General features: G+C 57.9%; 211 protein-coding genes, 4 tRNA genes, 1 other RNA gene, 2 pseudogenes, 1 CRISPR repeat array and 1 riboswitch (2 of these 220 cut by a window edge). Of the genes and pseudogenes, 94 read left to right on the top strand and 124 right to left on the bottom strand.

Annotated features, from left to right (window positions below):
• The 4 genes in view from J7412_RS11335 to J7412_RS11320 are tightly spaced (at most 2 nt apart) and all read left to right on the top strand, a layout consistent with a single transcriptional unit that may run on beyond the window.
• Positions 1 to 440, top strand: the 3' end of a protein-coding gene (locus tag J7412_RS11335) for a hydantoinase B/oxoprolinase family protein (protein ID WP_209078731.1). Its footprint begins 1,279 nt before the window's first position; 440 of the gene's 1,719 nt are visible here — the last part of the coding sequence; the start codon falls outside the window, past its left edge; its stop codon occupies positions 438 to 440.
• Positions 441 to 1,658, top strand: a complete 1,218-nt coding sequence (locus J7412_RS11330; RefSeq protein ID WP_209078730.1) for an FAD-binding oxidoreductase — start codon at positions 441 to 443, stop codon at positions 1,656 to 1,658.
• Positions 1,658 to 2,434: an HpcH/HpaI aldolase/citrate lyase family protein gene (locus J7412_RS11325; RefSeq protein WP_209078729.1), complete on the top strand. Its 777-nt coding sequence runs from the start codon at positions 1,658 to 1,660 to the stop codon at positions 2,432 to 2,434. The genes J7412_RS11330 and J7412_RS11325 overlap by 1 nt, the downstream gene beginning before the upstream one ends.
• Positions 2,435 to 2,436: 2 nt before the next feature.
• On the top strand, positions 2,437 to 3,273 hold the full coding sequence (locus tag J7412_RS11320) for an NAD(P)-dependent oxidoreductase (protein WP_209078728.1): 837 nt from the start codon (positions 2,437 to 2,439) through the stop codon (positions 3,271 to 3,273).
• 63 nt (positions 3,274 to 3,336) lie between these two features.
• On the opposite strand, the gene J7412_RS11315 is transcribed toward J7412_RS11320, so the two are convergent.
• Both J7412_RS11315 and J7412_RS11310 read right to left on the bottom strand, forming a co-directional pair.
• On the bottom strand, positions 3,337 to 4,773 hold the full coding sequence (locus tag J7412_RS11315; RefSeq protein ID WP_209078727.1) for a methyl-accepting chemotaxis protein: 1,437 nt from the start codon (positions 4,771 to 4,773) through the stop codon (positions 3,337 to 3,339).
• 203 nt (positions 4,774 to 4,976) lie between these two features.
• Positions 4,977 to 5,876 (bottom strand): FAD:protein FMN transferase, encoded by a 900-nt coding sequence (locus J7412_RS11310; protein WP_247743874.1) that lies wholly within the window; start codon positions 5,874 to 5,876, stop codon positions 4,977 to 4,979.
• Between the two features lie 273 nt (positions 5,877 to 6,149).
• On the opposite strand from J7412_RS11310, the gene J7412_RS11305 reads away from it, so the two are divergent.
• Positions 6,150 to 6,977: a methyltransferase domain-containing protein gene (locus tag J7412_RS11305; RefSeq protein WP_247743873.1), complete on the top strand. Its 828-nt coding sequence runs from the start codon at positions 6,150 to 6,152 to the stop codon at positions 6,975 to 6,977.
• Between the two features lie 109 nt (positions 6,978 to 7,086).
• Here the strand turns inward: J7412_RS11305 and ugpC are convergent, their stop codons facing one another.
• The 6 genes from ugpC to J7412_RS11275 form a co-directional block, all read right to left on the bottom strand.
• Entirely contained in the window at positions 7,087 to 8,148 is a 1,062-nt protein-coding gene (gene ugpC, locus J7412_RS11300; protein ID WP_209078726.1) for a sn-glycerol-3-phosphate ABC transporter ATP-binding protein UgpC, read from the bottom strand.
• On the bottom strand, positions 8,148 to 9,392 hold the full coding sequence (locus tag J7412_RS11295) for a hypothetical protein (protein ID WP_209078725.1): 1,245 nt from the start codon (positions 9,390 to 9,392) through the stop codon (positions 8,148 to 8,150). The genes ugpC and J7412_RS11295 overlap by 1 nt, the downstream gene beginning before the upstream one ends.
• A 4-nt stretch (positions 9,393 to 9,396) precedes the next feature.
• Complete coding sequence (locus J7412_RS11290; RefSeq protein ID WP_209078724.1) at positions 9,397 to 10,605, bottom strand: carbohydrate ABC transporter permease; 1,209 nt, start codon at positions 10,603 to 10,605, stop codon at positions 9,397 to 9,399.
• The gene (locus tag J7412_RS11285) at positions 10,606 to 11,841 is read right to left on the bottom strand and encodes a sugar ABC transporter permease (protein ID WP_209078723.1); all 1,236 of its coding nucleotides are present in this window, start codon (positions 11,839 to 11,841) and stop codon (positions 10,606 to 10,608) included.
• 72 nt (positions 11,842 to 11,913) lie between these two features.
• Positions 11,914 to 13,266 carry an extracellular solute-binding protein gene (locus J7412_RS11280; protein ID WP_209078722.1) on the bottom strand — a complete coding sequence of 451 codons (1,353 nt, stop codon included), beginning with the start codon at positions 13,264 to 13,266 and terminating at the stop codon, positions 11,914 to 11,916.
• Between the two features lie 21 nt (positions 13,267 to 13,287).
• Complete coding sequence (locus tag J7412_RS11275) at positions 13,288 to 14,388, bottom strand: LacI family DNA-binding transcriptional regulator (protein WP_209078721.1); 1,101 nt, start codon at positions 14,386 to 14,388, stop codon at positions 13,288 to 13,290.
• A 261-nt stretch (positions 14,389 to 14,649) separates the two neighbouring features.
• On the opposite strand from J7412_RS11275, the gene J7412_RS11270 reads away from it, so the two are divergent.
• Positions 14,650 to 15,597, top strand: a complete 948-nt coding sequence (locus J7412_RS11270) for a sugar kinase (RefSeq protein WP_209078720.1) — start codon at positions 14,650 to 14,652, stop codon at positions 15,595 to 15,597.
• 64 nt (positions 15,598 to 15,661) lie between these two features.
• Here J7412_RS11270 and J7412_RS11265 read toward each other — a convergent pair whose 3' ends face one another.
• The 3 genes from J7412_RS11265 to J7412_RS11255 all read right to left on the bottom strand — a co-directional run bounded on the left by J7412_RS11265 (position 15,662) and on the right by J7412_RS11255 (position 18,634).
• On the bottom strand, positions 15,662 to 16,450 hold the full coding sequence (locus tag J7412_RS11265) for an ATP-binding cassette domain-containing protein (protein WP_209078719.1): 789 nt from the start codon (positions 16,448 to 16,450) through the stop codon (positions 15,662 to 15,664).
• 1 nt (position 16,451) lies between these two features.
• A complete protein-coding gene (locus J7412_RS11260) occupies positions 16,452 to 17,576 on the bottom strand; it encodes an ABC transporter permease (protein WP_209065061.1) in 1,125 nt (374 codons plus the stop codon).
• Between the two features lie 107 nt (positions 17,577 to 17,683).
• Positions 17,684 to 18,634, bottom strand: a complete 951-nt coding sequence (locus tag J7412_RS11255) for a sugar ABC transporter substrate-binding protein (RefSeq protein WP_209078718.1) — start codon at positions 18,632 to 18,634, stop codon at positions 17,684 to 17,686.
• A gap of 185 nt (positions 18,635 to 18,819) precedes the next feature.
• Here J7412_RS11255 and J7412_RS11250 point away from each other — a divergent pair, with 185 nt between their 5' ends.
• Positions 18,820 to 19,818 (top strand): LacI family DNA-binding transcriptional regulator, encoded by a 999-nt coding sequence (locus J7412_RS11250; RefSeq protein WP_209078717.1) that lies wholly within the window; start codon positions 18,820 to 18,822, stop codon positions 19,816 to 19,818.
• 25 nt (positions 19,819 to 19,843) lie between these two features.
• Here the strand turns inward: J7412_RS11250 and J7412_RS11245 are convergent, their stop codons facing one another.
• The 4 genes from J7412_RS11245 to J7412_RS11230 form a co-directional block, all read right to left on the bottom strand.
• A complete protein-coding gene (locus tag J7412_RS11245) occupies positions 19,844 to 20,083 on the bottom strand; it encodes a 50S ribosomal protein L20 (RefSeq protein ID WP_209078716.1) in 240 nt (79 codons plus the stop codon).
• 146 nt (positions 20,084 to 20,229) lie between these two features.
• Positions 20,230 to 21,363, bottom strand: coding sequence for a Gfo/Idh/MocA family oxidoreductase (locus tag J7412_RS11240; RefSeq protein ID WP_209078715.1), 1,134 nt, complete (start codon positions 21,361 to 21,363; stop codon positions 20,230 to 20,232).
• Between the two features lie 104 nt (positions 21,364 to 21,467).
• On the bottom strand, positions 21,468 to 22,361 hold the full coding sequence (locus J7412_RS11235) for a TIM barrel protein (RefSeq protein WP_209078714.1): 894 nt from the start codon (positions 22,359 to 22,361) through the stop codon (positions 21,468 to 21,470).
• Between the two features lie 19 nt (positions 22,362 to 22,380).
• On the bottom strand, positions 22,381 to 23,484 hold the full coding sequence (locus tag J7412_RS11230; protein ID WP_209078713.1) for a Gfo/Idh/MocA family oxidoreductase: 1,104 nt from the start codon (positions 23,482 to 23,484) through the stop codon (positions 22,381 to 22,383).
• A gap of 133 nt (positions 23,485 to 23,617) precedes the next feature.
• On the opposite strand from J7412_RS11230, the gene iolD reads away from it, so the two are divergent.
• The 8 genes from iolD (at position 23,618) to J7412_RS11190 (ending at position 32,436) form a co-directional block, all read left to right on the top strand.
• Positions 23,618 to 25,486, top strand: coding sequence for a 3D-(3,5/4)-trihydroxycyclohexane-1,2-dione acylhydrolase (decyclizing) (gene iolD, locus J7412_RS11225; protein WP_209078712.1), 1,869 nt, complete (start codon positions 23,618 to 23,620; stop codon positions 25,484 to 25,486).
• The gene (locus J7412_RS11220; protein WP_209078711.1) at positions 25,486 to 26,325 is read left to right on the top strand and encodes a phytanoyl-CoA dioxygenase family protein; all 840 of its coding nucleotides are present in this window, start codon (positions 25,486 to 25,488) and stop codon (positions 26,323 to 26,325) included. The genes iolD and J7412_RS11220 overlap by 1 nt, the downstream gene beginning before the upstream one ends.
• Entirely contained in the window at positions 26,322 to 27,299 is a 978-nt protein-coding gene (locus J7412_RS11215; RefSeq protein ID WP_209078710.1) for a PfkB family carbohydrate kinase, read from the top strand. Before J7412_RS11220 ends, J7412_RS11215 begins: the two co-directional genes overlap by 4 nt.
• An 11-nt stretch (positions 27,300 to 27,310) precedes the next feature.
• Complete coding sequence (locus tag J7412_RS11210) at positions 27,311 to 28,168, top strand: 5-deoxy-glucuronate isomerase (protein WP_209078709.1); 858 nt, start codon at positions 27,311 to 27,313, stop codon at positions 28,166 to 28,168.
• Positions 28,165 to 28,995, top strand: coding sequence for a class II fructose-bisphosphate aldolase (locus J7412_RS11205; protein WP_209078708.1), 831 nt, complete (start codon positions 28,165 to 28,167; stop codon positions 28,993 to 28,995). The genes J7412_RS11210 and J7412_RS11205 overlap by 4 nt, the downstream gene beginning before the upstream one ends.
• A gap of 1 nt (position 28,996) precedes the next feature.
• Entirely contained in the window at positions 28,997 to 29,983 is a 987-nt protein-coding gene (gene iolG / locus J7412_RS11200) for an inositol 2-dehydrogenase (protein WP_209078707.1), read from the top strand.
• A 343-nt stretch (positions 29,984 to 30,326) separates the two neighbouring features.
• Entirely contained in the window at positions 30,327 to 31,202 is an 876-nt protein-coding gene (locus tag J7412_RS11195; protein ID WP_209078706.1) for a LysR family transcriptional regulator, read from the top strand.
• 52 nt (positions 31,203 to 31,254) lie between these two features.
• Positions 31,255 to 32,436: a crosslink repair DNA glycosylase YcaQ family protein gene (locus tag J7412_RS11190; RefSeq protein WP_209078705.1), complete on the top strand. Its 1,182-nt coding sequence runs from the start codon at positions 31,255 to 31,257 to the stop codon at positions 32,434 to 32,436.
• On the opposite strand, the gene J7412_RS11185 is transcribed toward J7412_RS11190, so the two are convergent.
• The gene (locus J7412_RS11185; RefSeq protein ID WP_209078704.1) at positions 32,433 to 32,807 is read right to left on the bottom strand and encodes a hypothetical protein; all 375 of its coding nucleotides are present in this window, start codon (positions 32,805 to 32,807) and stop codon (positions 32,433 to 32,435) included. The genes J7412_RS11190 and J7412_RS11185 overlap by 4 nt on opposite strands.
• A 172-nt stretch (positions 32,808 to 32,979) precedes the next feature.
• On the opposite strand from J7412_RS11185, the gene J7412_RS11180 reads away from it, so the two are divergent.
• Positions 32,980 to 33,738: an alpha/beta fold hydrolase gene (locus J7412_RS11180; RefSeq protein ID WP_209078703.1), complete on the top strand. Its 759-nt coding sequence runs from the start codon at positions 32,980 to 32,982 to the stop codon at positions 33,736 to 33,738.
• Positions 33,739 to 33,760: 22 nt separating this feature from the next.
• Here the strand turns inward: J7412_RS11180 and J7412_RS11175 are convergent, their stop codons facing one another.
• Both J7412_RS11175 and J7412_RS11170 read right to left on the bottom strand, forming a co-directional pair.
• Entirely contained in the window at positions 33,761 to 33,943 is a 183-nt protein-coding gene (locus tag J7412_RS11175; protein ID WP_209065079.1) for a CTP synthetase, read from the bottom strand.
• Between the two features lie 91 nt (positions 33,944 to 34,034).
• A complete protein-coding gene (locus tag J7412_RS11170) occupies positions 34,035 to 34,787 on the bottom strand; it encodes an META domain-containing protein (RefSeq protein ID WP_209078702.1) in 753 nt (250 codons plus the stop codon).
• 213 nt (positions 34,788 to 35,000) lie between these two features.
• On the opposite strand from J7412_RS11170, the gene J7412_RS11165 reads away from it, so the two are divergent.
• The 5 genes from J7412_RS11165 (at position 35,001) to J7412_RS11145 (ending at position 40,519) form a co-directional block, all read left to right on the top strand.
• Positions 35,001 to 35,687: a response regulator transcription factor gene (locus J7412_RS11165; protein ID WP_209065081.1), complete on the top strand. Its 687-nt coding sequence runs from the start codon at positions 35,001 to 35,003 to the stop codon at positions 35,685 to 35,687.
• 56 nt (positions 35,688 to 35,743) lie between these two features.
• On the top strand, positions 35,744 to 36,898 hold the full coding sequence (locus J7412_RS11160) for an FIST N-terminal domain-containing protein (RefSeq protein WP_209078701.1): 1,155 nt from the start codon (positions 35,744 to 35,746) through the stop codon (positions 36,896 to 36,898).
• Positions 36,899 to 36,902: 4 nt separating this feature from the next.
• Positions 36,903 to 39,116 carry a PAS-domain containing protein gene (locus tag J7412_RS11155; RefSeq protein WP_209078700.1) on the top strand — a complete coding sequence of 738 codons (2,214 nt, stop codon included), beginning with the start codon at positions 36,903 to 36,905 and terminating at the stop codon, positions 39,114 to 39,116.
• 135 nt (positions 39,117 to 39,251) lie between these two features.
• Complete coding sequence (locus J7412_RS11150) at positions 39,252 to 39,821, top strand: DUF4202 domain-containing protein (RefSeq protein ID WP_209078699.1); 570 nt, start codon at positions 39,252 to 39,254, stop codon at positions 39,819 to 39,821.
• Positions 39,818 to 40,519: a CbiX/SirB N-terminal domain-containing protein gene (locus J7412_RS11145; protein WP_209078698.1), complete on the top strand. Its 702-nt coding sequence runs from the start codon at positions 39,818 to 39,820 to the stop codon at positions 40,517 to 40,519. The genes J7412_RS11150 and J7412_RS11145 overlap by 4 nt, the downstream gene beginning before the upstream one ends.
• On the opposite strand, the gene J7412_RS11140 is transcribed toward J7412_RS11145, so the two are convergent.
• Positions 40,516 to 41,514: a LacI family DNA-binding transcriptional regulator gene (locus J7412_RS11140; RefSeq protein ID WP_209078767.1), complete on the bottom strand. Its 999-nt coding sequence runs from the start codon at positions 41,512 to 41,514 to the stop codon at positions 40,516 to 40,518. The genes J7412_RS11145 and J7412_RS11140 overlap by 4 nt on opposite strands.
• A 156-nt stretch (positions 41,515 to 41,670) precedes the next feature.
• On the opposite strand from J7412_RS11140, the gene gap reads away from it, so the two are divergent.
• From gap to eda, 4 genes are read left to right on the top strand one after another with little or no spacing between them, the layout of a single operon-like run.
• Complete coding sequence (gene gap, locus J7412_RS11135; protein WP_209078697.1) at positions 41,671 to 42,678, top strand: type I glyceraldehyde-3-phosphate dehydrogenase; 1,008 nt, start codon at positions 41,671 to 41,673, stop codon at positions 42,676 to 42,678.
• Positions 42,679 to 42,683: 5 nt separating this feature from the next.
• On the top strand, positions 42,684 to 44,138 hold the full coding sequence (zwf, locus tag J7412_RS11130) for a glucose-6-phosphate dehydrogenase (RefSeq protein WP_209078696.1): 1,455 nt from the start codon (positions 42,684 to 42,686) through the stop codon (positions 44,136 to 44,138).
• 34 nt (positions 44,139 to 44,172) lie between these two features.
• Positions 44,173 to 45,987 (top strand): phosphogluconate dehydratase, encoded by a 1,815-nt coding sequence (edd, locus tag J7412_RS11125; RefSeq protein ID WP_209078695.1) that lies wholly within the window; start codon positions 44,173 to 44,175, stop codon positions 45,985 to 45,987.
• Positions 45,987 to 46,634 carry a bifunctional 4-hydroxy-2-oxoglutarate aldolase/2-dehydro-3-deoxy-phosphogluconate aldolase gene (gene eda, locus J7412_RS11120; protein WP_209078694.1) on the top strand — a complete coding sequence of 216 codons (648 nt, stop codon included), beginning with the start codon at positions 45,987 to 45,989 and terminating at the stop codon, positions 46,632 to 46,634. The genes edd and eda overlap by 1 nt, the downstream gene beginning before the upstream one ends.
• A 6-nt stretch (positions 46,635 to 46,640) precedes the next feature.
• On the opposite strand, the gene J7412_RS11115 is transcribed toward eda, so the two are convergent.
• The 9 genes from J7412_RS11115 to J7412_RS11075 form a co-directional block, all read right to left on the bottom strand.
• The gene (locus tag J7412_RS11115; RefSeq protein WP_247743872.1) at positions 46,641 to 48,029 is read right to left on the bottom strand and encodes an MATE family efflux transporter; all 1,389 of its coding nucleotides are present in this window, start codon (positions 48,027 to 48,029) and stop codon (positions 46,641 to 46,643) included.
• 2 nt (positions 48,030 to 48,031) lie between these two features.
• Positions 48,032 to 49,981, bottom strand: a complete 1,950-nt coding sequence (locus J7412_RS11110) for a cation:proton antiporter (protein ID WP_209078693.1) — start codon at positions 49,979 to 49,981, stop codon at positions 48,032 to 48,034.
• Positions 49,978 to 50,580 (bottom strand): NAD(P)H-dependent oxidoreductase, encoded by a 603-nt coding sequence (locus J7412_RS11105; protein ID WP_209078692.1) that lies wholly within the window; start codon positions 50,578 to 50,580, stop codon positions 49,978 to 49,980. Before J7412_RS11105 ends, J7412_RS11110 begins: the two co-directional genes overlap by 4 nt.
• A gap of 161 nt (positions 50,581 to 50,741) precedes the next feature.
• Positions 50,742 to 51,965 (bottom strand): NADH:ubiquinone reductase (Na(+)-transporting) subunit F, encoded by a 1,224-nt coding sequence (gene nqrF, locus J7412_RS11100; RefSeq protein WP_209078691.1) that lies wholly within the window; start codon positions 51,963 to 51,965, stop codon positions 50,742 to 50,744.
• 13 nt (positions 51,966 to 51,978) lie between these two features.
• A complete protein-coding gene (nqrE, locus tag J7412_RS11095) occupies positions 51,979 to 52,587 on the bottom strand; it encodes an NADH:ubiquinone reductase (Na(+)-transporting) subunit E (RefSeq protein WP_209078690.1) in 609 nt (202 codons plus the stop codon).
• The gene (locus tag J7412_RS11090; protein ID WP_209078689.1) at positions 52,587 to 53,240 is read right to left on the bottom strand and encodes an NADH:ubiquinone reductase (Na(+)-transporting) subunit D; all 654 of its coding nucleotides are present in this window, start codon (positions 53,238 to 53,240) and stop codon (positions 52,587 to 52,589) included. The genes nqrE and J7412_RS11090 overlap by 1 nt, the downstream gene beginning before the upstream one ends.
• Positions 53,240 to 54,049, bottom strand: a complete 810-nt coding sequence (locus J7412_RS11085; protein ID WP_209078688.1) for a Na(+)-translocating NADH-quinone reductase subunit C — start codon at positions 54,047 to 54,049, stop codon at positions 53,240 to 53,242. Before J7412_RS11085 ends, J7412_RS11090 begins: the two co-directional genes overlap by 1 nt.
• Complete coding sequence (locus tag J7412_RS11080; protein WP_209078687.1) at positions 54,042 to 55,241, bottom strand: NADH:ubiquinone reductase (Na(+)-transporting) subunit B; 1,200 nt, start codon at positions 55,239 to 55,241, stop codon at positions 54,042 to 54,044. Before J7412_RS11080 ends, J7412_RS11085 begins: the two co-directional genes overlap by 8 nt.
• Before the next feature lie 2 nt (positions 55,242 to 55,243).
• Positions 55,244 to 56,587 (bottom strand): Na(+)-translocating NADH-quinone reductase subunit A, encoded by a 1,344-nt coding sequence (locus J7412_RS11075; RefSeq protein ID WP_209078686.1) that lies wholly within the window; start codon positions 56,585 to 56,587, stop codon positions 55,244 to 55,246.
• Between J7412_RS11075 and J7412_RS11070 the strand changes: the two genes are divergently transcribed.
• The 3 genes from J7412_RS11070 (at position 56,579) to J7412_RS11060 (ending at position 58,948) form a co-directional block, all read left to right on the top strand.
• Positions 56,579 to 57,838, top strand: a complete 1,260-nt coding sequence (locus J7412_RS11070) for an FAD:protein FMN transferase (RefSeq protein WP_247743871.1) — start codon at positions 56,579 to 56,581, stop codon at positions 57,836 to 57,838. The two genes, J7412_RS11075 and J7412_RS11070, sit on opposite strands and share 9 nt — an antisense overlap.
• A 14-nt stretch (positions 57,839 to 57,852) precedes the next feature.
• Positions 57,853 to 58,101, top strand: coding sequence for a (Na+)-NQR maturation NqrM (nqrM, locus tag J7412_RS11065; RefSeq protein ID WP_209065098.1), 249 nt, complete (start codon positions 57,853 to 57,855; stop codon positions 58,099 to 58,101).
• Between the two features lie 325 nt (positions 58,102 to 58,426).
• Entirely contained in the window at positions 58,427 to 58,948 is a 522-nt protein-coding gene (locus J7412_RS11060) for a CBS domain-containing protein (protein ID WP_209078685.1), read from the top strand.
• Positions 58,949 to 58,953: 5 nt separating this feature from the next.
• On the opposite strand, the gene J7412_RS11055 is transcribed toward J7412_RS11060, so the two are convergent.
• From J7412_RS11055 to J7412_RS11000, 12 genes are all read right to left on the bottom strand, one after another.
• Positions 58,954 to 60,105 (bottom strand): ABC transporter permease, encoded by a 1,152-nt coding sequence (locus J7412_RS11055; protein WP_209078684.1) that lies wholly within the window; start codon positions 60,103 to 60,105, stop codon positions 58,954 to 58,956.
• Positions 60,102 to 61,208: an ABC transporter permease gene (locus J7412_RS11050; RefSeq protein WP_280637732.1), complete on the bottom strand. Its 1,107-nt coding sequence runs from the start codon at positions 61,206 to 61,208 to the stop codon at positions 60,102 to 60,104. Before J7412_RS11050 ends, J7412_RS11055 begins: the two co-directional genes overlap by 4 nt.
• Positions 61,209 to 61,295: 87 nt before the next feature.
• A complete protein-coding gene (locus tag J7412_RS11045) occupies positions 61,296 to 62,273 on the bottom strand; it encodes an efflux RND transporter periplasmic adaptor subunit (protein WP_209078682.1) in 978 nt (325 codons plus the stop codon).
• Between the two features lie 485 nt (positions 62,274 to 62,758).
• The gene (locus J7412_RS11040; protein ID WP_209078681.1) at positions 62,759 to 63,541 is read right to left on the bottom strand and encodes a hypothetical protein; all 783 of its coding nucleotides are present in this window, start codon (positions 63,539 to 63,541) and stop codon (positions 62,759 to 62,761) included.
• Entirely contained in the window at positions 63,538 to 63,897 is a 360-nt protein-coding gene (locus J7412_RS11035) for a hypothetical protein (protein WP_209078680.1), read from the bottom strand. Before J7412_RS11035 ends, J7412_RS11040 begins: the two co-directional genes overlap by 4 nt.
• Before the next feature lie 66 nt (positions 63,898 to 63,963).
• Entirely contained in the window at positions 63,964 to 64,917 is a 954-nt protein-coding gene (locus J7412_RS11030; protein WP_209078679.1) for a dynamin family protein, read from the bottom strand.
• Positions 64,914 to 67,004 (bottom strand): dynamin family protein, encoded by a 2,091-nt coding sequence (locus tag J7412_RS11025; RefSeq protein ID WP_209078678.1) that lies wholly within the window; start codon positions 67,002 to 67,004, stop codon positions 64,914 to 64,916. Before J7412_RS11025 ends, J7412_RS11030 begins: the two co-directional genes overlap by 4 nt.
• The gene (locus J7412_RS11020; RefSeq protein WP_209078677.1) at positions 67,001 to 68,197 is read right to left on the bottom strand and encodes a hypothetical protein; all 1,197 of its coding nucleotides are present in this window, start codon (positions 68,195 to 68,197) and stop codon (positions 67,001 to 67,003) included. The genes J7412_RS11025 and J7412_RS11020 overlap by 4 nt, the downstream gene beginning before the upstream one ends.
• Positions 68,194 to 69,153, bottom strand: coding sequence for a protein phosphatase 2C domain-containing protein (locus J7412_RS11015; protein ID WP_209078676.1), 960 nt, complete (start codon positions 69,151 to 69,153; stop codon positions 68,194 to 68,196). Before J7412_RS11015 ends, J7412_RS11020 begins: the two co-directional genes overlap by 4 nt.
• On the bottom strand, positions 69,137 to 70,366 hold the full coding sequence (locus tag J7412_RS21855; RefSeq protein ID WP_247743870.1) for an FHA domain-containing protein: 1,230 nt from the start codon (positions 70,364 to 70,366) through the stop codon (positions 69,137 to 69,139). The genes J7412_RS11015 and J7412_RS21855 overlap by 17 nt, the downstream gene beginning before the upstream one ends.
• A gap of 11 nt (positions 70,367 to 70,377) precedes the next feature.
• Positions 70,378 to 71,685, bottom strand: a complete 1,308-nt coding sequence (locus J7412_RS11005) for a serine/threonine-protein kinase (protein WP_209078675.1) — start codon at positions 71,683 to 71,685, stop codon at positions 70,378 to 70,380.
• Positions 71,686 to 71,974: 289 nt separating this feature from the next.
• Positions 71,975 to 74,125, bottom strand: a complete 2,151-nt coding sequence (locus J7412_RS11000) for a S8 family peptidase (protein ID WP_209078674.1) — start codon at positions 74,123 to 74,125, stop codon at positions 71,975 to 71,977.
• A 280-nt stretch (positions 74,126 to 74,405) separates the two neighbouring features.
• Here J7412_RS11000 and J7412_RS10995 point away from each other — a divergent pair, with 280 nt between their 5' ends.
• Entirely contained in the window at positions 74,406 to 74,993 is a 588-nt protein-coding gene (locus J7412_RS10995; protein ID WP_209078673.1) for a VWA domain-containing protein, read from the top strand.
• 22 nt (positions 74,994 to 75,015) lie between these two features.
• Here J7412_RS10995 and J7412_RS10990 read toward each other — a convergent pair whose 3' ends face one another.
• Positions 75,016 to 75,810, bottom strand: a complete 795-nt coding sequence (locus J7412_RS10990) for an ABC transporter permease (RefSeq protein ID WP_209078672.1) — start codon at positions 75,808 to 75,810, stop codon at positions 75,016 to 75,018.
• Positions 75,811 to 75,924: 114 nt separating this feature from the next.
• On the opposite strand from J7412_RS10990, the gene J7412_RS10985 reads away from it, so the two are divergent.
• The gene (locus J7412_RS10985) at positions 75,925 to 77,967 is read left to right on the top strand and encodes a NosR/NirI family protein (protein ID WP_247743869.1); all 2,043 of its coding nucleotides are present in this window, start codon (positions 75,925 to 75,927) and stop codon (positions 77,965 to 77,967) included.
• Positions 77,968 to 77,992: 25 nt separating this feature from the next.
• On the opposite strand, the gene J7412_RS10980 is transcribed toward J7412_RS10985, so the two are convergent.
• On the bottom strand, positions 77,993 to 78,865 hold the full coding sequence (locus J7412_RS10980) for a transporter substrate-binding domain-containing protein (RefSeq protein ID WP_247743893.1): 873 nt from the start codon (positions 78,863 to 78,865) through the stop codon (positions 77,993 to 77,995).
• Positions 78,866 to 78,886: 21 nt separating this feature from the next.
• Entirely contained in the window at positions 78,887 to 79,549 is a 663-nt protein-coding gene (pedF, locus tag J7412_RS10975) for a cytochrome c-550 PedF (protein ID WP_247743892.1), read from the bottom strand.
• Between the two features lie 163 nt (positions 79,550 to 79,712).
• On the opposite strand from pedF, the gene J7412_RS10970 reads away from it, so the two are divergent.
• The 5 genes from J7412_RS10970 (at position 79,713) to J7412_RS10950 (ending at position 83,915) form a co-directional block, all read left to right on the top strand.
• Entirely contained in the window at positions 79,713 to 80,885 is a 1,173-nt protein-coding gene (locus J7412_RS10970; protein ID WP_209078668.1) for an ABC transporter substrate-binding protein, read from the top strand.
• Between the two features lie 10 nt (positions 80,886 to 80,895).
• Entirely contained in the window at positions 80,896 to 81,876 is a 981-nt protein-coding gene (locus tag J7412_RS10965; protein ID WP_209078667.1) for a YVTN family beta-propeller repeat protein, read from the top strand.
• Between the two features lie 121 nt (positions 81,877 to 81,997).
• Positions 81,998 to 82,417: a hypothetical protein gene (locus tag J7412_RS10960; protein WP_247743891.1), complete on the top strand. Its 420-nt coding sequence runs from the start codon at positions 81,998 to 82,000 to the stop codon at positions 82,415 to 82,417.
• On the top strand, positions 82,414 to 83,127 hold the full coding sequence (locus J7412_RS10955; protein WP_209078666.1) for an ABC transporter ATP-binding protein: 714 nt from the start codon (positions 82,414 to 82,416) through the stop codon (positions 83,125 to 83,127). Before J7412_RS10960 ends, J7412_RS10955 begins: the two co-directional genes overlap by 4 nt.
• Positions 83,124 to 83,915: an ABC transporter permease gene (locus tag J7412_RS10950; RefSeq protein ID WP_209078665.1), complete on the top strand. Its 792-nt coding sequence runs from the start codon at positions 83,124 to 83,126 to the stop codon at positions 83,913 to 83,915. Before J7412_RS10955 ends, J7412_RS10950 begins: the two co-directional genes overlap by 4 nt.
• On the opposite strand, the gene J7412_RS10945 is transcribed toward J7412_RS10950, so the two are convergent.
• Together J7412_RS10945 and J7412_RS10940 are read right to left on the bottom strand one after the other, a co-directional pair.
• The gene (locus tag J7412_RS10945; RefSeq protein ID WP_209078664.1) at positions 83,912 to 84,511 is read right to left on the bottom strand and encodes an ATP-binding cassette domain-containing protein; all 600 of its coding nucleotides are present in this window, start codon (positions 84,509 to 84,511) and stop codon (positions 83,912 to 83,914) included. The two genes, J7412_RS10950 and J7412_RS10945, sit on opposite strands and share 4 nt — an antisense overlap.
• Positions 84,511 to 85,611, bottom strand: coding sequence for an ABC transporter substrate-binding protein (locus J7412_RS10940; protein ID WP_247743867.1), 1,101 nt, complete (start codon positions 85,609 to 85,611; stop codon positions 84,511 to 84,513). Before J7412_RS10940 ends, J7412_RS10945 begins: the two co-directional genes overlap by 1 nt.
• Before the next feature lie 153 nt (positions 85,612 to 85,764).
• Here J7412_RS10940 and J7412_RS10935 point away from each other — a divergent pair, with 153 nt between their 5' ends.
• Positions 85,765 to 87,528, top strand: a complete 1,764-nt coding sequence (locus J7412_RS10935) for a PQQ-dependent methanol/ethanol family dehydrogenase (protein ID WP_209078663.1) — start codon at positions 85,765 to 85,767, stop codon at positions 87,526 to 87,528.
• Positions 87,529 to 87,631: 103 nt separating this feature from the next.
• On the opposite strand, the pseudogene J7412_RS21850 reads toward J7412_RS10935, so the two are convergent.
• The 5 genes and pseudogenes from J7412_RS21850 to J7412_RS10915 all read right to left on the bottom strand — a co-directional run.
• Positions 87,632 to 87,817, bottom strand: a pseudogene (locus J7412_RS21850) (ABC transporter permease); the annotation flags it as partial.
• A gap of 207 nt (positions 87,818 to 88,024) precedes the next feature.
• Complete coding sequence (locus tag J7412_RS10930; protein WP_209078662.1) at positions 88,025 to 88,882, bottom strand: ABC transporter permease; 858 nt, start codon at positions 88,880 to 88,882, stop codon at positions 88,025 to 88,027.
• Entirely contained in the window at positions 88,879 to 89,745 is an 867-nt protein-coding gene (locus J7412_RS10925; RefSeq protein WP_209078661.1) for an ABC transporter permease, read from the bottom strand. The genes J7412_RS10930 and J7412_RS10925 overlap by 4 nt, the downstream gene beginning before the upstream one ends.
• Before the next feature lie 3 nt (positions 89,746 to 89,748).
• Positions 89,749 to 90,855: an ABC transporter ATP-binding protein gene (locus J7412_RS10920; RefSeq protein WP_209078660.1), complete on the bottom strand. Its 1,107-nt coding sequence runs from the start codon at positions 90,853 to 90,855 to the stop codon at positions 89,749 to 89,751.
• A 66-nt stretch (positions 90,856 to 90,921) separates the two neighbouring features.
• Entirely contained in the window at positions 90,922 to 91,938 is a 1,017-nt protein-coding gene (locus tag J7412_RS10915) for an extracellular solute-binding protein (RefSeq protein WP_247743887.1), read from the bottom strand.
• Between the two features lie 342 nt (positions 91,939 to 92,280).
• Between J7412_RS10915 and J7412_RS10910 the strand changes: the two genes are divergently transcribed.
• From J7412_RS10910 to J7412_RS10895, 4 genes are all read left to right on the top strand, one after another.
• Complete coding sequence (locus J7412_RS10910) at positions 92,281 to 93,189, top strand: LysR family transcriptional regulator (protein WP_209078659.1); 909 nt, start codon at positions 92,281 to 92,283, stop codon at positions 93,187 to 93,189.
• Positions 93,190 to 93,429: 240 nt separating this feature from the next.
• Entirely contained in the window at positions 93,430 to 95,541 is a 2,112-nt protein-coding gene (locus J7412_RS10905) for a methyl-accepting chemotaxis protein (RefSeq protein WP_209078658.1), read from the top strand.
• A 310-nt stretch (positions 95,542 to 95,851) separates the two neighbouring features.
• Positions 95,852 to 96,715: an SGNH/GDSL hydrolase family protein gene (locus tag J7412_RS10900; protein WP_209078657.1), complete on the top strand. Its 864-nt coding sequence runs from the start codon at positions 95,852 to 95,854 to the stop codon at positions 96,713 to 96,715.
• Positions 96,716 to 96,743: 28 nt separating this feature from the next.
• Positions 96,744 to 97,622, top strand: a complete 879-nt coding sequence (locus J7412_RS10895) for an SGNH/GDSL hydrolase family protein (protein ID WP_209078656.1) — start codon at positions 96,744 to 96,746, stop codon at positions 97,620 to 97,622.
• Positions 97,623 to 97,829: 207 nt separating this feature from the next.
• On the opposite strand, the gene J7412_RS10890 is transcribed toward J7412_RS10895, so the two are convergent.
• The 19 genes from J7412_RS10890 to J7412_RS10800 all read right to left on the bottom strand — a co-directional run bounded on the left by J7412_RS10890 (position 97,830) and on the right by J7412_RS10800 (position 119,308).
• Positions 97,830 to 98,627 (bottom strand): helix-turn-helix domain-containing protein, encoded by a 798-nt coding sequence (locus tag J7412_RS10890; protein WP_209078655.1) that lies wholly within the window; start codon positions 98,625 to 98,627, stop codon positions 97,830 to 97,832.
• 102 nt (positions 98,628 to 98,729) lie between these two features.
• The gene (locus J7412_RS10885) at positions 98,730 to 99,686 is read right to left on the bottom strand and encodes a substrate-binding domain-containing protein (protein WP_209078654.1); all 957 of its coding nucleotides are present in this window, start codon (positions 99,684 to 99,686) and stop codon (positions 98,730 to 98,732) included.
• 83 nt (positions 99,687 to 99,769) lie between these two features.
• Positions 99,770 to 101,059, bottom strand: a complete 1,290-nt coding sequence (locus tag J7412_RS10880) for an ABC transporter permease (RefSeq protein WP_209065130.1) — start codon at positions 101,057 to 101,059, stop codon at positions 99,770 to 99,772.
• A gap of 8 nt (positions 101,060 to 101,067) precedes the next feature.
• Complete coding sequence (locus J7412_RS10875) at positions 101,068 to 102,627, bottom strand: sugar ABC transporter ATP-binding protein (protein ID WP_209078653.1); 1,560 nt, start codon at positions 102,625 to 102,627, stop codon at positions 101,068 to 101,070.
• 282 nt (positions 102,628 to 102,909) lie between these two features.
• Positions 102,910 to 103,959: a TAXI family TRAP transporter solute-binding subunit gene (locus J7412_RS10870; RefSeq protein ID WP_209078652.1), complete on the bottom strand. Its 1,050-nt coding sequence runs from the start codon at positions 103,957 to 103,959 to the stop codon at positions 102,910 to 102,912.
• A gap of 29 nt (positions 103,960 to 103,988) precedes the next feature.
• Entirely contained in the window at positions 103,989 to 105,071 is a 1,083-nt protein-coding gene (locus J7412_RS10865) for a hypothetical protein (RefSeq protein WP_209078651.1), read from the bottom strand.
• 858 nt (positions 105,072 to 105,929) lie between these two features.
• Positions 105,930 to 106,568: a CRISPR direct-repeat array (repeat unit 29 nt; unit sequence CGGTTCATCCCCGCGTGTGCGGGGAACAC).
• A 121-nt stretch (positions 106,569 to 106,689) separates the two neighbouring features.
• Positions 106,690 to 106,992 carry a type I-E CRISPR-associated endoribonuclease Cas2e gene (gene cas2e / locus J7412_RS10860; RefSeq protein ID WP_209078650.1) on the bottom strand — a complete coding sequence of 101 codons (303 nt, stop codon included), beginning with the start codon at positions 106,990 to 106,992 and terminating at the stop codon, positions 106,690 to 106,692.
• Entirely contained in the window at positions 106,973 to 107,908 is a 936-nt protein-coding gene (gene cas1e, locus J7412_RS10855; protein WP_209078649.1) for a type I-E CRISPR-associated endonuclease Cas1e, read from the bottom strand. Before cas1e ends, cas2e begins: the two co-directional genes overlap by 20 nt.
• 5 nt (positions 107,909 to 107,913) lie before the next feature.
• Positions 107,914 to 108,645 (bottom strand): type I-E CRISPR-associated protein Cas6/Cse3/CasE, encoded by a 732-nt coding sequence (gene cas6e, locus J7412_RS10850; protein ID WP_209078648.1) that lies wholly within the window; start codon positions 108,643 to 108,645, stop codon positions 107,914 to 107,916.
• Complete coding sequence (gene cas5e, locus J7412_RS10845; RefSeq protein ID WP_209078647.1) at positions 108,642 to 109,346, bottom strand: type I-E CRISPR-associated protein Cas5/CasD; 705 nt, start codon at positions 109,344 to 109,346, stop codon at positions 108,642 to 108,644. Before cas5e ends, cas6e begins: the two co-directional genes overlap by 4 nt.
• Positions 109,347 to 109,350: 4 nt before the next feature.
• Positions 109,351 to 110,445, bottom strand: a complete 1,095-nt coding sequence (gene cas7e, locus J7412_RS10840) for a type I-E CRISPR-associated protein Cas7/Cse4/CasC (protein ID WP_209078646.1) — start codon at positions 110,443 to 110,445, stop codon at positions 109,351 to 109,353.
• Positions 110,442 to 110,999 carry a type I-E CRISPR-associated protein Cse2/CasB gene (casB, locus tag J7412_RS10835; RefSeq protein WP_209078645.1) on the bottom strand — a complete coding sequence of 186 codons (558 nt, stop codon included), beginning with the start codon at positions 110,997 to 110,999 and terminating at the stop codon, positions 110,442 to 110,444. Before casB ends, cas7e begins: the two co-directional genes overlap by 4 nt.
• Complete coding sequence (casA, locus tag J7412_RS10830; protein ID WP_209078644.1) at positions 110,996 to 112,495, bottom strand: type I-E CRISPR-associated protein Cse1/CasA; 1,500 nt, start codon at positions 112,493 to 112,495, stop codon at positions 110,996 to 110,998. Before casA ends, casB begins: the two co-directional genes overlap by 4 nt.
• Before the next feature lie 52 nt (positions 112,496 to 112,547).
• A complete protein-coding gene (cas3, locus tag J7412_RS10825) occupies positions 112,548 to 115,103 on the bottom strand; it encodes a CRISPR-associated helicase Cas3' (protein ID WP_209078643.1) in 2,556 nt (851 codons plus the stop codon).
• A 185-nt stretch (positions 115,104 to 115,288) separates the two neighbouring features.
• Positions 115,289 to 116,863 carry a site-specific integrase gene (locus J7412_RS10820; protein ID WP_209078642.1) on the bottom strand — a complete coding sequence of 525 codons (1,575 nt, stop codon included), beginning with the start codon at positions 116,861 to 116,863 and terminating at the stop codon, positions 115,289 to 115,291.
• Positions 116,864 to 116,924: 61 nt separating this feature from the next.
• Positions 116,925 to 117,107 carry a helix-turn-helix domain-containing protein gene (locus J7412_RS10815; RefSeq protein WP_348540494.1) on the bottom strand — a complete coding sequence of 61 codons (183 nt, stop codon included), beginning with the start codon at positions 117,105 to 117,107 and terminating at the stop codon, positions 116,925 to 116,927.
• A gap of 125 nt (positions 117,108 to 117,232) precedes the next feature.
• Positions 117,233 to 117,880: a hypothetical protein gene (locus tag J7412_RS10810; protein WP_209078640.1), complete on the bottom strand. Its 648-nt coding sequence runs from the start codon at positions 117,878 to 117,880 to the stop codon at positions 117,233 to 117,235.
• Positions 117,877 to 119,088: a site-specific integrase gene (locus tag J7412_RS10805; RefSeq protein ID WP_247743865.1), complete on the bottom strand. Its 1,212-nt coding sequence runs from the start codon at positions 119,086 to 119,088 to the stop codon at positions 117,877 to 117,879. Before J7412_RS10805 ends, J7412_RS10810 begins: the two co-directional genes overlap by 4 nt.
• Positions 119,089 to 119,218: 130 nt before the next feature.
• Positions 119,219 to 119,308 (bottom strand) — tRNA-Ser (locus tag J7412_RS10800).
• Between the two features lie 199 nt (positions 119,309 to 119,507).
• Between J7412_RS10800 and J7412_RS10795 the strand changes: the two genes are divergently transcribed.
• From J7412_RS10795 to J7412_RS10710, 18 genes are all read left to right on the top strand, one after another.
• Entirely contained in the window at positions 119,508 to 120,389 is an 882-nt protein-coding gene (locus J7412_RS10795; protein ID WP_209078639.1) for an SPOR domain-containing protein, read from the top strand.
• A gap of 14 nt (positions 120,390 to 120,403) precedes the next feature.
• On the top strand, positions 120,404 to 121,573 hold the full coding sequence (locus tag J7412_RS10790) for a D-alanyl-D-alanine carboxypeptidase family protein (protein WP_209078638.1): 1,170 nt from the start codon (positions 120,404 to 120,406) through the stop codon (positions 121,571 to 121,573).
• Positions 121,570 to 122,205, top strand: a complete 636-nt coding sequence (gene tmk / locus J7412_RS10785; RefSeq protein WP_209065141.1) for a dTMP kinase — start codon at positions 121,570 to 121,572, stop codon at positions 122,203 to 122,205. Before J7412_RS10790 ends, tmk begins: the two co-directional genes overlap by 4 nt.
• Positions 122,202 to 123,353, top strand: coding sequence for a DNA polymerase III subunit delta' (locus J7412_RS10780; RefSeq protein WP_209078637.1), 1,152 nt, complete (start codon positions 122,202 to 122,204; stop codon positions 123,351 to 123,353). The genes tmk and J7412_RS10780 overlap by 4 nt, the downstream gene beginning before the upstream one ends.
• 3 nt (positions 123,354 to 123,356) lie before the next feature.
• Entirely contained in the window at positions 123,357 to 124,163 is an 807-nt protein-coding gene (locus J7412_RS10775) for a TatD family hydrolase (RefSeq protein WP_209078636.1), read from the top strand.
• Entirely contained in the window at positions 124,160 to 124,963 is an 804-nt protein-coding gene (locus J7412_RS10770) for an MBL fold metallo-hydrolase (RefSeq protein WP_209078635.1), read from the top strand. The genes J7412_RS10775 and J7412_RS10770 overlap by 4 nt, the downstream gene beginning before the upstream one ends.
• Before the next feature lie 27 nt (positions 124,964 to 124,990).
• Positions 124,991 to 125,920 (top strand): AEC family transporter, encoded by a 930-nt coding sequence (locus J7412_RS10765; RefSeq protein ID WP_209078634.1) that lies wholly within the window; start codon positions 124,991 to 124,993, stop codon positions 125,918 to 125,920.
• Positions 125,921 to 125,992: 72 nt separating this feature from the next.
• Complete coding sequence (locus J7412_RS10760) at positions 125,993 to 126,634, top strand: DsbA family oxidoreductase (RefSeq protein WP_209078633.1); 642 nt, start codon at positions 125,993 to 125,995, stop codon at positions 126,632 to 126,634.
• Between the two features lie 417 nt (positions 126,635 to 127,051).
• A complete protein-coding gene (locus tag J7412_RS10755) occupies positions 127,052 to 127,354 on the top strand; it encodes an STAS domain-containing protein (protein WP_209065147.1) in 303 nt (100 codons plus the stop codon).
• Entirely contained in the window at positions 127,351 to 127,716 is a 366-nt protein-coding gene (locus J7412_RS10750; RefSeq protein ID WP_209065148.1) for a response regulator, read from the top strand. Before J7412_RS10755 ends, J7412_RS10750 begins: the two co-directional genes overlap by 4 nt.
• 13 nt (positions 127,717 to 127,729) lie before the next feature.
• Positions 127,730 to 129,925, top strand: a complete 2,196-nt coding sequence (locus tag J7412_RS10745; RefSeq protein WP_209078632.1) for a chemotaxis protein CheA — start codon at positions 127,730 to 127,732, stop codon at positions 129,923 to 129,925.
• Complete coding sequence (locus J7412_RS10740; protein ID WP_209065150.1) at positions 129,918 to 130,388, top strand: chemotaxis protein CheW; 471 nt, start codon at positions 129,918 to 129,920, stop codon at positions 130,386 to 130,388. Before J7412_RS10745 ends, J7412_RS10740 begins: the two co-directional genes overlap by 8 nt.
• Positions 130,385 to 131,293, top strand: coding sequence for a protein-glutamate O-methyltransferase CheR (locus tag J7412_RS10735; protein ID WP_209078631.1), 909 nt, complete (start codon positions 130,385 to 130,387; stop codon positions 131,291 to 131,293). The genes J7412_RS10740 and J7412_RS10735 overlap by 4 nt, the downstream gene beginning before the upstream one ends.
• The gene (locus J7412_RS10730) at positions 131,290 to 131,676 is read left to right on the top strand and encodes a response regulator (RefSeq protein ID WP_209065152.1); all 387 of its coding nucleotides are present in this window, start codon (positions 131,290 to 131,292) and stop codon (positions 131,674 to 131,676) included. Before J7412_RS10735 ends, J7412_RS10730 begins: the two co-directional genes overlap by 4 nt.
• A gap of 23 nt (positions 131,677 to 131,699) precedes the next feature.
• On the top strand, positions 131,700 to 132,044 hold the full coding sequence (locus J7412_RS10725; protein ID WP_209065153.1) for a hypothetical protein: 345 nt from the start codon (positions 131,700 to 131,702) through the stop codon (positions 132,042 to 132,044).
• A gap of 39 nt (positions 132,045 to 132,083) precedes the next feature.
• Positions 132,084 to 133,295, top strand: a complete 1,212-nt coding sequence (locus J7412_RS10720; RefSeq protein WP_209078630.1) for a PAS domain-containing protein — start codon at positions 132,084 to 132,086, stop codon at positions 133,293 to 133,295.
• 44 nt (positions 133,296 to 133,339) lie between these two features.
• The gene (locus tag J7412_RS10715) at positions 133,340 to 135,463 is read left to right on the top strand and encodes a methyl-accepting chemotaxis protein (RefSeq protein ID WP_209078629.1); all 2,124 of its coding nucleotides are present in this window, start codon (positions 133,340 to 133,342) and stop codon (positions 135,461 to 135,463) included.
• Positions 135,464 to 135,539: 76 nt separating this feature from the next.
• Positions 135,540 to 136,106 (top strand): chemotaxis protein CheD, encoded by a 567-nt coding sequence (locus J7412_RS10710; protein WP_209065156.1) that lies wholly within the window; start codon positions 135,540 to 135,542, stop codon positions 136,104 to 136,106.
• An 89-nt stretch (positions 136,107 to 136,195) separates the two neighbouring features.
• Here J7412_RS10710 and J7412_RS10705 read toward each other — a convergent pair whose 3' ends face one another.
• The 4 genes from J7412_RS10705 to J7412_RS10690 form a co-directional block, all read right to left on the bottom strand.
• Positions 136,196 to 136,927, bottom strand: coding sequence for an amino acid ABC transporter ATP-binding protein (locus tag J7412_RS10705; RefSeq protein ID WP_209078628.1), 732 nt, complete (start codon positions 136,925 to 136,927; stop codon positions 136,196 to 136,198).
• The gene (locus J7412_RS10700; RefSeq protein WP_209078627.1) at positions 136,924 to 137,784 is read right to left on the bottom strand and encodes an amino acid ABC transporter permease; all 861 of its coding nucleotides are present in this window, start codon (positions 137,782 to 137,784) and stop codon (positions 136,924 to 136,926) included. Before J7412_RS10700 ends, J7412_RS10705 begins: the two co-directional genes overlap by 4 nt.
• A complete protein-coding gene (locus tag J7412_RS10695) occupies positions 137,785 to 138,612 on the bottom strand; it encodes an ABC transporter substrate-binding protein (protein WP_247743864.1) in 828 nt (275 codons plus the stop codon).
• A 237-nt stretch (positions 138,613 to 138,849) separates the two neighbouring features.
• Positions 138,850 to 138,936 (bottom strand) — tRNA-Leu (locus J7412_RS10690).
• A 201-nt stretch (positions 138,937 to 139,137) separates the two neighbouring features.
• On the opposite strand from J7412_RS10690, the pseudogene lipB reads away from it, so the two are divergent.
• Positions 139,138 to 139,827: pseudogene (gene lipB / locus J7412_RS10685) on the top strand (lipoyl(octanoyl) transferase LipB); the annotation flags it as partial.
• Between the two features lie 231 nt (positions 139,828 to 140,058).
• Entirely contained in the window at positions 140,059 to 140,469 is a 411-nt protein-coding gene (locus J7412_RS10680) for a cytochrome C (RefSeq protein WP_209078624.1), read from the top strand.
• A gap of 119 nt (positions 140,470 to 140,588) precedes the next feature.
• Here the strand turns inward: J7412_RS10680 and J7412_RS10675 are convergent, their stop codons facing one another.
• Positions 140,589 to 144,029 (bottom strand): pyruvate carboxylase, encoded by a 3,441-nt coding sequence (locus tag J7412_RS10675; protein WP_209078623.1) that lies wholly within the window; start codon positions 144,027 to 144,029, stop codon positions 140,589 to 140,591.
• 178 nt (positions 144,030 to 144,207) lie between these two features.
• Positions 144,208 to 145,338: an alpha-hydroxy acid oxidase gene (locus J7412_RS10670; RefSeq protein ID WP_209078622.1), complete on the bottom strand. Its 1,131-nt coding sequence runs from the start codon at positions 145,336 to 145,338 to the stop codon at positions 144,208 to 144,210.
• A gap of 125 nt (positions 145,339 to 145,463) precedes the next feature.
• Between J7412_RS10670 and J7412_RS10665 the strand changes: the two genes are divergently transcribed.
• Together J7412_RS10665 and J7412_RS10660 are read left to right on the top strand one after the other, a co-directional pair.
• On the top strand, positions 145,464 to 147,902 hold the full coding sequence (locus J7412_RS10665; protein WP_209078621.1) for a UvrD-helicase domain-containing protein: 2,439 nt from the start codon (positions 145,464 to 145,466) through the stop codon (positions 147,900 to 147,902).
• A 73-nt stretch (positions 147,903 to 147,975) separates the two neighbouring features.
• A complete protein-coding gene (locus J7412_RS10660; protein ID WP_348540491.1) occupies positions 147,976 to 148,611 on the top strand; it encodes a glutathione S-transferase in 636 nt (211 codons plus the stop codon).
• 556 nt (positions 148,612 to 149,167) lie between these two features.
• On the opposite strand, the gene J7412_RS10655 is transcribed toward J7412_RS10660, so the two are convergent.
• Positions 149,168 to 149,383 (bottom strand): DUF1127 domain-containing protein, encoded by a 216-nt coding sequence (locus tag J7412_RS10655; RefSeq protein WP_209065166.1) that lies wholly within the window; start codon positions 149,381 to 149,383, stop codon positions 149,168 to 149,170.
• 244 nt (positions 149,384 to 149,627) lie between these two features.
• On the opposite strand from J7412_RS10655, the gene J7412_RS10650 reads away from it, so the two are divergent.
• Entirely contained in the window at positions 149,628 to 150,704 is a 1,077-nt protein-coding gene (locus tag J7412_RS10650; RefSeq protein WP_209078619.1) for an Mrp/NBP35 family ATP-binding protein, read from the top strand.
• 31 nt (positions 150,705 to 150,735) lie between these two features.
• Here J7412_RS10650 and J7412_RS10645 read toward each other — a convergent pair whose 3' ends face one another.
• From J7412_RS10645 to ctaD, 4 genes are all read right to left on the bottom strand, one after another.
• The gene (locus J7412_RS10645) at positions 150,736 to 151,044 is read right to left on the bottom strand and encodes an EthD family reductase (protein WP_209078618.1); all 309 of its coding nucleotides are present in this window, start codon (positions 151,042 to 151,044) and stop codon (positions 150,736 to 150,738) included.
• 245 nt (positions 151,045 to 151,289) lie between these two features.
• On the bottom strand, positions 151,290 to 151,793 hold the full coding sequence (locus J7412_RS10640; RefSeq protein ID WP_209078617.1) for a DUF2244 domain-containing protein: 504 nt from the start codon (positions 151,791 to 151,793) through the stop codon (positions 151,290 to 151,292).
• Between the two features lie 114 nt (positions 151,794 to 151,907).
• Entirely contained in the window at positions 151,908 to 152,537 is a 630-nt protein-coding gene (locus J7412_RS10635; protein WP_209078616.1) for a class I SAM-dependent methyltransferase, read from the bottom strand.
• A gap of 118 nt (positions 152,538 to 152,655) precedes the next feature.
• Positions 152,656 to 154,329 (bottom strand): cytochrome c oxidase subunit I, encoded by a 1,674-nt coding sequence (gene ctaD / locus J7412_RS10630; protein ID WP_209065170.1) that lies wholly within the window; start codon positions 154,327 to 154,329, stop codon positions 152,656 to 152,658.
• Positions 154,330 to 154,583: 254 nt separating this feature from the next.
• Here ctaD and J7412_RS10625 point away from each other — a divergent pair, with 254 nt between their 5' ends.
• Positions 154,584 to 155,426 (top strand): isocitrate lyase/phosphoenolpyruvate mutase family protein, encoded by an 843-nt coding sequence (locus J7412_RS10625; protein WP_209078615.1) that lies wholly within the window; start codon positions 154,584 to 154,586, stop codon positions 155,424 to 155,426.
• A 39-nt stretch (positions 155,427 to 155,465) separates the two neighbouring features.
• Here the strand turns inward: J7412_RS10625 and J7412_RS10620 are convergent, their stop codons facing one another.
• Together J7412_RS10620 and J7412_RS10615 are read right to left on the bottom strand one after the other, a co-directional pair.
• A complete protein-coding gene (locus J7412_RS10620; RefSeq protein ID WP_209078614.1) occupies positions 155,466 to 156,317 on the bottom strand; it encodes a YHYH protein in 852 nt (283 codons plus the stop codon).
• Between the two features lie 77 nt (positions 156,318 to 156,394).
• A complete protein-coding gene (locus J7412_RS10615; protein ID WP_209078613.1) occupies positions 156,395 to 156,745 on the bottom strand; it encodes a hypothetical protein in 351 nt (116 codons plus the stop codon).
• Between the two features lie 151 nt (positions 156,746 to 156,896).
• Here J7412_RS10615 and J7412_RS10610 point away from each other — a divergent pair.
• Positions 156,897 to 156,971 (top strand) — tRNA-Gly (locus J7412_RS10610).
• A gap of 179 nt (positions 156,972 to 157,150) precedes the next feature.
• Positions 157,151 to 157,225, top strand: a tRNA-Gly gene (locus J7412_RS10605).
• Between the two features lie 66 nt (positions 157,226 to 157,291).
• Here the strand turns inward: J7412_RS10605 and J7412_RS10600 are convergent.
• The 3 genes from J7412_RS10600 to J7412_RS10590 form a co-directional block, all read right to left on the bottom strand.
• Complete coding sequence (locus J7412_RS10600; protein WP_209078612.1) at positions 157,292 to 158,641, bottom strand: 8-oxoguanine deaminase; 1,350 nt, start codon at positions 158,639 to 158,641, stop codon at positions 157,292 to 157,294.
• A 159-nt stretch (positions 158,642 to 158,800) separates the two neighbouring features.
• Positions 158,801 to 159,595: a histidinol-phosphatase gene (hisN, locus tag J7412_RS10595; protein ID WP_209078611.1), complete on the bottom strand. Its 795-nt coding sequence runs from the start codon at positions 159,593 to 159,595 to the stop codon at positions 158,801 to 158,803.
• A gap of 57 nt (positions 159,596 to 159,652) precedes the next feature.
• Entirely contained in the window at positions 159,653 to 160,021 is a 369-nt protein-coding gene (locus J7412_RS10590; protein ID WP_209065176.1) for a helix-turn-helix transcriptional regulator, read from the bottom strand.
• A gap of 331 nt (positions 160,022 to 160,352) precedes the next feature.
• On the opposite strand from J7412_RS10590, the gene J7412_RS10585 reads away from it, so the two are divergent.
• On the top strand, positions 160,353 to 161,315 hold the full coding sequence (locus J7412_RS10585) for an NADPH:quinone oxidoreductase family protein (RefSeq protein WP_209078610.1): 963 nt from the start codon (positions 160,353 to 160,355) through the stop codon (positions 161,313 to 161,315).
• Here J7412_RS10585 and J7412_RS10580 read toward each other — a convergent pair.
• The gene (locus tag J7412_RS10580; protein ID WP_209078609.1) at positions 161,308 to 162,201 is read right to left on the bottom strand and encodes a LysR family transcriptional regulator; all 894 of its coding nucleotides are present in this window, start codon (positions 162,199 to 162,201) and stop codon (positions 161,308 to 161,310) included. The genes J7412_RS10585 and J7412_RS10580 overlap by 8 nt on opposite strands.
• Before the next feature lie 160 nt (positions 162,202 to 162,361).
• On the opposite strand from J7412_RS10580, the gene J7412_RS10575 reads away from it, so the two are divergent.
• The gene (locus J7412_RS10575) at positions 162,362 to 162,571 is read left to right on the top strand and encodes a DUF1127 domain-containing protein (protein WP_209078608.1); all 210 of its coding nucleotides are present in this window, start codon (positions 162,362 to 162,364) and stop codon (positions 162,569 to 162,571) included.
• Positions 162,572 to 162,931: 360 nt separating this feature from the next.
• A complete protein-coding gene (locus tag J7412_RS10570; RefSeq protein ID WP_209065180.1) occupies positions 162,932 to 163,708 on the top strand; it encodes a Bax inhibitor-1/YccA family protein in 777 nt (258 codons plus the stop codon).
• A gap of 74 nt (positions 163,709 to 163,782) precedes the next feature.
• Here J7412_RS10570 and J7412_RS10565 read toward each other — a convergent pair whose 3' ends face one another.
• Both J7412_RS10565 and rpmG read right to left on the bottom strand, forming a co-directional pair.
• Complete coding sequence (locus tag J7412_RS10565) at positions 163,783 to 164,310, bottom strand: GNAT family N-acetyltransferase (protein WP_209078607.1); 528 nt, start codon at positions 164,308 to 164,310, stop codon at positions 163,783 to 163,785.
• 111 nt (positions 164,311 to 164,421) lie between these two features.
• Positions 164,422 to 164,589 (bottom strand): 50S ribosomal protein L33, encoded by a 168-nt coding sequence (rpmG, locus tag J7412_RS10560; RefSeq protein WP_007814563.1) that lies wholly within the window; start codon positions 164,587 to 164,589, stop codon positions 164,422 to 164,424.
• Between the two features lie 220 nt (positions 164,590 to 164,809).
• On the opposite strand from rpmG, the gene J7412_RS10555 reads away from it, so the two are divergent.
• Positions 164,810 to 165,841 carry an alkane 1-monooxygenase gene (locus J7412_RS10555; protein ID WP_209078606.1) on the top strand — a complete coding sequence of 344 codons (1,032 nt, stop codon included), beginning with the start codon at positions 164,810 to 164,812 and terminating at the stop codon, positions 165,839 to 165,841.
• A 39-nt stretch (positions 165,842 to 165,880) separates the two neighbouring features.
• A complete protein-coding gene (locus tag J7412_RS10550) occupies positions 165,881 to 166,291 on the top strand; it encodes a hypothetical protein (protein WP_209078605.1) in 411 nt (136 codons plus the stop codon).
• Between the two features lie 53 nt (positions 166,292 to 166,344).
• On the opposite strand, the gene xseA is transcribed toward J7412_RS10550, so the two are convergent.
• Positions 166,345 to 167,883, bottom strand: coding sequence for an exodeoxyribonuclease VII large subunit (xseA, locus tag J7412_RS10545; RefSeq protein WP_209078604.1), 1,539 nt, complete (start codon positions 167,881 to 167,883; stop codon positions 166,345 to 166,347).
• Positions 167,884 to 167,966: 83 nt separating this feature from the next.
• Here xseA and purD point away from each other — a divergent pair, with 83 nt between their 5' ends.
• Complete coding sequence (purD, locus tag J7412_RS10540; RefSeq protein ID WP_209078603.1) at positions 167,967 to 169,229, top strand: phosphoribosylamine--glycine ligase; 1,263 nt, start codon at positions 167,967 to 167,969, stop codon at positions 169,227 to 169,229.
• Between the two features lie 77 nt (positions 169,230 to 169,306).
• Here purD and J7412_RS10535 read toward each other — a convergent pair whose 3' ends face one another.
• From J7412_RS10535 to J7412_RS10525, 3 genes are all read right to left on the bottom strand, one after another.
• Positions 169,307 to 170,425 (bottom strand): aminotransferase class V-fold PLP-dependent enzyme, encoded by a 1,119-nt coding sequence (locus J7412_RS10535; protein WP_209078602.1) that lies wholly within the window; start codon positions 170,423 to 170,425, stop codon positions 169,307 to 169,309.
• A 90-nt stretch (positions 170,426 to 170,515) separates the two neighbouring features.
• Entirely contained in the window at positions 170,516 to 170,971 is a 456-nt protein-coding gene (locus tag J7412_RS10530; protein WP_209065187.1) for an Lrp/AsnC family transcriptional regulator, read from the bottom strand.
• Positions 170,968 to 171,423 (bottom strand): Lrp/AsnC family transcriptional regulator, encoded by a 456-nt coding sequence (locus J7412_RS10525; RefSeq protein ID WP_209078601.1) that lies wholly within the window; start codon positions 171,421 to 171,423, stop codon positions 170,968 to 170,970. The genes J7412_RS10530 and J7412_RS10525 overlap by 4 nt, the downstream gene beginning before the upstream one ends.
• A gap of 131 nt (positions 171,424 to 171,554) precedes the next feature.
• Here J7412_RS10525 and ilvC point away from each other — a divergent pair, with 131 nt between their 5' ends.
• Complete coding sequence (ilvC, locus tag J7412_RS10520) at positions 171,555 to 172,577, top strand: ketol-acid reductoisomerase (protein WP_209065189.1); 1,023 nt, start codon at positions 171,555 to 171,557, stop codon at positions 172,575 to 172,577.
• 73 nt (positions 172,578 to 172,650) lie between these two features.
• Entirely contained in the window at positions 172,651 to 173,577 is a 927-nt protein-coding gene (locus tag J7412_RS10515) for a DMT family transporter (protein ID WP_247743862.1), read from the top strand.
• A gap of 3 nt (positions 173,578 to 173,580) precedes the next feature.
• Here J7412_RS10515 and glmM read toward each other — a convergent pair whose 3' ends face one another.
• From glmM to J7412_RS10475, 8 genes are all read right to left on the bottom strand, one after another.
• Positions 173,581 to 174,927 carry a phosphoglucosamine mutase gene (gene glmM, locus J7412_RS10510; protein WP_209078600.1) on the bottom strand — a complete coding sequence of 449 codons (1,347 nt, stop codon included), beginning with the start codon at positions 174,925 to 174,927 and terminating at the stop codon, positions 173,581 to 173,583.
• The gene (gene folP / locus J7412_RS10505; protein ID WP_209078599.1) at positions 174,917 to 175,936 is read right to left on the bottom strand and encodes a dihydropteroate synthase; all 1,020 of its coding nucleotides are present in this window, start codon (positions 175,934 to 175,936) and stop codon (positions 174,917 to 174,919) included. The genes glmM and folP overlap by 11 nt, the downstream gene beginning before the upstream one ends.
• Before the next feature lie 40 nt (positions 175,937 to 175,976).
• Positions 175,977 to 176,912, bottom strand: a complete 936-nt coding sequence (locus J7412_RS10500) for a dihydroneopterin aldolase (RefSeq protein WP_209078598.1) — start codon at positions 176,910 to 176,912, stop codon at positions 175,977 to 175,979.
• Positions 176,913 to 177,037: 125 nt separating this feature from the next.
• Positions 177,038 to 177,679 (bottom strand): cell wall hydrolase, encoded by a 642-nt coding sequence (locus tag J7412_RS10495; RefSeq protein ID WP_209065193.1) that lies wholly within the window; start codon positions 177,677 to 177,679, stop codon positions 177,038 to 177,040.
• 149 nt (positions 177,680 to 177,828) lie between these two features.
• Positions 177,829 to 180,321: a putative PEP-binding protein gene (locus J7412_RS10490; RefSeq protein ID WP_209078758.1), complete on the bottom strand. Its 2,493-nt coding sequence runs from the start codon at positions 180,319 to 180,321 to the stop codon at positions 177,829 to 177,831.
• A gap of 133 nt (positions 180,322 to 180,454) precedes the next feature.
• Positions 180,455 to 182,617, bottom strand: a complete 2,163-nt coding sequence (gene glyS / locus J7412_RS10485) for a glycine--tRNA ligase subunit beta (RefSeq protein WP_209078597.1) — start codon at positions 182,615 to 182,617, stop codon at positions 180,455 to 180,457.
• Positions 182,618 to 182,626: 9 nt separating this feature from the next.
• Positions 182,627 to 183,838 (bottom strand): sodium/glutamate symporter, encoded by a 1,212-nt coding sequence (gene gltS / locus J7412_RS10480; RefSeq protein WP_209078596.1) that lies wholly within the window; start codon positions 183,836 to 183,838, stop codon positions 182,627 to 182,629.
• Between the two features lie 12 nt (positions 183,839 to 183,850).
• Positions 183,851 to 184,372, bottom strand: coding sequence for a DUF6446 family protein (locus J7412_RS10475; RefSeq protein WP_209078595.1), 522 nt, complete (start codon positions 184,370 to 184,372; stop codon positions 183,851 to 183,853).
• 107 nt (positions 184,373 to 184,479) lie between these two features.
• Between J7412_RS10475 and J7412_RS10470 the strand changes: the two genes are divergently transcribed.
• On the top strand, positions 184,480 to 185,118 hold the full coding sequence (locus J7412_RS10470) for a MarC family protein (protein ID WP_209078594.1): 639 nt from the start codon (positions 184,480 to 184,482) through the stop codon (positions 185,116 to 185,118).
• Positions 185,119 to 185,126: 8 nt separating this feature from the next.
• Here the strand turns inward: J7412_RS10470 and J7412_RS10465 are convergent, their stop codons facing one another.
• On the bottom strand, positions 185,127 to 186,056 hold the full coding sequence (locus J7412_RS10465) for a glycine--tRNA ligase subunit alpha (protein ID WP_209065198.1): 930 nt from the start codon (positions 186,054 to 186,056) through the stop codon (positions 185,127 to 185,129).
• 152 nt (positions 186,057 to 186,208) lie between these two features.
• Here J7412_RS10465 and J7412_RS10460 point away from each other — a divergent pair, with 152 nt between their 5' ends.
• Complete coding sequence (locus J7412_RS10460) at positions 186,209 to 187,990, top strand: serine protease (RefSeq protein WP_209078593.1); 1,782 nt, start codon at positions 186,209 to 186,211, stop codon at positions 187,988 to 187,990.
• A gap of 69 nt (positions 187,991 to 188,059) precedes the next feature.
• On the opposite strand, the gene J7412_RS10455 is transcribed toward J7412_RS10460, so the two are convergent.
• From J7412_RS10455 to metZ, 4 genes are all read right to left on the bottom strand, one after another.
• Positions 188,060 to 189,700, bottom strand: a complete 1,641-nt coding sequence (locus J7412_RS10455; protein WP_247743861.1) for a 5-guanidino-2-oxopentanoate decarboxylase — start codon at positions 189,698 to 189,700, stop codon at positions 188,060 to 188,062.
• Entirely contained in the window at positions 189,700 to 191,148 is a 1,449-nt protein-coding gene (locus J7412_RS10450; RefSeq protein WP_209078592.1) for a TrkH family potassium uptake protein, read from the bottom strand. The genes J7412_RS10455 and J7412_RS10450 overlap by 1 nt, the downstream gene beginning before the upstream one ends.
• A 115-nt stretch (positions 191,149 to 191,263) precedes the next feature.
• The gene (gene folE2 / locus J7412_RS10445) at positions 191,264 to 192,364 is read right to left on the bottom strand and encodes a GTP cyclohydrolase FolE2 (protein ID WP_209065201.1); all 1,101 of its coding nucleotides are present in this window, start codon (positions 192,362 to 192,364) and stop codon (positions 191,264 to 191,266) included.
• Between the two features lie 178 nt (positions 192,365 to 192,542).
• Positions 192,543 to 193,730: an O-succinylhomoserine sulfhydrylase gene (metZ, locus tag J7412_RS10440; protein WP_209078591.1), complete on the bottom strand. Its 1,188-nt coding sequence runs from the start codon at positions 193,728 to 193,730 to the stop codon at positions 192,543 to 192,545.
• A gap of 67 nt (positions 193,731 to 193,797) precedes the next feature.
• Positions 193,798 to 193,875, bottom strand: a riboswitch (SAM riboswitch).
• 146 nt (positions 193,876 to 194,021) lie between these two features.
• Here metZ and J7412_RS10435 point away from each other — a divergent pair.
• On the top strand, positions 194,022 to 194,714 hold the full coding sequence (locus tag J7412_RS10435; RefSeq protein WP_209078590.1) for a glutathione S-transferase N-terminal domain-containing protein: 693 nt from the start codon (positions 194,022 to 194,024) through the stop codon (positions 194,712 to 194,714).
• A gap of 6 nt (positions 194,715 to 194,720) precedes the next feature.
• On the opposite strand, the gene J7412_RS10430 is transcribed toward J7412_RS10435, so the two are convergent.
• The 10 genes from J7412_RS10430 to J7412_RS10385 all read right to left on the bottom strand — a co-directional run bounded on the left by J7412_RS10430 (position 194,721) and on the right by J7412_RS10385 (position 202,929).
• Entirely contained in the window at positions 194,721 to 195,329 is a 609-nt protein-coding gene (locus tag J7412_RS10430) for an inner membrane-spanning protein YciB (protein ID WP_209078589.1), read from the bottom strand.
• Positions 195,330 to 195,354: 25 nt separating this feature from the next.
• Positions 195,355 to 196,257 carry an EamA family transporter gene (locus J7412_RS10425; protein ID WP_209078588.1) on the bottom strand — a complete coding sequence of 301 codons (903 nt, stop codon included), beginning with the start codon at positions 196,255 to 196,257 and terminating at the stop codon, positions 195,355 to 195,357.
• Positions 196,258 to 196,336: 79 nt separating this feature from the next.
• Positions 196,337 to 197,503, bottom strand: coding sequence for a signal recognition particle-docking protein FtsY (gene ftsY, locus J7412_RS10420; RefSeq protein ID WP_209078587.1), 1,167 nt, complete (start codon positions 197,501 to 197,503; stop codon positions 196,337 to 196,339).
• A gap of 48 nt (positions 197,504 to 197,551) precedes the next feature.
• The gene (locus J7412_RS10415; RefSeq protein ID WP_209078586.1) at positions 197,552 to 198,226 is read right to left on the bottom strand and encodes a lysoplasmalogenase; all 675 of its coding nucleotides are present in this window, start codon (positions 198,224 to 198,226) and stop codon (positions 197,552 to 197,554) included.
• A gap of 104 nt (positions 198,227 to 198,330) precedes the next feature.
• An RNA gene (gene rnpB / locus J7412_RS10410) (RNase P RNA component class A) lies at positions 198,331 to 198,710 on the bottom strand.
• A 102-nt stretch (positions 198,711 to 198,812) separates the two neighbouring features.
• Positions 198,813 to 199,475, bottom strand: a complete 663-nt coding sequence (locus tag J7412_RS10405; protein WP_247743860.1) for an N-acetylmuramoyl-L-alanine amidase — start codon at positions 199,473 to 199,475, stop codon at positions 198,813 to 198,815.
• Positions 199,476 to 199,479: 4 nt separating this feature from the next.
• On the bottom strand, positions 199,480 to 200,286 hold the full coding sequence (locus J7412_RS10400) for a hypothetical protein (protein WP_209078584.1): 807 nt from the start codon (positions 200,284 to 200,286) through the stop codon (positions 199,480 to 199,482).
• A gap of 34 nt (positions 200,287 to 200,320) precedes the next feature.
• Positions 200,321 to 201,808, bottom strand: coding sequence for an Asp-tRNA(Asn)/Glu-tRNA(Gln) amidotransferase subunit GatA (gene gatA, locus J7412_RS10395; protein WP_209078583.1), 1,488 nt, complete (start codon positions 201,806 to 201,808; stop codon positions 200,321 to 200,323).
• A gap of 70 nt (positions 201,809 to 201,878) precedes the next feature.
• Entirely contained in the window at positions 201,879 to 202,166 is a 288-nt protein-coding gene (gene gatC / locus J7412_RS10390) for an Asp-tRNA(Asn)/Glu-tRNA(Gln) amidotransferase subunit GatC (RefSeq protein WP_058239744.1), read from the bottom strand.
• 85 nt (positions 202,167 to 202,251) lie between these two features.
• Positions 202,252 to 202,929, bottom strand: a complete 678-nt coding sequence (locus J7412_RS10385) for a ceramidase domain-containing protein (protein ID WP_209078582.1) — start codon at positions 202,927 to 202,929, stop codon at positions 202,252 to 202,254.
• 81 nt (positions 202,930 to 203,010) lie between these two features.
• Between J7412_RS10385 and J7412_RS10380 the strand changes: the two genes are divergently transcribed.
• Both J7412_RS10380 and J7412_RS10375 read left to right on the top strand, forming a co-directional pair.
• Entirely contained in the window at positions 203,011 to 203,706 is a 696-nt protein-coding gene (locus tag J7412_RS10380; RefSeq protein WP_209078581.1) for a metal-dependent hydrolase, read from the top strand.
• The gene (locus tag J7412_RS10375; protein ID WP_209078580.1) at positions 203,706 to 204,833 is read left to right on the top strand and encodes a M24 family metallopeptidase; all 1,128 of its coding nucleotides are present in this window, start codon (positions 203,706 to 203,708) and stop codon (positions 204,831 to 204,833) included. Before J7412_RS10380 ends, J7412_RS10375 begins: the two co-directional genes overlap by 1 nt.
• A gap of 5 nt (positions 204,834 to 204,838) precedes the next feature.
• Here the strand turns inward: J7412_RS10375 and J7412_RS10370 are convergent, their stop codons facing one another.
• A complete protein-coding gene (locus J7412_RS10370; RefSeq protein ID WP_209078579.1) occupies positions 204,839 to 205,288 on the bottom strand; it encodes a nucleoside deaminase in 450 nt (149 codons plus the stop codon).
• Between the two features lie 76 nt (positions 205,289 to 205,364).
• On the opposite strand from J7412_RS10370, the gene J7412_RS10365 reads away from it, so the two are divergent.
• The 7 genes from J7412_RS10365 to J7412_RS10335 all read left to right on the top strand — a co-directional run bounded on the left by J7412_RS10365 (position 205,365) and on the right by J7412_RS10335 (position 212,608).
• On the top strand, positions 205,365 to 206,264 hold the full coding sequence (locus J7412_RS10365; protein WP_209078578.1) for a pseudouridine synthase: 900 nt from the start codon (positions 205,365 to 205,367) through the stop codon (positions 206,262 to 206,264).
• A gap of 217 nt (positions 206,265 to 206,481) precedes the next feature.
• Positions 206,482 to 207,372 carry a 5-bromo-4-chloroindolyl phosphate hydrolysis family protein gene (locus J7412_RS10360; RefSeq protein WP_209078577.1) on the top strand — a complete coding sequence of 297 codons (891 nt, stop codon included), beginning with the start codon at positions 206,482 to 206,484 and terminating at the stop codon, positions 207,370 to 207,372.
• Positions 207,373 to 207,401: 29 nt separating this feature from the next.
• The gene (locus J7412_RS10355; RefSeq protein WP_209078576.1) at positions 207,402 to 208,598 is read left to right on the top strand and encodes a toxic anion resistance protein; all 1,197 of its coding nucleotides are present in this window, start codon (positions 207,402 to 207,404) and stop codon (positions 208,596 to 208,598) included.
• 20 nt (positions 208,599 to 208,618) lie between these two features.
• A complete protein-coding gene (locus J7412_RS10350) occupies positions 208,619 to 209,515 on the top strand; it encodes a DUF2927 domain-containing protein (RefSeq protein WP_209078575.1) in 897 nt (298 codons plus the stop codon).
• 24 nt (positions 209,516 to 209,539) lie between these two features.
• Complete coding sequence (locus J7412_RS10345; RefSeq protein WP_209078574.1) at positions 209,540 to 210,703, top strand: SPFH domain-containing protein; 1,164 nt, start codon at positions 209,540 to 209,542, stop codon at positions 210,701 to 210,703.
• A gap of 109 nt (positions 210,704 to 210,812) precedes the next feature.
• A complete protein-coding gene (locus J7412_RS10340) occupies positions 210,813 to 211,919 on the top strand; it encodes a TFIIB-type zinc finger domain-containing protein (RefSeq protein WP_209078573.1) in 1,107 nt (368 codons plus the stop codon).
• Positions 211,920 to 211,936: 17 nt separating this feature from the next.
• A complete protein-coding gene (locus J7412_RS10335; protein ID WP_209078572.1) occupies positions 211,937 to 212,608 on the top strand; it encodes a nitroreductase in 672 nt (223 codons plus the stop codon).
• 20 nt (positions 212,609 to 212,628) lie between these two features.
• Here the strand turns inward: J7412_RS10335 and J7412_RS10330 are convergent, their stop codons facing one another.
• The 3 genes from J7412_RS10330 to J7412_RS10320 all read right to left on the bottom strand — a co-directional run bounded on the left by J7412_RS10330 (position 212,629) and on the right by J7412_RS10320 (position 217,005).
• Entirely contained in the window at positions 212,629 to 213,720 is a 1,092-nt protein-coding gene (locus J7412_RS10330; protein WP_209078571.1) for a DUF2235 domain-containing protein, read from the bottom strand.
• Positions 213,695 to 215,992, bottom strand: coding sequence for a xanthine dehydrogenase family protein molybdopterin-binding subunit (locus J7412_RS10325; RefSeq protein WP_209078570.1), 2,298 nt, complete (start codon positions 215,990 to 215,992; stop codon positions 213,695 to 213,697). The genes J7412_RS10330 and J7412_RS10325 overlap by 26 nt, the downstream gene beginning before the upstream one ends.
• A 134-nt stretch (positions 215,993 to 216,126) precedes the next feature.
• A complete protein-coding gene (locus J7412_RS10320) occupies positions 216,127 to 217,005 on the bottom strand; it encodes a LysR family transcriptional regulator (RefSeq protein WP_348540490.1) in 879 nt (292 codons plus the stop codon).
• A gap of 113 nt (positions 217,006 to 217,118) precedes the next feature.
• On the opposite strand from J7412_RS10320, the gene J7412_RS10315 reads away from it, so the two are divergent.
• The 4 genes from J7412_RS10315 to J7412_RS10300 all read left to right on the top strand — a co-directional run bounded on the left by J7412_RS10315 (position 217,119) and on the right by J7412_RS10300 (position 222,387).
• Positions 217,119 to 217,979 carry a phytanoyl-CoA dioxygenase family protein gene (locus tag J7412_RS10315; RefSeq protein ID WP_209078568.1) on the top strand — a complete coding sequence of 287 codons (861 nt, stop codon included), beginning with the start codon at positions 217,119 to 217,121 and terminating at the stop codon, positions 217,977 to 217,979.
• Between the two features lie 26 nt (positions 217,980 to 218,005).
• The gene (locus J7412_RS10310; protein ID WP_209078756.1) at positions 218,006 to 218,632 is read left to right on the top strand and encodes an HD domain-containing protein; all 627 of its coding nucleotides are present in this window, start codon (positions 218,006 to 218,008) and stop codon (positions 218,630 to 218,632) included.
• Between the two features lie 253 nt (positions 218,633 to 218,885).
• Complete coding sequence (locus tag J7412_RS10305) at positions 218,886 to 222,020, top strand: valine--tRNA ligase (RefSeq protein WP_209078567.1); 3,135 nt, start codon at positions 218,886 to 218,888, stop codon at positions 222,018 to 222,020.
• A gap of 40 nt (positions 222,021 to 222,060) precedes the next feature.
• Positions 222,061 to 222,387, top strand: coding sequence for a DUF1992 domain-containing protein (locus tag J7412_RS10300; RefSeq protein WP_209078566.1), 327 nt, complete (start codon positions 222,061 to 222,063; stop codon positions 222,385 to 222,387).
• A 134-nt stretch (positions 222,388 to 222,521) separates the two neighbouring features.
• Here the strand turns inward: J7412_RS10300 and J7412_RS10295 are convergent, their stop codons facing one another.
• Positions 222,522 to 223,313, bottom strand: coding sequence for a crotonase/enoyl-CoA hydratase family protein (locus J7412_RS10295; protein ID WP_209078565.1), 792 nt, complete (start codon positions 223,311 to 223,313; stop codon positions 222,522 to 222,524).
• 120 nt (positions 223,314 to 223,433) lie between these two features.
• On the opposite strand from J7412_RS10295, the gene J7412_RS10290 reads away from it, so the two are divergent.
• Together J7412_RS10290 and J7412_RS10285 are read left to right on the top strand one after the other, a co-directional pair.
• Positions 223,434 to 224,540, top strand: coding sequence for a pyridoxal phosphate-dependent aminotransferase (locus J7412_RS10290; protein WP_209078564.1), 1,107 nt, complete (start codon positions 223,434 to 223,436; stop codon positions 224,538 to 224,540).
• Between the two features lie 72 nt (positions 224,541 to 224,612).
• Entirely contained in the window at positions 224,613 to 224,807 is a 195-nt protein-coding gene (locus tag J7412_RS10285; RefSeq protein ID WP_209078563.1) for a hypothetical protein, read from the top strand.
• A gap of 3 nt (positions 224,808 to 224,810) precedes the next feature.
• Here J7412_RS10285 and J7412_RS10280 read toward each other — a convergent pair whose 3' ends face one another.
• Positions 224,811 to 226,007, bottom strand: a complete 1,197-nt coding sequence (locus J7412_RS10280) for an aminotransferase class V-fold PLP-dependent enzyme (RefSeq protein WP_209078562.1) — start codon at positions 226,005 to 226,007, stop codon at positions 224,811 to 224,813.
• A gap of 200 nt (positions 226,008 to 226,207) precedes the next feature.
• Between J7412_RS10280 and J7412_RS10275 the strand changes: the two genes are divergently transcribed.
• A complete protein-coding gene (locus tag J7412_RS10275) occupies positions 226,208 to 228,082 on the top strand; it encodes an ABC transporter ATP-binding protein (protein ID WP_348540489.1) in 1,875 nt (624 codons plus the stop codon).
• On the opposite strand, the gene J7412_RS10270 is transcribed toward J7412_RS10275, so the two are convergent.
• Positions 228,083 to 228,772, bottom strand: a complete 690-nt coding sequence (locus tag J7412_RS10270) for a TIGR04283 family arsenosugar biosynthesis glycosyltransferase (RefSeq protein WP_209078561.1) — start codon at positions 228,770 to 228,772, stop codon at positions 228,083 to 228,085.
• 73 nt (positions 228,773 to 228,845) lie between these two features.
• Between J7412_RS10270 and J7412_RS10265 the strand changes: the two genes are divergently transcribed.
• Complete coding sequence (locus J7412_RS10265; protein ID WP_209078560.1) at positions 228,846 to 229,589, top strand: folate-binding protein YgfZ; 744 nt, start codon at positions 228,846 to 228,848, stop codon at positions 229,587 to 229,589.
• Positions 229,590 to 229,594: 5 nt separating this feature from the next.
• Here the strand turns inward: J7412_RS10265 and J7412_RS10260 are convergent, their stop codons facing one another.
• Together J7412_RS10260 and efp are read right to left on the bottom strand one after the other, a co-directional pair.
• On the bottom strand, positions 229,595 to 230,068 hold the full coding sequence (locus J7412_RS10260) for a GNAT family N-acetyltransferase (RefSeq protein ID WP_209078559.1): 474 nt from the start codon (positions 230,066 to 230,068) through the stop codon (positions 229,595 to 229,597).
• An 81-nt stretch (positions 230,069 to 230,149) separates the two neighbouring features.
• Positions 230,150 to 230,686 carry the 3' portion of an elongation factor P gene (efp, locus tag J7412_RS10255; protein WP_209065234.1) on the bottom strand. Its footprint extends 27 nt past the window's final position, so the window shows 537 of its 564 coding nt (coding positions 28–564); its start codon lies beyond the right edge, outside the window; its stop codon occupies positions 230,150 to 230,152.

Here is a 230,686-nt window from a genome sequence, read left to right as displayed (position 1 = left end):
GCCCGGTGATCATCTGGCGCAAGGAGCTGCGCCCGGACAGCGGCGGTGCCGGTCAGTATCGCGGCGGTCTCGGGCAATATATGGACGTTGGTGCCCGCGAAGGACACGAGTTTGATATCTCGCTTATGTTGGACCGTGTGGACCACCCAGCGCTTGGTCGCCGCGACGGCCTTGCAGGAGGTGCAACCACCATCCAACGCAATGACGGCACCCCGATCCCGGGAAAAGGCAAGCATTTCATCTCACACGGTGAAGTTGTACAAATGGCCTTCCCCGGCGGCGCAGGCTACGGTAACCCTCAGGCGCGCGATGCCGACATGGTGAAACGCGATCTGGCCTTTGGCTACATCACACCAGAGCACGCCGCACAGCACTACAACCTTTCGGCAGATGACATCGCCGAGGCCCTAGCGCGGGCAAAACTGGGGGACACTCTGTAAATGGCAGCAAGCACTTGGGCGACCAAACCGACCAAAAACTCATATGATGTGGTGATCATCGGGGGCGCCATCATGGGGTCTTCAACCGCATGGTTCCTCTCTGACAATCCGGATTTCACCGGCTCAGTGCTCGTGGTCGAAAAGGACCCAAGCTACGAGTTCAGCTCTACGGCGCACACCAATTCCTGTATGCGTCAGCAGTTCTCCAATCAGCTGAACGTCGAGATCTCACAATTCGCGGCTGATTTCGTAAAGAACCTGCGCAGCTACATGGGCGGGGATGACCGCGTTCCCCCACTCGACATTCAGAGCTACGGCTATCTCTATCTCGCCGACAATGACGCCTTTGCCCAAACACTGCGCGAAAACCAGAAAATCCAACGCGAGGCTGGTGCCGAAACCGAGCTGCTCACAGCCGAAGAGATTGCGGCACGCTACCCGTTTTACAACGTCGAGGACATCAAGCTTGGCTCAATCAACACCAAAAATGAAGGCTATTGGGATGGCGGCGTGGTGTTTGACTGGTTCCGCCGCTCGGCACGTGAACGCGGCGTGGAATATATGCAGGGTGAAGTTGTCGCCATGGCACGCGAAGCAGGCAAGATCACATCTGTAACACTCGCCTCCGGCGATGTGATCTCATGTGGTCAGGTGGTCAACGCCTCAGGGCCGCGCGCCGCGCGCACCGCCGAAATGGCAGGCATCGCGCTCCCGGTTGAGCCACGTAAGCGCTTCACCTGGATTTTTTCCGCAGAGCAACCTCTGCCAATGGAACTGCCGCTCACAATTGATCCAAGCGGGGTTCACTTTCGCCAGGATGGTCCGGAGACCTATCTCGCAGGCTGCGCTGCCGACCCTGACCCAGCCGTTGCCTATGATGACTTCCACATGGATCACAACCGCTGGCAGGATCATGTCTGGCCCATTATCGCCACCCGCATCCCCCAGTTTGAGGCCATCAAAGTGGTCACCGAGTGGGCCGGTCACTACGCCTTTAACACGTTGGACCAAAACGCCATTCTCGGCCCCCATCCAGAAATCAGCAACTTCCTGTTCCAAAACGGTTTCTCCGGCCATGGGCTACAGCAAAGCCCCGCAATGGGCCGCGCCATGGCGGAATGGCTCACCTACGGCGAATACCGCGCTCTGGACATGTCGCCTTTTGCGTTTGAACGTGTGCTCACAAACACACCAATCGTCGAAAAGGCCGTGATCTGATGGTAGCTCCTAATCCCTTCCTTGCCAAAATTCGCGGAGGCAACGCGCAAATCGGCATCTGGCTCAGCATGGCCAACGCACAGGCCACGGAAGTTGTGGCGCATTCCGGCTATGACTGGGCGCTCATTGATATGGAGCATTCTCCCAATGAGCTTTCCACCGTGATGGATCAGCTGCGGGTGCTGGAAGGATTTGAGACCACAGCACTTCTCCGCCCGGATTGGAACGACCCCGTGAAGGTCAAGCGCCTGCTTGATATGGGCGCGCCCGGCTTGCTTTTTCCCATGGTCAACACCGTCGAGGAGGCAGAGGCTGCTGTTGCGGCCACGCGCTATCCGCCGCGCGGCGTGCGCGGTGTAGGCGGCACAACCCGTGCCACCGCCTATGGCCGGGATAAGAGCTATTTTGCTGAGGTCGAAAACCAAACTGCGGTGCTTGTGCAGGCCGAAACCCTTGAAGCGCTGGAAAACATTGAAGCTATTGCCGCCGTTGACGGTGTGGACGGGATCTTCTTTGGCCCGGCTGACATCGCCGCAGATATGGGCCATCTCGGCCAGCCGATGCATGATCAGGTTTGGGCAAAAATCCTGCCCGCCGCCATGCGCCTGATTGGCAAGAAGATCCCGGTTGGCACTGTGATCTCTGATCTGGCCTTTGCCCGCCGCCTGCTTGGCGCAGGCTTCACCTTTGTCGCATGCGGATCTGACACGGGCCTTCTTGCCCAGGCCGCAGACCAGCGGCTCGCCGACCTCAAAGCCCCAAACACAGGATCCTGACCATGAAAAAGCTCGTCCTCACCGGTGCCGCTGGCCGCCTAGGCTCCTATCTGCGCGAACCGCTCAGCAAAATGGCGGACGAGCTTGTCTCCACCGATATCGCCGAAAACATCGGAACCCTATATCCCGGCGAGAGCTACATGCAGGCCGATCTTGCCTCTCTGGAGCAAATCAGCGCAGTTTTGGAAGGCGCTGATATGGTTGTCCATTTTGGCGCAATCGTAGATGAAGCCCCCTTTGATGAGATCCTCGGCCCCAACATCATCGGTGCCTACAACGTCTGGGAAGCCGCCCATCAGCACGGTGTGCGGCGCGTGGTTTATGCCAGCTCCGTGCATGCGGTTGGCATGTACCCGTCCGCCGATTGCATTGGCATTGACGCCCCCCACCGCCCCGACAGCTTCTACGGTCTCGCCAAGTGCTTCGCCGAAGACCTCGGCCGCCTTTATTGGGAAAAGCGCGGGCTGGAAAGCGTGCACATGCGCATCTTCTCCTGTGCCAAAGTGGTCAGCACCCGCTCCCTCGCGACATGGCTCAGCTATGACGACCTGATCAGGCTTGTGACCCGTGCAGTTGACACGCCCACAACGGGCTTCTCCATCGTGTACGGCATCTCCAACAACGACCGCATGCCGGTCAACAATGCAGGCGCGTCCCACCTTGGCTATCGGCCACAGGACAATGCCGAACAATTTGCGCCTAAAATCCTCGCTGCCGCGCCTCCGGCGGACCCAAGTGATCCGGCTCAGATGTGCATTGGCGGCCCGTTCACCACCATTGAGCTTGGGGAGAGTGGGCTTGCGAAAATGACCATCGTGGATGACCGCAAAAAACTCTAACCACAACGAAGGGCGCATCACGCGCCCTTTTGCATTCCCAATCCGCGCTGATGCCCAAAGACGCTAAGCAGCTCTTATGCTTGCAAAAATCTCCACAGGCATTTCTTCATGTGACATGCGGGTCTCAAACCCTTTCACCATATCTGCCACCTGTGATGTGTCGCGCCGCATATTGTCCACCACGGCGACCACCTCTTCCACCAGCGCAGCGTTCTGTTGTGTGGCCTCATCAAGAAGCCCCAGCCCCTGCGCGATCTCCGAAAGCCCGTCTGACTGGGCACTGGTCGATTGCGCCACTTCAGAGCTTAGCGCTGAGACATTTTCCACGTCTTCCACGATTTCTTCGAGCACATGCCCCGCTCTGTCCACCAGCGTCACACCGGTCTCCACCAGCTCTGACGATGTCTTGATCAACTCGCTGATCTCTTTCGCCGCATCCCCTGCCTTCTGCGCAAGCCCGCGCACTTCAGAGGCCACAACCGCAAAGCCGCGCCCCGCGTCTCCCGCACGCGCAGCTTCAACGCCGGCGTTCAAGGCCAAGAGGTTCGTCTGAAAGGCGATGTCATCAATCACGCCCGTGATTTGGGAAATCTGCGCCGAGCTCTGGGCGATTTCCTGCATCTTGCCGACCGTCTCCCCCATCACTTCCTGACCGGTCTTGGCCTGCGCATGGGTCTGACGCATCATCACATCAGTCTTTTGCGTCGCCTCAGAAGACGATTGCAGCCGCGTACTGATTTCCGAGATGGACGACGCGGTACGCTCAAGCGTCGCAGCCTGCGTTTCCGTGCGCCGTGCCAGATCGCCCGCGCTGGAATTCATTTCTGACGCGGTCAGGTTCAGGTCATCTGTCGCGTATTTGATGGTCTTCATCACCGACCGCAGCCCGCGCTGCAGCTCATTAAACGCCACCCGAAGCCCGTCAAAGGCTTCCGGGAAATCACTCTCGTCCGGAGCTGGAATGTCTTCTGACAAATCCTTACGCGCCACCCGCTGCATCCCCGCCTCAAGATAGGCAAAGGCCTGCGTCTGCTGGTTTTTCTTCGCAGCGGTATAAGCCACTGCTGCCGCCGCCTGATCCATCTGCATGATTTGCGACAAGAGGGCTGCCCGCTTGGCGAGACGCTTTTTGCCGCCCCCAAAAATCATCAGGCCCGCCTTTTGGATCAAAACCCTTTGCAAATAGGACGATGCCCGCGCATGCGCCGCCAAGTAGGCGTCAAGGCGCAGCGCCATTTGCTCAAAATGCAGGGTGCACAGTCGCTCTACAGACGTTGCAAAGGAGGCCTCGGCATCTTTGCTCAACAAGCGCTGCCAATGGTCTTTCATGGCCGCTTTGGCCGCCGCAACCACGGTCAATTCCGCATCGGTCTCGCGATAGAAAATCTCAAGCGCTGCATCCCACTCAGGCGCCAACTTGGCACCAATGCTTTCCAGCAGAGCCAGATCATCCTTATCCAAACGCATATTTGTTGTGAATTCTTCCAACGCGTTGGCCATATCGGCGAGCCCCTTCTTCCCGGACGCTTTTTCTCTTCTCTCTCAGTAGAAGAGAGTTGGTTAACAGAAACTTTAACCAAACCGAAAAGAGGGAGAGCTGGGCAAAAAATCGCAAATGCAATAAAGGCGCGGCAATAAAAAACACCGCCTGCAAAAGCTGCAAGCGGTGCTTTGAAATTTCAGTCTTTGCAGACGAGTGTCTTTTAAGCGGCGGTCTCGATGCGCGCGCCGGCAAACTGAGCCACCATGGCATGTGCGGTGGCTTCATCCACCAGGCACAGCGCTGTGGACAGGCCATCAGCAACCGCTGCGGATGGCGCTGACACAGATGCCAGCTCAAGCGCACCTTCCTGGCCGTCAGGACGGAAGATATGTGCGTCGCTGCCAGACAGAACGGTCGCCATCGGTGCAGAGGTCGCCAGCGCGCGGTCGGTCAGCTTGACACGTGCAACAACGTCGCCCGCCGGAGTGCTCACGCCTGCGGTCCACTTGGCGCCATCTGCGCGGTGACCCAGCGCTGCGACTTCGCCCATGTCCAGCAGAACGTCTTTCAGGCCGGCATCGCGCAGGATCGCGGCAACACGGTCGGTCACATAGCCCTGTGCCACACCGTTCAGCGTAAGCGCCATGCCGTCTGCACCAAAACGCACTTCATTGGCGTCAAAGGAAACCTTGTCCCAGCCAACACGTGCCTTGGCATCGGTCACATCGCCCTGACCACCTTTCGCCAGCCAAAGTGGCTGAACGGTTGGGTCAAACGCGCCACCGCTGGCTTTGTTCAGCGCATCGCTCAGCTCAAGAACGTTCAGCAGATCAGCGGAAGGCGCGGAAAACACACCGTCACGGTTCAGCTGGGTCAGCTCGCTGTCACGGTACAGAGAGAAGATGCCTTCAAGACGATCAAGCTCTGCGGTGACAGCTGCCACGATCGGCGCGGCTTGCGCTTCGGTCAGACCGACCAGAGACATCTGAGCAGGCGCGCCCAGCGCCACACCTTGCCATTTGGCGGTTTCGGTAACGGTAGCAGCGTGGCTCAGGCCAGCAGGCACAGCAGCACTGGCTGCGGCGATGGTCAGAAAACGGCGGCGATGCATCCGGGTCATGAAAAGGTCTCCAGAATCGGGTCAAAATCGAGGTGCGCCATGCGCGGTTGGCGGGGGCATATCATCCAATTCCCGGACTGCCCACCCCACCAACCCGCAAAATTCGCGGGAAAACGGCCTTCTTGGCCGCTTTCGTCGGATAATGTAGAATATTAAAGCAAAGGTATAGATGCTGACTGAAAACAGCAGACGACTGCACGCTCTACAATAAGAGGCTGCTCTGCCTGGTCAGGCATGCAATGCACTGTGTCTGCTGCTCAGTCTGGGAAGAACATGCCCAACCAAAGCACCTTTGAAGACATGGAGTTTAAGGGTTGGACAGACCCTAAAATCGCACGCGGCTACGCCGACGGTTTCGCCACGGCCACGCGATTGACTGCACGCCATCTTGCGGCTGCGGTAGTTGCTGGACCTGACACACATATTCTCGATCTTTGTACCGGTCACGGCATTGTCGCCGCTGAACTCCTCGCAGCCAGAGCATCCGTCGTGGCGTTGGATTTTTCTGACGCCATGCTTGCACTCGCCAAAGAAACTGCGCCCGGCGCAACCTTTGTCCAAGGCAACGCAATGGAGATGGCGTTCGCCGATCAATCCTTTGACGCGGTCACCGTCGGTTTCGGGGTTCCCCATTTCCCCGACCCGGCGCGAGGCTTTGCAGAGATCGCGCGCGTTCTCAAACCCGGCGGTCGCCTCGCGTTTTCGATCTGGTGCGGCCAAGGTTCCGCAGGTGCCTTCGGGTGGTTGTTTGAAGCTTATGGCCGATTGGCCGACGCTTCCATCAAACTGCCAGACGGCCCAGACGCCCACCAATTCACCGATCATGGCCTGGTCAGAGAAACGCTGGAAGCGGCAGGCTTTGAAGACATCACATCACAAGATGTTCCTTCAGAGCTGTTGGTAAAATCGCCCACGGATCTGTTTGACGTTTTTGACAAAGGGGCCGTGCGCGCCGCGGTGCTCTTGAGCGGACAATCCGAAGACACCCGCGGCGCCATTCGGGCCTTACTTGCAGAACGCGTCCAGATGCTGAGCCGGCACGAGGCCGATGGATACCATGTCCAAGCCCCCTGTGTGATGGTCTCGGCCACACGCTGTTGACACCAGCGATCGGCCAACGCGCCCTAATTGGTTAACGCGAAAATCCACCGCCGCGATAACGTCGCAATACCGACGCGATACAGCCCCTCCATTTTGGCAAGTGTTAACGCTAATCACCTACCCGCTGACCGTCGGCATCAAAGAAATGACACGCCGCTTCCGGGAAGCTCAGCCCCACCTGATCTCCGACTTGATGAGGCACATCTCCACCCGTCACGCGCACCACAATCTTCTCTTCCTGACCAACGTCCAGAATAAGGAACGTGTCCGCGCCGAGGTATTCGACCACCTCAATGGTGCCGTCACACTGGCCAGCACCCGTCGCGCAAACCTCAATATGTTCTGGCCGAACGCCGACCTTGGCCGCCGCATTGGCTTTGCCAAAGGGTCCGCTGCCACCGATCGCCAGCTGATACTGCGCATCACCTGCGGCGGCGCGGCAGTCCAGAATGTTCATCTTAGGGCTGCCGATGAACTGCGCCACGAACAAATTCCCAGGCTTTTCATAGAGTTCGCGCGGAGTGCCCACCTGTGCGATATGTCCATACTCCAGCACCACAATGCGATCCGCCAGCGTCATCGCTTCGACCTGATCATGGGTCACATAGATCATCGTGCGCTTCAGGCTCTGGTGCAGCTTGGCGATCTCATAGCGCATCTCGACCCGCAGAGCGGCGTCAAGGTTTGACAACGGTTCATCAAACAGGAAGGCTGTCGGATCCCGGACAATCGACCGTCCAATCGCAACCCGCTGCCGCTGCCCACCAGAGAGGTCTTTCGGGCGCCGCTCCAGATAATCCGTCAGCTTCAGGATCTCTGCCGCCTGCCCAACCTGACGCGCGATCTCATCCTTACTAACCCCCGCAACTTTCAGGGAAAAACCCATGTTCTCGGCAACGGTCAGATGCGGATAAAGCGCATAAGACTGAAATACCATGGTCAGGCCACGCTTGCTCGGCGGATGATCGGTGACATCATTTCCGTCGATCTCCAGCGCGCCGCGACTGATATCCTCAAGGCCACCAATCATGCGCAGCAATGTTGACTTACCGCAGCCCGACGGGCCCACGAAAACCACGAACTCGCCGTCCTGAATATCCAGATCGATCCCTTTGATGACCTGAATGTCACCAAACCACTTTTCAACAGCTTTTAGATTGATACTCCCCATCAGTCTCTCCCCGCCCATGCAAGCCAAACCGCTGCGGTCCAGGTGAAAGACCCGCCGCCCGCAGCATCGCCGCTAAATGGATCAAAATACTCAGCAAATCCGTGCTCTGCGATCAGGTCGGCGGTCTTTTTCGCCAACGCCTGCGCTTCTTTTTCGTGGCCCATGTCCTTCAGGCCCAGACCAATCAGCATGTTCACAATGGCCCAGGTTGGGCCGCGCCAATACCGCCGCGTATCAAAGGTGTCCGCATCGGGATCATTGCTTGGCACCGGATACGGCACCCGCTCCAGAACATCCCGCAACCGCGTCAGCATCGCCGGGTTCTCCACGCCAGCATACCAGCAGAGGTACGACGCGTTTGACACACAGCCAGCCCACTCGCCGCTGTGCACATCCCGGCTGTCAAAGCCACCAAGATCGTCATTCCAAAGAGTTGCAGCTCCGGCCTCCAGCCGTTTGATATCCGCCGCAATCTGCAACACATCTTTGCCAAGCGCTTCGCCCACCGCGAGAAGATCCCGTGCGGCACGCAAAGTGGTAAAGGTCATGGTCGGATCCGCCACGCGGAACGGGCTTTCCGCCATCATCGCCGCCTGATCCCATTTCAAGCGCCGACCAAGCTGTACCAGCTTGATATAACGGTCATAATCAAACTTGGTCGGGCGATCTTCGCTGTTCACATGGGCGGTGTCACGCCGGGTGTACTCCCCCACATCAGACGCATCCATACGCGCCATGGTCTTGTCCCAATCCGGCGCATTGTCCCGACCGGTTTCCCACGGGTGTGTGGTGCAAACCGCGCCCATATGCAGACGCCAGCGCATGATCCAATTGTGCCAAGCCAGCATCTTGGGATAGAGCGCCGCCATTCGTGCCTGCCCCATCTCCCGATCCTGCTCCCAGACAAACCGCGCCATGGTGGCAGCAATCGGTGGCTGAATGATGCCAGACGACGGGATCGGCCCCTCACAGCCCCAGACATCCGGCCCCGGGAAATACCCCGGATCGTTTTTGTGAAACAGGATGTGCGGCACCATACCGTCCGCCCACTGTCCCTGAAACAGGGTCTCCAGCTCGACCCAGGCACGCTCCACATCAAACTGCGCAAACCCAAGCGCAGCTACGGCACTGTCCCAGTTCCACTGGTAAGGGTACAGCCCCGCCGTCGGCACCGTGTAGCCGCCGCGATCGTTGTTGATCAGGATCTGCTGGGCCTGATCGGTTAGTGTGTTTTCGGAAGTCATATTCTTATCCTTTGACTGACCCGGCTGTCAGGCCCTTGGTCATGAAGCGTTCAAGCCCCAGGAACAGCACCATGATCGGGAGGGTAGCAATCACCGCCCCCGCCATCAGATGTTGTCTGGGAATTTCAGAAGAGTTGAGCATCGCCACACCGCGTGTGAGCGTGAATTTGGACGGATCATCCAGCAGCATGAAAGCGAGCAGGAACTCGTTCCACGCAATCATGAATACATAGAGCGACACGGAGGCCAACGCAGGCAGGCTCAGCGGCAGCGTGATCTTCCAGATCACCGCCAAACGCGACAGCCCATCCATCAGGCCCGCTTCTTCCACCTCGGTTGGTAGCCCCCGGAAATACCCCTGCAGCATATAAAGCGCGACTGGGATCGTGGTGACCGGATAGATCATCACGATGCCAAGGATCGAATTGCGCAGCCCCGTCATCGAAAAGGCGATATAGATCGGCAGCGCCAAAACGATCATCGGCACCATGTAGATCAGCAGGATCGAGCGCGAGAATGCTTTCTGCCCTTTGAACCGGAACCGCGCCACCGCATAAGCCCCTGGCACGCTGAACGCCAAGGTGATGAACACTGTCAGCACCGACACATAGAAAGACGTCCAGAGATAAGTCCCAAAGTTGAAGTCCCGGAACAGCTCGACATAGCTGCGGAACAGCTCTGTGCCTTTGCTGATTTCAATCGAGAAATCGAGCGGGTTTTGCAGCAAGGCCTGCTGCGATTTCAGGCTGGTCATCACCATCACGTAGAATGGGATCAGCACAATCGCGGTGAAAAAGATATAGCCAAAGCCGGTGAGGAAACGGATCACCGCCGCCTCATACTCATGCCGTGTCAGCGCGCCAAATGGCGTGTCCTGCAAAATCGCGGCCATCGCAAAATGCATACCAGCCGCAAGCGTAATCATCGCCACGATGATGGCTGAAAAGGAAACACTCTCGCCGGTCACAACCGGTCCAACCGGCGATGCCATGGCAATCGCCATAAGCGCGCTGATCGCGAGCCGCGCCGGTGCATGCTGCGCCGGAAAGCGCACATAGATCAGCCCGGCTGCCGCCCCCCACACCAGACAGAGCAAGAGCTGCGGACGAAAGGCCGCCCCGGTGGCAAATGACATCGCCACCGCAACCGTTGTCGCCATAACAATCAGCCAAAGTGCCCCCAGCACGGGGCCAGTGATAAACCCTTTGCGCATTTAGAGGCCCTCCTCGCGGCTGATGAATTTGAAGAAGAAGAAGGAGAAACACAGCAGACACAGCAGGATCACCACCGCCACCGCCGCACCTGCGCCAATGTTGGAAATCGCAAAGGCCTGCTCATAAACGTTCACCGTCAAAGTGCGCGTGCCTGCGTTCCCGCCGGTCAGCAGGAAGATGTCGTCAAACTTGTTGAACGTCCAAATGAACCGCAGCAGGAACAGCACCGACAGAATGCCCAACAGCTGTGGCAGGCTCAGCAGCCAGAACTTCTGGAAAGGTGACGCGCCATCCATATCCGCCGCCTCATACATCGAGGAGTCGATGCTCTGCATCCGTGCAAGAATGAAAAGGAACGACAGCGGGAAATAGCGCCAGATCTCAAACACCGTCACCATGATCAGCGCAAGCGGGCGTTCGCCAAAGAAGTTGATCGCACTTTCCGTGACGCCCATCTGAATGAGCAGCGCATTTGCTGATCCGGAGAATGGGTCAAACAACGTCACCCAGGTGAAAGCGACCGCAATCACAGGTGCCACATAAGGGAATAAGTAAAGCCCTCGAATGATCCCCTGTCCGGTAAAGCTCTTGTTCAGCAGAAGCGCTGCAAACAGCCCCATCACCAATGCGCCAACCGTGCCAAAAACGGTGTAGAACATGGTCACGCCAAAAACAGTCCAGAACTCGCCGCCATCAAACAGCCGCTGATAATTCTCCATCGACAGCTGCGGTGATGCCAGGACGCTTTTGCCTGCGCCGGTCATGTCCGGCTCACTGTCTTCCACGGCCGCTTCCAGCGCGTCTTCATCCAGATCGGATGTGATGGGCAAACGAAGCCGTTCTCGCTCTCCGCCTTCCAAATCGCCAAAGTCACAGAACAGATCCCGACCAGTCAGCGTACAGGCGTCAGGCAGATCCCCAACAAGCGCAACACTTTCTGGCAGGCGGTCTGACAGGGTCACCCCTTCGAGAGTCTCTTCCTGCGAAGAGTTGCGCACACGGTACTCAATCCGCATGTCATCTCCGCTGCCGCGCAAGCTTTCACGCACAATCGGCGCCGGTGGGCGCAGGTCAGAGAGCGCAAAGGGTTTGAAACTGATCCAGATGACAGCCAGCAGGGGCAACACCACAACCAAAGCAACACTGATCAGCGTCGGAGCCAATAAGCCCCAAGCCAGCCGTGCCTCGCGTTTGGCCAATGCGCCCGTGCCTGTCGGCGGGAGAGCCGTAGACATGGGGAACCTCAAGAGAATAGAGCGCAACGACCCGCCTGCATGTGTGGCAGGCCGCTGCAAGATTGCCTTTGGTTATTGAACCTTGGACAGCTCGTCGTTCATGGCCGCAACCGCGGCGGCAGCATCGATCTCATCATCGATATACTGACGCACAACGCGGTTGATCGCTTGGCTGTTGATGATTTTGGACGCGAGCGACAGCTGGCCTTCCGCCACGCCCCAACGCTGCGCCACATCAAGGCCGCCAACGATTTCGTCGATCATCGCCTGATCGTAAAGCTCACCAAGCGGTGCCTTGCGATCCACTCCAACCGGCAGTTTGGACCAAGCATCCGCAAAGGCGGTTGGATTGTCAGCCGTACCACGACGCACCGGGAACTTGCCTTCGGGCGCAATCGACAGTGTCTGCGTGTAGCCGTCGTCCATTGCGAACTTCACAAAATCCATCGCCGCATCGGTGTCTGCGTCAGATGTAATGCCGAAATAGCGCACATCGCCCCAGGCAGCCCCATCCGGATTGGAAGGCCCGGAGAAGTTGGTCACAATACCGGTCATCCCCGCCAGCTTGTTGGAGGTTGGATCGTCGGTGATGGTGGGCGGAGCACTGTCACGCAGACCAGCCAGCTCGTCCAGAATGAACGGGGACCAGATGATCATAGCAGCCTTGCCCGCAAAATAGAGCTCGCGGGATTGCTTCCAATAGAGCTCACCCGGAGGCGAGGCTTTGGCGATCGCTTTATAGAAATCGAGCACTTCGGTTGTCGCTGCTTCATCCAGCGCTTTGAAACCGTTTTCGTCAACCGGGCTCACGCCATTGGCCAAGAACACATGCTCCAGAACTTGGCTCATGAAGTTTTCGTCTACCTTGGTGGCAGCAACGAAGCCGTACATTTCTGGTGGATTGTGGAGTTTTTCCAGTGCCGCCAACACGTTGGCATAGCTGTTTGGCGCTTCAAGACCTGCCGCATCAAACAGATCCTTGCGGTAAACCACCATCTGCGTCCAGCCATCAACCGGCACCGAAGCGGTTTCGCCATTGAAATCTGCCATCGCCACCGCGCCAGGCGCAAAGGTGCCAACACCCAGATCTTCCACGACTTCAGAAGCCGCTTCTGTGTCAAGGATGCCCGCTTCCGCCCAAGGCAGCGCATATTGCAGCGTGTGATAGATCACATCTGGCAGATCGCCCGCGGCAAAAGCGGCCGTCGCACGTGTGCCCAGATCGCTCTCGCTGACCGGGATCACTTCAACAGATGTCCCGGTTGCAGATTTGAACTGCTCCGCCATTTCCTGCTGTTTGGCAAGCCGCTCGGGCTGCTCTTCGGTGGTCCAGAAGCGGATCGTGTCGGCTTGTACCGACATCGCCGTCAAGGCCAGGGCAAGCGAGGTGCTTACCATCAGTTTCGAAGTAAAGTGACGTGACATGATTGTCCTCCCGTGTTGTCGTTATTGCGTATTTTTAATCTTTTCAGCGAGTTGATCCGGGCGCAGTGCCGGTGGCCCATCTGACTGCCGCTCCACCAGAATGGCGTCAGATACCTCTCGTAGTGTCTCCGGAGCTTCCCCCCGGATCTGGCGGATCAGCAATTCCGCAAGCCGCGCGCCAGCTTTTCGCGTATCAACGTGATAGGTGGTCAAGCCAGGGCGCACATAATCCGCTTCAGGTACCCCATCATAGCCGATGACCGAAACATCCCACCCGACCTGAAGACCCAAATCGCTGAGCGCATCATAACCGCCAAGCGCCGCCATATCAGTGGCAAACACCACGCCTGTTGGAGGGCGCTCAAGCCGCATCAACGCATGGACTTCTTCAGCCCCTTCTTCGCGTGTCCGCGCCCCTTCCCGCAGAAGCGCGGCGTCATACGTTAGCCCTGCAGCCGCGAGCCCGGCCTTGAACCCTTCTCGGCGCAGATGGGTATAGTTAAAGTTTGCAGTGCTGCCGACATAGCCGATGCGCTCGTGGCCCAGCCCGGCAAGCCGCGTCACCGCGCTGCACATTGCCGCCTCTCCGAGAATATCATACCAAGAGCTTTTTTGCTGCGCAGTTGGCACGCCGTGTTCGGTGCGCCCGAATAAAACGTGCGGCACGCCCCGCGCCTGCAACAGCGAAATCCGCGCGTCCTTCACTTCGGTACGGGGCAGAATAAATCCGTCCGCTTTACGCTCATCAACCAGCCGCCCAAGCACGTTTTGCATATCTGCGTCAGAGGTCGCCGTCGAAACAGTCACTGTCCAGCCAAAACCACTTGCGGTTTCACACGCCCCCATCAGGAACTCCTGCAAAAACGGGTTGTGCCGGTCCGGCTCGTCCATTTGCAGCACCAAAGCCAACGCGCGCACTCGCCCGGTGCGGATCGCCTGCGCATGGCTCAGTGGTTGATACCCAAGTTTCTGCGCGGTGCTCGCCACGCGCTTCCGGGTGCTTTCAGAAATATCGGCATAGCCGTTCATCGCGCGCGAGACCGTGCTTTTGGACATGCCCAGATGTGCTGCCAGATCGTTGATCGTCACCCGACGCCCCGCGCGGTTCTGCGGTGCGCGCATATCTTTTTCGGAAGGGTTTCGAATCGCTGACATGGCATGACTATTTTTTCCGAAACCGGTTTCGGCAAGCAATATCAGGGCACGAACTTATGCACTCAGCCCAAGTTTTGGCCGCAAAAGGCGCAACGCGTCCTGTTTTTCAGGCGCTCTAAAAATCCCCTAACTCAGCAAAACCACCCCGAATGGAACGCAAAACTCTTGCCATCTCAGCGGTTGCACGTAGCGTTCACACAGCCTCACTTTGTCGCGCAGGGACCACTCATGCTCACACATCACCGCCCGATCCGGTCCATCGCCTGTGTTGGAGAAGTGATGATTGAAATGGCCCTGCAAGATCAAGCCACTGCGCGCCTCAGCGTGGCAGGAGACACGTTTAACACGGCCTATTATCTCAACAGGCTTCTTGCAGAGACAGGGGTTTCGACCACCTATGTCACGGCTCTGGGGGATGATGTCTTCTCAGACCGCATCCGCAGCACCATCGCAGGGCACGGCATCAAAACCGATTGTATCGAAACCCGCAAAGGCCGGATGCCAGGCCTCTATGCCATCGAAACCGATGAAACTGGGGAGCGTAGTTTCAGCTATTGGCGCTCCGCCTCCGCCGCCCGCACGCTTTTCTCCGAGCCTTGTGGCGTGCCGCTTTCCACCCTCAATCGCTTTGATCTGGTGCTTTTCACCGGCATCAGCATGGCAATCTTAACGCCTGAGACTCGCACCACGATCCTCAACTGGATCGACACCTTTCGCGCGAAAGGCGGACTCGTTGCCTATGACAGCAACCACCGCCCTCGCCTTTGGGAAAGCACTAAGGTCGCCCGCGACATCAACACCCAGATGTGGAAACGCACGGACATCGCCCTGCCTTCCGTAGATGATGAATTGGCGCTCTTTGGCGACACCTCCGAAGATGCAGCCTACGCCCGTCTACAGTCCTACGGTCTCACTTATGGCGCCCTTAAACGTGGCCCCGACGGTCCGCGCGATATCGCGACAGGCGCACCACTCGACAATCCTGGCCCGGCTTCCAAAATGAAGGACAGCACCGCGGCAGGCGACAGCTTCAACGCAGGCTTGCTCGCCGCCACCTGCCTTGGCAAGGACATCCAAACGGCTATGTGCGCGGGCCACCAACTCGCCGCCCATGTGGTCACCCAACCGGGCGCGATTGTAGATCTCCCTGATCATTGCGTCGTCGCTTTGACCTAATCCATGCAACGAAAAAGCCCCAGCGCGATAGCACCGGGGCTCCTGAAGTGCTTTGGCAGAAAGCTTAAACCGTGCCGCCCAAACTGTCTTCCAGCGCCACAAGCTCCTGGCCACCGGCCATCATATCTTGCAGCTCATCCGGCGTGATCTGGCCCCTCTGCGAAGTGCCGAGCGTCTGTCCACGGTTGAGCACCGTAAAGCGATCACCAACGGCCAGCGCATGGCGCACATTATGCGTGATAAACACCACCGCAACCCCCTGCTTGCGCACCTTGTCGATGGTAGCGAGCACATTGGCCGTCTGACGCACCCCCAGCGCAGAAGTCGGCTCGTCAAGGATCAGAACTTTCGCCCCAAAATGCACCGCCCTCGCGATGGCGACCGTCTGCCGCTCTCCGCCTGAAAGCGTCCCAACCGCCTGATCTGGTCCACGCAGGTTGATGCCCATCTTGCGCATCTCTTCCATCGTGACCTGATTGGCATAGTCGTGGTCAAAGAACTTCATCGGACCGATCTGCTTCACCGGCTCGTTTCCCATAAAAAAGTTCCGGCTTACCGACATCAGCGGGATCATCGCCAGATGCTGGTGAACAGTCGCGATACCCGCCGCAATCGCATCGCGCGGATCGGCAAAATGCATTTCTTTGCCTTCAAACAGGATCTGCCCTTTGGTCGGCTTGTGTACGCCGGACATGGTCTTGATGAAGGTGGATTTCCCCGCGCCGTTGTCGCCGAGTAGACAGTGACATTCGCCTGGAAATACATCGACAGACACACCAGCGAGGGCAATCACCCGGCCAAAGTGTTTGGCGATGTTTTGCATCTGAATGATGGGGGCTTTTTCTGTTTTCATATCAACGCTCCCCCGTAATGATGCGACGGATATAGGTGTTCAGGATCACGGCTCCCAGCAAGATAACTCCGAGGAACACGCGGAACAGCGAGCTCTCAACGCCTGCAAAGAACAGCCCCTGCTGGACTACACCAAAGATCAGCGCTCCCAGAGCTGCCCCGATCACGGAACCATAGCCCCCGGTCAGCAAGGCACCGCCAATCACCACCGCAATGATGGCTTCAAATTCCTTCAGAAGGCCGCGGTCAGAGCCGGCACCACCAAACTCCATCACCTGACAGGTGGCAAAGACGGTTGCGCAAAAGGCGGTGAACATGAACATCAGGATCTTCACCTTGTCGACAGGCACACCAGAGTTGCGCGCCGCTTCCGCATCGCCGCCAGCGGCATAGATCCAGTTGCCAAATCGGGTCTTGGTCAGGATGATGTGGCCAACAATCACAAGCAGGATCGCCCAGACGATCAGCATCGGCAGACCGTCGACCACGGGTTGGCCCTTGCGGGTGCCACGTTCAAACACAGCAATGATCCCCGCGTCGCCCATCCACTGGAAGAATCCGGTGAAGATCTTGCCCCCAAACACGGCCGCCAACCAGTCACCTTCTGCCGCCTCACCGACGCCACCGATGATGGTTTTGCGCTCAATGGTCTGCGGCAGGTAGATCGCAAAGCCACGCAAAATAAACAGAAACGCTAGCGTCACGATGAAACTCGGCAGTCCGGTGCGCACAACGATAAAACCGTTCAACGCGCCGATAGAGACCGCAATCGCAAAGGTTACTATAATGGCCATCCAGACCGGCCAGCCCAAAGTGACGCTGAAGATCGCAATCAACATCCCGGCAAAACCAATCATCGACCCGACGGAGAGGTCAAACTCACCGGCGATCATCAGCAGACAGGCCCCGACCGCAATGATCATGAACTGTGCCGAGATCTGGCTCCAGTTCATAATGCCTTGGCTGTTGAACATGCCGCTGTCAAAAGCGAACAAAAGGAAAAAGGTGAACACGGCAACGGTGCCAACGATCCCGCCCAGTTCTGGACGGATCAGCGCTTTGCGGAAACGCGAGATTTCCTTGATTCGCTCATCGGCATTGGCCGCGGGTTGCGTCGCGTTTGTCATGCGACATCTCCCATCTGCTGTGAATTTTGGATTGGTTTGTCAGGGTGGGAAAAGGGCACCAGATGTGGCGGCGCCCCTCGCCTATTTTCACTTATCAAGCCAGTGGCTTAGCGGTACTCGCCCGCAAATTCTTCAACTTTTTCAAGACCATCGGCAGTTACAAAACCCGGGCCGGAGTTGATGTTGTTGCCCGGCAGCACGCCATAACGATGATAGTTGGTCAGAACCACAACAGGCAGGTACGCCTGCAGGAAAGGCTGCTGGTCGATACCCCAGTTGATCACGCCTGCTTTGATGCCTTTCACGATCTCTTCGCCGAGGTCGAAGGTGCCAAAGTAAATGTCGCCGGCCATGCCGTTTTCATCCAGCGCCAGCAGAGTCGGGTCAGCAGATGTTGGGCCAAGCGTCAGAACCGCGTCGGTTTCTGGGTTTGCGTTCAGATACGCCAGCACGCGGTTTTTGATCTCCGCAGGGTCTTGGCCGCTGTCGATCATCTGGTCACCCAGTTCAATGCCCAGACCATCCGCAAAACCTTGGCAGCGTTCTGTAGAGGACGGCGAGGAGATGTAGTGGTTCACACAAAGGAAGCTGCCGACACCGTCACCTTTGGCGCGCAGACCTGCGGCGTAACCGGCGTCATACTCTGGCTGACCAACATACATCAGCGCACCAACTTCGCGCGCCTGATCTGGCGTACCGGAGTTCATGATGATCACATCCACACCGCTGTCCACAGCCGCTTTGATCGGGCCGGAAAGCACATCATAGTCGCTCAGCGTGGTGATGATTCCATTTGGCCCAGAAGCTGCCGCCTGCTCAATGATCCGCGCCATATCCGCCAAATCGCCGGTTGGCGGATTACGATACTCGACGTCGACACCCATCTGGTCGCCCGCCAACGCGATGCCATTTTTGATGGTATTCCACCAGCTGTCACTGTCTGGTGCGTGGCTAACCAGAATATATTTTTCGCCATCTGCGGCAGCAGTGTTGGCCAGCGCAAAGGGCGCAGTCACAACGGCAACCGCCAAAGCCAGCTTCTTGGTAAATGAAGTCATGTTTTCCTCCCAAAATTACGTCTTCATGGCACGCAGGCGGCTCCAATCCGCCTTCTCCGACCCAAGTTTAAGCACATCCCAATTCACTTTGCAACCGGTTGCAAAAAGTGAATTTCCATTTCATGCTGCATTCACTGAGGAAACAGAGTAGACACGCCAAAACGCAGATTTAAGATCGGAACATTATGGCCGTGACATTGAAAGAGGTTGCAGAACGCGCCGGGGTCTCCCGCTCCGCGGTGTCACGCACCTTCACGGACGGCGCTTCCGTTTCTGACAAGATGCGCCGCAAAGTGGAAAAGGCAGCGCGCGAGCTGGGCTACAGCCCAAATGCGCTGGCATCTTCACTCACCACAGGCCGCACAAAACTCATCGGTCTTATTTCCAACAACTTCCACAACCCGATTTTTCTTGAGGTTTTTGATCTCTTCACACGCGGCCTTCAGGATCGCGGCCTGCGCCCCCTTTTGGTGAACCTCACAGACGAAACCGACCCGGAAAATTCCGTGCGCATGCTGCGCCAGTATTCCGTAGATGGGGTTGTGGTGGCCTCCTCCACCCTGCCCCCGGGCTTTGCCAAAGCGTTCCGCGATGCGGGTGTGCCAGTAGTGCATTCCTTTGGCCGCGCCTCCTCATCCCCACAAGTGCATGTGGTGGGAATCGACAACGCAGAATGCGGCCGCATGGCAGCCCGCGAGCTTGTTGAGCGCGGCTACACCCATGTTGGTTTCATGGGCGGCCCTGAAGGCGCGACCTCGACCCAAGATCGCTACACTGGCTTCATGTCAGAGATGTCGGCACACCCAAATGTGAAAGTCAGCTATTCATTTGCCGACCAATATTCCTTTGACGCCGGACGGCGCGAAATGCTTCGCCTCCTACAAAACAGCCCCGCGCAAGCGTACTTTTGCGGGGATGACGTTCTCTCAATCGGCGCACTTTCTGCAATTGATGACAGCGGTCTGAGTTGCCCGGAAGATATCGGCCTCATTGGCCTCAACGACATGGAAATGTCGCGCTGGGAGAACATCGACCTCACAACCATCCACCAGCCAATCCGGCAAATTGTAACGTCATCAATTGAACTGATGGTCGCAATGCTCGACGATCCCGAGCGCTACCCGGAAACGCGAATTTTCCCTTGTTCGATTGTGGAAAGAGGCACCTTAAGGCGCCCCCATTAGATCAGCCGCAACGCAGGAAACCCGATCAAACACCTAAGCAGGATTTAAACGCAGCAGCCTGCTGCTCAGAGAAGACACCGCCCGGCACCACACCAACCGCCTGCTGTGGGGTGATGTATCGATATAGATCCCCCTTTACACCGGCCTGCTTCCAACAGCGTTCAATATCTGCCTCAGCCACACCAGAGACTTCTTTAGACGACGAGCCGGATCCGCAGCCGACCAAAACCGCCGCGCCCAACACCAAGGCGACATGAAACTTCATTTGACTTTCCTTCTTAAGTATACGTCTGAAATCAACCTAAAAGAGTTGTTCAGATCAAAAAAGATACAATAAGAAGAATTATTAAAGCTCCCGAGCACCGCAGGATCACTCAACGCGAGCCCAGCAATGCCCGTTTATCATGGACCCTACCGAAACATCGGCGGCCGCGCATCCATCCAGGCGCCACCGTCTTTGGCAGAGGCCACGGCGGTATAAACCGCCGCCATGGAGCGCACACCCGCCGCAGCATCCGGCAAACCGTCACGCGCCTCACCCGCAATCGCATCGGCTAAATCGCAATAGATGTTGGCAACGGCCAGCGGGAAGCCTTCCGGATGAGCAATCGCCACACGGCTCAGCCGCTGCGCATCCTCACAGAGCCCTGCCTCACCCTTTTCGATCACCTGCGTGCGGCCACCAACAGGCGTGTAGATCAGCTGGTTCGGCTGCTCAGACGCCCAGCGCAGCCCGCCGGTTTCACCAAACACCTGAATATCAAAGCCATGCTGTCGCCCGATGGCCACCGAAGAAGTCCACAGCCGTCCCACGGTGCCACCACTCATGCGGAAATTGACCATCGCGTCATCTTCCAACTCGCGACTCGCAATGGTCGACGCAAAATCTGCCGACAGGCTTTCCACTTCATCATCCGCGATAAAGCTTGCCATGTGCAGCGCGTGAATACCGCAATCTGCGAACTGTCCCGACACACCCGCCATCGCAGGATCATAACGCCAGCGCACCCTTGGATTGTCAGCATCCGTGGCATCCCCATGGTGGCCATGACTGAAGTTTGTCACCACCAATCGCACCTTGCCGATCTCACCTGCACGCACCATTGCACGGGCCTGTCGCACCATCGGATAGGCGGAATAGCAATAGTTCACCGCACAGATCTTGCCCGAGGCAGCCGCGATCTTCACGATCTCCTCCCCCTCCTCCACAGTCATGGTCATAGGCTTTTCGCAAAGGACGTTAAAACCCGCTTCCAAAAACGACTTGGTGATCTCAAAATGAGTGGAGTTTGGTGTGGCCACCGTGACCAGATCGACGCGATCCTCTCGACCTCGCTCTCCCGCCAGCATTTCAGTCCAATCGCCATACGCACGATCTTCAGCCACACCGAGGCGCTGCGCATATTCCTGACCCACTTCAGGCCGATGATCCAGCGCACCAGCCGTAAACTCAAAGCGCCCATCCGCCAGCGCCCCCAATCGGTGAGCCGGTCCGATCTGGCTGCCTTCGCCGCCACCAATCATACCCCATTTCAGCTTTTTCATGAGCTCTCTCCTCCCCATGATGTCAGCGGAGAGGCACCGACGTTGCACCCCCGCAATACTGTTGCGATACCGCCGTTTTACAGACGTGATACCGACGTCACATTTTAGGTGAAACCAATGGTTTCCAGATACTCTCGGTTCTTGCGCGCATCTCCGACAGGGTCTGGATCCAAGAGCGGATCACAATCCTGCTCCACTGTGCACCACCCCTCAAATCCAGCATCCAACAGAACCTGGCGAACTGCCGGGAAATCCACATCCCCATCACCAAGGTTGCAGAAAATCCCTTGCCCGCAAGCGTCATAGAAACCCGTGCGATTGGCGATCACCTCAGCCTTGACCTTCGGGTCTATGTCTTTGAAGTGCATGTAAGAAATGCGCCCCACATGCTTTTTCATGAAGGCAACCGGATCAAAGCCTGCATAAGAATGATGGCCCGTGTCAAAACAGATCTTCAGAAGGCTCTCGTCTACTTCATCCAGAAGACGCTCAAGTTCTGGTTCAAAATCCATAAACCCCGCAGCATGCGCATGAATACCAACCGTGAGCCCATATTCCTCAGAGCCGATACGCGCCGTCTCAGCAATACGGTCACGATAGGCGTTCCACTCAGCCTGATCCATCTGCTCCGCCTCACCCGCACGCCCAGCAGTTGGCGCCCGACGTGGAGAGATTGAGTCAATTAAAACAAGATGTTGCGCACCATGCGCCTTCAGAGCCTTAGCTGTCCGATGGGTGGCGTCGAGCACATCTTCCCAAGCGCTTGGATCATGATAGGCGCGGAACACCACGCCACCAATCAACTCCAGCTCATGCTCCGCCAAAGCATCCGACAACACGGCCGGATCTTCTGGCATAAAGCCCACCGGGCCCAGCTCAATCCCCTTATATCCCGCTTCAGCGCATTGCTTTAAAACAGTTTTCCAGCTCGGGTTGCGGTCATCTTCCGCAAATTCAACACCCCAAGAGCAGGGCGCATTGCCAATTCGCATCGTCATTGCTTGTCACTCCGAAAATTCAGAAGCTGTTGATATCTTCCCAGCTCTTGGCCTCACTTGAAGCCAAAGCTGCTGCGATCACGCGGTTTACCTCATGTCCATCGCGAAAGGTCGGCCAGACCGCTTCCCCGGTTTCAATCGCGCGCAGAAAGTCCCGCGCCTCGATGATGATCTGATCCTGATATCCGGTACCGTGCCCCGGTCCTTGGCAGAAGGGCTCATAGTCCGGATGCGCGGGGCCGGTCAGGATTTTCACAAATCCGCGCGTCTCCTCAGGACCGTCCATGCGATAGAGCCAAAGCGCATTCTGATCTTCCTGATCAAAACGGATCGCCCCTTTTGTCCCTGTGATTTCATAGGCGTAGCCCATCTTGCGACCCGTTGCGATCCGCGAGAAATACATATGACCCATAGCGCCATTCTGAAACCGGCACATGATCTGCGCGTGATCGTCGTTGGTCACACGACCGCCCGGGCGCTCCGCATGAACTGTCTCGACCTCCCCCATAACCTTTGCAATCGGTCCCAACAAAGCGAGTGCGGCATTCACCATATGCGGCGCCAAATCCCCCATGGTGCCATTGGCCATACCTTCTGTGCGCCAACTCGCTGACGCCTCCGGGTCTGCATAGAAATCTTCGGTGTGCTCCCCGCGAAACCAGGTCACATCCCCAATCACGCCATCCGCAATCAGCTTGCGCGCAAATTGCGTTGCAGGCGTGCGCACATAGTTGAAGCCAACCATATTGGCGACACCTGCCGCCTCAGCAGCAGAGACCATAGCCGCCCCATCCGCAATCGACGCCCCCAAGGGCTTTTCACAGAGAACAGGTTTGCCCAGCGCGAAGGCGGCTTCCGCTATGTCACGATGAGTCTCTTGCGGCGTCGCAATGACAATTGCTTCCACCTTCGGATCCGCCACCAGCGCCCGCCAATCCGCCGTCGCACGCGCAAACCCAAACGCAGCACGATATCGCTCTGCACTCTCAGACCGGGAGGCACAGACCATCTCAAGCCGCGGGCGCAATGCCGTATTAAACACAGCGCCGACCGCAGACATCGCAACCGCATGGGCTTTCCCCATGTAGCCGCCACCACATATGCCTATGCCAATCTCCGTCACCTTTGGCGCTCCGTTTTGAAATTCAGTTTGCAACCGGTTGCAAAACTTGTATCGTGAGAATCGAAAGCTCGCAAGCTGCATTCGAGGGAGGTCGCAAAATTCTCCCCGAAAACACCAAAGGGTTCGCGCTCAAATGACGACAGAAAACTCCACGATCCGCCTCACCACGGCGCAAGCCATTATTCGCTGGCTCTCCAATCAGTTCATCGAAATTGACGGGCAGGAAATGCGCGTCTGCGGCGGTGGTTTTGGCATCTTTGGGCACGGCAATGTGACTTGCCTTGGTGAAGCCCTGAACGAGGTCCGTGAAGAGTTACCCCTGTATCGCGGACAAAACGAGCAGAGCATGGGATTTGCCGCAGCTGGCTACGCCAAACAATGGCTGCGCCAACGCTTTATGTTCTGCACCGCCTCCGCCGGCCCTGGCACCGCAAACCTGCTCACCGCATCCGGGCTTGCCCACGCCAACCGCTTGCCCATGCTCATGCTCTGCGGTGACACGTTCCTGACCCGCCTGCCCGACCCCGTGCTGCAGCAGATGGAAAACTTCAACGACCCGACTTTCGGGGTGAATGATGCCTTCAAACCGGTTGTGCGCTACTGGGATCGCATCACGCACCCTGCGCAGGTCATTCAATCACTGCCAAATGCCCTAGCCACCTTGCTGGACCCAGCCGATTGCGGCCCCGCCTTCCTTGGCTTACCTCAGGACGTACAGGGGTGGACTTACGACTACCCGGCAAAGTTCTTTATGAAAAAAGTGCATCGCATCCGACGACAGGCTGCTGACAGCGCGGAGGTTGCAGATGCTGCCGCCGCACTGTCAAAAGCTGAGCGCCCAATGATCATCGCAGGTGGCGGCGTACAATACGCCCAAGCCACGGCAGAACTTGCCGCTTTTGCAGAGAAACACAAAATCCCGGTGGTCGAAACCATCGCTGGCCGCGCCAATATGATGGCAACACATCCGCTCAACTGCGGCCCCATCGGCGTGACTGGCTCTGACAGCGCCAATGCGCTTGCGGCGCAGGCTGATGTGATCCTCGCAGTCGGCACGCGCCTTCAGGACTTCACAACCGGCAGCTGGACAGCCTTTGATCAGGACGCGCAATTTATCTCAATCAACGCCGCCCGTCACGACGCTGGAAAACACATGTCATTGCCTGTTGTTGGCGATGCCAAACTGGCTCTTGAGGCGCTTGATACAGCGCTCACTGTATCTACCCCTCAAAGCTGGCTGGACTTCGCACAGGAAGAGCGCGCCAAATGGGACGCCTATGTGAAAGACAATGTCTCCTACGGGAACCGCCCCAATTCCTATGCCCAAGCCATTGGTGTGGTGAACGACCTCTGTGACCCACGCGACCGGATTGTTGCCGCCGCAGGCGGCCTGCCGGCCGAGGTCACCGCCAATTGGCGCACGCTGGACATCAGCACAGTCGACGTGGAGTTCGGCTTCTCCTGCATGGGCTATGAAATCGCAGGCGCCTGGGGCGCGCGCATTGCGCAGTCCGAGCGTGAACCGGATCAAGACACCATCACCTTCTGCGGCGACGGCTCTTATCTGATGCTGAACTCAGACATCTACTCATCTGTGCTGAGCCGTAAAAAGATGATTGTCCTGGTCTTGGACAACGGCGGCTTTGCAGTGATCAACAAGCTGCAGAACAATACCGGCAACGAGAGCTTCAACAACCTTCTGGAAGACTGCCCCACAATCCCCGAAGCCTTCGGTGTCGACTTCGCGGCTCACGCCGCATCCATGGGCGCCACGTCAGAAAAAGTCTCCAACCCTGCTGAACTGGGCGAAGCCTTCAAGCGCGCCAAGGCAAGCGACAAAACCTATGTGATTGTCATGGATGTGGACGCCTACGAAGGGTGGACAACGGAAGGCCACGCTTGGTGGGAAGTTGGCACGCCGCATGTAACCGAAAACGCAAAGGTCCGCGAGAAGCATCTGGAGATCGAAGCCGAACGCGCCAAACAGCGCAGAGGTGTCTGATGCGCCGCTTCACCAAAGATAACGCGGACCCCGCGGCAATTGTTGAAGAACTTCTGCACGGCGGCGGCGCAGTCGGGATCTCTGGCCTGTTCTCGCCAGAAGACATCGCCGAGGCGCGCGCCATCGTTATGGAGCACTCCGAGCAAGAGGCGCCAAAGGTCACACATTTTCAAGGTGCTGCCGAAGACGATGGCAAGATCAACTTGCAGCGGCGGGTTTGGAATCTTCTGGCCAAAGGAGAGGTTTTCTCCCGCATGGCCGCGCACCCAACCCTGATGACCACCCTACGCCAATTCCTCGGCTCTGAGTTCATCATGGGGTCCATCGCGGCCAACCGCATCCTGCCTGGCGGACCGGGTCAGGAGCCGCATGTGGATTACCCCTACTGGGATTTTCACAAGCCAGAGACCCATCCCATTGGCCTGAACTGCTCTTTCCCGATGAACGCCCAGGTCTCTGTTTTGCTGGACCCTTTCACTGAAGAAAGCGGCGCAACGGCCTACATGCCCGGCTCCCAGAAAGAGCTGCGCTACCCAACGCCTGAAGACAAATTTTACGACACCTGCGCCCGTATGACCGGAGAGCCAGGGGATGTCGCGCTTTTCTATGGCGTCACATGGCACTGCGCCATGCCCAACAACGCAGATCACGACCGCAGCGCGATCCTGATCCAATATCTGCCCAAATGGGTGAAACCCATGGAAGATATGCCCGCAGCTTTGCCGCAATCGTTCATCGACGGTACCAGCCCGGATATGCGCCAACTTTTGGGTCTCAACTACCCCTACCCCGAAGTGCTGGATGCGGCCAAAGCGGGCAATACTGAGGGTCGCACATGAACTTGATCGACGCCATCACCTCCCGCAAATTTGTGGTCTTTGGCCGAGCTGGGATGGACATGTTTGCCGACCCCGTGGGCACAAAATCGGAACTGGCAGAGACCTTTCGCGCCGACCTTGGCGGCTCCTCCGCCAATATTTGCGCCGGCCTCGTAAAACTTGGGTGCGAGGCCGCGTTGGTGACCTCCATCTCTGATGATGCTGTGGGCCGCTTTGCTCAAAATCGGTTAGAGCACTACGGCGTGAACACGCGATACCTACGGACTGTTGGAGGTGAGTATCGCCTCTCTCTCGCTGTTTACGAAAGCTGTATTGAGGACTTTCAGAATGTGATCTACCGCAACGACGCAGTAGACTTTCAAGTCACCAATGACGACGTGGATCGCGTGGACTACGAGGCTTTTGGCGCACTGATCACCGCAGGAACCGTCTTTGCCTCCGAGCCGTCCCGCAGTTCCACCTTCCGTGCCTTTGATAACGCGCGCGCCGCTGGCATGCCTGTGATATTTGACATCGATTACCGCCCCTATTCTTGGCCCTCACCTGAGGTCGCCGCCGACGTGCTATCGCGCGCCGGTGACTCCAGCGACTTGATCGTCGGCAATGACGAAGAGTTCGGCTTCATGGCAGGTGGGATCGAAAAAGGGTTGGGCAAAGCCCGAGAGCTCGCCGCCTCCGGCAAAATGGTAATCTACAAAATGGGCCAAGAAGGCGCGATCACCCTCGCAGATGGCGCAGAAATCCGCACCGGCATCTACCCGGTCACCGCAGTCAAACCAAACGGTGCGGGTGACAGCTTTATGGCAGGCCTGCTGGCGGGCATCGCTGACGGTCTGCCCCTACGAGACGCCGTGCTGCAAGGCTCTGCCTGCGCGTCCATCGTTGTTTCTCAGCCGGGCTGCGCCCCGGCAATGCCCACACCAGCCGAGCTTGAGGCGTTTCTCGCCGCGCACGCCGGCCCCACGCATCCCTGAAGGAGAGGCCCATGCATATCGCGCCTTATGACAATGAAAACAAACCCATCGTGGACGCAGAACACGATCTGGTGCCGCTCAACTATTTCAACATCGTCAAACTCAAAAAAGGCGAAGTCTTTGAGTACGCTGTGCCAGGCTATGAAACCTGCATCGTTCCAGCCACCGGCACAGTACATGTGGACGTCGAAGGCGCCGTCTATGAAAATCTCGGCAACCGCACGGTTGATGTCTGGGATGGCGAACCCGAAGGCGTCTACGTTCCGACCGGCGCCAAAGTGCGCATCACTTGCGTAACGGACGCCACCGAAACTTTCATCGCCGGCGCAAAATACGACAAGGTGCTCGAACCTTTTGACGTGCGCGTGCCAGAGCTGGACCTCGTGCAATACGGCTCTGACAACACCAAAACGCACCGCAAAATCAAGCACATCCTTGGCGCAAACCACCACGACAAAGTGGGCCGCCTGTTGGTGAGTGAGCTCTACACCGTGGGTCAGGGCGGCTGGTCCGGTTTCCCAAGCCACAAACATGACACCGACCGCAAGGGCAATGATGGCGAGATGATCGAAACCCGCCATGACGAGACCTACAATTTCCGCTTCAAGCCCAACTATGGCTCTGGCGTGCAAATGCTTCAGCGTGAAGACAACAAGCCGGGCGATGCCTATCACATCATCGATGGTTCCACGATCCTGCTGGACAAAGGCTATCACCCCTGCGCGGTTTTGCCGGGCTATGAGATGTATTACTTCACCATCCTTGGTGGCCTGTCCCAGCGCAGCCTGAAGCAATACTTCCAGCCGACACACGCGGAACAGCTGCACACAATCCCCGGTATTATGGACATGGTGGCCAAGTTCAAATGAGCCTTGTTACTCTATCTGACGTGCTTCAACCGGCGTTGAAGCAGGGCCACGCTGTGGCTGGACTCGTGACACTTGGTTGGGAAGATATGCGCGCCTATGTGGCTGCTGCCGAGGCAGAAAACGTCCCTGTGATTTTACAAGCGGGCCCCTCTTGCCGCGAGCACACACCTTTGCCGGTCCTGGGTAAAATGTTCACCCATCTGGCGGAAGGTGCGTCTGTGCCCGTCGTCGCTCATCTGGACCACGGCTACACCGCCGAAGAATGCCGGATTGCCATCGACAGCGGATTTTCCTCTGTGATGTTTGATGGCTCACGCAAGCCATTAGCGGAAAACATCGCTGAAACGGCCGCAATTGTGGAAATGGCCCATGCGGCGGGTGTCTCCTGCGAAGGGGAAATCGGCTTTGTTGGCTACTCAGGCGGCGAAAACTCCGACGGCACAAATCCAGAAGAGGCAGCGCACTTTGCCCGTGAGACAAGCGTAGACGCTATGGCCATCTCGGTTGGCAATGTGCACCTGCAACAGGACAAAGAGGGCGGCCTCGATGAGCCGCGCATCCGCGCAATCGAAGCCCTGACCGAGGTTCCTCTGGTCATTCATGGCGGTTCCGGCGTGCCTGTTGCCCAGCGCACATCACTGGCGCGCGGCTCGAAGATCTGCAAGTTCAACATCGGCACAGAGCTCCGTATGGCCTTTGGCAACGCGATGCGCGACGCTGTGAATGCTGATCCGACACGCTTTGACCGCGTTCAAATCCTCAAAGACACCCATGACCCGCTTGTCACAGTCACTCGGACTGTGCTGCGGGCATTCAAAGGGGCTTAAAATGCTCAAAATCGGACTTCTGGGGTGCGGCCGTATCGGTCAGGTACACGCCCGCTCCGTTTCTCAACTCGACGGCGTCGCCGTCACCGCGGTGGCGGACGCCTTTGAGGCACCAGCCGCCGATCTGGCCTCCAAAGCCAATGCCAAGGTGTTGCTGTCTGAGGATCTGATCCAAAGTGCAGATGTGGACGCTGTTGTGATCGGCACCCCCACCGACACCCACTACGATCTGATCCATGCGGCGTGTGACGCTGGCAAAGCGATCTTTTGCGAAAAACCGGTGGACATGTCTGCGGATCGTATCCGCGAATGCATGACTGCGGTGGAGGCATCAGGCGTTGCCTTCATGACCGCCTTCAACCGCCGGTTTGATCCCAACTTCGCGCAGGTTCAGGCACGGATTTCGGCTGGCGAAATCGGTGGCGTCGAACTGGTCACCATTCAGTCACGCGACCCATCTCCCCCCCCGGTGTCCTACATCAAAACCTCTGGCGGCCTGTTCCGCGACATGATGATCCATGACCTCGACATGGCACGCTTCCTGCTTGACGAAGAGCCGACCAACGTGTTCGCGGTGGGCTCCTCTCTGGTAGACCCGGAAATCGGCGCAGCTGGTGATGTGGACACGGCGGCTGTCACGCTCACCAGCGCAAGCGGCAAGATCTGCCAAATCTCCAACTCTCGTCGCGCGACCTATGGCTACGATCAGCGCATTGAGGTGCATGGCGCAAAGGGCATGCTGCGGGCTGAAAACATGCTGGAAACCACCGTAGAAGTGGCAACAGAGAGCGGCTTCCGCCGCGCCCCTGCACAGCACTTCTTCCTAGAACGCTACGAAGCCGCCTACCGCGCCGAGATGGCCCATTTTGTGCAAGCCGTGTCAGAGGGCACCACACCCTCGCCCAACATCACGGACGGGCTCCGCGCTCAGGTTCTGGCAGACGCCGCAGCGCAGTCTCTGGAGAGTGGCGCACCGGTCGCGGTCTGACCATCCCCAGCGGTCACGCACCTATGTGGCCTCTCAAAATTGCAAACGCCCGGCGGTATCGCGGGGCGTTTTTTGTCATCACTTGCCGAAAAGCTTGGGGCGCTCAGAAACACATTTTCGCAAGCACGTCTCACGCTCACGCCAATGATCCGGCAAAACAGGCGCATCTTCTTTTGCAGCGTCCTGCCCGCTCCAAGATTGTTCCCGTGTCGCAACACGCAGCGTATTTGAAAGAATTCCCAACATATCATGCACTCCTAGAGGTCTCCTGCATCCGATATTGCTGGACATTCGCAATTCATGCGATTCAATATGATTTCCATACTGTAAGTTGGAATTACATATGGATTGGTCTGCTCTCCCCTCCCTCTCCGCCCTACGCGCATTTGAAGCGGCCGCCCGCCATCAAAGCCTCAGCGCCGCAGCACGCGAACTCAACGTCACCCATGCGGCCATTGCCCAACACGTGCGCCAATTGGAGGCTGAGCTTTCAGAACCGCTGCTCTACAGGTCAGGTCGCGGGGTGGCCACTACAGAGGCTGGCCAACAACTGGCCCGCCAGCTCAGCGAGGGATTTTCCATCATTTCAGAGGGCGTAGACGCCCTGCGCCAACAAACCAACGCGCGCCCACTTGCCGTCAGCCTCACCCCGTCTTTCGCGATCAACTGGCTGATGCCGCGCATGGGCGGCTTCTGGCAGGCGCACCCCGAGGTCACCGTCAGCCTAACCCCCAACTCTGCGCTGATTGACCTCCGCCGCGACGGGTTTGACATGGCGATACGCTTTGGTGATGGCCAATGGCCAGGACTGGAGAGCACCCTACTAACCAGAGGCGAATTCTGGGTCGTCGCGTCACCAACGCTGCTAGTAGGTCAAACACTCAACACCATGCAGGATGTCAGCCATCTTCCATGGCTGATGGAAAACCATATGCTGGAGCTGCGCCGCGTCATCGAAGATGCGGATCTCGACCTATCAACAATCGATCTTACCGTTCTGGAAACCAATGAACTTGTCATCTCCGCCTCCCTCGCGGGTCTTGGCGTTTCAGTACACCCCAGATCGCTGGTTGAGCGCGACGTCGCCGCAGGCACGCTTACGCATATTTGCTCCTTGATGCGCGAGGAGCTGGGCTACCACATCGTCACGCTTCCGGGCCGTAACAGCCCCAACCTGCGCATTTTTCGCAAATGGCTGATGAAGGCCGCAACAAGCTGACCAACCGCAAATTGTTCTTTCTTTGTTCTGGCGCGCACGCTAGCGTCGCCGTATGGTTCTACGCATCTCAAACCGCGACGCCCGCCGTATCTGGCTCTCCTTGCAGGGATTGGCTGAATCGCCGACAGGTCCCGCTGATCCACGCGCCACAATCCGCAAGCTTGGCTTTGTGCAACTCGACAGCATTCAGGTTTTGTCCCGCGCACATCACCACATCCTGTGGTCGCGCAATCAGAACTATCGGGAACCAATGCTCAACACGCTTCTCGCCGAGGATCGCGCCGTGTTTGAACATTTCACCCACGATGCCTCTGTTTTACCGATTGAAACATACCCGTACTGGCGCGCGCAATTTGCCCGGCGAAAGGCGAAGATGGATGAGAAAGGCTGGTATGCTGATGCGCTGACCACCTGTGCCGATCTTGGCATCAAAGAACGCATCACAGCCGAAGGCGCGCTTTCCACCGAGGCATTTGACACCAAAATAGAAGGCCCAAAGGAGATGTGGTCCCGCCCACCACACAAACGCGCACTGGATTACATGTGGTATGCAGGGGAGCTCGCCACCTGCTATCGACAGAATTTCAAAAAGTTCTACAACCTGCCTGAACGGGTCATTCCCGAAGCCCTACGCACCCGCGATATCCCGCACACAGACCAAATTGATTGGCTGTGCCGCGGGGCCGTTGCGCGATTGGGCTTTGCCACTTCTGGCGACATCAAGCGCTTTTGGGAAGCCGTTGATCCGCCCGATGTCCGCGCCTGGGTCGAAGCATCTGATCTGATCCCCGTAGAAATCCAGGCAGCCAACCGTGATTGGATCCCCATGCTCGCCACACCGAATATCAAGGCACAACTGGATAGCGCACCGGCCCCCACCAGCCGCCTGCGTCTCCTCAACCCGTTTGATCCGGTCATCAGGGACCGCGACCGGCTCTCGCGCCTCTTTGGTTTTGACTACCGCATCGAAATCTTCGTTCCCGCCGCCAAACGCATCTGGGGCTACTATGTCTATCCCCTATTGGAAGGCGACCGCTTCGTGGGCCGGATCGAATGCAAGGCTGACCGAAAGAAAGGCGTGTTGACTGTGACGCAGCTTTGGGTGGAACCCGGCGTGCGCTGGACGGATGCGAGAGCGCGCAAATTGGACGCAGAGCTCGCTCGCATGGGTCGGTTTATAGGAACATCAGACATTCAATGGATGTGCCAAAGGCCCAACGCCCAAACCTCCTAAAGCACCCCATGCCAGCGCAAGAACACGATCAGGCAAGCCGCAAAAAGGATCAGGTTGAAGCTCACAGAACCCAGCACATCCAAAATGCGATCAATGCGCCGTTCACGCACGTCCACCGCTTTCAAATGCGCTTCAATCTCAGCAAAGGCCCGTTTCACCGCCACGCCATCAACCTGCATCATAAGCTTGGGGTGCTGACCCAGCTTGTGAGCCTCCGCGATCACTCCTGCCTGTCGATGCAGACGTGTTGGTGCGCGACGGCCAATTTTGCGCATGGCGCGCTCAAGTGATTTGGCCCGAACGCCATATTTTTCGCGCGCCAGCTCCAAGAGACGGGCCACTTTTGCTTCGATTTCATCACCTGTCATCATCGGCGTAGCCTAAATCGCAATTCCCGAAGGGGAAACCGATTTTTAGCGTGGATCATACAAGCGCGTGAGATCGCGACGCCTTGGCAACAGCGCTCTCAACAAACAATATCCAAGCTTTGCACCACCACACTCAGCGCTGGCACCCGCGACCAAGCCGCGCTATCACGCGGTTATGATGAATTTGATCACCCATGGCACCGCCACCGACGAACCTGATTTGCTGATCGTACACGGCCTCTTCGGCTCAGGCCGCAATTGGGGCGCGGTCGCCAAACGGCTTTCTGCCACACGTCGCGTGATCTGCGTGGATCAGCGCAACCATGGGCAAAGCCCATGGCACGACAGCCATTCTTACGAAGACATGGCCGCGGATCTGGCTGAGGTGATCAAAGCCCAAGGCGCACCAATGGATGTGCTCGGCCATTCTATGGGCGGCAAGGCGGCCATGGTGCTTGCCCTGAGCCAGCCTAGCCTAGTGAACAGGTTGATCGTGGCCGACATCGCACCTGTGGCTTATGCCCATGATCAGAACCAAAACATTGCAGCCATGCGCGCTGTAGATCTTTCTGTGGTCACAAAACGCGCGGACGCGATCGCACAGCTGGCCGAGCACCTTGAAGACACCACGCTACAGACCTTTTTCACCCAGTCTCTGGACGTAAAAGAACAGCGGTGGCGCCTCAATCTCGATGTTCTGGACAGTGAAATGCCGAAAATCCTCAGCTTTCCAGACATCCCCGGCGCCTTTGAGGGCCCCACTCTTTTTTTGAGCGGCGCAGACTCCGACTATGTCGCCACCGAGTATCGCCCAACCATCCGGGAGAAATTCCCCAAAGCCCGCTTCGCAAAAATTCGCGATGCGGGCCATTGGTTGCACGCGGAAAAACCCCGCGAGTTTATCGCTTCAGTGCAGGCCTGGCTGGATCTTTGACCGCGAGGCGCTTGCCCTTACCTCAGCGGGCGTAAAGCGCCTGCGCAACTTTCCAGCTCACCGGAAAAGCCACCAGAAAGCCGATCAGCGCAGCACCAAAGAGGCCTAGGCCGGTATTCATGCCTGCAACCAGCGCGGCAATAACGGCTACACCTGCACAGGTCGAGCCAATGAAAATGTGCAAAATAGTGGCCAATCTCAGCATCGGGAAAGCTCCTTCTCTTGTTCCCCGAAGACCTATCACAGGCAGCCTCCAAATCCTTGATTTGGATCAGCTTTGAGCCGCTATTGACAGTTCACTCTGCCAAAAACCGCATCACAACCGCGCCCTGCCCATCCATGAGCACCGTGCCACCATCCATGATACCGACAGAGGAGATTTGTGTCAGTGTTTTGAAGAAAGCCGTTTCCTGCGCGTTCAGCTCATCACTGCACGCCATTCGCGTGCTCGCCAGAGGCCCAATGCTCAAACGATCACCCGTGCGCGTGTAGCTGCCTGTAAACCGATTGCAGCCGCTGCTCCCGCTCACGCGACCATCTGCGCCAAACTCAATCTGGGGCACACGCTCACTTTGCACGACCTCGCCGTTCATCACCACCACCAGCCAGCTGCCGATGGTCAGGTCCACATCTCCACGAGACGGCATCCGCTCCACCATGACCTCTACGTCTTCCGGCGCATCCTGGGTCAAGGCCGCAAAGCGCTGGGTACTGCGCCAAAGCACATCCCCACCAACTCTGATAATTGCTCTCACCGAATACCGCCCGTTCTCAGCGACCATCCCATCATCATAGGCCAGTCGAAAAGCAATCGGCGCCTGTCCCTCTGGTTTCAAGACCTGCCGCGCCAACACGACGGAGGCCACATCCATTTTGTTCACATCCTCAAGCGTGACTTCCACCAAAGCTTCCGGCGGCAGCGCCACCCGCTCTCGATAGGAAACACTGCCAAGCAAATCCTGAATGTCAGCCGCCGCGCCCCCGGCGATCAGCGGTAGCGCCAACCCTGCACCTAAAATCAACTTTGCGACTGTTTGAGCAAACGACATGAATTCTGCCCTACTAGCGTAACACGGCCTCAGGTTTCCAAGAGAGAAATCAACCTCTTCCGCCACAACCTAAGCACAGCCCCTTGCGCTTTCTAAGCCCACGGGGGCCGTGCGGCAAACCGCCGCCCATCATGCCAAGTCAACGCAGCACATTTTACCTTTTACGACCTTTGGCCCTCTTGGCCTTCTGCATGTCTCTGCTACGCTGCTCCCATGCTCCATTCTGACGCGACAACCACGCAAACCCGCTTCTCCAGCGCCCTTGTGGTGGACGATCACCCGCTCTTTTGCGACGCACTTGTGATGACGCTGCAGGCCATCTCGCCAATCAAACAGGTTGCCACAGCTCCGTGCCTCACCGATGCGATCACCTGGCTTTCAACGAACCCAGCACCGGACCTTGTTGTGCTTGACCTCAACCTGCCAGATGTTGACGGTTTTGACGGTCTGCTCCGTCTCGGCAAAGCCACCTCAGCACGCGTTCTGGTGGTTTCCTCGATGGCCGACAGCCGCACGGTCAACGCCGCCCTTCAGGCGGGAGCCGCCGGGTTTGTCCCCAAACACAGCCAGCGCGATATGTTCCGCCGTGCTCTTGAGGCGATTGGATCCGGGCAGACTTTCACCCCGGAAGGCCACGTGAACAGCTCAGAAACAGAGGACGCTACCCAGGACGCGGTGGCCCGCCTCGCCTCTCTCACCACCCAGCAGTCGCGCATCCTTGATCTCATCTGCGAAGGCAGGCTCAACAAGCAAATCGCCTATGAGCTCTCCATCGCTGAAACCACTGTCAAAGCACATGTCACGGCGATCATGCGCAAACTTGGGGTCCATAGCCGCACCCAAGCCGTGCTCATCGCCAAGGAAGCCAGTTTTGACGAACACTTGCGCAGCAGCGGTTAGCATGGCTACCTTGTGGAGGTGACCGAGGGAGCGGTCACGGGAGGACATTGCCAGCTATGGACGCCAGCACGCCATTTACGGATGCCACAATTGTGCGCACGGGCTTTGCGGATTGCCGCGCGCCCGATGCCATGGCGCAACTGGCCAACGCACTTGGATCAGACCCTTTGGCACTGGTCATCCTCTTTGTGTCACCGGACACAAACCTGCCTGAGTTGGTTGCCAAGGCCGAAACCCACTTCAACGAAACAAAAGTTGTGGGATGCACCACCGCAGGAGAGCTTGGCGCGAAGGGTTACACAGAAGGCGAAATTGTTGCCGTAGGGCTGCCCGCTGCGCATTTCGCCATCAAAGCGCTTTTCATTGATGACCTCGCCGAATTGCGGGCTCAGGAGCGGATCAGTGAGATGATCCAAAACCGAAATGCGCTCGCAGCCGATCACCCACGCTGGGCATCAGAATTTGCGTTTTTGCTCGTAGATGGGCTTTCCACCCGCGAAGACGCACTAGCCGCCGAGCTGGCGATGGGCTTAGGGCCAGTGCCGCTTTTTGGTGGCTCTGCAGGTGACGGAGAGGATTTTGGCGTAACGCATGTTTTTTATGAAGGTGCCTTTCACACCAATGCCGCCGTTCTCATCCAAATTCGGTCCAACTGCCCCGTACATGTGTTCAAAACCGATCATCTGCGGCCCACCGAGCAAAAGATGGTGGTCACCGCAGCAGACCCAACAACGCGCTTGGTGCATGAAATCAACGCGGAGCCCGCGGCACGGGAATACGCCCGCATTCTTGGCAAAGATCCGGAACAGCTTTCCACATTCACTTTTGCCGCACATCCCGTTGTGGTCCGGATCGGTGACCAAACCCACGTCCGCGCCATTCAACGTGTGGCGGACAACGGCGATCTGGTGTTTTTCTCAGCCATTGACGAGGGAGTTGTTCTTACCCTCGCGGAACCTGAAGACATGGTGTCCCATCTAGAGCGCGAACTGTCGGTTCTGTCTGACCAGCGCCCCCCCGATATGATCCTGGGCTGCGACTGCCTGCTCCGGCGCGTCGAAGCCACGCAAAAGCAGGTCACCACAGAGATTTCCCGCGTGCTGGCAAAACACAAAGTGGTTGGCTTTTCGACCTACGGTGAACAGATCAATTCCATGCACGTGAACCAAACCTTCACTGGTGTCGCCATCTATCCGCCACTGGAAGACTAAGCCCATGGCGCCTCAGTCCCTAGTAGATCCCGCCGACACGCTTGAGCGGCAAAACCAAAAACTGCTGACCATCGTTGACACGCTGATGCGACGGGCTGAAGCCAGCCCTGACAGCACCGGCGTGGCATATGCGCAATTTGAACGCGCTGTGATGCTTGAAGAGGAGGTCCGCGCCCGCACGCTCGAGCTTGAGCGTGCTCTGGATCTTCTGAACACCTCCAATGCATCTCTTGCGCAAGCCAACGCCGAGGCCGAGGCCGCGCGCGCCAACCTCGCCAACGCCATTGAAACGGTGCAAGAGGGATTTGCGCTCTTTGATGCAAACGAGAATTTGGTGATGTGTAACAGCCGCTTTGGCAAACACATGCGCGATGTGCACCACCTTTTCAAACCCGGCTTGCCCTTTGCCGAATATGTGCGCATCGTCTCTGCAAGCCCCTATTTGGAACTTCCCCAAGGCACCACCTCGGAGGATTGGCAGAAACGCCGCATGATCCGCCACCGCGAACAGCATGTGGTCTTCAACGCCCGCATGGCGGGTGACCGCTGGCTGCAGGTGTCAGAGCACCGCACCCGCGACGGCGGCACCGTGGTGCTGCAAACCGATGTCACCGACATGATGCTGATCGAGCGGCAGGAACGCGAACGCCTGCTGGACGATCAGGCCCGGCTGGTAAAAGCAACCCTGGAACACCTCAATCAAGGCGTGGGCATCTTTGATCGCGAAGCCAGACTGGTCGGCTGGAACCGTCGATTGGGCGAGCTTCTGTCGATCCCGCTGCGCCGCTTCCGCTTGGGCCTGCCTTTTCGCACAGTCTATGACCAACTCTCCCGCATCGTGACCTTCCGCAACGCGACCGACGCGGTGGACCTCTTTGAATGGTCCGCCCATCAGGGCCGCCGCGCACCGCTGTCTTTTGAAGTCGCATTGGGTGAAGACCGCACACTGGCCGTATTTGCCCAGCACATGCCTGATGGTGGCTTCGTGATTTCCTTCACAGACATCACAACCGAACGTCGGGCATTGCGCGCAATCTCTCAGGTGAATGAAACGCTGGAGCGCCGCGTACAGGAACGCACTCTGGAACTGCGCGACGCCCTGGCTGAGGCCGAACGCGCCAACGCATCCAAATCACGGTTCGTGGCCGCCGCCAGTCACGATTTGCTGCAACCGCTTTCTGCGGCGAAGCTATACCTCTCCTCATTGGAAAACGACCTTGAAGCGCCAGATCAGCGCGAACGCCTCGTGAAAGCGACCGGCGCGCTGCAAAGTGTTGAAGACATACTCGGAGCACTTCTGGACATCTCCAAACTTGATTCCGGACGTGTAGCCGTCCATGAGAGCCGCATCCCTCTCAATGAACTGCTACAGCAACTGCATAGCGAATTGTCCCCTGCTGCAGCTGAAAAGGGATTGCGATTTGACCTGCGAACCGCCGACCTCTCCGTCACCTCAGACGCCACTTATTTGCGTCGGATTCTGCAAAACCTGATGGGTAACGCGCTGCGCTACACCAATGCCGGCCGCGTTCTGGTGGGCACAAGGCAGCGGGGCAACACCGTCGTTGTGGAAATCTGGGACACCGGCCCCGGCATTCCCCCTGAACAACACCAAAAGGTCTTTGACGAGTTCCACCGCGTAAACGCAGCCGCCAGCCCTGCCGAAGGTTTGGGACTTGGACTTGCAATTGTTGAACGCGCATGCCGTCTTCTAAAGCATCCCTTGGAACTTCACTCCACCCCCGGCCGCGGCACACGGTTTTGCGTCACACTGCCTCTGGCCGCCGTGCATGAAACCCCTCCTCCTACAGAGGTTCTGCCAACTCAGTCGAGCGAGCCACTGACCCACCGGATCGTCTTGCTTGTCGAAAATGACGAAGCTCTTAGGCAAGCGATCAGCATGACACTTGAAAACTGGGGCGCGGATGTTCTGTCTTGCGGCAGCGATGTAGAAGCCCTCGACCTCCTGCGGGAAATCGACATCGCCCCCGATGTCGTTCTGGCAGACTACCAACTCGACAATGGCGCGACAGGGACGGATCTCATCTCCATCCTGCGCGAGCTGTTCGGACCTTTACCAGCTTGCGTTATCTCTGCAAACCGCTCCCCCGATCTGTCAGCGCTTTGTGCGGCTCTGAATGCGCCGCTTTTGCACAAACCTCTGGACCTGGAAGCCCTGCAAGACGCCCTTCAGAACGCCCCACCCCCGTCGGCTTAGACACCGACAATGCACACCCGCGATACAGACGCGATATTGACGCAATACAGACGTGATACCGACGCCAAATTTACCCCTTTCCGCGCGCCCTGACACCGCCTAAATAAATGATATTGCAGTAGCTCGGAGCCAGCCATGACCCGCCTTCAAATCGCCTTGGACGCCATTGACGAAGCCAACGCAAAAGATCCCAGAATGGATGAAGGCCAACCCGAAGCTTTGCTCTATGGGACGCGGATGTCGGAGGAAGCCAACCGGCTTTTTCCCAATGCTTCCGAGAGCTTACAGATTGCAGCACGGGGTCAGCATATCGAGCGCTGGGTCTTGAAACGGGCCGATTACCCTGAAGGCCGCGCAGGTTATCTCAAATGGCGTCGCGACCTCGCGATGCACCACGCTGATCGTGTTTCGACCATCATGGGCGATGCGGGTTTCTCAGAAGATGAGATTTCTAAGACCGGAGCGATGCTGCGCAAAGAAGGCATCAAACGCAACGATCAAGTTCAAGCTCTTGAAGACATTATCTGTTTTGTCTTCTTGAAGTGGTACTTCGCGCCTTTCGCAGCCAAGCATCCTGAAGAAAAAGTGCTCGATATCGTGGTTAAAACGGCGCGTAAAATGTCCGCTGACGCCCGCACCCGCGTGCTCGCTGAATTCGATCTGCCCGCTGATCTTGCTGTAGCTTTCGAAGCCCCCAACACATGAGCACTCCGCAACGCGAAGCTCTCATCGTAGCTCATGGACAGCCGTCTGTGCCCGTCCCTCCCGAACTGTGGCTTCAAGGATTCGCTGCAGCGGTTGGCAAGCATCTGCCCGGCTGGCACATTCGCGCAGCCACCTTGGCGATGCCCGAAGCTCTGGAGCTGCAAGTGGCTGAAATGCCAACAGGTTCACCAATTTTTCCAATGTTCATGGCGGACGGTTGGTTTGTCTCGAAAGTCCTTCCCCGGCGGCTCAACGGCGCTGATCTCAGCATTCTGCCACCGCTCGGTTTTCACCCTGCTCTGCCGGACGTCGCAGCCGCAAGCATCCGAACGAAGCTCACCTCGCTAGGTTGGGAGGTCACCGAGAGTCACTTGCTTTTGGCCGCTCATGGCTCAGCCAAAGGCCGCAAAGCCGCAGCCTCTGCCAACGCCTTCGCTCAACTGCTCAGAGACCGCCTCAAGGACCTAATAATCACCACAGGCTTTGTCGAAGAAGCGCCTTTTATAGCCGACGCCGCGCGGGACCTGCCAAAGCAAAGCCTGTGCCTGCCATTCTTCGCGCTGGAAGGAGAGCACTGCCGGGAGGACATCCCTGAAGCGCTTGAAGAAGCAGAGTTTTCCGGGCACCTCATGGCACCTATTGGCACATGGGACGAAGCGGCAAAAATGGTTGCTGACACCTTCCGCAACTGTGCCTAAAGCGACCCGCCCCGCGTGACTTGTGGCTCCAATTTTATAGTTTGGGCCGGCGGATTCGGCCCCTGTGACGCCAAAATGATCTCCGCCGCCTTCTGGCCGATCTCAAATCGATGGGCGTCCGTCGTTGCCAAGGTCATCGGCAAACCACGCAACAGTTTCAAATTGTTGAACCCAGCCAGCGCCAACTCGTCGGGAACTGAAATTCCCTTAGCCAGGCAATGCATGTACGCACCAACGCTCAAAACGTCACTTGAGAAATAGATACATTCCAGCTCCGGCGTCCTCGCCAGCAACATCTCGGTCAACTCATGACCCGTCTCAATCGATGACACCCCAGAATAAAGCTCTTGATCCACAAGTGAAACACCTGCTTCTTCGAGCGCTTGTTCAAAACCTTTCAGGCGTTTTTCGGCCCGATAATCCTGCGGCATCTTGGTGCCGATAAAGCCGATCTTCTGATAGCCCGCCTCTAAAATGGTGCGCGCCATCACGCGACCAGCTTCAAGATGTGAGATCCCGACACAGTGTTTGACCGGATCCCCATCTACATCCATCACTTCGACAACTGGACAATCTGCATTTGCCAACATCTTGCGCGCAGCATCATTGTGCTCAAGCCCTGCAACGACCACGCCAGTTGGTCGCCAACTCAGCATCTCGCGAATGACTTCTTCTTCTTCCAGAAGATCATACCCAGTGACACCAATCACCGGCTTCAGTGGCGTGTCTTTCAGCGTTGAACTGATGCCTGAGAGAACCTCAGGAAAAACAGAAGAATTGAGGCTCGGGACCACCACGCCCACAAGATTCACTTTGCTCGAAGCCAACGCTCCGGCAATTCGATTCGGCACATATCCGACTTCACGCGCGATCTGCTCGACCTTTTGACGCGTGGCTTCAGAGACGTCCTGAGCACCACGTATGGCGCGCGACGCAGTCATCTCACTCACGCCTGCGAGCTTGGCGATGTCTTTGAGAAGTAGCTTTTTTCCCATGTCCAGATCGTCTGACACAACCACCTCCAACGCAACCCTGAAAGCGCACCTCGCAGAAGTTCGTGAGACCCCTTGATTCCAGAAAGATTAGAGTATACCGATAGCGCTAACGGTGGCGCTACCACAAGCGCTGTTTTAGGGTGTTGGGAGAAAGACATGACCACCAAGATAGCCATCAACGGATTTGGCCGCATCGGGCGCGGCGTACTGCGCGCCCTGATCGAAAGCGGCGCAGACGATATTGAAGTCGTAGCCATCAACGATCTGTCACCGAACGACCATCTCATTCACCTACTGAAGTACGACAGCGTACACGGCCGCCTGAACGCGGATGTGACGCTGGAAGGCGACGTGATGAAAGTCGCTGGCCAATCGATCCGCCTTACCGCGATCCGCGACCCGCAAGAACTGCCCTGGTCCGACGTGGACGTAGCCTATGAATGCACGGGCATCTTCACTGCACGCGACAAAGCGGCGCTGCTGCTGGAAAGCGGTGCCAAGCGCGTTTTGATCTCCGCTCCCGGTGCAAATGCTGACAAGACGGTTGTCTTTGGCGTCAACGACGATGCGCTGACTGCCGAGGATATGATTGTCTCAAACGCGTCCTGCACCACCAACTGTCTCGCACCAGTGGCCAAAGTGCTCGACGATGCTTTCGGCATCAAAACCGGCTACATGACAACGATCCACGCCTACACCGGCGATCAGCCAACCCATGACACAAACCACAAAGATCTCTACCGCGCCCGTGCCGCCGCGCTGTCCATGATCCCAACTTCGACTGGCGCCGCCCGGGCGATCTCTCTCGTATTGCCGCACCTGAAAGGCAAACTGGAAGGTTCCGCCGTGCGCGTGCCCACCGCCAATGTCTCTATGGTTGACTTGGTGTTTGTGCCTTCCAAAGAAGCTTCTGTGGAAAGCGTGAACGCCGCCGTCAAAGCTGCCGCCGAAGGCCCGCTCAAAGGCGTGCTCGGCTATGAGGAAGCACCACTTGTCTCCGCGGACTTCAACCATGACAGTCATTCTTCGGTCTTTGCACCGGCTCAGACCAGCGTCACCGAAGATGGTCTGGTGCGCGTCGTCAGCTGGTATGACAACGAATGGGGATTCTCCAACCGTATGCTCGACACAGGCCGCCGCATGGGCGCGCTTCTGAAGGGTTAAGTCAGATGGTCGCGCGCGTTATCCCAGTTGTTCCGTTTGATCTGGTGATCTTTGGAGCCACCGGTGATCTGGCCCGTCGCAAAATTTTGCCGGGGCTGTTTCACAGATTTCGCGCGGGCCAGATGCCTGCTGAGGCGCGCATCATTGGGGCGGCGCGGTCCGATATGGACAACGCCGCATTCCGCGCGTTGATCAAAGACGCAATTGTGGAATTTGTGGACGAAGGCCTCCGTCCGGGCGACACGGTTGAAACGTTTGTTGAGCGGCTCGCTTACTTTCACGTCGACGCAACCGGCGAAGACGGCTGGCAGGCGCTGAATGACTATCTGCGGGATGACACCATCCGCACCTTCTATCTCTCTGTCAGTCCATCACTCTTTGGCGCTATCGCCCAACGGCTGAGCCAGCATGGCATCGCCACGCCCGACAGCCGTATTGTGGTGGAAAAGCCCTTTGGGCACGATCTGGCAAGCGCCCAGGCGCTGAATAAGGATCTGCTGTCGCATTTTGACGAACAACAGATTTACCGCATCGACCATTACCTTGGCAAAGAGACCGTGCAGAACCTCATGGCGCTGCGCTTCGCCAACTCACTGTTTGAACCGCTGTGGAATTCAACCCACATCGACCACGTTCAGATCACGGTTGCAGAGAGCATCGGGGTGGCTGGTCGCGGCGGATACTATGACCAATCCGGCGCCATGCGCGACATGGTGCAGAACCACCTGATGCAGCTGCTGTGCCTGATCGCGATGGAGCCGCCTTCCAAGTTCACGCCCAATTCCGTGCGCGATGAGAAGGTCAAGGTAATCGAAGCGCTGGAACCAGTTGAGCTCAGCGACATCGTGCGCGGCCAATATCTCGCTGGCCGCGATGGCAGAAGCTACTTCGAAGACGTCGAAAACACCGACAGCCGCACCGAAAGCTTTATCGCGATGAAGCTCGCTGTAGGAAACTGGCGGTGGGCTGGGACGCCTTTCTATCTGCGCACCGGTAAGCGTCTGCGCGGCCGCAGCTCTGAAATCGCCGTTGTCTTCCGCGACCCGCCTCACAACATCTTCCCCAATAAGATGGAAGGACGCAAAGGCAATGCGCTGATCATTCGGTTGCAACCGGACGAAGGCATCACCCTGCGTACCACCATCAAAGAGCCGGGCCCCGGCGGTATGCGCCTGACCGAGGTGGCGATGGACATGTCCTTTGCAGAGGCTCTTGGTAAAAATCTTATCTCACAAGACGCCTATGAGCGGCTTATTATGGATGTCATCCGCGGCGACCAAACGCTATTCATGCGGGGTGATGAAGTGGAAGCCGCTTGGGCTTGGGCCGATCCTCTGATTTCCGCGTGGGAAGAGGCAGGACAGCGCCCGGTGCCATATGATCCGAGCAGTTCCGGCCCCGAAGAGGCACTCATGTTGATGCATCAGGGCGGGCGTCGCTGGCGCCCGATCGGTAACTAAGGCCAATTGGCCCAAGATAGGAAGGATGGCTCCTATGCCGCTCCACCCAACCGTTGAAAAAGTCACCGAGCGCATCATTGCGCGCAGCAAACCACACCGTGGCACCTATCTGGAACGCATGACACAAGCGGCCGGCCAAGGCCCGGCCCGCGCCCATCTCAGCTGCTCGGGCCAGGCCCATGCCTATGCAGGCGCGGGCGCAGATCAATCTGCACTGGCCACCGGCACCGCTGGCAATCTCGGCATCATCACCGCCTACAATGACATGCTCTCAGCGCACCAGCCCTTTGAGCGCTATCCCACGCTGATCCGCGATGCCGCACGTGCGGCCGGTGGCACAGCCCAGGTGGCTGGGGGTGTTCCCGCCATGTGTGATGGCGTCACGCAGGGCGAAGCTGGCATGGAGCTTTCCCTGTTCTCCCGAGATGTGATTGCCCTCGCCGCCGGGGTTGCCCTAAGCCACAACACCTTTGATGCCTCCGTCTACCTTGGTGTGTGCGACAAAATCGTGCCCGGTCTTGTGATCGCGGCACAAAGCTTTGGCCATCTCCCAGCGGTCTTCCTGCCAGCAGGTCCCATGACCTCTGGCATCTCAAACGACGAGAAAGCCAAAGTCCGTCAACGCTTCGCGGCAGGCGAGGCTGACCGTGCGGAGCTGATGGCCTCCGAAATGGCGGCGTATCACGGCCCCGGCACATGCACCTTCTATGGGACCGCCAACACCAACCAGATGCTGATGGAATTCATGGGGCTGCACCTGCCGGGTTCCAGTTTCGTCTCCCCCAACACCGATCTGCGTGATGCGCTCACAGAAGAAGGTACACGACGCGCGCTCTCTCTTTCGGCGCTCGGCAACAACTACACCCCAACCTGCGATATCCTGGACGAAAAAGCCTTTGTGAATGGCATGATCGGCCTCAATGCCACCGGCGGCTCGACCAATCTGCTGATCCACCTGATCGCCATGGCCCGCGCAGGCGGCATCGTTCTGACATGGGAAGATTTTGCAGAATTGTCTGACGTGACCCCTCTGCTGGCGCGTGTCTATCCCAACGGCCTTGCTGACGTGAACCATTTCCACGCGGCAGGTGGGCTTGGATACATGATTGGAGAACTTCTCTCCGCGGGTCTTCTGCACAGCGACACCAAAACCGTCGCCGGTGAAGGATTGGAAAACTACACGCAAGAACCGAAACTGATAGACGGTGCCTTGATCTGGCAACCGGGGACAAAGGTTTCGCTCAACGACAAAATCGTCCGCCCGGCGACTGATCCCTTCCAACCAACGGGCGGTCTTGCGCGCCTTACCGGCAATCTCGGGACCTCTGTGATGAAGATCTCCGCAGTAGCTCCAGCACATCGCTTGGTCGAGGCACCGGCCCGGGTTTTCCATGACCAGGACGAAGTGAAAGCCGCGTTCCAAGCGGGCGAATTGACCGAAGACGTGGTGATTGTCGTGCGGTTCCAGGGCCCCAAAGCCAACGGTATGCCTGAGCTGCACAGCCTGACACCGCTGATGTCGATCATGCAGGGCAAAGGCCTCAAAGTCGCCTTTGTCACTGATGGGCGTATGTCGGGTGCGTCAGGCAAGATCCCCGCAGCAATCCATGTGAGCCCGGAAGCGCTCGACGGCGGCACCATCGCCAAACTCAAAGACGGCGATATCGTGCGTGTGGACGCCGAGGCGGGTGTCCTCGAAGTGCTCACAGAGGGTGTCGAAGAACGCCCAGCAGTTGTTGCTGATCTGACCGCGTATCAATCCGGCACAGGCCGCGATCTCTTTGCCACTTTCCGCAATGCCGTCGGCTCTGCCACCACCGGAGCCTCTATCTTTGAAGGATCACATTGATGCCGATCACCCCAAAGGATGCCAGCGCACAGGCCCGCGATATCTGCAACGCGGCCCCAATCGTTCCTGTACTCGTTGTCGAAAATGCCTCTGACGCCAAACCTTTGGCCGAGGCACTGGTTGCAGGTGGCCTGCCCGCGCTAGAAGTTACCTTGCGCACGCCAGCCGCACTGGATGTCATCCGCGCAATGGCCGAGGTGCCAGGCGGCATGGTCGGCGCAGGCACGCTGCTTACTCCGGCAGATGTGAAAGCCGCGAAAGACGCAGGCGCCACATTTGGCGTCTCCCCCGGTGCCACCGACACACTGATTGCCGCATGTGAGGCCGAGGGTCTCCCCCTCCTGCCCGGTGCAGCCTCTGCAAGCGAGGCCATGGCGCTCTTGGAACGCGGCTATGACATGCTGAAGTTCTTCCCAGCTGAGGCGGCAGGCGGCGCGAAGTTCCTGGGCTCTCTCGCAAGCCCATTGCCCCAGATTTCCTTCTGCCCAACCGGTGGCGTGAACCCTCAAAACGCCGGTGATTACCTGTCATTGCCAAACGTGGTTTGCGCCGGTGGCAGTTGGGTTGCGCCATCTGCGCTCGTCAAAGCCGGTGCCTGGGACGAGATTGAAGCCTTGGCCAATGAAGCGTCTCAGTTGCCGCGCTAACAATCCCTACCAGTTCCGACGGCCGCTGACATGATGCAGCGTGCTGTCCTTGGCAAACGGATCAACCGGCGCAGGCACACTGAGCCGGTTGATTGTTTTAATGGCCGCAGCCACTGCCAAAGCCGCAAACAGGGCGCCACCAAAGGCCTGCCCCAGCAACACGCCCGATGCGCCCCAGACTGCGCCACCAAGCAGCACGAAAGGATATGTTCCCAATGTGTGACGCCCCCAATTGACATATGTTGAGTAGATCGGGTGACCGAGATTGTTGAAGCACGCGTTACACAAAAAAATCACCCCGTTGAAAAACTGTAGCAGCGCCAATGGGCCACAGAACAAGAAGATCAGCGTACGCATTTCCCCCTCTGCGTCGAATATGTCCGCAATGGGGGCTCGCAGTACAAAGAGAACACAAGCGGCAAGCAGAACATAGGCACTGAGGAACTGAAGCCCTGCCCGCAGCGTACCTCTCACGCGATCAAACTGACCCGCTCCGAAGTTCTGACCGACGATGGGGCCAATCGCACCAGACAATGCAAAAACAACCGCAAAGGCCACAGGCAACAAACGCCCAATCACCGCCATGGCTGCCACTGCATCCGTGCCATAACGCGCCATTTCACGTGTGACGATGGCCGTGCCCAAGGGAGACGCCACATTGGTCAAGACCGCAGGACCCGCAATACTGCCAATGGCCTTGGCGTCACGCTGCAAAAGCCCAACCGCAGGTTTCGCCATCCCATTGTGAAAACGCACCACACAAAAGAGCGCATAGCCGCACATCACCAGTCGCGCCACGACGGAGGCATAGGCCGCACCGTCCAGTCCCAGCCCAACGCCGAAAATCAAGATCGGATCCAACGTTGAATTTACAACGCCGCCAAACACCGTGCCCATCATGGACCGGCGCGCATCACCGTGGGCGCGCAGAACGGCCATACTGGCCATTGCAATCCCCATCACCGGCATCGTGGGCAGCACGATGCTCACATACCGCTTGGCGAGCGCCAGCGTGTCTCCTTCAGCGCCCAGCCAGGAAATGATCGGGTCCAACGAACTCAGAACCACAATCGGCACCACAACGCCAAACAGGGCGGCGACCACCGCAACCGAAGTCGCATATTCACGTGCCAGCTGAGGCTTGTCCGCCCCGATTGAGCGCGCCACCAGAGAGCCTGAAGAGATCGAGAGCCCGATATTGACCGCATTGGTGAAGAACAGCAATGTACCGGCATAACCTACGGCAGCCGCAAGTGCTTTGTTGCCAAGCATTGAGATGAAAATCATGTCGACAAAATCGACCGCGAAAATCGCCATCAAGCCGACGGACGAGGTGAGCGACATCACGGTGACATGCCGCATCAAAGCGCCCTGAAGGAAAACTGCTTTGGCCAAATTTATCGCCCCTCTTCCGGTTCATCTTTCTTCAGGTTCGCCGGTGGCGGCACCCACCCGTCCGAGGCTTGAACCCCAAAACCTGTGCTGGCATTGCGCAGCTCTTCTTCCATCTGCTCATTCAGCTCACGCGCCAAGGCTACAAACTCGGGATTGTCCCCTGCCCGCACCCCTGGCTTATGAACAGAAGCAGTGTCCACAAGCAGTTTCCGGTCCGATTTGGTGAACCTTCGCGCCAAGCGCTCAGCTTGGTAAGGATGAATCCCAAGAGCTTCATAGGCCGAGCGCCCGGCCCGTACCGCGCTGTCAAAGGTTTCTCGCACGATGTCATTTGCACCAGCCTGGTACAGGTCATAGACATGCTCCCGGTCGACCGCACGCGCTACGATATGCACATGCGGGTGATGGCGCGACACATACTCCACCAGATGCGTAATTTGCTCTTTACCGTCGATGGCCACAACCAGCATCTTCGCGTCATCAATGCCCGCAGCATGAAGCATGTCCGGCCGGGTGGCGTCACCAAAAAACACTTTGGTGCCAAACCGGCGAACCATTTCAAGTTGTGTTGCGGAGTAATCCACCAGCACGGGCTGCTCCCCGATCTGCCGCAGCATACGCGCTACCACGCCACCGAAGCGGCCGTAGCCCACAACAATAATGGGGCTGCTGTGATCAATCTCGTCTGCCCCAGCCTCCTGGTCATGAGCAAATTTAGACGCAACCACCCGATCGTAGAAAATGAACAACGCCGGCGTCAGCAGCATGGAGAGTGTCACCACAAGCAATGCAATCTGCGCGACCTCCTGAGGCAGCACATTGTTGGCAACAGTGAAACTCAACAGCACAAAGCCAAATTCACCCGCCTGAGCGAGCCCCAAGGTGAAAAGCCAGCGATCAGCTCCTTGCAGCTTAAAGATCAGGGTCAAAATGTAGAGGACCAAGGCTTTGATCAGCATCACACCAAGCGTGATGCCCACCACCATCCACAGATTCTCAGCAAGCAAACTGAAGTTGATCGCCGCCCCGACGGTCATAAAAAACAGGCCTAGCAGAAGTCCGCGAAATGGGTCGATGTCGCTCTCCAATTCGTGTCTGTATTCGCTGTTCGCCAGAACCACGCCAGCCAAGAACGTGCCCAAAGCAGGTGATAGCCCGACGAGGCTCATCAACAGAGCAATACCAATCACCAGAGCGAGCGCGGTTGCAACAAACACCTCGCGCAGGTTCGCAAGCGCCACAAAGCTGAACAGAGGGCGTGTCAGAAAGCTGCCGATCATACCAATGGAGCCTATTGCAGCCAAAGTTATCAGTCCTACCTGCCAGCCCGGGCGTCCATCAACCAGACTGATCGCTGCATGGCCATCGCCATGCCCCTCCCCATGTCCATCATTATGACCTCCGCCATGGATCACATCGGCACCGTGCTCTGCCAATTCCGGCAAGGCCAAGAGTGGCAACAAAGCCAGCATTGGTATCACGGCAATGTCTTGAAACAACAGAACTTGGAATGACGATTTCCCGCCCTGTGCCTGCATCAAGCCCTTTTCATTGAGGGTCTGCAACACGATGGCCGTAGAGGACAGGGCAAAAACCATTCCAAGCGCCAAAGCAACGGTGGGCTGCAGCCCAAAAAGCATCGCGATTGCTGCAATCAATGCAATGCTCAACCCCACTTGCAAACCACCCAGCCCCAACAAGCGTCGCCGCATGGCCCAAAGCATCTTCGGATCAAGCTCCAAGCCCACCAGAAACAACATCATCACCACGCCAAACTCGGCGAAATGCTGGATCTCAATGATGTCCACATCAAGCCAATGGAGAATGGGTGAAATCGCGATACCTGCCAACAGGTAGCCCAAGACAGATCCCAACCCGAGCTTGGACGCCAAAGGTACAGCAATGACACCCGCAATCAAAATGACGGTGGCAAGCAACAAGAAGCTGGTCATTGGATCACCTCATTCAGGTTTTCGGCTTGCACGACGTCGAGCGCATTGGCTGATTCAAACGACACTTGGTCGTCGCGCAACGCGACCAACCAGCGTCGCCACCCTTCTGCATGGGGGCTTAATCCGTGCCCCTCGCGCTTGGCCAAAGCGCCATAGAGAACATAGGGCGAAAGAAATTGCATATGGCACAACCGCGCCGTTTGCTCCATCGGCGTCAGCAAAGTGCGCAGTGCAAAACCGTTGTAACCATCTGCCCCGTAGGCGTCCTCTGGCGCGCCACAGGTGATACCCATCGACCAGATTTTATCCGCCAGCTTGTCTCCCCCAGTCCCATAGGCGAACCCATGTTCCAGCACCAAATCCTGCCATTCCTTGATGATCGAGGGCGTAGAATACCAGAATAGTGGATATTGAAAGAGGATCACATCGCTGCGCAGCAGCCGCTCCTGCTCGGCCGCTACATCGATATCAAACCGAGGATACTTGGCGTAAAGATCGACAAATTCGATGCCTTCCACTGACTGTGTTGCCGCATTCATAGCTTTGTTTGCCATCGAATGCTGCGCACCCGGATGCGCCTGATAGATCAATACGCGCATATTCGGCGCCTCCCCACGTCAATGCTGCTGCGACACCTTGCCACCGCTTCTGATCAAGACCAACCCAACACAGTCGGCCAAATGGCGAATTCTGTTTTCATGACACAAAGAAAAACGCCGCCCCAAGGGACGGCGTTTTTTGATGTCTCATTGCGTTTGGCTTAGCCACCGAAGTCATCAAGCATGATGTCTTCGCGATCCACACCGAGATCTAACAGCATGTTGATCACCGATTGGTTCATGATGGGCGGACCACACATGTAGAACTCGCAATCCTCAGGTGCTGGGTGATTCTTGAGGTATTCTTCAAACAGAACGTTGTGAATAAAGCCGGTGTAGCCCTTCCAATCGTCCTCAGGCAGCGCATCAGAGAGCGCCACGTGCCATTCGAAGTTATCAAACTCCTCGGCCAAACCGTCGAAATCCTCAACAAAGAACATCTCGCGCTTGGAACGTGCACCGTACCAGAATGTGATCTTGCGATCGCGGTTTTCCAAACGCTTGAGCTGGTCGAAGATGTGGCTCCGCATTGGGGCCATACCCGCACCACCACCGATAAAGACCATCTCTTTTTTGGTGTCACGTGCGAAGAATTCACCAAACGGACCGGAGATCGTCACCTTGTCACCTGGTTTCAGGTTGAAGATGTAAGATGACATCTGACCCGGAGGGATGCCTTGGCTGCCCGGAGGTGGCGAGGCCACACGCACGTTCAGCATGATGAGGCCTTTTTCATCCGGGTAGTTCGCCATGGAGTAAGCACGTTCGATTGGCTCGCTCACCGTGGATTCATACTGCCACAGGTTAAACTTGTCCCAATCTTCGTGGTACTCTTCTTCAATCGCGAAGTCTTTGTAAGACAGCTTATGCGCCGGCGCTTCGATCTGAATATAACCACCTGCGCGGAAGTTCACATCTTCGCCTTCTGGCAGTTCTAGGACGAGGTTCTTGATGAAGGTCGCAACGTTTTCGTTGGAGCGCACAGTACACTCCCACTTTTTCACGCCGAACACCTCTTCAGGCACTTCGATGTTCATGTCCTGCTTCACAGCCACCTGACACGACAGGCGATCACCGCAAGCCGCTTCACGTTTGGTGATGTGGCTTTCCTCGGTTGGCAAGATCGAACCGCCGCCGGAGTGAATGCGCACACGGCACTGAGCACAGGTACCACCACCACCACAGGCAGAAGGAACGAACAGTTTCTGTTCCGCCAGCGTTTGCAGCAGCTTGCCACCCGCAGGCACAGAGATCGTTTTCTCGCCGTTGATTGTGATGTTCACATCACCGGTAGACACGAGCTTGGAGCGCGCGGCCAAAATGATGGTCACAAGCGCCAGAACGATCAGCGTGAAAAGAATGACGCCTAGTGTAAATGTTTCCATGTCCTTTGCCCCTTCAGAGTTTCACGCCGGAGAAGGACATGAAGGCCAAAGCCATCAGACCTGCGGTGATGAAGGTAATCCCAAGGCCTTGCAGACCGTCAGGAATATCGGAGTACTTCAGCTTCTCGCGCACACCCGCCATCGCAGTGATCGCCAGTGCCCAACCAAAGCCAGAAGACAGACCGTATGTGGTGGCTTCGGCAAAGTTGTAGTCACGTTCCACCATGAAGAGCGACCCACCGAGGATGGCGCAGTTCACGGTGATCAGCGGCAAGAACACACCCAGCGCGTTGTAGAGCGGTGGGAAGAACTTATCGAGCACCATTTCCAAGATCTGAACCATCGCCGCAATCACGCCGATGTAGCAGATCAGACCCAGGAAGGTCAGGTCCACACTCGGGAAGCCCGCCCATGCCAGCGCCCCAGGCGCCAGCAGGTATGTCAGAAGCAGGTTGTTGGTTGGAACCGTGATTGCTTGAACCAGCATCACAGAAATACCCAGACCAAGCGCGGTCGAAATCTTCTTTGACACAGCGATAAAAGTACACATGCCAAGGAAGAAAGAGAGCGCAAGGTTCTCAACAAAGACGGCCTTTACGGCCAGAGAGAGAAGCCCTTCCATTAGTGGCCCTCCACAACTTGAATTTTGTATTCACGCTCTTCCACTTGTTCCGGCTTCCAGCTGCGCACAGCCCAGATCAGCAAGCCGATGATGAAGAACGCCGAAGGTGGCAGCAGCAGCATACCGTTGGGCACATACCAGCCACCGTTGTTCACAGTCGGCAGGATGGTGACACCAAACAGGCTACCCGCGCCAAACAGTTCCCGAATGAACCCAACAACCAGCAGCAAAGCGCCATAGCCAAGGCCGTTGCCCGCGCCGTCGATGAAACTATCGATGGGCGTGTTTTTCATGGCAAAGGCTTCCGCGCGGCCCATCACGATACAGTTGGTGATGATCAGGCCCACGAACACAGACAGTGTCTTGGAGACATCATAAGCATAAGCTTTGAGCACCTGATCCACGATAATCACCAGCGACGCGATGATCACCATTTGCACGATGATACGGATCGAGCCCGGGATTTGGTTGCGCAACACCGAGATGAACATGGAGCTGAACGCGGTCACGGAGGTAACCGCCAGCGCCATCACAAAGGCCACCTGCAGCGAGGAGGTCACGGCGAGGGCAGAACAAATGCCCAGAACCTGAAGCGTGATCGGGTTGTTGTCGACCAACGGGTCGATCAGAAGGTCTCTCTTGGTTTGCGCCATCAGATCTCTCCCGCTTTGAGGTTTTCAAGGAACGGTGCGAAGCCAGCTTCCCCCATCCAGAAGCGCACGAGGTTGTCCACACCAACCGACGTCAGTGTCGCACCAGCGAGGGCATCTACATGGTGATCGGCACCCGCAGCCGAGGCAGATTTTGCAACTGTGATCTGCAGCTCACCGGCGCCATCAGCCAGCTTCTTGCCATTCCACAGCGATTTCCAGCGTGGGTTGTCCACCTCGGCACCAAGACCAGGGGTTTCCGCGTGGCTGTAGAACTGCAGACCAAAGATGTCGTTGCCGTTCTCTTCCAGCGCGATGAAACCATAGAGCGTCGACCACAGGCCATAACCATGGATCGGCAGGATCACCTTGTCGAGCGAGCCATCGTCGTTGCGCAGCAGATAAACTGTCACGAACTTGGATTGGCGGCCAATGCCCGCGGGGTCATCGCTCAGCGCCACAGAAAGTTCCGGGTCCGAAGCTGCTGCGCGGTCATCAAAAGTCGCAGCATCAAACGCATCGGTGAAAGTGCCGGTTTCCAGCTCAAGGACATGGGGCTCAAATACGCTGAAACCTTCCAGCACATCCATACCCGGCTCATAGAGACCCGCCACCTGAAGAACGTTGGCTTGTTTGTCCTTGAGCTTGTTTTGCTCCTGCAGCGGACGCAGCGCAACAGAGACCGCAGATACGATCATCGAAGCCACCAGACACAGGGTCACAGCGATAAAGACTGTTTTACCCACGCTGTCAGGCGGTGCCGCGAGAAAGCGTGCAATCGCGCCTTTGTTTTCGTTGGAAGCGTCAGACATGTTGACGGGCCCTCCGTTTGATATTGGCCTGCACAACGAAGTAGTCGATCAGAGGCGCAAAAACGTTACCGAATAGGATTGCGAGCATCATGCCTTCTGGGAAGGCCGGGTTGATCACACGGATCATGACCACCATGAAGCCGATGAGCGCACCGTAGATATAGCGGCCAACATTGGTGTGGCTGGCAGAAACCGGCTCGGTCACCATGAACACCATGCCAAAGGCAAAACCGCCCACCACAAAGTGCCAGTACCAAGGCATCGCAAACATCGGGTTGGTATCAGAGCCGATCAGGTTCAGAAGCAGCGAGAAGCCGATCATTCCGCCCATGCAGCCCACAACCAGACGCCAGTTGGCAATCTTTGTGATCAGCAGGAACGCCAGACCAATCAGACACGCCAGCGCAGATGTTTCACCGATGGAGCCCTGAACGGTGCCCACAAAGGAGTTCATCCAGTTCATGCCCTGCGCGGCCAGTTGGTCGTAACCCTGAGAAGCAGAAACAGAAAGCGCTGTCGCGCCGGAGAAACCATCAACCGGGGTCCAGATCGTGTCACCGGACATATTGGCCGGATAGGCGAAGTAAAGGAACGCACGCCCTGTCAGTGCAGGGTTCAGGAAGTTCTTACCTGTACCGCCGAACACTTCTTTGCCGATCACCACACCAAAGGAAATCCCGAGGGCCACCTGCCAAAGCGGAGCAGACGGCGGCATGATCAGCGCAAACAGCATGGAGCTGACGAGGAAGCCTTCGTTCACTTCGTGGCCGCGAACAGTCGCGAAAATCACTTCCCAGATACCTCCCACGACCAATGTCGTGATGTAGATCGGCAGGAAGTACAGCAAACCATGCGCAAAGTTGGCCAGCGGATTGCTCGCATCAAAACCAATGCCCAGTGCAGAGATGATGCTCGCGCGCCAACCGGAAGGCTCGAAGGTCCCGTAAGCAGAGTTGACCTGCAGACCGACGTTATAAAGCCCCATGATGATGCATGGGATGGTCGCGATCACCACATAGGTCATGATCCGCTTCATATCCACGTAAGAGCGGGCATGCGGCGCAGCAGTGGTGACAGTCTTAGGCGTGTAGATGAAGCTTTCCACCATCTCATAGAGAGGGAAATACTTCTCGTACTTACCGCCTTTCACAAAATTCGGTTCGATCCGATCAAAGAAGTTACGCAACCCCATTATCAGCCCTCCCGTTCGATTTTGGTCAGGCTGTCACGCAGCGCTTCACCGTATTCGTATTTCGCGGGGCAAGCGAAGCCGACCAAACCAAGGTCTTCTTCGTCCAGCTCCAGCGCGCCCAATTTCTGCGCTTCATCGGTGTCCATCACCAGCAGAGCACGCAGAAGCTGCGTTGGCAGGTAGTCCTGCGGCATCAGCTCTTCGAAAGTGCCCAGAGGCACCATCGCACGACGACCACCGTTCAGGTTGGACGTCAGCGGGTAGAGTTTCTTGGAGAAAGCAGATCCCAGAACAGGCAAGAAAGAGAACTTGCTTGGCATTGGGCGAATCCAGCCCATCGGAATTTGCTTGTGATCTTCCTCGATGATCGTGACCTGGCGTGCGTAGCGACCAAGGAAAGCCTCGACGCTTTCGCCTGCATAACCGCTCAGGATCGAGCCGGAGACCAAACGCACAGGCGTGTCACCGGCGATCTCGCCTTCGGTCAGCTCTGTCAGAGAGGCACCCTCAATCGTACGAACAAGACGCGGAGTTTTGCTCAGCGGACCGGTCAGCGCGATCACGCGCGACGAATCGATCTTACCAGTCTCCAGCAGCCGACCAATTGCGATCACATCGTGATAACCGATGGTCCAGACAGTTTTGGATGCGCTGGGAGGCTCAAGGAAGTGCATGTGCGTCCCCGCTAGACCAGCAGGGTGCGGACCGGAGAAGGTCGCAACGGTCACACCAGCAACATCGGCACCAGGAATCTGCGCACCATTGGCGTGACACAGATAGGTATTGCCATCGGTCAGCGCTGTGATTGCAGCCAGACCTTTGGCAAACGCTTCACCAGCATCTGCAATCACAACAGCAGGATCGCCAGCCAAAGGCTCCGTATCCATCGCATTGACATAGATCGCTGCAGGCTGTGCGTCGCTCGCGGGAACCTTGGAGTAAGGCCGTGTGCGGAAAGAGGTCCAGAGGCCTGCGGCACACAGGCGTTCAACCAGACCTTCGCGTGTGGCGACGTCGCCAACAGCCGAGAAGTCCATCGGTTCTGCCGCGGATGCATCCACCTCGATCTCAACGCTGAGCAACACTCGGCGCGGACCGCGGTTGATCGCCTTCACACGACCAGAAACCGGTGAAACCACTTTGGCTTCCGGCGAATCTTTATGCGCCATGATCGGCGCTCCTGCAGCCACAACGTCGCCTTCTGCGACGGCAATGCGTGGCTTCAATCCTATATAATCGGCCCCGAGGACAGCCACGGTCTTGACCGCCGCTCCCTCATGTATTCCTTCGCCGGGAGCCCCGGTGACTGGAAGATTCAGGCCTTTTCGTAGCGCAAAATGCTGCACGCCAATGTCATCCTGTCGTTGCTGGTTAGTGTTGCGAATGTCGCGACTGATTGCGGCTGCGTATACGCGGAGTCTCGCCAGACAGCCAGTGCAATTCGACCATTTTTCTATTGTTTCTTGTCCCTCAGAGCAATAATGTGCCGCCGACAAAAAAAAGCGCTCGTTTTTGCCGCAATGCGCTATCGACGACACGTCTCATACCTCCAAGCTCACAACGAAGTGTTAGCAATGCCCTCTCTTTCTCGTCGCAGTTTCATTTTTATGGCGCTGGCCGTTGCGGCATGTAAGCGCGGGGCGGCGGATATTCTGCTCAGCGGGCAGACAATGGGGACAAGCTATTCAATTGTCGGCGTGAATTCTCCCGGCATCGCCGAAGCAGAACTCAAAGACGCAATCAACGAGACTTTATTGGATGTCGACATCAAGATGTCCAATTGGAACAGCGCATCAGAGGTCTCCACAATCAACGCGCACTCCCTGAAAACGCCGCTGCCACTCTCTCGCGATATGACATCGCTTCTCGAAGCAGCCCATCACGTGCACGCAGCGAGCGAAGGTCAGTTCGATATTACGCTCGGCCCACTGATTGACCTCTGGGGATTCGGCGCGGCGCGCCCACCCGGCATCATCCCTGCCGATGCGGAGATCACCGCCGCTATGCGCAGCGTAGGTCAAAAGGAGATGCTGCAAGTCAAAGACGGCCAACTTTACAAAGGCCACCCTGACGCAGCCATGTATCTCTCGGCCATTGGCAAAGGATTTGGCGTAGACCGCCTTGGAGATACACTCGCGCAGTTTGGGCTCACCAACTACATGGTCGAAATTGGCGGCGACATCGTCACATCAGGTACCAACGCGCAAGGGCAGCCTTGGCAGATCGCCATCGAGACACCTGACGCACTTGCCCGCAGCATTCATCAAGTGGTTGGTGTGGCAGATTTGGGCATGGCCACATCAGGCGATTACCGCAATTATTTTGAAAAGGACGGCGTTCGCTATTCCCACATCATCGATCGGAACACGGGACGTCCTGTCACCCACGCAACTGCATCAGTGACGGTGCTCGCGGAAAACGCGATGCTGGCAGATGCTTGGGCGACCGCTTTGCTTGCGCTTGGGCAAGAGCGTGGCCTTGATGTCGCAGAAAAACACAAGATCGCGTCTTTGTTTATTGAACGTTCAGCAAAGACAGACCATGTAACCTTCAACGCGACGCCGAGCACAGAGTTCGACGCCATCATCGCTGGCTAAAAGGCACTACTCTTATGGAAACTTTCCTCTTCGCATTTGTACTTTTGATGCTCGTCACGCTGGGCATGTCCCTTGGCGTGATCATGATGGGCCGCACGATCAAAGGCTCCTGCGGCGGGTTGAACGCCATCAGCGGTGCGGACAAATGCGTGGTATGCAGCAAGGATATCGATCCAGACAGCCCTTTGCGTGAGCGCCTTCAGTGCCCACGCGCGCGCAAAATGCTTGAGCAGATGGAAACTGAGAAAACTGCTGACAGCTAAGCACTTGGCAAAGATCGCCCCCCCAAAGCCGCACATCATGTGCGGCTTTTTTTGTGGCCAGCTTAGCCTGTGGAGACTGGCAGCAAAGCCACCAGTAGCAGGCAGGACGCAGCAACAAGGCCGAATAGCCAAAGCTGCCACCTTGGCCCCTCTTCTTTCCAAACACGCCGATAGCGGTGCCCCGCCAAACAGGCGAGCACAAACAGAACCGTTGCAACAGCGGGCGAAAGAATCAAATCAGGCAAAGAAAAGTCCCCAAAACGCGGATCTTGCGTATAGGCTGGTGGCATATCGTTAGAATATTGAACACGCAAGGAGCCCAAACATGCCAAGTTCCTATCAGGCCCCAAACCGCCAATCCGAAGAAAAACAGCGGACGCTCAGCCAGACCGCAAGCACGAATACCTCGGCCACGACGGCCACCGTGCAGATGGTGCTCAACCAAAAAGGCAAAGACGTCTTCTCGATCCGTCCGCAAGACACTTTGGGAGCAACGGTAAAGGTCCTGAAAGAGCGCCGCATTGGTGCTCTGCTGGTGACGGATGCGAATGGAGCGTTGATCGGCATTTTATCTGAGCGCGATATCGTCCGCAAACTCGCGGAAACACCCGGCCAAACGCTTCCACAAAAGGTCGAAGACGTGATGACGACAAACGTCCAAACCTGCACAATTGACGACTCGCTGGTCGACGTGCTGCGGCGCATGACAGAGGGCCGTTTCCGCCACATGCCGGTGATGGACCAGACCGGTTTGGCCGGAATGGTCACCATCGGAGATGTGGTCAATTACCGTCTTGTAGAGCTGGAACACGAAGCACTCCAACTCAAACAGCTCATCGTCGGCTGATACGCCTACAGAGTTTGCGTATCAGCGGGTTTCAGGTGGTTCCCCTGCACGTTGGGGAACTGCCGACCGTGTAGAACATACGCGATACACCAATACCCAACAGCCAACGCCAATTGCAGACGGATGGTTGGCAGTACGTCCTGAACAGACGCCCCCATCTGATCCACACGCAAGAACGCATCAATCGCTGAGGTCGATGGAACAATATGGGCGGCCCAGGCGATCCACCAAGGAATGCTCTCCATCGGCCAGGCAACGCCGGCAATGAAGAAAAGTGGCATCCCCTGCACAACAAGGAAGAAGACCACACTTTCCCGACTTCGGATCAAATGGGTCAACGCGAACCCCATCGCATTCACCGCAATCAAAAAGGGGACCGCAACGGCAAACAGCGTCCAGAGGTTGCCAATCCAGGGAATGCCATAGATCGCAGGCAATGCGAGCTGCGTCACAACGATCCAAACAAGATACAAAAGTACATAAGCGGCGGGGGTCGCAACTCGCTGGATACCAGGGCGGGCCTGCTGGCCCGCGTGCATGATGGCGATACCCATCAGCAGGGTCTGCTGCAAAATCAGAACGAATGCTGCTGGCACAACATAGCTACCAAAGCCGCCTTGCGGATTGAAGAGCGCCACAGATGTGTGATTAATCGGCGATATAAGCGTCTGTGCCGCATCCGTATCCAATCCTGCGGATGCAAGCCTCTGCTGTCGAATTTCAGCGCCTAAGCTTTGCGCTGCGTTGTTCGCCGCAGCCACAAATGCTCCATAGATTAGAAAGTAGCCACCATCGCCATAAACGGCCACCGGCGCATTTTGCCCTTTCAGAAGGTCATGCTCAAAGGACGGAGGCACAATCACAACACCATAAGCCTTGCGATCAAAGAACATTGCCTCTGCCACAGGCAGCCCGTCAACGGTGGCAATGATCTCGACGCTATCGCTGTTGTGTATCCGGCGCAAAAACTCACGGCTCGCGGTGGATCCGTCCTGATCAACCGCCACAATCGGCACATCGCGTACCACTTCGCCCCGATAGGGCTGCGGGTACAAGCAAGCATAAATCAGGATCGACACCACCATGGTCATCCGGGCGCCCTTGTTTGCGAAGAGGCGCTTAAGGGCATCCATCATCGCCAACACAAACATCTTCATGCGGCAGCCTCCTTGGACGGCTCAGGACGTGAAGCTTTGCGTTTAAGCAGTAACAGCGCTAACCCGCCGTACACCAGCATTTGCAGCGCCAACCATCCCAAGGTTGGAAGCGACGTCTCAATTGGGGTTCCGCGCAAAACCTGATCCACCCGCAATTGCAGATACGGAATCAAGGGCAGCAAACCGCCCCAGGCCCAGGCAAAGTTGTTCATCATAATGCGTGGAAAGCTGATCCCGGCGAAACCAAAGGCAGGGCCAGTCATAACGCCGGTCATGCCAAGTGCAGCAACCGTATCGCCAGCCACCGTCGCAATGAATGCCCCCAAGCAAAGGGAACTTGCGATGAACAGCAACGAGTACGCCACATGCAGCAGCATACTCCCCTGAAACGGGGCATCAAAGTAGCCAAATAGAATGGCGTCGCCAAAGATAAGCGTCAGTAAAAACGCCAATAGGTAAGGTGTCAATTTGCCCGCCAAAGCAGGCAGCGCCGAGCCTCCCAAACGCACCAGATTCCGCGCGCCATTGTGCTGTTGCAAATCCCGCGCGACATTCAGCGCGGCTCCCGCGCTGATAAAAATCAAAAGAACAGTCGGCATAAGCGCTGCGAGCAGGAACTGAGTGTAATCCAGCGCCGGATTAAACAGCGGGCTTTGCTGCAAGGGGATTGGGCGAATGGCTTCAAGCGCCGCCTCATGGGTTAAACCATTGCTTGTTAACACACGCACCGAGACACCGGCAGAAAAGGTCGAAAGCGCTTGCCGCGTTGCGCGGGAGACTATGCCGCCAATCGTCAAAAGCTGATTGTTGTAAAAGGTAACGACTTCTGGCTGGCGCGCGCTCAGTAAGTCTCTCTCCATGTTTTCAGGAAAGAGGATGACCGCGTAGACATCACCGCGAATGATCGCCTGTTTGCCTTCTGCCAGGTTTGCCATCTGCAGCGTCACCGTGACATCCGGTGTTGCATCCACCATACGGATCGCCTGTCGCGACAACGACGTGCCGTCGTTGTCGACAACCGCAACCGACAGATCACGCGGCAACCCCACAGAAAAAACCGCGGATAGCAGCAACATCAAAAACAGAGGAAACGGCCCAAGCATAAATGCAAGATTGGGGCGCGCCTGTATCCGTCTGAGTTCTCTGCGGAAAACACGCCAAAAGCCGGCAGGGAGTGGGCGCGCCATGGCTCAGCGTCTCTTCCAGGCAATCAGCGCACTCATGCCAGGGCGCAGCTCCACATCACGCTCAATCGGCTCCAGACGAATAGAGAACGTGCGCAGATCAAAATCACCCGTGGCTTTGGTAGCGCGCCAGTTTGCATAGTTGCCCTCGGCATTGACGGCGGTGACCTTCGCGGGGATCACCCGATTGTTGAGTGCAGGAATTTGAACGTCGAGTTCTTGCCCAACGTTAAGCCCGTTCAACAGATCTTCGCGCAGGTTAAAGGTGAACCAAGCATTATCAATATCCACAATCGACATCAAAATCGCGCCGGAAGAAAACAGCTCGCCAGGTTCCGCAAGACGCGCGGTGACTTGCCCGTTGATCGGTGCCGAAATGGTTAGTTCGGCAATATCCGTCTTTGTGCGCGACACACTCGCATCCGCCTGCAGAACTTGCGCCTCTGCCGCCGCCTTCTGCTCCACGCTGTTACCGTTTTGCGCAAGGCGCAGATTGGCCTCTGTGGCCAGAACATTCTGCTTTGCGGCACTAAGGGTGTTGGATGCCTCATCAAGACGCTGAATAGACGCTGTTGAATGCTCTGTAAGCTGGCGGATACGTTCATAGACTTTCTCGGCGAGCACCAGATCCGCTTTCGCACGCTCAAACTCGGCTGCTCGCGCATCAATCGTCTCTGGCCGGGTGGCAAAGATAAGATCACGATTCGCGACCGCCACACGCTGTGCAGCCTTTGCACTGGCAAGCGAAGCTTCGAGCTGAGGGCTGTTCAAAACAACCACGACATCTCCGGCAGCAACGCGATCACCAAAGTCAGCGTTCACTTCTGCGACACGGCCGGAAACCTTCCCCGCCAAATCGATGCGCGTGGCTTCAACTTCGCCCTGCACCACCAAGGCGGCAGGCCCCTGGGTCTCATAATAGAAATAACCGCCAATGGCGGCTGCAAGGATTAGAAAAACGGCAAGAAGTTTTTTTACCGACATGTGATCGTTCCGTCTGTTTTTGCTGCCCCCTGAGCAGCAAGCCACTCAACGAGCCAATGAGAGAGGCTGCCGCATGCTCCAGAAGCCTGAAATTGGAGCCCCGATCATCCACGTGGAAGAACGAGATAGGGTACGCGGATAGTCGGGGCGCGGAAGTAAAATGCTACTGCCGCAAAAGTCGAATTTGGAAATCTGGTTCAAACCCCATACTTTTTAAGGCGAGGACAAAGAGACACGACAGGCCATTTTAGCTCCGCTACATCGCTCGCTCAGATCAATAGCATTCTGTGTTGGTACACTCCTTCAGTCGGATGCCGTTCGATCCGGCTCAAATCCCCACTTCAAGTTACAGCAAATATGGGCAATTCCATTCACACCGCACATGATTAGGACGGACAAGAGTTTAGCACTTTCGGACAGAGCAACTGTGAGTTTCGGACCGAACAGAGGTTACCAAATTAAAACACCAGCCATGCACCGCAGCCTTATGAAGTGGCTTTTGCGAACGCGCGCCAAAGTTCAAATATCGCGGCACGGTGACTGGCGCGACATACGACACCCAAGTTGCCTTCAGGCGTTTCAAGGAGAACAAGCACGCGATCGTCCGCAACAGATAGCATGTTGAGGGTCGCATTCGCAGGTTTCCAGAGCTTTTGTTTGCTAGTGTTATCTGAAGCGCGCGCGAGACATCGGTCAATCAGTCCAAGATCCTCGGGGTTACCATCTGAGAGTGGTTGCCCTCCCGCAGGAGCGACATCACGCCAAGACAGAGCCATAGCCTTTAGCTTGTCTCTGAGTGTCTCCAAGACTTGCCTCTGCCCGTCTGGCTCTCTTCCCTCATGCATGGCTTTCAAAAGTGACCCATGCGACCAAGAGCGGCCTGTTTCGGGCAGCTCCGGGCTGCGCTCAACGATCTCAAACTTCAGCGCTGCGCATCCTGCGAAAGCTGTACTCAACAGCTCGATTACCGCCGCGCCATTCGCATCTTCCAATTGCGGGCCAACGCCCTCGATATCAACGAGGTGGCGGTTGCTGATGGCCAGAAGCACCCGCACATTTTCTTCTTTCCCAAACACGGCGATGCGACGCGCGAGAACCGTTTCACCTATCTCAGCGACAATTGCCGCCAAAAGATCTTGAGTGCCTTCAAAGACATGCCACGTGCCATAGTACCCGTTCCGATCTTGTGCAAACAATCGGATCGCATCGGCAAAGCCATCGTCGACTTGCCTCACCTCGGTCTTATGCCCCTTCCGCGCGGCCATCATGACGGGACCGTCAATGAAGTAAGCACCTTACGCCCCATAGCCACGACCTGATCAGGGTCGCTCTCTAGGCCACAAACAAAACACAACAAATCGGACGTGCCCGCCGCATCACGCATAAAAATACGCATGTCCTCGGGCGACAATGCAAACGCGTCTTCCGGAATAGAAACGCCCTCACCCGACAACAGATCAAAGCTCTGCGCTGCCTGGATACAGAGTTGATCAAGCGTTTCACGCCGCACATCAGGTTGGTGAGACGCCTTGAGCACAAGGCGTGTTTTTAGGTCCGCAAAGGCCACCACACGGCAGCCGGGAATTTCTGCACGTAACACATCAATTTGTGCTGCAATATTCACGCTCGTCGCCCACCTTTCCTCTTACACGACGCACCCGAGACAGTTGATCTACCCCCGCCAAACAAATCAGTGATCCTCCAATGGCGTGACCACACTCAAGGGTGGCAGCTCCTTTGGCGGCGCTGGCGGTCGCTCTGGGTTACTGATTTTCGGGCGCACGCGGCGTGGCACAACACGGTTTTGCGACGCAGCTTCTGCGGTTGCCTGCTCTTCGTCTGGAGCATCCTCAATCGCACTGTCAGCATCGAGCGGATGTTCTTCATCCTGCAGCTTACCGCCTGAGTGGACTTCACTCCCTAAAGCGCTCTCAGGTTGTGTCAGCGCCACCAACGCTTGTACGATCTGCGCCACCAAATCGGCGCCACCGCTTGCTTTCCAAGCCTCTTCATCCTGCCCTGCATTCACTGCGTCTAATGTCGCAATCGGAAGTATGGCTGCAAAAAGCTCTTCTGTTTCCGCATTGAGCCGTGCAAGAACCCGCGCTCGATCACGCTCGGCACGCAATTTGTCATACTGTGTGACCACCAGATAGTTCGGCCCCTTTACGGCAGCGGAAACCTGCTCCCACAACGCCGCTTCCGACTGTCGCCAAGCCTGCGTTGCGTGCGTGCACCAAAGGACACAGTCTACCTCATCCAGCAACCCCATCCAGTCTTCGTGCTTCATGTTCGGATCGGAAATTCCGGGAATATCGATGAGATCACAGAGCTGAAGAATGTCCGCATCCATTGCTAGTTGGATCAACCGCGTCCCTTCAACCGGTGCTTCCGCAAACCCTTCCACTTCAAGAGCCTCCGAGGACCCATCTTCAAGAATACGGGTCGCGGCCTCAGTACCAAAAGTCACCCAAACAGGCGGAACACGTGTCGCAGTGATACGCACAGGCATTGGCTCTCCGCCAAGAAGGAGATTCATCAGCGTGCTCTTACCGGCACTGAATTCGCCCATCAAAGCAATCCGCGGCTTACGGTCAGCCACGGCGTCAGTCTGGGTCAGATGGTCGGAATTCGGCTGTGTCATGCGCAGTGTCCTTCAAGCCCAGTCCTGCTTTTATCTCGCAATTCCTCGAATTCCGTTATCAGCCGCTCAAGTTTTTCGCGTTTCTGGCCCTCTTCTCCGCTGTGGAACAGTTTCTGCAGGTCACCCCCGCGTGGGTCCACGCTAATTTCCTTCATGATGTCCCGGTGTTGCGCAAAGAAATCTTGCAAGGTGACCGCTGCCATCTCGCGCACTTGAGCAGTTTGAATTTCCTTGGACTGACGCATGAAATCCTCAGTCTCGCGCGCGATGAGGTTCTGGAACCGCTTGGCAAAAGCCTTGTGTCCGCGGATCCGGTTCCACCAGGAGATCCACCACCCATCATTGAAATCAAGCGCGATGGTTTGACCGAACGCAACCGGCGCAGGCATGTTTGGTAGGGCTGGTGGCGCCATCTGTATGCCCTGCACCGCGCTGCCAAACGCATCGGTATAGAGCATGGCAATATCCGTCATGGCCGCCTCAAACCGCCCCTCAGAGGCAGATCGTACGTTCGCACCAAACACGGTGTACGCGGATCTCAACAACATCCGCAGCCCAACCGGGTCGTAGTCCCAGACGATATGATTGCCATAGTTTTCCAAGTGACTCAGGAGGGATCGCAAGGCCCGGTCTATAAATTTGGCATGTGCTCGGTCCGCTCTCATATGAAACTCAGCAATCGCCGCGCCCAACTCCTTCTGAAACGCATCGGCATGGAAAGCCGTGAGTTTTTCAAAGGCCTGAATGGCATCATATGTCGTCAGCGTTTGCGCACGACTCCCGTCGCTTGAGATATTGACCATCCCAGCCGCCATTTGGCTGGTGGCAATCGTCAGCGCGGCACCTGTTGTTTTCTCAAGAAACGGCATGCCCTGCTCTTCTAATATCCTTTCGGAAACGGCGCGAAACAGCGCGCTCACACCTGAAAGCTCCCACACCATTTCGTTGGGATCAGTCTGGCTGTATTGCGGGTCAAGCGCGACTTCGGCCCACTCAAACAGCGCCCGGCTCGACACCTCAGGCATTCCCTCAATGCTGCCGGTCAGCACCTTGTTGGCCCAATAGGCGCTGCCAAAGAGAATTTGCGCGTTTTCAGGCCCCTGCTTGTCGCGCAGCGTTTGCCGAATGCTCGCTTCGATCTCGGGGATCTGCTGTGCAGGATTGGAGAGTTCGTCAATGCGGTTCACAAAGATCAGAACATTGCGCGATTTAAGGTTCGAAATCAGGCGGATGAGGCCCATGTCCACGGATGTCAGAGCCTGCCCCGCAGACAATACAACCACGCACATCTTGCTGTCGCGAATAGCCTGAATGGTGACCTGCTCACGCATCATAAAGGTGTCATTCACACCTGGCGTATCCCGCAGGCACAAGGACACCGGCACGGTTTCACAATTCAGGAACAGATCAGCAGAGGAGACAATATCAGCAAAGCGCCCTTGATCGGCCTGCGCGTCATCTTCTACGCCAAAGTCATCTCCCATTACGATATAACGCTCGAGCAGATTTTTGTCGAAATAGCCGTAGTCATGGGTTTCCCCGAGCAGCAAATCAAACTTCTTACCAAGACGGTTTTGCGCTTTGCTCCGCACCTTCTCGATTTGCTCGCCGATCTTTTTGAGCTCACTCTCAGCACCCGCACGGCTGGCCATCTCGCCAATCCGTCCACCCTGATTGAGGAGTCGGTCCCAATCCGTTTCCTTCATGAAACGAAAGGACGCACCGGTTTCAGATGGTTTGGAAGCTGGTTTCAAATGCAACGACGTTACAACAGAGGTCCAGGGGTTCACATCAGACGGTAGGAGATCGGACCAGCCTGCCAAAGCGTTGACCAGCGTTGTTTTGCCGGATTTGACCTGCCCCAGCACAGTGATCGTAGGTTCGAACCCGGCAATATCTTTACGCAAACGCTCCACCGCACGTGTTGCGTTGTCTCCGGTCATTTGCGACAGGTCTCTCAGCAGCTCATCCAAAGCGCAAAGATTTGCACCGAAATTTTCCAGCGTTTCCAGCCCAGATCGCAGGTTTACAAGCCGTTTTGGAGCGCGCACCTCGGTTTCAGGGGCCTGTCTCAGTTGAAAGTTCATGCCTGTGCCCTCGCTCCGATTTCTTTTTTCAGCTGCAACATCAGGAAGATCGCGTCCTCGGCAGCAGTGGGACCTTGCTCCACTTGCAACAGCATCAGCATGTCTTCCCCATCTCTCGCGTCATCAAGCAGAGACGCAAAATCAGCGCTTTGCCCAACCTGAGGTTCCAATGTCCCCACAATCTCACGCACCGCATTTGTGCATTGCTGCAGCACGATCTTGGCATCTGGCGTCTTGCCTTCATCCAGCTCTGCCATGAGACCCTTAGCAAAAGAGACCAGTTGCCCCTGCAACTGCTCCAGCATCTCTGCCTGCTGTTCAGCCGCCGGATCCAAAATCTCGGTTGAGCGGGTCGGCGCGTCAAACGAGACCTTAGCAGCGCTCGCACTTTCAGACGCCAATTGCGCGAGCAACAAAGCCGCACGATCCAGCTCGGCCGCTCTGCCGGAATTCACCTGTGCCTGAACCGCTTCAAACAAATCTTTTCCGCCTGACGCTTCCCAAAGCTCCGGCTGTTCGCTTTCAGGCATTCGTGCCTTCAGCCCGTGCAGCGCGGCTACAGGATAGAGGCCAAGGAATTCATCCTCAGTGACGGCTTCGAGATCCGCGATTTTCTGGGCCAGATCACCTTTCATGATCTGGCGGTCCGCTTTCGTCAGAGCGAGCACACTATGATCTTTGACCGCATCCGGCGCCTTTGCCCAAATGCCTTGCTCTGCCTCATCAAACGCCTCGCTACACCAGATAAACACCTGCCCTTTTTGCAACGCATAATCGAACAACTCCGCCTGTTGACTTACGTCTTCCGGCAGGCTCACTTCGCAAAAGCTGTGTGTTTTTAGCAACAAGTGCGGCAGTGTGACGATCAGACGGCGCGCATCTCCCGTAAATACTTGATTGCTCTCGAAGGACTGCACCGTGCCATCATTCCACTCCACAGATACTTGCCTGGTCTCTTCGTAGGAAACTTCGGTCACAGATGCCTGCGGCAAGCTACCCAATAGGTCCTCACCCAGCATCATATTCACAACAGAAGATTTCCCACTACCAGGTCTTCCGAGCAGCACAACGCGCACCGCATCGGATAGATGATTGATCAGTTGAGCGCCGATGGCTTGATGCCGTCCACCAATGCGGCCCTGATCAAGCGCTTCTCGCAACTCCTGCACAACGCGTTGCTGTTGACCCCTCATGCGTTTCTCACCTTCCGCGAAAGACTTAAGACAGTGTGTACACGGCCGGCGCGCGCCGTCCGGTCGATATGCATGACTTCGCTGGCCACTTGGCTCTCATCTTTTGAGCGGTCCTCAACATCACATACCTCCGCATCTTCACCAAGTTTGCGCGCAAGCATGGCCTCGCGGCTTCGCACCTTGATCAAACAAATCGAAAGGTTGTCCTGTTCAGGATCTCCAGCTGCATGGACGGCCTGCATAAGAGCCGCGCCGATTTGCTGGCTGGAGGCACCGCTTTGATCGCTCAATACCTTACTGATTTGCTTCTCTGTCAGGGAGAGAAGCCCATCGCTGGCAGCCAGCAATATGTCCCCTTCCTGCAACCGCATCGGCTCCGTGCGGTAGTCGACCTTGGCAATTTGCCCGCCAGACATCACCGAAATCAGGCAGCTGCGGTCTGGGTGGTTCAGAGCTTCTTCCAATGGGATGACCCCGCGCGCATGAAGCTCATCTATTTGCGCCGCGTAAGAGTGATCTTCGTTCAGCCGGAAAAGCCGCCCACCTCTAAACAAAAACAGAGGTGAATCCCCAATCGACACCCAATACAGACGATTGCCAAAGAGGATCGGCGCCACAAGGGTTGCCCCCATCCCGCGCGCGTTCGGATTCTCTTTTTCATAGAGCCGAATGCAGTCATTGGCGCCCACCACTGCGGCCTGCAAAGCATCACCGATGTTGGCTTCTAGTGCCTCTGGATTTTCAGCGAGCATTTTCAGCTCGCTAAACAGTTCTGTCACCACGATGCCGCTGGCCACATCGCCTGAGGCGTGGCCTCCCATCCCGTCAGACAGAACGGCAAAGCCAAGAGGCGCCCCAAGAGGAAAATCGGCAATCACCGCATCCTCCTGACGCTCGCGCTTACCGATATTCAGACCGGTTACGACATCAAAGCAAACATCATCCAAATTGGGCATGTCCAGGAACTTCCATATCTTGGCCCACCCAAGAGAATTCTTCGCCACACAGCGCCACAAAGCGGAGAGTGGTTTCGCCGATGCGGATCACGCTGTTGGTCGCCAAATCTTCTGTGCTCAGAACGGGGCGGCCGTTCAGACGCACCAGATTGGCCTTGCCGCCATGCCCAAAGAAGAACCGGCGTTGCTCGCCATCAAAAGCAATGGCCGCATGATTTTCGCGAGAGATTGTATTGTCGCCAAAATCCAATCGGACTGTCTGGCCTTCGCCACGGCCGATTTGGGTCAGCCCGTCAAACAAAGCAAAAGACGCGCCTCTTCCGGGGCCATCGACCACAACAAGCCATCCAACCGGGAATTGCGCCTGCACCGCCGGGGCCGCTTCACGCGATTGGGTCATGGGATCATGAACTGTGCTTTGTGGACCGCTAAACCCGAGCAAGCGCGTTTTGACACGCCCTTTGGAACCACGACCGCCACCGGTGCGATGCGCAGTCACCGAAGCCTGCAAGGGAGCCATTTCCGCAGAAGTTTTTTGTTCGGACACAGTTGGAGCCTGATGCGCTCCTACAGCATTCCGAGAGCTATCCAGGGAAGAGCGCTCCATAGATGGCATCTCTGCCACTGATTCCGCCGCAGGAACAACGACATCTTCTGCGGTTTTCTGCTGTACGCGCACTGGCTCTTCTTCCGCAGGCTGGGCAAACGACGGTGTCGGCGCAGTCGACGGTTTCTGCGCCGCCCAATTGAACGCATCGGCCTCAACCAATTTAGGCATCTCGCTTGGCTGCGAAACGCTATCTTCAACATCGGGAAAAACGTCAGGCTCAACGGTTTCAGGGCTCAAACCTGCTGAAACCCCTTCCATAACGGGCGCGGCCTCCTGAGGCTCCTGTGCCGGGGTCTGGACACTTCCTTGAACCATAGAAGATTGCGGGCCCAGCGCATCAGCAATGGATGAGAAATCAATAGAAGGCTCCTCCGAGGGAGCCTCGAACTCATCTGCCGCTGGAGTCGCCTCAGGGGCATCAAAAAAGGCGCCATGTTCCAGCTCGGCCTCCGTTGAGGACAACTCTTCTTCCACCAACTCCTGCTCTGGTGAGAGGTCTGTGCGATCCTCTTCTCTCAAGCGCAGCGGATAGCGCAGTGCTGAGGCATCACCACTGCCGGCGGCCTGCGTCTTTTCATTGATGATATCTCGAATGAACCTCATGTGCTGTTCCTTCAGGTTTGGAAAATACGGGTTTCGGGGACGTCATGACGTGCTCTAAAGCGGTCGCAAAAACGATGAAACAAAGAGGCTTTGCCTGACTTATTCCTTGGAGCTTTCCGTCCACCAACGGCGGCAGTCAGCATATCGCCATGTTTCAACAGCGCTTCGGACTGTCGCGCGCGCGCGCTGCATAGTTTGTCTTGCTCAGCCAGATAGGCCTCAACGTCCTCAATCGGATCGCCAAAGACATCGACATACTGCTTTTGCTTCTGAGGTTTCGGCGCTATCGGCTGGTCAATTTTCCGCTGCGCTTTGAGCGAGTGCGGCAAGCCAGGTTGCAGCACTCGATTTGTATCACTCACAAGATCTTTGATGACCCCAACCACTGCAGGATCAAACGCGGCCAAAGGTTTGGGAACCGGCCCATCCATCACACTGATCCAGTCATCCGCGCTCCGCAGACGCTCTGTAGCGTCCAACGTCAACGCACGATCTGTCGCGATCAACAGCCGAATATCCAGATCAGAGTTTGTCGTTTCCAACGCCGCGTAAGGATCACCCTGATCGGCCTCGATCATCTCAGCCCGGGTCTGCGCATCCGGCGGGGGATCCCCCACAAACATCAGATGACAGAGCGCTCCTAGCGAGTAGATGTCACTATATGATCCCTGACTGCCCTCTGCCGAATAGAACTCAGGCGGGGAATAGCCGTCCTTCACCGCCAACATCCGACGCTTTTGACCGTCGTCGTGTTCACTAGAAGCATAAGCCGCACCAAAATCGATCAAAGTGACTTGGCCTGTCTCGCTGAGAATGAGATTGTCTGGCGCAATGTCACGATGCAAAATGCCTCGATCATGCAAATACCGAAGCGCGTCTAAAACCTGCCGCAAAACGCTGTCTATGGTGCTCCGGGTCAACCGCCCAGGTGCCCGTTCGACCAGATCCAGCAGGTCAACGCCCTCGACAAAATCCATTGCTGTGTAAGCCGTGCCATTTTCCGCAAAGGTCTGGTGGACACCGACGATCCCCGGATGATCGAGTTCCGCGAGACGCAGGGCCTCTTCTTGAAATTGCTCCAAAACGGCGCTGAAATACTGGGTATCTTGCGCCTCAAACGGCTGCACAAAGATCCCATTTCGCCCACAAATCTGAGACGGGAAACATTCTTTTATGACCACCGTGCGGTTCAGGCTGTCATGCGCCAAATAAGTAAGCCCAAAGCCGCCCTGACCAAGCGGGCGAATGATCTTGTACTGACCACGCAGTAACTCGGTGCCTGACGCCAACGCAGCATATATTTCTTCAGCGTCGTGCATGCACGCTCATCCCCTTGGTTCCTGTGGCTGTTGGCTCAGAAATGCGAGTGCAGATCCCCAGCGACAGGGCCAAGTTGTGAACGAAATGTGTTTTGATCGTGTCATCACCGCGCAATGGGTGTGACACTCCATTCAGGTTTGATGCGAATATTTAGAGGCTAGCTCAAAAGCCGCCCAAAGGGAGAGTATACCCCTGTCGCCGCCCTCAAAGGTGGAACTCACAAAAGGGAGCGTTAGCAAACACCTAACAGGACTATTAAAATCGCGTCAAACGCTAGTCACAGCTTCTTTAGAAGCGCGTCCTGAACCCGAACAGAATGGCCGTTTCACGCTCTCCGGCGATGTTGCCCCGATTCTGAGCATGCGCGAGTGACACCCCAAAATTCGTATGATCGGTGAGCGGCCGCACATAATTCAGCGCGATCCGCATTTCACGCTCTTCTGGCGCCAGATTAATCGCAACACTTCGGGTCGTGGCAACACCATTGGCGGATAGCACCGGCAAAGCAACGGAGGTGGAGCCAGATGAGATCGCCGCAGGCAACGACACCGCCACACTCAGCCGGTCATTGTGTGCCCACACCCCATGATGGGACAATCTGAGCGCTCCGGCATTCATCAGAACGTCCGCAGCTTGACCAAGGCCAGAGTTCTCCTCGCCCAAGGCATAGCCGAACTCAAAACTAAGCTGCGCCGCCTCAGTGATATCCGCGGACAAGGCCATATCCACTGCAAAGATCGAAGAGTTGGTGCCGCCATTCCAATCCGACAGGAGAGTTGCTGTGTCATCGCCGTAGGTCGCACTGACGTGCAAGCTGGCAAGGCCCAGATCAAACCCGCGCGTGACGCCAAACCCCATATTGTCTTGGCCGTCGCCGGTCGATTGGAAAAGCCGAATATCCAGGTCTGTGTTGTTTGTAAAAAGCAGGATGCTTCGCCGATCCCCGAAGAACGCAGCGCCACCAGACTGGCGCATCTCGATCCGGTCAAAAGCTGCGATATCAGCGAGCGAAAACAGCGGTGCCGACTGGCGCTCCGCCACGAATTGCGCGGCGTTTACCACAAAGTTGGCAGACAACGCATCGCGGCTGACAAGGTCGACATTGCGCAGCGCCCGCGAAACAGCATCCCCGCTCGCGCCACCAGCCACAACGAGGGGCTTATCCATCTTGAGGACAGTGCCATTCCCTGTCGTGACGGTGGATTGTCCAATCGGCAAAAGCGCCGCGCCGACATTGAGAAACCCATGTCCCCATTCGCTGCTATAGGCGTGCTCAAAACCGGGGACCAGCTCCACGGTGCCATCTTGGGAAAAGCCGTCAAACTCGTTGTCGGCGGTGGCGAGCAGCCGAACACGCAGCTCTTTGTTTGTCATCGTTGGAAAGGCTTCTGCCAACAGCGCCAGTGCCCCTGCCACGGTGGGTGCCGCAAAAGAAGTGCCGGTGCCAAACCCATAGCTGCTCGTTGAACTCGCGTTGGCACCTGTCCAACTGCCATTGGCGGAAATACACCAGGCTGCCGCTTCAAGGCAGGCTCCGGACACGCGCTCTGCTGCCACGATGTCGTCTCCGTTCAAGACTGGCACACCGTTGACCACTGCAATCCAGCTGCCCTGCAAAGAAGGCTCAAAAATAGGAAGCCCTGGAAGCAAACCTACATTTGAAATTGTGGAGTCATTGGAGATCGAAAACAACACAATCCCGTCTTGGGCATACCGCGACAACGCATCCACGTAATCAGACCCCGCTGAGGTACTCACAAGACTATTGTAGTTCGATAGGCTCGCGCGACGGCTGGCAAATCCCCAGGAATTGTTCAGGGCGACCGCACCCGCGCTACGGGCGGCATTCGCTGTCTCGGTCAGTTGCTCAAATGTATCGAAGCTCCCGAAGATCACATCAGCCTCAGGTGCAACACCAATCATATCTGAGGAATTCCCTGTGGCGACCGACGCCACAAACGTCCCATGATCATCCACAGACAGGCTGGATCCTGTCGTTATCGATTTGCCGGAGAAGGCCTCATGTGAGGTCAGGAACCCATTGTCCGAGAAGGCGATGATCTGGCCTGCCCCAGTGAGCCCGGCGGCATGAGCATAGTGAATGCCTGCCGTTTCGATAGGATTGCCCTTCAGCTCAACATCGATACCCGCATCCAGGCGGTTATTGCCATTCCGATCCACATAAACACCCGCAGGAGCATTTTGCAGGCGGTAGCGCGCATCGCGGGTCAAAAGCCGATTGGCAGTGCCGCGCACCGCGTCCAGATTGTCAATGAAGGACGCAAGCAATGTCGGGTTGTTTGTGAAGGGGAGCGAAGCGCCAGATCCCGCACTTCCCCCGCCACTGGTGCTGGAGGAGTCGTCCTCTCCGCCACCACATCCGGCCACGAGTGCCGGTAGCAAAGCAAATGCGATCAGTTTGGACGTGGATATTTTCACTTTGCTCGACCTTCAGTTCAGTAAAATCTGCCGCGCAACAATGCGCCAAAAAAACTAGCCAATGCTTAAACAGAAATACAATCTTAAGATGATCAAAAATCACCATGTGTGGACTTCATGCACATGCTGGCCAACGTCCTAAAATCGCACATTTCCGACCAAAGCGCGATTGACAGGCTACAGGTTGTGGTCCGACCCTGACGATATGCTCCGCTTCGCTCTTTCCTTCTGTCTGATCACCTCAGCCGCCGCAGCTCAAAATCAATGCCCCGAAGACGCCATGATCGTATTTGACGGCTCTGGCTCTATGGCTGAGATGGGCTTTAACAACATCTCAGAGCCGCGCATCTTCGAAGCCCGCCGCGCAATCAAACGGGCAGTCCCCGACATCGCCCTAACGCGCCGCCTAGGCTTGATTGTCTATGGCCCCGGCGGAGAAAACGCCTGCACCGGCCTTGATCTCCGCTTTCCTCCGACGAAGGATGCGGCAGGACCTGTCATCACAGCCATCGAACGCTTGCAGCCCGCTGGCGAAACGGCGATTGCTGACGCAGTGAGCCTTGCGGCCAAGACACTCAATGGCAAGGGCACAATTGTTCTTGTGACCGACGGGAAAGAAACCTGCGGAGGCGCGCCATGCCAAGTGGCTGCCGAATTGGCCGCAACCACTGATCTCACTGTGCATGTCATCGGTTTTAAAGTGCGGGGGGATCGGTTTAGCTGGGCCGAAGACAGTGACTACGACCAAAAAATCAGCGTGGCACAGTGCTTGTCAGAGCGCACAGGCGGATACTATGTCGGGACCGAAACCGTCGATGAATTGGTGAGCGCGCTGCAACGCACACTTGGGTGTCCGCTGCTGTTCTGAATGCGCACGAAATGCCAGAACACTACTTCACCTCTGCGCCCCGCCACCGGCGCGCGCGGGTCTCCCCCGTCTGAACCAGCAAATACTCGATCAGCAACATCACCGCCACGAAGCTCAAGGAATAGGCCATCACATGCGCTGTCTCAAAGAGCTGGAAATAGAGATGGATCTGAAATCCAACACCGTTCCCTCGCCCCAAAAATTCGACCACCAACACGATCTTCCAGATCATCGCCAAACCGTTGCGCACGGATGTCGAGACATAGGGTGCCAACTGCGGCCAAATCACATGGCGTAACCTCTTCCACAATGACATGCGAAACACCTGCGCCATCTCCGCAATCGCACGGTCTCGCGCCAGCACGCCTTCGCGTATGGTCACAATCACCATCGCCGTCTTGTTCACGGATACCGCCAAAATGGCTGCAAACTCGTTCAAACCCAACCAGAGGTAGGCCAGAACGATCACCACCAAAGCAGGCAGGTTCAAGAACACGACCACCCATGGGTCAGCCCATTGGTTCAACCGCGGCATCAGCCCCAGTGCTATCCCGATCACGGTGCCAAAGAACATGGCGCATGTGAAAGCTGCTGCCACACGCAGGAGCGTTGCGCTCATGTGGTGCCACAAATCGCCGGCACTGGCCTCCGCCACCGTCACCTTCATCACCTCCACGGGGGATGGCAGGACCGTTGGATCCGCCATCCCCAAGGCGCAAGCCCACCAAAGTGTCATCAACGCGCAAAGCGAAATCGCCACCACGACGGGACGTCGCGCGGTGCCTGATGCGCCTGCGTTTTGAAAAGCCTTCGCCATAGGTGCCATCCAGTCCAGAAAGGGCGCCGCTTTGGAATTTAGACAAAGGTCGCATTTAGAGTTGTCCCACCAGAGTTTAGCGTCTCCGACATGCGGGTTCTCGTCACAATTTTCATGCTACTGGTTACCGCCGCTCAGGCCGAAGTTCTAACCAAGGAAGAGCTCTCGGAACTTGTTATTCCCCCTTACAGTCTGGGCGATCAGGTGAATGACAAAGGACTGTGGGAGCTCGATAATTCAGGTGGTCAGCACGCGGGCTACATCTTTGAAACAGAGCCACTCGCCCCTCTGCCCGGTTTCGCCGGCGCGCCAATCAACGTGTTGGTGACGCTCGACCTTGAGGGCAACTATCTAGATATGCGGCTCTTGCAGCACAACGAGCCTATATTTGTGTCTGGTCTCGGCAATGCGGCTTTTCACAAGTTCTTTGAGCAATACCGCGGCCACAACATCGCATCCTCTCTTGTGGTTGGCACACCCTATGGCGATGCAGGAAGCGCAAGTGGTTCACTGGTCTACCTTGATGGGGTGACCAAGGCGACGGCAAGCGTGCGGATCGCCCATGAATCCATTCTGGCGGCAACCACACAAATTGCGCGCGAGAAAATGCAGGGTGTCGCCGCCGGTCCGCCCGCCCATCCAACACCGGATTATGTCGAAGATCTGTCTTGGAACGATCTGGTTGAACAGCGCCTCGCTCAGCGCTTTCTGGTCACCAACGCCGAAATCGAAGCTGTGTTTGAAGGCACCCTCTGGGCCGATGACGATCCTGAAGCGCAAGATGATCCTGATGGTGCCTATCTTGACCTCTGGATCGTCGATGTTGGCCCTCCTTCAATCGCGCGCGCAGTTCTGGACGAAGACACTTTTACAGAGCTTCAGGGGTTTCTTGAAATCTCCGACTTTGACGAACCCCTGCTACTGCTGGAAGCGGGCCGCCATGGGTTGGTTTCAGAAGACTTCATCCGCAATACCTCGCCAGACTGGCTGTCAGCGGAGCAATTTGGCCTACCGGTCGCCCTGCGCGATAGTGACCTGTTCGTCGATCTCCACCGTGATGTGCCCGATCACCTGCACGATGCCACCGCGATGATCCTGCGCACGGACAGACGGCTTGGCTTCGACCCCACTTCAGAATGGCAACTTAATGTGCTGGCGTTGCGCGAACACGGCTCTTTCATGCCGCAAATCGGCAGCGAAACACTCTCTGTCACACATTCCACCGACGTACGCTTCTTCACGCGCCCCGAAGTCCCCAAGCCGTTGCCGCCATGGCGCGAAGCACTTCGCAATCGGCAGACCGACCTTATTGTTCTTGGCCTCAGCCTCATCGCCCTGTTCGCCGCTCTGTTTTCCAAAATGCACGCGCTCGCCAGCTGGCGCTGGTTCACCCCGGCGCGACTGACCTTTCTCGCCGTAATGACTGGCTTCGTGGGGTTCTGGGGACAAGGACAGCTGTCAATTGTCACTGTCATCGGAGTGCTGCGCACCGCTTGGGAAGGAGGCGCTTACGCCTTTCTGCTCTACGACCCCTTCTCGCTTCTGGTTTGGGGCGCGGCAATTGTCGGGTTTATCCTCTGGGGGCGTGCTCTTTTCTGCGGCTGGCTTTGCCCCTTTGGCGCGTTACAGGAATTCGCGCACCACATTGGCCGCGCATTACGCCTACCGGAAATTGAACCCTCAACCCTCTGGGACAAACGCCTAAAAGCTCTAAAATATGTCATTCTTGCCAGCTTGGTGGGGTTGATAGTCTTATCCCCTCAACACATCGACAAAGCCGCAGAAGTCGAGCCGTTCAAAACTGCAATCACCACCTTCTTCATTCGCGAATGGTACTACGTCGCCTACGCAGTCGGGCTGCTGTTGCTCTCAACCGTGCTCTTCAAAGGCTTCTGCCGCTATGTCTGCCCATTGGGGGCCTTCATGGCGATTGGCGGCCTTCTGCGCGGACGCGACTGGATTGCGCGCCGCGAAGAATGCGGCTCCCCCTGCCAACTCTGCAAAGTACGCTGCAACTACAAATCCATCGCCCCCAAAGGACAGATCCAATATTCAGAGTGCTTCGGCTGTTTGGATTGCGTAACCATCCACGACGACGCTCAGACGTGTGTGCCACTGGTCCTCGCCGCACGGTCACGCGAACGCATGTCCGCATGACGCGGCGCTCGAATGCACTGAACCCCTAGCGTTCAGGCGGCAAATGGGTCAGCCCATAGCCCGCAAAGATCTCTGCGATCCGCCCATCCTGCAAGGCCGCATAAATCGCATCATCAACCGAATAGCTAAGCGGTCGATAGCGGAAGTTCACGCCCAGCCCGATGGTCCATTTGCCAACAGCAAATCCCGGCAACGGCGGCTGATGCACACCGACCCCGTCGCCTGCTCCGTATTCCAGCTGCGCCAGCGGCCCCATCGCCGCCATCACCTCACCGGCCTGTAGTGCCGCCATAGCCTCGGTCATAGAGGGAAAGCGGTGGATTTTATCGCCACCGCCCCGACCGCCAATCAGGCTCGTCAGGTAGAAGTCTGCAATCGAGTCATTTTCGACCGCCACAGTGTCAAATCGGAAATATGCCGGAACCGGCTTGTCCTCGGGATATTTAGCCTCATCATAAGCAATCGCAATCGTTTCCGAGGCATACTGCCCTGTGAACACCACCTGCTCGACGCGGCAGGTGAATTCGCTGTCATAAGGCACACGCAACATCACATTGGAAACTGCGCCCCCGACAATTGGCCCCTTCCACAACGTGTTGCGCAGATCAGCCTCAAGGTTTTCATCAGGCGACACAAATTTGAACCTGGCTTTGACGCCGAGGTCCTCAGCGATCAGCTCGCCTATCTTGATATCAATCCCGGCTGGTGCACCATTTTCCTCAAAGGAATAGGGCGGGAAATCCTCGTAAACCGCGAACTCGATCCATCCCCGCTCCTGAATGGTGTCCAGATCTACGCCCACAATATCCCGGCTCGCGTTTTGCGGCTTGGGTTGGGGGACATGGTTCTCACAACGTGCCTGCGCTAGCCCAGGAAAGGCCAGCGCTGCGCATATCAAAACATGGGAGTATTTCTTCACTTACTGTGCCGCCGATAGTCCGATGGTGAGTGCTTCATGAGCACTCTTGACGTCAACGGCCTCTGCCGCAAGATATTTTGCCGCCCGAAACGGCGCACTGTCGGCCACCGGCGCCCCTGAGCCCGTTTCAACACCAGAAGCAATCTGCGCCAGTTCCACCTGCAACGCACTGACATCTCCCGCACCACCAGTCTCAATCGATACCAGCGCGTCTCGAATTTCCTTAAGCCTTGGCGTCACATCATCAAGCGCGCCATCGTCAGGGCGGGCTTCAATATAGGTCCGGATTGCCCAGGCCGCTTTCTGCCCCAGCAACTCGTCAAAAGCAGGCATCTTGGTGATCCCGTTCTGCGTATAGCCATACCGGAACCGCTCCACGTACCATTCATCCCCGTATTCTTCGGCTTCCAGATAGCGCAAATCCGGAGCCAAACCGCCAGAAATCACCTCCAGGCCATGACAGCGCGCACAATTCTGATTGTAGCCTGACGCCCCAATCCGCACGGCCTCAGACCACACCTCTTCGCCCATGGCCCGATACGGATTTTCGATCAGCCATTCGGCACCCACATCCGGCAATGCCTCCGTGTTCACCGGCTGCGGGGCCACATCTCCATGCCCAAAAACAGACGTTGCGCTCAGCGCCACCACTGAAATTGCCATCACAACCCGATTTGCCATGAGACCCTCCATAGACAGTTTACACAAGTTGCTCATGTTCTAGAGCGGGGTTTGGGCACGCGGCTATTAGACCAAAGTTTCGTTTAGGCACCTCTTTCGACTAAAGTCCTATGGTGCAGCAAATGCGTCTAGATAGCCTGCAGCCATGAGTATTTTGAAACCCATTGCTTTTGGAGCGCTGCTAGCCTTTGGAATGAGCGCTGCCGCCTCGGCCGAGATCAATGTGAATATGCACTATCTCAAGGTCGAACGAGAGTTGCCCCCGACCTTATCAAACCTTGATCCTGTGCCAGAAGACCTTGGTGTTTCCGGAGCAGAGGTGGCGCTCAAAGACAATGCCACCACCGGTCGCTTTCTCGGTCATGACTACGCCTTGGAAACCACCGAGGTCTATCTGGGAGAAGACCCGCTCGCCAGCGCGAAGCAGGCTCTTGAAACAACCCCTCTCCTCCTCATCGACGCCCCAGCAGAGATCGTGATGGCAATTGCTGATCTGCCCGAAGCACAATCCGCGCTGCTTTTTAACGTCGCGGCCCCTGACAATCCGCTTCGTCGCGAAAACTGTCGCCGCAATGTGCTGCACACCGCACCCAGCCTCGCCATGCGCACCGATGCATTGGCACAGTTCTTCGTCAAACGCCGCTGGGACCGGCTCGCATTGATCGAAGGTACCTATGCGCAGGATCAGGCCTATGCAAACGCGCTGCGTGAAAGCCTTACCAAATTTGGCCTCGAACTGCGATCAACAAAGACCTGGGCCTTCGACGCTGACATGCGCCGCAATGCAGCTCAAGAGGTGCCCCTCTTCACACAAGAACTGAAAGACCATGATGTTCTGCTCGTGGCTGATGAGATTCATGATTTTAGCCGTTACATCGCTTTCAACACTTGGGAACCACGCCCAATTGCCGGCTCAGAAGGCATGACCGCCACCGCTTGGGCACCCGTGGTAGAGCAATGGGGGGCTGCCCAGCTCCAGTCGCGGTTTGAAAAAACGGCCGAGCGTGAAATGCTCCCCCGAGATTACGCAGCCTGGGCAGCTGTGCGCGCGATTGGGGAGGCTGTTACTCGCACCAGCTCCGCAGACTTACAAACCCTACGCACGTTTATTCTCAGCCCCGAGTTTGAATTGGCGGGTTTCAAGGGGCGCCCCCTGTCCTTCCGCCCGTGGAACGGCCAGCTGCGCCAACCGATCCCGCTGACACATCCCCGCGCCTTGGTGGCCATGGCGCCACTTGAAGGCTTCCTGCACCCTGTCTCCGAGCTCGACACTTTGGGGCAGGACCAGCCCGAAACCACTTGCACGGCTTTTGAATAGGAGGCCCGCCATGCCTTTGCTGTCCAACATCACCAAAACAACCGCCTTGGCCCTTTGCCTTGCGCTGCCTTTCAGCCATGCACAGGCCGAAGAGATTTGGATCTCCAACGAAAAGGACGACACGATATCGGTCATAGATGTCGCCACTCTAGAGGTCGTCCGCACCATCGAAACCGGAGAGCGCCCCCGCGGTATCACCTTCAGCCATGACCACAAGGTCCTCTACATCTGCGCCTCAGACAGCGATGCTGTTCAGGTGATGGACCCTGAAACCGGAAAGATCCTGCACGACCTGCCTTCTGGTGAGGACCCGGAACAGTTCGTGCTGCACCCAGACAACCGCCACCTCTATATCGCGAACGAAGACGACGCGATCACAACAGTGGTGGACGTAGAGACCCGTAAGGTTGTAGCCCAAATTGATGTGGGGATCGAACCCGAAGGCATGGCTGTCTCACCCGACGGCAAATACGCCATCACCACGTCAGAAACGACAAATATGGCGCATTGGATAGATACTGAAACTCAGGAACTCGTGGCCAATACCCTTGTCGATTCACGCCCCCGTCATGCCGAATTTGCGGCTGGCGGCTCCGAACTTTGGGTAAGTGCTGAGATTGGGGGCACCCTCTCTGTCTTTGACGTGGAGAGTAAAGCCGAGAAGGCCAAAATCGAGTTCGAAGTACAAGGCGTTCATCCGGACCGCGTGCAGCCTGTTGGCTTTGAATTTACCGGCGACGAAAAAACAGCCTTCGTCGCGCTTGGCCCTTCCAATCACGTCGCCGTCGTGAATGCCGAAACCTTCGAGGTTGAAGAGTACATTCTGGTTGGACGTCGTGTCTGGCACTTGGCTTTCAACACGGACAAATCTCTCTTGTTCACGACAAACGGTGTCTCCGGCGATGTGACCGTGATTGACGTAGCCGAGCGCGCCGCAGTTAAGACCATCAAGGTCGGTCGCTTCCCTTGGGGCGCGGCACTGCGTCCCTAAGCAAAAAACCGACAATGCACCGACATGATAACACCGCGATAACGACGCAATACATACGCAATACCGACCACAAAATGAGGGCAAAATGACTTTCTTACGCACAATGATTTCCGTGACCGCTATGAGCTGCGTGGCTGCAACCGGTGCCTTTGCTGATGACGATGATGATGACGGTTTTGGGCTTGCTGGCATCCTCTCTGCCAAAAACAAAGAGGACTTATCCCCCATCACTCTCAGCGCGGGAGTGCCTCTCTCTGAAGAGAATTGGGAATTGAAATCAGGTACTTATTATGAATTTGAGATCGAGGCCGACGGCAGTCAGGAGCTTGCACTTGTCGGGGCAGAGTTCTTTCGCGCCATTTGGATCGATGAAATCGTGATCGAGGGTTTGGAAATCCGCCCGCTTGGTCTGGACTCGGTAGAGTTTGACGAAGCAGGCACAATGGAGATAGGCTTTTTGGCAATAAAGCCAGGCAGTTACCACATGAGAATCCCCGGATCGACTGGCGAAACCCAACGCATTGAAATCGAAATCAAGTGAGCCTGAGTGTCAAAGGACTGTCTTACGCCTACGGCGCAAAAAAAGCGCTGGATGACGTGTCCTTTGACGTCGATTCTGGCACATTCTGCGCTTTACTCGGCCCGAACGGCGCCGGAAAAACCACGCTTTTTTCAATACTTACCAGACTGCTCACAGCACAGTCAGGCATGATTGAAATCGCTGGCCAAGACCTCTCCAATAAGCCTCTTTCAGCGCTGAAACAGATCGGTGTGGTTTTTCAACAGCCAACGCTGGATCTTGATCTGACCGTCTACCGCAACCTCAAGTACTTTGCTGCGCTGCAAGGGATTTCAGGCTCGCGAGCTGAGAGCAAGATCATGGAATCCCTTGATAAAATGTCGATGGTGGACCGTGCGGGAGAAACTGTTCGTAAGCTCAATGGAGGCCACCGAAGGCGCGCTGAGATCGCCAGATCTCTGATACACGACCCAAAGGTCCTGCTCTTTGACGAACCCACCGTGGGTCTTGATGCCGCCAGCCGCTCAGCAATCACCAAATATGCACATGCGCTGGCGGAAGACGGCTACACAGTACTTTGGGCAACACATCTAGCGGATGAAATATCTCCAAAAGATCAATTGGTTATCCTCCAAGAAGGTGCCATCTTAGCCAACGACAAGGCCAGGAACATAACGGGCGACAGCTCACTCACCGAAACTTTTCTTGAACTCACCGGAGCTGAAGCGTGAAGCCATATTTCATCGCGCTTCAAGCCATCGTCACACGCGAAGTACTGCGGTTCATCCAACAACGCGGGCGTTTTGTTGCAGCGCTCGTACGCCCCCTCGTTTGGCTCTTAGTTTTTGCCGCTGGCTTTCGCGCTGCACTCGGTCTCTCCATCACGCCTCCGTACCAAACCTATATCCAATATGAGACCTACATTGTTCCCGGATTGTGCGGAATGATTATGCTTTTCAATGGGATGCAATCTTCCCTCAGCTTGGTATACGACCGCGAAATGGGGTCAATGCGATTGCTTTTAACCGCACCTTTGCCGCGCTGGTGGCTGCTCTCCTGCAGGCTCTTAGGCTCCACTATCATCTCGATTGCGCAGGTTTACACTTTCCTATTTATCGCCGATCTTTATGGGCTACGCTGGCCTACTGTGGGATACCTTACTATCTTACCAGCGCTAATCTTGACCGGCCTCATGCTTGGCGCACTGGGGTTGGCATTATCCAGCTTTATCAAGCAGCTAGAGAACTTCGCAGGCGTGATGAACTTCGTCATCTTCCCGATGTTCTTCTTATCGTCGGCACTGTATCCACTTTGGAAAATGGCCGAAAGCTCAGAGCTTTTGCATGATATCTGCGCCGTAAATCCGTTTACACATGGGGTCGAACTGATCCGCTTTGCCCTGCACCAACAGATCAACCTCCAATCGACGCTTTGGGTTTTACTCGCAACGCTCTGTTTTGGCGCTCTCGCGATATGGGGATATGACCCCGCGCGCGGGATGAAACGTCCGAGAGGCTAGCGGAAGGTCGCTGGGCGTCCCTCCAAGCGCAAGACGCGATCTGCCAAGCGCTCTGCCTCCTTTGGGACATGCGTCACGAGAACCGTCGCCACATCGGTGCCTGCCCGCAATTCCTCAAAGAGGCCCATCATCTCTTCCGCCAGCGCTTCATCAAGCGAGACAAATGGCTCATCCATAAGCAAAATTTGTGGATCAGCCACAAAAGCGCGGGCAAGCGAAAGTCGTCTTTGCTGTCCGAGGGACAATTGTCCGGGAAAGCGATCACCTAGGCCTTTCAGCCCGACATCAATCAGCTTTGCTTCAGCCTTTTGAGTACTCACACCGGTTGTGAGGCACAAATTCTCCCTCGCGGTACGCCATGGCAGCAACGTAGGCTCCTGAAAAACCATTGCGACACGCTCCGCCCCTTGGAGTGTTCCGGAAAACCCTGTTTCCAGCCCAGCCAATACTCGCAATATGCTGGTTTTCCCGATACCCGAAGGCCCTGTAATTGCAACAGTTTCGCCCGCTAAAAGGGTCAAGGGCAGATCTGCCAAAACGGGCTGCCCTGATAAGGACAGCTCACGCAGATCTAGGTTAAGAACATTCTTAGACACTAGTTGGTGAGCTGCGCGAATAAACCGGGCGGGAGGCTTTTGGCCTCACCAACAAGATCGTCTCCGCCAAATTCAGCCATCAAGCGAAGCATTTTATCAGCAGCGATTTCATCCACAGCAGCGCCAGAGGGAATGCCCGCTCGGAAACCCGCTTTAAGTGCCGCAAATTGCGCGTCCGATTTGGCGTTCATACGAGGGCGCAAACGTTCCCATTCTGCCTCGTCGGTTGCCAAAAGCTCTTTTGCACCACGTGACGCGGCCGCTAGCCCATTCACCAAGTCCGGCTGCTCGCGCAGCATCTCACCGCGCACGACGTAACCGAGCAGAGGGGTTTTCGGATCAAGCCCCAGCGCCTGAGCAGCATCAGATACATCGATCAGCTTTCGCATCCCGCCAGCTTCCATCTTTGCCATGAAATGCCAAAAGTTTATCGCCCCACCAAGATCCCCAGACAATGCGGTCTTAAAGATCAGCGGTGGCGCCCCAAAGACCTGCTCGGTGCCCGCAGCGAGATCGATCCCATATTCTTGCTGCGCATAAGCTCTTAAGATCAGCCAACTTTTATCGAGCGGGCCACCAGCAATACCAATTTTTTGTCCACTGAGATCCGCAAGGGACTGTGCAGAACTGCCTTCTGGGACCATCAATCCGCCAACTGCGGTTGAGTAAGGAATGAAGACGTAGTCTTTGCCTGCCGCACGCTGCCTCGCGACCCAGATCCAGTCAGACACGATCACATCTGTCTCACCACCTTGGAATGCCACCTTGGCGGCAGAGCCACCGGCCACGCCACTGACTTGCAACTCAAATCCGTTCGCGGTGTCCAATCCGTGATGCTGGATCGTATCCAACTCCCAGTTCACCGTCCCAAACTTAAGAACTGCCGCGCGTAGAACCTCCGTCTCCGCGATCACCGAATTTGCTGTCAGCCCAACGCTCAAACAAGCGCCAGCGACCAAGCCAACCATTCTGTCAAAGTATGACATCACATCCTCCCGTTTGCGGCATACTAGCATCCGGGCCTTTCTCCGGAATACGACCAAAGCATGGGCTTTGCATGTAGAAGACCGAGCGCCCTCAACCCTCCAAACTGCATTCATTGCTGCCTTTTCAGATCATTCCACAATGTCTCCAAGTTACCTCCTGAGCTTTACGACCATTGTGCAATTTCACGAACGGGTGATCTCAAAGATAGTGACACCAGAATTTGCGCGCGCATGGACCGTTTCAGCGCATTCTACAGGGAGGACAATATGAGAAGTTTATTGCTGGCCACGACGGCTGCGGTATTTTCGTTCGGCTACGCCTCAGCAGAGGTGACCGATGACGACATCGCCAATGATTCAACGATCACCAACCAAATTGTCACCAATGGTATGGGCCGCGCGCTGCAGCGGTATTCTCCATTGGATATTCTGAACAAAGACAACGTCAAAAACCTTGTCCCCGCTTGGGCATTTTCGCTCGGCGGCGAGAAACAACGAGGTCAGGAAACCCAGCCGCTTGTCTATGATGGTGTGATGTATATCACTGGCTCCTACAGCCGAATGTACGCAATTAACATCGAAACCGGCGAAGAGCTTTGGCAATATGATGCGCGTCTGCCTGAGGGTATTCTCCCTTGCTGTGACGTCGTCAACCGCGGCGCTGCGCTCTATAAGGATCTCGTGATCTTCGGCACGCTCGACGCACGCATTGTGGCGCTCAACAAAGACACTGGTGATGTGGTCTGGCGCGACAAAATCGAAGACTACAAGGCAGGGTATTCCTACACTGCGGCACCAATGATTGTGAACGGATTGGTGGTAACCGGTAATTCGGGCGGCGAATTTGGCATTGTAGGCGCCGTGCAAGCCCGGGATGCAGAGACCGGTGAGATGGTTTGGGAGCGTCCTGTTATCGAAGGTCACATGGGAACCCTCAACGGCGAAGAAAGCACCATGACCGGTACACTTAATGCCACGTGGCCCGGCGACATGTGGAAGACAGGCGGTGGCGCCACCTGGCTTGGTGGGTCGTATGATGCCCGCACCGACACCATCATCATGGGTGCGGGGAACCCGGCGCCGTGGAATTCCTGGCTGCGTGATGCCGGACAAAAAAACGATGGCTCTGGCGATAACCTCTATGCAGCTTCCCGCATCGGCATCGACCCGGCGACTGGCGACATCAAATGGCACTTCCAGACCACACCGCGTGAGGGATGGGACTATGACGGCGTAAATGAGGTTGTCGCTTATGACAATCGCGCCGGTGAGCAGCGATTGGCGACCGCAGATCGCAACGGTTACTTCTACGTACTGGATGCCGCAGACGGGGATTTTGTGCGCGGTGTACCGTTTGTGAAGGACATAAGTTGGTCATCTGGCCTTGATGAAAACGGCCGTCCGATCTGGGTTGAGGAAAATCGCCCGGGCGATCCTGCCGCGGCAGCTGATGGCCAAAAAGGTGAGGTGATTTTCGCGAGCCCCTCTTTCTTGGGCGGAAAAAATTGGATGCCAATGGCGTTTAGCCAAAATACCGGCAACTTCTATGTCCCTTCCAATGAATGGGGAATGGACATTTGGAATGAGCCGATCACCTACAAAAAAGGTGCTGCCTATCTTGGTGCCGGCTTCACAATCAAACCCAACTACGAAGATCACATCGGTAGCCTGAAAGCGATCGACCCGGACACCGGCGAACTGGTTTGGGAATTCAAGAACGATGCACCTTTGTGGGGCGGCGTGATGACCACTGCAGGCGGGTTGGTCTTCACCGGTACTCCCGAAGGCAAATTTATCGCCTTCGATGATGCCACAGGAGAAATTCTCTGGTCGTTCCAAACCGGTTCCGGCATTGTCGGTCAGCCCGTCACTTGGGAACAAAACGGTGAACAATATGTCTCAATCATTTCCGGTTGGGGCGGCGCTGTTCCACTTTGGGGCGGAGAAGTTGCCAAGAAGGTGAACTATCTGAACCAAGGCGGCATGCTTTGGACTTTCCGCCTGCCCAAGCAACTGGCCTCTGCCGACTAATCCAGCAGAATCTGTACGAAATCTAGACGGCGCGCGTTTGGTGCGCCGTTTGCTTTGAAGAAGTTCAAGCGGCGAATACGTCAGCAACATCTCTGGCTTTTATCTCGCTGTTGATCGCCATCGTGCCCTTGCTGGCATATTCCAGCCCCAACATCAGCCCATTGTGTGATTGAGCCGCATAAGCCTCAAACGGGCCGGCTTTGCCTTAGACATGAGCAATCCAAACTTCTGCAGAGGCCACAGACGTCATCAACGCATCGGCCGCCGTCAAGGCAGAAGAGTGCAACATAGGAACTTTTCCCAATTTCTCCTCTGCAAAATATGAAACATGAATCATAATTCATGCCAGCATTCCCCACGAGTAGTGCCGGTTACATGTTCAATCGAACAGACCGCGCAACGAAAAAAGGGGCTGCCCGACAAAGGAAGCCCCCCAAAAAGTCTGCACCAATCTAAACAGTGTGGAACGGAATTATGATTGGCTAGCGCGGATACATCAGCGACTGTCTCGTTTCTGAAAGGCTAATGACAAAAGGCCCAAGATTGCCGACGCAACAATAAGCAATAACGAGACCGCGTTGAGAACCGGCGTAGAGCCCTGTTTGAGCTTGTCAAACATGGTGATTGTCAGCGGGCTGTCAGAACCAACCAAGATCAGTGTCGTATTGAAGTTTTCAAAGCTCATCAGCACGGAGACCACAGCACTGGCCACAATAGCAGGCAGCAGAAACGGCAACGTTATCTGCCGAATGGCTCCCCATTTGCTCGCCCCAAGATTCAGCGCCGCTTCCTCCAAGCTGGGGTCAAACTTCTGCAGGCGAGCGGATATCACCAAAGTGGCAAAAGTTGTAATGAAGGAAAACTGCCCCAAAATCACCAGAGGCAAACCGGGACGCAGCCCGTCAAACCAAAGCCCTGTGGCGTCCTCAAGCGTGTTGGCGATTGAGCTTGAGAAAACAAGGATCGAAATGCCCAGGATCACGCCGGGAATAATCAGCGGCAGAAGCATCAGCATGTAAAGCAGCGATTTGCCGCGGAACTCATGGCGCACAAAGAGGAAAGCGTTGCAAGTGCCTACCACCACCGCGAGGCCTGAGACCCAAGCGGCCACAAAGGCAGAGGTGCCAATCGAACGCAGAATGGTGCGCTCGTGAAACACCCCTACGAAGGGAGCTTCAGTGCCAAAGAACCACGCCGTGGTGAAGCCTTCCCATGGTAGCGATGGAAAGACGCTGTTGTTGAAGGCAAAGGCACAGACCACTGCCAGCGGCAGGGCGAGGTAGACAAAGAACAGCGCCACATAGGCCCGGTAGGCCCAGAGGGTGAAGCTGGATTGGGAAATTGTTGGAATCATGACCGCCCCATCGTTTCAGAAAGCGACTGGCCGGAGAGCTTCAGGCCAACAAACACCACGAGTGAGGACAGGCCCAGCAGCAGGAAGCCAAAGGCCGCCCCCAGTTCCCAGTTAAAGCGGGTGATGAACTGAGTGTAGATCATGCCGGTGAACCACAGGCTGTCTTTGCCGCCCAATAGGATCGGCGTTAAGTAGTTGCCCAGCGACAGCATGAAGACCACGATGCAGCCCGAGACAATGCCGGGCATGGCATGGGGAATGACAATCTCGCGCATAATGGCAGTGCTGTTCGCGCCCAGATCATAGCCCGCCTCAATCAGGCTGTCGTCCAAGCTGTCCAGCGTGGTGACAAGCGGCACGACCATAAAGAGGATGGAGGTGTAAACCAGCCCCACCATGATGGCAGCGTCATTATAAAGCATCTCAACCCCGCCGCTCGCCAAGCCAAGCGATTGCAACAGGTTTGAGAACACGCCGGTTTCGCGCAGCAGGATCATCCAGCCAAATGTGCGTACCAGTTCTGACACCCAGAAGGGGATCATACACATCAAAAACAACGTGGTTTTGGTGCGTCCTTTTGTGAGTTTTGCGATGTAGTAGGCAATCGGAAAGCCCAAGATCAGCGTCAGAGCGGTGGCGAGGATCGACATGATCGCCGTGCGCGCAAAGGTGCGCCAATAAAGCGGCTCGCCAAAGAAGGCGGCATAGTTGCCAAGCCCATATTCATATTCGCGCGGGCCGACTTTCTCGCTGATCGACACAATGAAAAGCCCAACATGGGGCAGGATGATCAGCAGGACCAACCATAACATGATGGGGGCCAGCAAAAGGTAGAACCCAAGCCGGGAGGCGTCAGAATTCATGACTTAGGCCTCCCCGGCAGCGTAACAACGCGCCTGTTCCGCGCTCCAGCTTGTCATGAGCCGGTCGCCTTTTTTGAGGTTCGCCAGCGCGCCGGTTTGCGGCAGGGCGGCGCTGATCACGCCGCCTGCGGTATCACGCAGGGTGACGGTGCTGTTGGCGCCATTAAACAAAACGGTCTCTACCACCGCTTCGGTGGCATTGCTGCCAGCGGCCTGGTCGGAACCAAGCGGCAAAAGGTCAATGGCTTCAGGTCGCAAGAAAATCTGCGCCTTTTGGCCAACCGCCAACCCGGCGTTTGAGGCAGAAACCTGCACCTCACTGCCAGCCTCGGTCACCAGCGACAGCATCGCACCATTGGTGGCCGTCACTTTGGCGGAGAGCTTATTTGCTTCGCCCACAAACCCCGCAACAAAGGCGGTTTGCGGCGCGTGGTACACCTCATGTGGCGTGCCGATCTGTTCAAAACGGCCATGGTTCATCACGGCGATATTGTCGCTCATCACCAGCGCCTCTGATTGGTCGTGGGTGATGTAGACAAAGGTGGTGTCAAAAGCGGCCTGAAGCGCCTTTAGCTCTACTTTCATATGTTCGCGCAGCTTTAGATCCAGCGCGCCAAGCGGTTCATCCAGCAGCAAAACATCCGGCTCCAGCACCATACAGCGGGCAATCGCCACGCGCTGTTTCTGGCCGCCCGAGAGCTGATCAACACGGCGTTTGGACACACCGGGAAGCCCGACGCGCTCCAGCGCCTCCTCCACGCGCTTGCCGATTTCTTTTTTACCGACACCGCGCTGGCGCAGACCAAAGCCGACGTTGTCGCCGATGTTCATGGTCGGGAAGAGCGCAAGGTGCTGAAACACCATGGACACCGGGCGTTTGTTGGGCGGCACGCCAATCATGGAGGTGCCTTTGATCCGCAAATCGCCACTGGTGGGTGACTGGAACCCCGCGATCATGCGCAGCAGCGTGGTCTTGCCGCAGCCTGAGGGGCCGAGGATGGAAAAGAACGATCCTTTAGGCACATCAAAGCTGATGCCATCAACGGCGCGGAAATCGGTGAAGTCTTTCACCAGATTGCTGCAGGAAAGATCGGGAGTGCTGTTGCTCACTTGGGGGCCTCAAAATTGGTGAAAGGGCGCCCACCAGGGGCACCCTTCGCTTGGATTTAGACTGATTTATTTGGCTGCGTTCACGCGATCCAGAGTCGCGCCTTCCAGCGCTTCCAGACCGGCTGGCACAGGTGGGTACCATTTGATGTTGTCGATGGCGGCTTGGTCAAAGCTGCCCTGATAGCGCGCCTTAAGATCGGCATTCACCCCCGCGTCGCCATCCACAGCCGCTGTAAAGTTGCCCGCGGTATTGGTGATCATTGCGGCGATGTCAGGACGCATCACAAAGTTAATCCAATCGTATGCTGCGTCATCCGCACGGCCACGCGCGGGCAGCACAAAGGTGTCGATCCAGCCAAGCGCACCAGCTTCTGGGGCGACAAAGGTGATGTCCGCGTCATCCGCGTTCAACTGCCATCCGCCCGTGTCCCAGGCCATCGAAGCGATCACTTCGCCAGAGCGCAGCAGCTGTTTGATCTCATCGCCGCCGCCCCAGTAAGTTTTGACGTTTGGCTTACAGTCGATCAGCTTGGCTTCAACCTTGTCGAGGATTTCCTGGTAGGCGTCTGCATCATCGTAAGCCGCAAATGGATCAAGGCCCATGGAGTAGGCAAAGCCGATCAGGGTTGGGCGCTTAAGGCGATAGGAAACTTTGCCAGACACTGAAGCTTCGCACAGATCGGTATAGTCGGTCACTTCACCCGCCTTAGCGGTATTTACCACAAGGCCGCTGGTGCCCCAAACGTGTGGCAGACCGTAAACTTCACCGTCAAAAGTGGTGTTGTCAGCGGTCGCAGACAGCATGGATGGGATAAACAGATCAGACTGAATGCGCGACATGTCGATAGGCTTATAGATGCCGAATTCTTCTTGGGCGCTGGTGATGCGGTCCTGGCTTGGTTGGGCCAGATCAAAGCCGCCGCCGTTGGTGGCGCGCAGTTTTGCGATCATTTCTTCGTTGTTGGAGGTGGTTACCTCAACGGTGTGGCCGGTCTCGGCTTCAAATTTTGCGATCACCTCTTCCGGTGCGTAACCGCCCCAGGTCAGCAGGCGCAGCGTGTCAGCGCCGGCTGACATTGGCATTGTATAGATGGCGGTCGCGGTAAGGGCGACGGCTCCAAATTTTTCAAAGTTATCAAACATCATGTCATTTCCCTGTGTTGCTAGCGAGGTACCAAAGTGTTGAGGTCTTTCACCACCTTCTCTGAGGGCATTAGCATTGTGTCATGCCGACCCAAACCAACAGCCCGTGTGAACGCGTTGCACTCCCTTCATACGCCTCAGGTGTGAATCACGCCGACACCTGACTGGACGGGCAAAACGTGCCGCAGCTAAATCTATAATTCAACATTATTATTTCTGCTACATATAGCATAAGGTTATAGTAGCAATTCCGCGTCAAAGCCAGAATAGAAAGCCAACCTCATGAGCGCCATCGAGCCACTGCGCATTCGACAATTGCAGGCCTTGGGCTTACTGGGTGAAAGTGGCACCATCAGTCTCACAGCCAAGGCCATGAACATCTCTCAACCTGCCGTCAGCAGATTGCTCTCAGATCTCTCCAAAGAGCTGGGGTATCCGCTGTTTAAGCGATCAGGGCGCAGGATGGTGCTCACGCGAGAGGCCCAATATCTACTGCCGGAAATTGAACGCATTTTCAGTTCGATGGAGCAAATCCGCAGTCTGGGCCACAACGTTCAGGGCGGCACCAGTGGTCATCTTAAAGTGGCTTGCCTACCGGGGTTTTCCACGAGTCATCTGCCTTCGGTAATTGCTGACTTCCTCAAAGCCCGACCAGATGTCACCGTGACAATCGAGCCAGACAGACCAGAACGCATCTTGGATTGGGTGATCGGGGAGCAATACGACTGCGGGATCACCGATACTTTTCGCTCTCACCATGCACTCAACAGCAAAACCATTCCAATTCGCTGCGTCTGTGTTTTTCCGGAAGGTCACCGACTTGAACAACTAGACGTGGTGACCCCCAGCGACCTTGCCGGGGAGCGTATCGCCCATGACCGCATAGGTAGTGAGTTCTATTTACGTCTACGAGAAACTCTAGAACGCGAAGACGTCCCCATGGACAGTTTTATCGAGACCCGACAGTTTACCTGCGCCTGCGAGCTCGCAGCTAAGGGGGTTTGTGTTTCCGTATTGAGCGAACTTGATGCGCGGGAATACGTCGGCCGTGGCGTCTCTTATCGGCCCTACTCTGCCAATCTCACGCATAAACTCTCGCTGATCTGGCCAAATCACAAAGCCACATCCGTGCTTACGCTGGAATTCTTGTCCAACTTTGAGAAGAGTCTGCAACCCTTCTCGGAGCGCTAGAGAATAGGGTCGATCAGCGCCTCCAGCGCTCGCATCCAACTCGCGGCAATGTCGACCATATTACCCTCCTCGCACGGGGCCTCTACCTACGAAACAAGCCCGGCATGTCCGAAAGGACTGCGCGCGACAATCATGCATTTTCTTCGAATCTTACCTTGTCTGATTGGGAGCTTCAGACAAATTTAAGCCCCACGCTGCTATCAACCAATAAGTGTGATTATTAGAGAATAGGCTCCTCTTATGAAACTGCGCGTTGTTATGCTGCTTGTGATCGGCCCAATTTTCGCCCTCGCAGGTTTTTTGATGTTTGATGACATCAATCGACAGAAGGCTTTTGTGGATAGCGCTCACGATACCACCTTGCGGGCGAATGAGGGCGCTGTTGTTGGAGAGGTGATCCATGAGCTTCAAAAAGAGCGCGGGTATTCCGCTGGCTTTATAGCCTCGAAAGGTGCCAACTTCCCTGGCGAGCTCACTGAGCAGCGCATTCTGACTCTGCAAGCCCTTGATCAGTTCCAGCAAGGGATCTCCCTTCTCGCGACGCAACGACCAGAGCGTCTTGAAGATATCGAAAACCAGCTCTCGCAGCTGAACGGCATGAGAGAGCGGGTCGACGCCCTAGAACTTTCTGTCCCCGAAATGGCGAAGTTCTATACAGCGACGATCAATAACTTGATTGAATTCTCTCGGCCATCAGGCATTCAAGACAAAGACAGCAGGGTCCAAGCCTTACTGAGCGCACGTGCCTTGATTGGCTCGGCTAAAGAGAACGCCGGATTGGAGCGCGCCATGGGCGCCACGGGACTGGGCGGCGGCTTCTCAACGGTAGTGCATGACCGTTTTATCTATCTGGGCGGAGCTCAGATGGCGTTGATTGGCGAAACTGCCGGCGCGCTGGACGAGCCCGCGTGGCTCGAAGGGCTCAAAGCCACCAGTGAATACAAAGCTGTGCAGTCTGCGCGAGAGATAATCCGCTCTGGATATGAAGCACAGAACTACGGAAACCTCACCGCACCCGAATGGTTCAAGATCTCCACAGCTTGGATCAACCAACTCCGATCCCAAGAACTCGCCTTTGTTGCGGATGTTGCCGAATTGACTCAGCAAATTGAAGCAGAAGCTGATGCAAGCTTTTACAGGCTGATGTGGCTCGGATCCGCTGTGACCGTGCTGGTTCTATCGTTCGCGATCTTCTCCTTTGAGCGCATGGTTGCTCGGATTAAGTACCTGATTTCAGTCATCAACGAATTCACGAGCGGCAATTTCGAAGTGTTCGTCGAAGGCATCGAAGGCAAAGACGAACTCAGCAAAATGGCCAAAGCGGTCTATCACTTCAAGCAAGATACATTGCAAATGCGGCGCGACGCAGAGGCGTTGAAGGCGGAACAAGAACGTCTTAAATCGGAACAGGATTATGTGGTCGGCGAAATTCGCCAGGGCCTCGGAGAGATGGCAGATGGCAATCTGGCACATTTCTTCGAAAAGCCTTTCCCGGAAGAATACGAAGGCCTGCGCACAGACTTCAACAAGACTGTCGGTAAGTTGAATGAAACACTCGTCAATGTTGTTGAAGTGACATCCAGCATTCGCTCGGGCACCATCAAGTTCAGCCAATCCTCCGAAGATCTGTCGCGCCGCACTGAAAATCAGGCCAGCACAATTGAACAAACTGCCTTGGCACTAGAAGGCATCACCACAAGCGTGCAATCTGCGGCTTCTGGCGCGAAAGATGTTCAAGATACCACGAACTCTGCAAAAACAGACGCGACTGAAAGCGGAAAAGTGGTCAAAGAGGCGGTAAACGCCATGGCCAAGATATCGGAATCCTCAAGCCAAATTGCTCAAATCATCAGTGTGATTGACGACATCGCCTTTCAAACGAACCTGCTGGCGCTGAACGCCGGGGTTGAAGCGGCAAGAGCGGGTGATGCCGGAAGCGGATTTGCGGTTGTGGCCTCAGAAGTGCGTGCTTTGGCGCAAAAATCCTCTGACGCCGCGCGTGAAATCCAAGAGTTGATCGGTGAAAGCACCACGAGCGTAAGCAATGGCGTAGGTTTGGTGAATGAAACCGGCGAAGCTCTCGAGGTTATCGTCAACCGGGTCAGTCATGTGTCTTCTTTGGTCTCCAACATGGCTGAAGGTACGGCACAGCAGGCCGAAACCCTCGGAGAAATCAATACGGGCGTCTCACAGCTAGAAGAGGCGACGCAGCGAAATGCAGTGATGGCCCAAGATGTCAGCGACACCTGTGCAACCTTGAAAGAAGAAGCCAATGAACTCGAGCGTTTGGTCGCTCAATTCAAGCTGAAGTACGGCAACGAAATCGGCTCAATTCAAGAAGAAGCCGCATAGTCTTCCGAAATCACGCTTGTCCCAACCTGCGCAGCCTTTCTTAGGGCTGCGCAGTAACTGCATGACTTCGTTGCAAGCGGGCCGTCAAACGGGCAGTGCTTTGATTTTTAGTTCGAAAGTGCCCCTTCGAAATAGGGCGTGCAGCCCATGTCACTTAAAGCTTTCTATTGCCAAAATTCCTTGAAGGACTGTCGTCACCCTCCCCTGAAATCGCTAACCAGATTTTGAATAGCATTACTTTACATGATGTCGCAGTATACCGCGCAGACCCAAGCCATCCCGTAAATGGCATTGCGAAATAGGTAGCCGCGTGACGTCACTTAGATCATCAGTTTTCCGAATCTGGCTGTTCGTCCTATTTGCCATTAGTGCCCTGCAAGCCACCGCCCAACCCGACATATTGGTCTTAGGTGACAGCCAGATCTCTTTTGGAGCAGGCAAAGAATATCTCCGGTTCTTCGAACAACTCCCCGAAAGATGCGAGATGACGCCCAAGCGTAAAAGGGCTTTGGCCGCGCTGGGGGACCGAAAAACCGCAGCTATCGGTGTGCGTTCAACCTCTCTGCAATCCTGGACAACCCCCAAGGGAGCTGCCAAAGGCGCAATTTGCGATGTCGACAAAAAATTTGGTGTGAACGCCGGCGCCTACGGCATTGATGGAAACAACAAGCGGGTTTTCATTCAGATCGGCAAAGGAAGGGCCTACCAGTTTTGCAAGCCAAAGCAGACAGCCTTCGAAGCGATGTTCGCCGACAGTTACTACGCCCCGGAACTGCTTGTGCTGACCTTTCTCGGAAACTCCGCAGACCGTTGGGCAAATTCTCCCGAACTCGCTTTAGAAGACGCTCGACGTACGCTGCAACAAATACCGGATAATGTGCCCTGCGTGTTCATCTCAAGCGTGCCAGTTTACCTCAAGAAAACAAACGACAAGCGCATGAAGGGCCAAACCGAAATCGCGCGCGCCTTTCAGAAAGCAGGCAAACAATGCGCAGTGGTGGAAGGCTTCAACGCACGCACCCGCAACGCTATCGAGGGCAAACCGGTCTATTTTCGGCGAAATGATGCTGGAAAGGTCAAGGATCCGCACCATCCGAAGCCTGCTGCGATCCGAGCATTTTTGGACATTAACACAGTAGATATCTGCGATGCCGTATTTCGGGTCTTGAAGTAAGATCACTCGCCAGAGGAAGGTGAAACCAATGTTCAAGAAGATTGTCGCAACCATTGGCGCTCTCACGATTGGTATTTCTGCTGCAATGGCTGACAGTTTTACATCCCCCGAAATTCTTATCATTGGTGATAGCCAGATCTCATTTGGATCGGGGCCTGCGTTTCTGGAATTTTTCAGCGACATCAAAGAACATTGTCACCCCGATAGCGAACAGAAGAAACACCTCAAACGTCTTGGTGAAATGCGTGTTGGTGTGATCGGCGTCAGATCCAGCTCAATTGACTCTTGGACCGCACGGTCGGGTCGCGCAAAAGACACGATCTGCAAGGTGGATCCGAAATGGAAGGTAAACGCCGGAACATATGGGTTTGTGAACAAGTCCGGCAACAAGTACGTGCAAATCGGCCAGGGTAAAGAATATCAATTCTGCGCCCCAGGCACTTCACCGCTCGAAGAGATGCTGAGAGAAGGGTACTACGACCCGAAACTGATCTTGATGACGTTTCTTGGCAATTCGGCAAAGCGTTGGGCGAACAGCCCAGAAGCTGCAGTCAGAGATGTGGAGCGTTTGCAGGCGCAGTTGCCAGCAGATTTGCCCTGCATCTTCATGACCACTGCGCCCGCTTATAAGAAAAAGATCGTAGATTTGCGCCTGCGTGCGCAAAAGAACCTTATGGACGCTTTTAAGACCACTGGGCTGCGATGCTCATTTGTACCCGGCGCCACACCAGAGACAGTTGCTGCCAACCAGGGAAACAAAGACTATTTCCGCCTCAATAAGAACGGCATGGTGAAGGACCCCTATCATCCGAATGCTGCCGCTGCGAAAAACTTCTTCGCACTGGAAATGGATCAAATTTGCAACGCGATTTTCGACCAGATCGAACCGTCAAAAGAACAGAGCTAAAGAGAGACGCTCCGCTTCCGGTAACAATCGATAAACTAGAGCCTGCTTTGTACAGCTCCTGAGTAGTCGGGAGTTCTAGGCATAGGATAGATGTCAGCTTCGCATAGTTTGAACATTCAAGTATAGAAAACTCAGCTCGTTGCTATCTGAGGTTTGCAGCTCGTCCTCGGCTACCCTTCTTCGAGGAGCTCCAAACCAAGAAAACGCTCAAGTCGTCCGTTCAAAGACGGCGAGGAGCGTCAGTTTTGCACAAATCGCCTCCACGGTTTCTTTCAGCGCCGCTACCACCGCAGCGACTTCATTGGGCCGATCTGCCCCTTGGATCATCGGCACACTCAACGCACCGACAACACCGGTGCTTCCCTTAGAAGTAATCGGCGCCGATACCTCTACGATTCCGGCATTTTCTGCATTTGAAAGCACACAAACGCCATTGGCGGCACAACGCGCGACTTCCAGATCAAAAGCTGCAAACGCATCCTCGCTGACGAACTCTTCCATCTGCACGAGCATTTCCATGCGTGCCGCGCTACTTGGCAGTCCCGCTAAGAAACATGCTCCGGCAGAGGCACCAAACATCGGTGCCTGAACACCTTCGCCTAGGGCGAGGCTATAAGATCCGGCAGCCCGCGCAGCTGCGCCCACACGCATTTTGTTCTCATCAACGATCCAAAGATGATTGGATTGCTCCGTTTTCTGGGACAGTTGCGCCATGAAGGGGCGGGCAATCTCGATCATCTGACCCGTCGGGTTGCGCACGCCGCCAAGCTCGCCGAGCTTCGGTGTCAGAAAGAAAACATCCCCCTCACCACGCCGTATGTATCCGCGCTCCTCCAAGACCACCATCATCCGGAAGATCTCGTTTTTGGACCGGCCAATTCCTTTGGCGATGTCCGCATGCGTCAGCGCCACCCCTGGCCGCAGTGACAACAGCTCCAAAATATCCAACCCTTTCTCAAGGGCAGGTGCAGAGTATTTCTGAAGTCTTGTGATCGGTTCGGTCAAGAGGATCGCTAAGCTCTGGAATTTAAAGCAAGTTGCGCAGGAGGCTTAAGCTCCTGCGCAGCTGTTGTCGACCCTTGGGGGAGGGCAAGGGTCGCACTGGGATCACTTCAAGCCATTACGCTTGAGAATATCATCCGCATTGTCCGAAGTTACAGCTTCTGTCCCCATAACCACGGACTTCTCAACGCTCGCACCACCCAGATATGCTAGGGCCTGACGTAGCCCTTCTGCGCCCGGGGTCGGATAGAGGAAGGTTGCCGCAAGCTCGCCATTGGCCACCCATGTCACACCTTCTCCAGGAAGCGCATCCACACCGATGAACAAGATGTCATCTGCGCGGCCCGCATCTTTGGCGGCCAGATAAGCACCATAGGCCATTGGGTCGTTGTGACCATAGACCATGGAGATGTCTTCATAGTTGCGCAGGGCTGTGGACATGATGTCATACGCCGTGTCCTGCTTCCAATCGCCGGATTGCTGATCCAGCAGGAAAGTCACACCGTTCTCGCCCTCAAAGGCTTCATGGAAACCGTTGGCGCGGTCATGCGCCGCCTGAGTGCCCAAACCACCCCAGATTTCAACGATGGTGCCAGATGCGCTCCCCGCACCGCCGAGCTTCTCAAGCGCGAACTGGCCTGCAGCGCGGCCGATCAGTTCGTTGTCGCCGCCAACCCATTGCACAAACTTGTCTGTGTCCACGTTGCGGTCCAGCACAAACACCGGAATACCTGCGTCCGTGGCCTGCTCCACAACACCGGTCAGACCCGCAGATTCCTTTGGAGAAATCAGGATGGCGTCCACCTCCTGACGGATGAAGTTCTCCACGTCCGCTACCTGCTTCTCGGTGCGGTCATTGGCATCCGCAATCAACAACTCCACATTATCATGCAGCGCCGCTTCGGCCCGCAGGTCTTTGTTAAACTGCACACGCCATGGCTCAACAGTTGTTACCTGCGAAAACCCGATAACGTAGTTGTCCGCCGCCAGTAGGGCCGTTGCGCTGGTTGTGAGTGCGAGTGCAGCCACACAAAGGCTCTTGCCGAAAGTTCTTCTTTGCATAATCTTCTCCCTTGTCATGTTTCAGCCATTTGGCTGTTTGGCAAATGCCCTGATCTCCGGTCCTCCAAACTGCGAGGTCAGGGCTATTTCTCTCCGCGGATCTTGCGTTTCACCGCAGAGAGGAATTCTTCAATCCGGCCTTCCTGCAAAAGGACGGCGGCAATAATGATCACACCTTTCAGGATCAACTGCGTGTTGCTGTCGATGTTGTTGAGCTGCAAAATATTGCTCAGAAAACCAAAGATGAGCACACCTACGAAGGTGCCCAAAATCGCGCCCCTGCCCCCCATCAGGCTGGTTCCACCAATCACCACCGCGGCAATCGCATCGAGTTCCAATCCAAGCCCGGCATCCGGTTTCCCCTGGCGGAACTGCGCCACGTAAAGGATACCGGCCAGAGCTGACAGTCCGCCCGCAATCGCATAGGTGACAATGGTATTGCGCTTCACATTGATCCCGGCCAGACGCGCGGCTTCCGCATTGCCCCCGATTGCCAACAAGTAGCTGCCAAAGGTTGTGAAACGCGTCAGCACAAAGAATATTGCAAGGATTGCGAGGAAGAACAGCCCCGGCACCGGCACTACGCCCCACAGCAAGCTACGCAGCACGTCAAATTCCTGCACTGCATTGCTGCCGGTATAGACCGGATAAACCGCTGTATCCTGTCCAGCGATCACCCGCGCCAGTCCCAGCGCACCCACCATCATTGCAAGCGTCACAATGAACGGCTGCAGACGACCATACACAATGAGCGCGCCATTGAGTGTTCCCATGATGATGCCCACACAAGGCACTGCAATGAGCACACCCATCACGCCAAACTTGTCATCTACCTGCAACCCCAGCCACAACATAGCTGCAAGTGCCACCACCAGTCCAATCGCCATCGATGGCAACTTGGAAGGTGCACTTGGCTGGTCCTTGGTGCCTGCGGCACGCATCTGAGATTGCACAAAGAATATCAGTGCGGCCACAGCGACAAACAGGATCACGCCTGCGGCGGGTACCGAAAACATGCTCGCTGCGGTCCAACCCGATTGGGTCAACAACATCGCGCAGATCACCGTCCCCAACGCCATGATCGAGCCGACCGACAGGTCAATCCCGGCAATGAAAATCACCAGCGTCATACCCACAGCCACAATGCCTGTCACGGAGACCTGCCGCAGAATGTCTGTCAGATTCCCTATCGACAGAAAGATATTGTTACCCTTTGACGAAAGTGGCGAGGTCAACGCACCAAACACAATCAGTGCGACAAGCCCCCAATAGAGCTTGGTTTTGTCCAAAATCTGCAACAACCAGTTGCGGTCAGCCTTGTGGCCAGAGCCGGATTTGGAGGCAGCGGGTGGTCGGGCGTCTGTCATACTCATGTCTCGGCTCACGCTTGGTCAAATTGCATCGAAAGGTCTTTGATCGCTTCAACGGTCATTTCGTCCCGCGTCAGTTCTCCTGCGACATGCCCGTCACAGAGCACGATCATGCGATCGCAGACCGCCATAAATTCCGGTATTTCTGAGCTCGCAAACAGCACGGAAATCCCTTGATCCGCCAGTTGTCCGATCAGATCGTAGATTTCGTCTTTGGCACCAATATCGATCCCGCGGGTGGGCTCATCCAGAAGCAGGATACTCGGCCCTGTCGCCAGCCATTTTCCAATCGCAACCTTCTGCTGGTTGCCCCCGCTCAAGCGTCCAACCACATGCTCGACACCAGTGGCAGCGACGCGCAGTCGGGAAATCGCACTCTGCGCTTCTACGTCTCGCTGCGTCTTTGAAAGCATGCCAAATCGCGACTTCAAGGGTAAGAGCGGCAAGATCACATTGTCTGCGATAGACCGGTCCAGCAGCAGCCCGTTGCCTTTGCGATCTTCGGTGATCAGGGCCAAACCATGACGCACAGCGTCAGAAGGGGTGGAAAGCCGCACACTCTCACCATGCACCACAATTTCACCAGAGAAGGTATCACCCCGCGCGCCGAAAATCGTTTCCAAAAGCTCCGTCCGGCCCGCGCCCAACAACCCACCGACTCCCAGGACCTCTCCGCGACGCAGATCAAAGGAAACATCCTGCAGCACTTTGCGACCACTAGCTTCAGCTGTCAGGTCACGCACCGACAATACAGTCTCAGCAGACGCTGGCGTTTCGCGGGTAACCGGTTTGATCTCAACCGAACGCCCCACCATCATCTGCACCAGTTCCTCAGGCGTCGTATCTGCCGCCAATGTGGTGCCAATCATGTCCCCGTCCCGCAGTACTGTCACACGGTCTGAGATCTCAAAGACCTCATCCATCCGGTGGGAAATATACACAATCGCCACGCCTTGCTGTGCCAGATCGCGAACCACTTCCATCAGGATATCCGCCTCCGCTTGCGACAGCGCGCTTGTGGGCTCATCCATGATCAGCAGACGGGCATCCATCAAAAGTGCACGCGCAATCTCAACCAGCTGCTGTTCTCCCACACGCAAGTCTTTCACCAAGGTGTCAACTTCCAGAGAAAAGCCAAATTTCTTCAGCGCATTTTGAGCTGTCGCGCGCAACGCGCGCTGATCCACCATCACGCCGCCAATCATGGGCTCCTGCCCAAGCATCACATTCTGTGCGACCGTCATCTCCGGGATCAGGCTCAACTCCTGATGCATGATCACGATACCATTGTCGTTGGCCTCTGCGGGAGAGTTGAACTGCACCTCCTGCCCATCGATCTCAAGTGTACCGAGGCTCTGCCCCTGCACACCGCTGATGATCTTCACAAGCGTGCTTTTGCCGGCGCCATTCTCACCCATCAGCGTATGGATTTCACCACCGGAAATCTGGAGCGTTACATCACGCAGTACACTCACTCCGGAAAACGATTTTCCGATCCCGTGAAGCTGCATTGTGATCTTGCTGTTCTGCGCAAGAAAATCCTCTTGCGCCAGCGTGGATGCTGGAATCATCCTCCTCCTCCCAAAGGCTGACGTTTCATATATAAAGCCGCTTCAAATATGAAGTGTCAACAAAATTTTGGGAGTTCGGAACACAAATAGGCGGCTTGGATCACGCCTTCTCCAGCTCGCATCAATGGGAAGACGTATCCTTCAAACTGCCAATCAGGGTGAAATCAAGCCGCTAAACAACGGCGCGGCCAGCACAAAGGCGCGGCAAGAGCACACGCCACCCAAGCGCCCCAGAGGCGCATCATCACAACGCTGATTAAGACCTATGTCACGCCAAGCTTACTAACAGCCGATCGCAGCGCAAATCCTGGCACGGTAAGCTGAATTGGCTGCACTTTCTGGTGCAGCAGGCGCCCTTTGTGATGGGCATTCCATCACATAGTTCGCAGCCACGCCTCGATTGACACAATTGGACACATCCCAACCGGGAGGAATGTCGTTGAGATCCACTTGTTGCCATTTAGAATGGCCATTTTGGCGCAGCTCTGAAAACCGAGTCAAAACCGTATGCGCCACATCAGAAACAGCTCTACAACTGGCACGGTGGTAGCCGTTGCGACGCGGCTCGTACTCAAAAGTCATCAAGACCGCTTTGACCGCCACCGCGGGAATTGCGCCCTCTTGAAAAGGATAGGTCTGTGCAGGAATCACCGTTGGCACATAGACGGACTGCAAAACGGGGTCTTCAATGGGCACGAGGTGAAAGCGCTCAGGATCGATCTGACCGTTCAGAAAGATCTTGGTTGGCACCCCAGCAACATAGAAAAATGCATCAAGCTCCCCCGCCAGCAATTGCGCCATCGATTCATCGGGGCCGATTTTTCGCAGCTCTCCGGCATCTATGCCCAACAAGTCCAGAAACAAGGATGCGGTAAGAAAGGTCCCGCTATCCTCAACGCCGATCGCAATACGCTTGCCATTTAGATCGGATGCAGACGCGATCTCACGCGTCGCAATCAGATGCACCTCCTCGTTATAAAGTGGAAATGCTATACGAACGCCGGCGATGGCTCTCGCAATACCACTGTCGCTGGCCGAATAGGTTTTTAGATATTCAAGCACATCACTTTGGACGATCCCGAACTGCGTAGCGCGTCGCGTTCGAACGCCCAGAAAATTCTCCAACGAACCGGCACTCTCTCGCACATTCAAGGTCTGTCCGCATTCCGACAGCAAATTTGCAATATCTTGGCCAAACTGAATGTATGTGCCTGTCGGCCCGCCGGTAAGAATGTTCTTCTCAAACTCTTGTGCGGAAAGCGGCGACACTTTGCCCACCAAAAGAAGCGAAGCACATAGAACCTGAAACGCAAATACCTCTAAAAACTTCATTTTAACCCCTAAAAAACGTACCAATTAACTCAACACCGCCCAAGACTGCGCACCAGCGACAGCAAAGTTTGTCGATTGATGACGTCCATCACCGTTTCAAGGGCCTCATGGACACACATCCCCTCCTGCAAAACCGCCTGAAGTTTCGCAAGATCTTCCGAACGAAGCACTTCCAAGCCAGGGGCTTGGCGCAAAGCTGAGGTAACCAGGCTGGCGGGTTTGGAAATGCCGTACGCGGCAGGTCCGGATGATGGCACCGGAGGGATCTCGGGAGCGGGCGCAGGCACAGTCTGCATCGAAGCCTTCAACTCCTCCAATTCGGCTTTGGCACCTTCAATCCGGCTATAAACTGCTGCAAGCGTATCTTCCGCCTTAACTTGCTCTAGCTCCAGATCGAGAAGGACTTCCCTCTTCAATCGCTCTTCTGCGGCCAGCTGCGCCCTCGCTTCCCCAACGGAGCTGACAGCAGCACTGGCTTCAAAGGCCATCTCACTCGCCATTTTTTCAGCGGCAAGCAAATCCAGATTGGCCGCGACGAGCTGTTGACTTGCGCGCTCCAAACGATCCTGAACATCAACATATTCAGCCCTCGCGACCTTTAAATCCGTTTGGAGAGCCTCGATCTCGATGATCAGACTATCTTTGCTTGCACCTACACTTTCGAGGTCAAGGTGGGCCGCGGACTGTAATGCGGCAAGTTCTGAGACCTGCTGCTGCAAATCTTGCTTTTGGCTTTCCAACCTTTGCATTTCAGCCTCAGCATGCTTTTGAAATTGACCGAGCTTGTTTTGACGATCCAGAAATTCAGAATTTAGCAAGGCAAGCCCTTCTGACTTCTCGCGCTTACGCACCTCTAAAGCCTCGTGCTCTCTTCGCAGTTGCTCGATCAAACCCTGTCGCTCAAATATCTCCGCGCGCGCCTGTTCAAGCTCTGCTCTCAGCGTCGCCGCCTCACTCCTAAGCTTGTCTGAGGTTTCTTTAATAGCGGGTTCAACAAGCGTGTCCGCCTCTGCTGAAACAGCGCTCTGAGCATTCTCTTCTTGCGCACTGACCGGTTCGAACAAAAACACAAACGAAAGGGCCGCAAGCATCAATTTAACCGAGTGACCCACAACCATCACCTGACGCTAACTAGCTAAATAAGCGTTAGTATCATTTAGACACGGTTCAAAATCAAGGCGCTGCTGATTTTGGGACCAAAAGATCAAAACAAATCTCTCGTGTTTGCAGCGCGTTTTTTGGTTTCTCGTCGCATGCGAATAACTGGATACCCGCAAAGCCCGTCCAAGCGGTCAAAAAGCCTACCCACTATTTCGTGCCAATGGGTGATCACCAAATATACGTGCATTTTGCAGAAAATCGGACTGGACGCGTAGATGTGCTTCGCCGCCAATCTGCAGTTCAGATGCGGTCTCTCTAGCGGCTAACACCGACAGTCACCCCTCTCGTCCGAGCGGGAGAAAAGCGATCACATGAATGGGAGGCAAACTTCAGCGCTAGAGCGGGAAAACCACCCAAGTGGCGGAGGAGGTGTCCGAAAAACAAATACACCATACCCCTGATAACAATCAATTAAATTGAATTTCAAGTATTTCATACCACATAAGGTACCACTCAGAGTACTCCTGCGGTAGAGCTTTCGGACTTAGTGACAGACCAAACCGAGATAGAGGATCAGTTCATTTGTTTGGCTTGATTATGCGGCATGCGGCCAGTCAAGCACACGATGCACTTCGAATTTCATGCGCCCAATCTGTCATCGCTAGCTTAGAATTGCTTGTGATCGCCTGAAATAGACAATCCCTAGTGTGGGGATGTTGTGGCTCTGAAGACTACACTTTCTAGAAGATGGATCAGTAAATGCCATCTAGGTCCAGATCGTGTCACCTACAACCGAATGACATTGGGCGAAATAACATACGCTATCTACTTGGCAATGTCGACCTATATGTCTGCTCCGGCGGAGCGATCGCCTTATCCCTGCGCGTGCGGGGAACGCTGCCATAGCCAGTTAGCGCCTACGGCTGGTATCGGTTTATCCCCGCGTGTGCGGGGAACACGCATCCGCATCCGTGGCCGGACCCCTCATCCCCGGTTCATCCCCGCGTGTGCGGGGAACACGGCGGCGCGTCCGGCGGCAACGACGGTTTCCCCGGTTCATCCCCGCGTGTGCGGGGAACACTTACCAAAAATTGACTACAAGGTTTCTATCACCGGTTCATCCCCGCGTGTGCGGGGAACACTCCCTCCTAAGTGCCGCGATCTGCTGGTGCGTCGGTTCATCCCCGCGTGTGCGGGGAACACGTTGCCGGTCACATCGACGGCCACGCTTTGATCGGTTCATCCCCGCGTGTGCGGGGAACACTAAGCGCGCGGAATGGTGTAGGACACACGGTCCGGTTCATCCCCGCGTGTGCGGGGAACACGTTTACACGCCTGCTGCCAACGCGCATGGCTCCGGTTCATCCCCGCGTGTGCGGGGAACACGGAACTCATTGTAATTGCTCCCAAAACGGCCACGGTTCATCCCCGCGTGTGCGGGGAACACTAATAGCGCAGATTGCGGGGGAGTTCGTCGCGCGGTTCATCCCCGCGTGTGCGGGGAACACTGGCTGAAAGTCATTGATATTGTTAAACTTCACCCTCGGTCAAAAATCTACCAACTTTTTTGTGCTGTAAACACCCGAGAAACCCTCGGCCCTAAACACCTTTAAACAGGCGCCTGCGGGATTAACCGTTTTCGGGATTTTCACCTTTCGGGGCGGCGAATTGCACCAAGGTCATGCCGTCGAACTCAACAGGCATGCGGCGGTTCTGGCCAACGGTGCGGAAGCTGTAGCCCTGATCATTGGGCGCAGCCCAGGCCATAACGGCGTCCCCTTCGTCGATGCCTGCCTCCAGCTGTTCCCAGATCCGTTCGCGGGTGCGCGCCGAGTAGCGCCCCACATAGACACCGGCTCGAATCTCAAGCAGCCAGACCCCCAGCCGACCGCGCAGGCGCGGTGGGGCATTGCTAACCACGATGACCAGCATCACCACCTGCCTTGGGTTCTGGAAGTGCCGGGGCCTGCCCTTCCGGGGCGGGATCGGGTTTGGGCAGATCGCCTGCGGTCAGGATTTCTTCGATTGTTGGGATGATTTCAGCCAGCAGGCCGGATTTTCGGAACTCATCCCGGCAGGCCTGACGCACAGCACGTTCCGGTGCCATGTCCAGCTGGCCTTTCTGCGCTTTGGCGGCGATGCGAAAGGCGATGGGCACCACCACCTCCAGCTTCCACAGATCTGCCACGTCATAGACAAAACTAAGCGGTTTGCCGCGGTGCAAAAACCCGATGGCGGGCGCGTAACCAGCGGCCAGAACTGCGGCTTCTGACAGCCCATGCAGACAGGCGGTGGCCGACGACAGGCAGCGGTTGGGCAAGTCTGCCGCGTCCCAGTTGCCGGGATCATAGCGGCGGTGTTTCCACGATAGACCAAATTTCCGCGCCAGCAGCTCATAGCCGTGCTTCACCCGCTGCCCCTCAATGCCGCGCAGCTGATCAACGGAGCGTTTGGCGGGCGGCTCTTCACCGAAACGACGAGTAAACATCGCGCGCACGACCCGCAAGCGGGCCTGCTCATCCAAAGCCAGAGCTGCTTGCCACAGCAGCTTGTCCGCCCGCGCGCCCCCCGGTTGCCCAGCAGAGTAGAGCCGCACCCCGCCCTCGCCCACCCAGGTGATCAGCGTGCCCGCCTGCGCCGCAAGCCCAACAGCAGCATGGCTGATGCGCACGCCCGGTTCCAGCATCAGACAGGCAAGCCCACCCACCGGGATCACTGTGCGGGTGCCTTCAGCATCTATGGCGACAAAGGCGCTGTCTTTTACGTCAATGCGAGCACGTTCCACAAATAGCATCGCCGCCCGTTCCTTGAGCGGGATCGGGCGGGCGAGGGGCAGCGGATCAACCATCGACCTCAGCCATCTGCACTGTAGCGCGGGACACGGCGGATCAGCATCAGACCGCAGCCAAAGGCCTTGGCGCGGCCAAAGCCACTGGCGAGCGCTGGCACAAAGGCGGCCGGATCGGTCACTTCCATCACGCCTGACAGATCGAGGATACCGTGGGTCATCTCGTGCCCTCTGCCTGTGCGGCCATTGCCACGCGGCACCCGCAGGACACGATAGTCCTCAACCACGGTCTGACAGGGCGCAAAGCCTTTTAACGCGCCCTGCCGTGCCAGCCAGCTTTCACCAGCCGCTTGCGCCTTTTGCATACGCTGCGCGGCACGGTCTTCCTTGGGCGTCTCCTTGAGCAGATCCATAACCAAATCCACCCGGCGGCTTTTGCCGCGCCGCGCTTCAGGGCTCATGCGGCTGACCGCCGCCTGAGCCTTGGTCGCATTGGCTCTGAGTGCAAATGCCAGTCGATCGCCCACCCGCAGATCCGGCTCAAACGCTTTGACCTCTGGCGGGGTGAACAGATCATTGCCCAAAGGCGGCCGCGCCGATAGCGTAAAAAACTGCCCCCGCCCGTCAGCGCGCCACAGGAAATCCCGTGGCCGATCAGCCGCATCACCAAACAAGGTCCAGATCAGCCGATGATGGGCATCGGTTCGGGCATTTTCATCGCGTGGATCCAAGAGCCCCGCGAGCGCCCGCGTTGGGGCATAGCGGTTCAGTGTCAGGCGAGAGAGGTAGAGGCTCATGCGTTGCTCTCCCCCTCGCTATGGCTGTGATTCACCTGCGACACATAGGCCGTGCGTGGGCCGAAATGCCATGCCTCACGGTCAAGCGGCTGATCCCAAAGCGTTTCGGCGATAGCACCAGCTGTCGGTTGATCAGAAATAACGCGTCGCAGCGACATCGGAGGCAGCCAATCGGGCAGCTGCGCCGCTGACAGCGCCTCCACCACGTTTTCGGCTACAACCATAATCGGAGCCATCGGGGCTGCCAGCGGACAGGACTTGCGCCCCAGATAGGGGGTAAATAACGGTTGCCGCATAGCGGCAATCATCCTATCCGCATCCTCTCCGTCCCAGATCGCCACCACAAAGACACAGTCCATCCGATAATCACGCCGGGTGATCACCGCGTTATCACTTGGCTTTAGCGCACGCAGGGCGTCTGCACGGGTGGCCGGGGCTTTGATGTTGGCGGAAGGCACGGTCTGCACTGTGTGAAAATCCTGCAGGGGGGGGCCGTCATTCAGCACACCGACCGCGGTCTGCCAGCGATCAAGCGCCCGCTGACCCGCGTCATCATCGCGTCGGATGCCCAGCGCCGCGCCCAGAAGGCCCAGAAGCGCAGACCGGCCCGGCGCTGCATCAGAGCCGCGCCGCTCATGCCCCGCCAGCCCGCCAAAGCTGCCCATCGGCGCCACGAGGGAAAAGACGATATAGTCAATCATCCGTTCAATCCGCCGCCGCAGCGCTCACCTGCGCGCGCACAAAGGCCTTCACCTCTGAGAGCGATCCTTCCCCGCGGGTCACGTCCATAATACAGCCTGCATCCGCGCAAGCGCCATAGGCCCTATCCATCGCCTCCGCCGTCGTGGTCATCGCCGCCACAGAGGCCGCCATCAAATCGCCCTCATGCTCCGGCAAGGCCTGCACGGGTTTAAAGAACGCACCTGCGAGACTGCGCGGCTGCTGGGGACCGGCCTCGACACGGATGTGGCTTGCGCGGGTCTGATGGCCGAAGCTGTTGCGCTTGCCCGATGGGGTCGCGGTTGCCAGCGCCTCGGCCAAAGCCTCAGCCGCGCGGGCCGCCAATTCGCCGTCCCCTTCGAGGTTTTCCAAGAGGAGCGCGGTATCAATACAGGCATAAAGGTAAAACACCCCCGACCCGAAACCAGCATCGCCAACAAAGCCAGCCCCCGCATCTTCGTCTGCGGTTTTCAGGTCATCCACGGCGGTGTAAAAATCATCCTCCACTCGCGCCTGATGGGTGGTCATTGCATGGCTCACCTGCACCGCCGCCTCGCGGTTATACTCGGGACTATCGGCCAGCATCCGGCCAAACATGGCGATATCCGCGGCCCCGTCCGCCGCTTGCAGCAACATCTTTTTCAGCTCTTTATCCTTGGGCAAGGCTTCGCCCGCCAGCGCCTTCTGCGCAAGTTCAATCGCCATCGCGCGTTCCTTCGGCGACACAAAGGCCAACTGCTTGATCCGCACATGCCCCTTCTTCTCGGCTTCCGCGTCCAGCTTCCCAAAGACAGCAGCAATCTCCTTGGCGATGGAGCGAGCGGCCTTTTCCTCAGCACCCTCGGCTGTCAGCGTGGCCTCCACGACCTCCCCCAGACGCTGGGTACGCTCACCCAGATGGCCCGAAAGCGACTGTTGCATCACGTCGGAAATGCGCGCGGCCCGTTTCAACGCCTGACTGGAAATCCGCAACCGCGGAGCCCCACCGAAGAGCGCCGATTTCGGCCGCCCCTGATCGTCGCGGTTTGGGTTCGAGAGCGGGTAAATCGTCAGGTAATGCAGTTGGATAAAACGGCTCATACGCCCGTCTCCTCAATGGTCTTGTCATTTGTATCTTTAGAAAAGTGCGGCGCGGCCTCTGCGGCGCCGTAATAGTCAAAGCACCAATTCGCGCGTATGCGGTCATTCCACCAGTAAAGGTCGCGCGCCAGAGCGCTGACATCGGCGACATTGTTGACCTGCGCAAGTGCACGACGCAGCTGTTGCGCAAGATCCAACGCGCCTGCATCATCGGTGGTCGCAGCCCCGGTGCGGATCAAACGGTCAAACCGCAGATGGCTAAGGGCCGGTGAATCCCCCTGCCCCAAGGCCCGCGCCAAACCTCGGCCCTTACTGCGCACCTGCGCCAACACCATGACGATCAGCGCAAGCCGCTGCGGCTGAGTGCGCAGATCAAACCCTGCCTTTGCAAGGCGTTGATGCAAACGGTGCGTGGCTGGGTGGGTCAGAACCTCGACCAACGTAGAGGCCCGGCGCAACTGCGCTGCCTCTGCCCGCATCCGGCCAAGATCTGCAGCCGTCAACTCGGCCCACCAGCCGTAACAGATGCTGCCGATATCCTGTGGCGCACTCATAATGCCACCTCCTGCTTCTTACCCCGTTTCGGTCGTTCCAAATTCAACGCGTCGTAGATTTTCTTGCCCATGCCCGCATGGCCGCTGAACGCCGCCAGCAGGCTGCGCCGCGCCCCGACAGCCGCCTGCCTTCGCGTTTCCGACAGATCCGCCAGCCCCGGCATAACCTCTGCGTCAAACAAACCCAGCGCCATCCTGCGACAGATTGCCAGCCAATCCGACGCAACACTGCTGCCCTGCCCCTCACTGATCCGGTTTAACATCTCCTCAAACGGGGCCTGCGTATCGGCAAAGAACTGTTCGCGCACCCGCGCGCCTGCGCCGGTGGTGATCTCGCCTTCGCCAACACCGTCTTTGACGTTCAGTGCCAACACGTAGCCCGCATGCTCTGCCGCCTCCACCAAAGCGGCCGCCTGCGCTTCGCCTGCGCGGTCCAGCGGGAACACCGGTGCCTCTGACCACAAGAAATCGAGCGCCTTTGCCTGTCCCTTCTTCATCGCCCAGCCAGCAACGATCAGATCACATCTTTGCCCAGGGCGTTTAGTCAAATAGCGCTGTAGCGCGGGTACTCTAATGTGTTCACTCTCAAGGAATATCACACCCTTCCAGTTTCGATAACCGAATGTTCCGACCTCAGTTTTGAGAGAGCTTTTCCCGCCTTTAGTAAACCTGTAGGGTGTTAATGGATGAACCCATTCAACGTAATTAGTACCGTACGGCCGTTGAATGACGCCTGCGATCTTATATGAACCTAGCACGTCGACAGCAGTTAACCGTATCCGCCGTGGCATCCCAAAAAAAACCTCTGGGTGCAAACCGACCCCTTCCGGCTGTGTCCAAGTTTCTCCTTGCGCTGAGCTACGGGATGGTCCCATCCAAGGTAGTTCTTCAATGTAGTCCGGGGGAAGTGCGTCGCCTTCTGGAACATTTGCCCAAACTAACTCCCACAACGATAGGAATGCTGGCCTGACCAAGGTCACAAGAGGACCGCCGCCTCTTATCGACGTACGCAAGCCTTTTCCACCACCTGAAGCATAAATCTGCAATGCATATAGAGAAATTGCCGCGAGTGCGGGCGAAAGTTCCCGATACCGATCCCGCTTCACCATTAAGTCAGAATTCTTAAGTTGGGAATTGTTCCCCGGATCATCCAAAAAGAGAATTTCAACCGGTTTCTCTTCACCTTCTAGCACCTCCAAGTCCTGCAAGAACCGCGGCCCGTCTCCCAAGAGGTTAAACGCCGGTGCCAGTGGTGCCAGTGCTGCACGCAGCCGGTCCGGGTCGGGCTGACGTGTGGTCCAGTCGTCAGGATCGGACGGCGGGTCAGCCAGGAACACAAGTCCAATCAGCAACTCAAGACAGGCAAGGTTGAGGTCTGCGCGAGGCCAGTCGGATGAGAGGACATCAAGATCAGCAATCTGATCCGGCCTGATCACATCCCGACTACCATCGCGACGACGCACGGGAATCCACGGATCCGTAATAAGGTTAAGCAATACACACCTATAGAATTAATACGCGAACATTAGTGCTCGCATAAGGTGCAGGTCAACCGCCGAAAATCATCCCCAATTCACGATCATAGCGCAAGCCCTCGCAGATCTTCCCATCTGCGCTCAATGGGGCCAGATAGGTATGTTTTCCGCGCGCCTCGGACCAGTTCGATTTGACCGCTGCGATCGACGGCAGCGATTGATCCGGGAAGTCTGTCAGAGCGTCGAATTTGACCACTGAAATCGACACCTCACTCAGTGCCCAGCCATCTTGCACCGCTCCAGCCAGCGGCGACAGACCGTCGGGCCCTTGGACAGCCAGCGCCAGCGTCACCTGCGGCACGCCAAGGCGCGTGGGAAACACTTCTTCATCCCAGACCTTGGCCATGGCCTTCTGTTGAAACCCGTCGTGGGTGTCGATTACCGCATTGCGCGCAATGCCCCGTTCGGCGCGGCCCTGGCCCTCTTTCTCAATCTCAGCCTTAGCCAAAACCTCTGGCAGAGGCAGGGGATCCGCGCCCTCGGCAGCCTCTATCAATGGACGCAGACCTGCGGGTTCCGAAATTTCCCCCGCCTGAAACAGCGCCTTCGCTGCGCGCCAGCTATCAGGTAGCTGATAGGTATAAGCACCCCGGTCCAGGACACGATGTAGCCAACGCACATCCGGCACGTCGTCAGGGTCAGGAGAAAGAACCTGCAGGCATGGCCCGCCAATGGGCCGCGCCAGCGCAGGTCGCACCTCCATATGGCGCCAAAGTCGACCGGCGCGCTGGATCATTGCACCAATAGGAGCCAGATCGGAAATCATTAGGTCGAAATCTAGATCAAGGCTCTGCTCTACCACTTGTGTCGCCACCAGAACCTGCCCGGCGCGTCGCGCCTGCGTGGCTGCGGGGCCAAAACGATCGCGCAACATCGCTTCTTTCGCCAACCGGTCACACAGCGCAAAGCGGGCGTGAAGCAGGTCCGCCTCAACCCCTGCATCTTGCAGGGCATCCACAGCAGCGATCGCATCATCCACCGCGTTACGGATCCAGATGCAAGCGGCCCCTTGGGCCTGCGCAACCTTGATCCGCCCCACCGCTTCGCCCATTGTTGCGATCCTCTCCACTCCAACGTTGCGGCTGCGCGCGGGTTCGACAGCTGTCACCTGAACCGCATTGGCAATAGTGGTAAGAGCCGGGTAAGGTGCCACAGCTCCTGACGGTATCGCGCTTGATCGGCCTCCCCAAGGGCTGAGTTTAGGTTTCAATCCTCGCTGAAATGCCGCTTGAAACGCCTGCTTCTTTACCCCCGGCAGGGTGGCGGTCATCACAATTGCCGACCCGCCCAAACGTGCTTGCATTTGCAGCAGACGCTCAAGCTGTGCCTGCATGTAAGGATCGTAGTCGTGCGCCTCATCCACAATCAGTATGCGTTGAGACAATGCCCGCAGGCGCAACCCATTGAACCGTGTTGGCAACACGCCCAGCAGCGCCTGATCCACGGTCCCAACCCCCATATCAGCCATCAGCACCCGACGGCGATCATCCCCAAGCCAACGGCCACAGTGCGGACCATCCTCTGTATTACTGCCATCGCGGGCGCAAATTTCACGAAACGCCTCAGACAGATGCGCCCGCCCGTGAGAAAGCGCCAGCGTGGGCCTGTCGTCAAAAAGGTGCTCAGCCGCACTTTCCAGACGTGGCAGCATGGCATTGGCAGTAGCCATGGTCGGCAGCGCAAAGAACAACCCCGCCCCCTTGCTCGCCTGCATCATCCGATGAGCGAGGATCAACGCCCCTTCTGTCTTGCCCGCGCCGGTGCTGTCTTCGAGAATCATCAGCGTGGGACCATCAGGGAGTGAGTTAGAGAGTGCAGCCTGCTGCAAGGGTCGTGGCGCATAATCACCCAACAAGGGAGCGGAGCTCCGGCGCAACGGCTCTGCTCCAAATAGGCCCGCTGCGGAAATGGCTCGCCGCGCCTGATCCTGCGCCCGTTTCCAATATTGTTCCAATGTCAGCTCCGGAGAAGCAGGTGCGAACCAGTCGGGGTTCGACCCAATCCAATCCGCCTGCACGGTCAGCCCGTTCAAATGCCAGCTGAGCGCACGTGCCGCTGGCAGGTCCAGCCCGTCCAGCGTCGCTTGAGGAAACAACCCAAGGGTCAACGCCAAAATCTGATGCGCATCCATACAGGCCTTAGCACCAATTTCAGCCCGCTGCTGGCTCAGTTTGTCCGGCGCAAGCCCAGCGCGGGGCCCACCGTGATGGCCAACGATCGCTTCGACCAGGACCTTACGCGTTGCCTCAGTTCCCCCAAAATGATCAGCCAACAACGGATCCAGGCGCCATAGATGATCACCACTGTGTTCCCAATGCCGGTAGCGTTGCGGCCTCCCATCCTGCAACATGGCGCGGAACGAAGCGCTCACCTTGCCCAGATCATGCAGCGCGATCAACGCCGCCAAAGCCTGATCACCAGCAGGCCCTAGTAACGGCATTTTCTCCAGCAGAACTCGCGCTACTGCGCCAACATCTAGCATATGCCAGAGAGCCGGATGTATATCAGGGAGCGATTTTCCGGGCCACTCTCGGGTAAGTCTGGCCACGTCATTACGATTAAGATGCATTCACTACCCGTTCGTAATCCTAGTGTAAAAACCTTGCATCATTACACTAAATCAATCCTAGACTTAACCCAAATCGCAAAAAGCTATTCTCGCGAGAGAATTACCCAGATTCGGACGTGGTGAGCCCTCCACCGAAGAGATCCGCCTCTATAGCTGGGAGAGAGAGGGTCACTAGAAAGGGCTACCTACATAGTTACGCCCTTTTTTGAAAGCTCTTCAAAGACCCCGTCGACCAACGCGATCTTTTGTTCATCGGTCAGACACCTCAAGACACTCACCTTTGTCTCCGTGATCTCCTCGAACAATTCTGTGCGCTCGTCATCGCCAATGGTGCCATAATGCCTCTGCGTTGTCGTCTCGCTATCATGCCCCATGTTTTGAGACCACGCCCGCCGCTGACGCTCTGTGAGGGATCTAAGGTCCCGTTCGGCTGCCAAAGTATCTTTGACAGAATGCGGGTTGTATTTCACAGCTTTGTCGCGGCAAGCGACCGCAAAGGCATTTGATACGGCGGCCTTAGAGGCCATGGGCTCTATCGGCGCGCGATTGGGATCTTTGAGATCCGTGCGGTGTTGCAGATCGTTCAAACTGGGGAACAGCGCGTCCTGCCCTGACAAGCCTTTATTTTCCAGAATTTCGCACCAATCCTTTACCGTGTTTGCAAACAGCTCAGGAATTGGAAACCAGTCAATCTTAAGGCTCTTGCCGTTTTTGGTCCGAGATTCATTCGCATCCTGCAAGATTTTTTTGTTGTGCACGTCGAAGTGACATATCCGCAGAGAGGTAACTGTATCCGCTCGCAAAGCACCCAGATATGCAATCGCCACCATCGCGCGTGCGCGTTTGTCTGCGAGTGTCACTGAAGACATACCCTGCAAAAGCGCCTCAGCCTCCTGGATATTGGGGTAGGTTTTGTCCTTTGACGGCAGCGCCTTCGCGTAGACCGATTTTGGCATTCTCATATAGTTCGGTAGATCACGCGGTAAACGCTTAAAGCCCTCCTGGATGATCAACCATTTCAGAAAAGCAATGATCTGTGAGGAGTGATGTGACACCGTCGACCGAGATTTTCGCGCAGGCCCACGTGCCGCAATGGCGTCTTTGAGCGCATCGCGCACCATGTTTACATCTCGACTGGTCAGCTTCTCAAAAGGTTTACCATCAAGAACATCCTCAAAAAGGCGAATGGCAGCTAGATGCTGATCCATAGTCGACTCAACAAGGCAACCTCCGTGAACCTGCCAGTCGTAAAGTAGGCGATCATTAATACCATACCATGGACGTGCAAGTTTTTCCTCGGAACTACAAATACCACCGCGATCTACCCTCATTCCTTCGCGTAACGAGTCCACGGTGGTATTTGGATCGGCCAGCAGCGCAAAAACCTCCAAATCGGCCTCGGAAACGAATTTACGAATGTGCCCGCTGCACTCCGAACAGACACCCATACCCATCGGGGCGCCATTCTTAGCTGGCCTGACCTCCAGAGATTCAACTTCAGGAAACACTGCGGATTTGCAAACGCCGCACTTGAATTCACCAAAGAGAAGCTTTGTCTTTGTGCGATCCCGTCGAGCCTTTAGAAACTCCATTACGCGCCCGCCACGAAACAGATATGGGCGCTTGCCGTCAGAGTCTTTGAGGCCAGCTTTGACCCAATTGGAAATGGTGTTGGCGCTCACGTCAAAGATGCGCTGGAGATCTGCGCCAGAATAGACGCGATTTTTCTTGAGCTTTATACCCGTGTATGACCGGCTCATCGCATTCTACCAATCTCGCTGCGCCCAACGCCAATCATAGAACTTAAGATGTCCGGGGCCGTCATGCGCTTGCCCCATTCTTACATGGGTCGACGCGGTTGGCCTCAATCCATGTGTTTAGATCAGAACCCCGATAAATGATTTTTCGACCCAGCTTATAGTAGGCAGGCCCCTGCCCCTTGTGGCGCCACTGCGCAAGCTTCTCACGATCACCGAGCAGTTCTAGCTCAGAGTCTCCCAACACGTAGCAACGGTCGCTTTTGAAGAGGTTCGACAAGGTTGACTTTCCTTCCGTTGTCTTGAGTTACAACGAATGAAATGCCTCCGACGGAATGCGCGCAGCAGTCCCCGATTTCACAATCGGGGACCTCAACACTCTGATATATATAGAAAAGAAATCTGCTCGCTTGGTTCAATGTACGGTTTGCTCGTTCCTTTAGGGCAGTGTTTGGATAGCCCTTGTCGGATTCTCTCAGCCACATGAAGGACATTTAGGCCAGAGCGAGGGTGGTCTTCGCAAAAGTCCATGGCCATTCCCAGATGCACCACCCCACGGTAGCTTTTCCAGATTTTACGAACGGTGTCTTCGTCCTTGGCTCCAGTCACACCCAATTCACGCGCAACATTCCGAACTTGTTCCAATATACCACCTGGGACTTGGACGCCTTGGTACCTTTGCTCCTGAATGGTCTGCCAAACATGCTTGCCAATGTACTCAGCAACATTCAGCTTCCTTTCGTTCTTCTTTTGATAGCGTTGGGCAATGCCAGCATATTGGTGCGCCGCTTCCCTTCTGTCGGCAGAGGTCTCTGCAACCCAATGAACGAAGTCGGGGCTGTTTTGCTGCTGTCCATCCCCCTTCTTGAAGATCGGAAAGCTCTCTAGGCTCAAACCGCTCACCTCATGCCGCATTACATCGATGGCATGCAACCGAGCCTCCTCAGTCGGCTCACTTAGAGCAACGCGGAACAATTCTAGGGACAATAGTTCCGGTTCGTTCAAATGAATCTCAGTCATACGGTCCGCCCAGAAGTGCTCCGAGAAGTTACGTATTGCGACCACAGGCGCATCAGATCTCTACGCTTCTCCAACAAGTCAGAACGCGCATAAGCCCGCTCAACATCAGATCCCACAGTATGTGCCAAACTCTTTTCAGCGACTTCACGCGGTGCATTGGCTTCTTCCGCCGCCCAATCACGGAACGTCGATCTAAAACCATGGACCGTCACCCCTTCCACTTTCATCCGACGCAAAAGCATGAGCATCGACATATTCGATAGTGGCTGATGACGCTTTTGCCCCTCAAACACATATTCAGACTGCATATCTCGCAGCGGCCGAATAATGGCAAGCATCTCATCAGTGAGCGGAACACGGTGTTCTTCGCTGGTTTTCATCCGTGCAGCCGGGCAGATCCAAAGGCGCTCCTGAAAGTCCAGTTCTGCCCAGCGCAGGCCCAAAACTTCGCCGGTTCTTGACCCAGTGAGGCATGTGAACATCAGCGCCTTGGCGGACATAGCGTTTTTGCTTTGCAAATCCGCATAGAACGCCGGAACGTCTTGCCAATGCATCGCCATATGGTGCTTGGGTTTCGCCTTCACCTTCGGCAACACTTGAGCATCTTTGATAGCGGTGACTGGATTTTCGCCAGACCGAAATCCCTTTGATTTTGCTACATCCAGTACAATTTTAATCCGTTGTGACAAACGCCGCGCTGTTTCGTGCTTTTCTGTCCATATCGGTGACAAGCACATCATTACTTCGGGCTGATCAATGCAGTCGACAGGCATGCGCCCAATCTTGGGAAAGGCATAGTCTCGAAGAGTATTGATCCACTGAGCCCCATGTTTGGCGTTTTTCCAAGTCGGGATGCGGTCAATATGAACTTGCTGTGCCACCTCTTCAAAAGTCGGGACCTCTTGGCGGGCATTGAAACGCGGATTTAAGCCTTGTTTCGCCATCCGCCGATACTCGAGTGCACGCTCACGCGCCTGATTGAGCGTCACAATGTCCGCGCCACCCAATCCAAAGTCCGTCCTCAACGGCGCACCATTTTTGTTCTTCTGCCCTTTGACCACCACTCGCACAATCCAGCGCCGCGCGCCCGATGGATCAACGACCAGATACAAACCATTGCCATCGCCATGTCGCCCAGCGCCGAGATTCTCGACGAGTTTCTTTGTCAGCTTCCCAGAAAGTGCCATCGATAAAATACCACATTTCATACCACCTAAGGAAACGATACGAGCACTATCGAAAGAAATTCAACAAAAACTTCAAAGCCATCTAAAACCATGAATTAAATTGAAAAAGGCCACTCAAAGCGGCCCATTCAAATCAAACAAAAATGTAAGATGGCGGAGGAGGTGGGATTCGAACCCACGGAGGGCGTTAACCCTCGTCGGTTTTCAAGACCGGTGCATTCGACCACTCTGCCACTCCTCCGACGCCCTCTCCCTAATTGGCCCAGCGCATGGTTTCAAGCGAAAAACCTGCGCAAAAACTTGCAGAGCACTTTGGACAGACTTTCCATGCAAGGAACCGCAGGCTACACTCCCCCAAAGCGCTCCGGCATCTAACAAAGGGATGATCACATTCTACGATGCAACCGGAGCTACAGGCGTGAGCGGGCAGAGGACAAAAGATGTATACAAAAAAAAGCGTTTTGCGCGACAATTCAAAACGTTGGCTTATTGGCCTGGGCTTAACTGGAGCGGTATTTTTGTCCGCGTGCTCTAACATAGAAAACCCTTTCGCTAAGGGCGAAGAAGCGGCCCTAGCCTCAGACGTTACGGGGCAGACCACCAAGCTGGTTGAACGCGATGTTGAAGCCCCCGAGGTCTTTTCGGCCTCCGAAGCCGGGCTTTGGGATGGTCGCCCTTCACTTGGCGGTGTTTGGGCTGCACACCCCGCTGTGGGGGACCCTGAGCGCGTGATCATCCGCAATCAATCCAACGGCAAATTTGTGATCGGTGCTTTGTTCCGTCGGGAGCGAGAAATTCCAGGCCCGCGCATCCAAGTGTCATCAGATGCAGCAGAAGCGCTTGGGATGATTGCAGGACAACCCGTTGAATTGAACGTCACTGCCTTGCGCCGTGAAGAGGTAGCTGAAGAACTCCCGACTCCAACTCCTCAAGAGGCAAGCGCAGAGCCAAGTGAAATTGCTGAGGTGCCTCTGGAGCCCATCGCCGCAGCAACTGCGGCCATCGCCGCGGCGGAAGCCAGCGCGTCTCCCGCTGCTCCAGAAACAACAGCCCGTTCAGAGGTAGCGCCGACCCCATCCTCATCGACCCTTGCCAAACCATATGTGCAGATTGGTATCTTCTCTGTGCAAGACAACGCCAAGCGCGCCGCGTCTCAAATGGAAGCGGCCGGATTGCCTTCACTCGTGCGCAAGACCACATCTGGCGAAAAGACATTCTGGCGCGTCCTCGTTGGTCCCGCGAGCAGCAAATCAGGCCTGAAGACGATGACAGATACAGTGCATAGCATTGGCTTCACCGACGCCTATGCAGTGACGAACTAAGGGAGACCAAGCATTTGTTTCGATCGGCTCTAAAACTCCTATCCGCCAGCGCCTTGGCTCTTGGCATCGCCACCTCGGTTCATGCCTTCGAAACCAAAGCGAAAGCTGCCTTTGTGATTGACCACACAACAGGCACGGTCCTGATGGCAAAGAATGCGGATGACGCTTTACCTCCCGCGTCGATGTCCAAGCTCATGACGCTTTACATGGCGTTTGAAGCTGTGCGCGACGGTCGTTTGAGCATGACCGAAAAATTGCCGGTCTCTCAACACGCGATGAACTATGGCGGATCGACCATGTTTCTTGACACCACTGATCGGGTGTCTGTCGAAGACTTGCTCCGCGGCATCATCGTTCTATCCGGAAATGACGCCTGCGCCGTGATTGCGGAAACTCTGAGCCCGGATGGCACCGAGGCAGGTTTCGCACGCCTGATGACACGGCGAGCCCGCCAAATGGGCATGACCAATTCCACCTTTGCGAACTCAAACGGTTGGCCAGCGCCTGGTCACCGTATGAGCATGCGCGACCTTGCCTTGCTCGCGAACCATCTGATCACGGATTTCCCTGAATTTTATCCGATGTTTTCAGAGACGGAGTTTGCGTTTGATGGCCGTGCGCCAAAGAACACGCAAAACCGCAACCCTTTGCTTAAGCTGGATATCGGTGCCGACGGTTTGAAAACCGGCCATACCGTTGAGGCTGGCTATGGTTTGGTCGGCTCCGCCAAACAGGGATACCGTCGCGTGATTTTCGCCTTCTCAGGCCTGGACACTGTTCAGGAAAGAGCCGAGATTTCGGAACAAATTGTCAACTGGGCCTTTCGTCAGTTTTCAGAAACGACACTGATCCGTCAAGGTGAACGCTTGGCTGAGGCGGATGTCTGGATGGGTAAAACACCGCGCGTTGGCCTCATACCCGCAGAAGACGTGGAAGTTCTCCTGCCAGTCCTGTCTCGCGGCAAGGTCGAAGGCGAAGTGATTTACAATGGCCCGATAGAAGCCCCCATCGCACAAGGCCAGCGCCTTGCCGAATTGGTTCTCAGCCCCGAAGGACTTCCCAAAATGCGCATTCCGCTCGTCGCAGAAACCGATGTGCCTGAAGGCGGATTCGGCGTGCGCCTACGGGCAGCATCGAGCGTGTTGATGTCTCAATTTGGCCTTTTGGTTGAGGAAGCGTCGTGACCACTGGCTGCTTTATCACCTTCGAGGGCATTGATGGGTCGGGAAAATCAACGCAGGCCAAAAAGCTCGCCGAAACTCTGAGATCTCAGGGGTTTGAAGTTGTGCTGACCCGTGAACCAGGTGGCTCCGAAGGGGCCGAGCAAATCCGCTCATTGGTGCTGGAAGGAGACCCTGACCGGTGGTCTGCTGAAACAGAGATCCTGCTTTTCACCGCAGCCCGCCGCGACCATTTGGAACGGACAATTTTGCCCGCTATCGCTGCAGGCAAAGTGGTGATCTGTGATCGCTTTGCAGACAGCACCCGGATGTACCAAGGCCTGTCACGCGGCGACCTGCGTGCGTTGGTCGACAAGCTGCACAGCTTGATGATTGGCCGTGAGCCAGACATGACCATTCTTATCGACATGGACCCTTCGGAAGGGTTGAAACGGGCAAAATCGCGAAACACCTCAGAGGAGCGGTTTGAGGACTTCGGCGAAGGCCTGCAACGGCAAATGCGTCAGGGTTTTCTAGAGCTGTCAAAGGAATATGCTGAGCGTTTCATCGTGATTGACGGTGCACGCAGCCAAGATGAAGTGGCTGCTGATGTGCTGAACCACACCACCAACCAGCTTAAAGGTCTGGCCGCGTGAGCGACGAACAAGCGCCGGAACCTGATCGCGTTGAGGGCGCGCCGCATCCGCGCGAGACATTTGCGCTCTTTGGGCAGGAGAGCGCGGAGGTTGATTTTCTCACTGCTGTGAATTCGCAAAGGCTGCATCACGGATGGCTGATCAGCGGTCCTAAAGGTGTGGGCAAAGCTACCCTGGCCTGGCGGATCGCACGCTTCTTGCTGACGTTGCCCCCAGAGGCAGAGGGCGGCCTTTTTGGTGATGCCCCGCCAGAGCACACTTCTCTGAACGTAGACCCCGAACATCCGGTATCACATCGTATTCGTGCCCTGTCTGAACCTGGCGTGTTCCTTCTGCGCCGCGGTTGGGCTGGCAGCACCGACAGCGCGCGCGACAAATCCCGACATGAAGGCAAATTTGCCTCCGAAATCCGCGTAAACGAGGTCCGCGAGCTGACTGGTTTCCTGCACATGTCCATGGCGGATGGCGGTCGTCGGGTCGTGATCGTCGACAGCGCTGATGAGCTTAACGTAAACGCGGCCAATGCTCTTCTGAAAATGTTGGAAGAGCCGCCTGCGCGCACTGTGATGTTGTTGATATCGCATCAACCTTCACGCCTTCTGCCGACGATCCGTTCCCGCTGTCGAGAGCTGCGCCTAAATCCGCTCACGCCGGAGGATATGCACGCCGCCCTCACTCAAGCAGGGTTTGAAGCCGCAGAGTCTCCGGCACTCTCCGAACTTGCCGGCGGTTCGGTTGGTGAAGCATTGCGGCTGCTGCAGCAGGACGGGCTGACGCTTTATTCCGAACTGCTTGCGCTGTTTGCCGCACGCCAGGGCTTTGATCGCCCACGTGCTCTAAATCTTGCCAACTCGATGGTCGGGCGTGGGGCTGAGGCGCGCTTTGAGATGCTGTTGACGCTGCTGGACCTATTTTTGTTGCGCTTGGCGCGCACTGGCGCACTCGGCCAACCACCAATGGTCGAAGCAGTACCCAACGAGGCCCAAATTTTGAGCCAACTGGCTCATTCCCCTCACAAAGCGCGCCAATGGGCGCAGGTTGCGCAAGAAATATCAGACAGAACACAACACGGAAAATCTGTGAACCTTGACCCCGCCTCCTTGGTACTCGATACGGTCTTTAAGATTCACGAAACAGCGGTTGCTTGAGTTTTGACTGACCTACCTGAGATCACCGACAGCCATTGCCACCTCGATTTTCCCGATTTTGAGGGCCAGATCGACGACATCATCGCGCGCGCTGCCGACGCGGGTGTGACACGCATGGTGACAATTTGCACCAAGCTGCGCAATGAACCTACCGTCCGCGCCATTGCTGAAGCCCACGCGCCAATCTTCTATGCCGCAGGCACCCACCCCATGAGCGCAGCGGACGAACCCATGGCAACGGTTGATGAGCTGGTCGCTATCGCGCAACACCCCAAAATGGTGGGCATAGGTGAAACCGGTCTCGACTATCACTACACCGCCGAGAGCAAAAAGGTGCAGCAGGCCTCGTTGCGCATACATATCGAGGCCGCGCGCCAAACTGGTTTGCCTCTCATTATCCACAGCCGCGACGCAGACGAGGACATGGCGCAAATCCTCACGGAGGAGCACAAAACCGGCAGTTTTGGCTGCGTGATGCATTGCTACAGCTCTGGACCGGAACTCGCGCAGCAGATGCTTGATCTCGGCTTTTATCTTTCCATGTCGGGCATTGCCGCCTTCCCGCGATCCCAAGAAGTCCGGGATATTTTTGCGGCAGCACCCGTTGACCGCATTTTGGTGGAAACCGACGCACCTTACCTTGCGCCCCCACCCTATCGCGGCAAGCGCAATGAGCCCGCATATGTAGAGAAAACGGCCCGTGTTGGGGCCGAGGTTTTTGGCATGGACTATGCCGATTTCGCAGCCCAAACGCAGGCGAACTTTGAACGCCTTTTCGGCAAAGTCTTTCAGAAAGCCAACGCCGCATGAGCGCAACGCTGACCTTCACCATCCTCGGATGTGGCAGCTCGGGGGGCGTGCCGCGCATTGGTGGCCATTGGGGTGATTGCGACCCCAAAAATCCAAAAAACCGCCGCCGCCGCTGCTCTATGCTGGTTGAGAAGCAAACATCCGAGGGCAAGACGACCGTATTGATCGACACATCCCCTGACATGCGTGATCAGCTATTGTCGGAGAATGTCGGCGCTTTGGACGGGGTCGTTTATACCCATTCTCACGCAGACCATGTGCATGGCATAGATGATCTGCGCATGGTGGTCTTTAACATGCGCAAACGGATTTCGGTCTGGGCGGATGGAGCTACACAAAACGATCTGCTTTCGCGCTTTGGCTACGCCTTTGTTCAGCCAAAAGATTCGCCCTACCCCCCAATCCTTGAGATGCACACTATTGGTGATGAGCCCTTTAGCGTCAGCGGCGCTGGCGGCGATATCACATTTGAACCCATACGCGTTGACCACGGCAGCATCGATGCATTGGCATTTCGCATACACGACGTTGCCTATATGCCAGACGTCTCTCAAATCTATGAGACATCATGGGGCCAGCTCAAAGATCTCGACTGCCTGATCGTGGATGCCTTACGTAGAGCGCCGCACCCCACACACGCACATTTGGATCAAGCTCTCGCCTGGATTGAACAGCTTGCACCCAAGCGTGCGGTCCTCACAAACATGCACATCGATCTGGACTACGAAACGATCGCCGCCGAAACCGCAGACCACATCACACCGGCATATGACGGAATGAAAATTACCGTCGATCTTTAGCGACCTCACCGCCCAAAGGCTCTCACGATGCAAACTTTGATATCGGTGATCATGCCGGTCTTCATTCTGATTGGCTTTGGGTACTTGGCTGCATGGCGCGGCTATTTCAGCGAATCCAACGTCGATGGTCTCATGCGCTTTGCCACGAACTTTGCTGTCCCTGTGCTTCTGTTTCGCGCCATCTCAACTCTTGATCTTGCGGCAGAGTACAACGCCAACTTGCTCGGCAGCTTCTATGGTGCAGCGTTTATCTGTTTCACCACCGGCATGCTGGGGGCAAAGTTCCTTTTTGGTCGTGATTGGGAGGACGCCACAGCGATTGGGTTTGTGTGCCTTTTCTCAAACTCCCTGCTCCTCGGGCTTGCCATTATGGAGCGTGCCTATGGTGCTGACAGCCTGACGGGGAATTACGCAATCATCTCTATCCATGCGCCCTTCTGCTACGGGCTTGGCATCGCCACAATGGAGATCATGCGCGCACGGCGCACAAGCAAAGCGCGGATCGTGCCAACTGTGTTGAAAGCGATGTTCTCCAATGCGCTGATATTGGGCATCGCATTGGGATTTATCGTCAACATTGGCAATGTCCCCGTACCTGCACCTGCCATGCACGCCGTGAACCTGTTGGCATCCTCCGCGTTGCCTGCAGCACTCTTTGGGATGGGTGGTGTGCTTTATCGCTATCGCCCGGAGGGAGACATGCGCACAATCCTGTTTTGCTGCGCTGTCTCATTAGGCCTGCACCCAGCGCTCACGTTCCTATTTGGCTCTTTGTCCTCTATCTCCGTCGAAAATATGCGATCGGCTATTGTCACCGCCTCTATGGCACCAGGCATCAATGCCTATCTCTTTGCCAATATGTATGGCCGCGCAATGAGGGTCGCTGCCTCAACAGTGCTGATCGGCACCGCCTTCTCTGTGTTCACTGTGTGGCTGTGGCTCGGCGTTTTACCCTAAGTCCATCCCCATCTCTTGCATACCAGCACAGGAGCCACCAATTCCTAAGATGTTAAGGAATAGGAAGCGCTCATGACCCAAACTCCCATCCGTATAGACATCGTCTCTGATGTCGTTTGCCCTTGGTGCATCGTTGGCTATCGCCAGCTTTTGAAAGCGGCCGAAACCACGGGAGTTGAGGTTGAGACATACTGGCATCCGTTTGAGCTCAACCCAGACATGGTGCCAGAAGGCGAAAACCTTCGAGACCATATCATGCGAAAATATGGATCATCGGCCGAGCAATCCGAGGACTCTCGCAAGCGCTTGTCCGATATTGGCTCTGAGTTGGACATTGCGTTTGCTTGGTCTGAAACCAGCCGCATCTACAACACCTTCGATGCGCACCAGCTCATTCACTGGGCCAGTGAACAAGGAAAAGCACAATCCCTAAAGCTCGCACTCTTTGACGCCTATTTTGTAGATGGGCGGGACGTAAGCGATAGAAATTTGCTTATCGAGGTCGCTCAAAGCCTTGGCTTAGACGGCGAAGAAGCGAAAGCCGTGTTGGAGGATCAAAGATATTCCGATGTGGTGCGCGAGAAAGAACGTTTTTGGACCTCGCGGGGCGTGTCAGGCGTCCCCACGATGATCTTTGACGCCAAACACGCGACATCCGGAGCCCAGGGAGTGGCCGCTTTCGCGAACATCCTCACCCAACTTGCGGCACGTTGAACGGCCTATTTACAGACAGCAAAACCTCTTCAGCCTCAGCCCCAAATGCATCCGGCAGAACAATCCGAGCCGGCCCACTTCCATGCAAAATTTGACACGCCGGAATCAGCGATTCCGGCGTTTTTATTTGGCAGCTCATGCTGCCCCATTCCCCAAAAATTCGATTTTTTTCCTTGAGATTTGTTTCATGCAATAAGGTGCAGAAGGCCAAACGAACCAGCGCAGATCAGGTCGAAAATCCGTCCTTTTTCAAGCTGTTGCCCAGCTCCCTGCCGAACTCTCGCCACCCTGACCGCAGATGTTTCGCATTGTTCAGAAACGCCTCATCCGGACTGTTTCGGGGTAACGCGGTGTTAAGGCCTCCCAGCATAGGTTGCCTTCAATCAGCCAGTCCGAAAACGGTATCGAACCAAACCCATGAACACAGCAAACTCTTCCCCCCAACCAGACTGCATAGCGCTTCCGCAGCAGCTGGATTTCGCCCATTGCTCAGAACTACGCCAGGCTATTGAGGCTTCCCGTGGTCAACCCTTGGCCTTGGATGCGCTCCACGTGGAGTTTCTTGGAGGCGCCGGTGCCGAGCTTTTGCTGGCCACACGTGCCGAATGGGCCGCACGCGGCCTGGCATTCGAAGTCAAACAACCATCCGATGATTTTCTAAAAGGTATGGAGCGGCTCGGCCTGCCCCATTCCAGTCTTCTTGAAAGGGGCAACGCATGACAACCAAGATTCTTGCAGTTGATGATTCCCGCACGATGCGAGCGATGATTCAAACCGCTCTTACCGACGCTGGATTTGACGTGGACTTGGCCGAAGACGGTATCGACGGACTGGACAAACTGTCTGGTTCCGATCCTGATCTGGTGATCACCGACATCAACATGCCACGCCTCGACGGTTTCGGCATGATCGAAGGTGTCCGTGAGCGCCCTGAGTGTGCTTCGCTGCCAATTCTCGTTCTGACCACCGAGAGCGGTGAAGAGCTGAAACAACGTGCCCGCACCGCCGGTGCAACTGGCTGGATCGTCAAACCATTTGATGCCGAAAAGCTGGTTGCCATCATCAATCGTCTGGTTGTCTGAAAGGAACTGAGTGATGTCCGATCTTCGTGACATGTTCTTTGAGGAATGCGACGACCTTCTTGAGGTTCTGTCGACCGGTCTGGATGATCTCCAGAACGGCAATTCAGACGCGGAAACCATCAACGCGATGTTCCGCTCTGTGCATTCCATCAAAGGCGGCGCCGGCGCATTTGGCCTGGATCGCCTAATCAAATTTGCCCACGCATTCGAAAACGTGTTGGACGATTTGCGTTCAAACAAAATCGATGTGGACCCTAACATCACCGCACTGATGTTTTCGGGTTTCGACCACCTGAGTGATCTTGTGGACGCTGCGCGGGAAGACAACGACATGCCAGAGAGCGAAGGCGCGTCAGTGCTTTCCGACCTGAAGCTTGTCACCCAAAATGCCAATGGTGGCGTTGCGGAAGAAGACGACGCCGCAGAAGTGTCCTCCGACGATTTCGTAGCGGTGACGCTGGACATGGGGCTGGACCTCGATCTCGGCGGCGATGGCCCCGGTGATCTTCCAGGCCTGCCTTCCCTTGAGCCAGTCGCAGAAGGCGCCACTCACTTCGTGGTAAAATTCTCTGCAGAACCAGTGCTCTACGCACGTGGGCACGATCCAGCGCTGCTGTTCCGTGCCTTGGGCGAAATGGGTGAAATGACCGTTGAGGCTGACACCTCAACAGTTGCACCTCTGGAAAGCCTGCAAGACGCACCTGCAGCCATCGCATGGACGCTTACGCTGCGCCCAGACGACGGGATTGACGAAAGCACGATCCGCGAGATTTTCGAATTCGTGGAAGGCCAATGCAAGCTCGACATCACCGAAGTTGCCGCTGAAGCCGCACCTGTGGTTGAAGCTGCCCCTGTTGTAGAAGAGATCGCCGCTGTGCCGGAAGCTGCCCCTAAGCCTGCAAACCGTGCAAAGCCCGAACTTGCTGACAAGGAAGCGAAACAGGAGGCCAAAGGCGGAGACGGCGGAAAAAAGTCCTCTGAACCGCGCAACAGCACAATCCGTGTGGATCTGAATCGCGTCGACCGTCTGATTAACCTCGTCGGCGAGCTTGTGATCAGCGAAGCGATGTTGCGCCAGTCGATGAACGAGCTGCCGGTTTCGGCCAACAGCGCGGTCAGCGAAGCCATTGGTCAGCTCAAGACGCTCTCAGGTGTACTTCAGGAAAGCGTGATGGCCATCCGTGCGCAACCTGTACGCGGACTGTTCCAACGTATGAGCCGCATCGTGCGAGAATCCTCTCGTCAGGCGGGCAAGACCTCTCGTCTGGTCATGGTTGGCGAAGCAACCGAGGTCGACAAGACGGTGACCGAGCGCTTGGTTGAGCCACTGACCCACATGATCCGAAACTCCGTAGACCACGGTCTTGAAAAGGCGGAAGATCGGGTCGCTGCGGGCAAGCCGGAAATGGGCACCATCAAACTGGAAGCTGCACACCGCTCTGGCCGTGTTGTCATCTCCCTGTCTGACGACGGTGCTGGCGTAAACCGCGAGAAAGTGCGTCGCAAAGCTGAAGAAAAAGGTTTGGTACGTCCTGAGGATGACCTGACCGACAGCGATATCGACAACCTGCTCTTCCGTCCGGGCTTCTCCACAGCAGATGAGATCTCTCAGCTGTCTGGCCGTGGCGTTGGTATGGATGTTGTGCGCTCTGAAATTCAGGCGCTTGGCGGCCGCATCAACCTGCAATCCGAGCCTGGTAAAGGCACAACGATCACAATCTCCCTGCCGCTCACACTTGCGGTCATGGAGGGCATGCTGATTGAAGTCGCTGGCGAATCCCTTGTTGTGCCAACTGTGGCGCTGCGGGAAACGCTGCAACCGGGTCAGGCCAACATCCATGACTTCTGCGACGGTGACCGTGGTCTTTCCGTGAACGACTCAATGTTGCCGATTGTGGATCTTGGCGAGGCCTTGGGCTTCCGCACACCGCTGGAAGATCTCAGTGACCAATCGTTGCTGCTGATCGAAGGTGAATCAGGGCGACGCTCCGCTCTTGCCGTAGACGGCATCGTCGAGCAGCGCGAAGTCGTGATCAAAGGTCTGGAGCAAAACTATCACTCCATCCCCGGCATCGCAGCGGCCACCATCCTCGGGAACGGCAAAATCGCCCTGATCGTGGACACCGACCAAATGATCCCCTCACCGGGTAATGGCAACCCAGGACTGCGCAAAGGGTCCGAACTTGTAGAGGTGAACTCCTATGTCTGAACAAGCAACCATTGAAAAGACCGATAACCGCATCGAGATCGTGTCTTTCACCATCGGTGAACAGGCGTTCTGCCTCGACATCGGGCACGTCCTGGAAATCCGCGGCTGGACAAGCACAACCACGCTTCCACATGCCCCCGACTATGTTGTGGGTATGATGAACCTGCGCGGCGCCGTGCTGCCAGTGATTGACCTTTCCATGCGCCTTGGCCTTGGCAAAACCATCCCGGAATCGCGTCACGTGATCATCATCGCGCATATCGATGAGAAGAGCGTGGGCTTCCTGGTGGACGCCGTATCCAACATCATCACGGTCAACACCGAAGAGATGAAACCAACACCTGAAGTGTCTTCGTCCAAGACTTCGGCCTTCATTCGCGGCGTCTACACTCTTGAAGAGACAATCGTACGCGCAATCGATGTGCACCAGATCATGCCTCAGGAAGCTCTGTCAGCGGCATGAACCAGATGGCGCAACATACCCTTGAAGAGGGAACGATCAGCGATGCGGACTTCACCCGTATTGCCCAGCTTGTGCGGGAAATGATGGGCATCGACCTGCAACCCCACAAGCGTACGATGGTTGCCTCTCGATTGTCTAAGCGCCTGCGCGCCACCGGTTTTGAGACCGTTGACGCATACATCGACTATATGCTGTCCGCGCAAGGCAAAGACGAACAATCGCGCTTTGTAAGCGCCTATACGACCAACATGACGCGCTTCAATCGCGAAGGGCATCATTTCGAGCAACTGGCGGAAGAGTTTCTGCCTGATCTCATGGACAAGGCGCGCCGCGGCAAAAGAGTGAGGATTTGGTCTGCTGGATGTTCCAGCGGTGAAGAACCCTATGGTTTGGCATTCCATGTTTTGGATGCTTGCCCAGAGGCCGCAAGCTTGGATGTGAAAATTCTGGCGACGGATATCGACACCGAAATTCTGGCGACAGCCAAGCAGGGTATCTATCCGACATCCTCAACCACCGCCCTGCCAAACGGACAGTCAGAAAAATATTTCTCCCCCCAAGAAGGGGCGAGAGACCGTAGTTCAGTCAGCGACAAAGCACGCGACCTGATCAGCTTTAGGCGTCTTAACCTGCATGGTGAGTGGCCGTTCAAAGGCAAGTTTGACATCATCATGTGTCGCAACGTTGCGATCTATTTTGATGCACCAACCCAAAGCCGTCTATGGCGCCGGTTTGGTGAACAACTTTGCGACGACGGATTGCTCTTCTTGGGCCACTCCGAAGGGATCGGTCCGGAACATGCCGAACTGTTTCACACAGTAGGTCGAGGCGTCTTTTCGACAAGCACCTCCCGCGTCGGCGGCACGAACGCTCACGCATCAATGCACATGGGGAACCCAAAATGAGCTTGAAAGATAAGCTACATGTCCTGGTAGTGGATGATATGTCCACCAGCCGTGGTCTAATCACGCAGGCGCTCGATGAAATCGGGGTCGTCAACTACCGCACAGAAAACGATGGTGCAAATGCTTGGCGCAGCCTGGCATCGAAACCTGTCCACCTGATCCTGTCAGACTACAACATGCCTGGCATGGATGGTCTTCAGCTTCTGGAAGGTATCCGCTCCAACAAGGCGACTGCGCGTACAGGTTTCATCCTGATCACCGGCCGTGCAGACCCCGAAACCATCAACAAGGGCGTCAAGCTTGGGATGAACAACTTCATCAAAAAGCCATTCCAAACCGCCCAGCTTAAGGCCTGCATCGAAAAGGTCGTGGGGCCCCTGTAAGGGGCTCCCATAGAGGATCGCGTATGACAACTCGTACCACCGCAGATGTTTTGGCCACCATTTCCAAGGATGTGGCTGATCTCGCTTCCATCGCTCATGCGTTGGACAATCTGACCAGTGAGTTGGATTTGAGCGGCGCTGATCAGTCAAAAATTCGGGATTTACAGCGCGTGGATGCCTTGTTTCAGCATCTCGATGACATCGCGGTTTTGCTCGGCAACATGTCCAACATGATTGGCGCTGGCCCAGATCTCAATGTGCAGGATCTGAAGGACAGCGTCCGCTTGGACTACCTCAAATCTCGTCTCGCCAACGCGGACCAATCCATCGAAATGTCGCCTGATGCAGGCGCTGTAAACCTCTTCTGATCCACTAAGACTCAGCAACGAATTATTGGGATAACAACCATGAACGCCATGACCAAGATCGCCAACACCGGCGCAGACTCTGCGGAAACAGAGGTCCGTTTTCCAGCTGAAAAAATTCTTGTTTCTGCAACAGATCAGCGTGGCGTTATCACCTGTGTAAGCGAGTCATTTTGCGAAATCGCCGGCTACAGCAGCGATGAGCTCATGGGCGCTCCACACAAGATTGTTCGCCATCCAGACATGCCAAAGGGCGTTTTCTATCTGGTTTGGGAAACACTCAAAGCTGGTCGTCCAATCTGCACCTACGTGAAAAACCGGACCAAATCCGGTGACTACTACTGGGTTTTGGCGGTGATTACGATCACTGAAAACGGCTTCCTATCTTCCCGGATCAAGCCTGAAGCCGAGCTTTTTGAAAAAACCAAAAAGATTTATTCCACGCTTCTGCGCGAGGAAGCTCAAGGGCTCACTCCAGAGCAAAGTGCGGCAAAGTTCAAGGAAATGCTTGCAGAGGAGGGTTTCCCAAATCTCGAAGCTTATAGCGGATTTGCCCTCAACGCTGAGTTCAAAAGCCGTAACATCATCAGCCCTGAACTTGCCCAGTCGTTCGCATCCATGGATGACTTGGAACTCCTGATCCGCGATATGCAGAATCTTGTCGACAACATCGAACAAGGCTTCGAACGCGTGCGCGGCGAACCGGTTAACCTGCGCATCCTCGCAGGCCGGCTGGAAGGCGCAGGCGCGGCACTTGGGACTATTTCGCAAAACTACGATGCGATGGCCAAAGAGATGCACGGATTGGTCGGACGCCTCCATGACCCTGAAACCGGCGCCCTACAGCAGATGTACAAGGCCGTTGTCTACGGGCGATCAACGCTACAAACATCTCAGCTGTTTGATGAAGCCTTCAAAGCAGCTCAAGCGCAAGAGAACCAATCCGAAGCTGATGCGCGAATGCTCCAAGAGCATGGAGAAAAGCTTCAATCGCTCTGCCGCTCCCGCATCATTGAAATTTCCTCCATTGGCAAATCCATCCCTGATATCTGCCGCAGCCTCCGCCGCCGGATCAACGGTCTCGATGTAGTGAAGCTCCTTTGCAAAGTGGAAAGCGGCCGGATGCGCGATGTCGACAGTGGTCTGGACGGGATCATCGCCCGTTTGGAGAACTTCCACGACAACACCGACCGCCATCTGGCGGAGCTGTCCGGAAAAGCCTCACAGGTCACGCAGAAAGGGGCGACGATCTAACAGTCACCCTTTTCTCGATTAGGATTTACCATCAGGGCGCGCACATGATCGGCTTCAAGAAGAAAAACTCCAAGACTGCCAACACGAGCATCAAAACCAAACTTCTGGTCGCTGTTGGCGTTTGCGCCTTGCTGGGATTGGGCGCTGGGACGGTATTTGAGTACTATCTTGAGCAGGGCAACACCGAACGGCGTTTGAGCCAGCGTTATGACTTGGTCGCCGATCTTTTCGCAACGCAGCTCATTGCGCCGACGCAGTTCCAAGATCCTGATCGTATTCGGGCGACGGTCGCCAAACTTCTGGAAAAAGACCCTCAAGTCTCTGCAGTAGACGTGCACGCACCTTCTGGAGAGTTGCTCTACAGCTATGATGTTTCAGATGCCCGGGATCAGGCAACAACTGATGCCATCAACGGACTTGACGCGGTCTCTGACACCGCCTCTGGCAAAGCAACTGTTCTCAAGGCTGACGTATACGCGGCTCAACTGCCCATTCAGGCGCCAGGCGCACGTGGCATCGTGGGGCAACTGAGCTACGCCGTCGACATCTCCGCAGATCGCGCAGCGACGTTACAGGAAGTCATTCTCGACATGGTCCGCACGGCGGTTGCTTCCATGCTCGCTGTTGGGCTGATCATCTTCCAGCTCGGCAGACTTGTCAGTCGCCCGCTCAAGGACCTCGGAGAGTCCGTCGAGGAAATCGCGAATACAAATTTTGACGCAGAAATATCTCACACCAACCGCGCTGACGAAATCGGTGTAATTGCGCAAAAGCTCGAAACCTTCCGCGATCGTCTAGCAGACGGCCAAAAGGCCCGCAAAGAACGCGCCCAAGAAGATGAAACTCAAAAGAAGGTCTTCAACCGTCTGGCCGAAGGGCTTGCAGAAATTGCAAATGGCCAGGTTGGTTGCTCGATCAACAGTTCAGAGTTCGGCGCTCTCAAGGAAGAGCAGCTCCGGATCTGTGAAGACTACAATGCATTGCAAGTAAACCTGCACAAGGTGCTGTCAGCGGCTTCGCAGACCGCTGAATCTGTCCGCTCCAGCGCACAGGAGATTTCTGAGAGCGTGGTGGACCAATCCAAACGGTCGGAAGCGCAAGCTGTGACCCTTGAGGAATCTGCAGCAGCCATCGAAACGCTGAGCGCTTCTGTCGAGCAAACCGCTGAGAATGCCGCTGAGGCAAGCGAACGCATTGTGAACAACCGCCATCAGGCGCAGGCCGGTGGCGAAGTGGTCGAGCTCACAGTGGAAGCGATGCGTAACATCGAGCAAAGCTCAGAGCAAATCACAGCCATCATTGGGGTGATTGACGATATCGCCTTTCAAACCAACCTTCTCGCGCTCAATGCCGGCGTTGAAGCCGCACGCGCAGGCGAAGCCGGCCGTGGTTTCGCGGTGGTCGCCTCAGAAGTGCGCGCCCTCGCGCAGCGTGCATCAGAGTCAGCAAACGAAATCAAAGACCTTATCCATCGCTCTGGAGAGCAGGTCACCAAGGGCAGTGAGCTGGTCAACAAAGCCGGTGTGGCCCTGCAGGAGATCATCACCGGCGTGAACCATGCATCCGATCTGGTCGCCCAAATCGCAACGGGTTCGCGTGATCAGGCCGACAATCTCATCGAGATCAAGGAAAGCGTAACAGAGCTAGATCGCGTCACGCAACGCAATGCTGCGATGATTGAGGAAGCCTCGGCCGCAAGCCGTAATCTTTCCGAAGAGGCCAACCGCATGGCCGATGTGCTCCAAACCTTTAAACTTCCCAGCGAAGGCGTTGCGACTGCAAGCGCTCCAAAGCCTGCAGTAAAAAAACCGCAAATGCAGCCCAAACCAGCTCCAGAAGTTGCTAACAAGGTCAAGGCCAAAGAGCCGACCACTCCCAAACACACGAAAGACGCTGAAGCCAAGGCGAAAGAATGGGATGAGGACGCAGCGCGCGATGCGGTCGAGGTCAAATCAAAGGAAAAGAAGCCCGCTTCAGCCAAGGCCCAACCGGTCAAAAAGGCCAAAGTGAAAAAGGCACCGGCGCCAGTTCCCGAAGCAAAAACCGATCCAAAGCCCCATAAAGGCGAAGCTGCAACGCAGGTCGCATCACCCGCCTCAACGACAAAGGCCGCAGTTGTGAACCAGTCGCCTAACGATCTCTCAAACGAAGACTGGGAAGACTTTTGACAATCCGTGAGCTGAAAATCGGCACAAATTCCAGGACCGAAATCCTGACACACCAATTAATAGAACGGAACGCGCCATGAGCCTAGCTGAAGCAGAAGCGATCAAAGGATTTAACGTGCAACCCCTGCTGCAGGGCGATGTGCAGGTGTCCGATGATAACCAGCTGGTGATGACCACCATCCTTGGCTCTTGTGTCGCCGCATGTATGTGGGACGAAGTCGCAGGTGTCGGTGGCATGAACCATTTCCTCCTGCCGGGTACCGAAAATGACTCCTCCGGCGGCATGAGCCACGGCGTTCATGCGATGGAACTCTTGGTGAACGGCCTCATTCAGGCAGGCGCCCGCCGTGATCGACTGCGTGTGAAGTTGCTAGGCGGCGCGAAAATGTTCAACAGCCGCATCGACATCGGCACCAAGAACGCGGAATTTGCGACTTGGTTTGTCAAAAACGAAGGCTTTGAGCTGGTGGATTGCTGCCTTGGCGGACAACGCGGCCGCAACTTGCGGTTCTGGCCCGTTGGCGGCCGGATCCAGCGCCGTTTCATGAAAGACACCCGTCTTGTCGAAGAAGAAAGCGCACAGCGTATGGCCGCGAAAAAGCCAAAGGTCGACAAAAGCGTTGGCGACGTACAGCTGTTCTAAACACCGTTTCAAACACATATCTGACTTTGGTTGCCGCCTTTCTGGCGGCAATTTTTTATTGAGCTCCAGTCAGTTCGAAGTCGAAGTGATCAGAGCACTCGGGAAAGAAACGCCTTGGTGCGCTCTTCGCGCGGAGCAGAAAACAACTGATCTGGTGAACCTTGCTCCAAAATGCGCCCTGCCTCAAGAAAACAAACCTTGTCTGCCAGCTCGCGCGCAAAACCCATCTCATGGGTGGCCAGCACCATGGTCATCCCCTGCTTCCTAAGATCTCGCAGAACATCGAGCACCTCGCCGACCAATTCGGGGTCAAGCGCGCTGGTGATCTCGTCAAACAGCATGATCTGCGGCTCCATCGCCAATGCGCGAATGATGGCCACACGCTGCTGCTGCCCACCCGACAGCTGGTCAGGATAGTGGTCCGTGCGATCCCCAAGCCCAAATCGCTCAAACATCTGTGTGACTTTGGGACGAAGCTCTTCTCGCCCATGTCCATACACGCGACGCGGCGCGAGCATCACATTCTCCAGCGCGGTCATATGCGGGAACAGATTATAGCTCTGAAAAACGATTCCGATTTTCTGGCGAATGGGCTGCGGATCCAAGCCCGGCTCTGCAATGTCCACGCCATCGAGAAAAATCGCGCCGTCATCAATCGGCTCCAAAAGATTCATACAGCGCAAAAGTGTTGATTTTCCGGAGCCCGAGGCGCCGATCAAACAGACCATCTCGCCGTCAGCGACATCCAAGTCGATGCCTTTGCAGACTTCGTTTTCCCCAAACCACTTGCGCACCCCGCGCAAGGACAACTTTGCCTTCATGTACGCGCCCTATTCTGCTTGTTCATCAGATAATCCGCATATCTGGTGGCCGGTATGGTGAGCGCCAGAAAGATGAGTGCGGCGCCAACGTAGGGCGTAAAATTCGCATAAAGCGACTTATAGACACCCGCTTGCCTAAAAATCTCTACCGGCCCAATGAACGACAGCAGCGCCACGTCTTTTTGCAGCGCAATAAACAGATTCATATTCGCAGGCACCACATTGCGAATGGCCTGCGGCAACACCACAAAACGCATGATGTCTCGATCACTCAGCCCCAAAGACGCTGCGGCAGAGCGCTGCGAATGATGAATGGAGTCGATACCAGAGCGGATGACTTCTGCCACATAGGCCGAGTAAACCAGTACCAGCGCCAAAGTGCCCCAAATGTATGGGCTGTTCCAAGGCCTCGGCAGCCCCAATCCTGGCACCCCAAAGCCAATGATATAAATCACCAAGACAACCGGCAGACCGCGAAAAACATCCGTGTAAGCCATCCCAAACAAGCGTAGCGGAAAGAGCGCAGGCGCGCGCGTATCCCGACACAGCGCTATCGCAAGACCTGTCACCGCGATAAGCGGAGCAGACCACGCAAAAATCATCACATTCAGCAAAAAGGCTTCAACAAGCCCGGGAAATGTCGCGGCAAAGACCCGGCCGTTGAAAAACGACCTTTGAACCGCCTCCCACCCCGGTGCCAACGGCACAAGAAAAAAGATGGCCAGCCCCACGCTGATCGTGGAGATGAGCGCAATGCGGGTGGCACGCCGCCGCACATTGGCCTCATAAAGCTCTCGGCGCGTTGGCGTTTTGGCGCGGTCACTCACCGCGCCTTTACCGACCTTGGAGGTAGTCATTTATTTGATGACCGGAACGCCAGTGGCTTCGGCAAGCCATTCTGCCTCAATCGCAGCGAGCGCACCACTTTCGGAGAGGTCCGTGATTGCAGCATCGACGCATTCCCGAAGCGGGTTACCCTCTTCCATCAGCAAGCCAAACTTATCAGGGTTTTCAGACTGTTCCGGCGGAAACTGCCCAAGCAGCGTGCCACCATCAACAACCGCGGCAGACAGATAAAGCGCGGTCGGCAGGTCATAAAGCGCCGCATCAATCTGCCCCGCCATAATCGCGGCATTCACGTCAGCATTGTCATTGTAAAGCAAGGGATCACTTGCAGGCTTGACCACTTCGGCCAGGATCGGAAGCGCCGTAGTGGTGGCTACAGCCCCCCATTTGAGGCCCTGCAGACTGCCCAAAGTTGCTTCAGCACCTGCATCCACCACGCTCTGTGTGGTCAGAACAGCCATTGACGACACATAATACGGCAGGCTGAAATCCACCATTTCCTCGCGCTCCGGCGTGATGGAATATTGCTGCATATTGAAATCAAAGTTCTTGGCACCGGGTTGGATCGCCTCATCAAAACTCGTCCGCACCCAGGTTACCTGATCTGCACTGAACCCCATTTTGTCCGCAATGGCATAGGCTACAGCGGCCTCAAACCCTTCGCCGCTCTCAGGAGCGTCGTTCATAACCCAAGGATAATAAGCCGGGTTGCCAGTCGCGATTGTCAGCGTGCCCTCAGAAAGCGTCTTGCCCGCAGCACAGGTGCCCTCTCCCATTGCGAAGGCTGCAACCGACGTGCACATCAACGCCAAAGCTGAACTTGCTATCAATTTCATCAAACATCTCCACGAATTTCTATTTGGCGACAGGTTCTTACGCGCGAAGGGAATTGTCCAGACCAGCACGGGATCAATCGCCCCGACCTGCACTCAACTTCACAGCCCGCAAAAATAAGCGTCAAAAATCTAAAGATGCGCCATGGACAGCAAGAAACCAAGGCTTCCAAACCAAGCCAAGTACACACGACTGTCTAGATAATCCTGTAAGCTATTTAGCTGACCACATTTTCAGCTAAATGGTGCGGTCGAGAAGACTCGAACTTCCACTCCGGTTAAGGAACAGCGACCTCAACGCTGCGCGTCTACCAATTCCGCCACGACCGCACTTGCCCTGGTGGGTGAGGGGCTAATACCTAGGCTCGCTGGGGAAGTGAAGCAAAAAATGCGCTTCTTCAGATATTTTTTTGGCTGCCCCCTAGAGCACCAAAAGAGGAGCAGATCTCAAAGGTCAAACGATGTGGTTCGCCAATCCTCAATTGAAGCTGAGCCAAAAAACACTTAGGTGCCTATCAACAGCATAAACGGCAGGTTCACATGGTAGAATGGATCCACAGCGACGGTTTGGTTGACTACGAAACCGCTCTTGAATTTATGGAGCAGCGCGCAACAGCCATTGCCGCCGGTGAGGCTGAGGAGTGCATCTGGCTGTTGGAACATGCCCCGCTCTATACGGCTGGTACCTCTGCGAAAATTGACGATTTGGTCGATCCAGAGCGTTTTCCGGTGTATCAGGCCAGACGCGGCGGCGAGTACACCTACCATGGCCCGGGCCAGCGTGTGGTCTATGTGCTGCTCGATCTCAGCAAACGTGGCAGAGACGTCCGCGCTTTTGTGAAACAGCTTGAGACCTGGGTGATTCAGACCCTCGCGGAATTCAATCTGAAAGGCGAAATTCGCGAAGGCCGTGTGGGCGTCTGGATCGAACGCGATGACAAACCGTTGCGGGCTGACGGCTCAAAATCCGAAGACAAGATCGCAGCAATTGGTATCCGCCTCCGGCGCTGGGTCAGCTTTCACGGCATTTCGATCAACGTAGAGCCGGATCTTTCCCACTTTGGTGGTATCGTGCCCTGCGGCATCACCGAACATGGGGTCACGTCACTTGTCGACCTCGGTCTTCCCGTCACGATGGACGATGTCGACGTTGCTTTGAAACGCAATTTTGAGTTGGCGTTCCCCTCTCCTGCAGAAGCCGAAGAGCCTCTTACCTCTTGATCTGAGACCATTGTCGGGATTGCTGCTGAGCCTTTTCTAAGGCTCGCTAGGGTCGCTCGCGGCTCAACAAACGCGATGCCCCACAAAGGCATCAGAAAGCGCGCCGGATCGTCGCGGGTGCTGGAAATAGGGCTTTTTCGCCCCATTTTCAGTTGCACTTGGTCGTCCCTTGCTTGAGAAATTTATCTTGCGCAACGCGTCGAACACCCATTCATCAACGAGGTTACTCTCATGAAATTCCTAGCAGCAGCAACAGCGGCACTTCTCGTCGCTTCGCCAGTTCTCGCAGAAGGCGACGTGGAGGCGGGCGAAAAAGGCTTCAAGAAATGCAAAGCATGCCACACAATCGCTTCCCCTGATGGAGAGGTGATCTTCAAGGGCGGCAAAACCGGTCCGAACCTTTACGGCGTAGTCGGCCGCGCGGTTGGCTCTGAGGACTTCAAATACGGCGCAGGGCTGCAATCCGCCAATGAAGCCGGTGCGGTTTGGACAGAAGAGATGCTGGCCGCTTATGTGGTCGATCCAAAAGCATGGCTGTCAGACAATGGTTACGAAACCAAGTCCAAGATGACCTTCAAACTCAAAAAGGGTGGCGAAGACGTTGCCGCGTATCTGGCGTCTGTCGCGCCTGCTGCTGAGTAGTACAGGGCACGTTGCCGCGCGCGACGTCACCAACTGAACAGAAAGCCCCATGTCAGCCCGCTGACATGGGGCTTTTTTGATGTGGTGGCTGAGGCAAATTCCCCCAACCTGACTGAAAGTTACTCGAGTTCTACCAGCAGATCTTTTGCATCGATCTGACCACCTGCAGAGACATGAACGGCTTTGATCACCGCGTCACGTTCAGCATGGATACCGGTTTCCATCTTCATCGCCTCAATGGTCAGCAGAAGGTCGCCCTCTTTGACCTGAGCCCCCGCAACTGCAGCAACAGAGGCAACAACACCCGGCATTGGCGCCCCGATGTGGTTGGCATTGCCAACTTCAGCTTTAGGGCGCGATGCGGTCGACGCTTTGACCAGACGGTTTGGCACGCGGATCACACGAGGCTGACCGTTCAGCTCAAAGAACACCTTCACTTCGCCATTCTCGTCAGTCTCACCGATGGCTTGCAAACGGATTTCAAGGGTCTTGCCCGGATCGATTTCCGCTGTGATTTCTTCGCCAGGCTCCATGCCATAGAAGAACGTGCGGGTTGGCAGCGACCGAACCGGACCGTACTGACGGTGACGCCCCATGTAATCAAGGAACACCTTAGGATACATCAGGTAGCCGTTCAGATCCTCATCATCCACCTTGAAGCCCTCAAGCTCCGCCGACAAATCTGAGCGCGTTGCCTCCAGATCAATCGGCTTCAGATGCTTGCCAGGGCGCTCGGTGTTGGGCTTTTCGTCTTTCAGCACCTTGTCGATGATCGCGGAGGGGAAGCCACCATGTGGCTGGCCAAGATTGCCGCGCATCATGTCCACAACGCTGTCCGGGAAAGCCAACTCGACACTTGGATCCTCGACTTCTTCGCGGGTCAGGCCTTGGCTTACCATCATCAGTGCCATGTCACCCACAACCTTTGACGATGGGGTCACCTTCACTATGTCGCCAAACATCTGGTTGACGTCCGCATAGGTCTGAGCGACCTCATGCCAGCGCTCCTCTAGACCAAGGCTGCGCGCCTGGGCCTTCAGGTTGGTGAACTGGCCACCAGGCATCTCGTGCAGATAGACTTCCGATGCAGGTGCCGCGAGACCGCTTTCAAAGGCGGAGTACTGTGCACGTACACCCTCCCAGTAAGCGCTGATTTCGCGGATCGCGCCAATGTCCAGCCCAGTGTCGCGATCGGTGTTGCGTGTTGCCTCAACGATAGAGCCAAGACATGGTTGCGAGGTGCCGCCAGAGAAGGCGTCCATAGCAGCATCAACCGCGTCCACACCTGCTTCTGCGGCGGCCAGAATGGTCGCACCGGCAATCCCGGAAGTGTCATGCGTGTGGAAGTGGATCGGCAGGCCGACCTCTTCTTTAAGCGCTTTCACAAGCATGCGCGCAGAGGCTGGCTTCAGCAGTCCGGCCATGTCTTTCAGACCCAGCACATGCGCGCCTGCGGCCTCAAGCTCTTTGGCCATGCCAACATAGTAGTTCAGGTCATATTTGCTGCGGGCCGGATCAAGCAGATCACCTGTGTAACAGATCGTGCCTTCACAAATCTTGCCGTTTTCAACCACTGCGTCCATGGCGACACGCATGTTTTCAACCCAGTTGAGGCTGTCAAACACGCGGAAGACGTCAACGCCGGTTTCAGCTGCCTGCTTCACAAAGGCCTGCACCACATTGTCCGGATAGTTGGTATACCCAACACCGTTGGACGCACGCAACAGCATCTGGGTCAACACGTTTGGCATAGCTGTGCGCAGATCGCGCAGACGCTGCCATGGACATTCCTGCAGGAAGCGGTAAGCCACATCAAAGGTCGCCCCGCCCCAGCATTCAACAGAGAACAGCTCTGGCAGGTTGGCCGCGTAGCTTGGCGCGACTTTGATCATGTCGATGGAGCGCATCCGCGTTGCCAGCAGCGATTGGTGACCATCACGCATGGTGGTGTCGGTCAGCAACAGCTTGCTTTGCGCTTTCATCCAGTCAGCGACAGCCTGTGCGCCCTGCTCTTCCAGCAAATTGCGTGTGCCCGGCTGGACATCCCCACGCTTCTCTGGCGGCAGCGGCGCTTTCAGATCGGCAGCCGGCATGGGCCGATCCGTTGTTTCCGGGTGCCCGTTGACAGAGATATCAGCGATATACGTCAGCACCTTGGTGCCCCGGTCACGGCGCTTGGCGAATTGGAACAGATCCGGTGTCTCATCAATAAACTTGGTGGTGTATTGATTGGACAGGAAGGTCGGGTGCTTCAGCAGGTTTTCAACAAAAGCGATGTTGGTCGACACGCCGCGCACACGGAACTCGCGCAGCGCGCGGTCCATCCGCTTGATGGCCTTCTCTGGTGTTGGCGCCCACGCTGTCACCTTGGTCAGCAGGCTATCGTAGTAGCGCGTGATCACGCCGCCCGCATACGCCGTACCACCATCAAGACGGATGCCCATACCGGTGGCTGAGCGATAGGCCGTGATCCGGCCGTAATCCGGGATGAAGTTGTTCTGTGGGTCCTCGGTCGTCACGCGTGTTTGCAGCGCATGACCATTGAGGCGGATATCGTATTGGCTGGATTTGCCGGTCGCCTCAGAAAGGGATTTGCCTTCCGCGATCAGGATTTGCGCCTGCACGATGTCGATGCCGGTGACCTCTTCGGTCACAGTGTGCTCGACCTGAACACGCGGGTTCACTTCGATGAAGTAGAACTTGCCAGTTTCCATATCCATCAGGAATTCAACGGTGCCGGCGCATTCATAGTTCACATGCGCACAGATCTTGCGACCAAGCTCGCAAAGTTCTTCACGCTGAGCTTCAGACAGATAAGGCGCAGGCGCGCGCTCAACCACTTTCTGGTTACGGCGCTGAACCGAGCAATCCCGCTCATAGAGGTGATAGATATTGCCTTGCTGGTCACCAAGGATCTGCACCTCTACGTGGCGGGCGCGGGTGATCATCTTCTCCAGATACCCTTCGCCATTGCCAAAGGCGGCCTCGGCTTCACGGCGCCCTTCCAGCACCTTCTCTTCCAGCTCATCTTCGCCGTGGATCGGACGCATACCGCGACCGCCGCCGCCCCAAGAGGCTTTGAGCATCAGAGGATAGCCGATCTCGGCGGCCTCTGTCTTGATGGCCTCCATGTCATCGCCAAGCACTTCGGTCGCCGGGATAACTGGCACACCCGCCGCAATCGCCACTTTCCGTGCAGAAGCTTTGTCACCCAGCGCGCGCATGGTTTCGGCTTTGGGGCCGATGAAGGTGATTCCGTTGGCTGCACAGGCATCCACAAAATGTGGGTTCTCCGACAGCAGACCGTAGCCCGGATGGATCGCATCTGCGCCGCACTCTTTGGCGACACGGATGATCTCGTCGATGCTCAGATAGGCCGCAACAGGCCCCATCCCTTCGCCGATCCGATAGGCTTCGTCCGCTTTGAAGCGGTGCAGGCCAAGTTTGTCCTCTTCGGCAAACACGGCCACGGTTTTCTTGCCCATCTCATTGGCAGCGCGCATCACACGGATCGCGATCTCGCCACGGTTGGCAATTAGGATTTTGGAAAATTCGGTCATGGGCAGGCTCCCCCTCGCTGGTGTCTGTCCGAGTGTGTAGTGAAGGCCTTAAGTCACGCGACCGGGGCCGCGCAATACCAAGGACTGCGTAAACATGTAAGATTTGTGAAAGGATGTGTTCACGAAAACGCCTCAAAATCCGGCAGATTTTTCTGCACCTGCGACACGGAGGGGGCGTCTAGAGAAGATTCTTCGTCACATCCCGCAAATCACTGATCCCAAGTTGGCCCATATTCGCCTCCAAATCCTTGGAGAGAATCTCCAAGAGATGGGCAGGGCCCCGGCTACCCAATGCGGCCAACGCATGGTGAAAACCGCTTCCCATAAAGACAAAATCGGCTCCAAGTGCGATTGCGCGCAAAATATCGAGCCCGGTCTCAACGCCGCTGTCCAGAATGATGGGCAGGTCGCAAGCTGCGCGAATTTTTGGCAGCACATCTATTGTTGCAGGTGCAGCATCAAATTGGCGTCCGGCGTGGTTGGAAATCCAAATCGCGTCCACTCCGGCCTCTTTGAGGCGCGTGGCGTCCTCAGCGCGCATGACGCCCTTAACGACCAATTTGCCGGGCCAATGCTCTCTCAGCCAATGGACGTAATCCCAATCAGGTGAGGTGCGCAGCAAATATCCTGCATGGGCCGTGGAGCTTAGCCCCGTCACATTGCCTGCATACTCATCAATCAAGCGCATCCGCGGCATGCCCCGCTGCGCCATTCCCAATGCCCAGGTCGGGCGCATCGCAACCTGTGCCAGCAACCTTGGTGTCAATCTGGGCGGTGTCGTGAGGCCGGAGCGCACTTGCCGCTCACGCCGACTGGCAACCGGCACATCCACCGTAAGCACCAATGTGGTGTATCCGGCCTCCCCAACCCGCTTCAGCATATCCTTACGAATCCCTTCATCGCGCGGCGGATAAAGCTGAAACCAGCCATTCCCGTTCAAATCCGGCGCGACCTCTTCCGGTGTCTGCGTGGCCACTGTGGACAGGCAATAGGGAATTTGCGACTTGGTGGCGGCCTGCGCCAGCAGCCTTTCCGCGTCGGGCCACATAAGACCTGACATACCCACAGGCGCTATCCCGACCGGCAGCGCATATGTCTGGCCCATCAGTGTCGTTTCCAAAGACGGCGCAATCTCACCATGTAGAATCGACGGCATGAGTTGCACCGCATCAAACTGGGCTCGATTGCGATGCTTGGTACGCTCCTCCCCCGTCGCACTGTCCAGGTACTCCCAAACAAACTTGGGCAAACGCTGTTTCGAGCGTTTCTTCAGGTCACTCAGGGCTGGGTATCTGGCATGTAAGTCCATGATATTTGTGTCTGACGTCTCCACTCAAAAGTCCAGAACAACCTGTGAAAGAAACCGTGTTTTGCCTCTGGAACATAAACGGAACAGACCTTTTGCATCCTGCCGCTTTGCGGTAAGTTGGCACCATGAGCAGTTTTGACGAATTTGACGCCTTTGAAGGCGCGTCGCTTTCGGCGCGCGCGATGATGGCGCGCCCGAGCCCCTATCTGGATGAACTCAACCCGGCGCAGCGGGAAGCTGTGGAGCAAATGGACGGACCGGTCTTGATGCTGGCGGGTGCGGGCACCGGCAAAACCAAGGCCCTGACGGCCCGGATTGTGCATCTGCTCAACACCTCACGGGCGCGGCCCAATGAGATTTTGGCGGTGACCTTTACCAACAAAGCGGCACGCGAGATGAAAAACCGCGTCGGCAACATGTTGGGGCACCAGATCGAAGGCATGCCATGGCTGGGCACCTTTCACGCGATCTGCGTCAAACTCCTGCGCCGCCATGCCGAGCTGGTTGGGCTGAAATCCAACTTCACGATTCTGGACACCGACGATCAACTGCGCCTGCTCAAGCAGTTGGTGGCGGCGGCCAATATTGATGACAAACGCTGGCCAGCGAGGCAGCTTGCATCGCTCATAGACGGCTGGAAAAACAGAGCCTTAACCCCACAAAAGCTGCCTGCGGCAGATGCCGGCGCCTACAATCATCGGGGTGGAGAACTATACGCGCAGTATCAGACCCGTCTCAAAGAACTGAACGCTGTGGATTTTGGCGACCTGCTTTTACACATGGTCACCATCTTCCAGGACAACCCGGATGTGCTCGCCAATTATCAACGCTGGTTCCGCTACATCCTTGTAGACGAATATCAGGATACCAACGTCGCCCAGTATCTCTGGCTGCGCTTGCTGGCGAGCGGGCATAAAAACATCTGCTGCGTCGGGGATGACGATCAGTCGATCTATGGCTGGCGCGGGGCGGAAGTTGGAAACATCCTGCGCTTTGAAAAGGATTTTCCCGGCGCGCATGTGGTGCGGCTTGAGCAGAATTACCGCTCTACCGGCAATATTCTGGCCGCCGCATCCAACGTGATCCGCGGCAACGAAAACCGCCTTGGCAAGGAGCTTTGGACCGAAGCCGACATGGGCGAAAAGGTGCGCCTGATCGGCCATTGGGACGGCGACGAAGAGGCGCGCTGGGTTGGTGAAGAAGTGGAAGCCATGCAGCGCGGCACACGTGGCAGCGCCCCAAAGTCGCTGGAGGACATGGCGATTCTCGTGCGGGCTTCCCATCAGATGCGCGCCTTTGAAGACCGCTTTCTGACCATCGGCCTGCCCTATCGCGTGATTGGTGGCCCGCGATTCTATGAGCGTTTGGAGATTCGCGATGCCATGGCCTATTTCCGGCTGGTGGTCAGCCCGGAGGACGATCTGGCCTTTGAGCGCATTGTGAACACCCCCAAACGTGGGCTTGGCAATGTGGCGCAGCAGAAGATCCAGACCTGCGCCCGTACCAATGGGGTGAGCCTGGTGGAGGGTGCCCGCATCCTGCTGGAAGAAAAGGGCATTGGCGGCAAAGGCGCGAAGGAACTTGGCATCCTGCTGGAGGGGCTTGATCGTTGGCGGCGGCAAGGCACCCCACCCCAGGTGGAAGTTGCGCTGGACGATGACGCGGTGATTGATGACGGTGCCACCCAGACCGCAATGCGCCTGCAAGAGGGGCATGCGGAACTGAGCCACGTGGAACTGGCGCAGGTGATCCTCGATGAATCGGGCTACACCGCGATGTGGCAAAATGACAAAACACCCGAGGCGCCGGGGCGCTTGGAAAACCTCAAGGAACTGGTCAAGGCACTGGAAAGCTTTGACAACCTTCAGGGCTTTCTGGAGCACGTCAGCCTGATCATGGACAATGAAAGCGAGGATGCGGAGCAGAAGATCTCGATCATGACCCTGCACGCTGCCAAAGGTTTGGAATTCCCCGCTGTTTTCCTGCCCGGCTGGGAGGATGGGTTGTTCCCGTCGCAACGCTCCATGGACGAAAACGGCCTCAAGGGCTTGGAAGAAGAGCGGCGGCTGGCCTATGTGGGAATCACCCGTGCTGAGGAAATTTGCACGATTTCCTTTGCTGGCAATCGCCGTGTGTTTGGCCAATGGCAAAGCCAGATGCCCTCGCGCTTTATCGATGAACTCTCTGACGAGAATGTCGAAGTGCTGACCCCACCCGGGCTTTATGGGCACAGCGGCAATACGCGGGACAGCGGCGGGTTTGGCACCTCAGGGCTTGAACAATCGGCCATGCGGGCTGATGGCTACAACTCCCCGGGCTGGAAACGCCTGCAATCACGCTCGGGTCAATATGGCACAAGCCAGCCGAAAGAGACCAAAGCCTCCGCCATAGACATGCAAGCCATCTCAAGCTTTATGGTTGGCGATCGCGTGTTCCACCAGAAGTTCGGCTATGGCCAAGTGGCAGATATCGAAGGCGACAAGCTGACCGTGGATTTTGAAAAAGCGGGGCAGAAGAAGGTTGTGGCGCGGTTTGTTTCTGCACCAAACGATATCCCGTTCTGACCACACGTCGGCAGGCGGCCCCGGCCATTGACAGGGCTGCGCACGCGCCATTGAGTGGGCATCAGACAGGAGGATGCCCATGATTTTCTATGATTGCAGCACAGCACCCAGTCCGCGCCGGGCCAGAATGTTCATTGCGGAAAAAGGACTTAGCGTGGAGACACGGCAAGTGGATCTGCGCAATGATGCCCACCGAGCACCGGAGTTTTTGGCGATCAACCCCTGGGGTACGGTGCCTGTTCTGGTGACAGACAGCGGGCAAAGCCTCACCGAAAACATCGCGATTGCCACCTATCTGGAAGCGGCGCATCCGGAGCCGCCTTTGATGGGACGGACGCCTGAGGAAAAGGGGGCGGTGTCGATGTGGAATGCGGTGTGTGAGTTTCATGCCGGGCTCTCCATTGCCGAAGCATTGCGCAACGCCACCCCAGCCCTGAAGGGGCGTGCGCTGCCCGGTGCGGTAGACTATGAGCAGATCCCAGAACTCGCGGCGCGCGGCGCAAAGCGGTTGGGATTGTTTTATAAGACGCTGGAAACCCGCCTGCAGGACAGCCCATGGCTCGCTGGCGATGCCTTTACTCTGGCGGACATCACGGCCTTTGTATTCTGCGACTTTGCCCGAATCGTGAAACTTCCCCCTCCGGCAGAGAACACGGCAACACAGGCCTGGTATGCCAAGGTGCAAGCAAGGCCCAGTGCGGCGCTCTGACATCGCTCTCAAGACCAAAACAACCAAGCGCCCTCAGGGGCGCTTTTTTCATGACTTACAATACTTTGAAGGGAGAATGCAGCGGCGACATCAGGGAGGAGGAGAGAGCGCCTTGATACCGGTGAGCCGCGTGGCTCGAATTTCGAGGCGGCAGCACCAGGGAGGAGGAGAGGTGCTGCCGCTCTAGTCACAAGAGCTCTCAGGGAGGAGGAGAGAGAACCCTTGATCTCGTTGGGCTGTCAGAGCCCGGAATTCTTGGGCGACGACACCAGGGAGGAGGAGAGGTGCCGCCGCTCTAGACACAAGCACCCTCAGGGAGGAGGAGAGAGAGTGCTTGATCTCGCTGGGCTATCGGAGCCCGAATTTTGTTGCGACGACGCCAGGGAGGAGGAGAGGCGCCGTCGCTATGTTCAAGTCCCTCCAGGGAGGAGGAGAGGAGAGACTTGAGCTCTTTGGACCATTTGGCCCGTTGTTCGCCGCGACGATACCAGGGAGGAGGAGAGGCATCGTCGCAGAATTGGAAAGCCTGAGGGAGGAGATGGCTTCCCGAAACTATTTAAGCGTCTTGGCTGGCATCGATGGCCAGACGACGGATCATGGAACGGCTCAAACCGAGGTCGTTCAGTTCACGATCAGACAGCGCGCTCAACTCGTTATAAGTCTCGCGGTAAACGCGGTATTGGCGCAGGCGCTCTGCCAAGTTTGCGATAAAAGCCGAAAAACCTGAGGCTTTAGGGGCTGCCACCGGGGCGCTGTTTGCTGCATATGCCATAATCGTTACTCTTGCGTTTGAGTGTGTCCGTTCGCTTGTGGAGTTTATATGGGAGCATGCTGCAGATGCACAATAGACAGCTCCGCAATGCAGTTATGCGCGGACGGAATATCAGACGCCACGTCACAACCCCCTGCACAAGAATTGTGCAAATCGCCGAAAACCTTGAAGAAATATGAAGGTTTTACTACATGATCAAAATCATAAGTGCCTGCATTGTGCACTTGCAGCATAGGAGTTCAGCATGCCGGTGACCAAAGCAGATGTGCAGGCCGTATTGTCAAAAATTGCCTTACCGGACGGGGGCGATCTGGTGTCGCGCGATTTTTTGCGGGCCCTTGTGATTGACGGTGAGTCGGTGCGTTTTGTTCTTGAAGCGCCCAACGCAGATATAGCACGGATGATGGAGCCGTTGCGCAAAGCGGCTGAAGCGTCCGTTGCACAGCTGCCCGGCGTGTCTCAGGTGCAGGTCGCGTTGACCGCGCACGAGGCCTCCCCTGCCCCAAAACAAGCCGCGCCGAATCTCAAGATCGGGGGGCACCCGAAACCGCAGGCGGGTCCGATGAAAGTGGCCGGTGTGAAGCGCATTCTGGCGGTGGGCTCCGGCAAGGGCGGCGTGGGCAAATCCACCGTCTCCTCCAACCTCGCCGTGGCGCTGGCCAAACAGGGGCGCAAGGTGGGCTTGCTGGATGCAGATATCTACGGCCCAAGCCAGCCCCGTATGATGGGGGTCAACAAGCGCCCGGCCAGCCCGGACGGAAAGACCATTATTCCCCTGCACGCTCATGGGGTTACCATCATGTCGCTGGGCTTTATGCTGGAAGAAGACAAACCCGTGGTCTGGCGCGGTCCGATGCTGATGGGCGCGCTGCAGCAGATGCTGACACAGGTGCAATGGGGCGAACTGGACGTGCTGATTGTGGATCTGCCGCCGGGCACTGGGGATGTGCAGCTGACGCTGTGCCAGAAAACCGAACTGACCGGTGCCATTGTGGTGAGCACGCCGCAGGACGTCGCCCTATTAGACGCGCGCAAGGCGCTTGGCATGTTTGATCAGTTAAAGACGCCGGTGCTGGGACTCATTGAGAACATGAGCCTTTTCCACTGCCCGAACTGTGGGCATGAGGCCCATATCTTTGGCCATGGCGGTGTGGCCGCAGAGGCGGAAAAACTGGGTGTGCCGCTGCTGGGTGCGCTGCCGATTGATCTAGACACCCGGTTGGCCGGAGACGGTGGCACCCCAATTGCGGCGGGGGAAAGCGATATGGCCAAAGCCTATGGTCAGATCGCAGAAGGCCTTGTGAAAGGCGGGATGGCCTGAGCCATCCCTGCCCCACACTAAGCCCTAAGGTTCAGCCCATGACCTCACCAATCATGATCTGAGGCTGCACATTGGTGAAATTCGGGATGTCCGCCATCACCGGGCCGGCTGCGCCCATGGCGGCATCCATAGCAGCTTGATCTTCAAAGAGAATCGTCGCGATGGCGTGAAACGGGCTGGGCACATTGGGCCCGCCTGCAAGCCCCTTGCTGGCCTGCGCAGAGACCATATGCGGCCCCATATGTTCCCCGACCAGATCCATATGTGTGCTGGCATAATATGCGTGGTCAAATGTGGTGCCTTCTCCAACCGGATAGAGCACCTGCAGCGAAACAGCCATGACAACCTCCCAATATTCAACTGTGTCATCCCAGCCTAGCGTCTGCGCGCGACTCGGCGAGCGTTTTGTTGGGGCATTAACGTTTTGGGACGCTGCGGAAGACGCAAAACATCAACGTCGGTATTGCGTCTGTATCGCGGCTGTATTGCGGAGGTGCGATTTTTGACCCTTTGGAAAAACACCCACTTTAACGGCCCGCGCGCCGCAACATGGCGCAGGACAACGCGAATCGGGCCAGCCAAATGCTAAGAATTTGGCGTCGCCACCGCGCGAGCCAGAAAATCGCTGAGCTCCGCATAAAGCGTCTTGCGTTCCTCTTCGGACAGGAAGCTGCCAATCTCCACCATGCGGCCGTTGCCTGACAAAGTCACATAGTGGGGCACGGGGCCGCCATGCACATGTATGTCGGCACGCGCCCAATAGACATTGCAGGACCACTCCTGCACCGCGCCGCGGGCCGGTTTGTGGCTAAGCGAGAGCGTATCTGCGCGCAGCGACAGCGCCTCAAACACATCGCCGTCCTTGTAGGACTTTTGCAAACCAAACCAGAGCGCGCCGACCACCAAGAGGATGAAGGGCAGCAGGCCCCAGAACAGCACCGTGCCAATCAGTCCGTAGAGCGGGATGGTGCCCGCAGTGAAGGCAAAGAGCACCATGGCGGCGAATCCCCGGCGCGGCAGGGAGCGGTGCGGCCAGAGGGTGAGCACCGGTTGATCGGGCGTGGTGGGGTCTGTCCAGCGGTGAGGCATCAGCGGGAGCCTTCGGATCGCAGGGGCCAGCCCCTCTTGCCCTGCGGGCAATTCACCCCGGGATATTGGGGGAATGAGAAGCTTGTGGTGGGAAGTCTCATCGCGGGCGGGGTCTCACTTCATGCCTTTGCCGCAGGCCAGAAGCACATAGCGGCCCAGAACGGTGGGATCATTGGGGGTGTAGCGCGTATGGGCGAACCCGGCGCTCTCCAGGATTTCGAGGTATTCCAAGGGCTCCAGACTGCCGTGATAGACAGGTTCCCCCGCCACCGTGCCTGCGACCTCGCCTTCGCCATGTCCCACGGTCAGCAAAAGGTTGCCGCCCGGGCGGAGCAGAGAGAGCATCTTTGGGAGTGCCGCGCGTTGTTCTTCCGGGCTGAGATGAAAGAACGCGTCCCAACTCAGGAGGACGTCAAAGCCTTCTTCAAGCGTCAGTGCGCGCATGTCCATCACATGGAAGGTGGCGCCCGCGACGTTGCTCTGGGCAAGGTCTATCATGGCGGGGCTTGCATCAATGCCGGTGACGCGATGATCCCGCGCCACCAGATGCGCCGCAAGCGGGCGTCCGGCACCGCAGCCAAGATCAAGCACATCCGCAGGCTGGGGCATGCCCGCCATGACCTTCGCCAGACAACCGGCTTCGCGCAGGGACAGATCGCGCTGTGCATCCCAATGGGCGGCGTTGCGGTCATAGACCGCGTGCATGTTGGCTTTGACGGTTGAGAGATCTTGGGGGCTGGGCATCTCTGGGATCGGGTATGTGTGGCGGTGCGCAGTGAATGCGCACCCTACAGGAGGATAGAAAAGGCCCCGGAGCGGGGTGCGCCGGGGCCTCTTTGGTTAGGTCAATGCCGACGCCATGTTAGTGGCTGTGGCCTTTGTCCCAGTCTTCCTGCTTTGGCAGGATTTCAAAGGTGTGCTCTGGCGGCGGGCTCGGGAGAGTCCATTCCAGAGTGTCTGCGTATTCGTTCCAGTAGTTGTTCTCGGTCACTTTCGCGCCGCGGAACAGGGAGTAGAACACCACACCGAAGAAGAACAGGAAGGAGGCAAAGGACAGGAACGCGCCGTAGGAGCTGATCTTGTTCCAATATGCAAAGGCTTCCGGATAGTCGATGTAACGACGTGGCATGCCCTGACGACCCAGGAAGTGCTGAGGGAAGAAGGTCAGGTTGGCGCCGATGAAGAACAGCCAGAAGTGCAGCTTGCCCGCCCATTCAGGGTACTGACGGCCGGTCATTTTGCCGAAGTAGAAGTAGATCCCGGCAAAGATGGCAAAGACCGCGCCCAAGCTCATCACGTAGTGGAAGTGCGCAACCACGTAGTAGGTGTCGTGGTAGTAGCGGTCCACAGAGGCCTGCGACAGAACGATGCCGGTCACGCCGCCCAGGGTGAAGAGGAAGAGGAAGCCCAGCGCCCAGAGCATCGGGGTTTTGAACTCGATCGAGCCGCCCCACATGGTCGCAATCCAGCTGAAGATCTTCACGCCGGTTGGCACCGCGATCACCATGGTGGCGAGCATGAAGTAGGACTGCTGCGTCAGGGACATGCCCACGGTGTACATGTGGTGTGCCCAGACAACGAAGCCCAGCGCGCCAATCGCGATGATCGCCCAGACCATTGGCAGGTAGCCAAAGACCGGCTTGCGGGAGAAGGTGGCAATCACGTGAGAGATGATGCCAAAGCCCGGCAGGATCACGATGTACACTTCAGGGTGGCCGAAGAACCAAAGGATGTGCTGATAAAGGATCGGGTCGCCGCCGCCTGCTGGATCAAAGAAGGTGGTGCCGAAGTTCCGGTCGGTGAGCAGCATGGTGATTGCGCCCGCCAGAACCGGCAACGCCAGAAGGATCAGCCATGCGGTGACAAAGATCGACCAGCTGAACAGAGGCACTTTGAAGAGCGTCATGCCCGGGGCGCGCATGTTCAGGAAGGTGGTGATCATGTTGATCGCACCGAGGATCGAGGAGGCACCAGAGACGTGCACCGCGAAGATCGCGAGGTCCATGGACATGCCGCCTTCGCCGGTGGAGAGCGGTGGATAGAGGACCCAGCCCACACCGGAGCCAAGCTGGTCATTGCCGCCCGGAGCCAGCATGGAAGCCACACCCAGTGAAGTACCGGCCACATAAAGCCAGAAGCTGAGGTTGTTCATGCGGGGGAATGCCATATCCGGTGCACCGATCTGCAGCGGCATGAAGTAGTTGCCAAAGCCGCCAAACAGCGCCGGAATCACCACGAAGAACATCATCAAGACGCCGTGGTAGGTGATCAGCACGTTCCAGAGGTGACCGTTTGGTGTACAAGGTCCGTCTCCTCCTCCAAGGAAACGTGCGCCTTCCAGACACATATACTGTACGCCGGGCTCCATGAGCTCCATGCGCATCAGAACGGTGAAGAAGACCGCGATAAAGCCGGCCAGCGCCGAAACGATCAGATAAAGCAGACCAATGTCTTTGTGGTTGGTGGACATGAACCACCGGGTAAAGAACCCTCTATCGTCATGGTGCTCGTGGCCTTGTAGGGCTGCGTCTGCCATGCCGCTCCTCCTGTTGTATTATTAGAGTGTGCGGAATCTCGCTGAAACCGCCGTCACCGCAGTTGTAGAACCCCGCAGGCGGTGTCGCAACTTTCCTATTTGACATAGATCAAAATAAATTGTCGCACCCTAGCGCAGCAGTCCGGCGGCAAAATTCCGGTCTGATCCAAGAAAACAGTGGTTTTTGAGGCGCGCTGCGCGAAGACTAACACAATCAAAAGACGACAAAAACGCTTTGTGAGGGGGACCGCGCCATGACACGTGCCGAGAAATTTTCCAAGTTTTGCCAATTACATAGCCGGGAGGGGGCCTTTGTGATGCCCAATCCATGGGATGCGGGCACGGCGCGGCTGTTTGCGGATGTAGGCTTTGAGGCGCTGGCGACCACCAGTGCGGGCTGCGCGGTGTCGGCCGGATTGCGCGACGGGGCCGCGGCGGTCACGCGGGCGCGGCTTTTGGAGAATGCGCACGAGATTGTGGCGGCAACCGCGCTGCCGGTCTCCGCGGATCTGGAGGATGGATTCGGCCTCACCCCCGAGACCTGTGCGGAGACCATAGAGATGGCCGCTGAGGCGGGGCTTGTGGGTGGCTCGATTGAGGATGCGACCGGCGGGCCGGAGGGCGGCGTGCATGAGATTGCGCTGGCGGCGGACCGGGTGCGCGCGGCGGCAGAGGCGGCCAAGGGGCGGCATTTCCTGCTGACCGGGCGGGCAGAGAATTACCTATGGGGCCGTCCGGACCTCAAAGACACGATTGCGCGGCTGCAGGCCTATGAGGAGGCCGGGGCGGATGTGCTTTATGCGCCGGGGTTGCCGGATCTGGAGGCGATCCGCACGGTTTGCGCCGAGGTGGGCAAGCCTGTGAATGTGGTCATGGGGCTGCGCCCGCCGTTTTATTCGGTGCAGGAGCTGGCGGAGGCCGGGGTGAAGCGGATCAGCGTGGGCGGCTCGCTGGTGCGGCTGGCATATGAGACCTTGCAGAAAGCCACGGCAGAGATTTTGCGCACCGGGCGATTTGATTATGCAGAGGGATTGATGCCGGGGGCGGAGTTGATGGGCCTCATGCGGGATGCGCCGCTTGAGCAGCGGGACGGGTGAGCGCAGACACGAAGCCCCTGCCCACCCTTAAGCGCATGATCAGCGCCGCTTGGAGAAACTGCTGTCAGCTTTGGCTTTGTGGCAGCGTGGAATGACCGGGAAGGTCTCGGTCAGGAAATAGGCGTAGGTGCCGTTTGCGTATTCCGCCGTTTTGACAACGGCACCATTGCATTCATCCAGACTGCCTGCGCCTGCGACATAGGTGTAGTCCTGCACAAAGGTGCCGTCATGTTTGCCGCCGGGGCCATCCGGGCGGGTGTCGGATTTGAGACGGTACGAGCTTGTCATCTCGACCACTTTTCCGTTCACGGATGCAGTGATCGCATAGATCGGAAAGCCGTCAGCCGCATAGCCGATCAGCGGGGACGCGGTTTTGGAAGACCAGCCAAGGCCCTGCAAAAGGCCAACTGGCAAGCCGTGATAATGGTACGCCCCTGTGGGCTGCACATGCGCATAGTTGGCATCCAGACCAAGAGGCACCGCGCCGCCCAATGCCTCATATTGCCAGCCGGAGCGGCGGTTGCCCTGCCAGAACTCGGCAGCGCCGGGATCAAATGGCACGCCATTCACCGCGACGCCAAACAGGTTCCTCTCATTGGAGGTGGCGCGGGAGCTGGCTTTGGGGGCCAATGACACTATGAAGCGATAATTTTGTGCCCCTATGCTGTGTGGGTTGCCGCGATTGGGGAAGCGGCCAACCTTATGCGCCGGAATGCCATTGGCAGCGATCACACGGCGGTTTCCCTCGGTCGTAATTGAGACTTGGTTGCGCCCAGCCGATTGATTGGCCCGCGCCAGAGACAACGGCTCTGTGGTTGTTGCGGTATGTTTGCGCATTGGCGGGCGGCCCTGCGCTTCGCAATATGCAGCGCCGCCGATAAAAATGGTCATGGCCAACAAAGCCATCTTTAGATTCTCAAGTTGCGTTTGCCTGACCATGCCGGTTTCCTTTGTTCCTGTGGTGCGATTTAGAGTTTCACCACCACCGGCCCATGTCCTGCGTCGCCAAAATCCAGCATCAGGGTAAAAATGCCCGGAACGGGACCGGAGAACTGCAACGCAAGCGGCATATCCTCCAAAGCCCCTGAGGGGATTTGGGCCCAATAAGCGTTAAGCACTTCTGCGCCCTCAACACTTACGTCTTTCAGCATTGCGGTATGGGTGCCCTTGTTCAGCATTGTCAGCAGGAGATGTACGGTATTGTCACGACGTTTAATGACTTCGACACTGACAGATACCTGAGATGCGCCATGACCTTCATGTGCGAAGGCAAATCCTGGCGTGGCCAAAAGGCCCAAGATAAAATTACGTTTCTTCATAGGTTAACTGTGTGCCGACCGGAGGTGGAATTTTAAACTGAAACGTCGTGGGATTTGGATTCCGTCGCGAAAATGAACTTTTTTTGTCACAGGTGCATTTTCCACTTGCAGCCTTCGGTGAGTCTTTATATTCCACGCCTCACCCAAGGACGCGGGCGTAGCTCAGGGGTAGAGCATAACCTTGCCAAGGTTAGGGTCGTGAGTTCGAATCTCATCGCCCGCTCCAATTTCTCCCAATCGGGAGTGCTGAAGAAGGCGCGGATTTATCCGCGCCTTTTCGCGTTTCCGGGCCAAATTTTCGCAAAATCACCGCGTGAAAAATTATCTGCGCCGCGGCGCATTTTTCTCACTTTTTGCTCTTGCAGTCCCCCGGTGGGATCGCTAAATCACGGCCATCCAAACGGTGCGGGCGTAGCTCAGGGGTAGAGCATAACCTTGCCAAGGTTAGGGTCGGGCGTTCGAATCGCCTCGCCCGCTCCAATTGGACAGCCAAAAAGGCGCGAAGGTTTTTCCTTCGCGCCTTTTGCTTTTCACACTCTCGTAAATTTACGGCGCGAGCGCGCGGGCCAGTTGGTTCTGACGCTGTATCGCGCTTTGCAAATCAATCGTGGTGATCTGGCCATCGCGCACAATCTGGCGACCTTCGACAAAGAGGTCGCGCACCGTGGTTGGCCCGGCCAGAAGAATCGCCGCCGGATCCCAGCTGCCCGCGCTTTCGATGCCGGACACATCCCAGAGCGCGAGGTCGGCGCGTTTGCCCACGGCGATCTGACCGCAATCCGGACGGCCCAGCACCTCTGCCCCGCCGCGCGTGGCAATTTCCAGCGCTTCGCGCGCACTCATGGCGTCCGCGCCATTTGCGACACGTTGCAGCAACATGGCCTGGCGTGCCTCAAGCACCAGATTGCCCGCATCGTTTGAGGCAGAGCCATCCACGCCAAGGCCAACCGGCACGCCGGCGTCGCGCATGGCGCGCACTGGTGCAATGCCACTGCCAAGGCGGCAGTTGGAACACGGGCAATGGGCCACGCCGGTTTTGGTGCGAGCAAAGAGCGCGATTTCGGAAGCGTCCAGCTTCACACAATGGGCGTGCCAGACATCCTCGCCGACCCAGCCAAGCTCTTCGGCGTATTGCCCCGGACGGCACCCGAAGTTTTCCAGTGAATAGGCGATGTCTTCTTCGTTTTCGGCCAGATGGGTGTGCAGCATCACGCCTTTGTCGCGCGCGAGCAGCGCCGCATCACGCATCAGCTCGCGACTGACCGAGAAAGGCGAACACGGGGCCACGCCAACGCGCAGCATACTGCCCTCGGCAGCGTCATGGTGGGTGTCGATCAGGCGGATCGCATCTTTAAGAATGGCGTCTTCGCGCTCGACCAGCGCATCGGGTGGCAGGCCACCGTCGCTTTCGCCAATGCTCATGGCGCCCCGCGTGGGGTGAAAGCGCATCCCAAGGCTTTGCGCGGCGGCGATTGTGTCGTCCAGACGTGCGCCATTCGGGTAAAGATAGAGGTGATCAGAGGTCAGGGTGCAGCCGGACAGGGCCAGCTCGGCCAGACCAACCTGCGCGGAGACATACATTTCCTCAGGTCCAAAGCGGGACCAGATCGGGTAGAGCGTCTTTAGCCAGCCAAAAAGCAGCGCATCCTGCCCGCCCGGCACAGCGCGGGTGAGGGTCTGGTAAAGATGGTGGTGGGTGTTCACGAGGCCCGGCGTGATCACGCAATCTTGGGCAAAGACCACCTCTTCCCCATCAGCGGCCACAAGATCTGGGCCGATCTCAGCAACCACCCCATCCCGAATGCGAATGTCCTGCCCTGCCAGCTCGCGGCGGGTGTCATCCATCGTCAGGATGGTCTGGGCAGATTTGATCAGATAGCGGCTGTTTGCCGACATGTGCACACTCCTTTGGCCATTTAAGTGGCCCGATTCGGTGCAAGGTCTGAGGCATGGCGACAGAAAGCGGGCAAAGGACTCGTCATGCGCCACGACCCTAACGGCTGTGGCGCATCGGTTTCAAGCCTGAGAAAGCAAGCGGGAGGTGACGCCGCAGCGTCAGCCTGCTGACAAAAGCGCAAGCGCCTGTTCGTGAAGCACTTTATTGGAGGCCGCGAGCACCTGACCACCCTCATGCGCAGGGCCACCCTGCCAATTGGTGACGATGCCTCCAGCAGCCTCGATCACCGCAATCGGCCCCTGAATGTCATAGGCATTGAGGCCCGCCTCAATCACCAGATCGACCTGACCCGCGGCCAGCAGCGCGTAAGCGTAGCAATCCATCCCGTAGCGGGTGAGCTTGACCTCAGGCACCACACGCTCAAAGGCGGCGCGCTCTGCCGGGGTGCCCACTTCGGGGAAGGTCGTAAAGAGGATGGCCTCTGACAGCGCGGCGGTCGCGCGGGTTTTCAGCGGGGTGGTGCCATGCGGGCCATGGGCTTCGGCGACGCCAAAGCCGCCTTTGAAGCGCTCCCCGATATAGGGCTGATCGACAATGCCAAAGATCGGGCTGGTTTCGTCAGACACGGCGATCAGCACCCCCCAAGTGGGCGTGCCGGAGATAAACCCGCGGGTGCCGTCAATCGGATCAAGCACCCAGGTCAGACCGCTGGTGCCGGATTTCTCGCCAAATTCCTCGCCCAAGATCGCATCCTGCGGACGCATCTGCGCAAGAACAGACCGCATAGCCTCTTCGGCCGCGCGGTCCGCTACAGTGACCGGGTCAAACCCGCCATCCAACTTGTTGTCCGCAGTGAGGGCGTGATGCCGAAAATGGGGAAGAATAGCCTGTCTTGCGGCATCGGCCATGGCATCTGCCACGGCCATCAACTGCGTTTGGTCCTGTGGGGTCATTTGGGTCTTGCCTCCGCCCTGAATTCGCTCATTGGCTAACTCAGAGCGGGACCGGACTCAAGCGACGTCGCTGAGGACGCGCGCCAGCTCGAACAGGCGGCGGCGCTGGTTCTCCGGAATGGCGTAGTAGCTGCGGATCAGATCCAGCGCTTCTTTGTCTGCCATGATATCGGAAGGAACGGATTGAGTGGTGCCGTCCTCTTTGTCTGTTTCCAAGCCTTCGAAGAAAAAGCTCACAGGCACATCAAGTGCATCCGAGATGTCCCAAAGACGAGACGCGCTGACGCGGTTGGCGCCCGTTTCGTACTTCTGGATCTGCTGGAACTTGATACCAACCTGCTCGGCCAGCTGCTGCTGGGTCATCCCCGTCAGCCAGCGACGCTGCCGTATCTTCTTACCAACATGCACATCCACCGGGTGTGTCATGACTCGTCTCCTTCGAATAAAATTGCCAAGCCACAGACAATCCCTGAGCGGAAGCTCAGACGCGGCTCCAGTTAAATAGTGCAACTATCGCGCATCCCATTCGCGATTGTTTAAGCTTAACAGTTTTCCCCTTATAATCAAGGGATAGAATGTGTTGGTCTCCTAAACATAAAGGCGAACGGATGCCCAAAGGGGTAGGTCCATTCGGATAGGTATGGTGGTAAAATACTCTCATTACGTGATGTTTCGTTCGAAATTACCCGTTTCCCAGCGTCAGCTTTGACTTGATTGTGAACCCATGTGAATGCTCGCCAAACAGAGGAGAAGAGACATGCGCGCCTTTCAGGTAGTTTCCCACGACACCGCCCCCCGTTTGGTGGACTTGCCCACGCCGGAACCCGCAGCCGGGCAGATTCGGGTGAAGATCCGCGCCTGCGCTCTGAACTTCGGTGATCTCCTTATGATCAAGGGCACCTATCAGGCGACACCGCCGGTGCCTTTCACCCTTGGCATGGAAGTCGCAGGCGTGGTGGACGCGCTTGGCCCGGACACCAAAGGCCCTGCAATTGGCACACGTGTGCTGGTGTTTGGCGGCAGCGGCGGCCTGGCGGAGTTTGGCGTTTATGATGCGGCCAGCGCGGTGCCGATCCCGGATATGATGAGCTTTGAGGACGCGGCGGCCTTCCCTGTGGCCTATGGCACAAGCCATGTGGCGCTGGACTACCGCGCGCGCCTGCAGCCCGGTGAGAACCTGCTGGTACTGGGCGCGGCGGGCGGTGTTGGCCTGACGGCGGTGGAGCTTGGCAAGCTGATGGGCGCCAATGTGATTGCCTGTGCGCGGGGGGCGGACAAGCTCGCGGTGGCGCAAAAGGCCGGGGCGGATCACCTGATTGACGCCACCGATGCGGACATTCGCGCGGAGGTCAAAGCGCTGGGTGGGGCTGATGTGGTTTATGATCCCGTGGGCGGCGAGCAATTCAAAGCGGCCTTCCGCGCCTGCCGGCCAGAAGCGCGCCTGTTGCCGATCGGCTTTGCATCCGGTGACATTCCACAGATCCCGGCAAACCACCTGCTGGTGAAAAACCTCACGGTGATGGGACTCTATTGGGGCGGGTATCTGGCATTTAAACCAGAGGTGATTGTCGGCAGCATGAAAACCCTGTTTGGCTGGTATGGAGAAGGCAAGCTCTCCCCGCATGTGAGCCATGTTCTGCCGCTTGAGGAGTCAGCAGAGGCCTATGAGCTGCTGCGCAGCCGCAAATCCACCGGCAAGGTGGTGGTGGCCATCAACTGACCACCCCAAGCCGCACCGGGTGTTCCACCTGCGCATGCATGGGCTGGAACCCTTTGCGAATGAGATTGGCCAATTGGGCGATGACGTCGCCCTTGGCCTGATCCGCCCCATACATATTGATGTGCTGCTCTCCGAGATCGGGCAGCGATCCGCCGTGGTCGATCACCTCCAGATGGCGCGGCTCGGTGCCAAGCAGCATCTCTCCAATCCCCAGATCCGCGGTGATCGTCGCCTCAACGGTGCGATCAGAATCTGTCTCAAGTGCTGAATCCCACTCGATCCCCGCACGGTCCAGCGCCGCAATGGCGCGCGGACGGAAGAGACAGTGGCGGGCGGAGGCAAATTGAATGGGGCGACGGCGCCAACTGGCCCCGCCGGGCGCACCGATCCAGACCAATGGCAGGGTGCAAAGCCCCTCTGCCCCGTCCGGCGTGCTGGATTCCGTGGTCAGGATCAGATCAATCTCGCCCTTCTCAAACATCTGCTTGAGCTCAAGCGTGTAGGAGGAGACCAGATTGACCTTCACACGTGGAAAGGCGCTGCTGAATTGCTGCATCACGCGCGGAATGGCGGGGTAGACAATGTCGTGCGGCACGCCAAGCGTCACCGTGCCCTCAAATTCGTCATGAGACAGGCGGCGCATGATTTCATCATTCAGCGTCACCATCCGACGGGCATAGCCAAGCATCTGCTCACCGTCCGGCGTCAGTGCGATCCCGCGGCCTGAGCGATCCAGCAATGCGACACCGATCAGTTCCTCAAGGCGCTTGAGCTGCATCGACACCGCCGATTGCGTGAGATGCAGAAAGCCTGCGGCCTTGGTGACGCCGCCCATATCGGCCACAGCCACAAAACTGCGCAACGTGGTTACATCAAGATTTCGCATGCCATTCCCCCTATAAATCACGGATTTCGATATATCATCAGAATCTGTGATGCAATACCTCACAAACATTCGCTTTCAAGATATACCCCGCCTCCCATATACATCAAGTAATTTGATGCAGAGCACGAAAACAATCGCAATTTAAGAAAGGAGCGACTCAATGGCCTTCATCACCACCTCCGCAGCTGCCTCCGGCACATCCAAATCCGTTTTCTCCCGCGTCGCGAAAGTGTTTGCCGTGCGCCGTCAGCGCCGCCAGCTTGCGCAGCTCGACAAAGCCGCGCTGTTTGACATGGGTCTGACCGAAGCCGATGTGCAGGCAGAGCTGAAACGGTCGGCTTGGGATGTGCCCGCGCATTGGAAAGGCTGACCTTTAAACCGGCACCGACAACATCCGGCACCCTATGGGCCTTGCCCCATTTCGCCAGATCCGCCCCTCTCACGGGGCACGTCATCACAACCCAGTGAGCGCAAAACAGACCCGTTCTTTGCGCTCACAGAGGCTAACCTCCGCCAGTTAGAGCCAAATCCTAGCTCAAGAGGGAAAGCGCGCCGCGCAGGCCAGCAAACCGCAGGCCCCGCTTATTAAAAAAGCACCGCAAAAATGCGTCGGATTTCCGCGTCTCTGACACCGGAAATCCTTGAATTCGCTTCAATGCTCACCGATATTTAGGACGGACATCCCGGCAACAGCCGTTGTGGGGAGGGAACGTATTATTCGGAGGCTGAGATGGCTGAATTTGAAACACTGCGCGGCGCTGTTGGCGCACGTTCAGCGGAAATTGACGCGGGCCTGCGCGCCCATATGAACAAAGTCTACGGCACAATGTCCGTAGGCATGCTGATCACCTTTGCGGCGGCATGGGCCATTTCCGGTCTGGCCGTGACCACGGATCCGTCCGGTGCGACTGCGCAGATCAGCGCTGACAAATATCTGACCTCTTTTGGTTATGCGATCTATGGCTCCCCGCTGAAGTGGGTGATCATGTTTGCACCGCTGCTGTTTGTCTTTGGCTTTGGCGCCGCGATCAACCGCATGTCCGCCTCTGCGGCACAGCTGGTGTTCTACGTATTCGCAGCCGTGATGGGCCTGTCGATCAGCTCGATCTTCCTGGTGTTCACCGGCGAATCCATCATTCAGGTCTTCTTGATCACCGCCATCGCCTTTGCTGGCCTGTCGCTCTATGGCTACACCACAAAGCGTGACCTTGGCCCAATCGGCACCTTCCTGATCATGGGTCTGATCGGCCTGATCATCGCGTCCATCGTGAACATCTTCCTGGCGTCTTCCGCCATGGCGTTCGCGATCTCCGTGATCGGCGTTCTGATCTTCGCTGGCCTGACCGCCTATGACACGCAGAACATCAAGAACACCTACCTCGCACACGCCCACCACGGCGACAGCGAGTGGCTGAGCAAGTCGGCCATCATGGGGTCCCTGAGCCTGTATCTGAACTTCATCAACATGTTCATGATGCTGCTGCAGCTGTTCGGCAACCGCGAGTAAGCCGAGCGACAGTTCAAGAAGAAGGGCCGGTCACAGCGACCGGCCCTTTTCTTTTGTCCGAAGACCATAGCGCCTTACGCCAACGCAGGATCCGCCAGTGTGCGGGTCATCTGGATGGCAGGGAAATGCACGCCCGGCGCCAGTGTGAGCTCTACCTCAGCGGCCTCCTGAAACCCCATAGAGGCGTAGAAATCGCGCGCGGTGTAGGTGCTGAGGCAGCTCATCTGGCGCATGCCGTGGGCCTCTGCGGAAGCGAGCGTCACATCAATCAGCGCCCGGGCCACGCCGCGACGCAGCCAGTCAGGCCGCGTGGCCACATGGCGCACATGACCAAGGTCGACGCCGCTGACACCCCGTGAGGGCGACAGGTCGGTCCAGCCCCCTGCCCCGACGATGGCGTCGGTCTCGGCACATTCTGCAAGGAAGTAGGTGCCGCAGGCCAAGAGCGATCCGCGTGCCCGCGTGATCAGGGGCAGCGCATCCTGCAACACATCAGCGCTGTAATCATTGGGCAGCAGATCCGGATAGGACTGGCCAAACAGCGCGGTCACGGCCTGACGGTCGTCAATCGTGGCGGGGCGGATAAAAAATGGGTGGGGCATTGGGGACCCTCCTGAAGGAAACAGTTTTTTGTTCTTTCAGGCGCGGCTCCCCTAAAGCAAAAAACCGCGCCTGGTGTGGCGCGGCTTTTGCATGTGTCTCAGAGGGGGATCTTACTTGATCTTGCCCTCTTTGTACTCGACATGCTTGCGCACCACCGGGTCGTATTTGCGTACGACCATCTTTTCGGTCATGGTACGTGCGTTTTTCTTGGTCACGTAGAAATGGCCCGTGCCCGCGGTCGAGTTCAGACGGATCTTGATGGTCGTCGGCTTCGCCATTGTGCTTCTCCTGCGCCGGGGTACAGCTACCCCGTGAAAATCTCTTGAAGCCCGCCTTTTACTGATGGTCTGGCCTGAGTCAATGGGCTTTCCCGAGAATCCTCAAAGAAAGTTGGGTTGCGCGGAAAATTCCCACCCAGAACGGCTTTGCAGCCCGTCAACGAATAGGTAATTTCGCGCAATTACAGAGAGCGCGCGCTCTTTGATGGGGAAAGATGACATGGTTTGGTTCTGGATCGCAACAACGATTCCCGTGGTCCTTTTGGCGCTGGCCGGGATCCTGGGCGGCCTGTGGGCGGTGGCGGCACTGGTTTACATGGGCACGCTGGTGCATGTGATGGACCGTCTGGTGCGCGGCGCGGCGGCGAAGGCCGGTGCGGACGGTGAATTCCCCTCAGGTCTGCGACTGTCCCTGCTGCTGGGTGTGCTGCATTTTCCCCTGATGGCCATCGGCGTTGCCGCGCTGGCCGGGATCACGGATTTGAGCCACGGGGCCAGGATTTGTGTCTTCATTGCCTTTGGGCTGTTCTTTGGACAGGTCAGCAACGCCAACGCCCATGAGCTGATCCACAAGCCTGCGCGGCTGCCGCGTCTGATTGGCATGTGGGTCTATATCTCGCTGCTGTTTGGGCATCACACGTCAGCGCACACCAAGGTGCATCACGTCTGGGTGGCCACCAACAAAGACCCCAATTCGGCGCGCGATGGCGAGAGCTTTTATCACTTCTGGCCGCGCGCCTGGCTGGGCTCTTTCCGGGCCGGGCTGCGGGCGGAGACCGACATGCGCGCCAGAGCCAAAGGCCGCGCCAAGGGGATGCACCCCTATGTGGCTTATGTGGCAGGTGGCGCGCTGATGCTGGCCTTGGCGGCGATCTATGCCGGCCCCAAGGGGGCAATCGCCTATGTTGCGCTGGCGAGTTACAGCACCATGCAGCTTTTGCTGTCTGACTATGTGCAGCACTACGGCCTGCGCCGCGCCAAGCGGGCCAATGGCAAGCCCGAGCCTGTGGGGCCGCAGCACAGCTGGAACGCGCCACAGCTTTACACTTCGGCTCTGATGCTCAATGCGCCGCGCCATTCCGATCACCACATGACCCCGACACGCGATTATCCGGCGCTGCGGCTCGACCGTCACGAGATGCCGATCCTGCCGCACTCTCTGCCGCTGATGGCCACGCTGGCGCTGTGGCCGCGCATGTGGCGGCGGGTGATGGACCCGCGCGTGGCAAAACTGCGCGCAACACGGCATTGAGACTGGATTGGGCAGCGGTTGTCAGGCAGCATTGCTTTCATGACACGCCTTGCCCTGCTCACAACCGCCTTCGCCATTACCCTGCTGCCCCACACCGCGCAGGCGCAAAGCGCCATGTCAGGCGCGGAATTTGAAGCCTATGTCACAGGAAAGACGCTGTTCTTTGAAGCGGACGGGCAGCGCTATGGCGTGGAGGAATACCTGCCCAACCGCCGTGTGCGCTGGTCCTTTCTGGACGGGCAATGCAAAGAGGGCGAGTGGTTTGAGCAGGGCGCGCAGATCTGCTTTGTCTATGAAGACAATCCCAGCCCGCAATGCTGGAGCTTTTTTGAAAGCGCACGCGGGCTGACCGCCACGTTTGAGAATGAGCCAAACGGCACGGTGCTCTATGAAATCGACCCGGCAGCGGGTGAAGAGATGCTGTGCCTTGGCCCGGAGGTGGGTGTGTAGCCCGCACTATGCTTCACGCGGTTGGAGACAGGTTTGTTTAGGTCGCAAACTGCCTAAAACAGACTGCCCTGCTCCGGCGTATCTGGCTTCTTGGGTTTTGGCTTGGGCGCAGGTTTTGGCGCGGGTTTGACCGGCTCTGCCGCTGGAGCAGATGTGGGCGCTGCAGTGCCCTCGCCCACGGTGACGCGCCCGTCTGCAAACTCGATCTCAAGCGATTTGGCCGCGCTGGCTTCTGCACTTGTTTTCACCAGTGCTCCATCTCCGCGCACCACGGCATAGCCGCGCTCAAGTGTGGCGGTGTAGCTCAGGGTTTCGCGCATGCGGTCCAACGAGGCCAGGCGGTCCTTCAGGGTTTGCACCTGACGGGTGCCTGCATCGGTCAAGCGGCGCGACAGGTCAGTGACTTTCTCGCGGCGGCGGGTGATGTCGCGCTGCAAGCCCACCGGTGTCAGGCGATCGGCACGGCGGCCCAGCGCCTCGCGGCGGTTTTCAATCATGCGGGTCAAGGTGGAGGCGCGCAGGCTGCCGGATTTCTCAGACAGCGTCACGCGGCGGGTCTGTACACCGGCTTGCAGCGCGCGCGGCAATGCGTCTGCGGCCGCATCCAGCCGCTGACGCGGGGTTTGCAGCAGCATATCGGCACGCGGCAGAGCGCGGGAAAGATCGCGCAGGCGTTGATCGCGCTGACGCAAGCCCTGCTCCAGACCGCGTGTCAGCCGCGCGCCTTGCTCTTCGACCCAAGCCAACAGCTCCAGCCGCACCGGCACGGCAAGCTCGGCGGCGGCAGTCGGCGTGGGCGCGCGCTTGTCAGACACAAAGTCGATAAGCGTGGTATCCGTTTCGTGGCCCACGGCAGAGATCAAAGGAATCTCTGAGGCCGCAGCAGCGCGGGCCACGACTTCTTCGTTAAAGCCCCAGAGGTCTTCGATGCTGCCGCCCCCACGGGCAACGATGATCAGGTCGGGGCGTGGCATGGCGCCACCGGGAGTGAGCTTGTTGAAGCCCTCAATCGCGTTGGCCACCTGCGGCGCACATTGTTCGCCCTGCACGGCCACCGGCCAGATCAGCACCTTGCGCGGGAAACGGTCCCGCAGGCGGTGCAGGATGTCGCGGATCACCGCGCCACTGGGCGAGGTCACCACGCCAATGATTTCTGGCAGATAAGGCAGTGGCTTCTTGCGCTCAGGTGCAAACAGGCCCTCGGCCTGAAGCATCGCCTTGCGCTTTTCCAGCATCGCCATGAGCGCGCCAACGCCTGCAGGCTTCAGATCCTCGATCACCAGCTGGTATTTGGACTGGCCCGGAAAGGTGGTGAGCCGCCCGGTGCCAACCACTTCCATGCCTTCTTCGGGCCGGGTGGAGATGCGCGCAGCGACGCCTTTCCACATCACGGCGGCAATCACCGAGCGGTCGTCTTTCAGATCAAGATAGACATGGCCTGAGCGTGGGAAAGACACGCGGCCAATCTCACCTTTGATGCGGACATGGGCGAACTCGCCCTCGATCATGCGTTTGATCGCGCCAGAGAGCTCTGAGACGCTGAATTCCGGGGCGTTTTCGCCTTCTCTTGGATCGTCGATGAGGTCAGACATGGGGCGGCGGCTCAGTTCTCTTGTTTCCTGCGTCGACGCACCTTAGAACGCCCCAAAGCGAAGGCCAAGCGGAAGGCGGCGACATGAACATTCTTATTCTCGGCAGCGGCGGACGTGAACATGCGTTGGCATGGGCAGTGATGCAGAACCCGAAGTGTGACAAGCTGATTGTGGCGCCGGGGAATGCCGGGATTGCGCAGATCGCTGATTGTGCGGATTTTGACACCGAAGACGGTGGCGCGGTGGCGGATTTTGTGGCGCAGAATGCGATTGATTTTGTGATCATCGGCCCGGAAGCGCCGCTGGCCGCAGGCGTTGCGGATCGTCTGCGCGAAGCGGGCGTGCTGGTGTTTGGCCCCTCCCAAGCGGCGGCAAAGCTTGAGGCTTCCAAGAGCTTCACCAAAGAAATCTGTGATGCGGCAAAGGCCCCGACGGCGGGCTATGGTCATTTCACCGATGCCGAAGCCGCCAAAGCCTATATCCGCGAACAGGGCGCGCCGATTGTGGTGAAGGCCGATGGGCTTGCCGCGGGCAAAGGCGTGATTGTCGCGATGGACGAGCAGACCGCGCTGGACGCCGTAGACGACATGTTTGGCGGCGCCTTTGGTGGCGCAGGCGCAGAAGTGGTGATCGAAGAGTTCATGGAAGGCGAAGAGGCTTCTTTCTTCATCCTCTGTGACGGCAAGACCGCGCTGCCCGTGGGCACCGCGCAGGACCACAAGCGGGTGGGCGAAGGCGACACCGGGCCGAACACGGGTGGCATGGGAGCCTATTCCCCTGCGCCGGTTCTGTCTGATGAGATTGCCCAGAAAGCGCTGGATGAGATCATTCAACCGACCATTGATGAGATGGCCAAGCGTGGCACGCCGTATCAGGGCGTGCTCTATGCGGGCTTGATGATCAAGGACGGGCAGCCACGTCTGGTGGAATACAATGTGCGCTTTGGCGATCCGGAGTGTCAGGTGCTGATGATGCGCCTTGGCGCGCAGGCGCTGGACCTGATGCATGCGGCAGCTGAAGAGCGCCTGCATGAAGCGCAGGTGAACTGGGCGGATGACCATGCAATCACCGTGGTGATGGCCGCCAATGGCTACCCTGGCTCTTATGAAAAGGGCTCGGTGATTGGCGGGCTTGAGGCGCTGAGTTCTGACCGCAAGAATATGGTGTTTCACGCAGGCACCACCAAAGCGGATGGGCAGATCACCGCAAGCGGTGGCCGTGTGCTGAACGTGACCGCGCGTGGGGCAAGCCTGCAGGAAGCGCGGGATCGGGCCTATGCCATGGTCGAGGGCATCAACTGGCCCGGTGGGTTCTTCCGCAAGGATATCGGCTGGCGCGCGCTCTAAGCGCAGGCGACTTTCAGAAACACAAAAGGCGGTGCAGAGGATGCACCGCCTTTTTTTCGCTGTGAAGCTTTCGCCTCTTAGAGAACCGTGTCGAGCACAGCCTTCAGCCGCGCGGTGGTGGCGGGCACGTCATAAAGCTTGTCCAGACCAAAGAGGCCAAGGCGGAAGGTCATGAAGCCCTCAGGCTCATCACAGGCGAGCGGCACACCGGCGGCGATCTGCATGCCTTCGGCCATGAACTTGCTGCCGTTCTGAATGGCCGGATCAGCGGTGTAGCTGACCACCACGCCCGGCGCGCCAAAACCTTCGGCGGCGACGGATTGGATGCCTTTGTCCTTGAGCAGCGCGCGCACGCCGTTGCCCAATTCCCATTGCGCCTCGCGCAGCGTGTCAAAGCCGTAGTCGCGGGTTTCCAGCATAGTGTCACGGAAGGCGCGCAGGGCATCGGTGGGCATGGTGGCGTGATAGGCGTGGCCGCCGTTTTCATAGGCCACCATGATGTCGCGCCATTTCTTCAGATCGAGCGCGAAGCTGTCAGACTGCACCTCAGCCAAACGGTTCAGCGCGCGCTCTGACATCATCACAAGGCCCGCCGAGGGCGAGGCGCTCCAGCCTTTTTGCGGGGCAGAACACAGCACATCGACACCCAGCGCTTTCATATCGACCCAGACACAGCCCGAGGCGATGCAATCCAGCACCATCAGCGCGCCAACCTCATGGGCCGCAGCGGCCATGGCGGCGATATAGTCATCGGGCAGGATCACACCGGCGCTGGTTTCCACATGGGGCGCAAAGACCACCTGAGGCTTTTCTGCGCGGATCTTGGCCACCACATCGTCGATCGGCGCTGGTGCAAAAGGCGCGGTGGCATCGTTGCCGGTCTGGCGCGCTTTCATGACGGTGCTTTCGGCAGCAAAGCCGCCCGCCTCAAAGATCTGGCTCCAGCGGTAGGAGAACCAGCCGTTGCGCACCACGAGGGTTTTCTGACCTGCCGCGAACTGGCGCGCGACCGCCTCCATGCCATAGGTGCCGCCACCGGGCACAAGCGCCACGCCATCAGCGTTATAGACCTCTTTCAGAAGATCGGAGATGTCGCGCATCACCTGCTGAAAGGTCTTGGACATGTGGTTGAGGGAGCGGTCGGTAAAGACCACGGAAAATTCACTCAGCCCACCGGGGTCAATGTCATGTGCCATCTGCGCTCTCCTATCTCTGTTGCGCCGGATGTAGCGTGCAGCCCATCAAATGCAAAGTCACTTGCTGGCGACGCAGCTGTTCGGCCACGTTCACAGCGGGCCGGGGCGGCGCTCTTCACTGAGCAAAACATTGGCCTCCACATTGCCCACACCGGGCAGAGTCATGACACGGCGGCGCAGGACGCGCTCAAAATCAGAAATATCTCGCGCCGTGACGCGCAGGCGGTAGTCATACATACCCAGCACGTGCTCGACGGTCTGCACCTCAGGAATGGCGGTCACCGCACGCTCAAAATCTTCAAGGCTGACACGGCCTTTGGTGGCCAGTTTGATGCCCAGAAAGACCGTCACCCCAAAGCCAAGCTTTTCACGATCCAGATCCAGCTTGCGCCCGGCAATGGCCCCGCTGTCCTGCAGCCGTTTGATGCGTCGCCATGTGGCCGGTTGCGAGAGGCCAAAGCGCCGCCCCAAGGCCCCTGCGTTCTGGGTCGCGTCCTCGGCCAGCGCCTTCAGCAGCGCGCGGTCGATATCATCCAGATCGATCATATGGGCAGGCTCTCATCCGATTTGATGCGCGCCACATGCATGAGCGCCTCAATATCTGCGATATGGGGCAGCGTCAGGATGCGGCGGCGGTAGATCTCCTGATAATGGGCCATATCTTTGGCAATCACCGACAGGCGCACATCAACCTGCCCCAGAAAGGTCTGTATCTCGATGACCTCGGCAATATCGCGGGCAGCCTCCAGAAAATCGTCAAAGGCACGGGATTGGGTTTTATCAAGGGTCACACGCAGGCTGACCTCCACCGCATAGCCCAACGCCTGCCAGTCGATCACCGCGCGCTGACCGCGCAGAATGCCCGCTTCGCGCAGCTTGTCGATTTTGCGCGACAGGCGGGAGGTGGTGAGGCCAAGACGGTCGGCAAGCTCCGGCACCGACTGACTCGGATCGCCCTGAAGGTGGCGCAGTATGCGTCTATCGAGATCATCAAGCATGAAATTGACGATAAATCACACATGAAAGAATAGAAACCTCGAAATCACCTCTGATTCTGTCGATCACAACACTCTCTTTCCCCAAAGGAATGCCTATTGTGGCCGCAACATCAAACAGAGGAGCGTTCATCATGCGCGTTTATTACGATCGCGATTGCGACATCAACCTGATCAAAGACATGAAAGTGGCCATCCTGGGCTACGGTTCCCAAGGCCACGCACACGCGCTGAACCTGCGCGACTCCGGCGCGAAGAACGTTGTTGTGGCGCTGCGTGAAGGCTCCCCTTCCGCGAAGAAGGCCGAAGGCGAAGGCCTGCAGGTGATGGGCATTGCCGAAGCAGCCGCTTGGTGTGACGTGATCATGTTCACCATGCCCGATGAGCTGCAGGCAGAAACCTACAAGAAATACGTCCACGACAACATCAAGCCAGGTGCCGCGATTGCGTTTGCTCACGGCCTGAACGTGCACTTTGGCCTGATCGAGCCAAAAGAAGGCGTGGACGTGATCATGATGGCCCCTAAAGGCCCAGGTCACACTGTGCGCGGCGAATACACCAAAGGCGGCGGCGTGCCTTGCCTCGTGGCTGTTGACACCGACGCAACCGGCCGCGCGCTGGAAATCGGCCTGTCCTACTGCTCCGCCATCGGTGGCGGCCGCTCCGGCATCATCGAAACCAACTTCCGCGAAGAGTGCGAAACCGACCTGTTCGGCGAGCAAGCTGTTCTCTGCGGCGGTCTGGTTGAGCTGATCCGCTGTGGTTTTGAAACTCTGGTGGAAGCAGGCTACGCGCCTGAGATGGCCTACTTTGAGTGTCTGCACGAAGTGAAGCTGATCGTGGACCTGATCTACGAAGGCGGCATCGCGAACATGGACTATTCCATCTCCAACACCGCGGAATACGGCCAGTATGTCACCGGCCCACGCATCCTGAAGTACGACGAAACCAAAGCCCGCATGAAAGCGGTTCTGGAAGACATCCAGCAGGGCAAATTCGTGCGCGACTTCATGCTGGAAAATGCTGTTGGTCAGCCAACCATCAAAGCGTCCCGCCGTGCAAACGACGAGCACATGATCGAAGAGACCGGCGCAAAACTGCGTGGCATGATGCCTTGGATCTCTGCCGGCAAAATGGTCGACAAAGAAAAGAACTAACGTCTTTTCAGAGACTTCAAAGGGCGCCCTTCCGGCGCCCTTTTTTGTCTAGACGCCTAACTTGTGAGCCCCTATGTCAGAGCAAACCAGCCCACAGATCACTGCCGCCAGCTGGCTTATGGTGGCCACGCTTGGCCTTGTTTGGGGCGGCACGTTCATGGTGCAGAAACTGGCGCTGGAGCATTTGCCGCCGCTTTGGGTGGCGGCAGGCCGCATTGGCTTTGCCGCGCTGATCACCACGGTGATCTGGCAGATGCGTAGCGGCGGGATGTTTCGCTCAGAAGAACGGGACTGGGGCCGGCTGATCTGGGTGTCGATGCTGAGCGCGGCGGTGCCGTTCATGTTCCTTGCCTGGGCGCAGCAATATGTGACCTCTGCTTTCACAGGCGTCTCGATGGCCGCCGTTGCACTGATCGTTTTGCCACTGGCGCATTTTCTGGTGCCGGGCGAGCGCATGACGCTGCGCCGGACATTGGGCTTTCTGATTGGATTTGCAGGGGTTTTGGTGCTGATCGGCCCCGCCGCTTTTGCCTCAAGCGGCAGCCCGCTTGAAGGCTGGGGGCAGCTGGCCTGCTTGTCGGCAGCCGCCTGCTATGCGGTTTCCTCGATCCTGATGCGGCGCTTGCCCCCGCTGGATCCGGTTGGCCTGTCGGCCACCACATTGCTCTTTGGCGCCGCTTTGGTAATCCCGCTGGCTGCGCTGCAGCACGGCTTGCCTCCCATGCCTTCTGCCGAGGGGCTGGCGATTGTTGCGGTGCTGGGATTGGTGCCGACGGCGGCGGCGGGCCTGCTGCGCATTCTGGTGATCCGCACGGCAGGGCCGGTGTTCATGAGCCTGACCAATTATCAGGTGCCGCTGTGGTCGGTGGTTTTTGGTGTGACCGTGATGGGAGAGCCGCTGCCCGGCTCTCTGATCTGGGCCACATTGCTGATCCTGTCAGGCGTCGCGCTCAGCCAATATGGCGCGTTGCGACGCCTCTTCTTCCCGCGCGGCGGCTAAGCCTTAGGCAACGGCGGCCTGCACCGCATCCACCACGCTGTCCACGGTGCGCTCCAAGAGCTGCGCATCTTCGCATTCCGCCATCACGCGCACCAAAGGTTCGGTGCCGGATTTGCGAATGAGCAGACGCCCCTGCCCGGCCAGCGCCCGTTCTGCCGAGGCAATGGCGGTTTGCACGGAGGATGTCTCCAGCGGGGTTTGCCCTTCGCCGTAGCGCACGTTCTTCAGAAGTTGCGGCACGGTTTCAAAGACTTGGGACAGCTTGCTGGCGGGGGCGTTGCTTTCCACCATCGCGGCGATGAATTGCAGACCCGCCATCAGCCCGTCGCCGGTGGTGGCATAGTCGGTCATCACGATATGGCCGGACTGCTCGCCACCAAGGTTGTAGCCGCCCTTGCGCATGGCCTCGACCACATAGCGATCCCCCACGGCGGTGCGCTCCAGCCGCAGGCCTTCGCCTTCCATGAAGCGCTCCAAACCGAGGTTGGACATCACGGTGGCGACCAAAGCGCCGCCTTTCAGCTTGCCGGATTTGGCCCAGCGGGAGGCCAGAAGCCCCATGATCTGATCGCCGTCAGCCACATTGCCGTTTTCGTCAATGATCATCACCCGGTCCGCGTCGCCATCCAGACAGATGCCCACATCCGCGCCGTGGGTCACCACCGCTTCCTGCGCGGTGCGGGTGCTGGTGGAGCCGCAGTTTTCATTGATGTTGTGACCATTGGGAGACACGCCGATGGAGATCACCTCTGCGCCGAGTTCCCAAAGCGCCTCTGGTGCGGCGCGGTAGGCCGCGCCGTTGGCGCAGTCGATCACCACTTTCACGCCGCGCAGTGGCAAGGCGCGGGGCAGTGAGCTTTTGACCCGCTCGATATAGCGGAAGCGGCCGTCATCGATCCGCTTGGCACGGCCGATGTTCTGCGCCTGTGCGGGCTCCACTCCGGTTTCGATCAGGTGCTCAATCTCAGCTTCGGCCTGATCAGACAGCTTAAAGCCGTCCGGCCCGAAGAACTTGATGCCGTTGTCCACGGCGGGGTTGTGGCTGGCGGAGATCATCACGCCAAGATCGGCGCGCATGGATGTGGTCAGCAAGCCAACCGCGGGCGTTGGCACCGGACCAAGCAGCAGCACGTTCATACCGGTGGAGGTCAGACCCGCGGTGAGCGCATGCTCAAACATGTAGCCGGACAGACGGGTGTCTTTGCCGATCACCACGCGGTGTTCTGTGCCGCCATCGTTGCGGAAATACCGCCCCACGGCCGCACCGATGCGCAATGCCATCTCGGCGGTCATCGGATAGGTGTTGGCGGTGCCACGCACCCCGTCGGTTCCAAAAAACTTACGCGTCATCTGCGTCTCCTGTTGTCACGGCCTGCCACAATTTCAGGGCCTGACGGGTCTCTTCTACGTCGTGGACGCGGATAATCTGCGCGCCTTGCGCGATGCCTGCAAGGGCAACTGCGATGGATCCCGGCGCGCGCTTGTCCGCAAGCGGAGCGTTGCCGATGGTGCCAATAAAGCGTTTGCGAGACGCGCCCAGCAAGATCGCGCAGCCAAGGCCGTGAAACAGGCTCAAGCGGGCCAACAAAGCAAGGTTATGCGCCTGCGTTTTGCCAAAGCCGATGCCCGGATCCACCACGATGTTCGTACGCGGAATGCCGAGGCTTTGCAGATGCTCAATTTGTGTTTCAAGGAAGTCATAAACATCCAGAAGCACGTCGTCATACTGCGGGTCCTGCTGCATCGTAGTGGGATCGCCCTGCGCATGCATCACACAGACCGGCGCATTTTGCGCGGCTGCGAGGGGGGCCAGTGCGGCGTCAAAGGTGAAACCGGACACATCGTTGATCAGGGCCGCGCCAGCAGACACGGCGGCCTGCGCCACCTCAGCCTTGCGGGTGTCGATGCTGATCGGCACCGAAAGCGCGCCCGAGATTGCGGCGATGGCCGGGGCCGTGCGGGCAACCTCTTCGTCAATCGGCACAAAGGCTGCGCCGGGGCGGGTGGATTCTCCGCCGACATCAATCATGTCAGCGCCCGCCTCTGTCATAGCGCGCGCATGGCTCAGCGCGGCCTCGGCACCTTCATGCGCCCCACCATCAGAAAAGCTGTCCGGCGTGACGTTCAGAATGCCCATCAGGTTAGGGCGCGCCATCGACAGGCCGGTCACAGCGGTGCGGGGCGCCACCAAGCGCTGCAACACGTCATCGGGCATGACATCAGCGGCGACAATCTCCGCCGACTGGCCCCGGGTGAGGCGTTCAACATGGGTGAACCAGCACCAGCCATCCGCCAAGCGATGCGCATTGGCGGGGCGGGCCACGTCATATTGCGGGATGGCTCGATAATACACAGTCATGCGCGCTGCATGACCAATGCGCCCTCAAAAGGCAAGCGGTTCAACGCGCTGCGGCATCCAGAGACTGGTGACGGACCGGAATGTCGGTCTCAAGCGCATGCGCGCTGCCCGACCCAAGCACCACAAACTCCACCGCCTGCATCTCTTCGGCAAACCAAAGCGCAAGCGCGAGCGCGTCGCTCGGAGGAGCTGTTGGGCCATCCACCGCATCGAGCACAATTTTGGAGGGCGCCCAGACGCAGGTCTGGTCATTTTTCATCGCCCAATCCAGCTCGGTGCGGGTGTCGACCACCACACAGCGGGAATCACGGGCCGCCAGCATCCATGCGTTTTGCTCAATGGCGAGCAGATCCACACGGCGTTGGGTCATCGCGTGGCCTGTTTGAGGCGCTGCCAGATCAGGCGCGCCAACACAGAGGATCAGCGGCACATCGGTTTGCAGGAACCCGTCGATAGAGCCCGCAAGCTGTTCGGACATGCGCGCCTCATTAGACACAAAGACAACACGCGGCTGTGGGGCCTCTTCTTCAATGATTTCCTCAACAGGTGCGAGATGCGCCTTGCGGCTGCGCACGATCTCAACCCCCAGCGCACCGGGGCCGCGATCCAGCTTCTCGATGCGCACAAAAACCCGGTGGGCCTGCGGCTCAAGCAAGATGCGATCAGCCACGCGGGCCGCGAGGGTTTCCAGCAGGTTCAGACGTTCGGCAGAGAGTTCAAAGGCAATCGCCTCGGTGACTTTGTCATAAGACAGGATGCGATCCACATCGTCCTCGACCACGGGACCAAGTGGCAACACCTCTACCACCACGTTGAAGCAAATCCGCTGGGTGGTGCCCCGCTCTGCCTGAAATGCGCCGATTTCCACCTCAACGGTGTGGTCGCGCAGGGAGATGCGATCGAGCGGATCATCTGACGAGGTGGCCTCGGCACGCTCAGAAGGATGGGCAAACGCCAATCGGATTTCGTTGCTCATGATCTCTCTTCCACGCGCTGTTGTTTCGATCCCGCCACCCGGCGGTGGTGCGGCCTTTATCAGGCCATGTGCCGCGCGGCCATAGGGCAAACGCGGCACATCAAATCGCGAAACCGAAAGAAGCGTCAGTTCTGAGACAACCGTGTGGGCATCCGGTAGAAGTGATGAACACCAATGGTTGTGGTACGCTCATAGACACGCGACCAGCGCGGGTTCACCGCCTTGGTGTGATAGTGGGTCGCCCCAGCCGTGAGCTCCGCAGGCGCGCCGGCAAGCAGAAGGTCGGCCACTTTGCCAACCCGCTCATAGGCGCCGTGTTCGCGGATTTTATCGGATAGACCATCGCAGTTGTAGGTGAACTGGCACTGATATTTGCGACCGCTCGCAGTGCCCTGATTGATCACGCCACAGACGCTTCCGGGGAAGGCCGAGTGTTCGGCGCGATTGAGGATAACTTCGGCCACAGCGAACTGGCCTTTGACGCTTTCACCGCGCGCCTCAAAATAGAGCGCCTCGGCCATGCATTGCCATTCCGCTGTGCGTTTCTCATCGTTCACCTTTGGCAGACTGTCGATAAACGCGCGGCTGTAGCTGATTTCGGTTGGCTTAGGCTTTTTCGGCGCGAAAATATCGCGCAAAGTCTTGCCATCAAAAAGTACCAATTGTCGTGGTTTGGTGGAGGCAGATTCGGTCGCTGGTGTCGTCTCCGCGTAGCTGTTGCCCACAGTCAGGGCCGCAGCCAAAAAGGATGCAATCAAGTAGCGCATGATGACCTCGTTTTATGGGGTTTATGACCCCGGCAGCTTTAAAACGGGGGTGTTGTTAACGAAAAATAAACGAAACGTCCACTCACAGGCTTGTCACAGCCAAAACACTGCGCAGGCTCCTAAAGAGAGTGTGTGAAAAAAGTGTAATTTTACTGGAGCTTATCTTTAATCGCCAGCTGGGCAGCCGCCAGTCGCGCCACGGGCACCCGAAACGGGGAGCAGGACACGTAATCAAGCCCAATCTGCCGACAAAAGGCAATCGATTCGGGGCTGCCGCCATGTTCACCGCATACAGAAAGCGTCAGATCAGGCTGCGCACGGCGGCCGCGCTCGGCCCCCAATCGCAGCAATTCGCCCACGCCTTCCTGATCCAAAGTGTGGAACGGATCTTCGGGAAAAACGCCCTGCTGCACATAGGGGCTCATGAAGCGCCCGGCGTCGTCGCGTGACAAGCCGTAAGTCATCTGTGTGAGATCGTTGGTGCCGAAGCTGAAAAAGTTGCAATGCTGCGCAATATCCTCGGCCCGCAGTGCGGCGCGCGGGGTCTCCACCATCACGCCAAGGCGGTAGTCGAAATCGCGCGCGCGCTCGGTGCGCACCGCGGCGGCCACCGCATCAATGCGGGTTTTCACCAGCTCCACTTCACGCTTGGCCGAGACCAGCGGAATCATGATTTCCGGCACAAAAGGCTCGTTGTCGCCACAGGCATCCAAGGTGGCCTCAAAAATCGCGCGCGCCTGCATATCGAGAATTTCCGGCACCGTGATGCCAAGGCGCACACCGCGCATGCCCAGCATCGGGTTATATTCCCCCAGCGCCTCCACACGGCGTGTCACATCAGACAGCGGCAGGTTGAGCGATTCGGCCAGATCGCGCAGGCCAGCGCGGTCGGTGGGCAGGAATTCATGCAGTGGCGGGTCAAACAGGCGGATGCAGACCGGACGGTTGCCCATGATGTTGAACAGCTCGACAAACATCTCCCGCTGCATCGGCAGCAGGGCCTGCAGGGCCACGGCGCGATCCGCTGAGGCATTGGCAAAGATCACCTCGCGCATCGCGATCAGCTGATCCGCCTCAAAGAACATATGTTCGGTGCGGCAAAGGCCAATGCCTTCAGCCTCAAACATCAGCGCGGTTGTGGCGTCTGCCGGGGTGTCCGCGTTGGCGCGCACGCCGATGTCTCGGCTGAGATCAGCCCAGCTCATCAGGGTTTGGAAGGCATCATCCAGCGCGGCTTCCATCATTTTGGGTTCACCGGCGAGAATGTTGCCGGTGGTGCCATCCACGGTGATCACATCACCTTCGCGGAAAATCCGGCCATCGGTTGCGATGATCCGCTTTTTGCGAATCTGAAACCGCATGGAGGTGGCCCCAACCACACAAGGAAGACCAAGACCGCGCCCGATCACCGCCGCGTGGCTGGTCATGCCGCCGCGTTCGGTCAAGGCGGCGCTGGCGGCGTGCATGCCGCGAATGTCTTCGGGGTTTGTCTCCCGGCGCACCAGAACACAGGCCTCGCCGCGCGCCGCGCAGGCCTGCGCCTCTGCCGCGGTGAACACGATCCGGCCGGTTGCCGCGCCGGGGCTGGCGGCAATGCCGCTGCCGATCACATCCCGCTCTGCTTCGCTGTCGACCTGACGGTGCAGGAGTTCATTGAGCGCGCGCGGCTCGATCCGCATCACCGCCTCTTCGCGCGTGATGATCTTATCTTCTGCCAGCGACACGGCAATCCGCACCGCCGCGCGGGCGCTGCGCTGTACGCGCACACCGTCCAGAATGTGAATCTCGCCGTTTTCCAGCGTGAATTCGATCTGCATCTCTTCGCGCAGGCGGGCCCGCATCAGCCCGGCATATTCGGTCAGCAGCGCAAAGGCGTCCGGCACCTTTTCCTCAAGGGAGGCACCGCGCGCATCCTTTTGCAGAAACAGCGCCCCTGCCCCGGATTTCATCGCGTCCCGGCCCTGGCTCTGGCTCATGTAGCGCCCGGTGATCTGCGGCAGACCTGTGTCGCTGTTCACCAGCTGAAGCACGCCGCTGCCGCTTTCGCCATGGCCAACACCCAGCGCCATCGCCTGAATCACAAGACCAAGCCCCGCATCCGCAGGCGCGCCTTTGGCCTGACGCAAGAGCCGCGCGGTGGTGCCTTCCCAGGCACGCGCCATGGAGCGCAACACCCCGATCAGCTGTGCGCTGCGGTCCTGCGGGAAAGGCTCTTCGGCCTCATCCTCATAAGCTTCGAGAAAATCCGCGACCGCGTCGGGGTCGGAATTGTCCAGATCATCAAAGATGTCGGGATCCAGCCGCGCCACATGGGTGGAGTAAGACTGAATGAATTTCAGATAGAGTTTGGCTGCTGCTTCCGCGCCGATGGTCTCGCTCAAAGAGGCAAGCTGTTCATCGTTCATGCCGATGTTCAGGATCGCACCGGGGCCGCCCCAATCGGGGTCTTCGGAACTTGGGCGGACGCACAACAGCTGCCCATCTTCAAACGGCGCAAGCACCTGCGCCATATCGGGCTGTTCGCCCGCCGCAAGCCCATGCACCGCATCAAAGGACAGCGCGACGGTTGTCGGCACCGGCAGATCAAGCCGCGCCAGACGTTGCAGACATTTGGCCCGCCCGCCATGGGTTGCAGGCGCCATGGGCGCTGTGGGGGTGATCAGGGTGATATGCGGGTCATTCTGCTGCACTGCGGCACCTATTCATTGCGCGTCGCAGCATAAACCGCATGGGGCGCGAGGCAAGTCTTAGCTGCCTCGCACGTAGAACTACGCCTTAGCCTTCCACACGTGTCAGATCTGCGGCCTGCAGACAAATTGTGCGGATGCGCGACAGCAGGTTGAGGCGATTGCGGCGCACAACTTCGTTGTCGCTGTTGACCTGAACCGCCTCAAAAAACGCATCAATCGGCGCGCGCAGGGAGGCCATGTTTGACATGGCTGACGCGAAATCTTCGGTCTCGATGGCCGAAGAGATCGCCCCTTCTGCCCCATCAAGCGCGGCAAAGAGGGCTTTCTCGCTCTCGTCCTCGGCAAATTTCACATCTGCGCCAAAGGAATACTCGACGCCGTCTTTCTCTTCGGCCTGGCTCAGAATGTTGTTGGCGCGCTTAAAGCCCTGCAGCAGGTTCTCGCCATCCTCGGTGGACATAAAATCCTGCAGCGCGCGGGCGCGGGCCACCAAAAGCGCCAGATCATCGTTGCCGGGCATCGCGATGCAGGCGTCGATCACATCATGGCGGATGCCCTGATCGCGCAGATAGACTTTGAGACGGTCATGGAAGAAGGTGAGCAGATCCTGAGGCGCAGCATTGGCAATGCCACGCGCCTGAGCGGCGTGCATTTCCATGTGCTTGGCTTCTTCACCCTCAGCCGCCTTGGCCGCCGCTTCCCACTCTTCCACTTTCAGCAGCGCCGCAACAGCGGTCAGGGTGATGTCCAGCAGGTTGATGCGCAGACCGTTCTCCAGAACCAGACGGATCACACCCAAGGCCGCGCGGCGCAGGGCAAACGGGTCTTTGGAGCCGGTTGGCTTTTCATCAATCGCCCAGAAACCTGACAGCGTGTCGAGCTTATCCGCCATGGCCACAGCCACAGACACAGGGGCGGTTGGCACGTCATCGGATGGGCCCAGCGGGGAGTAATGCTCTTCGCTGGCCTGACCAACTTCCGCAGGCAGCTCGGCCGCCTGCGCGTAGTAGCGCCCCATCAGGCCCTGAAGTTCGGGGAACTCATAGACCATTTCCGAGCTCAGGTCGGCTTTACAGGCCTGCGCGGCCATCTGAGCCAGCATCGGATCTGCGTTCACCGATGGGGCCAGCGTGGTCGCGAGATCGGCAATCCGCATCACGCGCGCGCCCTGGCTGCCGATCTGGGCGTGGAAGGTTACGTTTTCGAGCTTCTCAACCCAAGGCTCAAAGCCCTGATCCTGCACCGTGCGCACGTCGTTTTCCCAGAAGAATTTCGCATCGCTCAGACGCGCAAACAGCACCTTCTGGTTGCCCGCCAGAATGGTGGCGCCGTCGTCTTTGGTTTCGCGGTTGGCAACGGTCACAAATTTCTCGATGCGGCCGGTTTTCGGGTTCTTCACGGAGAAGAACTTCTGGTGCTCTTTCATCGAGGTTTGCAACACCTCAGGTGGCAGGCCGAGGAAATCCTCTGCGATGTCGCCCATCAGAACCACCGGCCATTCAACCAGACCGGCGACTTCGGCCAGAAGGCCTTTGTCTTCCACCACTTCGAGACCTTGGGCAAAGGCCATGTTGGTGGCGTCGTTCCAGATGGTTTCGGCGCGTTCTTCGGCGTTCAGAACCACTTTGCTGCGCTTGAGCTTGACCTCATAGTCCTCGAAGCTGGTCACGGCAAAGCGGCCCTCGCCCATGAAGCGGTGGCCTTCGGTGGTGTCGCCAGAGATGATCCCGTCGATGTCGAGCGGCACAATGCTGTGGCCGTCCTCTGCGGACAGAATGCACAGGATCGAATGCAGCGGGCGCACCCAACGCAGGCTGCCTGCACCCCAGCGCATGGATTTGGGCCAGGGGAAATTGCGAATGGTGTCTTCGAGCACCTCAGCCACGATCTCTGCCGCTGGACGGCCCGGCTTGGTGATGGTGGCAAAGTAGACCGCGCCTTTCGGGGTCTCGCGCTCTTCCAGATCTTCGCGCGCCACACCTGCGCCGCGCAAGAAGCCTTCGATGGCCTTGTCAGGCGCGCCAACTTTGGGGCCCTTGCGCTCTTCATTGACGGTCGGGCTTTCGGCCAGCAGGCCTTCGAGCGCCAGTGTCAGACGGCGCGGCGTGGAGTAGGCGCGTGCGTGGGCATAGGTCAAACCGGCCTCGACCAGACCATCCGTCACTTTCTTTTTCAGGTCTTCAGCGGCCCGCGCCTGCATGCGGGCGGGGATTTCCTCAGAAAAGAGTTCGATCAAGAGATCAGGCATGACGGATCCTTAGAAGTTCACGATGGTCTGAATAACTACCGCGTTGGCAATATCGACGAAAAACGCCGAAACCAAGGGCAAAACGACAAAAGCGATGGGGGCCGGGCCATATCTCTTGGTCACGGCGGTCATATTGGCGATGGCGGTGGGGGTTGCGCCCAGTGAGAAGCCGGCAAAGCCTGCGGCCAGTACCGCCGCCGTGTAGTTGCGCCCAAGGGCATAGAACAGGATCACAATCACCAGCGCGATGGTGGCCACGGTCTGCACCACAAGGGTGACCACGATCGCCCAGCCCGCCTCGCTCAGGGTGGAGAAATCCATGGTCATCAGCGAGATCGCCAGAAAGGTGCCAAGCGCAAATTCAGAGACAATGGCCAAGCTGGGCGTGCGCGCAACGGAAGGGATCTTGGGTGCCAGAATGGGCCGCAGGTTGGCCAGAATGATGCCGCTGATCAAACAGGGCACAAACAATGGCAGCATCAGACCCAGCTGTTGCAGCACGCCATGCATGGCGTAACCCAGAATAATCGCCAGATGCAGCGCCAGCATCACCCGCATCAGGCTCACATGGGTGATTTCCAGACCGTCGCGCTCATCCTCATAAGCCACGCCGACCACGTCGCCATCATCTGGGCGGCTGGGCGAGAGATTGTGGCGCGAGATCAGATATTTTGCGACAGGGCCACCAATCAGTGAGGCGGCAATCAGCCCGAGGGTAGCCATGGCCACGCCCAGTTCCGGGGCGCTGGCAAAGCCGGTGACTTCGGCCACATTGGGCGACCAGGCAATCGCCGTGCCATGCCCGCCAATCAGCGAAGCCGAGCCAAAAAGCACGCCGGTCTGCGCGGGCAGACCAAAGAGCTGCGCGCCTGCGATTCCGACGACATTCTGAATGAGGATCGTGCCGAGCGTCAGCACCATCAGCAAAAGCAACACCCGCCCGCCCACCAAAAGATCAGACAGGCGCGCATTGAGGCCGATGCCCGCAAAGAACAGCACCAGAAGATAGTCCCGCGCGGCGACCTCAAAATGCAGCGATTGCCCTGACAGCGCGGCATAAATCGCAAAGCAGGTCGAGCCGATCAGCCCGCCGGTGACAGGCTCTGGAATGTTGAATTCACGCAGCAAGGCCGCTTCGCGCGTCAGGCGCGCACCCAGCAGGTAAACTGCAAAGCCAAGTGTCGAGGTGATGAATTCGGGGAAGACAAATATCTCAGGCACTTGGCTGTGCTCCTACTGTTTTGGCGGGCAGTGATCCGGCAAAGGTTTTCCGTCAAAGGCGATTTCGCCACAGGCGTTGATTTCGTTCCAGGCAAATCCACGCCCATCGGGCAGAATGGCAACGATGCGGTCAATACCGTATTGCACCTCTTTTTCACCCAAAAACGCGAGCGCCTCACCACTTTCCAGCGCCGCGCCGATCTCTTTGGCGTCAAAACAGTCAAACCAACCCGGCGCATTGCGCGGCTCTGCCTTCTCCAACAGCATGTAGGTTTCTGTCAGCAGCGGTGCGCTCATGGTGGTGGTGAAACAGGCGCGATAGCGGATCGGGGAGCTTTCGCTGTCGATCGCCTTGAAGTCCTCATAGAGAATGGGCTCCGGCTGTTCGCTGACCAGCAGGGTGAGCTGCACATCATCTTTGAGGTCAGACACGCGCACCTCGTCGTAGTAGCCATAGATTTGCAGCCAATACATGGCGATCCCGCCCACCAAAGCTGTCAGCACGATCACACCTCCCAGCAATTTGCCCGTCATGCGGTTGCCCCCTGAATTTCCGTCAGGCTTGTGTTGCGCGAAACCGCTGCGCGGCGCACATTCAAAGCCAAGTGATTGAGTTGATTTGAACCTACCAAGAGATTGAGATGCCCGATAGCTTTGCCGTGGCCATGTTCGGGGCCCTTTTTGCGGTCATGAACCCGTTTGTTAATCTGCCGATTTTCCTGAGCCTGACGGAGGAGCTTGCGCCCCCCGCACAGCGCAAAACCGCGCTTCAGGTGGTGGTCTACACCAGCATTGCCTGCGCGATTGTGGCCGTGGCGGGCTCCGCCATCCTCGATTTCTTTGGCATTTCGGTGGACGCGTTTCGCGTCGCGGGTGGGCTGGTGCTGTTGCAGATCGGCTTTCACATGCTGAACGGCAACAACAGCAGCGCGCATCACGGCACCGAACATGAGCAAGCCGCCGTGGCCAAGGCGCCGGTGGAGAGCATCGCGTTTTATCCGATGACCTTCCCCATGCTGGTTGGCCCCGGCACGATGACCACGCTGATTCTCTATGCCCATCAGGCCAAAGGCGCGACCGGCTGGGTGATCTATGCGGCCTGCGTTGCGCTGGTGGTCGGGCTGTTGGCGGTGGTGTTCCTGTTTGCAGGCAATATCGGCAAGCATCTGAGCGCCACGGCGCGCACCATCATGACGCGCCTCATGGGGCTGATTTTGATCGCCATCGCGATTGAAATGGTCGCGGACGGCGTGAAGGTGCTGTTGCCGGGCTTTGCCTAGCATAAGCCTCACGCCGCGTAGCCACCTGCCTCTGTCTGCACAAACGCATCCGCGCATTGCTTGGCCAGCGCGCGCACGCGGCCGATATAGGCCTGACGCTCGGTGACCGAAATCACCCCGCGCGCGTCCAGCAAATTGAACAGGTGGGAAGCCTTGATGCACTGGTCATAAGCCGGATGCGCCATGATGATGCGCTTGCCGGTTTTGGGATCCATATGCTCCTGCGCGAGGATCTTCTCGCACTCGGCCTCAGCCTCTTCAAACTGTTTGAGCAGCACGTCGGTGTTGGCCACGTCAAAGTTCCAGCGGCTGTATTCCTGCTCGGTCTGCTTGAAAACATCGCCATACTTCAACGCAATAGGCGCATCTGGGCTGTTGAAAGGCATATCCATCACATGATCGACGCCCAAAACATACATGGCCAGACGCTCCAGACCATAGGTCAGCTCACCGGACACAGGATGGCAATCGTGCCCTCCGACCTGCTGGAAATAGGTGAACTGGCTGACTTCCATCCCGTCACACCAGACTTCCCAGCCGAGGCCCCATGCGCCGAGGGTCGGGCTTTCCCAGTCATCCTCAACAAAGCGGATGTCGTGCATCTCCATATCGATGCCGATGGCCTCAAGGCTGCCGAGGTAAAGCTCCTGCAGGTTGGGCGGGCTCGGTTTGATCAGCACCTGATACTGGTAGTAGTGCTGCAGGCGGTTTGGGTTCTCCCCATAGCGCCCGTCGGTCGGACGGCGCGAGGGCTGCACATAGGCTGCGGCCCAGGCTTTGCTGCCCAGAGAGCGCAAGGTGGTGGCCGGGTGGAACGTGCCTGCGCCCACTTCCATGTCATAGGGTTGCATGATGGCACAGCCTTTTTCGGCCCAGTAATTCTGAAGCCGCAGAATGATCTCCTGAAAGCTGCGAGGTTTGCTGTCGCTATGTGCCATTTTTATGCCCCTTACAAACGCGGGTCTTGCTTATGCGCAACCCTTCGCGGGGTCAATTGCAGCATGGCGTAAAATAGAGGTGCATGAGTGCAAGAACCTGTTAAACAGGCCGAGAACTACCAACGTCACGAGTTTTAGGGACTACGACCACTATGTTGCGCACTGTTTTGTCGCTGTTTGCGGCGCTCATTTTCAGCGTTTCCGCCCTCTTCGCACAGTCTTCTCAAGATGACATCGTCTGGGTCCAGCTGGAAGCCCGCCCAAGCCTCACCGAAGCCAGCGCCAATATTCGCGGCTATGCCCAACGGATGGATGACGTAAACGGATTCTCGCTTGGCGGCGGCTGGTATGCGGTGGCACTGGGGCCATACCGCCGGGAAGACGCCGAGAACGTGCTGCGGGTGTACCGCTCTGAAGGGTTGATCCCGATTGACAGCTACATCGCCCTGTCCCGCGACTATCGCAGCCAGTTCTGGCCTGTGGGGGCCAATCTGCTGACCAATCCGGAGAGCATCACGCCGGGCGCGCAGCCTGAGCAGAGCGCCAGCGTAGAGATCACCGAGCAACCGGTTGAGGCCGCTCCTGAGCCAACACAGCCAGTGGTGCAGCAGTTGCCGGATGAAACCGTGGGCCAAGCCCGCGCCAGCGAAGCCCAGCTGACCCGCGCGGAAAAGATGCGCCTTCAGGAATGGCTGCAGTGGGCCGGTTACTACAATTCCGCAATTGACGGGGCCTTTGGCCGCGGGACCCGCGCCTCCATGGCGAATTGGCAGGCCGACAACGGCTTTGACGCAACCGGCGTTCTGACCACGCGTCAGCGCGACACGCTGCGCCAGCAATATTACGCGGTGCTGGAAGGTATGGACCTTCAGGTGGTGCGCGATCTGGACGCGGGTATTGAGATGCTGGTGCCGCTGGGCGCCGTGTCCAAGACAGGTGCTGAATACCCGTTTGTGCAATATGAGGCGGCAAATGGCCCTGCGAAGGTGCTACTGATCAGTCAGGCAGGCGATCAGAACACGCTGTTTGGCCTCTATGACATCATGCAGACGCTCGAAATTGTGCCGCTGAACGGCCCGCGTGAGCGCAAGAAAAGCAGCTTCGTGCTGACCGGTCAGAACGGTCAGGTGATCAGCCACACAGAGGTGTCGCTGGAGGATGGCGAAGTCAAAGGCTTCACGCTGGTCTGGCCCAATGGCGATGAAGAGCGCCGCAAACGTATTCTTGGCGAGATGCGCGCAAGCTTCACCCGTCTTGGCGGCACTCTGGATCCGGCAGCGGGCGACAGCGCGGCGCAGGACATTGATCTGCTGGCGGGGCTTCAGATCCGCAAACCCAAGCAATCGCGCTCCGGCTTCTTTATTGACCGCAACGGCCATGTGCTGACCACTGCGGAGGCGGTGCAGAGCTGTTCCAAGATCACCATCGAGGAAGATTACGACGCCAAGGTCGCCGTGCTGGATGAGGCGCTTGGCGTTGCCATTCTCGCCCCCGTAAGCCCGCTCGCGCCGATTGATGTGGCCGCATTGCGCGACGGCGCGCCGCGCATCCAATCGGATGTGGCCGTGGCCGGCTACTCCTTTGAAGGCGCGCTGGGAGCCCCCACCGTGACCTTTGGCAAACTGGCGGACGTGAAAGGCCTGCGCGGTGAGCGCGAGCTGGCACGGCTGGCGCTTGAGATCGAGCCCGGCGACTGGGGCGGCCCGGTGTTTGACGCAGGCGGCGCGGTTTTTGGCATGCTGCTGCCACGGGATGCCCAGAGCGCCCAGCAGCTGCCAAGCGACGTGAACTTTGCCGTCAACTCTGACGCGCTGCGCGCCTTGCTGGCCCAAGAAGGCATCAGCGCGGGTCTGGCAAGCAGCGCCCAAAGCCTCGCGCCTGAGGATCTCAGCAAACGCGCCAGCGACATGACCGTGCTGGTCAGCTGCTGGTAAGACCTCTCCCCCTCACATGCAAAAGGCGGCCCCAAATGGAGCCGCCTTTTTTGTTTAAATTCGCTCCTCTTAGCGGGCGGACAATGCGGATGTCATGCGGATCAGGGTTGGACGATCTGCTTCAAACGCCTTGGTCAGAGCCTGCTGGAGCTCTTTGAGCGAAGCGGGTTCCTGCGCCAGACAGCCATAGCTTTCCGCGAGCTGACAGAAATTCGGATTGTGCGCGATCACCGCATTCGGGGCGATCTGGCTTTCGACCATACTGTCTTCGATCTCTTTGAGCTTGTGGTTGTCCCACAGAAGGATCGGGATCGGCAGCTTCATCTCCACGGCGGCGCCAAGTTCCTGCACGGTGTACTGAAAGCCATAGTCACCCGCGATGCAGACCGTGGGTTTGCCAGGACGCGCCATTGCGCCACCAATGGAGGCAGGCAGAGCATAACCCAGCGTCCCAAAGCCGGTGGGGTGATGCCAATACCCAGAGCAAGGCATGTCCCAAACCTCTTTGGCGACATAGGCAAACTGTGTCATATCCGAATAGATCATCGCCTCATCCGGCATCACATCGCCAAGCGCATCGCAGATCTCTGCAATTCCGGGACGCTCCGCATCCGTTTCAGCGCGGAAGCGGGCCTTGGTTTTGGCGATCTCTGCGACATCCCATTTGGGCGTTGCGGTTGCCTCCGGGAGAGTGCTCAACAAGGCCTCGACAAATTGTTTGCCGTCACATTGGAAGGTGATGTCAGCGCGGTGGCGGTCGGCCAAGACTTCTGGGTCGATATCAACGCGCACCAAACTGCCCTGATGGCCCAATGTATCGCGCCACAGGTCACATTCAGATAGTTCCGTTCCAATGGCGATCACCAGATCCGCACCACCAATGATGCGCTCGCTTTCGCCGCGACCGAGATAGGTGCCAAAGCTCAGAGGCTCATCCGCAGACAGCAGGCCACAGCCCGCGTAGGTCATGAACGCCGCTGCTCCGCTGCGTCGCAGCAGCTCGCGCACGGCGGCATCCACCGTGGCGTTGCGCGCATGCTGCCCGTGCGCCACCAATCCGCCGCCAAAGACAAAGAGCGGTTTTCGTGCAGCTGCGAGCTTATCCTCCAAACCTGCCAGATTTGGCACGCCAGAAATGCTGGACACTGCGCTGGCGGCACCGGGGGCATGCACGCTCGCCTCAACCGCCATGCTGCCAAGAAGACCAATGGGCACCTGAATGTGTTTGGGGCGCTGCCGTTTGCCCTCAAACTCCACAAAGGCACGGTCGATCAGATCATAGGCGGCGCGGGCTGTGCGCGCCTCTTCAGACCAGTCACACACGGTGGCAGCTGCCCCGCGCTGATCGCGCATCTGGTGAAGCTGCCCGCGATGGCCGACGTGTTCGTCCAGACAGCTGGACAGAGTCAGCACCGACACGCTGTCGGAATAGGCCTGCCCTAGGGGGGTCAGAATATTGCAAAGCCCCGGACCGGTGATCACATAGGCCACCCCCGGCTTGCCGCTCGCACGGGCATAGCCGTCAGCCATAAAGCCCGCGCCCTGCTCATGGCGCGCCAGCACATGGGTGATGCCCGCCTCCTCAATGCCGCGGTACATCTCCACATTGTGCACGCCGGGGATGCCAAAAATCACATCCACGCCACGCGCTTTCAACATGTGCGAAATCTGCGCTCCCAAGGGGCGCATCTCCTGCCCAGTCGTTGCCATCAGGCCCTCCAGAATTGAACTGTAAAGAGAACAAACACCGCCAGCAGCTCCAGCCGGCCCAGCAACATACCAGCCGACAGAAGCCATTTGGCCGTGTCATTGAGAGATGAGAAATTGCCCGCAGGGCCGATGATGTCGCCAAGCCCCGGCCCGATATTGGCGATCGCGGAGGCCGCGCCGGAGAGCGAGGTGACAAAATCAAGCCCGGTCATGCTCAGGAGCACAGCCAGCGCGCCAAGGCTCACGGTGAAGAAGACAAAGAAGGTCATCACCGAGTTCAGCGCCTCTTCATCCACCTTGCGGCCCTGATAGCGCAGGATGAAGACACCGGAGGGGTGCTGAATGCGGCGCAGCTGAACACGGATCGCAGAGAAGAGCAGCTGATAGCGGAAGATCTTCACCGAACAGGCGGTGGAGCCCGCGCAGCCGCCGATCAGCCCGATAAAGAAGAACATGGCGACGAGGAAAGAGCCCCAGTTCATGTAATCGACACTGGCATAGCCGGTGCCAGAGATGATCGAGGTGATGTTAAAGAGCGCCTCGCGGAAGGCCTGTTCCCAGCTGTGGGGGAAGAAGGTGGTCAGGATCAGCGTGAACATCGCCACCAGAATGGCAATGGTCAGCAGAAAGAGACGCACCTGACTGTCTTTGAACAGCGGCGTGGTGTTGCCGTTGACCATTTGCACATAGCGCACAAACGGCAGGGCGGAGAGGATCATGAACAGCGTGGCGACATATTCCAGCGGGCCGGAAAACGCCCCAAAGGACGCGTCATAGGTGGAAAAACCACCCGTGGAAATCGTGGTCAGCGCGTGCACCAAAGCATCAAAGGGCGCCATGCCCATGACGATGTAGGCCAGCATGCAGGCAAAGGTCAGTCCCGCGTAAATGGTTGAGATCTGGCCCGAAATAGCTGTGGCACGGGGCAGGATCTTGCCCATGGTGTCAAAGCCTTCGGAGCGGAAGATCTGCATCCCGCCGACCCGCAGCTCGGGCAGAAAGACCATGGCGACCACAATGATGCCGATGCCACCAAGCCATTGCAGCAAGCCGCGCCACAGCAGCATGCCGCGTGGCAGCTCTTCAAGGCCGGAAAACACGGTGGCACCGGTCGTGGTCAGCCCGCTCATCGATTCAAAGACCGCATCCACCACACGCGCCTCTGTTGCGCCAAACATGAAAGGCAGCGCGCCAAACAGCGGCAGGGCCAGCCAGACACCGGTGGTCAGTAGGAAGGTCTGTTGCAGGGTCAGCCCGTTGCCGCGCCCGTTGTGACAGGACAGCGACACCAGCACGCCCGTCAGACAGGTCACAACAGCACTGACAAAAAAGGCTTCCCAATGGCGGGTGCCGTCAATCAGGTCCACCGCCATGGGCACGAACATGGTCGCCCCCAAAATGGCCACCAGCAGGCCGATGACATATCCAACAGGTCGCAAGTCTAGCATGGGCGCAGCGTTGGCGTTTGCCAAAGCCGCTGTCAAGCAACTAGAGCGGTTTGCGTTTTGCAGAAATGGTCTATGCGCCGCCCTTTTAAGCCGGCGATCAAGCTAGGTGGTTTTGTCAGCCCACGTGGAACAACGTGGTGAACAGCTTGGGATCAAGGCTTTCAGCGGCAAAGAGCGGCCCGTCCGTCAGCACCGACACCGCATCGTGGCTGTGCAGGCTTTCCTGATGGCTGGCGATCACTCGGAAATCTCCGATGCGCGGATCGGCCTTCAGCTGCTCACAGAACAGGCGCGCGGCGTCTTCCACAAAGATTGGGTTTGCGGCGTTGAGCTCGGCAAAGGCCTGTTCGTCCTCGCGCTTCACCATCACCTGCGTCTCTGTCGGAACCGCGGCGCGGGCCAGATCAATCAGATCCTCGAACCAGAGTTTGGGCTGATCCACCACTTCCACAGAGATCCGCGCCACGGAGCGTTGCGAATGCGGGGTGGCAAGCTGACCACGGGACATGCGTGCGTGCTCGCTCAGCTCCAGAGAGCAGGGGCAGGTTGAGGAATAGACGTAGTCCAGATGCATGATCTTATGCATCGTGCCACCATTCTGCACCTTCTCCAGCGCAATGTCGTAATACTGATACCCCGAAAGGCCCGAGCGCAGGGACTCGATCTTCATCGGATAGGAAAACCGCATCTGCAGGCGGGCGTCAAAACTCTCCAGATCGGTGATGTAATCCGCCAGCGCGGCCTCCATCACGGAAAAGCTGAAGGTTTTTTCGGCGTGTTTGTAAAACGAGCGCATGATCCGGGACATGTTGATGCCCTTTTTGTCGGCCTCAAGGCTCACCGTGCCGGTAACGCTGGTTTCCAGCGAGATGTCGCCATTGTCGCGGGTGTGAAACCGGATCGGCAGACGGAAATTGGAAATCCCGACGTGCTGGATCTGCTGCTTCTCACCTTTGATCAGGCTGGAAGGGCCGTTCTGCAGATCCGGCAGGGTGGCGCGATAGTCCGGTGTCGCTTCAAAATCATGCGGATACTCGCGTGAGAGCGACGGGTAATTGACCAGAGGCTGATCGGGCAACAGGCGGGAAATAGCAGGGTCAAGCTCTGCGATTTCGGTCACCGAGGCGGTCTGGGCCCATGAGCGCAGCCGCGCGAGCGCGTCTTCGGCTTCTTCCAGCGTCACTTTCCCGTCATTCTTGGGAGACTGAATGTTCATGACCAAGCACCCTTTGCGTCCTGACCCTGACTACCTTAGTCCGTCAGGGAAAAAATAGCTAATTTCGAATTCCAATACGCGTAAAACGGCATCTTGGTTCATACTTCGCGCCCCAAAGAAAAGAGCGGCGCCCGAGTGTCTGCCACAAGCGCCGCTCCTGCATTACGATTACATGGGCTCAGCTTTGGGCCGCTTCAAGTGCGCGGGAAATATCAACAATCAAGTCCTGCGTGTCTTCCAGACCAACCGAGAAGCGCACCAGACCCGGCGTGATGCCAAGCTCGTCTTTCTGCGCATCCGACAGACGCTGGTGCGTTGTGGTGGCCGGATGGGTGGCAATGGATTTTGCATCGCCGAGATTGTTGGAGATCACCGCAATTTCCAGCGCGTTGAGGAATTTGAATGCCGCCTCGCGCCCGCCTTTAAGGTCGATGGACAGCACAGTGCCGCCTTTGCCATCCAGCTGCTTCTGCACCAGAGCCGCCTGCGCGTGGCTTGCCAGACCCGGGTAGATGGTGCGTGCCAGCGCCGGATGATCCTGCAGCGCTTCGGCAATGGCCAGCGCGCTTTCCGCCTGTGCCCGCACCCGCAGATCAATGGTTTCCAGACCCTTGAGCATGACCCAGGCATTGAACGGGCTCATGCTGCCGCCGGTGTGCTTCATGTAGGGCTCAAGCGTGCCGCGGATGAAGTCTTTCGTGCCAAGCACCACACCGCCCAGAGCGCGGCCCTGACCGTCGATATGTTTGGTGGCGGAGTAAATCACCACATCAGCACCCTGCTCGATCGCGCGACTGAAGACAGGTGTGGAGAACACATTGTCCACCACAACCAACGCGCCAACCTCATGGGCGATCTGCGCTACGGCGGTGACGTTGATCACCTCAAGCGTCGGGTTGGACATGCTTTCAAAGAACACCGCTTTGGTGTTGGGTCGCATCGCCGCCTTCCAAGCCGCGAGATCAGTGCCATCCACAAAGGTCACCTCAACGCCGTAGCGGGTGAGGATGTTTTCCAAAATATATAGGCAGGAGCCAAACAGCGCCTTGGCGGAGACCACGTGGTCACCGGCCTGCAGCATCGAGGTCAGCGCGCCGCTGACAGCCGCCATGCCGCTTGCGGTGGCAAAGGCGTCCTCTGCCCCTTCCAGCGTGGCAATACGCTCTTCAAACATCGCAACCGTCGGGTTGCCATAGCGCGCATAGATAAACTCATCCGGTCCGGTTTCGATAAAGCGCGCCTCGGCCTGCTCTGCGGTCTCGTAGACAAACCCCTGGGTGAGGAAGATCGCCTCGCTCACCTCGTTATACTGGCTGCGCCGCGTGCCGCCGTGCACAAGCTTCGTGCGTTTGTTCCAATCGCTCATGTCATCATCTCCCGGGCCGTCTCTGGCTGGCCCAAATAAAAAGCCCCGTTCCGGCCAAGCGGAAGGGGGCTCCTTCATCCTGACCTCTTTAGCGGCATGTTTTACGTGGCCCGCAATCCGGTAACAAATCGCCACGCCCGCGCTTTACGCCTCAGCTCTATAAAGGTCAAGGCTGCAGCGCTGCGGTCACATTTGCTTTACTCCCTGCCGCCTCAAAAGGCTGTCTCAGCACCCCCTCTTGCGGCACCGCGCGAAACCGGCATCATGGCGCACATCTCAGGAGGAGCGCCCATGTCATCTGACCCGATTGATCTTTACTACTGGCCCACGCCAAACGGCTGGAAAATCTCCATCGCGCTGGAGGAGATGGGGCTGCCCTATGCGACCCATCTGATCAACATCGGCAAAGGCGATCAGTTTGCGCCCGATTTCCTGAGCATCGCGCCCAACAACCGGATGCCCGCGATTGTCGACCCGGACGGCCCGGATGGCAAACCCGTTTCCGTGTTTGAAAGCGGCGCGATCCTGACCTATCTCGCCCGAAAAACCGGCCAGTTCATGGGACAGAGCGAGCGCGACCGGATCGCGGTGGAAGAATGGCTGATGTGGCAGATGGGCGGCCTTGGCCCCATGGCCGGACAGACCCACCACTTCCTCAAATACGCGCCTGAGGACATTGCCTATGCCAAGGATCGCTACCGCTCCGAGGCGGCGCGGCTTTATGGCGTCCTCGACCGGCGTCTGGCGGAGCATGAATATGTCGCCGGAGATTTCTATTCGATTGCGGATATGGCGATCTGGAGCTGGGCCTCGCTCTGGGAAGGGCAGGAACAAACCCTTGAGGACAAACCCCATATGGCGCGATGGCTCAAAACCCTGTGGGACCGTCCTGCGCTGCGCCGGGGCCGCGCCCTGCACGCAGATTTGCGCGCAGACCGCTCTGACACCTGGGTGCAGGCCGACCTGTTTGGGACGGAGGCCTAAGCCGGATCAGGTTTCTTTGGTGTCTTCTTCAATGGCGTAGTCCTGAAAGATCTTGCCCTGCGTCATGAAGAAGACAAACACCGCCGCCGTCAGGCCGAAGGTCTTGAAATAGACCCATGTGTCGGTGGTTTGGGTGCGCCAGATGATCTCGTTGAGTGCGGCAAGACCAAAGAAGAAATAGGTCAGCCGCTTGGTCAGCAGCATCCAGCCTTCTTCTTTGAGCGGCATCATCTCCTCCATGACCACCTTCAGGTAGCTCTGCCCGCGCAGCAGCCCAAAGCCAAGAATGCCGCCAAACAACAGGTAGATCATGGTTGGCTTGATCTTGAAGAAGCGCTCGTCATTGAGCCAGACCGACAGGCCGCCAAACACCACAACCAGCACAAGCGTGGCGATTTGCATCTTGCTGATCTTGCCGGTCAATCGCCAGAGGATCACGGTTGTCAGGGTCAGGAGTGGGATAAAGCCGGCGGTGGCCAGAATGAAGCCGTCATAGTTGGTGCCGCCAACGGTAAAGGTCTGATCGCGCATCCGCAGATAGGCCACAAAGAAGGCCACGATCGGGCCCATCTCCAGCACCATCTTCAAAACCGGATTGATCTTCTTCTCTGCCATCGCGCGTTTCCTCTCCTCAGGCGTCCTATCCGCCCATTTCCACTATCACAGCCCCGGCCGCAATCAATGCCATCAGGGCAATCCGGCGCGGGCCAACGGTCTCTTTCAGCACCAGCCAGCCAATCAGCGCCGCAAACACAGGCGAGGTCTCCCGTAGTACGGCGGCCTCGCCAACCTTATCGAGCCGCGTGGCCAGCATCACCGAGCCAAAGCTTGCAAAGGCCACCAGCCCACCGAAGAAGCCCCGCGTCATGAGCGGGCCCAGGGTGGGCGGGTTTTCCATTCGCCGCCAGCGCCGCGCGGCTATGACCGGAAACACCAGACCATCGATGAAAAAGAACCACGCCAGAAAGGTAAATGGGTCTGCAGTCGCGCGAATGCCATAGGCGTCATAAGTGGTGTAAAGCGCCACAAACAATCCGGTGAAGACAGCGATCACCATGGCAGAGACCAGCGTGTCCCGCCCCTCGGTCATAAAAACCATGTTATAGACCGCCAGCCCCAGAATGCCCGACATCAGGACGGCCACGCCTAGCCACTGAACCGCGCTGAAGGTTTCGCTAAAGATCAGATAGGCGCCAATCACCGTGAAAAACGGCCCCGTGCCGCGCACCACCGGATAGACCACGGTGAAGGCGCCTTTGGTGTAGGCCCAGCCCTGCAACAGCTTGTAGCCGGTGTGGATCACGAAGGCCCCGGCAAAGATCGGCCACATATGCGGCTCCGGCCAAGGCACCACAAAAAGCGCAAACGGCAGCGCCATGGCGCCATAGCTGAAATCAATTGCGCCGCGTGTCAGCCAGGGATCATGCCGCCCCTTCTGAAGCGCGCCAAAAACCGCGTGCAGGAAGGCGGCGGACACAGCCAGGATCAGCGCAAGCTGCTGTCCCGCCTCGGTCCCGGCGAGCGACACAAGCCATGCGCTCATTTGATGTCATCCGCCGCGTGCAAGAGCCGGGGGTTTTCCACCCCCGGACCCCCGGAGGATATTTCAGGCAAGAGGAAGATCAGCTCTGCTCCACGCCGATCAGGGCCGTGGCAAACTCTTCCGGATCAAAGGGTTGCAGATCATCAATCTGCTCCCCCACGCCAATGGCGTGGATCGGCAGGCCGAATTTATCTGCCAGCGAGACCAGAATGCCACCTTTGGCGGTGCCATCCAGTTTGGTCATCACAAGGCCGCTGACGTCTGCAAGCTTCTGGAAGGTCTCCACCTGGCTGATCGCGTTCTGACCGGTTGTGGCGTCCAACACCAGCAGCGTGTTGTGGGGCGCATCCGGGTCCTTCTTGCGGATCACACGCACGATCTTGGCGAGTTCTTCCATCAGATCCTGACGGTTCTGCAGACGGCCTGCGGTGTCGATCATCAGAAGATCGGCTCCTTCGGCCTCCGCTTTGGTCATGGCATCAAAGGCGAGGCTTGCAGGATCAGAACCTTCCGGCGCGGTCAGCACTGGCACACCGGCGCGTTCGCCCCAGACCTGGAGCTGCTCGACGGCGGCGGCGCGGAAGGTGTCGCCCGCTGCGATCACCACGGATTTGCCTGCCGCGCGGAACTGGCTGGCGAGCTTGCCGATGGTGGTGGTTTTGCCGGAACCGTTGACGCCCACGACCAGCACAACCTGTGGCTTTGACGGATAAAGCGGCATCGGACGGGCCACGGTTTCCATGATGCGAGACACTTCGCCCGCCAGAAGGCCTTTGATCTCCGCCGTGGAAACCTTTCGCCCCATGCGGCCTTCGGCGATGTTGGCCGTGACGCGCAAGGCGGTGTCCACACCCATGTCAGAGGCGATCAGCAGCTCTTCAAGCTGCTCGAGCATGTCATCGTCAAGCTCACGCTTCACCACAGGCGCGCTGCGGCCCTGTCCGGTCAGGCGCGACAGCAGGCCGGGCTTGGGGGCAGGTGCGGCTTGCGGCTCAGGCGCAGGTGCGGGCGCTGGGGCCCGGCTTGGCGCGGGGTGTGAAACGGGTGTTGGCGCTTCAGCAGGCGTTTCAGGGCTGGGAACACTGACCGCCGCCGGTGCCGCAGGGGATGGCTCCTGCGCAGCGTGGAACTCTGCGGGGGCTTCTGCCTCCACTTCACCGCCATCTTCGACAATCGCCTCCAGCCCCTCCTCCAGTTTGGAAGAGGATTTGAACAACCTGTCCTTGAGCTTTGAGAAAAACGCCATGTGGGTCTCCGAAACTGTTGGGACTCAGTTAGTCTGAATTTGCAGGATTTAAAAGAGCGGCGTCTGCCAGCCGACCCCGGCCACGATGAGAAACTGTCCGACCGCATAAAACACCCAGACCGCGACGGAGGTGAGATGATGCAGACCGGTGTTGGGTTTCATCCGGAAAAGCTGCATCGCGAGAATGGTGTCTGACAGGATAAAGCCCATTGCCCCGATCATCGCCCAGACCCGCATGTCGAGCCCAAGAGCGGCCACACCCATGGCGCAGATCAGCACGACATAGCCGCGCACAATCCAGCGCAACGTGCCTGTGTAGGGGCTGAGCCAGATCTCGGTGGAGAGGCCAAGGGCCACGATCGCGGGAAACAGCAGCGACGCTGTGATCGCACTGCCCCCCAGCATCCAGAAATGCACGGTATAGGCCACATGCACCAAGCCAAAGGCGGCAAGCCCCCAGAGAAACGGCCGCTCGCCATCCCGTGACAGCACCAGATCGCCAATGGCCGAGAGCACAAGCGCAACCACAATGGTGCCGGCCCCGAAACTGATTGCAACAGCCCCGGCCCAGGCGAGCAGCGGGATGGTTTTGACAATGGATTTTGCAAGGCTTTGCGGCCGATAACAGTAAAATGCACCGTAGATCAGCGCGGCCAGCACACCCACCGCCAACAAAATCAGACGCAGATTTTGCCGAAAGGCGATTTCCTCAATAACACTCATACCAACTTTGGTCCGTTTTTCTTGTATTCTAGCCATGTGAAGGCTGCGCGCTGCAAGCAGATTTCCTGCATAACGCTGGGGCAATCCAACGACGGCTAAGATATTTGCACAGAGGGCCTGTAAGCCGGATTCTGTCGCGCCAGGTTGCCCCGGCGCTGATGACCATTCATCTAGGATGCCTGTTACCAGACACCTCCAGCTGCCAACCCGGATCTGCTCGGGGCAAGACACCCCTGTGACTGACGCCACGCGCGATCCCTATTTGGCATTGCTCCCGGTGGGGCTTGCCGTGCCGCTGCTGTTGCCAGCCGCGCGGTGGGCTCTTACCCCACCGTTTCACCTTAACCCTGACGGATCAGGGCAGTCTGTTCTCTGTGGCGCTTTCCCTCGGGTTGCCCCGGCCGGGCGTTACCCGGCACCGTTGCCTTGTGGAGTCCGGACTTTCCTCACGGGCTTGCGCCCCTGCGGCCATCCAGCCCTCTGTGCAAGGGCGGTGTAGGGGGTTGCTGCGGAGAGGTCAATCGCCCCCCTATTGTGGCGCATTCGGGGCAAATGTTGTGCAGTGAGTATTTTTGGCAGAATGAAGTCAGGACAGCTCTGCGGAGGCAAGCCGCGCGGCGATGCGGCCGTCCTCGGCGTCGCAGGGGCCGGAAGCCCAGGGGCGAAACCGGTCGCGGAAGGCGGCAAAGCTCGCCGCGTTGTCGACATCATAGCCAAAACACGCCGCACCTTCCGCCCAATCCTGCGTTGCGGGTGCATCATCCGGCCAGACCGCCAGCCCCTGGCGCGCCAATCTGCGCCAGTCAAAACGCGGGCCTGGGTCAATCTTGCGGCCCGGTGCCAAATCGGAATGGCCAATGACGCCCACCGGGCCAATATCCCAGCGCTGCATGATCCCGCCAAGAAGCGCCTCCAGCGCGGCCATCTGGGGGGCGGCAAACGGATGGTCGCCGCGATTTGAGAGCTCAATCCCGATGGAGCGGGAGTTCACATCCCCCTGCCCCCGCCATTGTCCGGCTCCGGCGTGCCAGGCGCGCATCTCTTCTGCCACCAGCTGGGTCACATCCCCTTGGGGAGAGATCACGTAATGCGCCGACACTTCCGCCTCTGGATTGCACAGCCAGTCTATGGCGGCCTGTGTGCTCGCCATCGCGGTGTAGTGGATCACAATCAGCTCCGGGCGCGTCTCATCGCGGCGCGGGCCGAAATTCGGGGAGGGGCATTGGGAGATCTGCAGGCGCGATGCCAAGAGATCAGTTCCGTGCAGCCTTGCGGAAGGGGCTTGGATCCCATTCACAGGCATAGCCGTCGCCATCCGGGTCAACGCCGAGACGATCCACACGCGGGCCGCCGCGTTCCAGAAATGCCAATTGGGCGGCCTGATCGCTGGAGAATTTGGCGCAGGCTTTTTGATAGCGTGAGGCGCTGGTCAGCCCCAGACGGCTGTGCACTTTGGTGCCGCGCGGATGGTTTGTCGCCAGCGCATAGGCCACCACATTGGGGCCCTGTTCGCCAGAGCGTGTGGGCACGGCGGTGGGCGCAATCACAGTGTAGTTGGCCTGATTCTGTGCGCGCAAGGCGGCGTCTGCCTCAATCGAGCGACGCTCTCCCACGGCGGCAAAATCGTTTTCATCCGAAATGCCGGGGTTGGAGAACACCTGCGGTGCCGGGTTTGACGGGCTGGCCTCTAGCGGCAAGACGCCGGAGTTGGCCGAAGCCGCCGCCAGCGCCGCGGTGGTTTCATTGGCGATGGCTGCCGCTTCCGAGGCGGGCTGAGGCGCTGCCGTGGCCGTGGTGGCCAGCGGGGTCGCTGGCGTAGAAGGTGCAGCCGGCAGAGCGGTTTGAGAGGTGGTTACCTGAGGGGCGGCGGGCACGGTCTCGGTTGAGACCGACTGCGCGGGGGGCAGCGCGCCACCGGCACGGGCGCCGTCATACTGTGATCGCGATTGTGGCGCGTTCACCGCATTGTCAAAACCCACGCCTGCCGCGCTGTCGGGAATGCGCGGCTGACATGCCGCCAGCGCCACAACGGCGCAGATTGCCCCAAATGTCCGTGTCATCTCTGCTCTGCCTGCTTATTGCTTGGCGGCAGACTTACCACCATTTGCCGGGTTTGGCCACAAATCCGGCGGCCTGCTCCAGCGCGTAAGCGGTGTTCAGCAGATCGCCTTCTTCCCATGGACGCCCGATGAGCTGCAGACCCAGCGGCAGACCTTGGGAATCGAGGCCCGTTGGCACGGAAACACCCGGCAGACCGGCGAGGTTCACAGTCACGGTGAAGACGTCGTTCAGATACATCTGGATCGGATCGGCTTCAGACATTTCGCCCAGACCAAAGGCCGCTGACGGGGTGGCCGGTGTGAGAATCGCATCGATGCCTTGGGCAAAGACAGTCTCAAAGTCCTGCTTGATCAGCGTGCGCACGCGGCGGGCACGGTTGTAGTAGGCGTCATAGAAACCGGCGGACAGCACATAGGTGCCGACCATCACACGGCGTTGCACCTCGTGGCCAAAGCCTTCGGCGCGGGTCTTTTCATACATCTCGGTGATGCCGTCACCTGCCGCCAAAGTGGCGCGGTGGCCATAGCGGACACCGTCATAGCGCGCGAGGTTGGAAGAGGCCTCCGCAGGCGCAATCACGTAGTAAGCGGGCAGCGCATATTTGGTGTGCGGCAGGGAGATGTCGACGATCTCAGCACCGGCCGCTTTCAGCATGTCGATGCCGTCCTGCCAAAGCTTGTCGATCTCCGCAGGTACGCCATCAAGGCGGTATTCTTTCGGGATACCGATCTTCTTGCCGCGAATGTCGCCAGTCAGCATGGCTTCAAAGTTTGGCACAGCGAGTTCTGCGCTGGTGCTGTCTTTGGCGTCATGGCCGCACATGGCTTCCAGCATGATCGCCGCATCGCGCACGTCTTTGGTCATCGGGCCTGCCTGATCGAGCGAGCTGGCAAAGGCCACGATGCCCCAGCGGGAGCAACGGCCATAGGTCGGCTTGATGCCGGTGATGCCGGTGAAGGCCGCAGGCTGACGGATGGACCCGCCGGTATCTGTGCCCGTGGCTGCAAGGCAGAGGTCTGCTGCCACAGCGGCTGCGGAGCCGCCGGAAGAGCCGCCCGGTGTCAGCGCGGTGTCATCATTGCCGCGACGCCATGGGTTCACCGCGTTGCCGTAAACAGAGGTCTCGTTGGAGGAGCCCATCGCAAACTCATCCATGTTGAGCTTGCCGAGCATCACCGCGCCAGCGTCCTGCAGTTTCTGGGAGACGGTGGATTCATACTCGGGCTTGAAGCCTTCGAGGATGCCACTGGCCGCCTGACTCGCGACACCTTTGGTGCAGAACAGATCTTTGATGCCAATCGGCAGGCCGCACATGTCCGGCGCGTCGCCTTCTGCAATGCGCCCATCCGCAGCCTTGGCGCGCTCCAGCGCGATTTCCGGCGTCTTATGCACATAGGCGTTCAGCGCGTCCGCCTCGTCGATGGCTTTCAGGAAAGATTCGGTCAGCTCAACAGAGGTCACATCGCCCGCGCGCAGTTTGTCACGTGCTTCTGCCAGCGTCAGTTTGGTCAATTCGGTCATTTCGGTCGCCTCTCTCTGGGGCAAAATTCGGGTCAGGTGGTCAGGATCGGATCAACGGCGTGTGGCCGGATCACTCCACCACTTTGGGCACGGCAAAGAAGCCTTCGCGCGCGTCCGGCGCGTTCTTCAGGATTTTCTCCTGCTGATCGCCATCGGAAATCACATCCTCGCGGCGCTTCAGGCGCATCGGGGTGACGGACACCATCGGCTCCACACCCTCAACATCCACTTCGTTGAGCTGCTCAATGAACCCCAGCACAGCGTTGAATTCCTGCGCCAGCGCGGGCAGGTCTTTCTCTTCAACCTTGATGCGGGCCAGTTTGGCCACTTTGGCGGCGGTGCTTTCATCAATCGACATGGGGCAAGACTCTTTTGTTGCGGGCTTTCTGCGAACGTATGCTCAGCCTTTAGCGCGCACACCGCAGCGGTGCAAGCGCTTGGCCTCACTGCGCGCGCGGATCGGCCTGTTGCACAAGATGGCGGCGCAGAACCTCAATCATCCAGCCCAGCATAATCCCGTTGAGCACATGCCACATGAAATGGGTGCCAAAGGGCACCGCCTCGCACATTGGCATATCGAGCGAGCGGAAGGTGAGAGAGGCGAGCAAAATGCCACCGCCAATCGCCAAGCCGCGCGCCACGGTGGGCAAGCGCCCCCTCAGCGCGAAAGCATAGGCCAGGATCATCACGGGCACCGGCATATAGGCGGCCGATACCCCAAGCAGCGGCAGCTGGGAAAACAGCGGGACGGTCAGCGCGGCATAAGGAAAGAAGCCGAGCGTGGTGACAGTGGCCCAGAGCGGGCGCAGCCGCCAATAGTGCCGGTTGGCCGCGTAAATATAGAGCAGCACATAGATCGCAATCGGCACCACATCCGCCGCTCCGGCCCAGCGCGTGGCGTAGGTGTGAAACAGAAAGCTGCCAATGCCGATGAGCGCAAGAATGACACAGAGCGTGCGCGCCAGTGTTTTCCCGCCCCCCACAGGCACATCGCGCAGACGCCCCCACATCCAGAGTGCGGCCAGAACAAAGGCGGCATTTGTCACCGCATTCACGGGTTCCGCCCAGAAAGCCGGGCTCATGCGCTCACAATAGGCGTCCACCTGCGCTGTCCAATCCATGTGGCCTGCCCCTTCCGTCCTGATCTCTTTTCTTGTCACGCGCCCGTGCTAGTCTGACCATACATCAGAAGGAGAAACAGTATGAAAATCATCTGGCTGGGGCATGGCTCCTTTCGCATTGAAACCGCCAATCTGGTGCTGCTGATCGATCCTTGGCTGACGGGCAATCCGATGTTGCCTGAGGATCAGCATGAGGCCGCTGTCGCAGGGGCGACGCATCTCATTCTGACCCATGCGCATTTTGACCATGTGGCCGACATGCTGCCGCTGGCGCGCAAGCTGTCCTGCCCCATCGTTGGCCAATATGACCTGATGGCCTATTGGAACGAACACGAACATCTGGAAACCATCGGCTTTAACAAAGGCGGCACGGTGAACCTCGGCGAAGGCGTGAGCCTCTCTATGGTTGCGGCGTCCCACAGCTCCACCTTCGGCAGCGATGAAGGCCCAAAGGCGGCAGGCTCGGAAGTGGGCTATATGCTGAAGGCAGAAGAGCGCACGGTCTATATCTCCGGTGACACAGACATTATGGCCGATATGGATTGGATGGGAGACTACTATCAGCCCGACATCGGCATCCTCTCCGCAGGTGGCCACTTCACCATGGACATGAAAGGCGCGGCCTATGCGGCCAAGCGCTATTTCAACTTCAAAACCGTGATCCCGTGCCACTACCGCACCTTCCCGATTCTGGCGCAATCCGCCGATGATCTGCGCGCGGGCCTGCCGGATGTGGAGGTCATCGAACCCGAGGTTATGCAGGCCATCGACATCTGATGCCCGCTACGGACTTTTCCGCTGAAGAATACGCCGCGCGCCTCACCAAGACGCGCCGCGCCATGGCGGCGCAGGGTATCGACACGCTGATTGTGGCGGACCCTTCCAACATGGCCTGGCTCACCGGCTATGACGGCTGGAGCTTTTACGTACCGCAGGCGGTGATTGTCCCTGCGTCGGGGGATCCGATCTGGTGGGGTCGCCCGCAGGACAAGGCAGGCGCGGCGCAAACCACATGGCTGTCGGCAGAAAACCTCCTTGATTGGCCGGAGGCCCATGTCCAACACCCCGACCACCATCCTTATGAGGCGCTGGTGACACATCTTCAGGCGCGCGGGCTGACCCGCAACATCGGCGTGGAGATGGACAATTATTATTACTCTGCCAAATCCCATGCGGTGCTGACGGAAGCGCTTGGACCGCTCACCGATGCAACCAGCCTCGTCAACTGGCAACGCGCGGTCAAGAGCCCTGCCGAACTGGCGATGATGCGCAAGGCCGGACGGCTCACCGCGCATATGCATGCCACTCTGCGTGCCGGTTTTCGCGCAGGCCGCCCTAAAAACGAGCTGGTGGCAGAGGTGCAAGCCGCCGGTATCGCGGGCATTGACGGGATCGCAGGCGACTACCCCGCCATCGCCCCCATCGCGCCGTCGGGTACAGAGGCCTCTGCCGCCCATATCACGTGGAACGACCGCCCGCTACGCGCTGGCGAAGCGACCTATTTTGAAATCTCAGGCTGCTTTCACCGCTACCATTGCCCCGCCAGCCGCACGCTTTACATGGGCACGCCGCCTGCAGACATCCGCCGCGCCGAAGAGGCAGTGTTGCGGGCAATTGAGGATGCCTTTGCCGCAGCCAAACCCGGAGCCACCTGCGAAGAGGTCGCCGCCTGCGTCTATGACAGCTTCGCGCGTGCGGGCTACAAAAAGGACAATCGCACCGGCTATCCCATCGGCCTCAGCTATCCGCCGGATTGGGGGGAGCGCAGCATGAGCCTGCGCCCCGGCGATACCACGGAGCTGGAAACAGGCATGACCTTTCACCTCATGCCCGGCCTCTGGACACCGGATTGGGGTGTGCCGCTGGCCGAGATCCCGCGCGAGATTTTTGTGGCAGAGACTTAGGCAGCTCAGCGGCGCGCGGCAAAGAAGTCTTTGAGAAGCGCTTCGCTTTCCGCCGCTGCGAGGCCGTCATAGATTTCGGGCACATGATGGCATTGCGCGTGAGCAAAGACGCGCGGTCCTTGCGCCACGCCGCCGCTTTTGGGATCGCCCGCACCATAATAGAGCCGCGCAATCCGCGCCTGGCTGATCGCGCTGGCGCACATCGGGCAAGGCTCCAGCGTCACATAGAGATCACAGCCCACCAGCCGCTCGCTGCCAAGCGCCGTGCAGGCCGCGCGCATGGCCAGAATTTCGGCATGCGCGGTTGGGTCATGGTCTTCGCGTGTGCGGTTGCCTGCCTTCGCCAGCACCTGACCATCCGGACCAACTACCACCGCCCCCACGGGCACCTCGCCGCGAGTGGCGGCGGCGCGGGCTTCTGCCAGCGCAAGATCCATATGGGAGGTAAATGTCATATCCCTGACATGCCTTGCCGCGCGCGGCTGCGCAATCCCCCTTCCCCGCTTGCTCTTTCCCCGCTACATGGGGGCCATGACCCAAAAACCGCCCTCCTCCCGCCGCGCTGGCAAACCACAGCGCCCTGATCGCCCTGCGAAAGCGCCTCACAAATCCGGCACGCGTGGGGCAAAGCCCGGCACGGCAAAGCCAGCCGCCGCAAAGCCCAGCCCAGATGGCGACCGCATTGCCAAGGTTCTGGCACGTGCCGGTGTGGCCTCGCGCCGCGATGCGGAGCGCATGATCGAGGCGGGCCGGGTCAGTGTGAATGGCAAAAAACTCACAAGCCCCGCGCTGAATGTGACCGACAAAGATCGCATCACGGTCGACGGCAAAGCCATCGGCACGCCGGATCACGAGCGCCTCTGGCTCTATCACAAGCCGTCTGGCCTTGTGACCACCAACCGCGACGAGAAGGGCCGGGAGACCATCTTTGACAAGCTGCCGGAAAACCTACCGCGTGTGATGACTGTCGGGCGGCTTGACCTCAACTCCGAAGGCCTGCTTTTGCTGACCAATGATGGTGGGGTCAAACGCAAGCTGGAGCTTCCAAGCACCGGCTGGCTGCGCAAATACCGCGTGCGCATCAATGGCCGTCCAACCGACGACACATTTGCGCCGCTGCGCAAAGGCATTGAGGTTGAGGGCGAGCGCTTCCAACCAATGGACATCACGCTGGACCGTCAGCAGGGCGCAAACGCCTGGGTCACCATTGGCCTGCGCGAAGGCAAAAACCGCGAGATCCGCCGCGCGATGGAGGCCATCGGCCTCACCGTGAACCGGCTCATTCGCACCTCCTATGGCCCGTTCCAATTGGGCCAGCTCAAACCCGGCGAGGTCGAAGAGGTGCGCCGCCGCGTGGTGCGCGACCAACTTGGCCTTGAGGATGCGGTGGCCCCGGAAACCCGCCGCAAACCCACGCGCCGCCGCCGCTGAACCTGCCTTGGCGCCCAAGCTCTGCGCTTTGGGCGAAGTTCCGCAAGAATGAGCCATACCCGCAGAACTTCCCCCTAGCCTTTGGGGGGCAGAGTTCTTAAGTTTCTCTGTAACTTAGCGAGGGTTGGAGCCACATGTCCTCAAGCGGTTTGCAACGGCTGGCCTTTGGTCTGCTTGTCATGTTGATCTTATATGTCTCCGTGACAGGAGGCGCGTGATGGCGCAGAAGTTCGGCGGAAAATACAGCCCTGACGGGCATCAGAAAGCACCACAACCCGCCTCAGGCGGGGGCTTTCGCGGTGCCAAACGCAGCCGCGTCGGTGGCCGCGTCAACCTGCTGTTCATCGCGCCTTTGCCCTTGATTTGGCAGGCTTTTACCTCAGAGCCAGTGGTTATGCTGCAATATCTCGCAGCACTTGGTGTCTTGCTGTTGGCGGCCTGGATGACCCGCGAAGGGCTGTTTGCCCAAGAGGCCTATGACGCCCGCAAAGTGGCCCGCCGCCCTGCCCTGCCGCGCAAGATGCTCGGCTCTGTGCTGACCGCCGCTGGCCTTGGCCTCGCGGGCATCGCAGGCCATGGCCCGCTGGATGCCATTATCTTTGCGGTGATTGGCGGCGTGTTGCATAGCTTTGCCTTTGGCCTTGATCCCATGCGGGACAAGGGCATGGCTGGGGTCAACAGCCACCAGACCGACCGCGTGGCGCGGGCCGTGGAAGAGGCCGAAGCGCATCTGTCTGCCATGCGTGAGGCAATCATGCGGGCTGGCGACCGGGCGCTGGAGCGGCGTGTGGATGCGTTTCAAACCACCGCGCGCGATCTCTTTCGCACGGTTGAAGAAGACCCCCGCGACCTGACTGCGGCACGGCGCTATCTCGGCGTCTATCTGCTTGGCGCCCGTGACGCGACGACCAAATTTGCCGATCTCTACAGCCGGACACAGGACGCCAAAGCGCGTGCCGATTATGCCGCGCTGCTGGATGATCTGGAAAAGAACTTTGCCGCCCGCACCCAAAAGCTGCTTTTGGAGGATCGCGGGGACTTGAATGTGGAAATTGATGTCCTGCGTGAGCGCCTGGAACGCGAAGGCCTGCATCAGGACACTCTGTAAGCGATTACCGACCGGAAAGGTGGATTTTAATGTCTGAGACCGTGCGCAAAAAAGCCCAAGCCGCTGTGGCGGAAATCACCGAAGCAACCGTTTCTCTGCCCGAACCTGTGGAGGCCAACGCGGTTGTGCCGCTGGCCGAGGCAGACGCGCCGGTGTCTGCGGAAATCAGCAAACGCATGGCTGAGCTGGATATGGACAACACCACGTCCATTGTCTCTTTCGGCTCTGCGGCCCAGGCGGAACTGCAAACGATTTCGCAGGCCATGCTGCAAGATGTGCGCAACAAGGATGTTGGCCCCGCCGGAGACAGCCTGCGCAATATCGTGACCACGATCCGCGGTTTCTCCGTTTCTGAGCTGGATGTGCGTCGCGAGCGCAGCTTTTGGGAAAAGCTTGTGGGCCGGGCTGCGCCCTTTGCCAAATTCACCGCCCGGTTTGAAGAGGTGCAGGATCAGATCGACCGGATCACCGACGATCTGCTGAGCCATGAGCACACCCTGCTGAAAGACATCAAATCGCTTGATCTGCTCTATGAGAAAACGCTGAATTTCTATGACGAACTGGCGCTTTATATCGCAGCAGGCGAGGCCAAGATTGCCGAGCTGGATGGCACCGACATCCCTGCCAAAGAAGCTGAGGTCGCCGCTGCGGATGAAAATGCGCAGGTGATGAAAGCCCAGGAGCTGCGCGACCTGCGCGCGGCGCGCGATGATCTGGAGCGGCGGGTGCATGACCTGAAGCTGACCCGTCAGGTCACCATGCAGTCCCTGCCTTCGATCCGCCTTGTGCAGGAAAACGACAAATCTCTGGTCACCAAGATCAACTCCACCCTGGTCAATACGGTGCCGCTCTGGGAAACCCAGCTGGCGCAGGCGGTGACCATTCAGCGCTCAGCCGAGGCGGCAGCTGCGGTGCGCGATGCCAATGACCTCACCAACGAGCTGCTGACCGCCAACGCCAAGAACCTGCGCGACACCAACAAGGCGGTGCGCACCGAAATGGAGCGCGGTGTGTTTGACATTGAGGCGGTCAAAACCGCCAATGCGGAGCTGATTGCCACCATCAATGAATCGCTGCAGATCGCGGATGCGGGCAAAGCCAAACGCGCCGCTGCAGAAGAGGACATGAAGAAGATGGAAGCCGAGCTGCGCGACACGCTGGCCTCCGCCAAAGCCCGTCAGGACGGTCTAGGGGACACCGCCGCAACCTCCGTGCCCAAGGCGTGAGGCGCGCCACTGCCATAGCGATGGGGCTCACCTTGGGCCTGCTGGCCGCCTGTGAGGAAGCAGGCGTCTCTATTCCTGCGCCCAAAGCGCCCAAGCCCAAGCCCGTGCCAGTCGAAAGCGAGCGGCTTGCCACCTACTACAGTCAGGTGCAGGCCGATCTGCTGGCGCGCGGGCTGCTGCGCACCGACGGCGGCGGGCCGGACACGCCATTCACGCCGGATATGCTGGCGCGCAATTTTGAACAGATCGCGTTTTATGATGAATACGTGCTGGATGCCGGTCTTGAGCGCGCCGCCGCCACGCCGGGGCAGCTGCGCCGCTGGGAAGGCCCGGTGCGCGTGAACCTTGAATTTGGCCCCTCGGTGCCGGAAAGCCAGCGTGCAACGGATCGCGAAACCCTTGCCGCCTATGTGCCAAGGCTGGCCCGCGTCACCGGGCATCCGATCCACCAGACCAGCGGCTCTGCCAATTTCCATGTGCTTGTGATGGGTGCAAACGACCGCGCAACGCTTGAGAAGCGGCTGGATGTGCTGCTGCCCAATGCATCGCCCCAGACCCGCGCGCTGTTCACCAATGCGCCGCGCTCGATCTATTGCTTTGTGGTGGCGCAGGCCTCTGGATCCACGCCCAATGCCTATACGTCTGCAGTGGCGCTGATCCGTGCGGAACACCCTGATTTGATGCGCAAATCCTGCCTGCAGGAGGAGGTCGCGCAGGGTCTGGGTCTGACCAATGACAGCCCGCGCGCGCGGCCCTCGATCTTTAATGATGACGAGGAATTTGCGCTTCTGACCACCCATGACGAAATGCTTCTGGGCATGCTCTATGACCCGCGCCTTGCCATTGGTATGAGCGCGGATGACGCCCGCCCTGTGCTCTACATCCTGGCCCGCGAGCAGACCGGCCAAGGATTTTAATGCGCCCATTGAAAGGACTAACAAATGGGAATTTTTGATTTTCTCACCGGCGAATTTATCGACGTCATCCATTGGGTGGATGACACCCGCGACACGCTGGTCTGGCGCTTTGAACGCGAAGGCCATGAAATCAAATACGGCGCCAAACTCACCGTGCGCGAAGGGCAATCTGCGGTGTTTGTACATGAGGGCCAGCTGGCGGATGTGTTCACGCCGGGGCTTTACATGCTTGAAACCAACAACATGCCGGTGATGACCACGCTGCAGCACTGGGATCACGGCTTCAAAAGCCCGTTCAAATCCGAGATCTACTACGTCAACACCACCCGCTTTGCCAATCTGAAGTGGGGCACCAAGAACCCGATCATGGTGCGTGATCCGGAATTCGGTCCGGTGCGCCTGCGCGCCTATGGCTCCTATGCGATCCGTGTAGTCGATCCGGCGCGGTTCCTCACCGAGATTGTGGGCACCGACGGCGAATTCACCATGGATGAGATCAGCTTCCAGATCCGCAACATCATCGTGCAGGAATTCTCCCGCGTGATCGCGGCCTCTGGCATTCCGGTGCTGGACATGGCCGCCAACACCGCCGATCTGGGCAAGCTGGTGGCGGCGGAAATCTCCGGCACCATTGCCGAATACGGCCTCGCGATCCCCGAGCTTTATATCGAGAACATCTCGCTGCCCGCCGCTGTGGAGGCCGCGATGGACAAGCGCACCTCCATGGGCATTGTCGGCGATCTGGGCAAATACACCCAGTTTTCCGCCGCAGAGGCGATGACAGCCGCCGCGCAGACGCCAAACTCCGGCATGGGCGCAGGCCTTGGCATGGGGATGGGCATGGCGATGGCGCAACAAATGGCCGCGCAAACCGCGCAGCCCCACGCCGCCCATCAGCCCGGACCATGGGGCGCCCGCCCAGCCGCGCAGGCAGCGCCCGCTCCGCAAGCAGCCAATGCGGCCCCGCCCCCGCCGCCACCGGTGGAGCATGTCTGGCATGTCGCCGAAAACGGGCAGACCCGCGGCCCTTTCTCAAAAGCCGCGCTGGGCCGGATGGCCACCGCTGGTGAGATCACCCGCCAGACCCATGTCTGGACCGCCGGTCAGGACGGCTGGAAACACGCCGAAGACGTGGCAGAACTGGCCCAGCTCTTCACCATTCTTCCGCCCCCGCCACCGGGAAGCTGAATTGAAAATCTCCTGTAGCCGGCTGCGCACACGTTCTTGATGCCGCAGCCAGGCGCAGCACTTTCTCTGCCACACACGCGATCCAACCCAGACAGCACCGACCTTTCAGATGACCGCCACACCGCCGCCCGCCCCCCAAGAGACCACCCGCTTCCCCTGTCCGCAGTGCGGGGCGGACTACAGGTTTGCGCCCGCGCAGGGCAAGCTGATCTGCGACCATTGCGGCCATGAGGAAACCACCGAACAGGGCGACCGTGCCGCTGCCATCACCGAACTGGATTTTCGCACCGCTCTGGCAGAGCAACTTCCGGCGGCGGAAGTTATGGAAACCCGTGCCACCACCTGCCCCAATTGCGCAGCCCATGTGGTTTTTGACGGGGACACCCACGCCACGGAATGCGCCTTTTGCGCGACACCTGTGGTGGTGGATACCGGCACCCACCGGCAGATCAAACCGCGCGCGGTGCTGCCGTTCCAACTCGCCGAGCCTGCGGCCCATGACGCCATGAACGACTGGCTGGGCGGGCTCTGGTTTGCCCCAAATGGCCTGCAGGATTACGCCCGCAAGGGGCGCAAGATGGATGGCATCTATGTGCCTTACTGGACCTATGATGCGGACACGAAATCCAGCTATCGCGGCGAACGCGGCACGGTTTACTACGTCACCGAAACCGTGATGCGCGACGGCAAGGCGGAGCAGCGCCGGGTGCAGAAAATCCGTTGGCGGCCTGCCTCCGGCCGCGTGGCGCGCTGGTTTGACGACATTCTGGTGCTGGCTTCAAAAGCCCTGCCAAAAAAATACACCGATGCGCTGCAGCCCTGGGATCTCTCTGCGCTGGAGCCCTACAGCCCGGAATTTCTCGCAGGATTTCAAGCCGAAGGCTACACGGTCGAACTCACCGAAGGCTATGAGGAGGCCCGCGCGCAAATGGATCGTGTGATCCGGCGCGATGTGGCTTTTGACATCGGCGGGGATCGCCAGCGCATCCACAATGTGCAAACCGCTGTCAGCGATGTGACCTTCAAACACATCCTGCTGCCGGTCTGGCTGGCGGCTTACAAATACCGCGGCAAGTCCTATCGCTTTGTGGTCAACGGCCAAACCGGTCGCGTTCAGGGCGAACGCCCCTACTCAACCTGGAAAATCGCCTTTGCCGTTGCGTGCGCAGCCCTTGCAGCCGCGGCCTTTGGCTATATCATCGCCCAAAACCAGTAAGTTTTGAGAGACAAGTGATGAGCCCCCACGCCGCATTACAGGCGTTGCTGCACGCCCGCCATTCTTGCCGCGCCTTTCGGCCTGAGCCGGTGCCGCAGGACACCATTGCGCAAATTCTTCTGGATGCAGGCCGCGCGCCCAGCTGGTGCAACGCACAGCCCTGGAAGGTCACCGTGACCTCAGGTGCAGAAACCGATGCGTTTCGCGCCACCATGGCCCAAGCCTTTGACAGCGGCGCGCCTGCGCCGGACTATCCTTTCCCGGAAACCTACACCGGCGCGCATCAGAAACGCCGCCGCACCTGCGGCATGCAGCTCTATAAGGCGGTTGGCATCGGACGTGGAGACCGTGATGCCCGCGCCCAGCAGATGCGGGAGAACTACACTCTGTTTGGCGCGCCCCACGTGGCGGTGATCTCCTGCCCCAAGGAGCTTGGCCCCTATGGTGTGCTGGATTGCGGCGGTTTCATCACCGCCTTTTGCCTCTCGGCCAAAGCACAGGGCATCGGCACCGTGCCGCAGGCGGCCTTATCGCTCTTTTCCGATGTGGTGCGTCGCCATTTTGACATCGCTGAAGATTACAACATGCTGGCCGCGATCTCCTTTGGCTTTCCCGATGATGCCGCCGCGATCAACACCTTCCGCACCGAGCGGGCGGCGCTTGACGAATTTGTGGACTGGCGTGACTGACCAATGCGGCGGCGCGGGGCTTAATCCTGCGCCGCAAGCGTGCCTTGCTGCTCCGGCAGGCGCGCCTTGGTGTCACCTGCATTCACGAAGGGCTGTGCCGTTGGGTGAATGCTTTCAGAGCGATCCGCGCTGACCAGACGCCGCGCCCGAAACAGGAAGAATTTGCCCCAGTGCCGCCAGGTGCCAACGGAAGGCGCTTGCGGGTCCATGATAAAGCGATCCCGCCAGCCATCCGGCAGCGTCAAATCACACATCTCCAGCCGCTCCAGCATCCAGACCAGCGGGATATTGGCCAAGGGACGCGCCTCCTCAAACGCCCCCAGCTGGCCGCCAATGTCGCCATGGGAGCCGCGAAACCAGACCTGTTCGATCCGCGCGTCCCAGCGGGTGGGACACATCCACATTTCCGGCTCAAACACCTCGCGCGTTTCGTCCAGCGCCAGCGCCTGAAAGCCGTGGCGCACGATGGGTGACAGATGATGGTTGTGAAAGGCATGACGCCGTTCGGTGAACCGCCACAGCAGCGGCACCCGCGCGCCCAGCGCCTTGACCGTGTCCCAGACGCCGATCATCTCGATGTCGATGCTCTCATGACAATGGGCCTGCGCAAAATCGGCGGCGGCGGCGCTGTCAGGCGTCAGCTCATAATGACGATAAGCGGTGCGGATATTGCGCTCCGTGGCGCAGCTCGCTTTCAGCAGCCCGACCCGGTCAATCACACCCGCAAGCGAGCGCACCGCAAACGCGCCCCGCGAATAGCCCATCAGAAAGATCCGGTCGCCGGGGCGGTAGCGGCTGGCGAGATAGCCATAGGCGCGGCGGATTTGGCGGTTGATCCCGCGCCCCATCATCACATTCAGCGTTTGCCGCCAGCTGTGCCACTGCACCCCCGCCTCATAGTAAAGCGACACGCCAGCCCCCAGCTCCTGCAACAGGCGGTAGGTGCGACCGGCGTTGGTCTCCTCTCCGTCCATCAGAGAGGACATGGTGCCATCCAGAATAATCACATGGGTGACGGGGCCGCGACGCGGGGCCGTGGGCGAGTGGCGGGCCGCAAATTTACCGGCCAGCCAAGAGGTTATGCGTTCATGCAGCCGTATCTTGTGCCTCATTCAACATTTGCCAGACGCGGTGCGGCGTAAACGGCATATCCGCCTGTCGCACGCCGCGCTCCCAGAGCGCATCCTGAACCGCATTGGCCGCTGCGGCCATGGCCCCAACCGTGCCAGCCTCACCACAGCCTTTCATGCCCATGATATTGGCGGTCGAAGGCACGGCCTCGATGGTAAAGCCAATCATCGGCACATCGCTGGCGCGCGGCATCGCGTAATCCATGAAGGTGGCGGTCAACAGCTGACCTTCCTCATCATAGACCACATGCTCCATCAGCGCCTGACCAATGCCCTGCGCCACGCCACCGTGGACCTGCCCTTCTGCGAGCATCGGATTGATCAGATTGCCAAAGTCATCGACCACAGTGTAGCGCTCCAAAGTCACCTGACCCGTTTCCGGGTCAACCTCGACCTCCGCCAGATGCGCCCCGTTGGGGAAGCTGCGCGCGGGCAGCGTTGTGCGTTCTTCATGCACCATCAGATCAGTGCGCCCATCCGCGCGCGCCATCTCTGCCGCCTCAAGGAAGGTCGGATGTAGATTAGAGCCTTCTGCGCGGAATTGCTCATCATCAAATGTCACGTCCTCGGCATCCACACCCATCTTCTCTGCAAGATACGGGGTAAATGCTTTAATCATGGTTTCCACGGTCGCCAGTGTCGCAGTATTTTGCACCGTCACAGAACGCGAGCCGCCAGTGCCGCCGCCCTGTTTGATCCGATCACTGTCGCCCTGCACCACCTCTATGAGCGCGGTCGGAATGCCGGTCTGGTCGCTGAGGAACTGGGCGTAAACCGTCTCATGGCCCTGCCCGTTGGACTGCGTGCCCACATAGATCGAGACCGTGCCATCCTCATTGAACTCCACCCGCGCGCTTTCGCTCGGATCGCCAAGGATACTTTCAATATAGTAGCACAGCCCCGCGCCGCGCAACTTGCCCGCAGCCGCGCTGGCCGCTTTGCGCGCGGCAAAGCCTGCCACGTCGCCAAAGGCTTCCATCCGGCTCAGCACACGGTCAAAATCGCCCACGTCATAGGTTTCATCCGTGGCGCTCTTGTATGGGAAAGCCGCATTCGGGATGAAATTGCGCCGACGCAGCTCCCAACCGCTCACGCCCAATTCCCGTGCGGCGCGGTCCATCAGCCGCTCCAACGCATAAATCGCCTCTGGCCGCCCAGCGCCGCGATAGGCATCCACAGGTGTGGTGTTGGTGTAGATCCCATCAACCTGCAGCCAGGTGGTCTGCACATCATAGACGCCCATGAGAACACGGCTGAACAATGTGGTCTGGATCGCTTGGGCAAATTGCGAGTTATAGGCACCCATATTGGCAGTGGTTTTCACGCGATAGGCGGTGGCTTTGAGTTTTTCGTCAAACGCCATCTCCACCAGCGAGGTCAGATCGCGACCGGCGTTGTCTGACAGCATCGCCTCTGTGCGCTCCGCCATCCAGCGCACAGGCTTGCCAACCACGCGCGCCGCATGGGCAATCACCAGAGGCTCCTGATAAATCATGCCTTTCATGCCGAAACCGCCGCCGGTATCGGGGTTGGTGACCCGCACATTGGCCGCATCGATTTTCAGCGCACGCGCCACTTCGTTTTTTGGCCCCCAGACGCCCTGACCATTGTTGGCCACATGGACCTTGTCGCCATCCCATTCCGCGTAAGCGCCGCGCGGCTCCATGGAATTCACGATGATGCGGTTGTCGCCCACCTCAAGGCTGACCACATGCGCCGCCTTCGCAAAGGCCGCCTCGGTTGCGGCCTCATCGCCAAGCCCCCAGTCAAAGGCGAGGTTGTCTGAGGCTTCCTCATGCAGCTGTTCACCGCCACGCGCCAGCGCGATATGTGCCGGGCGGTCTTCATAATCAAACAGGATCATCTCGGCCGCGTCGCGCGCCTGATCCAGCGTTTCCGCAACAATCACTGCCACCGGCTCGCCAACATAGCGCACACGCCCATTGGCAAGCAAAGGCCGCTCCGGTTTTGCCCCCATGCTGCCATCGCGGTTTTTGACCTGCGTGCCGGGCAGAGTGGCGTCGAGCCCAGCGGCCACCAGATCGGCTTGGGTGAGCACACAGGCCACGCCTTCCGCCTCTCGCGCATCCGCCACATCCAGCTCTGTGATATCCCCATGCGCCACGGGGGAGCGCAGGAAGTAAGCGTGCAAAGCACCCTCCGGCGCGATGTCCTCAACATACTGACCCTGGCCTGTCAAAAACCGTGTGTCCTCGACCCGTTTGACCGGCTGACTCTTCCCGAACTTTTCCATGGCTGGCTGCTCCCTGCGCGTGGCTCCAGAGGTGACTGTATCGCCCCGCCCGCCCGTGTCCAGCCCATGTTACGCTGCACGACGTTGCGACCGTCACCATATTGTGAGGCAATCTGCGCGTCGGGCAAGACGGCTCAGTCCCATCCCTGCGTGGCCACCCAATCCAGCAGCCAGTCGCGAAACTGACGCGCCGGTTTGCGCAATCCGCGCAGATCCTCATAGATCAGGTGATAGGCTTGGGAGCCACGCACGTGAAAGCCTTCCAGACAGGGCTGCAAGCCTGCGCCGCGCATCTCGCCATCGCTGGCTGGTGCGCGCGCCAAAGCGATCCCGCGCCCTTCACGCGCCATCGACATGGCCATGATCGTGCTGTCGGCAAACACCATACGCCCAGCGCCGGGCCGCACACGCGCCTCCTCCAGCACCTGCCGCCAGCCGGAACGATGGGTGCCCACCTCTATCAACGGCCATTGCAGCAAATCGCCGGGCTGTGAAATCTGCGCGGCGATCTCCGGCAGGGCCACCGGAAACAGCCATTCCCCCATGATCCGGTCACTTTCGGCCCCGTAAGCGTGCGGATTGCCAAAGATGATTTTCAGATCGCTGAACCCGCTCTGCAGATCCCGCGCCGAATTGCCGGTGCTCAGCATAACCGAGACACCGGGATGCTGCGCCTCAAAGTCCTTCAGCCCCCGCGCCAGAATGCCATGGGCAAAGATCAGAACACACTGCAGGTACAGCCCTTGCTCCCGGCTCTGGCCAAAAATGCCCTCTGTGGCCTCCTCCAGCGTCATCAGCGCCTGCTGCACCGGCGGGAGATAAGCCCGACCCGCCTCTGTGAGCCGCACCGAATGGGCATGGCGCTCAAACAGCGGCGCGCCGAGTTTTTCCTCAAGGCTGCGCACCTGCTGGCTCACCGCCGCAGCCGACATATTGAGCTGCTCCGCCGCCCGCGCAAAGCTCTCCGCCCGGGCTGCTGCCTCAAACACGCGCAGCCAGTTCAGTGATGGCACCCGTTTCTGCATAGGTCGAGCATAAGAAAAACTTAACCTCCCCGTCCACAACCATCATGCTGCGATTTTGCCCCCTCTGCGTATCGTTTTGGCAAGCAGCCACGGGAGGCCCCATGCCCCAAGACACCCTCAGCCAGCACCAACAGAGCCAATATTGGGAAGACGGCTACCTCTTCCCGCTGGATGTCATGCCCGCCGCCGAGGCCGCCGCGTGGCGCGCAGAGCTCGAAACCATCGAGCGGGACTGGCTCACCGCCGACCTGCCGCTGCCGCTCAACAGCTACAAACGGGTGAACAGCCATGTGGTTTTGCCCATGGCCGCGCGCCTCGCCGCCGATCCGCGCGTACTTGATATCGTCGAAAGCGTGCTTGGCCCCAACATTCTGGTCTGGAGCGCGGAGTTCTTCATCAAGGAACCCAAGACCGAGGCTTTTGTCTCCATGCACCAAGACCTCACCTATTGGGGCTTGGGCGAGATTGACGGGCTGGTGACTGCGTGGATTGCGCTCTCGCCTGCCACAAAGACCTCAGGCTGTATGGAGTTTGTCAGCGGCAGCCACAAGAACCCGATCCTGCCGCATACGGACACCCATGGTGCGGACAACCTGCTGTCGCGCGGTCAAGAAATCGCCGTGGACATAGCTGACGAGGACCGCACCGCCATCGAACTGCAACCCGGCCAGATGTCTTTGCATCACGGCCTCACCATTCACGGCTCCGGCCCCAACAGCGCGGATGACCGCCGCATCGGCTTTGTGATCCGCTACATCCGCCCGGAAATCGCCCAACAGGTGGCCGACAAAGACTACGCCATGCTGGTGCGCGGCGTGGACCGCATCGGCAACTTCATCCATGTTGCACCGCCCCCGACCGCTTTTGCGCCAGAGGCCGTGCGCCTTTACGAAGAAATCAGAACCGCCCAAGCCGCCGCCCTCATGAAAGGCAGCAAAGACACCAAAAGGCTCTACGGATGACACAAGAACCCAAGCAGGAACCCAAAATGGACAAAGTGGCCTTCACCCAGATGAAGGACGGCACCAAAGAGGAATATGAATTCCTCAACGCGCTGGAAATTGACCACACCAAACACACCGCCGACCGGCTGATGAAGGCGCTGGTGGAGCTTGATGAAAGCCTCTCAGGCTATCAGATCACGCGCCTTGGCCATTCCCTGCAATCTGCCACGCGCGCCTGGCGCGACGGCGCGGACACGGATTGGGTTGTCGCCGCTCTGCTGCACGACATTGGCGACATCTACGCGCCTTACAATCACGACGAATACGCCGCCACGATCCTCAAACCTTTTGTCCGGGAGCAGTGCAAATGGGTGGTAGAAACCCATGGCGACTTCCAGATGGTTTACTACGGCCAGCATCTGGACGGCTACGACCAGAACAAACGCGAGCGCCATCGGGGCCATCCCTATTTTGAGGACAACGAAGTGTTCTGCGAGCGCTGGGATCAGGCCAGCTTTGACCCGGAGTATGACACGCTGCCACTGTCGTTCTTTGCCCCGATGGTGCGCGAGGTCTTTGACCGCCCCGCCTATGACCCCGCGGTGATCCGCCCCGGCGAGCGCGTGCCACTGACCGATGCGGCCATGGCTGCCGAGCGCGCGGACGCTTAGCGCAGCGCATTGGGTATTTTTGACCTGTAAGAAGAGCGCGCCCGCCCCATGCCCTCTGGCACAACAATGGGGCGGGGGCGCTTTTCCGCCATCCCGCACAAAACACCCCGCAAACCCGTCCTTTGCGGTGCAGATGCGCTTGATCACCAAGCTTTAAGCAATTCTCCCCGCTTCCCGCTTCCCCTTTGCCTGCGCTTTCGCTAGAGACAGGTCCGATTGATAAACGGCCCGACCGACAAAAGGGATCAGACCAATGGCGATGGAAAAGACCTTCAACGCAGCCGAAGCCGAAGGCCGGCTCTATGACGCATGGGAAAAAGCAGGCTGCTTCACCGCAGGCGCAAATGCAAAGCCCGGGGCCTCCACCTACTGCATCATGATCCCGCCGCCCAATGTGACCGGCGTGCTGCACATGGGCCACGCGTTCAACAACACGCTGCAGGACATCCTGATCCGCTGGAAGCGCATGCAGGGCTTTGACACGCTCTGGCAGCCGGGCACCGACCACGCGGGCATCGCCACCCAGATGGTTGTGGAGCGCAAACTGGCCGAAACCCAGCAACCCTCCCGCCGCGAGCTGGGCCGTGAGAAATTCCTTGAGAAAGTCTGGGACTGGAAAGGCGAAAGCGGCGGCACCATTGTGAACCAGCTCAAGCGCCTTGGCGCGTCCTGTGACTGGGACCGCGAAGCCTTCACCATGTCCGGCGCACCCGGTGCCCCGGCCGATGTGGCGGGCGGCAACTTCCACGATGCGGTGCTGAAAGTCTTTGTTGAGATGTACAACAAGGGCCTGATCTATCGCGGCAAGCGCCTCGTGAACTGGGACCCGCATTTTGAAACCGCGATTTCCGACCTCGAAGTGGAAAACATCGAAGTCGCAGGCCACATGTGGCACTTCAAATACCCGCTCGCAAATGGCGCCACCTACACCTATGTCGAGAAGGACGAGGACGGCAACGTCGTGCTGGAAGAAGAGCGTGACTATATCTCCATCGCCACCACGCGGCCTGAAACCATGCTGGGCGACGGCGCTGTGGCCGTGCACCCGTCTGATGAGCGCTATGCGCCGATCATTGGCCAGCTCTGCGAGATCCCGGTTGGGCCAAAAGAGCACCGCCGCCTGATCCCGATCATCACCGATGAATACCCGGACAAAGACTTCGGCTCCGGTGCGGTGAAAATCACCGGCGCGCATGATTTCAACGACTATCAGGTCGCCAAGCGCGGCGGCATTCCGATGTACCGCCTGATGGACACCAAAGGCGCGATGCGCGCGGACGGCGAAGACTACGCCTCTGCCGCCACCCTTGCGATGGCTGTGGCCAAAGGCGAACAAACTCTCACCGAAAACCAAGCTGACGCGGTCAACCTCGTGCCAGACGAGCTGCGCGGGCTGGATCGCTTTGAGGCGCGCAAACTGGTGGTCGAGCAGATCACATCAGAAGGCCTCGCCGTGACCTTCGCGGAGACCTACGTCGATGAGGAAGGCCATGAGGCCACCCGAGAGGTGCCGATGGTCGAAAACAAACCGATCATGCAGCCCTTTGGGGACCGCTCCAAAGTGGTGATCGAGCCCATGCTGACCGACCAGTGGTTTGTGGATGCAGAGAAAGTGGTCGGCCCGGCGCTGGACGCGGTGCGCGACGGCACCGTAAAAATTCTGCCGGAGTCCGGTGAGAAAACCTATTATCACTGGCTGGAAAACATCGAGCCCTGGTGTATCTCCCGCCAACTGTGGTGGGGTCACCAGATACCGGTGTGGTACGGTCTTGATCTGTCCGCAGAGGACTTCAAAGACGACGAGACCAATGGCGCGCTTGATCTTGTTGAAATGGGCCGTTTGCTTGGCGAAGGCGGCATGCTGCACCGGGGCAATGTCATGCACTGCGCCGCAAGCTTTGACGATGTCGCCGCGCAGTTTCTGGACGACAACGCCAACATCCCCGCACCGCTGAACAACGCCAAAGTGGTTGAGGTCGCGGACAAACATGAAGCCATCCACATGCTGGCCGAAAGCCTCGCGCAATTTGTGGTGGATCAGGATCCGCTGAAGCTGGTCTTCCCGGTCTGGCGTGATCCGGACGTGCTCGACACATGGTTCTCTTCCGGCCTCTGGCCCATCGGCACACTGGGCTGGCCTGAGCAGACCGACGAACTGGCAAAATACTTCCCGACCTCCACGCTGGTCACCGGTCAGGACATCCTGTTCTTCTGGGTCGCGCGCATGATGATGATGCAGCTTGCTGTGGTCGATCAGATCCCGTTTGACACGGTTTATCTGCATGGTCTTGTGCGCGACGCCAAGGGCAAGAAGATGTCCAAATCCACCGGCAACGTGATGGACCCGCTGGAGATCATTGATGAGTACGGTGCTGACGCGCTGCGCTTCTCCTCTGCGGCCATGGCGGCTCTGGGCGGCGTGCTGAAACTCGACATGCAGCGCATCGCGGGCTACCGCAACTTCGGCACCAAGCTCTGGAACGCCGCGCGCTTTGCCGAGATGAACGGCGTGTTTGAAGACGACGTCACAGCCTGGAGCGGTGATACCCTCAGCCAGACCGCAAACCTCTGGATTGTCGGCGAAACCGCAAAAGTGCGCGAAGAGTTCGATGCGGCGCTGGAAAGCTTCCGCTTCAACGATGCCGCCAGCGCGCTTTACGCCTTTGTCTGGGGCAAGGTCTGTGACTGGTATCTGGAGTTCTCCAAGCCGCTCTTCTCCTCAGAGGACGCCGCAGCGGTGGCCGAAACCAAAGCCACCATGCGCTGGGTCATCGACCAGTGCCTGATCCTGTTGCACCCGATCATGCCGTTCATCACCGAAGAGCTCTGGGGCAACCTTGGCGACCGCGCCAAAATGCTGGTGCACGCCGACTGGCCGGCCTACACGGCGGCAGAGTTTGTCAACGCCAAAGCCGACCGCGAGATGAACTGGGTGATTTCCGTGATCGACAACATCCGCTCCGTGCGCGCCCAGATGGGCGTGAACGCGGGCGCAAAAATCGATGTGGTTGTGAGCGAGATCACCGAGGAAAACCGCGCCGCCTTTGCCGCCAACCAGGCGCTGATCTTCAAGATCGCGCGTGTGGTGTCACTTGAGGAAGTCGCCGCGTTCCCCAAAGGCACCGCAACCGTGGCGGTCGATGGCGCGACTTTTGGTCTGCCGCTTGCCGACATCATCGACATTGATGCGGAAAAAGCCCGCCTTGAGAAGGGTCTTGGCAAACTCGCCAAGGAACTTGGCGGTCTGCGCGGGCGTCTGAACAACCCCAAATTCGTCGCCTCTGCGCCGGATGAGGTGGTGGAAGAAGCCCGTGAAAACCTCGCCGCGCGTGAGGCCGAAGAGGCCAAGATCAAAGGCGCTCTGGCAAAGCTCGCAGAGTTGGACTGAAGCCCTTTAAAACCAGACGGATCATGCCTATTCTCTGGGCATGATCCGCAGCTTTTCAAACCTCATCGAACGTCAGATCAAAAAGGCTCAGGCACAGGGCCAGCTGAGCGGTCTTGAGGGCGAAGGCAAACCACTCCCTAAACGTCATGACGGTGAAGATGCCGCCACCTCTGTGGGCCACTCCATCATGGCGCGCGCAGGCGTTCTGCCGCGGGAATTCAAACTCAAAGAGGCGCTTGAGGCGGCCAAACAGGACTGGCAGCAAGCCACAGATCCTGCGGAGAAAAAGCGCCTGATGGCAAAAATCTCCGAGCTGGAACTGGCCTATAACATCGAACGCGATGCCTACCGCAAGTTCCTGAAGTAGCCCTTGGGCTTTCCCATTCGTCAAATATACCCGGGGTATGGGGGCTGGCCCCCATGTGCTTCATTGCCCCTGATCACTACACCGGCCGGCAATGCCGCAAAGCTTGCGCACAAAACCAGCCGCACGTCCCGCGCTTATTTAAAAACCGGTGCCCGTTTCTGCAGATTGGCGGCAATCACCTCCATCTGATGCGGCTTACCCATCAGCGTGGTCTGCACGCGGCTTTCCTCCAGCAGCACAGCATCCTCATCCGCCGCGTGGGTTTCTGCAAACCCGATCAGCGCTTTGGCTGCGCGAATGGCCGAAGGGCTTTTGCCTGCGATTTCCTCAGCAAGCGCCAGCGCTGCGGCCAGCGGATCGTCCACCACCTCGGTCACCAGCCCCCAGTCCGCAGCCTGCGCCGCTTCAAACGGGGTCGCGGTGTAGGTCAGCTTGCGGATCACATCGGAGCGGGTGAGTTGCGGCAGAAGCACCATGCCGCCCATATCCGGCACAATGCCCCATTTCATCTCCATCACAGACATCTTCGTGCCCGGCGCGGCAAAGCGCACATCCGTGCCCAGCGCGATCTGCAGCCCGCCGCCATAGGCCACGCCCTGCAGCGCGCAGATCACCGGCACCGGCAGCTTGCGCCAGACCATGGCCACCTGCTGAAACAGATTGCTGTTTCCAAAGCGGCGCGGCATCAACAGCTCTTCCGGATCCTTGCCCGCCATCGCCCCAAAGGACATCACATCGAGCCCCGCGCAGAAGGCTTTGCCTTCGCCTGAGAGCACCACCACGCGGACGTCCTCGTTGTCCATCAGGCTCTCGCCCGCAGCTGCAATGGCCTCCAGCATCTCCGGATCCAGCGCATTCATTTTATCTCCGCGTGTCAAAGTCACGCGGGCTATGTGGTTCTCAATCTCTACAGAAACGCGGGCCATGCTGCTCTCCTCCCAAAGGCAATACTTGCCACACACTCCGACGCGCTCCGGCAAAAATCCACCCTGACGTGAGGGCAATTCCACTTGTCCCGCATAAGCATATGCGGCACCTTCCGCGCCATGACCGGACCTCGCTATACCAAATTGGCCCAAGGCCTGCCCGCCACCGTTCCTTTTGTCGGCCCCGAAGCGCAGGAGCGCGCCTTGGGCCACGCGTTTGCCGCCCGCATGGGTGCCAATGAAAACATCTTTGGCCCTTCTCCCAAAGCCATTGCCGCCATGGCACAGGCAACAGATGGCATCTGGATGTATGGCGATCCGGAAAGTTTTGAGCTGCGCCACGCGCTGGCCGCCCATCACAAGGTCGACGCCGACAACATTGTGGTTGGCGAAGGCATCGACGGGTTGCTTGGCTATCTGGTCCGCCTGCTGATTGAGCCGGGTGATGCGGTGGTCACATCGCTCGGGGCCTATCCGACCTTCAACTATCACGTGGCAGGCTTTGGCGGTGTGCTGCACGCGGTGCCTTACAAAGACGACGCGGAAGACCTGCCTGCGCTGCTGTCCAAGGCCGCGGAAGTGGGCGCAAAGCTTGTCTACTTCGCCAATCCCGACAATCCGATGGGCAGCTGGTTCAAAGGCACTGATATCGCCGCACAGTTTGACAATATCCCTGAGGGCTGCCTGCTTCTGCTGGATGAAGCCTATGTGGAGCTCGCACCAGAAGGCACCGCCGCCCCGGTGGAGATCGAAGATCCGCGTGTGATCCGCATGCGCACTTTCTCCAAAGGTTACGGCATGGCCGGTGCCCGTGTGGGCTATGCCATGGGGGCCAAGGAGCTGATCCGCGCCTTTGAGAAGATCCGCAATCATTTTGGCATGAACCGCGCCGCACAGGCCGGGGCGCTGGCCGCACTTGAGGACAACGACTGGCTGCACTCCACCTGTGACAAGGTTGCGGCCGCGCGGGCTGAAATCACCCGCATCGCTACCGCGCATGGCCTGAAGGCTCTGCCCTCAGCGACCAATTTTGTCACCATAGACTGCGGCCAGGACGGCGCCTTTGCCAAATCGGTGCTTGAAGGCCTCGTGGCGCGCGGCATCTTTGTGCGTATGCCGTTTGTAGAGCCGCAAAACCGCTGCATCCGCGTCAGCTGCGCCCCTGCCGAGGATCTGGCCCTGTTTGACGCCGCTCTTGGCGAGACGCTGTCGGCACTTTCCGGCTAGCCCGCCCTGTTCACGAATATTTTCCTATGGTGCGGGCAAACTCGGGGTAGTCTGTCTGTAGGAGAATGCACAATGTCAGGTCCGGTACAGTCTGCACCGAACTACACCAACGCCGCGCTGGTCATGGGGTTTGTAAACCTCATGTGGGTCTTTGTTCTGATCTTTATTCTTTGGGGAATGCCCGCAGTGATGGTGCTGGCGGTGATTTTGAACGCAGGCATTGATCGGCTCGCGCGCCGCAAAGACCGGCACGCGCCCAGATCGTAAACTTCAGGCCTCAGCAATCACCTTGGCCGCCGCTTCCACCGCGCCCGGCCCGTGGGGAATATCCAGCGCCATCATGCCCGCCTGCACCGTGGCCAACAGCCCCATGATCATTTGGGCATTCACATGCCCCATATGGCCAAACCGGAAAAAGCCGTCGCTTTGCGGATCCTCCTCGGTGGCCATGCCAAGCCCGATGCCAAGCGTCAGACCGGCGTTGTCCTGACACCAACGGCGCAAGCGCGTGCCGTGCTCCGCGCCAATCTGCAGAGAGGTCACAGCAGTGCTGCGATCCTGCGCCTGCGCGACGTTCAGAGCCAGCGGGCCACCTGCCCCCCAGACCTCACTCGCCGCCCAGATTGCACGTGCCAAAGTTTCGTGGCGCTGCCAGACGTGCTCCATGCCTTCGTCCATCAGCATATCGAGCGCCACCCGCAGACCATAAAGATGATGGGTCGGCGCGGTACCGCAGAAATGCTGGTAGTAGACATCCGGATTGACCCGAGGGGCCCAGTCCCAATAGCGGCTCACACGCTTCAGTTCCGCACGGCGCGCCGCCGCCTTTTCGTTGAAGAACACAAACCCCATGCCTGGAGGCACCATCAGCCCCTTTTGGGACCCCGCCACCATCACATCCACGCCCCAGGCGTCCATCTCAAAACGGTCACAGCCCAATGAGGCAATGCAATCCACCATCAAAAGCGCCGGATGCCCGGTCGCGTCCATGGCTTTGCGCAGCGCTGGCACGTCGCATTTCAGCGATGTGGATGTGTCCACATGGGTGACCAGCACCGCCTTGATTTCGTGGGTGACGTCAGCGGCCAGCGCCTCGGCCACTCGGGCCGGATCAATCGGGGACTGGCGGCCAAAGTCGATCACCTCGGCCTCCGCCCCAAGACCAACCGCCATTTCTCCCCAACCATGGCCAAAGGTCCCTGCCGCGGGCACCAGAACCTTGTCACCCGGTTCCACAACATTGGCCAGCGAGGCCTCCCAGACCGCATGGCCGTTGCCGATGTAGATTGCCGCGTGATGTTCCGTGCGCGCCACTTTCTTCAGATCGCGTAATACACCTGCTGTCAGGTCGATCAGCTCCCCCTCATAGATATTGGGGGCCGTTCGGTGCATGGCCCGCAAGACAGCCTCCGGCATCACCGATGGTCCGGGAATCGCGAGGTAGGTCTGTCCTTGTGAGAGTTGCATGAGGGTCTCCGAATAGATTCAGCGCAAACAGTATCTTGAAGTCCTGCCGCGTCAATTCCTGCACCATCACAGTTTGTGCGACAGCCCTTCGCATTTGGTGATGCACCCAAAGAAACGCCATCCGCATTCCCACTGGTTTCAGACCGCGCCGCCCTGTAAAGGTCAAGACAGACAGATCACTGCCGACAAGGGCGACACACGTGACCAACACCGACGGCCAACCGCCAAAAGACAACGGCTATTTGCTTTCCTGGCTCTGGCGCAAATACCTGAAGAAGCACAAGTGGCTACTGATCGCTTCTGCCTTTCTTATGGCGATCGAGGGATCCTCTCTGGGGGTGATGGCCTGGATGATGGAACCGATGTTTGACAACGCCTTTGCCGGCGAAAACACCGACGCACTCTGGAGCGTCGGGCTTATTTTTGCCTTCATCTTCTTTTTGCGCGGCGTCACAAGCGTGGCCCACAAAACGATGATGACTGCGGCCTCACAACGTTCAGCCGCGGATCTGCGCGGCGATCTGCTGGGGAGAATGATGATTCAGGACAACGCCTTTCATCAGACCCATCCACCGGGTTACCTGATCCAACGGGTTCAGGCAGACGTGAACGCCATAAACGGTGTCTGGTCGAGCTTCATCATGGGGGCTGGCCGAGACTTTATGTCGATGATCGCGCTTGTGGCTGTGGCCGTAAACGTGGACTGGCGCTGGACATTGGTGGCCTGCGTTGGCACGCCACTTCTGGTGATGCCCTCTCTGGCCGCCCAGCGATTTGTGCGCCGCCGTGCCCGTGAAGCGCGCGATCATGGGGCAAAGATCGCAACTTTGCTGGATGAGATTTTCCACGGCATCGTGCCGGTCAAGCTGAACCTTCTGGAACGCTATCAGAGCGGCAAATTCAAAGCCTGGACCAAACAGCTCGTGCGCGCCGAGGTCCGTTCCACGTTTGGAACCTCCTCCATTGCCGGGATGATCGACATCACCGCAGGCATCGGCTTCTTCTGCGTGCTGCTCTACGGCGGCGGGGAGATTGTGGCTGGCGAAAAGACCGTGGGACAGTTCATGGCCTTCTTCACCGCCCTTGGCATGATGTTTGAACCGCTGCGCCGCCTCGCAGGTCTGTCCGGACGCTGGCAAGTGGCCGCCGCCGCCATTGAACGGCTCAAGGAGCTGGTCGAAACGGAGCCCACCATCCAGTCGCCCACCACACCGGTTGCGGCCCCGACAGGCGTTCCCGCCATCGAACTCAAAGACGTGCATCTCTCCTATGGCGATGTGAAAGTGCTCAACGGCACCAGCTTTGTGGCCGAGGCCGGCAAGACCACCGCCATTGTCGGCGCCTCAGGCGCAGGCAAATCCACGCTCTTTAACGTGCTGACACGTCTTGTGGATCCTCAAAACGGCCACAGCCAGATCGGCACGGTCGACAACCGCGCCATGACGCTGGCGGATCTGCGCAGCCTGTTCTCTGTGGTCTCTCAGGAAGCGGTTCTGTTTGACGACACGCTGCGTGAAAACATCGTGCTGGATCAGCAAAACGTCGATGATGCCCGGCTGGAAGAGGTGCTGAAAGCAGCTCATGTGGCGGATTTCCTGCCCAAGCTCGCTGGCGGGCTCAACACACAGGTCGGCCCGCGCGGCTCCAACCTCTCTGGCGGACAGCGCCAGCGGGTAGTGATTGCCCGCGCGCTTCTGCGCAACACGCCGATCCTCCTGCTTGATGAAGCCACTTCAGCACTCGACACGCGCTCTGAAACCATCGTGCAGGCCGCGCTAGACAAGCTCTCCACCGGCCGCACCACGCTGGTCATCGCCCACCGCCTTTCCACTGTGCGCGAGGCGGATAAGATCGTGGTGATGGACAAAGGCGTCGTGGTCGACGAAGGCACCCATGACGAGCTTCTGGCCCGTGGCGGGGTCTATGCGGAGCTGCATGAGTTGCAGTTCAAAACCAGCGGCGAAACCGCTGAGGCGCGTGCCCTCAAGCCTGTGAAATCCATCGGTCAGGATCAGGCAGCGGAACAGAAAACCTTTGTCGGACGGCTGTTTGACCGTCTCGCGTTCCGGCGCTGATCAGCTGCCTTTCCGGTAAGACGCCGCCAGCGTCTCCGGTTTGGCGCCTAGAAAATACCTCAGCAACGTCAAGAGGTTGCGCCGCCCGCGGCGCAGCCATCCCTGCCTGCGGTATTTCTCGGCGCTGGTCGTGGCGATCGAATCAAGACGCACCAGCCGTTTGCGCCCCAAGCGCCGCGCCAAGGCCACGTCTTCCATCAAGGGGATGTCGTCATAGCCGCCAAGCTGCCCGTAGAGCCGCCGCGAAATCAACAGCGCCTGATCACCATAGGGCAGACCAAACACCTGACTGCGCAGATTGGCCCACCCGGCCACAAACCGCCCCGCAGGTCCGGGCGTATCAAAGGCCAGCGTGAACCATCCGGCTTTGTCAGATTGGCCCAGTCTGGCCTCCACCGCCTCTACCCAGTTTTCAGACAACACAGTGTCGGCATGGACGAATAGAAGCCAGTCGCCGGTGGCCAGCTCCCCGCCCTGACGCAGCTGCCCGCCGCGCGAGGGCGGGGTGCGGATGATCTTCGCCCCAACCTCATCGGCAATGGCCAGCGTCTGATCCTCAGAGCCACCATCAACCACAATCAACTCGCGCAAAATCCCAGCAGACACACCGGCATAGAGCGCGCCAAGACAGGCAGGCAGCGCCTTTTCAGCGTTAAGCGTCGGGATGATCACACTGAGTGGAGCGCGCATTTCTTTGTCCTGCCCTGTTGCACGGCAGAAGCGCTTCTATATGAGAAGAGTACGCAAGAACAGGACGAACCGCATGACCACGCCCGCCCGCAAGATCCTCCGCCTCAGCGGGGCCGACACCGAAAGCTTCCTGCAAGGGCTTGTGACCAACGATCTGGACCATCTGAGCGATGGTCTGCTCTATGCCGCGCTGCTCACGCCTCAGGGCAAATACATCGCGGATTTTTTCCTGAAACGCGACGGCGCAGACATTCTGCTGGATGCAGATGCGGCTCAGGCCCCTGCGCTGATCCAACGTCTCAGCATGTACAAACTGCGCGCGGATGTGGCGATTTCGGAAACCGACCTGCACCTGCACCGCGGTCTTGGCGACACGCCGGAGGATGGCGCGCCCGACCCGCGTGACACGGAACTTGGCTGGCGCGCCTATCGTGAGGCTGCGCAAACCGATGACACCGTAGACTGGACCGCGCTAACCGTGGTCAATCAGGTGCCTTCCACCGGCATCGAGCTTGATGGCGACAGCTACATTCTGGAAATGGGTTTTGAGCGCCTCAATGGCGTGGACTTCCGCAAGGGCTGCTATGTCGGCCAGGAAGTCACCGCCCGCATGAAGCACAAAACCGAGCTGCGCAAAGGCCTCGCTCTGGTCGAGATCGACGGCGATGCCCCTGTGGGCACGCCAATCCTGCGCGACGGGCGCGAAGTCGGCAAACTCTACAGCCAGTCCGGCGGCAAGGCGCTGGCCTATCTGCGCTTTGACCGTGCAGGGGACGGCATGACCGCCGGAGAGGCCACCGTCACCTATAAGGGCTGAGCATGCTAAGGCGTGAGGGTTTTCTGAAACCGGAGCGCCAGCACATTTGCCCCCTGCCCGCGCATCAGGTTCTGGGAATGGGCATTGAAGTCATGCACGACCGATCTCCATTCCCCATAGCCTTCTTCCCGCATCCAGCGCTCCATGGCGCCGATCAGCGCCGCGCCGATGCCCTGCCCGCGGCAACGCTCATCCACGCAGATCTGGTCCAGCTCCACGAGCGCGCTGGCATAAACAAACGGATTGCTTTCCCGGCGGCTTGGCACCGCGAGCAAGAACCCACAGACAGCGCCACCCTCATCTTCGGCCACAAAGAGCTGCGCGCCGTCGCGAATCTTTTCCTCAAAAAACGCCTTGGCCGCGGCCTCTGGCACCTCCGCGCAGTATTGCTCTGGGTGTTTGGCCGCGTGAATCACCTGCACCTGCGCCGAAAGCGGCAGGATCATGCCGATCTCATCTATTGCTAAAATGCGGATCATAAAAAAACCTCCGGTTGTTGGCCGGAGGTTTTTGGGTTTTGCCCCCGGCAGATTGCGCGGGGAAAAGGGTCCGTGCGCGACTTATGCGCGCTCGGAATATTCCATGGTTTCGGTGTTCACGACGATATCTTCGTCCTGCCCCACAAACGGTGGCACCATCACGCGCACACCGTTGTCCAGCACCGCTGGCTTGAAGGAATTTGCCGCTGTCTGGCCCTTCACAACCGGCTCAGTCTCGACAATTTTGCAGGTCACTTTCTGTGGCAGTGTCGCGTTCAGCGCCTCTGCTTCATAGAACTCCACAACGATGGTCATACCGTCCTGCAGGAACGGGCGACGCTCACCGAGCAACTCCGCAGAGATTTGATTTTGCTCATAAGTTTCGGTGTCCATGAAGATCAGCATACCGTCATCCTCATAGAGGAACTGCTGGTCTTTCTGCTCCAGACGCACGCGCTCTACCTTGTCGGCAGACCGGAAGCGCTCGTTCAGTTTGGAGCCGTTGCGCAGGTTCTTCATTTCGACCTGTGCAAATGCGCCACCTTTACCGGGTTTCACGTGGTCGACCTTGACGGCGGCCCAAAGACCCCCGTTGTGCTCCAGCACGTTGCCGGGGCG

The sequence above is a fragment of the Shimia sp. R9_3 genome (assembly GCF_017743755.1).
Lineage (GTDB): Bacteria > Pseudomonadota > Alphaproteobacteria > Rhodobacterales > Rhodobacteraceae > Shimia.
The sequence above is the reverse complement of the archived record's forward strand: the minus strand, read 5'-3'. Positions and strand labels throughout refer to the sequence as shown.

Bases quoted from the DNA above. Each gene is read 5' to 3' on its own strand.
- hisN (WP_209078611.1), bottom strand. From the start codon at position 159,595: ATGACCCCACAGGACCAAACGCAGTTGATGGCCGTGGCAGATGCCATG.
- J7412_RS11110 (WP_209078693.1), bottom strand. From the start codon at position 49,981: ATGACCAGCTTCTTGTTGCTTGCCACCGTCATTTTGATTGCGGGTGTC.
- J7412_RS11210 (WP_209078709.1), top strand. From the start codon at position 27,311: ATGCATATCGCGCCTTATGACAATGAAAACAAACCCATCGTGGACGCA.
- J7412_RS10990 (WP_209078672.1), bottom strand. From the start codon at position 75,810: ATGGCGAAGGCTTTTCAAAACGCAGGCGCATCAGGCACCGCGCGACGT.
- J7412_RS10660 (WP_348540491.1), top strand. From the start codon at position 147,976: ATGCCCATGATTTTCTATGATTGCAGCACAGCACCCAGTCCGCGCCGG.
- glyS (WP_209078597.1), bottom strand. From the start codon at position 182,617: ATGCCTGATCTCTTGATCGAACTCTTTTCTGAGGAAATCCCCGCCCGC.
- J7412_RS11105 (WP_209078692.1), bottom strand. From the start codon at position 50,580: ATGCGCGTATTGATCTATCAGGCGCATCCGGGTGCGCAGCATTCGATG.
- J7412_RS10270 (WP_209078561.1), bottom strand. From the start codon at position 228,772: ATGCGCGCTCCACTCAGTGTGATCATCCCGACGCTTAACGCTGAAAAG.
- J7412_RS11315 (WP_209078727.1), bottom strand. From the start codon at position 4,773: ATGGCCAACGCGTTGGAAGAATTCACAACAAATATGCGTTTGGATAAG.
- J7412_RS11090 (WP_209078689.1), bottom strand. From the start codon at position 53,240: ATGGCGCAAACCAAGAGAGACCTTCTGATCGACCCGTTGGTCGACAAC.
- J7412_RS10935 (WP_209078663.1), top strand. From the start codon at position 85,765: ATGAGAAGTTTATTGCTGGCCACGACGGCTGCGGTATTTTCGTTCGGC.
- J7412_RS10280 (WP_209078562.1), bottom strand. From the start codon at position 226,007: ATGCAACTCTCACAAGGACAGACCTACCTCGCGATTCCCGGACCATCG.
- J7412_RS11185 (WP_209078704.1), bottom strand. From the start codon at position 32,807: ATGATGACAGGTGATGAAATCGAAGCAAAAGTGGCCCGTCTCTTGGAG.
- J7412_RS10470 (WP_209078594.1), top strand. From the start codon at position 184,480: ATGCCCGATAGCTTTGCCGTGGCCATGTTCGGGGCCCTTTTTGCGGTC.
- J7412_RS10665 (WP_209078621.1), top strand. From the start codon at position 145,464: ATGAGCAGTTTTGACGAATTTGACGCCTTTGAAGGCGCGTCGCTTTCG.
- J7412_RS10530 (WP_209065187.1), bottom strand. From the start codon at position 170,971: ATGATCGATCTGGATGATATCGACCGCGCGCTGCTGAAGGCGCTGGCC.
- zwf (WP_209078696.1), top strand. From the start codon at position 42,684: ATGGTCGCGCGCGTTATCCCAGTTGTTCCGTTTGATCTGGTGATCTTT.
- J7412_RS10960 (WP_247743891.1), top strand. From the start codon at position 81,998: ATGAGCTGCGTGGCTGCAACCGGTGCCTTTGCTGATGACGATGATGAT.
- J7412_RS11080 (WP_209078687.1), bottom strand. From the start codon at position 55,241: ATGGGGTTGCGTAACTTCTTTGATCGGATCGAACCGAATTTTGTGAAA.
- J7412_RS10620 (WP_209078614.1), bottom strand. From the start codon at position 156,317: ATGACCATTTTTATCGGCGGCGCTGCATATTGCGAAGCGCAGGGCCGC.
- J7412_RS10925 (WP_209078661.1), bottom strand. From the start codon at position 89,745: ATGAATTCTGACGCCTCCCGGCTTGGGTTCTACCTTTTGCTGGCCCCC.
- ugpC (WP_209078726.1), bottom strand. From the start codon at position 8,148: ATGGGGAGTATCAATCTAAAAGCTGTTGAAAAGTGGTTTGGTGACATT.
- J7412_RS10940 (WP_247743867.1), bottom strand. From the start codon at position 85,611: ATGAATGCAGTTTGGAGGGTTGAGGGCGCTCGGTCTTCTACATGCAAA.
- J7412_RS21855 (WP_247743870.1), bottom strand. From the start codon at position 70,366: ATGAGGTTCATTCGAGATATCATCAATGAAAAGACGCAGGCCGCCGGC.
- J7412_RS11070 (WP_247743871.1), top strand. From the start codon at position 56,579: ATGCTGCACGCCAATGTCATCCTGTCGTTGCTGGTTAGTGTTGCGAAT.
- J7412_RS10905 (WP_209078658.1), top strand. From the start codon at position 93,430: ATGAAACTGCGCGTTGTTATGCTGCTTGTGATCGGCCCAATTTTCGCC.
- cas6e (WP_209078648.1), bottom strand. From the start codon at position 108,645: ATGAGCCTCTACCTCTCTCGCCTGACACTGAACCGCTATGCCCCAACG.
- J7412_RS10435 (WP_209078590.1), top strand. From the start codon at position 194,022: ATGTCATCTGACCCGATTGATCTTTACTACTGGCCCACGCCAAACGGC.
- J7412_RS11235 (WP_209078714.1), bottom strand. From the start codon at position 22,361: ATGACGATGCGAATTGGCAATGCGCCCTGCTCTTGGGGTGTTGAATTT.
- cas3 (WP_209078643.1), bottom strand. From the start codon at position 115,103: ATGCATCTTAATCGTAATGACGTGGCCAGACTTACCCGAGAGTGGCCC.
- ctaD (WP_209065170.1), bottom strand. From the start codon at position 154,329: ATGGCAGACGCAGCCCTACAAGGCCACGAGCACCATGACGATAGAGGG.
- J7412_RS10555 (WP_209078606.1), top strand. From the start codon at position 164,810: ATGGTTTGGTTCTGGATCGCAACAACGATTCCCGTGGTCCTTTTGGCG.
- J7412_RS11280 (WP_209078722.1), bottom strand. From the start codon at position 13,266: ATGTCACGTCACTTTACTTCGAAACTGATGGTAAGCACCTCGCTTGCC.
- J7412_RS10500 (WP_209078598.1), bottom strand. From the start codon at position 176,912: ATGAGCAACGAAATCCGATTGGCGTTTGCCCATCCTTCTGAGCGTGCC.
- pedF (WP_247743892.1), bottom strand. From the start codon at position 79,549: ATGGCAATTTCAGTGGTGGCGCTGAGCGCAACGTCTGTTTTTGGGCAT.
- cas7e (WP_209078646.1), bottom strand. From the start codon at position 110,445: ATGAGCCGTTTTATCCAACTGCATTACCTGACGATTTACCCGCTCTCG.
- J7412_RS10760 (WP_209078633.1), top strand. From the start codon at position 125,993: ATGACCCAAACTCCCATCCGTATAGACATCGTCTCTGATGTCGTTTGC.
- gatC (WP_058239744.1), bottom strand. From the start codon at position 202,166: ATGTCGATTGATGAAAGCACCGCCGCCAAAGTGGCCAAACTGGCCCGC.
- J7412_RS10725 (WP_209065153.1), top strand. From the start codon at position 131,700: ATGACAACTCGTACCACCGCAGATGTTTTGGCCACCATTTCCAAGGAT.
- J7412_RS10550 (WP_209078605.1), top strand. From the start codon at position 165,881: ATGACACGCCTTGCCCTGCTCACAACCGCCTTCGCCATTACCCTGCTG.
- J7412_RS11195 (WP_209078706.1), top strand. From the start codon at position 30,327: ATGGATTGGTCTGCTCTCCCCTCCCTCTCCGCCCTACGCGCATTTGAA.
- J7412_RS11255 (WP_209078718.1), bottom strand. From the start codon at position 18,634: ATGACTTCATTTACCAAGAAGCTGGCTTTGGCGGTTGCCGTTGTGACT.
- J7412_RS10425 (WP_209078588.1), bottom strand. From the start codon at position 196,257: ATGAGCGCATGGCTTGTGTCGCTCGCCGGGACCGAGGCGGGACAGCAG.
- J7412_RS10375 (WP_209078580.1), top strand. From the start codon at position 203,706: ATGCCCGCTACGGACTTTTCCGCTGAAGAATACGCCGCGCGCCTCACC.
- J7412_RS10305 (WP_209078567.1), top strand. From the start codon at position 218,886: ATGGCGATGGAAAAGACCTTCAACGCAGCCGAAGCCGAAGGCCGGCTC.
- J7412_RS10915 (WP_247743887.1), bottom strand. From the start codon at position 91,938: ATGCCAATGTCAGCCGGCGCTGACACGCTGCGCCTGCTGACCTGGGGC.
- ftsY (WP_209078587.1), bottom strand. From the start codon at position 197,503: ATGGCGTTTTTCTCAAAGCTCAAGGACAGGTTGTTCAAATCCTCTTCC.
- J7412_RS10805 (WP_247743865.1), bottom strand. From the start codon at position 119,088: ATGAAATGTGGTATTTTATCGATGGCACTTTCTGGGAAGCTGACAAAG.
- J7412_RS11330 (WP_209078730.1), top strand. From the start codon at position 441: ATGGCAGCAAGCACTTGGGCGACCAAACCGACCAAAAACTCATATGAT.
- J7412_RS10575 (WP_209078608.1), top strand. From the start codon at position 162,362: ATGGCCTTCATCACCACCTCCGCAGCTGCCTCCGGCACATCCAAATCC.
- nqrF (WP_209078691.1), bottom strand. From the start codon at position 51,965: ATGGAAACATTTACACTAGGCGTCATTCTTTTCACGCTGATCGTTCTG.
- ilvC (WP_209065189.1), top strand. From the start codon at position 171,555: ATGCGCGTTTATTACGATCGCGATTGCGACATCAACCTGATCAAAGAC.
- J7412_RS10795 (WP_209078639.1), top strand. From the start codon at position 119,508: ATGTATACAAAAAAAAGCGTTTTGCGCGACAATTCAAAACGTTGGCTT.
- J7412_RS10770 (WP_209078635.1), top strand. From the start codon at position 124,160: ATGAGCGCAACGCTGACCTTCACCATCCTCGGATGTGGCAGCTCGGGG.
- J7412_RS10730 (WP_209065152.1), top strand. From the start codon at position 131,290: ATGAGCTTGAAAGATAAGCTACATGTCCTGGTAGTGGATGATATGTCC.
- J7412_RS10310 (WP_209078756.1), top strand. From the start codon at position 218,006: ATGGACAAAGTGGCCTTCACCCAGATGAAGGACGGCACCAAAGAGGAA.
- J7412_RS10600 (WP_209078612.1), bottom strand. From the start codon at position 158,641: ATGTCGGCAAACAGCCGCTATCTGATCAAATCTGCCCAGACCATCCTG.
- rpmG (WP_007814563.1), bottom strand. From the start codon at position 164,589: ATGGCGAAGCCGACGACCATCAAGATCCGTCTGAACTCGACCGCGGGC.
- J7412_RS10875 (WP_209078653.1), bottom strand. From the start codon at position 102,627: ATGATTCCAGCATCCACGCTGGCGCAAGAGGATTTTCTTGCGCAGAAC.
- J7412_RS11085 (WP_209078688.1), bottom strand. From the start codon at position 54,049: ATGTCTGACGCTTCCAACGAAAACAAAGGCGCGATTGCACGCTTTCTC.
- J7412_RS10380 (WP_209078581.1), top strand. From the start codon at position 203,011: ATGAAAATCATCTGGCTGGGGCATGGCTCCTTTCGCATTGAAACCGCC.
- J7412_RS10715 (WP_209078629.1), top strand. From the start codon at position 133,340: ATGATCGGCTTCAAGAAGAAAAACTCCAAGACTGCCAACACGAGCATC.
- metZ (WP_209078591.1), bottom strand. From the start codon at position 193,730: ATGAGCGATTGGAACAAACGCACGAAGCTTGTGCACGGCGGCACGCGG.
- J7412_RS10285 (WP_209078563.1), top strand. From the start codon at position 224,613: ATGTCAGGTCCGGTACAGTCTGCACCGAACTACACCAACGCCGCGCTG.
- J7412_RS10355 (WP_209078576.1), top strand. From the start codon at position 207,402: ATGTCTGAGACCGTGCGCAAAAAAGCCCAAGCCGCTGTGGCGGAAATC.
- J7412_RS11060 (WP_209078685.1), top strand. From the start codon at position 58,427: ATGCCAAGTTCCTATCAGGCCCCAAACCGCCAATCCGAAGAAAAACAG.
- J7412_RS10515 (WP_247743862.1), top strand. From the start codon at position 172,651: ATGTCAGAGCAAACCAGCCCACAGATCACTGCCGCCAGCTGGCTTATG.
- J7412_RS11040 (WP_209078681.1), bottom strand. From the start codon at position 63,541: ATGATGGCCGCGCGGAAGGGGCATAAGACCGAGGTGAGGCAAGTCGAC.
- J7412_RS10810 (WP_209078640.1), bottom strand. From the start codon at position 117,880: ATGACTGAGATTCATTTGAACGAACCGGAACTATTGTCCCTAGAATTG.
- iolD (WP_209078712.1), top strand. From the start codon at position 23,618: ATGACGACAGAAAACTCCACGATCCGCCTCACCACGGCGCAAGCCATT.
- J7412_RS10755 (WP_209065147.1), top strand. From the start codon at position 127,052: ATGAACACAGCAAACTCTTCCCCCCAACCAGACTGCATAGCGCTTCCG.
- cas1e (WP_209078649.1), bottom strand. From the start codon at position 107,908: ATGGTTGATCCGCTGCCCCTCGCCCGCCCGATCCCGCTCAAGGAACGG.
- J7412_RS10475 (WP_209078595.1), bottom strand. From the start codon at position 184,372: ATGACGGGCAAATTGCTGGGAGGTGTGATCGTGCTGACAGCTTTGGTG.
- J7412_RS10870 (WP_209078652.1), bottom strand. From the start codon at position 103,959: ATGAAGTTTTTAGAGGTATTTGCGTTTCAGGTTCTATGTGCTTCGCTT.
- J7412_RS10650 (WP_209078619.1), top strand. From the start codon at position 149,628: ATGCCGGTGACCAAAGCAGATGTGCAGGCCGTATTGTCAAAAATTGCC.
- J7412_RS10680 (WP_209078624.1), top strand. From the start codon at position 140,059: ATGAAATTCCTAGCAGCAGCAACAGCGGCACTTCTCGTCGCTTCGCCA.
- J7412_RS10740 (WP_209065150.1), top strand. From the start codon at position 129,918: ATGTCTGAACAAGCAACCATTGAAAAGACCGATAACCGCATCGAGATC.
- J7412_RS10430 (WP_209078589.1), bottom strand. From the start codon at position 195,329: ATGGCAGAGAAGAAGATCAATCCGGTTTTGAAGATGGTGCTGGAGATG.
- J7412_RS10985 (WP_247743869.1), top strand. From the start codon at position 75,925: ATGCTACTGGTTACCGCCGCTCAGGCCGAAGTTCTAACCAAGGAAGAG.
- J7412_RS10535 (WP_209078602.1), bottom strand. From the start codon at position 170,425: ATGGCACATGACATTGACCCCGGTGGGCTGAGTGAATTTTCCGTGGTC.
- J7412_RS10495 (WP_209065193.1), bottom strand. From the start codon at position 177,679: ATGCGCTACTTGATTGCATCCTTTTTGGCTGCGGCCCTGACTGTGGGC.
- J7412_RS11160 (WP_209078701.1), top strand. From the start codon at position 35,744: ATGGACGCCAGCACGCCATTTACGGATGCCACAATTGTGCGCACGGGC.
- J7412_RS10525 (WP_209078601.1), bottom strand. From the start codon at position 171,423: ATGCTTGATGATCTCGATAGACGCATACTGCGCCACCTTCAGGGCGAT.
- J7412_RS10885 (WP_209078654.1), bottom strand. From the start codon at position 99,686: ATGCAAAGAAGAACTTTCGGCAAGAGCCTTTGTGTGGCTGCACTCGCA.
- edd (WP_209078695.1), top strand. From the start codon at position 44,173: ATGCCGCTCCACCCAACCGTTGAAAAAGTCACCGAGCGCATCATTGCG.
- J7412_RS10590 (WP_209065176.1), bottom strand. From the start codon at position 160,021: ATGACACACCCGGTGGATGTGCATGTTGGTAAGAAGATACGGCAGCGT.
- J7412_RS10625 (WP_209078615.1), top strand. From the start codon at position 154,584: ATGACACGTGCCGAGAAATTTTCCAAGTTTTGCCAATTACATAGCCGG.
- J7412_RS10315 (WP_209078568.1), top strand. From the start codon at position 217,119: ATGCCCCAAGACACCCTCAGCCAGCACCAACAGAGCCAATATTGGGAA.
- casB (WP_209078645.1), bottom strand. From the start codon at position 110,999: ATGAGTGCGCCACAGGATATCGGCAGCATCTGTTACGGCTGGTGGGCC.
- J7412_RS10895 (WP_209078656.1), top strand. From the start codon at position 96,744: ATGTTCAAGAAGATTGTCGCAACCATTGGCGCTCTCACGATTGGTATT.
- J7412_RS10930 (WP_209078662.1), bottom strand. From the start codon at position 88,882: ATGATTCCAACAATTTCCCAATCCAGCTTCACCCTCTGGGCCTACCGG.
- J7412_RS10300 (WP_209078566.1), top strand. From the start codon at position 222,061: ATGATCCGCAGCTTTTCAAACCTCATCGAACGTCAGATCAAAAAGGCT.
- J7412_RS10415 (WP_209078586.1), bottom strand. From the start codon at position 198,226: ATGAGTGTTATTGAGGAAATCGCCTTTCGGCAAAATCTGCGTCTGATT.
- J7412_RS10745 (WP_209078632.1), top strand. From the start codon at position 127,730: ATGTCCGATCTTCGTGACATGTTCTTTGAGGAATGCGACGACCTTCTT.
- J7412_RS10675 (WP_209078623.1), bottom strand. From the start codon at position 144,029: ATGACCGAATTTTCCAAAATCCTAATTGCCAACCGTGGCGAGATCGCG.
- J7412_RS11245 (WP_209078716.1), bottom strand. From the start codon at position 20,083: ATGAAGTTTCATGTCGCCTTGGTGTTGGGCGCGGCGGTTTTGGTCGGC.
- J7412_RS11220 (WP_209078711.1), top strand. From the start codon at position 25,486: ATGCGCCGCTTCACCAAAGATAACGCGGACCCCGCGGCAATTGTTGAA.
- J7412_RS11145 (WP_209078698.1), top strand. From the start codon at position 39,818: ATGAGCACTCCGCAACGCGAAGCTCTCATCGTAGCTCATGGACAGCCG.
- J7412_RS11140 (WP_209078767.1), bottom strand. From the start codon at position 41,514: ATGGGAAAAAAGCTACTTCTCAAAGACATCGCCAAGCTCGCAGGCGTG.
- J7412_RS11260 (WP_209065061.1), bottom strand. From the start codon at position 17,576: ATGACAAACGCGACGCAACCCGCGGCCAATGCCGATGAGCGAATCAAG.
- J7412_RS11020 (WP_209078677.1), bottom strand. From the start codon at position 68,197: ATGAGGGGTCAACAGCAACGCGTTGTGCAGGAGTTGCGAGAAGCGCTT.
- J7412_RS10265 (WP_209078560.1), top strand. From the start codon at position 228,846: ATGACCACGCCCGCCCGCAAGATCCTCCGCCTCAGCGGGGCCGACACC.
- J7412_RS11290 (WP_209078724.1), bottom strand. From the start codon at position 10,605: ATGCGCAAAGGGTTTATCACTGGCCCCGTGCTGGGGGCACTTTGGCTG.
- J7412_RS11170 (WP_209078702.1), bottom strand. From the start codon at position 34,787: ATGTCGTTTGCTCAAACAGTCGCAAAGTTGATTTTAGGTGCAGGGTTG.
- J7412_RS11295 (WP_209078725.1), bottom strand. From the start codon at position 9,392: ATGACTTCCGAAAACACACTAACCGATCAGGCCCAGCAGATCCTGATC.
- J7412_RS10295 (WP_209078565.1), bottom strand. From the start codon at position 223,313: ATGGCCCGCGTTTCTGTAGAGATTGAGAACCACATAGCCCGCGTGACT.
- J7412_RS10705 (WP_209078628.1), bottom strand. From the start codon at position 136,927: ATGAAGGCAAAGTTGTCCTTGCGCGGGGTGCGCAAGTGGTTTGGGGAA.
- J7412_RS11215 (WP_209078710.1), top strand. From the start codon at position 26,322: ATGAACTTGATCGACGCCATCACCTCCCGCAAATTTGTGGTCTTTGGC.
- folE2 (WP_209065201.1), bottom strand. From the start codon at position 192,364: ATGAACATTCAGTCTCCCAAGAATGACGGGAAAGTGACGCTGGAAGAA.
- J7412_RS10765 (WP_209078634.1), top strand. From the start codon at position 124,991: ATGCAAACTTTGATATCGGTGATCATGCCGGTCTTCATTCTGATTGGC.
- J7412_RS10565 (WP_209078607.1), bottom strand. From the start codon at position 164,310: ATGCCCCACCCATTTTTTATCCGCCCCGCCACGATTGACGACCGTCAG.
- nqrM (WP_209065098.1), top strand. From the start codon at position 57,853: ATGGAAACTTTCCTCTTCGCATTTGTACTTTTGATGCTCGTCACGCTG.
- J7412_RS10645 (WP_209078618.1), bottom strand. From the start codon at position 151,044: ATGGCTGTTTCGCTGCAGGTGCTCTATCCGGTTGGAGAAGGCACCACA.
- J7412_RS10460 (WP_209078593.1), top strand. From the start codon at position 186,209: ATGTTGCGCACTGTTTTGTCGCTGTTTGCGGCGCTCATTTTCAGCGTT.
- J7412_RS11310 (WP_247743874.1), bottom strand. From the start codon at position 5,876: ATGACCCGGATGCATCGCCGCCGTTTTCTGACCATCGCCGCAGCCAGT.
- J7412_RS10580 (WP_209078609.1), bottom strand. From the start codon at position 162,201: ATGCGAAATCTTGATGTAACCACGTTGCGCAGTTTTGTGGCTGTGGCC.
- J7412_RS11055 (WP_209078684.1), bottom strand. From the start codon at position 60,105: ATGAAGATGTTTGTGTTGGCGATGATGGATGCCCTTAAGCGCCTCTTC.
- J7412_RS11030 (WP_209078679.1), bottom strand. From the start codon at position 64,917: ATGACACAGCCGAATTCCGACCATCTGACCCAGACTGACGCCGTGGCT.
- J7412_RS10700 (WP_209078627.1), bottom strand. From the start codon at position 137,784: ATGACTACCTCCAAGGTCGGTAAAGGCGCGGTGAGTGACCGCGCCAAA.
- J7412_RS10570 (WP_209065180.1), top strand. From the start codon at position 162,932: ATGGCTGAATTTGAAACACTGCGCGGCGCTGTTGGCGCACGTTCAGCG.
- J7412_RS10720 (WP_209078630.1), top strand. From the start codon at position 132,084: ATGAACGCCATGACCAAGATCGCCAACACCGGCGCAGACTCTGCGGAA.
- J7412_RS10635 (WP_209078616.1), bottom strand. From the start codon at position 152,537: ATGCCCAGCCCCCAAGATCTCTCAACCGTCAAAGCCAACATGCACGCG.
- J7412_RS10880 (WP_209065130.1), bottom strand. From the start codon at position 101,059: ATGAGTATGACAGACGCCCGACCACCCGCTGCCTCCAAATCCGGCTCT.
- gatA (WP_209078583.1), bottom strand. From the start codon at position 201,808: ATGACCGAATTGACCAAACTGACGCTGGCAGAAGCACGTGACAAACTG.
- J7412_RS10750 (WP_209065148.1), top strand. From the start codon at position 127,351: ATGACAACCAAGATTCTTGCAGTTGATGATTCCCGCACGATGCGAGCG.
- glmM (WP_209078600.1), bottom strand. From the start codon at position 174,927: ATGACGCGTAAGTTTTTTGGAACCGACGGGGTGCGTGGCACCGCCAAC.
- J7412_RS11205 (WP_209078708.1), top strand. From the start codon at position 28,165: ATGAGCCTTGTTACTCTATCTGACGTGCTTCAACCGGCGTTGAAGCAG.
- iolG (WP_209078707.1), top strand. From the start codon at position 28,997: ATGCTCAAAATCGGACTTCTGGGGTGCGGCCGTATCGGTCAGGTACAC.
- J7412_RS11175 (WP_209065079.1), bottom strand. From the start codon at position 33,943: ATGCTGAGATTGGCCACTATTTTGCACATTTTCATTGGCTCGACCTGT.
- J7412_RS11305 (WP_247743873.1), top strand. From the start codon at position 6,150: ATGCCCAACCAAAGCACCTTTGAAGACATGGAGTTTAAGGGTTGGACA.
- J7412_RS10370 (WP_209078579.1), bottom strand. From the start codon at position 205,288: ATGACATTTACCTCCCATATGGATCTTGCGCTGGCAGAAGCCCGCGCC.
- cas2e (WP_209078650.1), bottom strand. From the start codon at position 106,992: ATGCTGGTCATCGTGGTTAGCAATGCCCCACCGCGCCTGCGCGGTCGG.
- J7412_RS11250 (WP_209078717.1), top strand. From the start codon at position 18,820: ATGGCCGTGACATTGAAAGAGGTTGCAGAACGCGCCGGGGTCTCCCGC.
- J7412_RS11265 (WP_209078719.1), bottom strand. From the start codon at position 16,450: ATGAAAACAGAAAAAGCCCCCATCATTCAGATGCAAAACATCGCCAAA.
- J7412_RS10465 (WP_209065198.1), bottom strand. From the start codon at position 186,056: ATGGCACATAGCGACAGCAAACCTCGCAGCTTTCAGGAGATCATTCTG.
- gap (WP_209078697.1), top strand. From the start codon at position 41,671: ATGACCACCAAGATAGCCATCAACGGATTTGGCCGCATCGGGCGCGGC.
- J7412_RS10290 (WP_209078564.1), top strand. From the start codon at position 223,434: ATGACCGGACCTCGCTATACCAAATTGGCCCAAGGCCTGCCCGCCACC.
- J7412_RS11325 (WP_209078729.1), top strand. From the start codon at position 1,658: ATGGTAGCTCCTAATCCCTTCCTTGCCAAAATTCGCGGAGGCAACGCG.
- J7412_RS10340 (WP_209078573.1), top strand. From the start codon at position 210,813: ATGACCGCCACACCGCCGCCCGCCCCCCAAGAGACCACCCGCTTCCCC.
- J7412_RS10965 (WP_209078667.1), top strand. From the start codon at position 80,896: ATGCCTTTGCTGTCCAACATCACCAAAACAACCGCCTTGGCCCTTTGC.
- J7412_RS11180 (WP_209078703.1), top strand. From the start codon at position 32,980: ATGATGAATTTGATCACCCATGGCACCGCCACCGACGAACCTGATTTG.
- J7412_RS10385 (WP_209078582.1), bottom strand. From the start codon at position 202,929: ATGGATTGGACAGCGCAGGTGGACGCCTATTGTGAGCGCATGAGCCCG.
- J7412_RS11285 (WP_209078723.1), bottom strand. From the start codon at position 11,841: ATGTCTACGGCTCTCCCGCCGACAGGCACGGGCGCATTGGCCAAACGC.
- J7412_RS11025 (WP_209078678.1), bottom strand. From the start codon at position 67,004: ATGAACTTTCAACTGAGACAGGCCCCTGAAACCGAGGTGCGCGCTCCA.
- J7412_RS11150 (WP_209078699.1), top strand. From the start codon at position 39,252: ATGACCCGCCTTCAAATCGCCTTGGACGCCATTGACGAAGCCAACGCA.
- J7412_RS10360 (WP_209078577.1), top strand. From the start codon at position 206,482: ATGGCGCAGAAGTTCGGCGGAAAATACAGCCCTGACGGGCATCAGAAA.
- J7412_RS11005 (WP_209078675.1), bottom strand. From the start codon at position 71,685: ATGCACGACGCTGAAGAAATATATGCTGCGTTGGCGTCAGGCACCGAG.
- J7412_RS10655 (WP_209065166.1), bottom strand. From the start codon at position 149,383: ATGGCATATGCAGCAAACAGCGCCCCGGTGGCAGCCCCTAAAGCCTCA.
- J7412_RS10995 (WP_209078673.1), top strand. From the start codon at position 74,406: ATGATCGTATTTGACGGCTCTGGCTCTATGGCTGAGATGGGCTTTAAC.
- J7412_RS11275 (WP_209078721.1), bottom strand. From the start codon at position 14,388: ATGCGCGCACCGCAGAACCGCGCGGGGCGTCGGGTGACGATCAACGAT.
- J7412_RS10670 (WP_209078622.1), bottom strand. From the start codon at position 145,338: ATGGACTTACATGCCAGATACCCAGCCCTGAGTGACCTGAAGAAACGC.
- J7412_RS11190 (WP_209078705.1), top strand. From the start codon at position 31,255: ATGGTTCTACGCATCTCAAACCGCGACGCCCGCCGTATCTGGCTCTCC.
- purD (WP_209078603.1), top strand. From the start codon at position 167,967: ATGAACATTCTTATTCTCGGCAGCGGCGGACGTGAACATGCGTTGGCA.
- J7412_RS10345 (WP_209078574.1), top strand. From the start codon at position 209,540: ATGGGAATTTTTGATTTTCTCACCGGCGAATTTATCGACGTCATCCAT.
- J7412_RS10490 (WP_209078758.1), bottom strand. From the start codon at position 180,321: ATGGCGCCTGCAACCCATGGCGGGCGGGCCAAATGTCTGCAACGTCTG.
- J7412_RS10735 (WP_209078631.1), top strand. From the start codon at position 130,385: ATGAACCAGATGGCGCAACATACCCTTGAAGAGGGAACGATCAGCGAT.
- J7412_RS10970 (WP_209078668.1), top strand. From the start codon at position 79,713: ATGAGTATTTTGAAACCCATTGCTTTTGGAGCGCTGCTAGCCTTTGGA.
- J7412_RS11050 (WP_280637732.1), bottom strand. From the start codon at position 61,208: ATGCTTGGGCCGTTTCCTCTGTTTTTGATGTTGCTGCTATCCGCGGTT.
- J7412_RS11320 (WP_209078728.1), top strand. From the start codon at position 2,437: ATGAAAAAGCTCGTCCTCACCGGTGCCGCTGGCCGCCTAGGCTCCTAT.
- J7412_RS11165 (WP_209065081.1), top strand. From the start codon at position 35,001: ATGCTCCATTCTGACGCGACAACCACGCAAACCCGCTTCTCCAGCGCC.
- J7412_RS11015 (WP_209078676.1), bottom strand. From the start codon at position 69,153: ATGCCCAATTTGGATGATGTTTGCTTTGATGTCGTAACCGGTCTGAAT.
- J7412_RS10710 (WP_209065156.1), top strand. From the start codon at position 135,540: ATGAGCCTAGCTGAAGCAGAAGCGATCAAAGGATTTAACGTGCAACCC.
- J7412_RS10400 (WP_209078584.1), bottom strand. From the start codon at position 200,286: ATGACACGGACATTTGGGGCAATCTGCGCCGTTGTGGCGCTGGCGGCA.
- J7412_RS10325 (WP_209078570.1), bottom strand. From the start codon at position 215,992: ATGGAAAAGTTCGGGAAGAGTCAGCCGGTCAAACGGGTCGAGGACACA.
- J7412_RS10335 (WP_209078572.1), top strand. From the start codon at position 211,937: ATGAGCCCCCACGCCGCATTACAGGCGTTGCTGCACGCCCGCCATTCT.
- cas5e (WP_209078647.1), bottom strand. From the start codon at position 109,346: ATGATTGACTATATCGTCTTTTCCCTCGTGGCGCCGATGGGCAGCTTT.
- J7412_RS10260 (WP_209078559.1), bottom strand. From the start codon at position 230,068: ATGATCCGCATTTTAGCAATAGATGAGATCGGCATGATCCTGCCGCTT.
- J7412_RS10585 (WP_209078610.1), top strand. From the start codon at position 160,353: ATGCGCGCCTTTCAGGTAGTTTCCCACGACACCGCCCCCCGTTTGGTG.
- nqrE (WP_209078690.1), bottom strand. From the start codon at position 52,587: ATGGAAGGGCTTCTCTCTCTGGCCGTAAAGGCCGTCTTTGTTGAGAAC.
- J7412_RS10910 (WP_209078659.1), top strand. From the start codon at position 92,281: ATGAGCGCCATCGAGCCACTGCGCATTCGACAATTGCAGGCCTTGGGC.
- J7412_RS10455 (WP_247743861.1), bottom strand. From the start codon at position 189,700: ATGGCAACGACTGGGCAGGAGATGCGCCCCTTGGGAGCGCAGATTTCG.
- J7412_RS10640 (WP_209078617.1), bottom strand. From the start codon at position 151,793: ATGCCTCACCGCTGGACAGACCCCACCACGCCCGATCAACCGGTGCTC.
- eda (WP_209078694.1), top strand. From the start codon at position 45,987: ATGCCGATCACCCCAAAGGATGCCAGCGCACAGGCCCGCGATATCTGC.
- xseA (WP_209078604.1), bottom strand. From the start codon at position 167,883: ATGTCTGACCTCATCGACGATCCAAGAGAAGGCGAAAACGCCCCGGAA.
- J7412_RS10820 (WP_209078642.1), bottom strand. From the start codon at position 116,863: ATGAGCCGGTCATACACGGGTATAAAGCTCAAGAAAAATCGCGTCTAT.
- folP (WP_209078599.1), bottom strand. From the start codon at position 175,936: ATGACTGTGTATTATCGAGCCATCCCGCAATATGACGTGGCCCGCCCC.
- J7412_RS11045 (WP_209078682.1), bottom strand. From the start codon at position 62,273: ATGTCGGTAAAAAAACTTCTTGCCGTTTTTCTAATCCTTGCAGCCGCC.
- J7412_RS11240 (WP_209078715.1), bottom strand. From the start codon at position 21,363: ATGAAAAAGCTGAAATGGGGTATGATTGGTGGCGGCGAAGGCAGCCAG.
- J7412_RS11270 (WP_209078720.1), top strand. From the start codon at position 14,650: ATGCTCACACATCACCGCCCGATCCGGTCCATCGCCTGTGTTGGAGAA.
- J7412_RS11155 (WP_209078700.1), top strand. From the start codon at position 36,903: ATGGCGCCTCAGTCCCTAGTAGATCCCGCCGACACGCTTGAGCGGCAA.
- J7412_RS10330 (WP_209078571.1), bottom strand. From the start codon at position 213,720: ATGAGGCACAAGATACGGCTGCATGAACGCATAACCTCTTGGCTGGCC.
- J7412_RS10615 (WP_209078613.1), bottom strand. From the start codon at position 156,745: ATGAAGAAACGTAATTTTATCTTGGGCCTTTTGGCCACGCCAGGATTT.
- J7412_RS10365 (WP_209078578.1), top strand. From the start codon at position 205,365: ATGACCCAAAAACCGCCCTCCTCCCGCCGCGCTGGCAAACCACAGCGC.
- J7412_RS10350 (WP_209078575.1), top strand. From the start codon at position 208,619: ATGGGGCTCACCTTGGGCCTGCTGGCCGCCTGTGAGGAAGCAGGCGTC.
- J7412_RS10450 (WP_209078592.1), bottom strand. From the start codon at position 191,148: ATGCTAGACTTGCGACCTGTTGGATATGTCATCGGCCTGCTGGTGGCC.